Source organism: Pseudogulbenkiania subflava DSM 22618 (assembly GCF_900177275.1).
In the GTDB taxonomy this organism is placed as follows: Bacteria; Pseudomonadota; Gammaproteobacteria; order Burkholderiales; family Chromobacteriaceae; genus Pseudogulbenkiania; species Pseudogulbenkiania subflava.
Genome location: NZ_FXAG01000004.1, coordinates 114,520 through 309,930, shown reverse-complemented (window position 1 = coordinate 309,930; position 195,411 = coordinate 114,520). Strand labels below are relative to the sequence as shown.

The 195,411-nt window shown below is 64.1% G+C and carries 176 protein-coding genes, 2 tRNA genes and 1 rRNA gene (1 of these 179 only partly in view); 104 read left to right on the top strand and 75 right to left on the bottom strand.

Annotated features, from left to right (window positions below; translation table 11 throughout):
* Positions 1-177 precede the first annotated feature (177 nt).
* From rrf to B9N72_RS06050, 4 genes are all read left to right on the top strand, one after another.
* Positions 178-291, top strand: a 5S ribosomal RNA gene (gene rrf / locus B9N72_RS06065).
* 624 nt (positions 292-915) lie between these two features.
* Positions 916-4,533, top strand: coding sequence for a trifunctional transcriptional regulator/proline dehydrogenase/L-glutamate gamma-semialdehyde dehydrogenase (gene putA, locus B9N72_RS06060; RefSeq protein WP_085275525.1), 3,618 nt, complete (start codon positions 916-918; stop codon positions 4,531-4,533).
* Between the two features lie 140 nt (positions 4,534-4,673).
* Complete coding sequence (locus tag B9N72_RS06055) at positions 4,674-5,897, top strand: branched-chain amino acid ABC transporter substrate-binding protein (protein ID WP_085275524.1); 1,224 nt, start codon at positions 4,674-4,676, stop codon at positions 5,895-5,897.
* Between the two features lie 70 nt (positions 5,898-5,967).
* On the top strand, positions 5,968-6,996 hold the full coding sequence (locus tag B9N72_RS06050) for an adenosine deaminase (protein ID WP_085275523.1): 1,029 nt from the start codon (positions 5,968-5,970) through the stop codon (positions 6,994-6,996).
* Positions 6,997-7,047: 51 nt separating this feature from the next.
* Here the strand turns inward: B9N72_RS06050 and B9N72_RS06045 are convergent, their stop codons facing one another.
* Complete coding sequence (locus tag B9N72_RS06045; protein WP_234985890.1) at positions 7,048-7,620, bottom strand: cysteine hydrolase family protein; 573 nt, start codon at positions 7,618-7,620, stop codon at positions 7,048-7,050.
* A gap of 103 nt (positions 7,621-7,723) precedes the next feature.
* Here B9N72_RS06045 and B9N72_RS06040 point away from each other — a divergent pair, with 103 nt between their 5' ends.
* From B9N72_RS06040 to B9N72_RS06015, 6 genes are all read left to right on the top strand, one after another.
* A complete protein-coding gene (locus tag B9N72_RS06040; RefSeq protein WP_085275521.1) occupies positions 7,724-8,095 on the top strand; it encodes a cysteine-rich CWC family protein in 372 nt (123 codons plus the stop codon).
* Positions 8,096-8,283: 188 nt separating this feature from the next.
* Positions 8,284-8,919, top strand: a complete 636-nt coding sequence (locus B9N72_RS06035) for a DUF1326 domain-containing protein (RefSeq protein WP_085275520.1) — start codon at positions 8,284-8,286, stop codon at positions 8,917-8,919.
* Between the two features lie 4 nt (positions 8,920-8,923).
* Positions 8,924-9,751 (top strand): DUF2182 domain-containing protein, encoded by an 828-nt coding sequence (locus tag B9N72_RS06030; protein WP_234985889.1) that lies wholly within the window; start codon positions 8,924-8,926, stop codon positions 9,749-9,751.
* Positions 9,752-9,761: 10 nt separating this feature from the next.
* Positions 9,762-12,308 carry a cation-translocating P-type ATPase gene (locus B9N72_RS06025; protein WP_085275519.1) on the top strand — a complete coding sequence of 849 codons (2,547 nt, stop codon included), beginning with the start codon at positions 9,762-9,764 and terminating at the stop codon, positions 12,306-12,308.
* A 254-nt stretch (positions 12,309-12,562) separates the two neighbouring features.
* Complete coding sequence (locus B9N72_RS06020; protein ID WP_085275518.1) at positions 12,563-14,353, top strand: PAS domain S-box protein; 1,791 nt, start codon at positions 12,563-12,565, stop codon at positions 14,351-14,353.
* A gap of 804 nt (positions 14,354-15,157) precedes the next feature.
* Positions 15,158-17,137, top strand: a complete 1,980-nt coding sequence (locus B9N72_RS06015) for a methyl-accepting chemotaxis protein (protein ID WP_085275517.1) — start codon at positions 15,158-15,160, stop codon at positions 17,135-17,137.
* A 659-nt stretch (positions 17,138-17,796) separates the two neighbouring features.
* On the opposite strand, the gene B9N72_RS06010 is transcribed toward B9N72_RS06015, so the two are convergent.
* The 3 genes from B9N72_RS06010 to B9N72_RS06000 all read right to left on the bottom strand — a co-directional run bounded on the left by B9N72_RS06010 (position 17,797) and on the right by B9N72_RS06000 (position 21,521).
* Entirely contained in the window at positions 17,797-19,545 is a 1,749-nt protein-coding gene (locus B9N72_RS06010; RefSeq protein ID WP_085275516.1) for a caspase family protein, read from the bottom strand.
* Between the two features lie 226 nt (positions 19,546-19,771).
* The gene (locus B9N72_RS06005; RefSeq protein ID WP_159453022.1) at positions 19,772-20,530 is read right to left on the bottom strand and encodes a caspase family protein; all 759 of its coding nucleotides are present in this window, start codon (positions 20,528-20,530) and stop codon (positions 19,772-19,774) included.
* The gene (locus tag B9N72_RS06000) at positions 20,517-21,521 is read right to left on the bottom strand and encodes a hypothetical protein (protein ID WP_143477761.1); all 1,005 of its coding nucleotides are present in this window, start codon (positions 21,519-21,521) and stop codon (positions 20,517-20,519) included. Before B9N72_RS06000 ends, B9N72_RS06005 begins: the two co-directional genes overlap by 14 nt.
* A 461-nt stretch (positions 21,522-21,982) precedes the next feature.
* On the opposite strand from B9N72_RS06000, the gene B9N72_RS05995 reads away from it, so the two are divergent.
* The 3 genes from B9N72_RS05995 to B9N72_RS20645 all read left to right on the top strand — a co-directional run bounded on the left by B9N72_RS05995 (position 21,983) and on the right by B9N72_RS20645 (position 26,047).
* Positions 21,983-23,116, top strand: a complete 1,134-nt coding sequence (locus tag B9N72_RS05995) for an AAA family ATPase (protein WP_085275513.1) — start codon at positions 21,983-21,985, stop codon at positions 23,114-23,116.
* The gene (locus B9N72_RS05990) at positions 23,113-25,350 is read left to right on the top strand and encodes a S8 family peptidase (RefSeq protein WP_085275512.1); all 2,238 of its coding nucleotides are present in this window, start codon (positions 23,113-23,115) and stop codon (positions 25,348-25,350) included. The genes B9N72_RS05995 and B9N72_RS05990 overlap by 4 nt, the downstream gene beginning before the upstream one ends.
* A 178-nt stretch (positions 25,351-25,528) precedes the next feature.
* Positions 25,529-26,047, top strand: coding sequence for a hypothetical protein (locus B9N72_RS20645; protein ID WP_143477760.1), 519 nt, complete (start codon positions 25,529-25,531; stop codon positions 26,045-26,047).
* A gap of 51 nt (positions 26,048-26,098) precedes the next feature.
* Here the strand turns inward: B9N72_RS20645 and B9N72_RS05980 are convergent, their stop codons facing one another.
* From B9N72_RS05980 to fabI, 5 genes are all read right to left on the bottom strand, one after another.
* Complete coding sequence (locus B9N72_RS05980) at positions 26,099-27,967, bottom strand: TniQ family protein (RefSeq protein ID WP_085275510.1); 1,869 nt, start codon at positions 27,965-27,967, stop codon at positions 26,099-26,101.
* Positions 27,968-28,098: 131 nt separating this feature from the next.
* Positions 28,099-29,070 (bottom strand): TniB family NTP-binding protein, encoded by a 972-nt coding sequence (locus B9N72_RS05975; protein WP_159453021.1) that lies wholly within the window; start codon positions 29,068-29,070, stop codon positions 28,099-28,101.
* Positions 29,063-30,907, bottom strand: a complete 1,845-nt coding sequence (locus tag B9N72_RS20640) for a Mu transposase C-terminal domain-containing protein (RefSeq protein WP_143477759.1) — start codon at positions 30,905-30,907, stop codon at positions 29,063-29,065. The genes B9N72_RS05975 and B9N72_RS20640 overlap by 8 nt, the downstream gene beginning before the upstream one ends.
* A 2-nt stretch (positions 30,908-30,909) precedes the next feature.
* The gene (locus B9N72_RS05960) at positions 30,910-31,581 is read right to left on the bottom strand and encodes a TnsA endonuclease N-terminal domain-containing protein (RefSeq protein WP_159453020.1); all 672 of its coding nucleotides are present in this window, start codon (positions 31,579-31,581) and stop codon (positions 30,910-30,912) included.
* Positions 31,582-32,438: 857 nt separating this feature from the next.
* Positions 32,439-33,227, bottom strand: a complete 789-nt coding sequence (fabI, locus tag B9N72_RS05955; protein ID WP_085275506.1) for an enoyl-ACP reductase FabI — start codon at positions 33,225-33,227, stop codon at positions 32,439-32,441.
* A 230-nt stretch (positions 33,228-33,457) separates the two neighbouring features.
* Here fabI and B9N72_RS05950 point away from each other — a divergent pair, with 230 nt between their 5' ends.
* The 8 genes from B9N72_RS05950 to B9N72_RS05915 all read left to right on the top strand — a co-directional run bounded on the left by B9N72_RS05950 (position 33,458) and on the right by B9N72_RS05915 (position 42,062).
* Complete coding sequence (locus tag B9N72_RS05950; RefSeq protein ID WP_085275505.1) at positions 33,458-35,257, top strand: extracellular solute-binding protein; 1,800 nt, start codon at positions 33,458-33,460, stop codon at positions 35,255-35,257.
* The gene (locus tag B9N72_RS05945) at positions 35,257-36,312 is read left to right on the top strand and encodes a microcin C ABC transporter permease YejB (protein ID WP_085275504.1); all 1,056 of its coding nucleotides are present in this window, start codon (positions 35,257-35,259) and stop codon (positions 36,310-36,312) included. Before B9N72_RS05950 ends, B9N72_RS05945 begins: the two co-directional genes overlap by 1 nt.
* Positions 36,309-37,328 (top strand): ABC transporter permease, encoded by a 1,020-nt coding sequence (locus B9N72_RS05940; protein ID WP_085275503.1) that lies wholly within the window; start codon positions 36,309-36,311, stop codon positions 37,326-37,328. The genes B9N72_RS05945 and B9N72_RS05940 overlap by 4 nt, the downstream gene beginning before the upstream one ends.
* A gap of 1 nt (position 37,329) precedes the next feature.
* Positions 37,330-38,898, top strand: a complete 1,569-nt coding sequence (locus B9N72_RS05935; protein ID WP_085275502.1) for an ABC transporter ATP-binding protein — start codon at positions 37,330-37,332, stop codon at positions 38,896-38,898.
* 128 nt (positions 38,899-39,026) lie between these two features.
* Positions 39,027-39,353: a thioredoxin TrxA gene (gene trxA / locus B9N72_RS05930; RefSeq protein WP_008954264.1), complete on the top strand. Its 327-nt coding sequence runs from the start codon at positions 39,027-39,029 to the stop codon at positions 39,351-39,353.
* Positions 39,354-39,477: 124 nt separating this feature from the next.
* A complete protein-coding gene (rho, locus tag B9N72_RS05925; protein WP_085275501.1) occupies positions 39,478-40,734 on the top strand; it encodes a transcription termination factor Rho in 1,257 nt (418 codons plus the stop codon).
* Positions 40,735-40,797: 63 nt separating this feature from the next.
* Positions 40,798-41,439, top strand: a complete 642-nt coding sequence (locus tag B9N72_RS05920) for a trimeric intracellular cation channel family protein (RefSeq protein ID WP_085275500.1) — start codon at positions 40,798-40,800, stop codon at positions 41,437-41,439.
* A 5-nt stretch (positions 41,440-41,444) separates the two neighbouring features.
* Entirely contained in the window at positions 41,445-42,062 is a 618-nt protein-coding gene (locus B9N72_RS05915) for a CoA pyrophosphatase (RefSeq protein WP_085275538.1), read from the top strand.
* A 290-nt stretch (positions 42,063-42,352) separates the two neighbouring features.
* Here B9N72_RS05915 and nadC read toward each other — a convergent pair whose 3' ends face one another.
* The gene (gene nadC / locus B9N72_RS05910) at positions 42,353-43,195 is read right to left on the bottom strand and encodes a carboxylating nicotinate-nucleotide diphosphorylase (RefSeq protein WP_085275499.1); all 843 of its coding nucleotides are present in this window, start codon (positions 43,193-43,195) and stop codon (positions 42,353-42,355) included.
* A gap of 113 nt (positions 43,196-43,308) precedes the next feature.
* Between nadC and B9N72_RS05905 the strand changes: the two genes are divergently transcribed.
* Entirely contained in the window at positions 43,309-43,986 is a 678-nt protein-coding gene (locus tag B9N72_RS05905) for an energy-coupling factor ABC transporter permease (protein ID WP_085275498.1), read from the top strand.
* A 2-nt stretch (positions 43,987-43,988) separates the two neighbouring features.
* A complete protein-coding gene (locus B9N72_RS05900; RefSeq protein ID WP_085275497.1) occupies positions 43,989-44,756 on the top strand; it encodes an ABC transporter permease in 768 nt (255 codons plus the stop codon).
* A 192-nt stretch (positions 44,757-44,948) separates the two neighbouring features.
* Here B9N72_RS05900 and murB read toward each other — a convergent pair whose 3' ends face one another.
* The 4 genes from murB to B9N72_RS05880 all read right to left on the bottom strand — a co-directional run bounded on the left by murB (position 44,949) and on the right by B9N72_RS05880 (position 48,768).
* Complete coding sequence (murB, locus tag B9N72_RS05895) at positions 44,949-45,977, bottom strand: UDP-N-acetylmuramate dehydrogenase (protein WP_085275496.1); 1,029 nt, start codon at positions 45,975-45,977, stop codon at positions 44,949-44,951.
* A 6-nt stretch (positions 45,978-45,983) separates the two neighbouring features.
* Positions 45,984-47,390, bottom strand: coding sequence for an MATE family efflux transporter (locus tag B9N72_RS05890; RefSeq protein ID WP_085275495.1), 1,407 nt, complete (start codon positions 47,388-47,390; stop codon positions 45,984-45,986).
* A gap of 77 nt (positions 47,391-47,467) precedes the next feature.
* Complete coding sequence (locus B9N72_RS05885; RefSeq protein ID WP_085275494.1) at positions 47,468-47,770, bottom strand: hypothetical protein; 303 nt, start codon at positions 47,768-47,770, stop codon at positions 47,468-47,470.
* Positions 47,771-48,048: 278 nt separating this feature from the next.
* Positions 48,049-48,768 (bottom strand): 3'-5' exonuclease, encoded by a 720-nt coding sequence (locus B9N72_RS05880; protein ID WP_234985888.1) that lies wholly within the window; start codon positions 48,766-48,768, stop codon positions 48,049-48,051.
* Positions 48,769-48,970: 202 nt separating this feature from the next.
* On the opposite strand from B9N72_RS05880, the gene pcnB reads away from it, so the two are divergent.
* The 7 genes from pcnB (at position 48,971) to B9N72_RS05845 (ending at position 54,549) form a co-directional block, all read left to right on the top strand.
* Positions 48,971-50,338, top strand: coding sequence for a polynucleotide adenylyltransferase PcnB (gene pcnB, locus B9N72_RS05875; protein ID WP_085275492.1), 1,368 nt, complete (start codon positions 48,971-48,973; stop codon positions 50,336-50,338).
* On the top strand, positions 50,335-50,817 hold the full coding sequence (gene folK / locus B9N72_RS05870) for a 2-amino-4-hydroxy-6-hydroxymethyldihydropteridine diphosphokinase (RefSeq protein ID WP_085275491.1): 483 nt from the start codon (positions 50,335-50,337) through the stop codon (positions 50,815-50,817). Before pcnB ends, folK begins: the two co-directional genes overlap by 4 nt.
* A 15-nt stretch (positions 50,818-50,832) precedes the next feature.
* A complete protein-coding gene (locus B9N72_RS05865) occupies positions 50,833-51,468 on the top strand; it encodes a deoxynucleoside kinase (protein WP_085275490.1) in 636 nt (211 codons plus the stop codon).
* 79 nt (positions 51,469-51,547) lie between these two features.
* Positions 51,548-52,339, top strand: coding sequence for a 3-methyl-2-oxobutanoate hydroxymethyltransferase (panB, locus tag B9N72_RS05860; protein WP_085275489.1), 792 nt, complete (start codon positions 51,548-51,550; stop codon positions 52,337-52,339).
* Positions 52,340-52,559: 220 nt separating this feature from the next.
* Positions 52,560-53,393: a pantoate--beta-alanine ligase gene (panC, locus tag B9N72_RS05855; protein WP_085275488.1), complete on the top strand. Its 834-nt coding sequence runs from the start codon at positions 52,560-52,562 to the stop codon at positions 53,391-53,393.
* Between the two features lie 32 nt (positions 53,394-53,425).
* Complete coding sequence (gene panD, locus B9N72_RS05850) at positions 53,426-53,806, top strand: aspartate 1-decarboxylase (protein WP_085275487.1); 381 nt, start codon at positions 53,426-53,428, stop codon at positions 53,804-53,806.
* Positions 53,807-54,138: 332 nt separating this feature from the next.
* Positions 54,139-54,549, top strand: a complete 411-nt coding sequence (locus B9N72_RS05845; protein ID WP_085275486.1) for a GFA family protein — start codon at positions 54,139-54,141, stop codon at positions 54,547-54,549.
* A gap of 68 nt (positions 54,550-54,617) precedes the next feature.
* Here B9N72_RS05845 and rraA read toward each other — a convergent pair whose 3' ends face one another.
* The 5 genes from rraA to B9N72_RS05820 all read right to left on the bottom strand — a co-directional run bounded on the left by rraA (position 54,618) and on the right by B9N72_RS05820 (position 60,350).
* Positions 54,618-55,097 (bottom strand): ribonuclease E activity regulator RraA, encoded by a 480-nt coding sequence (gene rraA, locus B9N72_RS05840; protein WP_085275485.1) that lies wholly within the window; start codon positions 55,095-55,097, stop codon positions 54,618-54,620.
* A gap of 125 nt (positions 55,098-55,222) precedes the next feature.
* The gene (locus B9N72_RS05835) at positions 55,223-56,749 is read right to left on the bottom strand and encodes a DegQ family serine endoprotease (protein ID WP_085275484.1); all 1,527 of its coding nucleotides are present in this window, start codon (positions 56,747-56,749) and stop codon (positions 55,223-55,225) included.
* Between the two features lie 55 nt (positions 56,750-56,804).
* Positions 56,805-57,437 (bottom strand): endonuclease III, encoded by a 633-nt coding sequence (gene nth, locus B9N72_RS05830; RefSeq protein ID WP_085275483.1) that lies wholly within the window; start codon positions 57,435-57,437, stop codon positions 56,805-56,807.
* Positions 57,434-58,168 (bottom strand): electron transport complex subunit RsxB, encoded by a 735-nt coding sequence (gene rsxB, locus B9N72_RS05825; RefSeq protein WP_234985886.1) that lies wholly within the window; start codon positions 58,166-58,168, stop codon positions 57,434-57,436. Before rsxB ends, nth begins: the two co-directional genes overlap by 4 nt.
* Before the next feature lie 97 nt (positions 58,169-58,265).
* Entirely contained in the window at positions 58,266-60,350 is a 2,085-nt protein-coding gene (locus B9N72_RS05820; protein WP_085275482.1) for a TonB-dependent siderophore receptor, read from the bottom strand.
* 158 nt (positions 60,351-60,508) lie between these two features.
* On the opposite strand from B9N72_RS05820, the gene B9N72_RS05815 reads away from it, so the two are divergent.
* Positions 60,509-61,597 carry a PepSY-associated TM helix domain-containing protein gene (locus tag B9N72_RS05815; protein ID WP_085275481.1) on the top strand — a complete coding sequence of 363 codons (1,089 nt, stop codon included), beginning with the start codon at positions 60,509-60,511 and terminating at the stop codon, positions 61,595-61,597.
* 216 nt (positions 61,598-61,813) lie between these two features.
* Here the strand turns inward: B9N72_RS05815 and ctlX are convergent, their stop codons facing one another.
* Complete coding sequence (gene ctlX / locus B9N72_RS05810; protein ID WP_085275480.1) at positions 61,814-62,734, bottom strand: citrulline utilization hydrolase CtlX; 921 nt, start codon at positions 62,732-62,734, stop codon at positions 61,814-61,816.
* Between the two features lie 214 nt (positions 62,735-62,948).
* Here ctlX and B9N72_RS05805 point away from each other — a divergent pair, with 214 nt between their 5' ends.
* On the top strand, positions 62,949-63,371 hold the full coding sequence (locus tag B9N72_RS05805) for an Lrp/AsnC family transcriptional regulator (protein WP_085275479.1): 423 nt from the start codon (positions 62,949-62,951) through the stop codon (positions 63,369-63,371).
* A gap of 204 nt (positions 63,372-63,575) precedes the next feature.
* Here the strand turns inward: B9N72_RS05805 and acs are convergent, their stop codons facing one another.
* From acs to B9N72_RS05790, 3 genes are all read right to left on the bottom strand, one after another.
* Complete coding sequence (gene acs / locus B9N72_RS05800; RefSeq protein WP_085275478.1) at positions 63,576-65,543, bottom strand: acetate--CoA ligase; 1,968 nt, start codon at positions 65,541-65,543, stop codon at positions 63,576-63,578.
* Between the two features lie 64 nt (positions 65,544-65,607).
* Entirely contained in the window at positions 65,608-67,287 is a 1,680-nt protein-coding gene (locus B9N72_RS05795; protein ID WP_085275477.1) for a cation acetate symporter, read from the bottom strand.
* Positions 67,284-67,595, bottom strand: coding sequence for a DUF485 domain-containing protein (locus tag B9N72_RS05790; RefSeq protein ID WP_085275476.1), 312 nt, complete (start codon positions 67,593-67,595; stop codon positions 67,284-67,286). The genes B9N72_RS05795 and B9N72_RS05790 overlap by 4 nt, the downstream gene beginning before the upstream one ends.
* Positions 67,596-68,020: 425 nt before the next feature.
* On the opposite strand from B9N72_RS05790, the gene B9N72_RS05785 reads away from it, so the two are divergent.
* The 4 genes from B9N72_RS05785 to B9N72_RS05770 all read left to right on the top strand — a co-directional run bounded on the left by B9N72_RS05785 (position 68,021) and on the right by B9N72_RS05770 (position 72,304).
* Complete coding sequence (locus tag B9N72_RS05785; protein WP_085275475.1) at positions 68,021-68,917, top strand: LysR family transcriptional regulator; 897 nt, start codon at positions 68,021-68,023, stop codon at positions 68,915-68,917.
* A gap of 23 nt (positions 68,918-68,940) precedes the next feature.
* Positions 68,941-69,402, top strand: coding sequence for a hypothetical protein (locus B9N72_RS05780; RefSeq protein WP_085275474.1), 462 nt, complete (start codon positions 68,941-68,943; stop codon positions 69,400-69,402).
* Between the two features lie 85 nt (positions 69,403-69,487).
* The gene (locus B9N72_RS05775) at positions 69,488-70,954 is read left to right on the top strand and encodes a protein adenylyltransferase SelO (RefSeq protein ID WP_085275473.1); all 1,467 of its coding nucleotides are present in this window, start codon (positions 69,488-69,490) and stop codon (positions 70,952-70,954) included.
* A 192-nt stretch (positions 70,955-71,146) separates the two neighbouring features.
* Positions 71,147-72,304, top strand: coding sequence for a metallophosphoesterase (locus tag B9N72_RS05770; protein WP_085275472.1), 1,158 nt, complete (start codon positions 71,147-71,149; stop codon positions 72,302-72,304).
* A 327-nt stretch (positions 72,305-72,631) separates the two neighbouring features.
* On the opposite strand, the gene B9N72_RS21220 is transcribed toward B9N72_RS05770, so the two are convergent.
* Complete coding sequence (locus tag B9N72_RS21220) at positions 72,632-72,931, bottom strand: site-specific integrase (protein ID WP_200810879.1); 300 nt, start codon at positions 72,929-72,931, stop codon at positions 72,632-72,634.
* Positions 72,932-73,785: 854 nt separating this feature from the next.
* Here B9N72_RS21220 and B9N72_RS05755 point away from each other — a divergent pair.
* A complete protein-coding gene (locus B9N72_RS05755) occupies positions 73,786-74,493 on the top strand; it encodes a DNA-3-methyladenine glycosylase I (RefSeq protein ID WP_085275470.1) in 708 nt (235 codons plus the stop codon).
* A 36-nt stretch (positions 74,494-74,529) separates the two neighbouring features.
* Here the strand turns inward: B9N72_RS05755 and B9N72_RS05750 are convergent, their stop codons facing one another.
* From B9N72_RS05750 to B9N72_RS05715, 8 genes are all read right to left on the bottom strand, one after another.
* Positions 74,530-75,669: an ABC transporter permease gene (locus B9N72_RS05750; protein WP_085275469.1), complete on the bottom strand. Its 1,140-nt coding sequence runs from the start codon at positions 75,667-75,669 to the stop codon at positions 74,530-74,532.
* Positions 75,666-76,595 carry an ABC transporter ATP-binding protein gene (locus B9N72_RS05745; protein ID WP_085275468.1) on the bottom strand — a complete coding sequence of 310 codons (930 nt, stop codon included), beginning with the start codon at positions 76,593-76,595 and terminating at the stop codon, positions 75,666-75,668. Before B9N72_RS05745 ends, B9N72_RS05750 begins: the two co-directional genes overlap by 4 nt.
* 1 nt (position 76,596) lies before the next feature.
* Positions 76,597-77,571: an HlyD family secretion protein gene (locus B9N72_RS05740; RefSeq protein ID WP_143477757.1), complete on the bottom strand. Its 975-nt coding sequence runs from the start codon at positions 77,569-77,571 to the stop codon at positions 76,597-76,599.
* Between the two features lie 195 nt (positions 77,572-77,766).
* Positions 77,767-79,437 carry an L-lactate permease gene (locus tag B9N72_RS05735; protein ID WP_085275466.1) on the bottom strand — a complete coding sequence of 557 codons (1,671 nt, stop codon included), beginning with the start codon at positions 79,435-79,437 and terminating at the stop codon, positions 77,767-77,769.
* 454 nt (positions 79,438-79,891) lie between these two features.
* The gene (locus tag B9N72_RS05730; protein ID WP_085275465.1) at positions 79,892-80,629 is read right to left on the bottom strand and encodes a UDP-2,3-diacylglucosamine diphosphatase; all 738 of its coding nucleotides are present in this window, start codon (positions 80,627-80,629) and stop codon (positions 79,892-79,894) included.
* Between the two features lie 214 nt (positions 80,630-80,843).
* Entirely contained in the window at positions 80,844-81,335 is a 492-nt protein-coding gene (locus B9N72_RS05725; protein WP_085275464.1) for a peptidylprolyl isomerase, read from the bottom strand.
* Between the two features lie 14 nt (positions 81,336-81,349).
* Entirely contained in the window at positions 81,350-81,907 is a 558-nt protein-coding gene (locus B9N72_RS05720; RefSeq protein WP_085275463.1) for a peptidylprolyl isomerase, read from the bottom strand.
* A gap of 132 nt (positions 81,908-82,039) precedes the next feature.
* The gene (locus tag B9N72_RS05715) at positions 82,040-83,290 is read right to left on the bottom strand and encodes an anion transporter (RefSeq protein WP_085275536.1); all 1,251 of its coding nucleotides are present in this window, start codon (positions 83,288-83,290) and stop codon (positions 82,040-82,042) included.
* A 623-nt stretch (positions 83,291-83,913) separates the two neighbouring features.
* Between B9N72_RS05715 and B9N72_RS05710 the strand changes: the two genes are divergently transcribed.
* From B9N72_RS05710 to B9N72_RS05695, 4 genes are all read left to right on the top strand, one after another.
* The gene (locus B9N72_RS05710) at positions 83,914-84,969 is read left to right on the top strand and encodes a cation diffusion facilitator family transporter (protein WP_085275462.1); all 1,056 of its coding nucleotides are present in this window, start codon (positions 83,914-83,916) and stop codon (positions 84,967-84,969) included.
* Entirely contained in the window at positions 84,966-85,280 is a 315-nt protein-coding gene (locus B9N72_RS05705; protein ID WP_085275461.1) for an ArsR/SmtB family transcription factor, read from the top strand. Before B9N72_RS05710 ends, B9N72_RS05705 begins: the two co-directional genes overlap by 4 nt.
* Positions 85,281-85,368: 88 nt before the next feature.
* Complete coding sequence (locus tag B9N72_RS05700; protein WP_085275460.1) at positions 85,369-87,036, top strand: SulP family inorganic anion transporter; 1,668 nt, start codon at positions 85,369-85,371, stop codon at positions 87,034-87,036.
* 225 nt (positions 87,037-87,261) lie between these two features.
* Entirely contained in the window at positions 87,262-87,873 is a 612-nt protein-coding gene (locus B9N72_RS05695; RefSeq protein ID WP_085275459.1) for a YitT family protein, read from the top strand.
* A 264-nt stretch (positions 87,874-88,137) separates the two neighbouring features.
* Here B9N72_RS05695 and norW read toward each other — a convergent pair whose 3' ends face one another.
* The gene (gene norW, locus B9N72_RS05690) at positions 88,138-89,253 is read right to left on the bottom strand and encodes an NADH:flavorubredoxin reductase NorW (protein ID WP_085275458.1); all 1,116 of its coding nucleotides are present in this window, start codon (positions 89,251-89,253) and stop codon (positions 88,138-88,140) included.
* A 24-nt stretch (positions 89,254-89,277) separates the two neighbouring features.
* Positions 89,278-90,672, bottom strand: coding sequence for an anaerobic nitric oxide reductase flavorubredoxin (gene norV / locus B9N72_RS05685; protein WP_085275457.1), 1,395 nt, complete (start codon positions 90,670-90,672; stop codon positions 89,278-89,280).
* Between the two features lie 260 nt (positions 90,673-90,932).
* On the opposite strand from norV, the gene B9N72_RS05680 reads away from it, so the two are divergent.
* On the top strand, positions 90,933-91,385 hold the full coding sequence (locus B9N72_RS05680) for an RrF2 family transcriptional regulator (protein ID WP_085275456.1): 453 nt from the start codon (positions 90,933-90,935) through the stop codon (positions 91,383-91,385).
* Positions 91,386-91,409: 24 nt separating this feature from the next.
* On the opposite strand, the gene B9N72_RS05675 is transcribed toward B9N72_RS05680, so the two are convergent.
* Positions 91,410-92,324 (bottom strand): LysR substrate-binding domain-containing protein, encoded by a 915-nt coding sequence (locus tag B9N72_RS05675; RefSeq protein ID WP_085275455.1) that lies wholly within the window; start codon positions 92,322-92,324, stop codon positions 91,410-91,412.
* A 114-nt stretch (positions 92,325-92,438) separates the two neighbouring features.
* Here B9N72_RS05675 and B9N72_RS05670 point away from each other — a divergent pair, with 114 nt between their 5' ends.
* Positions 92,439-93,704 carry an MFS transporter gene (locus tag B9N72_RS05670; protein WP_085275454.1) on the top strand — a complete coding sequence of 422 codons (1,266 nt, stop codon included), beginning with the start codon at positions 92,439-92,441 and terminating at the stop codon, positions 93,702-93,704.
* 75 nt (positions 93,705-93,779) lie between these two features.
* Here the strand turns inward: B9N72_RS05670 and B9N72_RS05665 are convergent, their stop codons facing one another.
* Both B9N72_RS05665 and B9N72_RS05660 read right to left on the bottom strand, forming a co-directional pair.
* A complete protein-coding gene (locus B9N72_RS05665) occupies positions 93,780-94,703 on the bottom strand; it encodes a 2-hydroxyacid dehydrogenase (RefSeq protein WP_085275453.1) in 924 nt (307 codons plus the stop codon).
* Positions 94,704-94,718: 15 nt separating this feature from the next.
* The gene (locus B9N72_RS05660) at positions 94,719-95,975 is read right to left on the bottom strand and encodes a TIGR03862 family flavoprotein (RefSeq protein WP_085275452.1); all 1,257 of its coding nucleotides are present in this window, start codon (positions 95,973-95,975) and stop codon (positions 94,719-94,721) included.
* Between the two features lie 507 nt (positions 95,976-96,482).
* On the opposite strand from B9N72_RS05660, the gene B9N72_RS05655 reads away from it, so the two are divergent.
* The gene (locus tag B9N72_RS05655; protein ID WP_085275451.1) at positions 96,483-97,568 is read left to right on the top strand and encodes a type II asparaginase; all 1,086 of its coding nucleotides are present in this window, start codon (positions 96,483-96,485) and stop codon (positions 97,566-97,568) included.
* Positions 97,569-97,700: 132 nt separating this feature from the next.
* On the opposite strand, the gene B9N72_RS05650 is transcribed toward B9N72_RS05655, so the two are convergent.
* Together B9N72_RS05650 and B9N72_RS05645 are read right to left on the bottom strand one after the other, a co-directional pair.
* The gene (locus B9N72_RS05650; RefSeq protein ID WP_085275450.1) at positions 97,701-98,321 is read right to left on the bottom strand and encodes a glutathione S-transferase family protein; all 621 of its coding nucleotides are present in this window, start codon (positions 98,319-98,321) and stop codon (positions 97,701-97,703) included.
* Between the two features lie 68 nt (positions 98,322-98,389).
* Complete coding sequence (locus tag B9N72_RS05645) at positions 98,390-99,421, bottom strand: MerR family transcriptional regulator (RefSeq protein ID WP_159453019.1); 1,032 nt, start codon at positions 99,419-99,421, stop codon at positions 98,390-98,392.
* Positions 99,422-99,606: 185 nt separating this feature from the next.
* Between B9N72_RS05645 and B9N72_RS05640 the strand changes: the two genes are divergently transcribed.
* A complete protein-coding gene (locus B9N72_RS05640) occupies positions 99,607-100,191 on the top strand; it encodes an NAD(P)H-dependent oxidoreductase (protein ID WP_085275535.1) in 585 nt (194 codons plus the stop codon).
* Between the two features lie 75 nt (positions 100,192-100,266).
* Here B9N72_RS05640 and B9N72_RS05635 read toward each other — a convergent pair whose 3' ends face one another.
* Positions 100,267-102,561: a YgiQ family radical SAM protein gene (locus tag B9N72_RS05635; protein ID WP_085275448.1), complete on the bottom strand. Its 2,295-nt coding sequence runs from the start codon at positions 102,559-102,561 to the stop codon at positions 100,267-100,269.
* 269 nt (positions 102,562-102,830) lie between these two features.
* Here B9N72_RS05635 and B9N72_RS05630 point away from each other — a divergent pair, with 269 nt between their 5' ends.
* Positions 102,831-104,516, top strand: a complete 1,686-nt coding sequence (locus B9N72_RS05630) for a glutamine--tRNA ligase/YqeY domain fusion protein (protein WP_085275447.1) — start codon at positions 102,831-102,833, stop codon at positions 104,514-104,516.
* Between the two features lie 408 nt (positions 104,517-104,924).
* Complete coding sequence (locus tag B9N72_RS05625; RefSeq protein WP_085275446.1) at positions 104,925-105,311, top strand: c-type cytochrome; 387 nt, start codon at positions 104,925-104,927, stop codon at positions 105,309-105,311.
* A gap of 175 nt (positions 105,312-105,486) precedes the next feature.
* Here B9N72_RS05625 and B9N72_RS05620 read toward each other — a convergent pair whose 3' ends face one another.
* The 3 genes from B9N72_RS05620 to cysS all read right to left on the bottom strand — a co-directional run bounded on the left by B9N72_RS05620 (position 105,487) and on the right by cysS (position 109,266).
* Complete coding sequence (locus tag B9N72_RS05620; protein ID WP_085275445.1) at positions 105,487-107,136, bottom strand: ArnT family glycosyltransferase; 1,650 nt, start codon at positions 107,134-107,136, stop codon at positions 105,487-105,489.
* Between the two features lie 271 nt (positions 107,137-107,407).
* Entirely contained in the window at positions 107,408-107,623 is a 216-nt protein-coding gene (rpmE, locus tag B9N72_RS05615) for a 50S ribosomal protein L31 (RefSeq protein ID WP_085275444.1), read from the bottom strand.
* A 269-nt stretch (positions 107,624-107,892) separates the two neighbouring features.
* Complete coding sequence (cysS, locus tag B9N72_RS05610) at positions 107,893-109,266, bottom strand: cysteine--tRNA ligase (RefSeq protein ID WP_085275534.1); 1,374 nt, start codon at positions 109,264-109,266, stop codon at positions 107,893-107,895.
* A gap of 274 nt (positions 109,267-109,540) precedes the next feature.
* On the opposite strand from cysS, the gene B9N72_RS05605 reads away from it, so the two are divergent.
* Both B9N72_RS05605 and B9N72_RS05600 read left to right on the top strand, forming a co-directional pair.
* On the top strand, positions 109,541-109,864 hold the full coding sequence (locus B9N72_RS05605; RefSeq protein WP_085275443.1) for a cupredoxin domain-containing protein: 324 nt from the start codon (positions 109,541-109,543) through the stop codon (positions 109,862-109,864).
* A 68-nt stretch (positions 109,865-109,932) separates the two neighbouring features.
* On the top strand, positions 109,933-110,742 hold the full coding sequence (locus B9N72_RS05600) for an FTR1 family iron permease (RefSeq protein WP_014087931.1): 810 nt from the start codon (positions 109,933-109,935) through the stop codon (positions 110,740-110,742).
* Between the two features lie 168 nt (positions 110,743-110,910).
* Here the strand turns inward: B9N72_RS05600 and B9N72_RS05595 are convergent, their stop codons facing one another.
* The 8 genes from B9N72_RS05595 to B9N72_RS05560 all read right to left on the bottom strand — a co-directional run bounded on the left by B9N72_RS05595 (position 110,911) and on the right by B9N72_RS05560 (position 121,512).
* The gene (locus B9N72_RS05595) at positions 110,911-111,270 is read right to left on the bottom strand and encodes a hypothetical protein (RefSeq protein WP_085275442.1); all 360 of its coding nucleotides are present in this window, start codon (positions 111,268-111,270) and stop codon (positions 110,911-110,913) included.
* Positions 111,271-111,570: 300 nt separating this feature from the next.
* A complete protein-coding gene (locus B9N72_RS05590) occupies positions 111,571-113,532 on the bottom strand; it encodes an acetoacetate--CoA ligase (protein ID WP_085275441.1) in 1,962 nt (653 codons plus the stop codon).
* Positions 113,533-113,635: 103 nt separating this feature from the next.
* Positions 113,636-115,087, bottom strand: coding sequence for a hydroxymethylglutaryl-CoA lyase (locus B9N72_RS21855; protein WP_159453018.1), 1,452 nt, complete (start codon positions 115,085-115,087; stop codon positions 113,636-113,638).
* Between the two features lie 60 nt (positions 115,088-115,147).
* A complete protein-coding gene (locus B9N72_RS05580) occupies positions 115,148-117,232 on the bottom strand; it encodes an acetyl/propionyl/methylcrotonyl-CoA carboxylase subunit alpha (RefSeq protein ID WP_085275439.1) in 2,085 nt (694 codons plus the stop codon).
* Position 117,233: 1 nt separating this feature from the next.
* Complete coding sequence (locus B9N72_RS05575) at positions 117,234-118,025, bottom strand: enoyl-CoA hydratase/isomerase family protein (RefSeq protein WP_085275438.1); 792 nt, start codon at positions 118,023-118,025, stop codon at positions 117,234-117,236.
* Between the two features lie 8 nt (positions 118,026-118,033).
* Positions 118,034-119,632: a carboxyl transferase domain-containing protein gene (locus tag B9N72_RS05570; protein WP_085275437.1), complete on the bottom strand. Its 1,599-nt coding sequence runs from the start codon at positions 119,630-119,632 to the stop codon at positions 118,034-118,036.
* 3 nt (positions 119,633-119,635) lie between these two features.
* Entirely contained in the window at positions 119,636-120,805 is a 1,170-nt protein-coding gene (locus B9N72_RS05565) for an isovaleryl-CoA dehydrogenase (protein WP_085275436.1), read from the bottom strand.
* A 299-nt stretch (positions 120,806-121,104) separates the two neighbouring features.
* Positions 121,105-121,512 carry a MerR family transcriptional regulator gene (locus B9N72_RS05560; RefSeq protein WP_008954348.1) on the bottom strand — a complete coding sequence of 136 codons (408 nt, stop codon included), beginning with the start codon at positions 121,510-121,512 and terminating at the stop codon, positions 121,105-121,107.
* A 322-nt stretch (positions 121,513-121,834) separates the two neighbouring features.
* On the opposite strand from B9N72_RS05560, the gene B9N72_RS05555 reads away from it, so the two are divergent.
* Together B9N72_RS05555 and B9N72_RS05550 are read left to right on the top strand one after the other, a co-directional pair.
* Positions 121,835-123,523: an AMP-binding protein gene (locus tag B9N72_RS05555; RefSeq protein WP_085275435.1), complete on the top strand. Its 1,689-nt coding sequence runs from the start codon at positions 121,835-121,837 to the stop codon at positions 123,521-123,523.
* Between the two features lie 269 nt (positions 123,524-123,792).
* Entirely contained in the window at positions 123,793-124,461 is a 669-nt protein-coding gene (locus tag B9N72_RS05550) for a YecA family protein (protein ID WP_085275434.1), read from the top strand.
* A 269-nt stretch (positions 124,462-124,730) separates the two neighbouring features.
* Here the strand turns inward: B9N72_RS05550 and B9N72_RS05545 are convergent, their stop codons facing one another.
* A complete protein-coding gene (locus tag B9N72_RS05545) occupies positions 124,731-126,515 on the bottom strand; it encodes an acyl-CoA dehydrogenase C-terminal domain-containing protein (RefSeq protein ID WP_085275433.1) in 1,785 nt (594 codons plus the stop codon).
* A 175-nt stretch (positions 126,516-126,690) separates the two neighbouring features.
* Between B9N72_RS05545 and B9N72_RS05540 the strand changes: the two genes are divergently transcribed.
* The 6 genes from B9N72_RS05540 (at position 126,691) to B9N72_RS05515 (ending at position 133,127) form a co-directional block, all read left to right on the top strand.
* Positions 126,691-127,248, top strand: coding sequence for a DUF2062 domain-containing protein (locus tag B9N72_RS05540; RefSeq protein WP_085275432.1), 558 nt, complete (start codon positions 126,691-126,693; stop codon positions 127,246-127,248).
* Complete coding sequence (locus tag B9N72_RS05535) at positions 127,235-127,792, top strand: NUDIX domain-containing protein (RefSeq protein WP_085275431.1); 558 nt, start codon at positions 127,235-127,237, stop codon at positions 127,790-127,792. Before B9N72_RS05540 ends, B9N72_RS05535 begins: the two co-directional genes overlap by 14 nt.
* Entirely contained in the window at positions 127,779-128,096 is a 318-nt protein-coding gene (locus tag B9N72_RS05530; protein WP_085275430.1) for a PilZ domain-containing protein, read from the top strand. The genes B9N72_RS05535 and B9N72_RS05530 overlap by 14 nt, the downstream gene beginning before the upstream one ends.
* Positions 128,097-128,284: 188 nt before the next feature.
* A complete protein-coding gene (locus B9N72_RS05525) occupies positions 128,285-130,213 on the top strand; it encodes a PrkA family serine protein kinase (RefSeq protein ID WP_085275429.1) in 1,929 nt (642 codons plus the stop codon).
* 87 nt (positions 130,214-130,300) lie between these two features.
* Entirely contained in the window at positions 130,301-131,572 is a 1,272-nt protein-coding gene (locus tag B9N72_RS05520) for a YeaH/YhbH family protein (protein WP_085275428.1), read from the top strand.
* Positions 131,573-131,603: 31 nt separating this feature from the next.
* Positions 131,604-133,127, top strand: coding sequence for a SpoVR family protein (locus B9N72_RS05515; protein ID WP_085275427.1), 1,524 nt, complete (start codon positions 131,604-131,606; stop codon positions 133,125-133,127).
* Positions 133,128-133,310: 183 nt separating this feature from the next.
* On the opposite strand, the gene dapB is transcribed toward B9N72_RS05515, so the two are convergent.
* Both dapB and B9N72_RS05505 read right to left on the bottom strand, forming a co-directional pair.
* Positions 133,311-134,111, bottom strand: a complete 801-nt coding sequence (dapB, locus tag B9N72_RS05510; RefSeq protein WP_085275426.1) for a 4-hydroxy-tetrahydrodipicolinate reductase — start codon at positions 134,109-134,111, stop codon at positions 133,311-133,313.
* 2 nt (positions 134,112-134,113) lie between these two features.
* On the bottom strand, positions 134,114-134,500 hold the full coding sequence (locus tag B9N72_RS05505) for an outer membrane protein assembly factor BamE (RefSeq protein WP_085275425.1): 387 nt from the start codon (positions 134,498-134,500) through the stop codon (positions 134,114-134,116).
* Positions 134,501-134,595: 95 nt separating this feature from the next.
* Here B9N72_RS05505 and fur point away from each other — a divergent pair, with 95 nt between their 5' ends.
* The 3 genes from fur to B9N72_RS05490 are packed head-to-tail and all read left to right on the top strand — an operon-like array spanning position 134,596 to position 136,439.
* A complete protein-coding gene (gene fur, locus B9N72_RS05500; protein WP_200810883.1) occupies positions 134,596-135,021 on the top strand; it encodes a ferric iron uptake transcriptional regulator in 426 nt (141 codons plus the stop codon).
* 7 nt (positions 135,022-135,028) lie between these two features.
* On the top strand, positions 135,029-135,730 hold the full coding sequence (gene aat, locus B9N72_RS05495; protein WP_085275423.1) for a leucyl/phenylalanyl-tRNA--protein transferase: 702 nt from the start codon (positions 135,029-135,031) through the stop codon (positions 135,728-135,730).
* A complete protein-coding gene (locus tag B9N72_RS05490; protein ID WP_085275422.1) occupies positions 135,717-136,439 on the top strand; it encodes an arginyltransferase in 723 nt (240 codons plus the stop codon). Before aat ends, B9N72_RS05490 begins: the two co-directional genes overlap by 14 nt.
* Before the next feature lie 66 nt (positions 136,440-136,505).
* Here the strand turns inward: B9N72_RS05490 and B9N72_RS05485 are convergent, their stop codons facing one another.
* The 8 genes from B9N72_RS05485 to rluC all read right to left on the bottom strand — a co-directional run bounded on the left by B9N72_RS05485 (position 136,506) and on the right by rluC (position 142,421).
* Positions 136,506-136,997: an outer membrane lipoprotein gene (locus tag B9N72_RS05485; protein ID WP_085275421.1), complete on the bottom strand. Its 492-nt coding sequence runs from the start codon at positions 136,995-136,997 to the stop codon at positions 136,506-136,508.
* Complete coding sequence (locus B9N72_RS05480; RefSeq protein WP_085275420.1) at positions 136,994-138,034, bottom strand: quinone-dependent dihydroorotate dehydrogenase; 1,041 nt, start codon at positions 138,032-138,034, stop codon at positions 136,994-136,996. The genes B9N72_RS05485 and B9N72_RS05480 overlap by 4 nt, the downstream gene beginning before the upstream one ends.
* Before the next feature lie 61 nt (positions 138,035-138,095).
* The gene (locus tag B9N72_RS05475; protein WP_085275419.1) at positions 138,096-138,686 is read right to left on the bottom strand and encodes a malonic semialdehyde reductase; all 591 of its coding nucleotides are present in this window, start codon (positions 138,684-138,686) and stop codon (positions 138,096-138,098) included.
* Between the two features lie 21 nt (positions 138,687-138,707).
* Positions 138,708-139,523 carry a flagellar motor protein MotD gene (gene motD, locus B9N72_RS05470; protein ID WP_085275418.1) on the bottom strand — a complete coding sequence of 272 codons (816 nt, stop codon included), beginning with the start codon at positions 139,521-139,523 and terminating at the stop codon, positions 138,708-138,710.
* A 20-nt stretch (positions 139,524-139,543) separates the two neighbouring features.
* Positions 139,544-140,482, bottom strand: a complete 939-nt coding sequence (locus B9N72_RS05465; protein ID WP_085275417.1) for a S49 family peptidase — start codon at positions 140,480-140,482, stop codon at positions 139,544-139,546.
* Positions 140,472-140,861, bottom strand: coding sequence for a Rieske (2Fe-2S) protein (locus B9N72_RS05460; RefSeq protein ID WP_085275416.1), 390 nt, complete (start codon positions 140,859-140,861; stop codon positions 140,472-140,474). The genes B9N72_RS05465 and B9N72_RS05460 overlap by 11 nt, the downstream gene beginning before the upstream one ends.
* Positions 140,837-141,496, bottom strand: coding sequence for an HAD family hydrolase (locus B9N72_RS05455; protein ID WP_085275415.1), 660 nt, complete (start codon positions 141,494-141,496; stop codon positions 140,837-140,839). Before B9N72_RS05455 ends, B9N72_RS05460 begins: the two co-directional genes overlap by 25 nt.
* A complete protein-coding gene (gene rluC, locus B9N72_RS05450; RefSeq protein WP_085275414.1) occupies positions 141,480-142,421 on the bottom strand; it encodes a 23S rRNA pseudouridine(955/2504/2580) synthase RluC in 942 nt (313 codons plus the stop codon). The genes B9N72_RS05455 and rluC overlap by 17 nt, the downstream gene beginning before the upstream one ends.
* Before the next feature lie 527 nt (positions 142,422-142,948).
* Between rluC and B9N72_RS05445 the strand changes: the two genes are divergently transcribed.
* The 4 genes from B9N72_RS05445 (at position 142,949) to B9N72_RS05430 (ending at position 149,176) form a co-directional block, all read left to right on the top strand.
* Entirely contained in the window at positions 142,949-146,002 is a 3,054-nt protein-coding gene (locus B9N72_RS05445) for an Rne/Rng family ribonuclease (RefSeq protein ID WP_085275413.1), read from the top strand.
* An 84-nt stretch (positions 146,003-146,086) separates the two neighbouring features.
* Positions 146,087-146,162, top strand: a tRNA-Asn gene (locus B9N72_RS05440).
* A 1,003-nt stretch (positions 146,163-147,165) separates the two neighbouring features.
* Entirely contained in the window at positions 147,166-147,999 is an 834-nt protein-coding gene (locus B9N72_RS05435; protein WP_085275412.1) for a flagellin N-terminal helical domain-containing protein, read from the top strand.
* A 184-nt stretch (positions 148,000-148,183) separates the two neighbouring features.
* Positions 148,184-149,176 (top strand): hypothetical protein, encoded by a 993-nt coding sequence (locus B9N72_RS05430; protein WP_085275411.1) that lies wholly within the window; start codon positions 148,184-148,186, stop codon positions 149,174-149,176.
* Positions 149,177-149,395: 219 nt separating this feature from the next.
* Here B9N72_RS05430 and B9N72_RS05425 read toward each other — a convergent pair whose 3' ends face one another.
* Genes B9N72_RS05425 through B9N72_RS05395 form a run of 7 tightly spaced genes read right to left on the bottom strand, consistent with a single transcriptional unit; the run spans position 149,396 to position 155,678 of the window.
* A complete protein-coding gene (locus tag B9N72_RS05425) occupies positions 149,396-151,486 on the bottom strand; it encodes a flagellar biosynthesis protein FlhA (RefSeq protein WP_085275410.1) in 2,091 nt (696 codons plus the stop codon).
* Positions 151,483-152,625: an EscU/YscU/HrcU family type III secretion system export apparatus switch protein gene (locus B9N72_RS05420; protein WP_085275409.1), complete on the bottom strand. Its 1,143-nt coding sequence runs from the start codon at positions 152,623-152,625 to the stop codon at positions 151,483-151,485. Before B9N72_RS05420 ends, B9N72_RS05425 begins: the two co-directional genes overlap by 4 nt.
* A complete protein-coding gene (gene fliR / locus B9N72_RS05415) occupies positions 152,618-153,397 on the bottom strand; it encodes a flagellar biosynthetic protein FliR (RefSeq protein WP_085275408.1) in 780 nt (259 codons plus the stop codon). The genes B9N72_RS05420 and fliR overlap by 8 nt, the downstream gene beginning before the upstream one ends.
* A gap of 13 nt (positions 153,398-153,410) precedes the next feature.
* Positions 153,411-153,683, bottom strand: a complete 273-nt coding sequence (gene fliQ / locus B9N72_RS05410) for a flagellar biosynthesis protein FliQ (protein WP_085275407.1) — start codon at positions 153,681-153,683, stop codon at positions 153,411-153,413.
* Position 153,684: 1 nt separating this feature from the next.
* Positions 153,685-154,443, bottom strand: coding sequence for a flagellar type III secretion system pore protein FliP (gene fliP / locus B9N72_RS05405; RefSeq protein WP_085275406.1), 759 nt, complete (start codon positions 154,441-154,443; stop codon positions 153,685-153,687).
* Positions 154,440-154,799: a flagellar motor switch protein FliN gene (gene fliN / locus B9N72_RS05400; RefSeq protein ID WP_085275405.1), complete on the bottom strand. Its 360-nt coding sequence runs from the start codon at positions 154,797-154,799 to the stop codon at positions 154,440-154,442. Before fliN ends, fliP begins: the two co-directional genes overlap by 4 nt.
* Positions 154,800-154,802: 3 nt before the next feature.
* Positions 154,803-155,678: a FliM/FliN family flagellar motor switch protein gene (locus B9N72_RS05395; RefSeq protein WP_085275404.1), complete on the bottom strand. Its 876-nt coding sequence runs from the start codon at positions 155,676-155,678 to the stop codon at positions 154,803-154,805.
* Between the two features lie 255 nt (positions 155,679-155,933).
* Between B9N72_RS05395 and B9N72_RS05390 the strand changes: the two genes are divergently transcribed.
* The 19 genes from B9N72_RS05390 (at position 155,934) to B9N72_RS05305 (ending at position 170,283) form a co-directional block, all read left to right on the top strand.
* Positions 155,934-156,275: a flagellar hook-basal body complex protein FliE gene (locus B9N72_RS05390; protein WP_085275403.1), complete on the top strand. Its 342-nt coding sequence runs from the start codon at positions 155,934-155,936 to the stop codon at positions 156,273-156,275.
* Positions 156,276-156,289: 14 nt separating this feature from the next.
* The gene (fliF, locus tag B9N72_RS05385; RefSeq protein WP_085275402.1) at positions 156,290-157,984 is read left to right on the top strand and encodes a flagellar basal-body MS-ring/collar protein FliF; all 1,695 of its coding nucleotides are present in this window, start codon (positions 156,290-156,292) and stop codon (positions 157,982-157,984) included.
* Positions 157,968-159,017, top strand: a complete 1,050-nt coding sequence (locus B9N72_RS05380) for a flagellar motor switch protein FliG (RefSeq protein ID WP_085275401.1) — start codon at positions 157,968-157,970, stop codon at positions 159,015-159,017. Before fliF ends, B9N72_RS05380 begins: the two co-directional genes overlap by 17 nt.
* A complete protein-coding gene (gene fliH / locus B9N72_RS05375) occupies positions 159,014-159,736 on the top strand; it encodes a flagellar assembly protein FliH (RefSeq protein WP_085275400.1) in 723 nt (240 codons plus the stop codon). The genes B9N72_RS05380 and fliH overlap by 4 nt, the downstream gene beginning before the upstream one ends.
* Positions 159,737-159,738: 2 nt before the next feature.
* Positions 159,739-161,049, top strand: a complete 1,311-nt coding sequence (fliI, locus tag B9N72_RS05370; RefSeq protein ID WP_085275399.1) for a flagellar protein export ATPase FliI — start codon at positions 159,739-159,741, stop codon at positions 161,047-161,049.
* Positions 161,046-161,489 (top strand): flagellar export protein FliJ, encoded by a 444-nt coding sequence (gene fliJ / locus B9N72_RS05365; protein ID WP_085275398.1) that lies wholly within the window; start codon positions 161,046-161,048, stop codon positions 161,487-161,489. Before fliI ends, fliJ begins: the two co-directional genes overlap by 4 nt.
* Before the next feature lie 75 nt (positions 161,490-161,564).
* Positions 161,565-162,905: a flagellar filament capping protein FliD gene (gene fliD / locus B9N72_RS05360; protein WP_085275397.1), complete on the top strand. Its 1,341-nt coding sequence runs from the start codon at positions 161,565-161,567 to the stop codon at positions 162,903-162,905.
* A gap of 19 nt (positions 162,906-162,924) precedes the next feature.
* Positions 162,925-163,317 (top strand): flagellar export chaperone FliS, encoded by a 393-nt coding sequence (gene fliS / locus B9N72_RS05355; protein ID WP_085275396.1) that lies wholly within the window; start codon positions 162,925-162,927, stop codon positions 163,315-163,317.
* The gene (locus tag B9N72_RS05350) at positions 163,304-163,591 is read left to right on the top strand and encodes an ABC transporter substrate-binding protein (protein ID WP_085275395.1); all 288 of its coding nucleotides are present in this window, start codon (positions 163,304-163,306) and stop codon (positions 163,589-163,591) included. Before fliS ends, B9N72_RS05350 begins: the two co-directional genes overlap by 14 nt.
* A complete protein-coding gene (locus tag B9N72_RS21570) occupies positions 163,588-164,634 on the top strand; it encodes a flagellar hook-length control protein FliK (RefSeq protein WP_085275394.1) in 1,047 nt (348 codons plus the stop codon). The genes B9N72_RS05350 and B9N72_RS21570 overlap by 4 nt, the downstream gene beginning before the upstream one ends.
* 27 nt (positions 164,635-164,661) lie before the next feature.
* Positions 164,662-165,111: a flagellar basal body-associated FliL family protein gene (locus B9N72_RS05340; RefSeq protein WP_085275393.1), complete on the top strand. Its 450-nt coding sequence runs from the start codon at positions 164,662-164,664 to the stop codon at positions 165,109-165,111.
* Positions 165,112-165,118: 7 nt separating this feature from the next.
* Positions 165,119-165,811 carry an RNA polymerase sigma factor FliA gene (locus B9N72_RS05335; RefSeq protein ID WP_085275392.1) on the top strand — a complete coding sequence of 231 codons (693 nt, stop codon included), beginning with the start codon at positions 165,119-165,121 and terminating at the stop codon, positions 165,809-165,811.
* A gap of 19 nt (positions 165,812-165,830) precedes the next feature.
* Complete coding sequence (gene motA / locus B9N72_RS05330) at positions 165,831-166,694, top strand: flagellar motor stator protein MotA (RefSeq protein ID WP_085275391.1); 864 nt, start codon at positions 165,831-165,833, stop codon at positions 166,692-166,694.
* A gap of 11 nt (positions 166,695-166,705) precedes the next feature.
* Positions 166,706-167,689, top strand: coding sequence for a flagellar motor protein MotB (locus tag B9N72_RS05325; protein ID WP_085275390.1), 984 nt, complete (start codon positions 166,706-166,708; stop codon positions 167,687-167,689).
* A gap of 89 nt (positions 167,690-167,778) precedes the next feature.
* A complete protein-coding gene (locus B9N72_RS20635; protein ID WP_143477756.1) occupies positions 167,779-168,105 on the top strand; it encodes a hypothetical protein in 327 nt (108 codons plus the stop codon).
* A gap of 23 nt (positions 168,106-168,128) precedes the next feature.
* Positions 168,129-168,812, top strand: a complete 684-nt coding sequence (locus tag B9N72_RS05320) for a Crp/Fnr family transcriptional regulator (RefSeq protein ID WP_085275389.1) — start codon at positions 168,129-168,131, stop codon at positions 168,810-168,812.
* A 64-nt stretch (positions 168,813-168,876) separates the two neighbouring features.
* Positions 168,877-169,152, top strand: coding sequence for a flagellar biosynthesis anti-sigma factor FlgM (gene flgM / locus B9N72_RS05315; protein ID WP_085275388.1), 276 nt, complete (start codon positions 168,877-168,879; stop codon positions 169,150-169,152).
* Positions 169,149-169,574 (top strand): flagellar export chaperone FlgN, encoded by a 426-nt coding sequence (flgN, locus tag B9N72_RS05310; RefSeq protein WP_085275387.1) that lies wholly within the window; start codon positions 169,149-169,151, stop codon positions 169,572-169,574. The genes flgM and flgN overlap by 4 nt, the downstream gene beginning before the upstream one ends.
* Positions 169,561-170,283, top strand: coding sequence for a glycoside hydrolase family 73 protein (locus tag B9N72_RS05305; protein WP_085275386.1), 723 nt, complete (start codon positions 169,561-169,563; stop codon positions 170,281-170,283). The genes flgN and B9N72_RS05305 overlap by 14 nt, the downstream gene beginning before the upstream one ends.
* 269 nt (positions 170,284-170,552) lie before the next feature.
* Here B9N72_RS05305 and flgA read toward each other — a convergent pair whose 3' ends face one another.
* Entirely contained in the window at positions 170,553-171,236 is a 684-nt protein-coding gene (gene flgA / locus B9N72_RS05300; protein WP_234985884.1) for a flagellar basal body P-ring formation chaperone FlgA, read from the bottom strand.
* 164 nt (positions 171,237-171,400) lie between these two features.
* Between flgA and flgB the strand changes: the two genes are divergently transcribed.
* From flgB to crcB, 15 genes are all read left to right on the top strand, one after another.
* Positions 171,401-171,757, top strand: a complete 357-nt coding sequence (flgB, locus tag B9N72_RS05295) for a flagellar basal body rod protein FlgB (protein WP_085275384.1) — start codon at positions 171,401-171,403, stop codon at positions 171,755-171,757.
* Positions 171,758-171,763: 6 nt separating this feature from the next.
* A complete protein-coding gene (flgC, locus tag B9N72_RS05290) occupies positions 171,764-172,186 on the top strand; it encodes a flagellar basal body rod protein FlgC (protein WP_085275383.1) in 423 nt (140 codons plus the stop codon).
* Positions 172,186-172,866 carry a flagellar hook capping FlgD N-terminal domain-containing protein gene (locus B9N72_RS05285; protein ID WP_085275382.1) on the top strand — a complete coding sequence of 227 codons (681 nt, stop codon included), beginning with the start codon at positions 172,186-172,188 and terminating at the stop codon, positions 172,864-172,866. The genes flgC and B9N72_RS05285 overlap by 1 nt, the downstream gene beginning before the upstream one ends.
* A 12-nt stretch (positions 172,867-172,878) precedes the next feature.
* Complete coding sequence (locus tag B9N72_RS05280; protein WP_085275381.1) at positions 172,879-174,078, top strand: flagellar hook protein FlgE; 1,200 nt, start codon at positions 172,879-172,881, stop codon at positions 174,076-174,078.
* A 3-nt stretch (positions 174,079-174,081) separates the two neighbouring features.
* On the top strand, positions 174,082-174,807 hold the full coding sequence (locus tag B9N72_RS05275) for a flagellar basal body rod protein FlgF (protein WP_085275380.1): 726 nt from the start codon (positions 174,082-174,084) through the stop codon (positions 174,805-174,807).
* Positions 174,808-174,825: 18 nt separating this feature from the next.
* Positions 174,826-175,614 carry a flagellar basal-body rod protein FlgG gene (gene flgG, locus B9N72_RS05270; RefSeq protein ID WP_085275379.1) on the top strand — a complete coding sequence of 263 codons (789 nt, stop codon included), beginning with the start codon at positions 174,826-174,828 and terminating at the stop codon, positions 175,612-175,614.
* On the top strand, positions 175,611-176,258 hold the full coding sequence (gene flgH / locus B9N72_RS05265) for a flagellar basal body L-ring protein FlgH (RefSeq protein ID WP_085275378.1): 648 nt from the start codon (positions 175,611-175,613) through the stop codon (positions 176,256-176,258). The genes flgG and flgH overlap by 4 nt, the downstream gene beginning before the upstream one ends.
* 8 nt (positions 176,259-176,266) lie before the next feature.
* Positions 176,267-177,373 carry a flagellar basal body P-ring protein FlgI gene (locus B9N72_RS05260; RefSeq protein WP_085275377.1) on the top strand — a complete coding sequence of 369 codons (1,107 nt, stop codon included), beginning with the start codon at positions 176,267-176,269 and terminating at the stop codon, positions 177,371-177,373.
* A gap of 12 nt (positions 177,374-177,385) precedes the next feature.
* Complete coding sequence (locus B9N72_RS05255; RefSeq protein ID WP_085275376.1) at positions 177,386-177,838, top strand: flagellar biosynthesis protein FlgJ; 453 nt, start codon at positions 177,386-177,388, stop codon at positions 177,836-177,838.
* A gap of 10 nt (positions 177,839-177,848) precedes the next feature.
* Positions 177,849-179,222 (top strand): flagellar hook-associated protein FlgK, encoded by a 1,374-nt coding sequence (gene flgK, locus B9N72_RS05250; protein WP_085275375.1) that lies wholly within the window; start codon positions 177,849-177,851, stop codon positions 179,220-179,222.
* Between the two features lie 10 nt (positions 179,223-179,232).
* Entirely contained in the window at positions 179,233-180,144 is a 912-nt protein-coding gene (gene flgL / locus B9N72_RS05245; RefSeq protein ID WP_085275374.1) for a flagellar hook-associated protein FlgL, read from the top strand.
* 13 nt (positions 180,145-180,157) lie between these two features.
* Positions 180,158-181,195: a hypothetical protein gene (locus B9N72_RS05240; RefSeq protein ID WP_085275373.1), complete on the top strand. Its 1,038-nt coding sequence runs from the start codon at positions 180,158-180,160 to the stop codon at positions 181,193-181,195.
* 364 nt (positions 181,196-181,559) lie between these two features.
* Positions 181,560-181,635 (top strand) — tRNA-Asn (locus tag B9N72_RS05235).
* Between the two features lie 465 nt (positions 181,636-182,100).
* Positions 182,101-182,679, top strand: a complete 579-nt coding sequence (locus B9N72_RS05230) for a hypothetical protein (protein ID WP_143477755.1) — start codon at positions 182,101-182,103, stop codon at positions 182,677-182,679.
* Positions 182,680-183,099: 420 nt separating this feature from the next.
* Positions 183,100-183,483, top strand: a complete 384-nt coding sequence (gene crcB / locus B9N72_RS05225; RefSeq protein WP_085275533.1) for a fluoride efflux transporter CrcB — start codon at positions 183,100-183,102, stop codon at positions 183,481-183,483.
* Here the strand turns inward: crcB and B9N72_RS05220 are convergent.
* A complete protein-coding gene (locus B9N72_RS05220; protein WP_085275371.1) occupies positions 183,475-184,383 on the bottom strand; it encodes a LysR substrate-binding domain-containing protein in 909 nt (302 codons plus the stop codon). The two genes, crcB and B9N72_RS05220, sit on opposite strands and share 9 nt — an antisense overlap.
* Before the next feature lie 187 nt (positions 184,384-184,570).
* On the opposite strand from B9N72_RS05220, the gene B9N72_RS05215 reads away from it, so the two are divergent.
* Complete coding sequence (locus tag B9N72_RS05215) at positions 184,571-185,503, top strand: DMT family transporter (protein WP_085275370.1); 933 nt, start codon at positions 184,571-184,573, stop codon at positions 185,501-185,503.
* Between the two features lie 287 nt (positions 185,504-185,790).
* Here the strand turns inward: B9N72_RS05215 and alaS are convergent, their stop codons facing one another.
* From alaS to recA, 4 genes are all read right to left on the bottom strand, one after another.
* A complete protein-coding gene (gene alaS, locus B9N72_RS05210; RefSeq protein ID WP_085275369.1) occupies positions 185,791-188,424 on the bottom strand; it encodes an alanine--tRNA ligase in 2,634 nt (877 codons plus the stop codon).
* Positions 188,425-188,504: 80 nt separating this feature from the next.
* Positions 188,505-188,963, bottom strand: a complete 459-nt coding sequence (locus B9N72_RS05205; protein ID WP_085275368.1) for an SRPBCC domain-containing protein — start codon at positions 188,961-188,963, stop codon at positions 188,505-188,507.
* 4 nt (positions 188,964-188,967) lie between these two features.
* Positions 188,968-189,423: a recombination regulator RecX gene (gene recX, locus B9N72_RS05200; protein WP_085275367.1), complete on the bottom strand. Its 456-nt coding sequence runs from the start codon at positions 189,421-189,423 to the stop codon at positions 188,968-188,970.
* A gap of 8 nt (positions 189,424-189,431) precedes the next feature.
* The gene (recA, locus tag B9N72_RS05195; protein ID WP_085275366.1) at positions 189,432-190,487 is read right to left on the bottom strand and encodes a recombinase RecA; all 1,056 of its coding nucleotides are present in this window, start codon (positions 190,485-190,487) and stop codon (positions 189,432-189,434) included.
* A gap of 174 nt (positions 190,488-190,661) precedes the next feature.
* Here recA and hrcA point away from each other — a divergent pair, with 174 nt between their 5' ends.
* The 5 genes from hrcA to recR all read left to right on the top strand — a co-directional run.
* A complete protein-coding gene (hrcA, locus tag B9N72_RS05190; protein ID WP_085275365.1) occupies positions 190,662-191,681 on the top strand; it encodes a heat-inducible transcriptional repressor HrcA in 1,020 nt (339 codons plus the stop codon).
* A gap of 49 nt (positions 191,682-191,730) precedes the next feature.
* Positions 191,731-192,762, top strand: coding sequence for a lytic murein transglycosylase B (gene mltB, locus B9N72_RS05185; RefSeq protein WP_085275364.1), 1,032 nt, complete (start codon positions 191,731-191,733; stop codon positions 192,760-192,762).
* Positions 192,763-192,821: 59 nt separating this feature from the next.
* On the top strand, positions 192,822-194,732 hold the full coding sequence (dnaX, locus tag B9N72_RS05180; RefSeq protein WP_085275363.1) for a DNA polymerase III subunit gamma/tau: 1,911 nt from the start codon (positions 192,822-192,824) through the stop codon (positions 194,730-194,732).
* A 3-nt stretch (positions 194,733-194,735) separates the two neighbouring features.
* Complete coding sequence (locus tag B9N72_RS05175) at positions 194,736-195,074, top strand: YbaB/EbfC family nucleoid-associated protein (protein ID WP_085275362.1); 339 nt, start codon at positions 194,736-194,738, stop codon at positions 195,072-195,074.
* 251 nt (positions 195,075-195,325) lie between these two features.
* A protein-coding gene (recR, locus tag B9N72_RS05170; protein ID WP_085275361.1) for a recombination mediator RecR crosses the window boundary here: on the top strand, positions 195,326-195,411 show its 5' portion. Its footprint extends 514 nt past the window's final position; only the first 86 of its 600 coding nucleotides appear in the window; the start codon lies at positions 195,326-195,328; its stop codon lies off the right edge, out of view.

Genomic DNA, 195,411 nt, shown 5'->3' with positions numbered 1-195,411 from the left:
GTGGAAGCGCTGTGAGGCGTGAAGCTAACCGATACTAATTGCTCGTGAGGCTTGATCCTATCATTTGAGTGGCTTGGGCCACGCGGTGAATAGAGTGTGCGACGTACGATCGATTACCCAATTCGAAATGGAAGCCAACCGGCTTCCAGGCTTCTTCTAGTTTGTTGACAGTTTATGTCTGGCGGCCTTAGCGAGGTGGTCCCACCCCTTCCCATCCCGAACAGGACCGTGAAACGCCTTAGCGCCGATGATAGTGCGGCCTTGCCGTGTGAAAGTAGGACACCGCCAGACTCCCCTCAAGAAAGCCCAGCTCACTACGAGCTGGGCTTTTTGCTTTGCGTGGCCGATATCCCGAGCCGGCTCGCCGTGTCCCCGACGCGCTGGCGCTTGGGGGCGGCGGTGGCTCCGCGTTCTCACACCCTCTAACGGCTGGCTGCAGAGTTGGCTGTGACGCCTTATCAGTACTGCATATCAATAAAGCTCTGATCGAATGGCTGACCGAAAGCGCAACCCCACCTGGCCTCCATAGCGGTGGCGTGCACCATTACCTCGAGGTCGGCGTGATGGCACAGCATCTCGATGATGGATGACAGTGCCGGTCGGTTTTGGGCTGTTCAGGGAGGCTTGCTGGTGCCGCTGGCTTTGGAGCCGCTTCCCGTTCCGCCGGCTTTTTCCCCTCTTTGTTTTTGTTACCTTGTTCCCATTCCAACATTTTCGTCTACAACGATAGGGCGTTGTTCGTTGCCTTCATGCAACATTTGACGCGTTGCTCACAGGGCACTTGCGCTCGTTTTCACCGATTTTCCAGCTTTCCTGACGTGCTGCCGCTATATTTCTCCAAGGTTAAAAAATAATGTATACAATAGGCAAAAATTCATTGTTAGCCAAAGCTGATACATAGAGCAGGAGTTCAAGATGCAATTCGAGGTGTTTGCCCATACCCAGTCGCCTCTCCGGGACGCGATCACCGCGGCGTATCGCCGGGACGAGCGGGAGTGTGTACAGGCTTTGCTGCCGCAGGCGGCGATGAGCGAGGCGGAGGTGCGTACCGCTCAGGATCTGGCGCGTCGCCTGGTGTCGCGTGTTCGCAAGGAGCGGACCCGGGCCAGCGGGGTGGACGCCTTGATGCACGAGTTTTCGTTGTCGAGCCAGGAGGGGATCGCCCTGATGTGTCTGGCCGAGGCCCTGCTGCGCATTCCCGACCGCGAAACCGCCGATCGCCTGATCCGCGACAAGATCAGCAAGGGTGACTGGAGTGCCCACCTGGGCAACAGTTCGTCGCTGTTCGTCAATGCGGCGGCGTGGGGCTTGCTCGTGACCGGTAAGCTGGTGGCGTCTCACAGCGCGAAAGGGCTGTCGGCGGCGATGACCAAGTTGATCGCCAAGGGCGGTGAACCGCTGATCCGCAAGGGTGTGGACATGGCGATGCGCATGCTGGGCAAGCAGTTCGTGACCGGCGAGACCATCGGCGAGGCGCTGGACAACGGTGTCGAGCGCGAGTCGCGCGGCTACCGTTTCAGCTACGACATGCTGGGCGAGGCGGCGATGACCGAGGAGGACGCGCAGCGCTACCTCGACGATTACGTGATGGCGATCCACGCTATCGGCAAGGCCTCCAACGGCCGCGGGGTCTATGAGGGGCCGGGTATTTCGGTGAAGCTGTCCGCGATCCACCCACGCTACGCCCGCGCCAAGCACGAACGCATGATGGGCGAACTGCTGCCGCGCCTGAAGCAGTTGTTCCTGCTGGCCAAACAGTACAATATCGGTCTGAACATCGACGCCGAAGAAGCCGACCGTCTGGAAATTTCCATGGATTTGGTCGAGGCCTTGGCCAACGATCGGGATCTGGCCGGTTTCGAAGGCATCGGCATCGTGGTGCAGGCCTACCAGAAGCGTTGCCCCTACGTGATCGATTTCCTGATCGACCTGGCTCGCCGCACCGGCCACCGCTTCATGGTACGACTGGTCAAGGGAGCTTACTGGGACGCCGAGATCAAGCGCGCCCAGGTGGATGGCCTGCCGGGCTATCCGGTGTACACCCGCAAGGTCTACACCGACGTGTCCTATCTGGCGTGCGCCAAGAAGCTGCTGGCGGCCCAGGATGCGATTTATCCGCAGTTCGCCACCCACAATGCCTACAGCCTGTCGGCCATCCACACGCTGGCTGGCGACAAGGATTACGAGTTCCAGTGCCTGCACGGCATGGGCGAGACGCTGTACGACCAGGTGGTGGGTTCGGCCAACCTTGGCCGTGCCTGCCGTATCTATGCCCCGGTGGGCTCGCACGAAACGCTGCTGGCGTATCTGGTGCGTCGTCTGCTGGAGAACGGTGCCAACTCGTCCTTCGTCAACCGCATCGTCGACGAATCGGTGTCGATCGACGAGCTGGTGGGCGATCCGGTGGCCGAGGCGGCACGTCACGGTGGTCAGCCGCATGCCAAGATCGCCTTGCCGCTGGAGCTGTACGGCACCGAGCGTGCCAATTCACGTGGCCTGGACTTGTCCAACGAGCAGCTGTTGGCAACCCTGCAGATGGGGCTGATCGAATCCGAGAAACAGACCTGGCAGGCCTGCCCGTTGCTGGGCGATGGCGAGGTGACCAGCGCCGAGCCGCTGCCGGTGCGCAATCCGGCTGATCGCAATGATATCGTCGGTCAAGTGTATGAAGCGACCGAAGCCGATGTTGCGCATGCACTGGACCTGGCTGAGGGGGCCGCGGCCGCCTGGGCGCAGACGGCGGTGGCCGAGCGTGCCACTTGTCTTGAGCGCATGGCGACGCTGATGGAAGACAATATGCCGGCGCTGATGGGGCTGGCGGTGCGCGAGGCCGGCAAGACCTTGGCCAACGCCATCGCCGAGGTGCGAGAGGCGGTGGACTTCTGCCGTTACTACGCCGCTCAGATCCGTGCCGAGTTCGACAACGCCAGCCATGCACCGCTGGGCCCGGTGGTGTGTATCAGTCCGTGGAACTTCCCGCTGGCGATCTTCACCGGCGAGGTGAGCGCCGCGCTGGCCGCCGGCAACCCGGTGCTGGCCAAGCCGGCCGAGCAGACCAGCCTGATCGCGGCGTTTGCCGTGCGCCTGTTCCACGAGGCCGGCGTGCCGCGCCAAGTGCTGCAGTTGCTGCCGGGTCGAGGCGAGGTGGTGGGTGCGGCGCTGACGCGCGACCCGCGCATCCAGGGCGTGATCTTCACTGGCTCGACCGAAGTGGCGCAGATCATCCACCGCACCCTGGCCCAACGTGGCGGCGAAGTGCCGCTGGTGGCGGAGACCGGCGGCCAGAACGCGATGATCGTCGACAGCTCGGCGTTGCCGGAACAGGTGGTGACCGACGTGCTGTCCTCGGCCTTCGATTCGGCAGGCCAGCGCTGCTCGGCGCTGCGTGTGCTCTACCTGCAGAGCGACATCGCCGACAAGGTGATCCGCATGATCAAGGGGGCGATGGACGAGCTGACCGTGGGCAATCCGGCACACCTCACTACCGATGTGGGGCCGGTGATCGATGCTGAGGCCCAGCAGAACCTGCTGGCGCACATCGAGAAGATGAAATCACGCGCGCGCTGGACCTATCAGGCCAAGTTGGCCGAAGATGCCGCACAGGGCACCTTCGTGCCGCCGACGCTGTTCGAAATCGACAGCCTGAAAGACCTGACGCGCGAGGTGTTCGGCCCGGTACTGCATGTGTTGCGCTTCGAGGCATCCGACATCGACCGCGTGGTGGACGAGATCAACAGCACCGGCTACGGTCTCACCCACGGCATCCATAGCCGCATCGATGAAACCATCGACCGCATCGTGTCGCGCATCAAGGTAGGCAACGTCTACGTCAACCGTAACATCGTCGGTGCGGTGGTCGGGGTGCAGCCGTTTGGCGGCGAGGGCAAGTCTGGCACCGGTCCGAAGGCGGGTGGGCCGTTCTATCTGTATCGTCTGACCCGCGCCAAGTGGCAGCCGGCGCTGAAGCTGACCCCGCAACCGGCCGAGTTGCCGGCGCTGCAGAAGCTCGACGCCGAGCTAGGGGGCTTCGGTCTGGATGCTTCGGCCCAATCCCGTTTGCGCCAGACGCTGAGCACGGCGCGCCAGCACACGCCACTGACGCACGCGGCGGAATTGCCGGGGCCGACCGGGGAGAACAACTCGCTGTTGTTTGCTCCGCGTGGCAAGATCGGTTGCGTGGCATCCTCGACCGAAGGCCTGTTGCAGCAGTTGATCGCGGTGTTCGCCACCGGCAACCACGCGGTGCTGGAGGAGAGTGAGAGCGCGCGCAAGCTGGCCGGGAAACTGAATGGTTACGTCGAGCTGAGCCGCGATGTGGTGGAAGCCGATGTCGCCGGCGTGCTGTTTGCCGGCAAGGCAGAGGAGGCGGATCAGCTGCAGCGCCGTCTGGCTGCGCGCGATGGTGCGCTGATCCAGTTGCTGGCGGCTGGCTCGGACGACATCAATTTGCACCGGCTGGTGGTGGAGCGTGCGGTTAGCGTAAATACCACGGCTGCCGGCGGAAATGCCAGCCTGATGAGTATGGGTGACTGATCGGGCTTGTCATGGGGTGGCGGGATTGGAATAATGCCGCCACACGTTTTACAAAGCGTTTGATATCAACTGCAGTGACATCCGCGCCGATCTATCGGTTGGTACGGGAGAAAATTCTGACTACAAACAGAGGAAAAACGATGCAAGTGACCAAGCTGACCACGATCTCGTTCGCCGTAGCTGCCGCCCTCGCGGTCTCCGCCTGCGGCAAAAAAGAAGAACCGGCTGCCGATAAGGCTGCCGGTGGCGCCCCGGCTGCCGAAACGGTCAAGATCGGCTTTGCCGCACCGCTGACTGGCCCGCAGGCCCATTACGGCGAAGAGTACAAGAATGGTGTGACGCTGGCGATCGAAGACGCCAACGCCGAGAAGCCGACCATCGGTGGCAAACCGGTAACCTTCGAGCTGGATGCCCAGGACGACCAGGCTGACCCGAAGACCGCTACCCAGCTGGCCCAGAAGTTTGTGGACGACAAGGTGGTCGGTATCATTGGTCACTTCAACTCCGGTTGTGCCATCCCGGCCTCCAAGATCTATTCCGATGCCGGCATTCCGATGATCGCCATGGCGACGTCGCCGGTTTTCACGTCGCAGGGTTTCAAGAACACCTTCCGCTCGATGACCTCCGATACCCAGCAGGGTAGTGTGATGGGCAAGTTCGTGGTCGACACCCTGAAGGCCAAGAAGGTTGTCATCGTTGACGACCGCACTGCCTATGGCCAAGGTCTGGCCGACGAATTTGAAAAGGCGGTGAAAGCGGCCGGTGGCGAAGTTGCCAAGCGCGAATTCACCAACGACAAGGCCACCGACTTTGCCGCCATTCTCACCTCGATCAAGGGTGTGGGTCCGGACGTGATCTTCTACGGTGGCGCCGACGCCCAGTCCGCCCCGATGGCCAAACAGATGAAGCGTCTGGGTCTGAAGGCTCCGCTGATCTCGGGCGAAATGACCAAGACCCCGACCTTCCTGCAACTGGCCGGCAAGGAAGCCGAAGGCTCGATCGCCTCCCTGGCCGGTCTGCCGCTGGACCAGATGCCGAAGGGCAAGGACTATGAAGCCCGTTACAAGGCGCGCTTCAAGATGGACGTCGCCACCTATTCCCCGTACGGCTACGACGCCACCCGTGCCCTGATCCAGGCTATGAAAGACGCCAACTCTTCCGATCCGAAGGCGTACATGCCGGTTCTGGCCAAGATCAAGTACTCTGGCGTGACTTCGTCCAACTGGACCTACGATGACAAGGGCGACCTGAAGGATGGTGGTATCACCGTCTACAAGGTGGAAGGCGGCCAGTGGAAGGTTATGCAGACCATCGGTGGTGGTGCAGCCTCGGCTGCGCCGGCCGCCGCTTCGGCTGCTCAGTAATCCTTCCTGGCTCAGGAAACCGCAACGGCGCAGTGTATACTGCGCCGTTTTTGCTTATTGGAGAACGATCATGGCCCATCAGGATGTCGACGATCTGATCCGCCGTTTGCCCAAGACCGAACTGCACCTGCATATCGAGGGTACGCTGGAGCCGGAAATGATGTTCGCGCTGGCACAGCGCAACGGCATCAGCCTGCCCTACGCCAGCGTCGAGGCGCTGCGCGCCGCCTACGATTTCAGCAACCTGCAGTCCTTTCTCGACCTCTACTATGCCGGGGCCGGCGTGTTGCAGACGCGGCAGGACTTCTACGAGCTGACCCGCGCCTATCTGCAGCGAGCCCACGCCGACAACGTGGTGCATGTCGAGATTTTCTTCGACCCGCAGACGCACACCGCACGCGGCATTCCCTTCGCCACCGTGCTGGACGGCATCCGCGACGCGCTGGACGAGGCCGGCTGCACGTGGGGCATGAGCTCGCGCCTGATCCTGTCCTTCCTGCGTCACCTGTCCGAAGACGAGGGTTTCGCCACCCTGGCCGAGGCTTTGCCGCACCTTGACCGTATCGACGGCTTCGGGCTTGATTCGAGCGAGCTGGGCCATCCGCCGTCCAAATTCGCCATGCTGTTCGCGCGCTGCCACGAGCTGGGCAAGCCGTGCGTGGCGCACGCCGGCGAGGAGGGTCCGCCCGAGTATGTGTGGGAGGCGCTGGAATTGCTCAAGGTCTGTCGGATCGATCACGGCGTGCGCAGCCTGGAAGACCCGGCGCTGGTGAAAAGGTTGGCCGAAGGCGCCGTGCCGTTGACGGTGTGTCCATTATCCAATGTGCGCTTGAAGGTGGTGGACGACCTAGCCCGGCACAATCTGCGCCAGTTGCTGCAGGCGGGTCTGAAGGCGATGGTGAATTCCGACGACCCGGCCTATTTTGGCGGCTATCTCAACGCCAATCTGCTGGCCTGCCGCCAGTCGCTCGATCTGAGCGCGGACGAGGTGGTGACGCTGGTCAACAACAGCTTCGAGGCGAGCTGGCTTCCTGACGTCGACAAGCAGCGCTGGCTGGCCGAGGTGAAACGTATCCATGCGGAGTCGCTGGCCGCCTGAAGCAGCCTTGGCCTGGAGGGTTGGCCGAAGCGGGTTTCGGCCAACCTTTCGTTATTGCCCGAGTGCGGCCAGCAGCGTGGCACAATCGGTAACGGAGCAGTACTCGCCGTCCAGGTTGGCCAGGCTCATCGCGTGCACCTCGTCGGCGCTGCGCTCGACGCCGTTCCAGTCGCGGCGGTTGAAGGTGAAGCAGCCATCCGCTGGCAGTTGCACGCGAAAGCCCAGGTTGCCGGCCATGCGCACGGTCGCCTCGATCGAGTTGTTGGTGATGACCCCGAGCACCACCAGTGAGTGCAGGCCGGCGCGACGCAGGCGCTGTTCGAGGTTGGTGCCGACGAAGGCGTTGTTGGTGTGCTTGGCGATGACCAGTTCGTCCGTTTGCGGCTCGAAGCCTGCCTTGAAGGCGTGCCCCGGCTGCCCGGGGCGATAGTGCGAGCCGGTTTCCAGCGAGTCGTGGCGCACGTGGATCACCGGCCAGCTGCGCTGGCGCCAACGCGTCAGCAGTGCCTGCATGCGGGCTTCGGCGTGCGGGTTGTTGCGCACTCCCCAGTCGGGGTGGTCGATGGCGCATTGCAGGTCGATCAGCAACAGCGCACTGGGGGCGGGCAGGGTGATCGCGGTCATGGGCAGCTCCGGGACGGGGCGTTCCAGCATAAGCGATGTCCCATGCCATGGCCATGCCGCCAGTCTGCCGCGACCATGTCCAACATTTCTGCGGAGGATGCCGATGAGCACCAGCAAGCCCATTCCATCGCCTTGCATCCAGCAATGCCGGCTCGACGACGCCGGCCAGAGCTGTCTCGGCTGCCGCCGCACGCTGGACGAGATTGCCGGCTGGCCGGGCTTCGATGAGGTGCAGAAGCAGGCGGTATGGGCCCGGCTGCTGGCCTTGCCGCTGCCGGTGGTCGGCAAGCACTGCCAGCGCTGCGGGGCGGCGTTCCGGTGTGGTGAAGGCGGACCGGATGGGGGCTGCTGGTGCAGCGAGTTGCCGGCGGTACTGCCACTCGTGACTAGTGGCGGCGACTGCCTGTGCCCCTCCTGCCTGCGCGATACCCTGTGCCAAGCCTACGCCGCGCGCGGCTTGTCCGCACCGTTCTGAGCACCACCGTCGTTGTATGACCCGACGCGGGCAAGGGCCACAGCCGGCTGCCCGTGCACGTATCATCCGCCGCCCGATTATTTCCTGTCGGTACGCCGTGTTCCGGCCGCTGCCGGCGATGTCATCTGCTAGCTTTAAAATGAACACCAAAGCGTAGTGCGATGGCGCAAGCCGGACAGGAGGGTGTGATGGACATGATCGAATGGCGCCTGCAGGGCGTCGAGTTTGCCACCTGCAATTGCAACTGGGGTTGCCCCTGCCAGTTCAGTTCGCCGCCGACACAGGGCAAATGCGAGGCGGTGGTGTCGATGCGCATCGACCAGGGGCAGTTTGGCGAGGTCAACCTGGACGGCTTGTGCTGGGTCGGCGTCTTCGCCTGGCCCGGTGCCATCCACCAGGGTAACGGCAGCTGCCAGCTCTATATCGAAGACAAGGCCAATCCGGCGCAGCGCGAGGCGTTGCTGACCATTCTCTCTGGGCAGCATTCCGACCCTGGTGCCAACGTGTTTCAGATATTCAGCACCACGCTGAGCCAGCTGTACGAGCCGCAGTTCGTGCCGATCTCGTTTGCGGTCGACCCCGACAACCGGCTGGCCACGACGTCGATTGCCGGCGTGCTGGAGGCAAGCGGCGAGCCGATTCGCAATCCGGTGACCGGCATGGCGCAGCGGGCGCGCTTGACGTTGCCGGACGGCTTCGAGTTCACCGAAGCCGAAATGGGCAGCGGCAGCTTCGCCACCCATGGCGCCCTCGCGATCGCCTCCCCGAAAGGACACGCGCACTTCGCGCGCCTGCACATGACGGGCCACGGCGTGGTGCGCTGAACCCGTGTCGATCAACGGCGTGAAGCAGTCCGAGCCCGCGGCCGCCGCCGTGCCGCCGCTGCGCGGCCGGCTGCGCCCGGAGCAGTGGCCGGTGTTGCTGTGCCTGCTCGGCGTGGCCGGGCTGGCCTGGCTGGCGCTGTGGCGACTGAGCCAGAACATGCCGGCGATGGGCATGGCGGGGATGGCCGGCATGGTGATGAGCGGGCCGATGGCGATGCCGTGGCAGCCGGCCGACTTCCTGCTGACCTGGGCCATGTGGGCGACGATGATGGTCGGCATGATGCTGCCCAGCGCCTTGCCGATGATCCTGTTCTACCAGCTGGTGGCGGGCCAGCGGCAGTCGCGGCGTGCCGCCGTTGGACAGGCGGCGCTGTTCTCCTCGGCCTACCTGCTGGTGTGGAACGGCTTCAGCATCGCCGCCACGGCGCTGCAATGGGGGCTGGACCAGGCGGCCCTGCTGACTCCCGAACTCGCCAGTGCCAACGTCTGGCTGGGGGGCGGTATCCTGATGCTGGCGGGCATCTACCAGTGGCTGCCGCTCAAGCAGGCTTGTCTCGGCCACTGCCGCTCCCCGCTGGGCTTCATCATGGGGCACTGGCGTCCCGGTGCCGCCGGGGCGCTGCGCATGGGGTTGCTGCATGGCCTGTACTGCCTGGGCTGCTGCTGGGCGGTGATGGGGCTGCTGTTCGTGGTCGGGGTGATGAACCTGCTGTGGGTGGCGCTGCTCAGCGTCTTCGTGCTGTTGGAAAAACTGCTGCCGCTCGGCCGTTGGGGAGGGCGCCTGAGCGGTGCCTTGCTGATGGTCTGGGGGGCGGTGCTCTGGCTGCACTGAGTCCGCCACGATGTCCCCGGAGAGCCCCCTCGCCGCCGCCAATCACGGACCGGATGGTCTGAGCGACGCCGAGGCTGCCGCGACGCTGGCCCGGGTCGGTCCCAACACCCTGTTTGTCGAACCGCGCCGCACCTTGTGGCGGCTGACCTGCGAAATCCTGCGCGAACCGATGTTCCTGCTGCTCTTGGTGGCGGGGTCGATCTACCTGCTGCTGGGCGACGTTCGCGAGGCGCTACTGTTGCTGGGGTTCGTGCTGGTCATCGTGCTGATGACGGTGCTGCAGGAGCGTCGCACCGAGCGCGTGCTGGAAACCCTGCGCGAACTGGCGAGCCCGCGCGCCGTGGTGCGCCGTGGCGGGGTGCAGAAAACCGTCGCCGCCACCGAGCTGGTACCGGGCGATATCGTGTTGATCGGAGAAGGCGACCGGGTGCCGGCCGACGGCGAACTGCTGATGGCCAACGAACTGTCGCTCGACGAGTCGCAGCTGAGCGGCGAATCGGTGCCGGTGCGCAAGCTGGCAGGGCTCGCCGGCGCGGGCCGGGGGGCTGGGCCGGGTGGCGATGATACCCCCTTTGCCTACGCCGGTTCGCAGGTGGTGCAGGGGCAGGGGGTAATGCGGGTCTGCGCCACCGGCCTCGAGACCGAGCTGGGCAAGATCGGCAAGATGCTGGGCACGATCGAACAGCCCATCTCCCCGTTGCAGCAGGAAACGCGCCGCTTTGTCCGGCTGCTGGCCATCTACGGGCTGGTGTTGAGCCTGGTCGTACTGGTGTTGTACGGGGTCACCCGCGGCAACTGGCTCGCCGGTCTGCTGGCCGGCATCACGCTGGCGATGGGCCTCTTGCCGCAGGAATTCCCGGTGATCCTGACCGTGTTCATGGCGCTGGGCGCACGCCGTCTGGCCCATGACCGCGTGCTGACACGGCGCCTCAACGCCATCGAGACGCTGGGGCAGACCAGCGTGCTGTGCGTCGACAAGACCGGCACCCTGACCCACAACCGCATGGCGGTGCGCCAGCTCTACGCCGACGGCCGCTCGCTGGTGGTCGACGATGCTCTCTCCACGCTCGACGAGCCCTACCACGAACTGCTCGAATACCTGATCCTGGCCAGCGAGATCGACCCGATCGACCCGATGGAGCGGGCCTTCCACCGCTTCGGCCACAGCTACCTGGCCGGCACCGAACATTTGCGCCCGGACTGGGCGCTGACCCAGGAGTACGAGCTGACCCCGCAGTTGCAGGCGATGAGTCACGGCTGGACCGCGCCGGACCGCGACTATTACCCGGTCGCCAGCAAGGGCGCGCCGGAGGCCGTGTTCGATCTGTGCCACCTGCCCGAGGCGCAGTGCGTGCAACTGCTGCGCGAGGTCGAAACGTTGGCCGAACAAGGCCTGCGCGTGCTGGCGGTGGCCAAGGCCCGGCATGATGGCGTGGAGTGGCCGGAGAGACAGCACGATTTCGACTTCGAATTCCTCGGCCTGGTCGGCCTGGCCGACCCGGTCCGCACCGAGGTGCCCGAGGCCATCGCCCAGTGCCGCGAGGCCGGAGTGCGGCTGGTGATGATCACCGGCGACTATCCCGTCACGGCGCAGGCGGTGGCACGCCAGGCCGGCATCGATGATGCCCTGGTGGTCAGCGGCGACAGGATGGAGCAACTGGACGACGCGGCGCTGCGCGATGTGGTGCGGCAGGCCGAGGTCTTTGCCCGCGTGCGGCCACACCAGAAACTGCGCCTGGTCGAGGCGCTCAAGGCCAACGGTGACGTGGTGGCGATGACCGGAGACGGCGTCAACGATGCCCCGGCGCTGCGCGCGGCGCATATCGGCATCGCTATGGGGCGGCGTGGTACCCAGGTGGCGCGTGAGGCGGCCGCGCTGATCCTGCTCGACGACAACTTCACCGCCATCGTCGCCGCGATGCGCCAGGGGCGGCGCATCTACGACAACCTGGTGAAGGCGGTCACCTACGTGATTGCCGTGCACGTTCCCCTGATTGGCCTGACCGTGGTGCCGTTGTTGCTGGGCTGGCCGTTGCTGCTGGCGCCGGCGCATGTGGTGTTTTTGGAGCTGGTGATCGACCCGGTCGGTTCGATCGTGTTCGAGAACGAAGCCGCGCACCCCCGAGTGATGCGCCGCCCGCCACGAAGGGTGGGCGAGCCGCTGTTCTCGCCGCGCAGGCTGGCCCTCAGCGTATGGCAAGGGGGCGTGCTATTTGTCGGCGTGCTGGCGCTGTATGCCGCGGCGATGCGCTTGGGCAGCGGGACGGAGGCAGCGCGCAGCATGGCGTTCCAGACGCTGGTGATGGGCAACCTGGGCCTGGTCTTCCGCAATCGCCATCGCGGCGCACTGCGCCAGGAGCAGAACCGCGCCTTGTGGTGGGTGGTTGGCCTCACCCTCGCCATGTTGCTGCTGGTGACCCAGCTGGCCCCGCTGGCAGCCTTGTTCCATTTCGGACCGGTGACGCCATGGCAGTACCTCTACTGCCTGCTTGCGGCTGGTGTCATTTATCTGCTGGCCGGGTGGGTTCGGCAATCCCCAGACCCGATCGGGTACTAACCCGGACGGTGGTCGCCCCCGGCCGCTCTCCCTTTCGTTGCCGCCGTGAGCCACGCTGCAGACCGCACCAGAAGCCGCTGCGGGCTCTCGCTGTTTCAAATCCGGGCCTGGCGGGCGACTTTTCGTGCCATTTCCAACATTTAATTCCCTTGTACTAATCCCGTTGTACTATTTACTTTGACGTGGATCAATTGCTTGTACTAGCGTTGCTGAAAAGAACATGTTCGTAGTGGGCTGTCTTTAAAGGGGGGGCAATGAGATTCCAGAAAGGCTTTCTTGGATTCGGCTCGAACGATGCCGAACTGCGCGAAGTGCTCGAGCAGGCGATCGATGCCGTTATCAGCATCGATTCCCAGAACAACGTCACGTTCTTCAACGCGGCGGCCGAGCGGCTGTGGGGGTATTCCCGGGCGGAGGTCATTGGTCGTAATGTCAAGATGCTGGTGCCGCAGGCCATCCAGCCGGAGCATGATCGCCTGGTCAATGCCAATCGCACCACCGGGGTCGACAAGATTGTCGGCACCAGCAGGGAGGTCCGCATCGAGCGCAAGGACGGCAGCGAGATCTGGGGAAGCCTGTCCTTGTCGCGCGTCCGTTCGGGCAGAGGCATCAGCTATACCGCCTTCGTGCGCGATATCACTCCCGAGCATGAGGCGCGCGAGACCATCAGTCAGACCCTCGAGCAGGCACTCGACGCGGTCATCTCCATCGACGAGCACAATTGCATCACCTTTTTCAACCAGGCGGCGGAGCGCTTCTGGGGGTACAGCTGCGAGGAGGCGCTGGGCCAGAATGTGAAAATGCTGGTGCCGCTTGGCATCCAGGCGGCCCACGACGGCTATGTGAATGCCAATCGTCAGACTGGCGTAGACAAGATCGTGGGAACCAGCCGCGAGGTGCAGATCGAGCGCAAGGATGGCGGCAAGGTCTGGGGCAGCTTGTCGTTATCGAAGGTGCATGTCGGCAGCAAGATTCTCTACACGGCTTTCGTCAAGGACATCACGCGCGAACGCGAAGTACGCGAAATCATCAACCAGACGCTGGAGCAGGCCGTCGATGCCGTGGTCACGATCGATGCCCAGAACAACGTCACGTTTTTCAACGGCGCGGCAGAAAAACTGTGGGGCTACCAACGGCAGGAAGTGCTGGGGCGCAACGTGAAGATGCTGGTGCCGCAGGCGATCCAGGCGACGCATGACGGCTTGGTCAACGCCAACCGCAACGGCGGGGCCGACAAGATCGTGGGGACCAGCCGCGAGGTACAGATCGAGCGCAAGGATGGGGGAGTGGTGTGGGGCAGCCTGTCGCTGTCCAAGGTCAACGTCGGGGACCAGGTCATCTATACCGCCTTCGTCAAGGACATCACCCGGGAGCGCGAGGCGCGCGAGATCATCAACCAGACGCTGGAGCAGGCTATCGATGCCGTCGTGACCATTGATGCCGAGAATCTGGTGACGTTCTACAACGCGGCGGCAGAGCGCTTGTGGGGCTACAGCCGGCAGGAGGTTATCGGCCAGAACGTGAAGATGCTGGTTCCCCATGCGATTCAGCCAGATCACGACCGGCTGGTCAATGTCAACCGCACCAGCGGCGTCGACAAGATCGTCGGCACCAACCGTGTGGTGCCGATCGAACGCAAGGATGGTTCGCGTGTTTGGGGGCAGCTCTCGCTGTCCAAGATCCGTCTGGATGGCAAGATCGCCTATACCGCCTTCGTCAAGAACGTGGAACGGGAACACGAAGAGCACGAAACCACCAATAACGCGATGACGGCGGTGCTCAACTCGAGCAACCAGATCGGCCAGATCGTTGCCGTCATCGATGAAATCGCCACCCAGACCAACCTGCTGTCGCTCAACGCCGCGATCGAGGCCGCCCGCGCCGGCGAAGCGGGGCGCGGCTTCGCCGTGGTGGCGGACGAGGTCAGAAAGCTGGCCTCGCGCTCGGCTACTTCGGCGAGCGAGATCAATGGGCTGGTCGAAGAGACCAAGACGCGCATCGGGGAACTCGCGGCCTCGCTGCAACGGTCCAACGCGGACGCTTGATCGGGCTCGCCTTCACCCACGGGGTAAGGTACGGACCATCATCGCGGGCGCGGCAAGATGCCGGGAAGGAAAAGAAAACGGGCGCGCCTTTCATCGAGGCGCGCCCGTTTTGGTATCGGGAGCCCTCTGGGGGGGCGATCCGCTGGACGGCGTGGCCGAAGCAGGCCAGTTTGTGACCTAGCCAGTGGGTGCTGCAGCAGGTTTCCATCACGATACGGGGCGCGGAGTGCCGGGCCAGAAACGCAATCAATTGGCCGCGGCTAAGCTGGCGCTGGAGGACCTGTCTTCCTTGGAGGTTGTGCCCAACTCGGTGGAAGTTGTGTTTGCCGATATCCAGACCGATGAGAGTGGCGGTCGCCATGATGATCCTCCGCTCAAAAAAGGAAACAGCCCAGCAGGCTAGGCTTGCTGGGCTGTTGGTTTCAGGCCGACCATCACATTAACCCCCGTCCTTCATAGGCTTGCTTGCTTTCCTGTGGACTGGCATGCGCCATCGCACTATTCAAGTTGTGTTTATAACAAGGTGACCTGTTTTGAAACCACCGGCTTCATGATATAGACGTTGCCTGGTCTCGCCTCCGTCCGAGAAAACCGCACGACTCGAGGCTCCGGGAGTGGCTGAACGTTGCCCTGTTCCAGGATTCTGACCTGATATAGGGAAAAATGTTTTTTATAGGCAATCTTATTTAAACAAAGAATGTAAAGTTTTTTTACCCGGCGAATTAGTTTGATTTGCCTCAATTATATATAGATGTGCTTTCCATAATACTTACGCGGATAACATATTATGGATGGCGGTACATCATGTTTTCGACCATTGGAAAGCGGCTGGTACTACTCATGCTAGTGCCCTTGCTGGTGTTGTCTTGTTTTTCTCTTTTGCTGATCTGGCAAAACTATACCCAGTACCAAAAAGCCCGGACGACACGACAACTGATGGAAGTGGCCATCACGACGGGTAATCTGATTCACACATTACAAATCGAGCGCGGCGCATCGGCTGGTTTTTTGCAGTCGCATGGCGCCAAGTTTGCCGACAAGTTACCGACCATCCGGCAAGCCTCCGATCGCAACTTGCAGGCTTATCGAGACGCCATTTCGCAAGACCGGACGCTGCTTGACCCGTCGATGCTCCAGGATGTGCAAGGGCCGTTGCAACAACTGGCGGACTGGCGTTACAAAATTACCCAGCAAAATATACTGCCGGGCGAAAGCTCGACGTATTTCACCCATACTATCGCCCAGTTGCTCAAAAATATTACCGCCTTGGGATTGCAAAACGATCAGGCCGATATCGTGCGTCGTTTACAGGCTTATCAAACGCTGATCCTGGCCAAGGAAAATGCCGGTCTGGAACGGGCATTGTCGGTACCGGTATTTATCGGCGATCACGTGGCGTGGCCGCAGTACCGTTTGATCCTGTCCAAGATTGATAGCCAGAATATTCTGCTAGAGGTGTTCACTGCGCTGGCCAAACCGGATGAGGTGGCGGGCGTCGCCAAAGTCATGCAAAGCCCGCAAGCACGCCAGGTGCAGCAATTCCGTGATGTGATGGCGCTGCATTTTGCCGAGGGTGGCTTCGGGGTCAACGCAGAGCAGTGGTTCGCTGCCATCACTGCCAAAATCGATGCCCTGTTTACCGTCGAGCAGCAGTTGACGGCCAATATCCAGGCCCAGACGCAGGCCGAAGAAGAACTGGCGTGGCGCCACCTGTGGTTCGTGGTCGTGGCAGGGGGAATGACCATGCTGTTGACTGCCCTGGTCGGGATGTGGGTCGGGCGCAGTATCGGCCGCCCCCTGTTGAGTGTCGCCGATGCGGTCGAGCAAACCGTCGCCAACCGCGATCTGTCCCGCACGGTTTCGGCCAAGGGCGTGCTCGAAGCCCGGCAGATCGCGACCGCCTTCAACCATATGCTGCAGTCTTTCTCGAGCCTGATCCAGGATACGCAGAGTTGCGGCCAGGACATGGGGGTGGTCGCCTCGCAACTGGCGGGGAGCAGCGTGCAGGTGAAGCAAAGCGCGCAGCTACAGTTTGAAGCGACCTCTTCGGTGGCGGCAGCAGTAGAGCAGACTTCGGCCAGTATGAGCGGGGTGGCCGGCAGTGCCCGCTCGGTGATGGAACTGGTGCATCAGACCCGGACCGAAACGGGCCAGGCCCTGCACGTGATGCATGAAACCGTACAGCAGGTCCGGCAGATTGCGGCCCAGATTCACGAGTCGAGCGGTAACATCAGCTTGCTCGACGACAGTTCCAAACAAATCGGCGGCATTATCAATGTCATCAAGGAGATTGCGGAGCAGACCAATCTGCTGGCGCTCAATGCGGCCATCGAGGCGGCGCGGGCCGGCGATATGGGGCGTGGTTTCGCCGTGGTGGCGGATGAGGTCAGGAGTCTGGCGGTACGCACCGCCACGGCGACCGGCGAGATTGCCGTACTGATACAGGCGGTGCAGCAGCGCATCGATACCACCGTCTGCGGTATGCAGCGAGCTGACCAACTCTCCCAGATCAGCCTGCAGTCGGTCAGTGCCAGCGAACAGGGCCTGGTGCATATCGATGAGGGGTCGCAACGGATCTCTCAACACATGCTGAGTATTGTCGGGGCGATCGAAGAGCAGGATCAAGCCTTGCGCGGCATCGCGCAGAACATCGAGCAAATCGCCAGGATGACCGAGGAAAACAGTGTTGTGGCAAACAGCAATAGCAGCCACGCCGAGAGTCTTGACCTGCTATCGGGGCGCTTGGCCCAGGCGGTCAGCCAGTACCGTATCGCCATGGGGTGAGCGCGCAATTTTCCGGCGTGTTCCAGGTGCCCAGCCGGAGTGCCCCGCCAGCGCGGGGTTGTGCGTGTATTCGGTCCACTCTCGCCGGTCGTTCTCTGGCAATGGCTTTGCAAGGGGGAAGTGGCGCCACTCCATACAGCGGGACCGGTTTGGGATGGGCAGCAATATAAAAGGGGCATCAATCTTGAATTGATGCCCCGATAGGTGGTGCAGAGGATCGGAAAACTCGGGCGATCAATGCTCGCTTAGTGCTGCCGGAGCCGAACGCCATGGCATTTTACGAGCAGTGCTCCCCGTTTCTGCACCTGTAGGGACGCAAAGTTAGTGAAAATTTCTTTCCTTGTTAAACAAGGATTTTTCACCTTTTTCTTGCTTGGCTCAGCGTGAATTTGGTGCGAATTTGCTGAAAAAACCTGAATTTCTTGCAGAGATATTGAAAATTTCTGTCGGCATAACAGTTAAGTGCGCTTGAACACACCTTCCCCAGTCTACAGATGGGCTTGGTTCGATATTATCCTACCAAGCCATGCCATAAGCACGTAACAGGAACCCTAAACAATACCTGTTCATCGGTCTAGCTCAATTGGGAGTCGATGGTAGCTGCGTCCGCAAGTGGCGATCAACGGACATCGGTTGACTTGAGCCACCGAACGACTGGATTACCACCAATTCAATTGTGAGATAATCTTTTGAAAATCAGCAGCTACAGCATTGAACCTCTCGACATCGCCGCCAAAAAGGCCGGCCTTAAGAGGCCCCCAGTTTGGCCCCATAGCACGCCCTTCCTCGACAACACGCGTAACCGGGGATTCATGGTCTCTTTGCGCCTTCCATCCAAAGCGTCCTATTGGTCCCCATGCATCCCGACCGGCTTGTTTTCTGAGGTCGGCAACAGCTAGTGAAAACAACACTTCAAACTCGTCAAATGCTGTTTCGTAACCTCTCCCTAGAAAGAGCAAATCATCTAGCTTGGGCTGGAGAATCTTATGAAGGTACTCACTCATAGGCGTGTAATGTCTCTCATGGCCAGGGATCTGTTTAAATACGTCCAACCGGGCAAGTTCTACAATGCTGTTAGAGGTAGCCTCGATTAAGGTTTGGCCGGTCTTTCCATATTCGCGATGGCCAAGTGTCGTGTAGAAGATGCTGGCTAGAGAATCATAGCGCTTTCCCTCAACTGCCGCGATGCCCGCACTATATAAGGCAATGATTAGCGGATACCAACGAAGATGAAGCCAAACAATAAGCCCACCTTGCGACTCAAGGCGATCAGTAGCTCTCGCAAGAGCCTTCTGGAGAATTACTCTATGAGTTGGCCTAGCCCAATGCGAAATGCATGAAAGTTCTGCGGCAAGGTCACTGACCAATTGTTCATACTTGGCAATTCGTTCTAACAGCTCATCTTTGGAAAATTGTCCCTGAACCTTAAAATGGTCTTCGTTCGTGCTAGCCAGAAAATGACGGACTTCATCAACCACTAGATCATGCAGCTCAATAGAGGAAAATTCATTTGCAAGCAATGATTTAACTTTTCGGACCTTGTCTTGTGTCGTATCTCTTGAGAACTCCTCTTCGGCATATGGAATGACGACCAAGCTATCTATGTCTTTGCCATCCGCCTTTTCTAAATCAGATAGCTGGGGGGCTGACAAAATAAAATCGCCATCGCCATCGAAATAACCATAGTGAGGGGTCTGCTTAGAGTTCTTGTCGTTAGCGACCTTTGAGTAAACGTAAGACATCACTCCACTGGCAGTCAGGATGCCATCTTCCGTTACAGCTTTCCCTCGGAGCGCCTCAATTAAGTGGCCTGTAAAAACTGAATGGTTGGGAATAGGTCCGCCAGCATCTGCGACGACTTCGTCTGCTTTTCCTGCAGTCAAAACTTGGCGGGAATAGCGAAGCATCATGTCTTTCAGAAACCGGGTGCTGCCTGGTTGAACACTGCGCGTCAATGCCAAACCACCATAGCAAGCATCCATAACAAATAACATGTGCTTTGCCCGTATTAGCTCGGCATTTCTGGTTAGCTCATCCCACCGAATGAAGGACGAAAAGTCCTGCATATCTGCGTCGTAGGGGACCAAATAGCCAACCTCTCCGCGGATGCCAGTACGTGTATGGCCGTGTCCAGCGAAAAACACGAAGATTCGCTCATCAAGCTCCACATCACCAGCAGTTAGGCGCATAAACGCCCGGAGAATGTTGCCCTTCGTCGCCTCGCTATCGACAAGGTAAGCGACATTATTCTCGGGAAAACCGAGGTCGTTGATTAGAACATTTCGTATCTCTTCTGCATCGCTCACTGCGTAAGACAGTGGTGAGGCATTCTGATAATGATTGATGCCAATAACGAGGGCGCGGCTGTTTGTGTAGTGCGTTTTCAGCAGAAACCTGATGTCTCGCATAATCTTTTCCGTTGACGGTAATCCGCTGGATTTTAGTGAGGGGCGCTAACACAGCGCATAACCTCGCGCCCTGTGATGGTGAGGTAAACAAGCGATAGCGGACTGTCCAGGACGTGGGCAAGAAAGTCGGCAATGGCCGAAGGTTTGCGTGTCAGCATGCTGGTGCCTCTTCCCCAGAGTCCGGACCAGTGGATGGTGGAAATTTCCATCGGTCCGTGTAATCCAGTTAAGCGCAAATGGCGAATGGAAAATGCGGCACAGTTCGGGGAAACACTCCTGTGGGAGTCTGACGCCCACCTCGCTGACGATAAACAAGTGGCACCGCTAGCGCGTGCACCTCACTGACAGACAAGACCCCCGTTTTCTGGTTTATAGAATTGGATGCCCATTCTCTGCTTTCGCTAAGCAAGGTTGAGGAGTATGTTCCACCTTGACCGGGGCTGTCACCCGCAGCCTCACCGATTTTGCAAGCGTACATCACGGCAACGTCAGGGCGGCACTTTCGTAGATGGTTATCGAAGGCCATTCTGCTGAGGGATACATCGGGGAGACTGGCCAATGCTAATGAACTTCGCTTTATCTGCTCCAGCAGTGGCGTATCCGAATGAACACGGCATGCATCGATGATGAGGGTGTGACGAGGAGCGCCTTCCTTGAGCATATACTCGTCAATACGTATGTCAGGCCCGAGGTGCAGCTGAGTGGAGCGAGTGTCATGAGAATATTCACCGTGCCCTGCAAAAACAACGATTGAGTAGTCGGCACTCGTGAGTTCCTTCATCTCTCGCTGTACCTCTAACATGCTTGGTGACTGCAGCGTTTTTATTTCTGATGAAAGCCACCCGCCTCCAGCAGGGCTCTCAAAGAACGCACGATAGTTGCGCATGTCGTCATTGACGCCAGGAATTTTTTCGTCGGGACATCCGATTATCAGTGCTTTACGTTGCATTGTTGTATTGGCTCTTAGTAGTTCAGCTAGGCGCATGTTTATCGTCTCGAACTTGTGTCTCATCAAACTTGGAAATGATGGAGGTTGCCAGCCGCTCCCCTGAGCCGCCGGCAATAGCAGCCAGCATGCTTACCATGGTCAAGTGCTCACCATTGGCAAATACACCGAAAACGATATCAGAGCGTACTGCCATGGCGACAACGAGTCCCGAAATCGCGCCAGCTACAATCCGAGAGGTTCCTTCGATAACATGTAGGTCCTTTCCGGCACTGGCATCAAACTGAAGTTTGCCACTGCGTGCGATAACAGAGAACATCGCTCCAACCGCTCCTCCGCAGCATGACAAGAGTAGCCAGAAAACGGTTGGGCCAGCTACCGACCTTGCTGTTTCCCTGAATATCCAAACCAGAACCGCAATGACGAAAAATCCACAGGCAGCTTTAGCGCACGCCATGACATACCAGCGCCGTGATGTTTCTTCATTGCGCGCCTGCATATATTGGCGCGCACTCTCGATGGTTCTCTTGGCGGACACATATTCGCCCTCGAAGCACAGCACAATTGCTTCGCCCAAAAGTATCCTATAGCGAATCTGCACACTCTCGGGGAAATCGTCGCACGGCGACGACTCAGCAACGGCGATGTCGGCGAGTATGTCGGAGTGGCTCTTTTTGTCCTCGGCACTCAGGAGCTTTTTGCTTTCGTCGTAAGCGCTGGAAGTCCCCCAGTCGAGGCGAATCTCCGGGCTAATAACAACACAATATTGGGCTGTTCTCCGAATCAAAACCTTGTGAGGAATGTGGGCCCACTGTTCGGAGTAATCGCCTTCACCCTCGGACGCCTTGGCCGGAGGCTCTTGTGCCGCCGCTGGTGGGGCATTCGAAACACTGTGGGGACCCGCAACGTGCTCGACCTCCGGCTGCGCTCTGCCGTGTTCGGCCGGAAGTTCCTCCGCGGTGGCTTGTTCTTTGCTTTCCGGGTTCGTGCCAATCTGCATCGTGCTTCCCACTCTTCTATTCTTTTCCATTACGGCCCTGCACCGCGGTCTCTGTGCTCGCGTAACTCTTCACAGGTACCAAAACCCAGTTCATGGCATGTGAGCTGGACAGCGCAACGCAACGAGCGTCGGGTTGGACTTCATTTGGGCTGCTATTGATTTGGACGCGAAGCATCCCCCTGGCAATGGGGCGTCCCTGTTGTGAAGTATGCCAGAAGGTGAATGACAGATGTATGCCGGCTGCTGCTCATAAGCATGTTCGGGCATCGTACGGGACTGGTGCGCACGTTCACACAACTGATGTTCTGGCCGAATGCAAAGATCAGTGCAAGTTGGATGCAATCCGGTGTGCGATCAGATGCAGCTTCGTATGAGGGGGTTGGTAGAAACACGTTGCCATTGAATTTTATCACTGCCATAATTGTAATTAGGCCGGTTATGGCGTTTTTTATATCCATAAAAATCAATGATTTGTGGATTTGGTGGTCTAAGTGATAGATAAAATTCAGGAATTGGTCCAGGTTGCGCGGTTCGGCGTTGCAGGCGATGTGGAGCGGGTGCGGATTCAGTTAATGCGGCTCATCCGTGCGCTTCGTGCTGAGCACGATCCGCTTGCCGAGGTGTTGCTCAAGATCATGTCGACGCCAGAGCTGCCATCCTCATTTGCCCCAACTCGTGGGGTAAAGCGTTCTTCGCCTTCAGGGATTGGACATGCTGTTCCCGTTGATATGGACAGTCGGTTGGAGTTGCTACGTGTCGAGGACCCGCCGCAGTTGCCGCATGAATCGGTTTGTAGTGCGGGTGTTGAGACTCAATTGCAGCGTGTCCTTAAGGAGCGGCGCGAAGTAGCCAAGCTCAAAAAGTTAGGGTTGGAGCCTTCACGTACTGTCTTGTTTACAGGGCCTCCGGGGGTTGGCAAGACAATGGCCGCAAGGCGTATCGCTGTTGAACTTGGAATGCCATTGCTGATTCTCGATTTGGCGACCGTTGTAAGCAGTTTTTTAGGGAAAACTGGGAATAACTTGAAACAGGCCTTCGAGTTTGCTCGTCGTCAACCATGTGTTTTTCTGCTCGATGAACTGGATGCTGTGGCTAAACACCGTGGAGATGATGCGGATATTGGTGAATTGAAGCGTCTAGTGACTGTGATCCTGCAGGAGATGGATTTGTGGCCTGCGGATAATTTGCTGATTTCAGCAACCAACCATGCACAGTTACTGGATCCTGCGGTGTGGCGCCGCTTCGATATTACAATTGAATTTCCTCGGCCAGAGGTTCAAGATCTGATTGCGTTGAGTCGTGCCATTGGAATGAAGGACGACCCTATGCCGGCCAAGTGGCATGGTGTGCTTGCCAATCTGATGGCAGGCACATCCCAAAGCGATTATGTGCGGCAAGTCGATCGATTGCGCCGAGCGATCGTCATTGGGGGGCGCGAAGAAGGTGAGCGGTTGCTGACTGAGATTGTGGAGGATCGCTCCACACAAATGGATAAGGCGGGCAGAAAGTTGTTGGCGTTAAGCCTAGTGCGCGATGTTGATTTATCGCAACGGGCTGCTGCACGAATGGCTGGCATTGCAAGAGAAACTCTTAGAACAGCATTGGTTGAGGACAAGGGGTTATGAGTGAAAAGGTGAACTTTATCTTGGGACGTGGCGAAAGTTTGGCGCTGCCTGTTGCTTATCAGAACCGTGATGGTCGCTCGGCTGCGCCCTACAGCTGGGAGGAGCAAAAAGACTATCTTTTGCCGTTACTGCAGGCTCAGACAGAGGCCATGGATGAGCTGCGTGCCGAAGTGTGCCCTGGCGATCAAGCTGTCTCAAAGTTCACCTTGCATCCCCAGTATTATTCGAGAAGTGCATTCCCGGAAAAGCTTCTCCATGATTTTGGACTCCGCCTGGTAGGGAGCAAACCGGTTAAAGTGAAACCGCGTGCCGGCAGGGGAAGTGACACTGCTGATGGAGCGCCTTCAACGGCGATTTTCGTGGCGGGACCTCGTACCGCGTTCAAAAACTTTGCTCTCGCTGCCAACAATATGACTCTGGAGCATCGGGGTGTTGAAGATCTCATCAAGCTTGAAAATGTCGAGCTCATGTCGAGCCATGATCGTTTGATGGGGACTATCGAACCGAACTCGGCACAAGAGCTGGAAATTGTTGTCCACTTTGATTCATATGCCGATTTCGAGTGGGAGCAAGCGTTCTTCGACTTCGCCAAAAAGGTTGGCGTTCAGGTAGATGCGGCACATAACTACCAGACACGGGGTCTTCTCTTCCTGCCCGCGACTGGTAATGCTGAGGCTGCACAGCAGCTTGCGGAGTTTTCCTTTATCCGGGCAATCCGGCCGATGCCAAAATTTCGCTTTCTTGAAAAGCCTGCCGTGATACGAGCAGCAACGCGGGCCTCCCATGTCTATCTGCCTACGGAAGGTCCGGTCGATCCGGATTGTACGGTCGCCGTTTTTGACGGTGGTTTACGGGCTGATCATCCTTTCGGCCCTTGGGCGACGTTGATTGAGCCTTCAGCGAGTGACCAGATTGGCGATCCAGTGCCGTCGTTTCAAGACCACGGCACTGCAGTGACCTCTGCTGTATTGTTTGGGCATGTGGAGTCAGGGCATCAGCCACGTCCTTATTGTGCTGTTGATCACTACCGTGTGCTGGGTGATAAGACCACTGACCGATCCCTTTATAGCGTAATGCTGTACGTGGACAAAATTCTCTCCCAGAGCAATTACGCCTTTGCTTCATTTAGCTTTGGGCCTTATGAGGTTGCTGGCGATGATCTTGTTACTGCATGGACTGCGATGCTGGATGATCATCTTGGCTCGGGTGATCTGCTGGCTACCGTTGCCGTAGGTAACGAGGGTCATCAGCCGTGGCCTCACTGCCGCATAATGATTCCAAGTGATAGCGTTAACGCCCTTGCCGTAGGCGCAAGCGATTCAATCGATGAGGGTTGGCAACGAGCTCCTTACAGCTCAATCGGTCCTGGACGCCATCCTGGAACCGTGAAGCCTGACGTTGTTTACTTTGGTGGAGTTGAGACCAACCCCTTCCGTTTCATCTTTCCTGGACCGGTGATTGCGGAAGATTGCGGGACGAGTTATGCCACGCCGGCCGTGATGCGCATTGCAACGGGTTTGCGTGCGTTTTTTGGCAGCGCACTGTCCCCATTGGCGATTAGAACATTGATGCTGCATTGTGCAACGTCTGATGGGCATTCTCGTGATGAGGTGGGTTGGGGGGCGGTCCCCACTGAAATATCGGATATCACGGTTTGCAAGGATGGCTCGGTACGAATTCTCTATCAGGGTAAGTTAAAGCCGGGCAAAGTGCTCCGTGCTCCGATTCCAATGCCGGAGCATCAATTAAGTGGAGAGGTGACTATCTCGGCCACGTTCTGCTATACCTGCGCGACTGATCCACATACGCCTGGAGACTACACTCGGGCTGGATTGGAGGTGACATTTCGGCCGCACTCGCAGAAGTTCGACAAGGATCCTCAGTACCCGGCATCCTGTAGCTTCTTTAAACGATACGCTCGAAGTAACGAACAGGATTTGCGGTTTGATGCCCATAAGTGGGACACCGTTATGCATAACTCCGTGACCAAACGGGGATCCTCTTTGTTCGAGCCAGTCTTTGACGTGCACTACTTGGCGCGCAAACCCGGTGAGGCAGCCAGTCCCTACGATGCCGTGCAGCTTTCATATGCTCTTGTCGTAACGGTGCATAGTCCCAAAACCGGGGATTTGTACGACAAAGTACTGGCTCGCTTTGCCAACCGACTTTCAGTGATCAGGCCAAGATTGGAACTGCCGATCCCAGTCGGTACGACAGTACGTCGCGGCGAATGAGTGGGGTTGATAAACAGGATGAGGGGGCAAGGTACTGGACGTTGACTGGCATGCCCGGCTGGTTTAGCCCCATGATGTGTAGGCCGTTGTTATCGCAGGCCGACATAGTCGGGCAGAAATTTTTAAGGCTTTTCCTGTCCTGTGCTCAAATATCCATTCCGTATATCACGGTGACCTTATGGATCATGCTGTCGCAACAATAATCGCCGAAGTACTCAACCAGCGGGGTTTCATCCTTCATGATGATGTGGATGCCAGAGTCCCAGTGCTCGAAGGTGGCTTCGCTCGCTTCCTTCAAGAAAACGAAAACCAGCTGCGGCACTGCGGCTACACCGGCGGCAATCTGAGTGATTGGTCGAGTAGTTTCCGTTACAAAGCTGAAGGCGTGTGGTCCTATGGCGTGGTTGACGATGATTGGTACTGGGATGAGCAGCACCTCAACGATGCTCTGATTGACTCCTACGTGTTCTCCATCTGCGAAGGCTGGCTGCAACGGTCGGGGCTGCTGGTCCGTCAGCTTCGTCCTCTCATGCTCAGTGTTCTGTTTACCTGTTCTTGTGGCAATGTCAGCAAAGTCCCGTGGGAAGAGATTGAAAGCGCTGTGCTTCCGACCAAGCCACTGTTCAAACTCACCGGGTGTTGTCGTGCATGCGGCAAGATGAAGATCCCGGTCGAGCGGACCGTCGAAGCGTTCTAGCCCAGACCAATGTGTTTGCCGAATGGTGGTTAACCCAGTGAGCAATCACCTTCAGACAACCTCCGAGACAGGCAAGAGTTCTGAAACGTCCTCCCTCCGAAAAACGTAACAACAGCTTTTGTTGATCCAGGGGCCCGCAACAGGCTCAGCCCCGCGATGCATGACAGCCGCCGCCGCATGGGTAAGGTCATGCCCGGTGAGCTGCGCCAGTTCCTTGCCCCACAGGTACTTCTCTTTCAGTTCTACCAAGGTTGCCCGGCGTATCCCGGGGATGTGCCGGCCGAAGCAGTAGAGCCGATGATCATCCAGTGGCAACAGTCCGGCCTGAACGAAACAGTAAAAGGTGGTGTCGTCGATATGCAGGAATTTGGCTGCATCAGGGATACTCATCAGCTCCTGCTCCACATGCAATTGGTCGAACCAGCACCGGAATTCCGACCGGTGCAGCAACAGTGCCCGTACCCCTGACTGACCCGGATCTCTCCCGGTAACGTTCAATTCTCCTCTCATCAGGGCCGTAATCAGCCGTAAGAAATTCTCATCCCCCCGCAGCCACTGCTTGCCGATGCGCCAAACACTGATCAGGTCCGTGCTTTCCGCGTAGTGATGGCATTCGTCATGGCTGAGGCTGGCCAGGAAGGCATTGATGTCTTTGCCGTAGAAGGGGAGGTATTTGGTCGTGTGACCTTTATCCGGATGGGCAGGGCGCAGTAGCCTGTGCTGTACCAACAAGCGGATGCGTGGCGGGCTGATCCGCAGAATCTTGGTCGCTTCTATCAGTGGAATTTCCGCACCCTTGTGCCGCTTGAGCATCTGGACACTCGTACGGTCGACGATGAGCTGTTTGCGACCCTTGGTGGTGGTCAAGAAGGAGCCTTGCAACTCGCCTTCAGCAATGAGCATTTTCAGACGCTGCATGCTGATACCCAGGGTCTTGGCGGCTTCGGTGCCTGACATCAAGGGATGTTCGTGTTTGAGCTTGCCGGCATAGAGCAAAGCGCCTCCCCAGCGCTCATGGACATACCGTTCGAACGCTTCCTGGAGGAAATGCATTTCCGGATGCTTGAGCAAACGGAACAGTGCCTGGTGGAGTACGCCCAGATGGATGTGCAAGGCGGCGGTGCAGCCTTGGGCTCCTTTGCTGAAACGATCCAGGAAAGAGTGGAACCCCGTGGGCCAGTCATCCAGGATCGACATGGCCATGGAAACAAGGGGCAGTACAACCCGAATCTCGCCGTGATGGGGGATCTTCTGTGGTTTGACGGCGTCGGCATGGAAAAGATAGGCCCCGAAGAACCACAGCAGCGAGCACAGCTGCCCGAGCTGAAGATCGGCAATCGGGGCCGATGTATGTGGCGCGCTCGCATGGTTCTCGACGCTGCCATTGTCTAACGAGCGTTTCAGCGCAAGAGCCAGGTAGTGGGCGCTATCCAAGGCTGGTTGTGTCGCCGGCAAACCCTGCGTGAAACGGAGATCCTGGCCACATTGGCAGTGGGTGAGATCGCCTGACGACCACAGAACATGCCGGCCACAAGAGGAGCAGCGATCCAAGAGTAGAAGACCGTGTGCATTGCAGGCTGTGACCAGGGTGAGGCTCCAGTTCGCTCTCCAGTAGGCCTGTTCACGTAGACATAGCGGACACCAACGACGATGGGAGCGCTGCCAGAAGGTGGCAGTCAGCCCTTGCTCCCACTCCTGTTGTTTTGCCTGCCATGCGGGGGCTGGGCCGCGTAACGTCGAGAGTAGCTGTGCGTCGTGGCCGGTTATCTCAGATAGCGAAGGTGACAATGCCTGGCGAGCCGCGTAATGGTGCAGGCCGCGCAAGCTTTGGAGCCCGTTAACCCTGGACAACCGCAGGCAGTAGCCGAAGACGCTTTCCTCCATGAAGGGTTTGGGGTGCAGTAACAGCTGCCGGGTCATGAGTGCTTACTCCCGTAAGGCAGGCTGTCTAGCCCACCAAGCGCAGTTGTGCCGAACATGGCAGAACGAAGTGACCATGTTCAGGAAGGGGAAAAGGGCCCCCCGCCATGGGAGGCCGAAGCCAGAACGAATTACACCGTGGCGATGGATCGAGTGTTCTTCCGTGTGAACCGGGTCGGCTCGAAGGGCTCGCCAGCCTGGTTCAGGCGTCTGAACGTGAACGCCGGGTTGAACGGGTTCAGTTCGTCCAGCCCCTGACTCCAAACGTAGCGAGAGAAGGACTGCTCGAGCAACTGGTCGTCAAAGGCCGTCGCACCGGAACGAATCATGAGTTCCAAGGCGCCGAGGATGACTTTCGACACATACCCAAGTAGCCCATTGCTGGCATAGTGCATCCGTCTCACACGTTCCCACTCCGCCAGTCCCCACAGCGTGCGCCCTTGGTTGATCTGCGTGTCCCAAGCATGCAGGATGTCGCGGAACAGAGCCTTCTCCCTAGCTTCCTTGAAGCCAATTGGGGACAGCGTCACCCTGGCGGCGAACCGACGCCGCAGCTGCTCGTTCGAGCGCAGAATCAGCTCGCACTCGGGCAGTCCAGACAGCACCGTTGGGATGGCGACGGTATCGATCAGAATCTTGAGCCACTCGGTCACCTCCTCGATGGTTTTGCGGCCGGAATCGACGAAATGGTGGAACTCGTCGAGAAACAGCATTTCCGTCCGGCATCCCTTGAGCAACTGCACCACCTGGTTGGTTTTTTCCTGGGCACTTCCCCGCATCTGCAGTGTGGCTCCTAGAGCAATCAGAATCGCCTCGGCGAGACCACGCACCGTCGGGTTGGCTGGAACACGGACGTACACGATCGGGAGATACTGCCCCTCCTCGGTCAGTCTGGTCGGATGCCTGCTTGCAAACGTGCGTAACACCGAGCTTTTGCCGGTCCCGGAGTCCCCAACCAGCAGTAGATTCCGCGGTGCCGCTCCGTCGAGCCAGAGCTGGTGGAAATCCGCCAACCGGTCAAGCGCCGCGGCAAACGCAGGGTGCAGAACCTGGATGTGCTCTGCCTTGCGGAGGTCGGTGATGGAGTAGGGAGCGTTATTCATGGCCATCCTCCTCTGTATCGGGGGCGATGCTCAGCGTTGCCAGTGTAGAAGGCAGCTGGTTGCCGCCGGTTGGTGGAGACCAATTTTCGGGCTGTTCAACCGTCAGCGAGGAGCGTTTTATTACTGCCGCCGAATTGCTGCCGCGGGTGCGTGCAGCCTTCTTGCGTTCGGACAGCTTTTTGCTCTGCACCAGTTGCCCCACGACGTCCTGCATGTGTGCTTTGGCTTTCGCCAGAGCCAGCGGGTCGGTGGTTTTGAGACCTTCGGTTCGTAGCGCTTTCTGGATCAGCTTGTGCTGGTACAGATGCAGGCCGTCTGCGTACTCGGGTGTCAGGCACGGGACAAGGATTGGCTCCCTGGTGGATGGGTGCAACATGTTGATCGACCCAAGGTCATCAGGGTCGTAGCGAACCTGCACTTTAAGCCGATCACCGAACTGCTTCCGCACTACAAGCAGATCCTCGTTGTTGTAGCGCAGACCATGTAGCTCGATGCCGGCATGTCCTAAGATTCGTTCCTCCTGCTGGGACAGGATGAGCGAGAGCCGCTCGGTCGAGATAGTTCGCAGCGTGGCCAACTCCTGGCCAGCCTTCCAGGCAACATACGGGGTCTGCTTGATTCCACGGTGGTAACTCTGACTGTAAACGTCGACGATCCATACGTGCAGTGCGTGAATCAGCTCTGACATCGTGACTAACCCCTCCCTTAGCGGGTCGTAGCCGTAGCGGTCGAACCAATTGGCGAAGCTAGTGCCGGGTAATAGGTGGGCGAACTGCTCGGCCAGCGAGCGCAGCGAGCGTTCGACCATCGGTTTGAACCATGGGGTACGCGGCGGGCAGAACTGGTAGTGAATGCCGAGCTCGTAGGTCGCGCGCAACAGGTCTTTGGCGTGGAATTCAAGACCATTGTCGACTACTGCCATCATCGGAATGCCATGGCAAGGCCAGTCGTTGACGATGTCGGGATAGCGCTCACGCACATATCCCTTGCCTTCGATCGAGTGCTTCAGACAGCGGAACACGGCATCGATGCTTGGTGGGGCGAAGGAGATATAGAAGCCGAGGATCATGCGCGAGTAGCAATCGATGATCCAGCTCACATATGGTCTGCCCAGCACCAACAGCGTTTCCTCGTCGACCACAAACAAGTTGAGCGGGGTGTGATCGATCTCGACTCGCTCAAGCGGATAGCTGGCAGTCGGTGTGATACCACTATGGCGATACTTTTTGCGCACGTACTCCCGGCCGTAGCGAGCCAGATCGACGTCGTACTTGGGGAGCGAACGGACGTAGCGTCGAACCGTGGAGTAGGAAGGGAGTGGTATCTGCGCGTCGGTCGATCGACTCGTGTTGGCTTGTGCAATCAAGACGATGATTGCATCGTGGAGCGTCCGAATCGATTTGCGCTGTTTGGTCAGATAGACCTGTTGCGTGGCCTCTTCAAGCAGGGCCGAAAGTTCGCCCCCACCGTGCAGTGTGCGACTCCCCCTGGCATGGAGTTTCGGAAGCAGGGCGCGCAAATCGCCGTCGAACTGCAGAAACAGTTTATGCCAGCGATAAAGGGTGATCGCTGATGGTGGTTTCGGATCGCCGATTCGCAGGGCAATGCGCTTGATCAGTTCCACAAGCAGGGGCTTGGCATAGCTGATGCAAGGGCGATGCGCCGCCAGCGCGTCAACATAGGCCCGTCGCCGGAGTGCCGCCTCCTGTACGTTTGCTGGGTAGCTCTCGAAAGGCCTGCCTGGAAGTGCATGCTCCGCAGCAGAACCCTGTGAGTAGATGATGGAAGTTTTGGAGGAGGGGGCTTGAGCCCCCTCCAGTGCCTGAAGGGGTCTCATGATCAAGCCCTCCGGACTAGCGAGGCATCGGTGAGATCTGTTTTGCGAAGATCGGTCGCAATCAAGCCCTGGGCAAGTACAGCAAGTACAGTGTGGCGACAACCGATCCGGCGTACTAGCTCGCCGAGCCTCATGTTACCTAGGCGCAGATGCCCCAGGATCTGGCCGACCACCATGGGCGAAATAATCCTGTGCCTGTGACGTTCGAGCAAAGACATGTTGCGTTGCAAAATCGGTGAGCGAAGGATGTCCTCCGAGAACACGGCAAAGAGCACATCGGCGGCCTCAAGCACTTCCCTGATCGCCTTGAAGCGGCGTTGGTTGTACTCAGAGTCAGCATCCTTCTTCCATTTGATTTCCACGACAGCACGCCGCCCGTCGCGTAGGTGCAACAGGTAGTCCGGGGTGTAGGTGAGGAATTCACCATCCAGCCTGTACTCCATGGTGAATGGCTCGCTGACAATCATGACGACCTGCGATGCAAGATCGAACATACGAAGCCCATCTCTGGACAGCCCCGATTCGTAAGGAATAGTGCCGTCTACCCCTTTGCTAGACTGATGTAGCCCGCGGTATGAGTGGCCGTGAAGGTGGTATGCATCACGAACAGGGATCAGGTTGTTGAGTTGCGTGATGACCTTAGTGGCCAGTTCGTCGAGGTTAAAGCTGATCATCTTGTACTCCCTCTCGGTCATCGCAGGACGTACGATGCCCCTCTCGCGACCGAGCTGCTAAAAAAATGTCGTAGGAATACCTTGACTGGCGGGGAGCTTGAGACGATACTTGGCTTGTCTGAGCAGTACCGTGTGGGTTTCCACGCGCAAGTGAGCAGGGCATTCCAGTTTGGGGTGTCCTGTTTTGCTATCTAGAGCTAGCAGACAGAACAGGGCGGCAATAGCCGGGCACTGGTTAGTTCATCGTCATTCCCCCTCCTGAAGTTGTCGTTTCCAAAAATTCCTCTACCACCTCTCAAGATAGTTCTCTGCAGCCCTGATTCCTATGTTTGATGGGCCTTCGAGGTGTGTGCTATCAAGTTCGGAAACCGAGTCTAGCCCAGTTAATAAGTCGGCATTCCTTTGAAAAGAGGGGTAAAACCGGGTTTTTCGGATTTTGAGTGTATTTTCACTCATGGAAATGTATTGAAATCTCCCTTTAATTCGACCTTGTAAGCCTTGTCTAATAGCCGGTAGGGAAAATTCTAGAGGGATTCGTTAATCTTCATGCAGCTGAAATCACCCTGAATTCGGGTTTTTTCGCCGTTTAGTGTTTGGAGCCAGGGTGGACTGATTTGAGGTTTTGAATGGTTGACCTTGAAGTCTGGGCCAAGGGGGAGATGAGGCAGAGAGGAAAAACGAAAGGCACCTCAATTGCGAACGAATTGATGTGCCTTTCGGGGATGGTGCGTCGGCTTTGGAAAACCTAACTTTTCAGTGGGTTAGGTGGTTCCTCAGGGTGCACTAAGTTGGTGCGGTTTCATTATCTGTGCGCAGAGTTTTCAGTTTCTGTGCACCCCTACAGCACCTCAAAGTCCTTACTCTTCCGGCACGTTCATCGAGTTGATGTTGAAACCGCCGTCGACGTAGGTGATCTCGCCGGTGATGCCGGAGGCCAGGTCGGACAGCAGGAAGGCGGCGGTGTTGCCGACTTCTTCAGTGGTCACATTGCGGCGCAGGCAGGACTGATTGGCGGCGATCGACAGCAGCTTGGAGAAGCCCGAGATGCCGGAGGCGGCCAGGGTCTTGATCGGGCCGGCGGAAATACCGTTGGCGCGGATGCCGTCCTTGCCGACACTGGCGGCCAGGAAGCGCACAGAGGCTTCCAGGCTGGCCTTGGCCAGGCCCATCACGTTGTAGTGCGGGATGGCGCGCACGGCGCCGAGGTAGGACAGGGTCAGCAGGGCGCCTTTGCGGCCCTTCATCATCGGGCGGGCGGCCTTGGCCAGCGCCGGGAAGCTGTAGGCGGACACGTCGTGGGCGGTCTGGAACGCTTCGCGGCTCAGTGCGTCGAGGAAGTCGCCTTCCAGCGATTCACGCGGGGCAAAGGCGATGGCATGCACCAGGCCGTCGAGGCCGTCCCAATCCTTGCCCAGGTCGACGAACAGTTGCTCGATGTCGGCATCGTTCTGCACGTCGCAGCGGTAAACTAGTTTGCTGCCGAAGTCGGCGGCCATTTCCCGCACACGGTCTTCCAACTTGTCCACCACGTAGGTGAACGCCAGTTCCGCGCCTTCGCGATGACAGGCCTGGGCAATGCCGTAGGCGATGGAACGGTTGGAGATCATGCCGGTAATAAGAATCTTTTTGCCTTGCAGGAAGCCCATCTTGAGTCCTTCACGGTGTAAACAGGGCCGCATTATAACCAAGGCTGTGCCCTGCCTGACAGTCGGACGAGGCTGTCAGGCCGATTTTTTTGGTTTTCAAGCGCGGTAGCCTAGGGTAAAACAGCGACAGCATGCCGTCATGGCACCGGGAACTGCGCTGGGTGACGACGGTTCAGAGCATTCTCGGGCCGGCCCGCCAGGGGGCGGCTGGATCAGAACAAGAAGGTGACATGCGTATTTTGCTGCTGATAGGGGTGGTGGGGGCGTTGCTGGCCCGGCTCGCCGTGGGAGCGCCGGCGCTGGCGCTGGGCTACGCGCCGAAATACCCGCCGAACTTCACTCATTTCGATTACGTCAATCCGGCCGCGCCCAAGGGCGGGCGGCTGGTGCTGCCGGCGCAGGGCAGTTTCGACACGCTCAACCCGTTCACCCTGAAGGGCGACAAGGAGGCGGGGGTCGGGACGCTGGTGGTGGAGACGCTGATGACGCAGGGCGAGGAGGAGCCGTTCACCGTTTACGGGCTGCTCGCCGACGACATCCGGCTGGCCGACGATGGGCTGTCGGTGAGCTTCCACCTCAATCCGCGCGCGCGCTTCTCCAATGGCGACAAGGTTACGGCCGAGGACGTCAAGTTCTCGTTCGACATGCTGACGCGCGATCCGACCGCCTCGCCGTCGTACCGCTTCTACTGGGCCGACGTGGCGCGCGCCGTGGTGCTGGACCCGGCCAATGTGCGCTTCGACTTCAAGCGCCGCAATGCCGAACTGCACCTGATCATCGCCCAGCTGCCGGTGTTCTCGCGCAAGTGGCTGCCGCCGGGTACCAAGCTGGGCGACCGCGTGCTGCAACCGCCGATCGGTTCCGGCCCCTACCTGCTGGAGCAGTACGACGAGGGCAAATTCTCCCGTTTCCGGCGCAACCCGGCCTACTGGGCGGCCAACGAGCCGGTGCGGCGCGGCATGTACAACTTCGACACCATCCTCTATCGCTATTACAAGGACGAGACGGCGCGGCTCGAGGCGTTCAAGGCCGGGGAGTTCGACTTGTCGGTGGAAAACGTCGCCAAGCAGTGGGCGCGCGGCTACCTCGGCAGCAAGTTCGAGGATGGCCGTATCGTCAAGAAGACGCTGCCGCACGGCAGCTCGGCGGGGATGCAGGGCTTCGTGTTCAATCTGCGCCGGCCGCTGTTCCGCGACAAGCGCGTGCGCGAGGCGCTGGCGCTGGCGTTCGATTTCGAGTGGACCAACCGCCAGCTGTTCTACGGCCAGTACCAGCGCAGCGACAGTTACTTCACCAACAGCGAATTGGCGGCCAAGGGGCTGCCGGGGCCGGACGAGCTGGCGCTGTTGAACCCCTTGCGCAGCAAGCTCGACCCCGAGGTGTTCGGCCCCGCCGTGGAGCCGCCGCAGGTGACAGGGCGCTACGGCGTGCGCACCAACCTGCGCCGCGCACGCGAACTGTTCTACCAGGCCGGCTGGCGCTATGAGGGCGGGCGCCTGGTGAACAAGCAGGGGCGGCCGTTCGAGTTCGAGTTCCTGTCCTACTCGCGCACCTATGAGCGCATCGTCGCCTCGTGGCAGAAGCATCTGGCCAAGCTCGGCATCACGCTGACGGTGCGGGTGGTCGACCCTGCCATCTACCAGCGGCGTCTGAACGATTTCGACTACGACACCACGGTGGTGGTGTACGGCGCCAGCCAGAGTCCTGGCAACGAACAACTGGGCTATCACGGCAGCGAGGCAGCGCGCACGCCTGGCTCCAGCAACTGGGCGGGGCTCGCCGACCCGGCGGTCGACGCGCTGTTGCAGAACTTCCTGCACTTCAAGACGCGGCGCGACCTGATCGCCGCCAGCCGGGCACTCGACCGCGTGTTGCGTGCAGGCCGCTATGTGGTGCCGAACTGGCACATTCCCTACCACCGGGCAGCGTGGTGGAACCGCTTCGGCCAACATTCCCGCCTGCCGCGCTATTACGACGCCACCAGCTGGGCGATCGAAACCTGGTGGGCCAAACCGCAGGAGGCACGCTGATGTGGCATTACATTCTCAAGCGCTTGCTGCTGATGATTCCGACCCTGGTGGGCATCCTCGCCATCACCTTCGCCATCATCCAGTTCGTGCCCGGCGGGCCGGTGGAGCAGATGGTGCAGCAGCTGACCCACGCCGGCGTCGCCGGCGAGGCGGCGCAGGGTGGCGGCAACAGCCCGTTCAAGGGCCGTGCCGGGCTGAGCCCGGAGGAGCTGGCCACGCTCAAGGCGCAGTACGGCTTCGACAAGCCGGCGTTGCAGCGTTTCGGCGACATGCTGGTGAAGTTCTCCCGCTTCGACCTGGGCGAGAGCTTCTTCCACCACGAATCGGTCTGGGCGTTGATCGTGTCCAAGCTGCCGGTGTCGATGAGCATCGGGCTGTGGAGCTTCTTCATTACCTACCTGGTGTGCATTCCGCTCGGCGTCAGCAAGGCGGTGCGCGACGGCTCGCCGTTCGACCTGTTCACCAGCACGGTGATCCTGGTCGGCTACGCCATTCCCGGTTTCGTGCTCGGGGTGGCGCTGCTGGTGTTGTTCGGCGGCGGCAGCTTCTGGCAGCTGTTCCCGCTGCGCGGCCTGGTCAGCGAGAACTGGGCCGATCTCGGCCTCGTCGACAAGGTGCTCGACTACCTGTGGCACATCACGCTGCCGGTGACCGCCTCGGTGGTGGGCAACCTGGCGGTGATGACGATCCTGACCAAGAACGTGTTCCTCGAGGAAATCCGCCGCCAGTACGTCTACACCGCGCGCGCCAAGGGGCTGTCGGAGCGGCGCATCCTGTACAAGCACGTGTTCCGCAACGCGCTGATTCCACTCATCACCGGCTTTCCGGCGGCCTTCATCGGCGCTTTTTTCAGCGGCAGCCTGCTGATCGAGACGCTGTTCTCGCTCGACGGCCTGGGGCTGCTGTCGTACGAGTCGGTGATCCGCCGCGACTACCCGGTGGTGATGGGGTCGCTCTACGTGTTCACGCTGATGGGGCTGGTGGCCAAGCTGCTGTCGGACCTGTCTTACGTGCTGGTCGACCCGCGCGTGAGCTTTGAGGAGGGCGGGCAATGAGTCTGACTCCCGGCCAGCGTGCCTGGCGCCGTTTCAAGGCCAATCGCCGCGGCTACGTCAGCCTGTGGCTGTTTTCCATTCTGTTCGTGCTGACGCTGGGGGCGGAACTGTTGTCCAACGACCGGCCGCTCGTGGTGCGCTATCAGGGCGAGTTCTACTATCCGGTGCTGTTCGACTACAACGAGACGGTGTTCGGCGGCGACTTCGACACGCCGGCCGACTACCTCGACCCCTACATCCGCGACCGGCTCTCCGCCAACGGCAACTTCGCCGTGTTCGCGCCCAACCCGTACAGCTACAACACGCTCAACTACTTCGCTAAGGCTCCCAACCCGGCGGCGCCGTCCGCCGCCAACCTGCTCGGTACCGACGACCGCGGACGCGACGTGCTGGCGCGGCTGATCTACGGTTTCCGGCTGTCGGTGCTGTTCGCGCTGGCGCTGACCGCGGTCGGCACGCTGGCTGGCGTACTGCTGGGGGGGCTGCAGGGTTACTTCGGTGGCCGGCTCGATTTGATGCTGCAACGGGTGATCGAGATCTGGGGCAGCCTGCCCGAGCTCTATCTGCTGATCATCCTGTCGTCGTTCTTCAACCCCAGCCTGACGCTGCTGTTGGTGCTGCTGGCTCTGTTCGGTTGGATGGGGCTGGCCGACTACGTGCGCGCCGAGTTCCTGAAGAACCGCCAGATGGACTACGTGCTGGCGGCGCGCTCGCTCGGGCTCGCCAACCGCCAGATCATGTGGCGCCACGTGCTGCCCAACAGCCTGACGCCGGTGCTGGCCTTCCTGCCGTTCCGCGTCAGCGGCGCCATCCTGGCGCTGACCAGCCTCGACTTCCTCGGCCTGGGCGTGCCGGCCAGCACGCCGAGCCTGGGCGAGATGCTGGCGCAGGGCAAGGACAATCTCGACGCCTGGTGGATCGCGCTATCCACCTTTACCGTGCTGACCGTCACGCTGCTGTTGCTGATCTTCATCGGCGAGGGGCTGCGCGCGGCACTCGATACACGCAAGGGCTGACATGGACCCATTGTTGTCGGTAGAAAACCTGCACGCTCGTTTCGGTTCCCGCGCCGCGGTGCGCGGCGTGAGTTTCAGTGTGCGCGCCGGCGAGAAGGTGGCGCTGGTGGGTGAGTCCGGCTCCGGCAAGACCGTCACCGCGCAGGCGCTGATGCGCCTCAATCCGGACGTGACGCTGTCCGGCACCGTCCGCTTCAACGGCGAAGAGCTGCTCAGCGTGCCTGAACGCCGCCTGCGCCAGCTGCGCGGGCGCGAGATGGCGATGATCTTCCAGGAACCGATGTCGGCACTCAACCCGGTGTACACCATCGGCAACCAGATCATCGAGACCTTGAGCCAGCACTTCGGGCTGGCACCGCGCGCGGCGCGGCAGCGCGCCATCGAACTGCTGGCGCGCACCGGCATCCCCGACCCGGAAATCAAGGTCGATGCCTATCCCTTCCAGCTCTCCGGCGGCCAGCGTCAGCGCGCCATGATCGCCATGGCGCTGGCCTGTCAGCCCAAGCTGCTGATCGCCGACGAACCCACCACCGCGCTCGACGTCACGGTGCAGGCGCAGATCCTCGCCCTGCTCGACGAACTGCAGCGCGACCTCGGCATGGCGGTGCTGTTCATCACCCACGATCTCAATCTGGTGCGGCGCTTCGCCGACCGCGTGGCGGTGATGAAGGACGGCGAAGTGGTCGAAACGGGGACGGTGGCCGAGGTGTTCGACCACCCCGAGCACCCTTACACGCGCGAGCTGCTGGCGAGCCGTCCAGACACCCTGGACGACGCCCCCGGCCAGGCCGAGCCGCGGCTGCAAGCCGAGTCGATCCGGGTCGCCTTCAGCCGCCGCCGCGGCTGGTTCGGCAAGACCGTCACCCCGGTGCTGCACGGCATCAGTCTCAGCGTCCCCGCCGGGCGCACCCTCGGCATCGTCGGCGAGTCCGGTTCCGGCAAGACCACGCTCGGGCTGGCGCTGACGCGGCTGATCGAGGCGGAAGGGCAGGTCACGCTCGACACGACCCGACTCGACACGCTCAGTGGGCAGGCCCTGCGCGCCTCGCGCCGCGACTACCAGGTGGTGTTTCAGGACCCGTTCGCCTCGTTGTCGCCGCGTTTGACCGTCGGCCAGATCGTGGGCGAGGGGGTGGCGCTGCACTTTCCCGAGCTGGACGAGGCGGCGCGGCGCCAGCGCGTGCTCGACACCCTGACCGAAGTCGGCCTCGCTGCCGACAGCGTCGACCGCTACCCGCACGAATTCTCCGGCGGGCAGCGCCAGCGCATCGCCATCGCCCGCGCCCTGGTGCTGCGCCCCAAGCTGATTCTGCTCGACGAGCCGACCAGTGCGCTCGACGCCACGCTGCAAAAACAGGTGCTGCAATTGCTGCGCCGGCTGCAGCACAAGTACGGACTGAGCTACCTCTTCATCAGTCACGACCTGGCGGTGATCCGCGCCGTGGCGCACGAGGTGCTGGTGCTGAAGGACGGCAAGGTGGTCGAGGCCGGGCCGACGCGGCGCGTGTTCGAGGCCCCCGGTCAGCCCTACACCCGCGATTTGCTCGCGGCGGCCCTGCTGGGGGCTTGAAAGCACGGTGTCCAGCCTCATTATCATTGGCATGAAGCCGGTAGGGTTGCCCCTGGGGGCCGTGCTTGCTACCATCCCTTGTGCCATGCCGTTTGCCGGCAACAAGACAAAACCATAGAGAGGAAGATATGAGCGATCTGATCCAGCACGTGACCGACGATTCTTTTGAGCAGGACGTACTGAAGGCCCAGGGCCCGGTGCTGGTCGACTACTGGGCCGAGTGGTGCGGTCCGTGCAAGATGATCGCCCCTATCCTGGACGAAGTGTCGAAAGAGTATGACGGCCGCCTGAAAGTGGTGAAACTGAACATCGACCAGAACGAGCAGACTCCGCCGAAATTCGGCATTCGCGGCATCCCGACGCTGATGATCTTCAAGGACGGCAACGTGGTTGCCACCAAGGTCGGCGCGCTTGCCAAGAGCCAGCTGACGGCGTTTATTGACAGCCACATTTAAACCGCCTATCCTTCTGTCAAATTCTTCACCAGCGGGCGACATCACTGTCGCCCGCTCCGTATCCGCTTCACACTCCTTGTCGAGCACTCCCGCTTAATCCGTATTCGAGTCGACCACGGCTGCCATGCACTTATCTGATCTAAAACACCTTCCTGTTACCGAACTCGTTGAAAAGGCCATTGCCAACGAGATCGACGGCGCCAACCGCCTGCGCAAGCAAGACCTGATTTTTGCCCTGCTGAAGAACCAGGCCAAGAAAGGCGAGAGCATTTACGGAGACGGTACGCTGGAGGTGCTGCCGGATGGTTTCGGTTTCCTGCGCAGCCCGGATACCTCGTACCTGGCCGGCCCGGACGACATCTACGTCAGCCCGAGCCAGATCCGTCGCTTCAACCTGCATACCGGCGACTCGATCGAGGGCGAAATCCGTACTCCCAAGGACGGCGAACGCTACTTCGCGCTGGTGAAGGTGGACAAGGTCAATGGCGGCCCCCCGGAGAACGCCAAGCACAAGATCCTGTTCGAGAACCTGACGCCGCTGTTCCCGACCGAGCGCCTGGTGCTGGAGCGCGACATCCGCGCCGAAGAGAACATCACCAGCCGCGTGGTCGATCTGATCGCGCCGATCGGCAAGGGGCAGCGCGGTTTGCTGGTGGCGCCGCCGAAGTCCGGCAAGACCGTGATGCTGCAAAACCTGGCGCATGCCATCACGGCCAACCATCCTGAAGTCGAGCTGATCGTGCTCCTGATCGACGAGCGTCCGGAAGAAGTGACCGAGATGACCCGCTCGGTGCGCGGCGAAGTGGTGTCGTCTACCTTCGACGAGCCGGCCACGCGTCACGTGCAGGTCGCCGAGATGGTGATCGAAAAGGCCAAGCGCCTGGTCGAGCACAAGAAGGACGTGGTCATCCTGCTTGACTCGATCACCCGTCTGGCCCGCGCCTACAACACCGTGATCCCGGCCTCCGGCAAGGTGCTGACCGGTGGTGTCGACTCCAACGCGCTGCAGCGTCCGAAGCGTTTCTTCGGCGCCGCGCGCAACGTGGAGGAGGGCGGCTCGCTGACCATCATCGCCACCGCGCTGATCGATACCGGCTCGCGCATGGACGACGTGATCTACGAGGAGTTCAAGGGTACCGGCAACATGGAGATCCACCTCGACCGCCGCATGGCCGAGAAGCGCATCTTCCCGGCGATCAACATCAACCGCTCCGGCACCCGCCGCGAAGAGCTGCTGATCCCGCAGGACCAGCTGCAACGCATCTGGGTGCTGCGCAAGCTGCTCTACCCGATGGACGATCTCGAGGCGATGGAATTCCTGCAGGACAAGATGCGCGCGACCAAGAACAACCTCGCGTTCTTCGATTCGATGCGTCGCTGAAGCGACCGCCATTCACCAGCAACGCCGGGCTTTCGAGTCCGGCGTTTTGTTATGAGTAAAGCCATGGAACTGAGTCGTTTTGCTTCCATGCCATGGTTCGCCGGCATCGGCACCGTGGCCTTCGCCTTTTCCGGCTACCTGGTCGGGGTGCGCAAGCAGCTCGACCTCTTGGGTATCCTGATCGTGGCACTGTTGACCGCCATCGGCGGAGGCATCCTGCGCGACGTGCTGGTCAGTCGCATCCCGCTGGTGTTCTATGATTACACTAACTTGATCGTCATTGCGGCGACGTTGCTGCTGTCCTGGCTGGCGGGCCTGCACCGGCGCGAGAGCGCCACCTTCGGCCGGTTGTTCCTGATCGCCGATTCGATCGGCCTGGTGGCGTTCAGCATGAGCGGCGCCCAGGTCGGCCTGAGCCTGGATCTGAATGCCTTCGGCGTCGTGCTCCTGGGTTTCGTCACCGCCGTGGGGGGCGGGGTGGTGCGCGACATGATGGTCAACGATATCCCCTTTATCCTGCACCGGGACTTCTACGGCATGGTGGCGATTCTGATTGCCGCCGCCCTGTTTGCCATGGATGCCTTGGGGACGGTGAACGTTTTGACGCTGCAGCTACTCTTTATCCTGGGGTTGGGCGTGCGTCTGCTGGCGCACTGGCGCGAATTGGCCCTGCCCAAGGTTCGTAGCGGAAGACGCAGGGGGTGAGCGAGATGTTTCCGAGCGATGTGGAAGACGCCAGGCAGTGGATCCGGTCTCGCCTGGCCGGCGACTGGGAAACCATTGTGGGCGGCGATCTGCCGCAGCGGCCCGCTACTGGCGCGGAGCGCCCGGCCGCGGTGCTGGTGCCCTTGGTGTGGCACGCCGAGGCGCCGGCGGTGTTGCTGACACGGCGTAACGACATGCTCTCAACGCATGCCGGGCAGGTCAGCTTTCCCGGTGGCAAGATCGATCCGCACGACCCGAGCGCGGTGCACGCGGCGCTGCGCGAGGCTCGGGAAGAGGTCGGGTTGGCCGAAGCCGGCGTCGAAGTGTTGGGCATACTGCCCGACTACATCACCATCACGTGCTTCCGGGTGACGCCGGTGGTCGGCCTGCTGGTCCCCCCCCTGGCGCTGGCGCCCGAGCCGTCCGAGGTGGCCGAGGTATTCGAGGTGCCACTCAAGCTGGTGCTGGACCCGCGCCAGTACGAACGTCACAGCTACGTGCGCGACGGCATGGCCGGCGTCTACCTGTCCCTGACCTACGGCCCGCATCGTGTCTGGGGGGCCACCGCAGCCATGCTGCGGCAGTTGTCCGCCATCCTCAACCCCGACGCAGCAGCACTCTGATCAGGATTCGTCGCCCGGAAGCCGCCCTCGACGTGTAACGAGCGAGTGTCAGATGGAGTGCAGCGCAACCCATCATTGATGGGGTTCGGCTGCGGAAGCCTTCACTTATCCTAACGTGCGTTGAGCTGTTAACCCCCCCCCCCGCACAGCGGTCTTGGCTAGGCATGCGGGCGCAGAAAACGAGGTGCAGCCGAAGTTTCTGCAACGCTACATGCAAGTAGTACGGCAAGCGCTCGCGTGTGAGTCTGCACGCGAGCATAACAACACCAAGCGGGTTTTGTTAGCCGCTCTCAGAGCTGGAAGCGCATCGACAGGTCGATTGCCTCGACGTCCTTGGTCAGCTTGCCGATCGAGATGCGGTCGACGCCGGTTTCGGCGATCGCCCGCACCGTCGCCAGCTCGACCCCGCCCGAGGCTTCCAGCTGGGCGCGCCCGGCGCTCAGGCGTACCGCTGCGCGCATGTCGTCCAGCGACATATTGTCGAGCAGCACCAGCTTGGCGCCGGCTTCGAGCGCTTCGTCCAGTTCTCCCAGCGTTTCCACTTCCACCTGCACGCTGACGCCGGCCGGCGCCAGGCGGCAGGCCTGCTCCAGCGCCTGGCGGATGCCGCCGGCGGCCATGATGTGGTTCTCCTTGATCAGGATGCCATCGTAGAGGCCGATGCGCTGGTTGTCGCCACCGCCCACGGTGACGGCGTACTTCTGCGCCAGGCGCAGCCCCGGCAGCGTCTTGCGGGTGTCGAGGATGCGCGCGGCGGTGCCGGCCACCACGTCGACGTAGCGCCGGGTCAGGGTCGCCACGGCCGAGAGCAGCTGCAGGAAGTTGAGCGCGGTGCGCTCGGCGGTGAGCAGGGAGCGCGCCGGGCCGGCAATCTCGCACAGCACGGTATTGGCCGTGACGCGCGCGCCTTCCTCGACTTTCCAGTCGATGCGGCAGCGCGCGTCGACCTGGCGGAAGGTTTCCTCGAACCAGGCCTGCCCGCAGACGACCGCCTCTTCGCGCGCCAGCACCGTGGCTCGGCCGCTGGCGTGGTCGTCGATCAGCATGGCGGTCCAGTCGCAGCCGCCGATGTCTTCGGCCAGGCTGAGGCCGACTTGTTGGGCGATGAGATGATGAGGGGGCAGGACTGGCATCGGGCATTCTCCGTAAAAGGCGTATTGTAACGGGCCGCCGGGGTGTTGTGGCGGCAGCGGGTCGACCGCGTCTGGTATGATGAAGTAATTCACCTCGCCGTCATCGCCACGTCATGAATCTGCCCGCCGCTTTCTTTCCCCTCTGGGTGCAATGGTCGACCCTGCTGGCGGCGTTGGGGCTGCTGGGATGGGCGGCGAGCCGCGTGCGCTGGCGGGGGCTCGACCACGTCGCGCTCAACGCCTGGCTTGGGGCCTGTGTGCTGACCATGGCGATGTGGATGATGAAAGGCGGCCTCAAGCCCGGGCTGTCCTTCCACCTGCTGGGCGCGGCCATTCTGACCTTGATGATGGGGCACTGGCTGGCACTCCTGGCGCTCGCCATCGTGCTGGCGGGGGTGACGGCCTACGGTGCCGGCGACTGGCTGGCGCTGGGGTTGAACTTCTGGCTGATGGCGGTGCTGCCGGTGACACTGGTGAGCACCGTGCTGCGCCTGACGCAGCGCCTGTTGCCCCCCAACCTGTTCATCTACGTGTTCGTCGGCGCGTTCCTGGCCGGTGGCGCCAGTCTGTTCGCCACCGGGCTCGCCGGCATCGCGGTGCTGGGGATGGCGGGCGCCTATCCCTGGGACGAGTTGCTGTCGGAGGCGCTGCCGTTCTACTTTCTGCTGTCCTGGTCCGAGGCCTTCACCTCGGGCCTGATCATGGCGATACTGATCGTGTACCGACCGCGCTGGGTGGCGACCTTCGACGACAGTCGCTACCTCGACGACAACTCCGACCCGGGAGCCTGAGCATGCTGCCTCGCCTGTCGCTGCGCTTCATTCCGGTCTGGCTGCGTAATTTCCTGGTGTGGAAGAAGCTGGCGGCGCCGTCCATCCTCGGCAACCTGGCCGACCCGATGCTGTACATGCTGGGCCTGGGTTTCGGCATCGGCAGCCTGCTGCCGTCGATCGGCGGCGTGCCGTACATTCAGTTCCTGGCCGCCGGGACGGTGTGCTACAGCACCATGAACAGCGCGACCTTCGAGGCGCTGTACTCGGCGTTTTCGCGCATGCACGTGCAGAAGACCTGGTCGGCCATTATCAATGCGCCGTTGACGGTGGACGACGTGGTGCTGGGCGAGTGGCTGTGGGCGGCGTCGAAGAGCGTGCTGTCGGGGCTCGCCATTCTGCTGGTGATGGGGCTCCTGGGGCTGATCAAGAGCCCGCTGGTGCTGTGGATCGTGCCATTGATCGCGCTGTCCGGGCTGGCGTTTGCCGGCATGGGGCTGGTGGTGACGGCGCTGAGCCCGAGCTACGACTTTTTCATGTATTACTTCACGCTGGTGGTCAGCCCGATGATGCTGATTTCCGGCGTGTTCTACCCGGCCGAGAACCTGCCCGGCTGGATTCGCGCCGTGGCCGAGGTGCTGCCGCTGACCCACGCCATCCGTCTTGCCCGGCCGCTGGTCAACGCGACCGTGCCGCCGCTCATCTGGCCCAGCCTGCTGATCCTGTTGCTCTACGCCGTCGTGTCGTTCTCGCTGGCGGTGATACTGACGCGGCGACGCCTGCTCCGGTAGGGCGGATGCCCCGAGCTGTGTGAGGGGCGATCCGCCGATGGCCGGCGTGGTGTCGGCCTTAGAACCCGTTCCCGATCTTGCTGCGCATCTCTGATCGGGGCTCATGATCCTCATGGACTCCAGTACATTCCGGTTCCTGTGCTGCTCTTCACCCCGCTGAGGGATGCTCGCGACTGACCGTGAACAAGGTTCTTACAGCACCAGCGGTTCCGGCTCCAACTGCACGCCGTAACGTTCCTTCACCGTCGCCTGCACTTTCTGCGCCAGGGCCCAGACTTCCTTGCCGCTGGCGTGGCCGTAGTTGACCAGCACCAGCGCCTGGCGCGCGTGCACGCCGGCGTCGCCCTCGCGGTAGCCCTTCAGCCCGGCACGGTCGATCAGCCAGCCGGCGGCGAGCTTGGTCTTGCCGACGCCCGCCGGGTAGTGCGGCAGGTCGGGGTGATGTGCCAGCAGGGCTTCGGCCAACCCCGTGTCGATGATCGGGTTCTTGAAGAAGCTGCCGGCGTTGCCGAGCTGGGCCGGGTCGGGCAGCTTGGCCGTGCGGATGCGGATCACTGCGTCGCTGACGTCGCGCGGCGAGGCACCGTCCGCCTTGCCCATCGCCGCCAGCTCCTTGCCGATGTCGCCGTAGCCTGTGTGCAGCGTTGGCCGTTTGCTCAGGCGGTAGCGTACTGCGCTCACCAGCAGGCGGCCGTTCATTTCGTGTTTGAACACGCTGTCACGATAGCCGAAACGGCACTCGGCATTGGCGAGAATGCGCAGAGCCCTGTTGTCGTGCAGGTCGGCGCAGACCACCTCGGTCAGGCAATCCTTCACCTCGACGCCGTAGGCACCGATATTCTGGATCGGGCTCGCGCCCACGGTGCCGGGGATCAGGCTCAGGTTTTCCAGCCCTGCCCAGCCTTGCGCCAGCGTGTGCTGCACGAAGCCGTGCCAGTTCTCCCCGGCGGCGGCCTCGACCACCACCTCGTCGTCGTTCTCGCTCAGTACCGTGATGCCGCTGAGCGCCACTTTCACCACCAGCCCGGGGTAATTCCCGGTGAACAGCAGGTTGCTGCCGCCGCCCAGCCACAGCACCGGTCCGCGCCGGTAGGGCTCGCTTGCCAGCAGTTCGGGCAGCCGGGCCAGGTCGTCCAGCTCGCAGAACGTCGCGGCACGCACGTCCATGCCGAAGGTGTTCAGCGTTTTGAGGGGGTGGTCATGATGAAAAACAAGGCTCACGGCGGTTCAGCTTTCGGTGTGTTGACGGACCAGACGGCGGCGACTTTCGCGCGACAGGTAGCCTACCAGCAAAAACGCCGCCACGCTCAGGCTGAATACCAGCGCCGCCCAGAAGCCCTCGATGCCCATGGGCAGGGTGAGGAAGGGCAGCGGCCAGTCGGTTAGCCCCAGCACCATGCCGAGCCCCAGTCCCAGCCCCCAGAACGACACCACGTGGATGATCATCGGTGCCGTGGTGATCTTGTAGCCGCGCAAGGCGCCGGAGGAGATGGTCTGGGTGGCGTCGGTGAGCTGGAACACGGCGGCGAAGAATAGCAGGCCGGTGCCGATGCGGATCACCTCGGGGTCGGTGGTATAGAGCCGGATGATGTCTTCGCGCAGCGTCAGCATCAGCAGCATGGTCAGCCCCGCCAATACCAGCCCGGTCAAGAGGCCGGTGCCGGCGGTGAAGCGCGCCCGGTGGTAATCGCCGGCACCGACCGCCTGGCCGACACGCACCGACATCGCGGTGGAGATGCTCTGCGGCAGCATGTAGATGATGCTGCTGACATTGATCACCGCCTGGTGGCTGGCCACCACCGTGGTACCGAGCTTGGCCACCAGGAAGGCGATGAACGAGAACAGGCTGACCTCGAAGAAGAACGACAGCCCGATCGGCAGTCCCAGTTTCAGCATGGCGCCGTAGCGCGACCAGTCCGGCCAGCTCCAGCGGTCGGTGAAGGCGTAAGGACGGAAATGGCGGTGCAGCGCGACATAGCCCAGCAGCGCCAGGAAGTTGAACCACAGCGCGGCGGCGGTGGCCCAGCCGCAGCCGGCGCCACCCATCGCGGGCAGGCCGTACAGGCCGTGGATCAGGGCGTAGTTGAGCGGGATGTTGAGCAGCAGCGCCGCCACGCCGACCAGCATGATTGGCTTGGGCCGGTTGAGGCCGGAGGCGAAGGCGTGCAGGGCGCGCTGCATCAGGGCGGCGGGCAGTCCCAGCGCCACGCCGTCGAGGAACAGCATCACCTTGTCCTCGACGTCGTTCGACAGCGTCAGGCTGTCGCGCAGCCAAGGTTGGCCGAAGATCATCAGCGCGCTGCCGATCAGGCCGAGGAACAGGCAGAACCACATGCCTTGGCGTACCGTCTCACCGATGGGCTCGCGCTCGCCGGCGCCGAACTGGTGCGCGATCAGCGGGTTGAGCGCGGTGGCGATGCCGACCAGAGTCACGTACACCGTGATGAAGACGCTGGAGCCCAGGGATACCGCGGCCAGGTCGTTGGTGCTGACGCGGCCGGACATCACGGTATCGACGAAGCCCATGGCAACGTGGGCGATCTGGGCCACCATGATGGGGAGTGCCAGCGCGAGAATATGTCGGGCTTCCGCGACGATTTTGGTGCGCGGTTCCCGACTCAGTCCGAATAGCATGACGGGGCCGAAGGGATGAAAACCGGTCAGTATACGGTCATCCCACCGGGGCGTCGTTACAGCGGTGAGACACCGAATTACGCGAAACGGGCCGGCGGATGGCAGCGCAGGTCGCAGCTGATGACGAGGGCGCTGCCGAAACGGGCGTTGATCACCAGGGCGTCGGGCAGGGTGACGTCGGCCAGTTCCAGCAGGTGTTCCTGCCGGCGCAAGGGGTAGCCGCGCTGGTGCGCGAACTGCGACAGCTGCTCGAGCGTGGCCAGGTGATCGGTGTGGGCGGCGCTGGCCGCCAGGGTGCCCTTGAGCGTGGATTGGGTCGGAGCGGTGTGGCCGGCGTCGTAGGCGAAGTCGCGGCAGCTGTCGTTCTGGCAGTCGTACATGGCGTATTCCTTCAGGTTGGGCGCTGTGGCGTGCCCGGAACCCTTGCCAGGCGACGCTTTAGCAGGATTTTTGAGCGCCCTGCAAGTTGTCATTAACTCGGCGCTAATACGGTATGGCGGATTGTTATGGCGGGCGGGGAGGAAAGCAGGCAAGAAAAAACCCGCTTGCCAGAGGCCAAAGCGGGTTTTGTCGCACGCTTTAGCTGGAATTTATCGGCGCCCCGCAAGCTGTATCAAATCGGCGCATGCAAAAAGATTACCCGGCGTTCGGGCGGGTGTCAACCCTCGGTCGGTGGCCATGCGGCGAGGAAGTCACGCCAGTGCGGGGCGGCCTGTTGTCCGACCCAGCCGCGTGCCTGCGCCACGGCGTCCCGGTAATCGGCGGCGTCGAGCGTGCCCTGCACCAGGCGATCGCGCTGGAACAGCAGGTAGGTGGCCATGGCTTCGATATCGCAGCGCGCCTGGATTTCGCCGAGACGGCCCGCCCGATAGGCCTCCCACGGGTTGCCGCCCGCCACCACCGGCAGGGCGGGAAAGCCGCACAGCCGGGCCATGTCGTCGAGCGGGATCGTGGCGTAAGGAAGCGCCGCGAGGCCGCTTTGCGCCGTACCCTCCGCGAACCAGTGCGGCGGCAGGGTAATGCCGTTGATCAGGGCGCGGTAGCGCAGCAGCGGCAGGGCGAACGCCGCACCGCTCCAGCTGGTGACGCAAGGCGCATGCTGCGCCACCTGGGCGAACAGGGCCTGCAGCAGCGCGGCCTCGTCGGCGTCGCCGCCGGAGTGGCAAGTGATCTCGTCGCCCAGCCGCAAGGTCCAGGAGACGGCAACGATGCGCTGCAGGTGAAGCGGCATGCCATCCTCGCCGCTGCGGGCGCGCTGGCGTTGCAAGGCGAATTCGGCGACGTCACTGTCAGCGATGTCGGCGGCAAAACCGTACAGGGTGCGGATGCCGGCCACGTCCGGAATGGTGGCGAGGGCGAAAGCGAGAATAGGGGTCACGGTGGGGCCGGCCTGCAGCAATGGAAACGGCTGAATTCTAGGTGGGCGGGGCGGCCAGGGCAATCGCCGGCTGGAGCAGCCTGGCCGGGCACGGTCCGTCATCATCGTGCGCGGTGTGTTTTCCCCGTCGTTTCAGGCTATAATCGGCGCCTTGAATGCGACGCTTTTCGGCGTAATTCCATACTCTCTCACCATTTCCCCGATGATCCGCAAGCTAATTCGACGAGTACTCGAGCTGCCCGCAGGCGTAGTAGGCAAGCGTCGCGTCAAACCGCGCGTTATTCCTCTTTCCCAACACGGAGTGCGGCGCGACCGGCTCAGCCATGCCGCGCTGAAAGTGACCTCCCGACTGCAGGAAGCCGGTTTTACCGCGTATGTGGTAGGGGGCGCCGTGCGCGATCTCTTGCTGGACGTCAACCCCAAGGACTTCGACGTGGCCACCAGCGCCACGCCGGAACAAGTACACCATCTGTTCCGCCGCTCGCGCATCATCGGCCGTCGTTTCAAGATCGTGCACGTGATGGTCGGTCCGGAGACGATCGAGGTCACCACCTTCCGTGGCGGCAGCATCGACGACACCAACGAGACCGGCCGCATCATGGCCGACAACTCCTACGGTAGCCAGGAGGAAGACGCCCATCGCCGCGACTTCACCGTCAATGCGCTGTTCTACGATCCGTCCGACGAGTCCATCGTCGACTATCACCATGGGGTGAAGGATCTGCAGGCGCGCAAGCTGGTGATGATCGGCCAGCCGGCGCGCCGCTACCAGGAAGATCCGGTGCGCATGCTGCGCGCCGTGCGTCTGGCGGCGAAGCTGAATTTCGAGATCGACGAGAATACCCGCAAGCCGATCCGTGCCCACGCCCACCTCTTGAAGAAGGAGCCGCCGGCGCGCCTGTTCGACGAGATGCTCAAGCTCCTGATGTCGGGTCAGGCCTATTCCTGTCTGTGCAAGCTGCGCGAGGAAGGGCTGTCGCGCGGGGTGTTCCCGCTGCTCGACGCGGTGCTCGACGAAGAAGGCAAGGACGAGTTCCTGAGGCTGGGCCTGCAAAGCACCGACGTACGCATCCGCGAGGACAAGCCGGTGTCGGTCGGTTTCCTGCTGGCGACGCTGCTGTGGCGCCAGGTGTCGCAGCAGTGGACGGCACGGCTCAAGAGCGGCGAACGGCCGGTGCAGGCCTTGTTCGACGCGATTGCCGAAGTGGAGTCGCTGCAGGACAACGAATTTGCCATTCCGCGCCGCTTCAGCGCCACCATGCGCGAGATCTGGCTGCAGCAGCCGCGTTTCGACAACCGTAGCGGCCAGCGCCCGTTCCGCTTCCTGGAACAGCCGCGCTTCCGGGCCGCCTTCGATTTCCTCTCGTTGCGCGCCGAGGCTGGCGAGGTGCCGATGAGCCTGGTGCAGTGGTGGGACGATTTCCAGCACGCCGATCACGACGAACGCCAGGAACTGATCGCCAACGTGCGGGAAGAGGGCTCGTCCAGCGGCGCCCCGGCCAAGAAGCGCAAGCGCCGCCGTTCCAGCCAGCGTCGCCGCGAGGGCGGCGAGCAGGGCGTCGAATCGTGAGCCGGGCGTACATTGCGCTGGGCAGCAATCTGGAGCAGCCGCAGCAACAGGTCCGCGCCGCCTTCGCGGCGCTGGACACCGTCCCCGGAGTGCGTCTGCGGCGCGCCTCCTCGCTATATCGTACCGCCCCGGTTGGGTACCTGGATCAGCCCGACTTCATCAACGCGGTCGCCGAACTGGAAACCGACCTCTCCCCGCTGGCCTTGCTGGACGCCCTGATGGCGCTCGAAGAGCACTTTGGGCGGGTGCGTTCGTTCCGCAACGCTCCGCGCGTACTCGACCTCGATCTGCTGATGATGGAGGATGTCGAGCTGGAGTCCGAGCGTCTGACGTTGCCGCACCCGCGCATGCACGAGCGCGCCTTCGTGCTGGCACCGCTGGCCGAGTTGCAGCCTGATCTCGCCGTGGGCCGCCATGGCCGCGCGGACCGGTTGTTGGCCGGGCTGGACGCATCGGGCGTGGAACGATTGGCGGGCTAATCGGAGGAATCTGGCATGAGCCAATTGCGTTACGTAGTAGTGGAAGGGCCGATCGGGGCCGGCAAATCGGCGCTGGCGCGTCGCCTTGCGGACTACTGGGGGGTGTCGCTGTTGGCCGAAGAGCCAGGCGCCAATCCTTTCCTGGGGCGTTTCTACCGCAATCCGCAGCAGCATGGCCTGGCCACCCAGTTGTCGTTTCTGCTGCAGCGCGCCGATCTGGCCGCCGAGATGCAGGATGGCCCGCTGCGTACCGCGCCGCTGGTGTCCGATTTCCTGTTCGAGAAGGACGCGTTGTTTGCCCGCGTCAACCTCGACGAGCCGGAGCACGCCCTCTACCAGCGCCTGACCGACCGGCTGCTGCCGGCCTTCCCGGTTCCCGACCTGGTGATCTACCTGCAGGCGTCGGAAGACGTGCTGCTGTCTCGTGTGGCCAGCCGCGCCAAGGAAACCGATTCGGCCTTCCCGGAGGGCTACCTCAAGCGCGTGCATGCCGCCTACAGCGAATTTTTCCACGGCTACGACGCCGCCCCGCTGCTGATCGTCAATACCGATCACCTCAACCTGGTTGATGGCAGCGACGATTTCGAGCTATTGTTGCGCTGCATCAGCGAGATGCGCGGTCAGCGCAGCTATTTCAACAAGAGCGTCTGATCGTCTGAAACAGCCGGGCGTGGCGGCCACGAGCAGTCGGCGTCGGCGGCTGTTTTCCCAAGCCACGAGGAAGAAGACAGTGAAAATCAACGTCAATACCCTGTTCAAAATGGCCGCCGAAGGCCAGAAGATCACCATGCTCACCTGCTACGACACGAGCTTCGCCACGCTGCTGGACGATGCCGGGGTCGAAATCCTGCTGGTGGGTGACTCGCTGGGGATGGTGATCCAGGGGGAGGATTCGACGCTGCCGGTGACCATGGAGCAGATGGAGTACCACACCCGCTGCGTGGCGCGCGGCGTGAAAAATGCCCTGGTCTTGTCCGACATGCCGTTCGGCAGCTATCAGGAAAGCCCGCAGCAGGCCTTTGCCAACGCAGCGCGGCTGATGCAGGCCGGCGCTCACATGGTCAAGGTCGAGGGCGGCGCGTTCATGGCGGAAACCACCCGTTTCCTGGTCGAGCGCGGCATTCCAGTATGTTCCCATATCGGCCTGACGCCGCAGTTCGTCAACAGCTTCGGCGGCTACCGGGTGCAGGGCAAGAGCGAGAACGATGCCGAGCGCATCCTGCACGATGCGTCTGCCCTGGCCGAGGCCGGCGCCAGCCTGGTGCTGATGGAGTGCGTGCCGGCGGCCCTGGCCAAGCGGGTGAGCGACAGCATCGCGGTGCCGACCATCGGTATTGGCGCCGGGGTCGACGTTTCCGGGCAGGTCCTGGTGCTGCATGATATCCTCGGTGTCTACCCTGGGCGGAAAGCCCGTTTCGTCAAGAATTTCATGGCCGGTGCGGACAGCATCCAGGCGGCGGTGGCGGGCTACGTCACGGCAGTCAAGGCGCGTTCGTTCCCGGCGGAAGAGCATTGCTTCTAAGGTGTACGTGCCTGTTCAGGGTCTGTCGCGAGCGGCCCTCGGCGGGGTGAAGATCAGCACAGAAATCCTCATGTACTGGAGCACATGAGGATTTCTGATCGCTGAGCGAATCTCTGCGGGCACATCTCCCGATGTGCCCAGCGAAAGATTCGCACGCAGTGCGCATGAGCCCCGATCAGGGCCGCGCAGCAAGACTATGGGCAGGTTCTAAGGAAGGAAGATGGAAGTCATTCGTAATATCGCCGAGCTGCGAGCCTGGCGTCGCCAGGCCGGCAAGGTGGCGTTCGTGCCCACCATGGGCAATCTGCACGAGGGCCACCTGGCTCTGGTGAAAGAGGCGCGCCGGCGCGCCGACAAGGTGGTGGTGAGCATTTTCGTCAACCGTCTGCAGTTCGGTCAGGGCGAGGACTTCGACGCCTACCCGCGTACTTTCGATGCCGACAGCGCCAAGCTCTCCGATGCCGGCGTCGACGTGCTGTTCTTCCCGATCGAGCAGGAGTTGTATCCGCGCATCCGCCAGGACTTCAACGTCGAGCCGCCGCATATCCAGAACGAGCTGTGCGGCGCCTTCCGTCCCGGCCATTTCCGCGGCGTGGCCACGGTGGTGACCAAGCTGTTCAACATCGTGCAGCCCGACCTGGCCTGTTTCGGCAAGAAAGATTACCAGCAGCTGCACGTGATCAAGGCCATGGTGGACGACCTCAACCAGCCGATCGAGATCGTGCCGGTCGATACCGGGCGCGCAGAAGACGGCCTAGCGCTGTCGTCGCGCAACGGCTATCTGAGCACCGAGGAGCGCGCCGAGGCGCCGCGCCTGTACCGCCACCTGGCCGCGATCCGCGAGAGTCTGCTGGCCGGCGAGCAGGACTACGCTAGCCTGGAAACGGCGGCCCGTCAGGATCTCGAAGCGCATGGCTGGCGCGTCGACTACATCGAAGTACGTCAGGCTGACACCCTGGAGATTGCCCACGCCGGCGAGAAGCGCCTGGTGGTACTGGCCGCGGCGCGTCTGGGCAAGACCCGCCTGATCGATAATGTGGAAGTGCTGCGCTGAGCGCGGCGTCATTGCTAGCAAGGAACGGAATTATGCAGCGCAGCATGCTGAAATCGAAACTCCACCGCGTGACCACGACCCACGCCGAATTGCACTACATCGGTTCGTGCGCCATCGACGAGAACCTGCTCGAGGCGGCGGATATCCGCGAGTACGAAGAAGTGCAGATCTGGAACGTGACCAATGGCGAGCGTTTCGCTACCTACGCCATCAAGGCCGAGCGGGGTTCGGGAGTGATTTCGGTCAACGGTTCCGCAGCGCGCCGCGCCGCGCCGGGCGACCTGCTGATCATTGCCTCGTTCGCGACCTACGAGGACGCCGAGCTGAAGGATCATGCACCGAAACTGGTGTTCGTAGATGGCAGTAACCGCATCACCGAGCTGGCCGGCTCGACCCCGGTTCAACCGGCCTGAACAGGCTGACAGGACAAGAACAAAGCGGACTTCGGTCCGCTTTTTTCATTCCGGAAAGCCACCTTTCCTGGCGTCGTGGTCCGGCCTTGCCATGCTCTCGCTGTCTGCGCCTTGGCTTCGCAGTAACTTAGCCCTGGCCGTTTGCATTTTAGCTGCACAGGAATGCGCCCCGACGAGCTTCGTTTGCTCGTTTTCAACGCTTTCTTGGAATTAAACACCTAACGGCCGATTTGAAATTCGCCGACAGGGTGCCATAGTGACATTGTGGGGTGTTGTCGGCTGCGCGGGGGATTTGTCGTCCTGAAGCGCGATGCCGTAACGGGAGGGCGTTCATGCCGTATTTGAGAGGCAGTTGCCTGTGTGGGGCCGTTTACTATTGCGTCTATGGGGAGCCGAGTTTCGTCACGCATTGTCACTGTCAGACTTGTCGCAAGGCGAGTGGAGCGCTGTTTGTGACGTGGTTCACGGTGCGCGCCTGTGAGGTGGAGTGGCATGGCGAACCCCTGATGCACTATCACTCGTCCTGCTCGGCGGAGCGTGGTTTCTGTCCCCATTGTGGCACGACGCTGACCTATCGTCACGAGGCCGACCCGGACAGCATCGATATCACCCTGGCTTCTCTGGATCAGCCGGAACTCGTCATGCCGGAACACCATACCTGGTGGCAGGAGCATGTGCCGTGGGTCGAGCCGGAAGTGTGGGCCGGGCTGCCGCATTATACCCGGGCCAAAGCGGGCAATTGATGGGGCCAAAAACGTCGGCCAACCTGTAAAGGTTGGCCGAAGCGTTTGGGAACGGGTGTGGAGCCGGTTCAATGCAGGGCGCGATCGGCAACGATGACGCCGTCCTCATCGGCGTAGAGCCAGTCGCCGGGGCTCAGGCAGACGCCGCCGAAGGTGACGGCGAGGCCGCGCTGACCCTCGCCGCGTTTCACCGATTTGCGCGGGTGGGTATCCAGTGCCCGGACGCCCAGGGGCAGGGCATCGAGTGCGACCGAGTCGCGGATGCAGCCGTATACCACGATGCCGGCCCAGCCGTTTTTCACCGCCAGTTCGCCGATCTGGTCGCCGACCAGCGCGCAGCGGCGCGAGCCGCCGCCGTCAACAACCAGCACCCGGCCGTTGCCCGGTTCACTCAGTACCTCGCGAACCAGGGTGTTGTCCTCGAACACCTTGAGTGTTTCGATCTGGCCCTGGAAACGGGGGTGGGCGCCAAAGCGCTGGAACATCGGCTCGAGCACGCGCACATCGTTTTCGTGTTCGTCGCACAGGTCGGTCGTCAGAAAAGTCATGTTTTCTCCTTGTGGTGTGTTGTGTTGATGGGGCGCCGGTTGCCGTGCCGCCTGTTCGGCATTGAACGACCTGGCGGAGACGGACCGGGGCAAAAAAAAACCGCCCCGGAGGGCGGCTTGGTCGATCAGTCGAGGCGCAGCGGCACGAACAGCGTGTTGTCCTGTCGCCGTACCAGAAGGGCGATGTTGCCGCCGGCGTTGGCCAGGGCGCGTTCGAATCCCTTCACGTCGAGCACCTGGCTCTGGTTCAGGCCGATGATGATGTCGCCGTGCTGCAGGCCGGCGCGCGCCGCCGGACCTTGGACTTTCTGGATCAAGAGGCCGCCAGGCAGGCCCAGTTCGGTTTTCTGGGCCGCGGTCAGTTCGGTCAGCGTCAGACCTAGCTTGTTGAACTGGAAGCTTTGCGGGGCCGGCTCCTCCTGCTGCGGCTGCGGGGCGTTGGCCGCTTCGTTGGCGAGTTCGCCCAGCACCACCGGGACGTCCTTTTCCGCGCCCTTGCGCCAGACGCCGAGCTTGATCTTGGCACCCGGCTGCAGGCCGCCGACCAGGATCGGCAGATCCTTCGAGCTTTCCACCAGCTTGCCGTTCATGTGCAGGATGATGTCGCCGACCTGCAACCCGGCCTTGGCGGCCGGACCATTGGGTTCCACCCGTACCACCAGCGCGCCGTTAGGCTGTTTCAGGCCGAAGGACTGCGCCAGTTCCTGGCTCACTTCCTGAATGTGCACGCCGAGCTGGCCCCGGCTGACCTTGCCCTTGGTCTTGATCTGCTCGGCCACGTTGATGGCGATGTCGATCGGGATGGCGAAGGAGATGCCCATGAAACCGCCGGAGCGGCTGTAAATCTGCGAGTTGATGCCGACGACCTCGCCGCGCAGGTTGAACAGCGGCCCGCCGGAGTTGCCCGGGTTGATCGCCACGTCGGTCTGGATGAAGGGCACGTAGTTTTCGTCCGGCAGGCTGCGTCCCTTGGCGGAGACGATGCCGGCGGTGACGGTGTTGTCGAAACCGAACGGTGCGCCGATGGCGGCGACCCACTCGCCGACCTTGAGCTTGGCCGGATCGCCGATCTTGGCCACCGGCAGGCCGGCCGCCTCGACCTTGAGCACGGCGACGTCGGTGCGCTTGTCGAGCCCGACCAGTTTGGCTTTCAGTTCGCGCTTGTCGGTCATCACGACCTTGATCTGCGAGCCACCCGCCACGACGTGGGCGTTGGTCAGGATGTAGCCGTCATCGCTGATGATGAAGCCGGAGCCAAACGACACGCTCTCGCTCGGGGTCTGATCCTGCTGCGGCGGCTGGTTCGGCATGAAGCGACGGAAGAAATCGTACAGCGGGTCGTCTTCGGGAATCGGGAAGGGCAGCTCGTTCTGGGCCGTGGCCGCTTCGAGCTTGTTGGCCTGAATGTTCACCACGGAAGGCCCGTCGCGCTCGACCAGCTGGGTGAAGTCGGGCAGCAGCATGGCCACCCGCCCGTCGGTCTGGGCGGGAATCGCTACGTTGGGGTTATCGCCTTTGAACAGGCGTTCGATCTTGTCGCAGCCAGCAAGCAGCGTCACTGCCAGGGCGGCGCTGACAATGGTGCGGAAATACGGAGTCACGGAACATCCTTTCTGGTAGTGACAGAGCGGAACTCGGGCCGGGCCGGTCATTTTTCAAGCCCGGATTGCACGGTGGAGGCTGCTTGAGTTCACTCTCCCGCTTTCATCATACCGTTTTTGCCGGGTATTCACAGAGATCGACGATAGGGCAGCGTTCGCACTCGGGCCGGCGCGCCTTGCAGATGTAGCGGCCGTGCAGGATCAGCCAGTGGTGGGCGTCGACCAGGTATTCGGCCGGGACCACTTTCATCAGCTTGTCTTCCACCTCACGCACATCCTTGCCGGGGGCGAGCCGGGTGCGGTTGGCGACGCGGAAGATGTGGGTATCGACTGCCATGGTGGCATGGCCGAAGGCGGTGTTGAGCACCACGTTGGCGGTTTTGCGGCCGACGCCGGGCAGCGCCTCCAGCTCTTCGCGTGTTTGCGGCACTTCGCCACCGTGCTTTTCCAGCAGCAGACGGCAGGCGGCGATGACGTTCTTGGCCTTGGTGCGGTAGAGGCCGATGGTCTTGATGTACTCGGAGAGCCCTTCCTCGCCCAGTGCAAGGATGGCGGCCGGGGTATTGGCGATCGGGTAGAGCAGGCGCGTGGCCTTGTTGACGCCGACGTCGGTGGCCTGCGCCGACAGCACCACGGCGATCAGCAGTTCGAACGGTGTGTCGTATTCCAGTTCGGTGCGCGGCTCGGGGTTGAGCTCCCTTAGCCGGCGGAAGATTTCGCGGCGTTTGGCGGCGTTCACTGCTTGTCCTTGTCGGCAGCTTCCTTGGTGGCGCGCAGGGCGGCGGCGCGTTCCATCGCCTTGCGGATCAGTTCGTTCTTGTCGACGGCGGAAGTCTGCGGCGCCGCGCTTGGCGCACCGGACGCAGCCGCCGCTGGCGCCGGAGCCGGGGTGGTCACCGCTGCGCGCTCGGCCAGGCGCTGCGCTTTTTCGGCCTGGTCGCGCGCCTTGCGTGCCTGGTGTTGCTCGTAGCGCTTGCGCGCCTGTTGGGCGCGCGCCATGACCTGCTCGCGTTTGCCGTCATCCGGGTCGTCCACCGGCACCAGATCTATGCAGTCCACCGGACAGGGCGCCACGCACAGTTCGCAGCCGGTGCATTCGGCCGCGATCACGGTGTGCATCAGCTTGGCCGCGCCGACGATGGCGTCCACCGGACAGGCCTGGATACACAGGGTGCAGCCGATGCAGCTGTCTTCCTGGATCACGGCCAGGGCGCGCGGCTTGGGCTGCGGGCCGTCGACGGCAAACGGGATGACCGGTTGCTCCAAGAGCTCCGCCAGCGCACGGATGCCGTCCTCGCCGCCCGGCGGGCAACGGTTGATCGGGTCGCGTCCTTCCGCCAGCGCCTCGGCGTAGGGCCGGCAACCGGCGTGGCCGCACTGGCCACACTGGGTCTGGGGCAGAAGGGCGTCGATCCGCTCGATGAGAGTGATCACGGGCATGCTGTCGGAGTCCACATCAAAACCGTTCATTATCCGTGCTCCAGGCCGCGTCATCAATGCCTGCGCCGCGACGGCCGGCATCTCCGGCGGCGCGGAGGCCGCCGTTGATGCCGGCAATTCTCGCGGATCAGAACGACAGCTTGGTCTGCAGCACCACCTCGCGCGGCTCGCCGACGTTGACCTGCAGGTTGCTGCCACTGGTCGAGGTGTAATAGGTCTTGTCGAACAGGTTCTTGACGTTGAGCTGCACCTCGAGCTTGTTGCCGCCGAGCCGGGTCTGCCAGGCGACGAAGGCGTCGGCCACGGTGTAGGCGTCGAGTGCGAAGCTGTTGAGCGCGTCGCCCTGGCGCTTGCCGACGTAGCGTGCGCCGCCGCCGACGCGCCAGCGGTCGCCGTTGCCGACCGGCGTCAAGTCGTAGGCGAGGAAGGCCGAGGCGGTATGGCGGGCGACGTTGAACAGCTGCTTGCCGACGTAGACGGGCTGGTCTTCCAGCACTTCGGCGTCGGTGTAGGCGTAGCTGCCGATGGCGCTCAGCTGGCGCGTGAGCTTGCCGCTGGCGTCGAGCTCGACGCCCTGCGAGCGCACCTTGCCGACCGCACGCGAGACGTCGTTCTCGGTCACCAGCACGTTGCGCTTGACGATGTGATAGAGCGCGGCGGTGGCCGACAGGCGTTCGGTTTCGAGCTTGACGCCGCCTTCATGCACCACGCCGCGTTCCGGCTCGAACGGCCCGCCTTCGTCCACCGAGCTGTTCGGCTTGAACGATTCGCTGTAATTGGCGTACAGAGACACGGCCGGCGTCGCCCGGTACACCACGCCGGCTTGCGGCAGTGCCACGTTGCCGCTGGCTTCGCCGGTGATGACGAACGGCCGGCCGGCACCGTCGCTCTGGCGGTAGTGCTGGTAGCGCAGGCCACCGACGGCGATCCATTGCTCGTTCAGGTGCAGCGAGTCCTTCACCAGCACCGCCGTGGTCTCGACCTTGCTGCGCACGTCGCTCTTGCTGGCGCTGACCGTGCTCGGGTAGGCCAGCTGGCCGTAATCCGGGTCGAACACGTTGAAGCCGCCGACGGTGCTGCCGCGCAGCGCGTCGCCCTTGCTCTGGCGGTTCTGTTCCAGGTCCACACCGAACAGCAGCTCGTGACGCAGGCCGAGCCAGTTCACGTCGCCCAGCAGGTTGGCCGACGCCAGCAGGTTGGTGTCGTTGAAGGCGCGGTTGCCGTCGGCGCTGCGCCGCAGGATGCCGGTGCTGGCGTTGTAGGACACCGGGCGCGCCTGGTTGTCGCTGTAGCGGTGATTGTTCCAGCCGGCGTTGAGGCGCAGCCGCCAGCTGTCGTCGAGGTCGTGTTCGACTTCGGCGGTGACGCTCTGCGCGGTGCCTTGCGCCACGTTCCACGCCTCGTCCAGGCGGCGCTCGCGCGGAATGGCGATGGGCTTGCCGTTGCTGAACACGGTGCCGCGGTCGTAGGGCACGGAATAATCCAGGTACTCGTAGGCCACGCGGGCGCGGGTGCTGCCGTCGCGCCAGGCCAGCGACGGAGCGATCAGTTTGCGCCGGGTGGTGCCGAAGTTGCGCCAGTAGTCGGTTTCTTCCAGCTCGCCGATCAGGCGGTAGGCCAGGCCGCTGTCGCCGATCGGCCCGGTCAGGTCGAGGCTGCCGCTGCCGCCACCGAAGCTGGAGCTCGTCAGCGTCACGCTGCCGGCCTGCTGGTATTGCGGTTTCTTGGTGATGACGTTGACGATGCCGCCCGGCTCCTGGATGCCGTACAGCAGCGAGGCCGGACCTTTGAGCACCTCGACCTGCTCGGTGGTGGCGCTGAAGTTGCGCGGCAGCGTGGAGCGTACGCCGTCGCGCAGGATGGAGCCGTCGGCGCGGCTGCCGAAGCCGCGGCGGATGAAGCTGTCCCAAGTGTTGGCCAGGGTGTTGGTCTGGGTCACGCCGCTGACGTTGGCGAGCGCTTCGTCGAGCGAGGTGGCCTGCTGGTCTTGCAGTACCTGGTGCGGCACCACGTTGAGTGCCTGCGGCGTCTCGATCAGTGGCGCGGGGCTGCGCGTGGCGCTGCTGCTGTTGCGGGGTTGGTAGTCGTTGCCGGTGGGGGTGTCGGCGCTGACTTCGACGACGGCGAGTTCGGTGGTGTCGTTCTGGCTGGCGTAGGCGGGTGCGGCGAGGGCGAGGCTCAGCGCCAGCAGCGAGGTATCGGTTTTGGTCATTTTATTGATTGGCGTGAATGCACGGGGGGAGCTGTTGGCTGCTAATCGCCGGTAATTGGTCGATTTGGCTAGTTAATGAGAAAGATTATCATTATAATTGTTGCTTTGCATCAAGCCAATAGCCCGGCTGGCTGCCGGGCACGACAAGGACACCTCTAATGAAACGATGGATCATTCTGCTGCACCGCTACCTTGGGCTTGCCTGTGCGCTGGGTGTGCTGATACTGGGTCTGAGCGGCGGGCTGCTGGTGTTCAAGAAAGAGCTGTCGACGGCCAGCGGCGAGCGGCCGGCGGCGGTGAGCGGGCCATTTGCCGGTTACCAGGCGCTGTATCAGGCTGCGGTGGCGCGTCATCCGGGAGGCAACGTCAACCTGCGTTTCGGCGAGACCTTGGCTGAACCGGTGCAGGCGCGCATCCGCGGTGCCGGCGAAGAGCGGCTGCTGTGGCTCGACCCGGTGACGGCCGAGGTGAAGAGCGACCGCGCGCCCGACGAGGGCCTGTTCAACTGGCTGCTGGCGCTGCACGAGACGCTGCTGATGGATGACACCGGCAAAACCTTGGTCGGCGTCATCGGCATTGGCCTTCTACTGATGGTGGTGAGTGGTCTGATCTACTGGTGGCCGAAGGACTGGAAGCGGGCGTGGCGTGTGCGCAGCGACAAGGGCGCGCGCATTCTGGTGAGCGATCTGCACCGCGTCGCCGGTGCGGCCTTGTCGGTTGTGTTGCTGATCAGCGCGCTGACTGGCGTGCTGCTGGCGTTCTCCAAGCCGGTCAACGGCTGGATCAACGCGCTCTACGGCGCCAAGCCGGCCAGGAGCGCCAAGGTGGTGCCGGGTGAAACCCGCCTGCCGGTGGACCTGCTGGTGGCCAAGGGCAATGCGGCGCTGCCGGGCGGCCAGCTGGTGGATGTTCGCATCGATGCCAAGGCCGACAAGCCGGTGGTGCTGCGCAAGCGCCTGCCGGGCGAGATCCAGCCCAACGGCCGCAGCATGGTCGAGGTCGACCCGTACCGCGGCAATGTGTTGAAGCTGCGTCCGGTCGAGCAGGCCGAGCCGGGCATCCGCCTGACCACCTGGGTGTTCGCCTTCCACGTCGGCTCGGTCGGTGGCCTGCCGCACCGCGTGCTGATGCTGGTGGCCGGCCTGGTGCTGGCCTTGCTCGGCGGCTCGGGCGTGTACCAGTGGGCCGCACGCGAGTGGAAACAGCGCCGGGCCGTGGCGAAACGCCTGGCTCTGCGTGGAGCGTGAGGCCAGACATCCTCCGGGAGGCGATGTCTGCGCGTTTGCGGCGGGCATTCCGTTCTGCCATGGGTGGAGCGGAAAAGAGGGCGCGAGCCGTCATGATCCCGCCGAAACGTCAGACGGCCTTGAACGCCCCGGTTTGAGAGGTATCTTCAGATACGGTGGCAGGCGCTCGTTTCTCGGCGCCTGGGATGCCGCCTCGGCGCACCCTGGCTTGAAAAATCAGTTGGCTCGGTGTGGCAGGAAAATCTCCGCGATCATGCAGCGCGCACCGCCGCCCCCGAGGCGCTCGATGGTGTCGATCGGGGCCAGGGCGAGCTTGGCGTAGGACGAAATGGCGGTTTGTTGCTCTGGCGTCAGCGAGGACCAGGCCTGGCTCGACAGGGCGAACACCGGTTCGCCGTCGCGGGAGGCGAGTTCGAGCATGTTGCCGGCAAAGTGCTCGAGCTGATCGTAGGAAATGTCGATGATCTCTTTGCCGCTGGCGGTCAGGGCCTGCACCAGGGCGGTTCGTTCGTTCTGATCGCGGATCGATTCCAGGCAAACGACGGCGAGCGTTTTGCCCACGCACATCATCACGTTGGTGTGGTAGATCGGCTTGCCGTGGCGGTCGACCGCGTGAAACCAGAACGACTGGTAGCCGATGGTTTCCGACACCGCCTTCATCACCCTCTCGCTGCTGCGCGACGAGAAGCAGACGTAGGCCATCTTCTTGTCGTGGTCGAAAATCATGGTGCCGGTGCCTTCGTGGAACTGCCCGGCTCTTTCAAAGCCGCTCAGATCGATGACTTCCTCGACGGCAAATTCCTGTTTGATCTTTTCCAGTACCTTGTTGCAGCGCTCGAGGCGGCGGTTGGGCGCTTCCATCGGGTAGAGCAGCACCTTGCCGTCGGCGTGCAGGCTGATCCAGTTGTTGGGGAAGATCGAATCCGGGGTGTGTGGCTCGACCGTGTCGTCGATGACCAGCACGTCGACGCCGCAGCGGCGCAATTCACCCACGTAGGCATCGAATTCGGCGAGCGCGTTTTGCTGCGCTTCCCGGTGGTCGATGTCCGATTTCTGGAAGGCATTCGATGCCGATGTTTGCGGGTTGGACAAGAATCGCGCCGGCCGGATCATCAGAATAGTGCTGGTGGTTTGCATGCTGCTTGGTCGTCCTTGTTGGAGGGTGGGGGTCAGGGGCCGTTCGTATGTCCGGCAGGGGCCAGATCGGGTCGACATCGCTGGTGGCTCACGGGCCATGTCGATCACAGTTTTGCCGCTATTGTGGACCGGTACCTTGTTGGCAAAAAGTTGGCAAACTTCGCAAATTCTCCCTATATTTTTCGAATTGATATGTTGAATTGGCGTTTTGTAAATGAACGATACTGATCGTCAGTTGCTGGCCCTGCTGAGGGACGATGCGCGCATGTCGGTGACGACCTTGGCGGAAAAGCTGAGGGTGTCGCGGGCGACGGTGCAGAACCGGATCAACAAGCTGGAGGAGACGGGGGTGATAGTGGGCTACACCGTCCGGCTCAAGCCGGAGGCGGAAACCCACCGCATCAGGGCGTGGATGGGCATTGCAGTGGAAGGCAACAAGGCACCGTCGGTGCTGCAGGCGCTGCGCGGCGATCCCAACGTGCAGACCCTGCATTCGACCAACGGGCGCTGGGACATCGTGACCGAACTGCGCGCCGACAGCCTGGAACAGTTCGACCGCGTGCTCGGGCGCATCCGGCTGATCCCCGGCATCGCATCGACCGAGACCAGCATTTTGCTGTCGACGCACAAGGTGTAGCGTTGCCGCGCGCGAGGTCATCGGCCGGGGGCCGACGGTGAAGTGACTCGCCCGCGACGGCCGTGCGAGGCGGGCGTCGGGGTTGGCCGAAGCTTGCGGCGGAGGTAGGGAAGGGGCGAACGGAGAGCGCAAAAAAAAGCCCGGCGGGTGCCGGGCAAAGTCCTGTTTCACACAGACAGATACATCAGGAACAGGTAGTTGGTATCAAGACACGGTTTCCTTCAACTGACCGAGGATCTGCGGGTTCTCCAGCGTGGAGACGTCCTGCACGATTTCCTCGCCCCGCGCCAGCGAGCGCAGCAGGCGGCGCATGATCTTGCCGGAGCGGGTCTTGGGCAGGTTCTCGCCGAAGCGGATGTCGTCCGGCTGGGCGATCTTGCCGATCTCGTGCGCCACCCAGCTCTTCAGCTCGGCGGCGACCTTTTTGGCCTCGTCGCCTTCCGGACGGGCGCCCTTCAGCACCACGAAGGCCACCACGGCTTCGCCTTTCACTTCATGCGGCTTGCCGACCACGGCGGCTTCGGCCACCAGCGGGTTGGCCACCAGCGCCGATTCGATTTCCATGGTGCCCAGACGGTGGCCGGAGACGTTCAGCACGTCGTCGATGCGGCCCATGATCCAGAAGTAGCCGTTTTCGTCACGGTTGGCGGAGTCGCCGGCGAGGTAGTACTGGCCGTTGAACTCTTCCGGGAAGTAGGTCTTCTTGAAGCGCTCCGGGTCGTTCCAGATGGTGCGCACCAGGCTCGGGAACGGCTTCTTGATGACGAGGAAGCCGCCGCGGCCCGGTTCCACCTGGGCGCCGGATTCGTCGACGATGTCGGCCATGATGCCCGGCAGCGGCAGGGTGCACGAGCCCGGCTTGGTCGGTACCGCGCCCGGGGTCGGGGCGATCATCACCGAACCGGTTTCGGTCTGCCACCAGGTGTCGACGATCGGGCAGCGGCTGCCGCCGACCACTTCGTAGTACCACATCCAGGCTTCCGGGTTGATCGGCTCGCCCACGGTGCCCAACAGGCGCAGGCTGGAGAGGTCGTATTGTTTGGGCAGATCGGCGCCCAGCTTGATCAGCGACCGGATGGCGGTCGGCGCGGTATAGAAGGTGGTGACCTTGTGCTTCTCGATCATCTTCCAGAAGCGGCCGGCATCCGGGTAGGTCGGCACGCCTTCGAACACGACCTGGGTGGCGCCGTTGGCGAGCGGGCCGTAACAGATGTAGGAGTGGCCGGTGATCCAGCCCACGTCGGCGGTGCACCAGAACACGTCGTTCGGCTTGTAGTCGAACACCCAGCGGAAGCTGTTGGCCGCGCCCAGCAGGTAGCCGGCGGTGCTGTGCTGGATGCCTTTCGGCTTGCCGGTGGAGCCGGAGGTGTAGAGGATGAAGAGCGGGTCTTCCGCGTTCATCCATTCCGGTTCGCAGGCTTCGGACTGGCCTTCGACCAGCTTGTGCCACCACACGTCGCGGCCTTCGGTCCAGTTGGCGCCGCCGTTGGTGCGTTGGTAGACGATGACGTTCTTGACGCTGGAGGTGCCTTCCATGGCCAGCGCTTCGTCGACGGTGGCCTTGAGCGGAACGGTCTTGCCGCCGCGCAGGCCTTCGTTGGCGGTGATGACGGCTTTGGCGCCGGCATCTTCGATACGGTCCTTCACGGCGCCGGCGGAGAAGCCGCCGAACACCACGGAGTGGATGGCGCCGATGCGGGCGCAGGCCTGCATGGCGACGATGGCTTCGATCACCATCGGCATGTAGATCACCACGCGGTCGCCCTTCTCGATGCCGAGGCTCTTCAGGCCGTTGGCAAACTGGCAGACGCGGCGGTGCAGTTCGGCGTAGGTAACGCGGGTGACGTCACCGTCATCCGCTTCGAAAATCAGCGCGATCTTGTTGGCATTGAGCGGCAGATGGCGGTCGAGGCAGTTGTAGGAAACGTTCAGCACGCCGTCGTCGAACCATTTGAAGAACGGGGCGTTGCTGTCGTCGAGCACGCGCGAGAACGGCTTCTTCCAGGTGATCAGTTCGCGAGCCAAGTCCCCCCAGAACGACAGGTAATGATCGTCAGCCTGCTCGCACAGCGCGTTGTAGGCTTCCATGCCGGAAATGCCGGCCTTGCGACGGAAGTCGTCGGAGGGCGGGAAGCTGCGGGTTTCTTTCAGGATCGATTCGAGGGTGGACATTGTGTTCTCCTTGTAGCGTGCCTATTGCCGTACCCCGGAGGGTACGGCAGGCTTTGAGTTGCGATTAATGCTTGGACGCACCGCTGGCGCCGATGCCGGTCATGGCGCGGACGTACTGGGCGTCGAACTGGGCTTTCTCGTCGCTGGCCTGTTTGGAGTTATCCAGCACCGAGAACAGCCAGGTGAAGACGAAGGCGAGCGGCATCGAGAAGATGGCCGGGTTCTTGTACGGGAAGAGGGCGGTTTCGTGTTTCATCACGTCGACCCACACTGCCGGGCCCAACACGATCAGCAGCACAGCCGAGATCAGGCCGATGAAGCCGCCGATCACGGCGCCGCGGGTGGTCAGACCCTTCCAGAACATCGACAGGAACAGCACCGGGAAGTTGGCCGAAGCGGCGATCGAGAACGCCAGGCCGACCATGAAGGCGATGTTCTGTTTTTCGAACAAGAGGCCCAGCACGATGGCGACCACGCCCAAGATCACGGTGGTGATCTTGGAGACGCGGATTTCGTCGGCTTCGTTGGCCTTGCCCTTCTTGATCACCGAGGCGTACAGGTCGTGCGACACCGCCGAGGCACCGGACAGGGCCAGGCCGGCAACCACCGCCAGGATGGTGGCGAAGGCAACGGCCGAGATGAAGCCCAGGAACAGGTCGCCGCCCACGGCGTTGGCCAGGTGGATGGCCGCCATGTTGGAACCGCCTACCAGTTGGGTCACTTCCTTGCCGTTCTTCACGATGGTTTCCATGAAGTGCGGCTGGTTGAGCACCAGCATGATGGCGCCGAAGCCGATGATGAAGGTCAGGATGTAGAAGTAGCCGATGAAACCGGTGGCGAAGAACACCGACTTGCGGGCTTCCTTGGCGTCGGACACGGTGAAGAAGCGCATCAGGATGTGCGGCAGGCCGGCGGTACCGAACATCAGGGCGAGACCCAGCGAGATCGAATCGATCGGATCAGCCTTGCCCGGGGACATGATGGCGATGCCCTTGGCGTGGATGGCGGTGGCTTTCTGGAACAGGACTTCAGGGCTGAAACCGACCGAGGACATCACCATGAACGCCATGAAGGTGGCGCCGCACAGCAGGATGACGGCCTTGATGATCTGCACCCAGGTGGTGGCGAGCATGCCGCCGAAGGTCACGTACAGCACCATCAGTACGCCGACCAGTACCACAGCGGACGAGTAGCTCATGCCGAACAAGAGCTGGATCAGCTTGCCGGCACCGACCATCTGCGCGATCAGGTACAGCGCTACCACGACCAGCGTGCCGGTGGCGGCGAAGGTCCGCACCGGGGTCTGCTGCAGGCGGTAGGAGGCGACGTCGGCGAAGGTGAACTTGCCCAGGTTGCGCAGGCGTTCGGCGACCAGGAACAGGATCACCGGCCAGCCCACCAGGAAGCCGATGGAGTAGATCAGGCCGTCGAAGCCCTTGTCGAACACCATGGCGGAAATGCCGAGGAAGGAGGCCGCCGACATGTAGTCGCCGGCGATCGCCAGGCCGTTCTGGAAGCCGGTGATGCCGCCGCCGGCGGTGTAGAAGTCGCTGGCGGAGCGGGTGCGGCGTGCGGCCCAGTAGGTGATCCCCATGGTGAAGGCGACGAACAGGAAGAACATGATGATGGCGTGCCAGTTGGTCGCCTGTTTCTCTACGTCGCCTTCTATGGCGCCGCTGGCAAACGCCAGCGCCGGCGCCAGCGCGAGGCCGGCCAAGGCCAGGGTGGTCAGGGGTTTTTTCATTGTTTTGCCTCCTCAACGATTTCCTGGTTCAGTTGGTCGAATTCGGTGTTGGCCTTGCGCACGTAGATGCCGGTCAGCACGAAGGCCGACAGGATGATTAGTACGCCGATCGGAATGCCCACGGTGGTCACGCTGCCCTCACCGAGCGGCGTGCCGAGCACTTTCGGGGCAAACGCCAGCAACAGTATGAATCCGTAGTAGATCACCAGCATGACTGCGCTCAACGTCCAACCCAGGCTCGTCTTCTTGTGAACGAGCTCTAAAAATTTGGGGTTGGATTGCACGCGCTTCAGAACATCTTCGTTCATTGCATCCTCCTTTGTGATGGCGATCCGTCGACCGCTGTTGCAACCTTACGAGGAGCGGGTGGGGGCGGCTAATCGCTTTTTCTGATCAGGAAAATTTGTTGAGCGGATGTTGCGACGCAAAAATTAAATAAAAACAAGTACTTATTGCTGAGCGGATGCTTGGTTTGCCTCGTGGAAGGGGGGTAATCGTTTTTTTTGATGGAGGAAATTAGCCGGAACGATGTGGCGTAAAAAAGTCCATGGAAAACAAGGGGCTGGGAATGGCTGTCATAGCTTTAAGCCATTTTGCAATCGGGGTTATCCCGGTGTTGCGCCGATGCGTACGGGGGCTTGTCTCGTCTTTCCGATGGATCAACAATAGGTTCCCCGCCGGGTCGGGGCCATAGAAAAACACAGACAGCCCGGTGCTTGCGAACGAGAGCTAAATGGAAATCTATCAGTTGCGTACCTTTGTCACGGTGGCCCAGCAGGGCCATCTGACGCAGGCGGCGGAGTTGCTGCACCTGTCGCAGCCGGCGGTGACGGCCCAGATCAAGGCGCTGGAGGAGGAAGTGGGGATGGCGCTGTTCGAGCGCACCACCGGCGGTGTGATGCTGACCCGGACGGGGCAGGAGCTGCTGCCGCGCGCGCAGTCGATCCTCGAATCGGCCAAGGACATCCTCAATCACGCCCGCCACCTCAAGGGGCAATTGTCCGGCAAGGCGCTGATCGGGGTGTCGCTGACGCCGGAAATCCTCAAGCTGGGGGCGTGGGTGGCGCGCCTGACCGAGAAATACCCGCTGCTCGACCTGCGCCTGCAGCACGGCGTGACCGGCGGCATTCTCAACCTGGTACGCAAGAAGGAGCTGGACGCCGGCTTCTATCTGGGCAAGAACCCCTACGTCAACGTCAACACGGTGCTGCTGACCGAATTGCCCTTCGTCATCGTGATGCCCAAGGGCTGGGAGAGCCGGGTCGACATCACGGTGCCCAAGGAGCTGGGCAAGCTGCCGTGGGTCGGTATTTCGCAATTCTCCAGCCTGCACAAGATCACCGCCGAATTGTGGCGGGAACTGAACATTTCGCCGAAGAAGGTCGCCGAATGCGACCATGTGAACACCATTCTCGACATGGTTTGTGCCGGCGTCGGGCTGGCGCTGGCGCGTGCCGATGAGGCGCAGGTGGCCGCCGACAAGGGGCTGGTGACCATCGTGCCGGGCATCTGCAAGCTGGCCGAGCTGCAGTTCGTCTACCCCGCCGACCGCGTCGGCGATCTGATTCTGGATGTGTTGCTGGAGGAACTGGCGGCGGTCTGGCAGCTTGGACCGGCGTCCCCGCATTGATGATTCCCTCCCGGGAGGCTGGCATGACCTATCAGTTGATGGCCGGTACGCTGGCCGCCTATTTCAAGGCTCTGGAAGCCAGCCAGCGGCGCTGGCTGGATGCGCAGCGCGACGTCTACCAGAGCTGGTCGGCGGCGTTGAAACCGGCCTATCCCCTGGCGGAGAACGAAATCCAGCGCCGTCTCGACAGTGCCGTGCTGGCCGGGGTGTCGCTGAGCCAGGTGCCGTTCGATTCGCAGCATCGCCTGATGCAGGTGACCGAGAAATGGGTGGCGGCGCTGAACCGCGCCGTGCTCGACAAGCTGGAGCACGACAGCCTGCACCCTTCCATGGCGGTGGTGCGCCAGGCGCTGCAATTGGGTGATGTCTCGTACGGGGCGTTGTCGAAGGCGTCGCGCCAGGTGGGCCATTTCGCTTCGACCAGCTTTTCGTCGGCGACGGTCAAGGCGGCTCACGATATGCGCCACGCCTGGAAGCAGCGCTGACGCGGGGGCCGCGCCCGGCTCGGGCCGTCAAAAACCCTCTTGCTTGTCAGGTGTTTATAGTGCGCTCCAATGTTTAGAATGGGGCATGAACGCCTTTTCCTCACTCGGCTTCGGCCAACGTTTCCAGACACTTCCGCCGGCGTTCTACCGCCGCGTCGATCCTACCCCCTTGCCCGACCCTTACCCGGTCGCCATCAGCCGTCCATTGGCGGCCGAGCTCGGCGTGGCCGGCGAGTCGCTGCTCGCTGCCGACGCCGTCGGTGTGCTGAGCGGTTCGGCTCTGCGCCCCGATATGCGGCCGGTGGCGGCGATCTATTCCGGCCACCAGTTCGGTGTCTACGTGCCGCAGCTCGGTGACGGCCGCGCCTTGCTGCTGGGGGATACCAAGGCGCCGGATGGGCGCCTGATGGAGTGGCAGATCAAGGGCGCCGGTCTGACGCCGTTCTCGCGCATGGGCGACGGCCGCGCGGTGCTGCGCTCGAGCATCCGCGAGTTTCTCTGCTCCGAGGCGATGCACCATCTCGGCATTCCCACCACGCGGGCGCTGGCGATCATGGGCTCGGACGAGCCGGTGTACCGCGAGACCACGGAAACCGCGGCGGTGGTGACGCGGGTGGCAGAGAGCTTCCTGCGTTTTGGCAGCTTCGAGCTGTTCTACCACCGCGGCATGCATGACGAAATCCGCGTGCTGGCCGACTACGTCATCCGCCACCATTACCCGGCCTGCCAGGAGGCCGCCAACCCTTATCTGGCGCTGTTCGCCGAGGTAACGCGGCGCACCGCCGAACTGATCGCGCAGTGGCAGGCGGTGGGGTTCTGCCACGGCGTGATGAACTCGGACAACATGTCCATCCTGGGCCTGACCATCGACTACGGCCCGTTCGGCTTCATCGACGGCTTCAACGCCGCGCATATCTGCAACCACTCCGACCACGCCGGCCGCTACGCCTACAACCAGCAACCGCAGATCGGACTGTGGAACCTGCACTGCCTGGCCTCGGCCTTGCTGCCGCTGGTGAGCGAGGAGGAGCTGGTGGCGGTGCTCGGCACCTACCGCGACACCTTCGAGGCGGCACACCTGATGCGGCTGCGTGCCAAGCTTGGTCTCACCGCCGAGTACGAAGACGATGCCGACCTGATCAATAGCCTATTCCTGACGCTGCATGCGCACCGCACCGACTTCACCATCTTCTTCCGCCGTCTGGCCGGCTTCCGCCAGGACGACGCGCTTAACGATCCGATCCGCGACCTGTTCGTCGAGCGCGAGCAGTTCGACGCCTGGGCCCGGCGTTACCGCGAGCGGCTGGCCTGGGAGGGCAGCGTCGATACGGAGCGTGCCTTGCAGATGAACCGCGTCAACCCCAAATACATCCTGCGTAACTACCTGGCCGAGGCGGCGATCGCCAAGGCGCGCGACGAGCGCGACTACAGCGAGATCGAGCGTCTGGCGCGCTGCCTGGAAAAACCGTTCGACGAGCAGCCCGAGTTCGAGGCGTACGCCGGTTTTCCGCCGGAGTGGGCGGAAGAGATCAGCGTCAGCTGTTCCAGCTGAGGGAGGGATGTCTGCCGGGCTTGCCCGCCGTGGTTGCGGACGGGCTTCGGCCAACTTGGCTGGTGTTGACGGTGTCGGCGCGAACCATGCCGAAGGCATCGATGTCCAACCCGTTGGTGTCCCTGCGCGCGCGGCGGTGTCGCCGTGCCTCATGGCCAGCGCCAGGGCGATGATCTGAATCGAGGAGTCGTGATGCGGCCAAGCCGTTTCATTGTCGTGGCGTCCAGCCTGCTGTTGTTGCTGCACGCCTATATCGGCGTGCGCCTGCTGCCCGATCTGCCGCTCGGCACGGTGGGGCGGGGCTTGGGGGTACTGGCGCTGGTGCTGTCCTGTGTCTTGATGCCGCTTGGCTTGATGGCGCGGGGCATCGAACGCCAGCCGCTGGCCGACCGCCTGGCCTGGGCCGGTTTGCTGCTGATGGGCGTGTTCTCGTCGTTGCTGGTGCTGACGCTGCTGCGCGACATCGTGCTGGGCATTGCCGCCCTGGCGCTGCCGGCCGCAGAGCTGCCACCGCTGGTGCGCGACTCGGCGCTGGCGGTGCCGCTGCTGGCGGGGCTGGTCAGCCTGGTCGGCCTGGTGAACGCACGCCGCCGCGCCCGCGTGGTGGAGGTCGAGGTGCCGCTGGCCGGCCTGCCTCCCGCCCTCGACGGCTTCACCATCGCGCAGATCAGCGACATCCACGTCGGCCCCACCATCAAGCGCGGCTACCTGGAGGCGATCGTCACGGCGGTGAACGGCCTCGAGGCCGACATGGTCGCGGTGACCGGTGACCTGGTCGACGGCAGCGTCGAGCAACTGGCGCCGCATACCGCGCCGCTGAGTCGGCTCACGGCACGGCACGGCGCCTACTTCGTCACCGGCAACCACGAGTACTATTCCGGCGCCGCTGCCTGGGTCGAGGAGCTGCGCCGGCTGGGGCTGCGGGTGCTGGAAAACGAGCACGTGGTGCTGTGCCATGGCGAAGCCGAACTGGTGGTGGCGGGCGTCACCGACTACGGCGCGCATCATTTCGACCCGGCGCAGCGCAGCGACCCGCACGCCGCGCTCGAGGGGGCGCCCGAGGCCGCCGGTGCGCGCATCCTGCTCGCCCACCAGCCGCGCAGCGCCCCGGCGGCCGCGGCGGCCGGCTTCGACCTGCAACTCTCCGGCCACACCCACGGCGGGCAGTTCTGGCCGTGGAACCTGTTCGTGCGCTTGCAACAACCCTACACCGCCGGCCTGCACCGCCTCGACGCGCTGTGGGTCTATACCAGCCGCGGCACCGGCTATTGGGGGCCGCCGAAACGCTTCGGCGCGCCGTCGGAAATCACGCTGGTGCGGCTGGTGGCAGCGCGGGAAGCCAGCCGCTGACAAAGCTGTCCGATAAAACGATGGGGCGTCTCCCCCGCGCGTGGGTCGATCGAAAGCTGGGAGGAGAGGAAAATATACTGCCTGCCCCATTACTTGCCGGCGATCCTTGAATCCCTTTCCTTCTCGCATCAGAATTTCGCGCGGGCTGAAGTCGACATCTCTTACTCGCAGGCGCACCTCTTCCATCAGGCGCAAGCTGCGGCCATACAACAAATGCCCGAGTAACTGCCATGTGCCTGACAGCAGTGCCAGTACTGCCTGGACTTCTGACTCGGTCAACACGACGGGCAGCCGTTTGGGCGTCTTCGCTTGCTCGATGTCTTCCAGTCAGGGCAATTCGACTCCCAGGACCTCTCGATAGAGAAACAACAGTGCCGACTTGGCCTGATTCTGAGTGGAGGCCGATACACTGTGCGCGACGGCCAGGTAGCTCAGAAAGGCTTCAATCTCGGGCTTTCCCATGCTCCGTGGATGCTGCTTGCCATGGAACAGAATGAAGCGTTTGACCCAATCCAGATAGGCCTGCTCAGTGCGGATGCTGTAATGCTTGAGCCGAATGCGATCACGGACTTCATCCAACAGACGTTTCCGGGGTGATTCTTCGGGAGTGGTGTAGTTGCCCGACATTTTAGGGTGTCTAAAATCAGGATAAGGTTTGTCCAACATAAAGTTGGTGCATGCTTATGCTAAAATCATTAATCATGGCACGCCATGATGGGTGCCTGTAAACACACCTTTTAGGGTGCCTATTCCTAGGCATAAGGAGGACGTCCGTGACACGCAGTCGCCCTAGTTTGGATCCGACCCTTTTGCCGGAAGCGCGCATGAGCAGGATGCGCGAGGAGATGTGGCGCCTTCGCCGCGCAGTCATTTCTCTCATCCCTGAACCGTATCGCGACGCCGTCGATCCGCCTCACGACTTAACACGCGAGGAATCCAAAACATGGCGCCACGTAGCGGCACAGCGAGTTATCAAGTTGACTGTGCCCGACGAAATGGGCAAGGCAGCATGCCCACTATGCGGAGCAGTTCCTCAGTTCGTAGGAGTCGGGTACAGCTATCCTCTTGGACTCGAACGACATCTTGTCGGCTCACATGGCTCGGCGCTTTGCGACGTCATCCATGCCGCAGTCGGTCTTCAAAGGGTTCGCCACCGGGAAAAGTGGCCAGATGACTATGGTCCGTATGGTTGCGACTAAGCGAGGCCGGCTGCCTAACAGGTTGCTCCAGCGGACGGCTGCGCCGCCCGCTGAGCTAGTGCGTTAGCCTGCAAGGCCGCACATGACACGGTTGCTGAATTGGTACAAAAGCACAAAGCTCTCTTGCTAGGCCGAAAGCAAGAAAGTGAAGCGTCGCTGCAGCAAGTTGAAAGGGCTTTGAGTGTCACGCTCCCTTCGAATGTGAAATGGCTTCTCTGCACTTGTGGCTTTCCTTCACGCAATCTGTATCACAAAGTCCGGTCAAATTACATGGGGCATTAGATGCTGAAACAGAACGAAATAAGCATGGTCTTTAACTATCGCTGGCTGTACGACACAGTACGCAAGCGGTTTGAATCTGACGAGGCCATGGAGGCTTTTCTGCCTAAAGCGCTCACGCCTGAAGAGCTAAAGCATAAGGGCGATGATCGCTATCTTTCTGCCATGAGCCAGCGGATATTTCAGGCTGGAATACAACACTCGGTGGTCGATGCCAAATGGCCTGCGTTTGAAAAAGCCTTCTCGGGCTTTGCACCCGAGCAAATGGTGTTGCTCAGCCCGGAACATATAGAAAGTCATATGAAAAATGACCGGATTATCCGTGATCGCACCAAGCTAAAAACTATTCCCAAAAATGCCCAGTTTATCCTGGATATTCGCCAGGAGCATGGCAGCAGCTTTGGTGAGTTCATTGCTAATTGGCCGAGTACCAACATCATTGGCTTATGGCGTTTGCTGGCCAAACGTGGCTCTCGCCTGGGTGGGCGCTCGGCTGCCGGATTTTTACGTTTGGCCGGGAAGGACACTTTTTTATTGACCAGTGATGTGATTGCTCGCCTGCTGGCTGCAGGCATTATTGGCCATGAGCCCACCAGTCAGCGCGATATGCAAATCGTACAGGATGCTTTCAATGAGTTGCAGCAAAGCTCAGGAAGGCTGTTGTGCCAGCTGTCGGCTATGCTGTCGTTGAGCATTAATCCGAGGTTTTAGTAGGACTATCACGCTTCAGTGTTTCATTGGCGGCTCCTAGTCCAGCGTGCGGCGGAAGGTTTTCAGCCCCACCCCCAGCACCACCGCCATGAATGCCAGGATCGGCCACACCTGCGGCCACAGCAGGCTCACGTCGTTGCCCTTGAGCAGGATACCGCGCACCAGCACCAGGAAGTGGGTCAGCGGCAGGCAGTTGCCGATGGCCTGGGCCCACTCCGGCATGCCGCGGAACGGGAACATGAAGCCCGACAGCAGGATCGAGGGCAGGAAGAAAAAGAAGGTCATCTGCATCGCCTGCAACTGGTTGCGCGCGATCGAGCTGAAGGTGATGCCAAGCGTCAGGTTGGCGCAGATGAACAGCAGCACCACAGCGTACAGCAGCACGAGGCTGCCCAGCATCGGTACGTCGAACACCCAGCGCGCCGCCAGCAGTACCAGCGACACCTGGATCAGCCCGATCAGGATGTAGGGCACGATCTTGCCGGTCATCACCTCGAGCGGCGTGGCCGGGGTGGCGAGCAGGTTCTCGAAGGTGCCGCGCTCGCGCTCGCGCGTCATGGCGAGCCCGGTCATCAGCACCATGGTCATGGTCAGGATCACGCCCATCAGTCCCGGCACGATGTTGTACGCGGTGATCCCTTCCGGGTTGTAGCGCTTGTGGAGGCGCAGCTCGATCAGCTGTTTTCCCGGCGGGTGAAAGCCGGGCAGGTCCGGGGTGAACACCTCGTTGCCGAGATGGTTGAGCACGGAAATGGCGCTGCCTGCCGCCACCGGATCGGTGGCGTCGGCCTCGACCAGCAGGCTCGGCTGCTCGCCGCGCACCAGCGCACGCTGGAAGCCGGGCGGGAAGGTGACCACGAACTGCACGTCGCCACGATCGAGCAGGCGCGCGGCCTCGGCCTCGCTCTCGACGCTGCCCACCAGATCGAAATAATCGCTGTTCCGCATCGCGGCGAGGTAGGCGCGCGCGAACGGGCTCGCTTCGGCCATCACCACCGCGGTGGGGAGGTGCTTGGGGTCGGAGTTGATGGCGAAACCGAACAGCAAGAGCTGGATGATCGGGATGCCGATGATCATGCCGAAAGTGAGCCGGTCGCGCTTGAGCTGGATGAATTCCTTGACGACGATGCCGAGCCAGCGCTGCAGAGAGGGGAGGGACAGGGTCAAGCGTCTCATGACGCGGCCTCCAGCGGGTCGGGGCGGTGGCGCATGAGCTGGATGAAGACGTCTTCCAGCGTCGAGTCGACCTGTGCCAGACGCAGCCCGTGCTCGCGGCAGAAGCGCTCCAGCGTCGGCTCCAGCAGGGCCGCGTCGGCACCGCTGACGTGCAGGCGCGCCCCGAAGCTCGCCACCTGTTCCACCCCCGACAGCTGCCGCAGCGCTTCGCCCAGGCCGGTGACGTCGGGGCCGCTGAGCTCCCAGGTGGCCAGCTGCTGCGCGGCGATGACTTCGCTGGCGGTGCCGGCGGCGAGCAGATTGCCGTAGGAGAGGTAGGCGAGGCGATGGCAGCGCTCGGCCTCGTCCATGTAGTGGGTCGACACCAGGATGGTGATGCCGCTCGCCGACAGGCGATGGATTTCCTCCCAGAAGTCGCGCCGCGCCTTGGGGTCGACGCCGGCGGTGGGCTCGTCGAGCAGCAGCAGCCGCGGCTGGTGCAGCAGGCAGGCGGCCAGCGCCAGGCGTTGTTTCCAGCCACCGGACAGGGTGCCGGCGAGCTGGTTGCGGCGCCCGGCCAGGCCGAGATCGTCGAGCGCTCGGTCCACCGCTTCGCGCCTCCCGCGCATGCCGAACATGCGCGCCACGAAGTCGAGGTTCTCGGCGATGGTCAGGTCGTCCCACAGCGAGAATTTCTGCGTCATGTAGCCGACCTGGCGCTTGATCTCGGCGCTTTGCGTCAGTACGTCGTAGCCCAGGCAGCGCCCGCTGCCGCTGTCCGGCGTCAAGAGGCCGCACAGCATGCGGATCGAGGTGGTCTTGCCGCTGCCGTTGGGGCCGAGAAAGCCGTAGATCTCGCCCTCGCGCACCTGCAGCGACAGGTCGCGCACCACGTGCTTGTCGCCGAAATGCTTGTTGAGGCCGTGGACATCGATGGCGAGTTCCATGTCACCTCCCGACCAGACTCACGTCCACCGGCAGCCCCGGACGCAGCGCGGCGGCCTGCTGCGGCGCCGGGTAGGCCTCGACGCGGAATACCAGTTTCTCGCGGCTGCCGCGGCTGTAGATCACCGGCGGGGTGTACTCGGCCTGTGCGGCGATGAACGCCACGGTGGCGCGGATCGGCGCCGGGCAGCCGTCGCAGTGTGCTTCCACCGCCTGGCCCGGGCGCAGTGTGCCGACCACGCTTTCCGGTACGAAGAAGCGCAGGCGGCGGCGGTTGTCCGGCAACAGGCTCGCCACCGGCTGGCCCGCCGGCACCCATTCGCCGGGGCGGTAGTAGGTCTCGACGATCTCGCCCGCGGCCGGGGCGCGCACCGCCTTCTTCTCAACTTGCCAGCGCTTCTGCTCCTGCTGTGCGCGCGCGGCCTCGAGCTCGGCGCGGGCGCCGCGTACTTCGGGCGGCCGGCCGAGGGCGATCTGCGTGCTTTTCAGCTGCTGGCGCAGCGCGTCGGCCTGGGCCACGGCCTGGTCGTGGGCGGCGGTGGCCTCGTCGAGCCTGGCCTGCGAGATGAAGCCCCGGCGCGCCAGCGCCTGTTGCTGGCGCAGTTGGGTGGCAGCCAGGCGCAGGGCGGCTTCGGCCGATTGCAGCTGGGCCTCGATCGCGGCGATTTCCGGCGGGCGGCGCGGTTCTTGCAGGTTCTGCAGTTTCTGTTCGGCCGACTGCACGCGCGCCTCGGCCTCCTGCAGCCCTTGTTGTTCCGGGTCGGGGGCGATGGCGAACAGCGCGGTGCCGGGCTGCACCCGGCTGCCGCGCGCGGTATCGAGCGTCTGCAGGTAGCCGGCGGCGGGGGCGGCGAGGTAGAGGTAGTCGCCCTCGATATAGCCCTGGTAGGCGTGGTCGGTGTCCTGGCTGCAGGCGGTCAGCAGCAGGGCGAGGGCCGTCGCCGCCAAGCGTGGCCCGCCCTGCCCAAGCATCCTCATGGTGGTTCCTTCTCTCGATCGGCCAAGGTGGATACCGCCAGTTTATTACTTTGTCGTGTTTCTGATCAGGGGAATCGAGGGGGCCCGTGAGGGGCTGAAGCGGCGAGGCAGCATCCGGCACGGCATGAGCCGTGCGCCGCAAACGCAAAAAAGGCTCCCCGCGGGGAGCCTTTGATCTTGTCGCCGGAGCGGCGATTACGGCCACAGCACCAGGTGGGTGAACGGCGGCAGGTAGGCCATGGCACTCACCACCAGCCCCACCATGCCGGCCAGCGCCAGCGAGTGCAGGAACACGTAGCGCAGGATCACGCCTTCCTTGCCATAGTACTGGGTGGCGGTGGAGGCGACCACGATGGACTGCGCGTCGATCATCTTGCCCATCACGCCGCCGGCGGAGTTGGCCGACGCCATCAGCACCGGCGACAGGCCGAGCTGCTGTGCCGAGGCCTTCTGCAGACCGCCGAACAGCACGTTGGCGGCGGTGTCCGAGCCGGTCAGCGCCACGCCCAGCCAGCCCAGCAGGGTGCCGAAGAACGGGTAGAACATGCCGGTGTGCGAGAACGCCAGGCCCAGCGTGATGTCCACGCCGGAGAAGCGGGTCAGGTAGCCCAGTGCCAGCATGGCGACGATGGTGACCAGCGAGTAGCGCAGCGACCAGAACGTCTCGCCGTACACCTTCACCAATTCGCCCGGACGGTAGCCCATCAAGAGGCCGGACAGCAGCGCGGCGACCAGGATGCCGGTACCGGTGGTGGAGAGCAGGTTGAGCTTGTAGATGGCGGCTTCCAGGTGCGGCTCGGCCACGACCGGCGGCATCTTCTGCACCAGGTTGTGCAGGCCCGGCCACTGGATGTCCAGGGTGAAGATGGTGTCCAGCACCTTCTTCACCGACGGCGAACCCCAGGCAAACACCATCACCGACAGGATGATCCACGGCAGCCAGGCGCGCAGCACTTCGCCGCCGCTGTAGCCGTGGCTGCCGCGCTTGGCGGTGCCGGCGTCAGCGGCCGCGACCTTGGCGCCGCCCATGGTGCCGAAGGTGGAGGTGAACACCTCTTTCGGGTGCCATACCTTGAGGAATACCACCAGCGCGGTGATCGAGCACACCGAGGCGATCACGGCTACCAGCTCCGGCCCCATCAGGTTGGAGACCAAGAGCTGCGGGATGGCGAACGACAGGCCGGCGACCAGTGCGGCCGGCCAGATACGCAGGGTGTTTCTCCAGCCGCAGAAGGCGATCAGCAGCCAGAACGGCACGATGACGGCGAAGATGGTCATCTGGCGGCCGACCATCGACGAGATCGACATCACGTCGAGCCCGGTCACCTTGGCCAGGGTGTTGATCGGGGTGCCCAGCGCGCCGTACGCCACCGGCGCGGTGTTGGCGATCAGCGACAGGCCCGAGGCGGCCAGCGGCGAGAAGCCCAGGCCGATCAGCATGGCGCCGGTCACGGCCACCGGAGTGCCGAAGCCGCCGGCGCCCTCGAAGAACGCACCGAAGCAAAAGGCGATCAGCAGCAGCTGCAGGCGGCGGTCGTTGGTGACGCTGGTGATGCTCTCGCGCAGCACCGTGAACTGGCCCTTACGCTCGGTGAGCTGGTACAGGAAGATGACGTTCAGAATGATCCAGCCGATCGGCAGCAGGCCATTGGCCGCGCCCATCAAGGTGGCGCTCATCGCCATGTCCACCGGCATGCCGAAGATGCCGATCGCCACCAGCAACGAGGCCACCAGCCCCATCACCGCGGCGATGTGCGCCTTGATATGGAAAATGCCGAGAGCGCTGAGCAGCACGATGACCGGCAGCGCAGCGCACAGAGTCGACAGCCAGGGGTTGCCCAGCGGATCGTAAACCTGAGACCACATGATGTTCTCTCCTGATTGTTTTGGTTGAGGGCGGCACCGGTCGCCGCCGGTGTTGGCCCTTTTGAGCGTTGTTATCCAGAAAGACTGGACTGTGCTCGAACTCTAATCAGGACGGAACGCGTCGTCATTTGGGGCTTGCCCTTGCGGGTTTACCCTCGAATGGCATGAAAAACAGCAAAAAGGTTGGCCGAAGCCGCGTTTGAGACGGGCTTCGGCCAACCTTTCGAAGTGAGGCGGAGCAGATGGAGGACATCGTCGCGAGCGGCCCCTTGATCCGGGACGCGTCGCCGGCTTGGCTCCGCCGGCAACCCCCGGTGCCGCGGTGTGTGGCCGCGGAAAATGCGGGTGACGCCGACGTTTCTGCGCCGCGGCATGCTAGCAGTGTGGCACGTGCTTGCTGGGCGAGCCTCTGTCGAGATTCGCCCGCGAGCGTAACGACGCCAAGTGGGTTTGCTCAGCAGCTCTCGCCGGCTCCCAGCGGGTGCGCCGACAGGCCGCTCTCGTCGAGCCGCAGGTAGCCGCCGCGCGCGCCGTGCCAGTCGGCGATCACCCAGCGCTCGGCCTGATGCGTGCCGTCGCCGTGACGGTGCGTGGCCGGACGGTGGGTGTGGCCGTGGATCAGCGTCGGCCAGCCGTGTGCCGCCAGCAAGGCCTCGATGGCGCTGTCGGTGACGTCGGAAATCGCCGACAGGCCGGTGCTGGCCTTGCCCGCCTCGCTCATGCCGCGCGCCTGGCGCGCGATGGCGTGGCGCTCGGCCAGCGGCCGCGCCAGCATCGCCTGCTGCCATTGCGGGTTGCGCACCATGGCGCGGAACTGCTGGTAGGGCGTGTCGTCGCTGCACTCGGCGTCGCCGTGCACCAGCAGGTAAGGGCGGCCGTAGGCCTCGATCAGCGCTGGCTCCTCGAGCAGCGTGGCGCCGCTGGCGCGGGCAAACTCCTCGCCCAGCAGGAAGTCGCGGTTACCGCGCAGTACGTAGAGCGGTGTGACGGCGGCAAAGTCGCGCAGCACCGCCAGCGCCTCGTCGATGAACGGCGAGCGGTCGTCGTCGCCCACCCACACCTCGAACAGGTCGCCGAGGATGTAGAGCGCGTCGATCTTGCCGCGCCAGTCCGCCAGCGTGGTGGCGAACAGGCGATTGAGCGCGGGGACATCCTCGCTCAGGTGCAGGTCGGAAATGAAATGGATGGCCATAAGCGAAAAAGGCCGCTGAGGCGGCCGGACATTAAAGAGTCGCTAACAAAACCCAGCATAGCGGTCTTGGCTAGGCGCACGGCTGCAGAAAACGAGACGTAGCCGAAGTTTCAGCGAAGCTACATGCAAGTAGTACGGCAAATGTTTGCTGAGCGAATCAGAGATTCGCACGCGAGCGCAACAACGCCAAGAGGGTTTTACCAGCGGCTCAGACTCAGATGATTTCGGCTTTGGTGATCAGCACGGCGTCCACCGGCACGTCCTGGTGCCCGCCGTGGCGGCCGGTCTTCACGCCCTTGATACGGTCGACCACGTCGGTGCCCTCGACCACCTTGCCGAACACGGCATAGCCCCAGCCCTGCGCGCTTTCCGACTTGAAGTCGAGGAAATCGTTGTCGGACACGTTGATGAAGAACTGCGCCGACGCCGAGTGCGGGTCCGGCGTGCGCGCCATGGCCACGGTGTAGGTCTTGTTGGACAGACCGTTGTTGGCCTCGTTCTTGATGGTGTCGCGCGTCGGCTTCTGCTTGAAGTCGGCGTCGAAGCCGCCGCCCTGGATCATGAAGCCGTTGATCACGCGGTGGAAGATGGTGCCGTCGTAGTGGCCGTCCTTGACGTACTGCTCGAAGTTGGCGGCGGTGATCGGCGCCTTCTCGGCGTCCAGTTCCAGCACGATGTCGCCGAAGGTGGTGGTCAGTTTGATCATTAGTCTTGTCCTAATCAGGGTTTCAGGATGGCTTTCTGGATGACGATCGGCTCGAACGGCACGTCGCCCATGCCGTTCATGTAGCCGGTGCGGGTCTTGGCGATGCGGTTGACCACATCCATGCCCTTGCTCACTTTGCCGAACACGGCGTAGCCCCAGCCTTGCGGCGTGGACGATTGGTAATTCAGGAAGTCGTTGTTGGCCACGTTGATGAAGAACTGCGCGGTGGCCGAGTTCGGATCGTTGGTGCGTGCCATGGCGATGGTGCCGATGTCGTTCTTCAGGCCGTTGTTGGCCTCGTTGGCGATCGGCGCGCGCGTCGGCTTCTGCTGCAGCTTGGCGTCGAAGCCGCCGCCCTGGATCATGAAGCCGTCAATGATGCGATGGAACACCGTGCCGTTGTAGTGGCCGGCCTTGACGTAGGCCACGAAGTTGTCGACCGTCTTCGGCGCCTTGGCCGAATCCAGCGTGATTTCGATGTTGCCCTTGTTGGTGATCAGTTCCACCACCGGCGCTGCCAGCGTGGTGAAGGGCAGGGCCGCGAGGGCCAGACAGGTCAGCAGAGATTTCATGATGTTCCGTTCTGGGAAGAATCGTGCCATTGCGTGGCGCGCCATGCAGGGTGTCGTCGCGCTCTCAATCCTAGCAGTTTACCACGTGCCTTATTCGATGCCTGCCCCCGCCGTCCGGCATGGCGGCTCGCCCTAGCCCGTGGCCAGGTGCAGGCGCAGCGCCAGGTAGATGCCGGCAATGGCCAGGGTGACCACGGTGACCGGCACCCCGACGCGCGCGTAGCCGCGCCAGTCGATGTCGATGTGGCGTCGCGCCGCGGCGTCCACCACGATGATGTTCGCGATACTGCCGACGATCAGCAGGTTGCCGGCCAGCGTGCTGACCAGGGCGAGCAGCGTGCCGGCCATCGGATGATGGGCCAGCGGCAGCAAGAGCATCACGGCGGGGACGTTGGACACGATGTTGGAGAGCACAAAGGTGACCCCGAACAGCGAGCCCAGCTGATCCAGGTGCACGCCGGCGGCGGCGAGGAGGGCGATGGCGTGCGCTGTGACCCCGGTGCGCTGCAGCGCGTGGTTCACCACGAACAGGCTCATGAACAGGATCAGCAACTCCCAGTCCACCAGCCCCAGCATCTTGCGCGAATGCAGCTTGCGGCTCATCAGCAGCAGGCCGGCGCCGATCAGCGCCATGTGCTCGCGTGGCCAAGGCGCCACCAGGAACGCCACCAGCAGCGCGCCGGCCACCGCCAGCCCCTTGGTGGTCTGCCAGGCGTCGAAGGCAATCGCCTCGGTGCGCGCCTCGTGCAGGGCGGCGGGCGGGACGAGCGCCGCGCCGTCCGTCCAGCGCCCCCGGGTCTGCCAGGCGATCAGCCCCCAGCACGCCAGCAGCCCGACACTCACCGGGAGAATGGCGTCAAGGAAGTAACCGTCGAATGACAACCCCAGGGTCTGGCCGATCAGCATGTTCTGCGGGTTGCCGATCAGCGTCGCGGCGGAGCCGATGTTGGCGGAACAGGCCAGCGCCAGCAGGTAGGGCGTCGGGGCGAGGCGGCGCTTCTGGCAGGCGTCGATCAGCACCGGGGCGACGGCGAGGCAGACGATGTCGTTGCTGAACACCGCCGACAGCGCCGCCACCACCACGATCAGGACTCCCAGCAGTCCGGCCGGACCCAGCGCCAGCGCCGCCAGCTTGTGCGTCACCCAGTCGTAGAAGCCGCCGAGACGCATCTGCGCCGACACCACCATGAACGAGAACAGCAGGATCACCGTGGGCAGGTGCACGGCGGCCACCGCTTCCTCCAAGCTCAGCGCGCCGACGCCGATCAGTGCGATGGCGCCGAGCAGGGCGACCCCGGTGCGGTCCAGTTGCAGGAAGGGTAGCCCGCCGAGAATCATCCCAAGGTAGACGATGAGAAAAATGACGACGATGGTGGTGAGCATGATGCGTTTGCCGGCCTCGGCCGGCACCTCTAGCGGGGGGTGGAAGGATTATGGGTGGGGTTTCGGGCCGGTGCCAGGGATGGCCGTCAGCGCGGGCGCATCGGGCGGGCAGACCCGGCTTCGTTTTCTCCAGGCCAACGAGCCCGGAGGGGGGTATCGCCCCACGGCGGCGCTAGCCGCGGCCAGCGCCGCCGTCCCGGCACGAGCGAGACGAGTGGTGCGATCCCGCCTGCGGTCGTCGAGGCGCAAGCCGCCATGGCGACGAGGCGGTCCTCGCTCCGGAAGCCGGCATCCGCGCCGAGTCGTGGGCCGCCATACCCCCGCGCATTCTAGCGACAAGCCGGCGGCTCTCCAACCGGGCGCCGCAGCAAAACCGATTCCCCCGCCGCCTGGCCGCGCTGGCCGAAGACGCCAACGCCCCCGGGCGACGCCTGGGGCGACGAGGCATCATCGAGTTCGTCCTGGATACATCCCGGGCAGGGCGAGAGGCAGGGTCTTTCGGTTGGCACGATGCCCAGTACGGCAAGGTGGCTCCGGGAAGGCTTGGGCTGCCGTGCCCCGATGCGATATAAAATACATGAACAGGTATTGATATTTGTGCCCATTCGTCGCGGAGCAGGCCGATGCCCCATTCCCATCACGATCACCCGCACGGTCATGACCATCATCACGATCACGCCCATGTGCCGACGGTCGGGGACGACAATCAGCGCAAGGTGCTGATCGCCTTCCTGGTCACTTTCGCTTTCATGGTGGTCGAGGTGGCGGGCGGTCTGCTGTCCGGTTCGCTGGCCCTGCTGGCCGACGCCGGTCACATGCTGACTGACGCCGCTGCGCTGGCGCTCGCCTACGGTGCCTTCCGCTTCGGCAAGCGCGCCGCCGACGCCAAGCGCACCTTCGGCTACCTGCGCTTCGAGGTGATCGCCGCCCTGATCAACGCCATCACCCTGTTTGTCATCGTGCTCTGGATCGTCATCGAGGCCATCGACCGCTTCCGCCACCCGGGGGCGGTGCTGGCGGGCCCGATGTTCGGCGTCGCAACCATCGGACTGTTCGTCAACCTGCTGGTGTTCTGGATTCTGAGCCGCGGCGACAGCGAGCACGTCAACATCAAGGGCGCGGTGCTGCACGTGCTGGGGGACCTGCTGGGCTCGGTCGCCGCCATCGCCGCCGCCGTCGTCATCTACTTCACCGGCTGGACGCCGATCGACCCGCTCCTGTCGGTGTTCGTCGCACTGCTGATCCTCTACAGCGCCTGGTCGCTGCTGCGCCACTCGCTGCACATCCTGCTCGAAGGGGCGCCGGAGCACGCCCAGCCGGATGCCATCGCCAGCCATCTGCGCCAGACCGTGCCGGAGCTCGCCAACGTGCGCCACGTCCACGTCTGGTCTATCACCTCGGGCCGGGTGCTGGCCACGCTGCACGTCGAGCCGCGCGCCGAGGCCGATCCGCGCCGCCTGGTGCAGGCCGTCGAGGTGGAGCTGGTGGCGCGTTTCGGCATCGCCCATGCCACCGTCGCCATCGACTGGCCCGAGACGGAAGCCGGCGCCTGCCACCTTGCCCCCCATGACGATGCCGGCCACCCAGTGGGCCACGCCGGGGCCGCCCCTGAACCCGACGGTCCGACCCATCCGGACCCGGCCCATCCTGGACCATGCCAGCAGGGACGTCCGCCGTGAGCCGGCCCACCCTCCCTTCCCCGGCCGACATCGCCGTGCTGGCCGAAACGTTCCGGCTGCTGGGCGACCCGACGCGTCTGCGCATCCTGTTCTCCTGCCTCGACGCGCCGCGTTCGGTCGGCGACATCGCGCAGAGCCTCGAGCTGTCGCAATCGCTGGTCAGCCACCACCTGCGGCTGCTGCGCGGCGCCCGGCTGGTGCGCGGTCAGCGCCGGGCCAGGCAAGTCTTTTACGAGCTGGCCGACCAGCACGTCAGCGACATGCTGGCCGACATGGCGTACCACGTGGCCGAGGAGCACGCCGAGAAATGAGCGGACACCGTTCCGCCGAAAGCCCTCTTGCATCCGGGGGCATTTCCCTCGTAGGCTGGTATTCATGACAATTCGTTGATCGCCCGCCATGTTGAACCTCAGCTTTCGCCCCCGCCTGATCGATGCACTCAAGGGTTATCACCGTGAAGGGTTCCGGCACGATGTCCTGGCTGGGTTGACGGTGGGGATCGTGGCGCTGCCGCTGGCGATGGCGTTCGCCATGGCCAGCGGGGTGACGCCGCAGGCCGGCATCTTCACCGCGGTCATCGCCGGCTTCCTGGCGTCGCTCCTGGGCGGGACCAAGTTCTCGGTGACCGGCCCCACCGGCGCCTTCATCGTCGTCATCTACGGCATCGTCGCCAAGTACGGCGTGGCCAACCTGCTGATCTGCACCTTCATGGCCGGCATGATGCTGGTGCTGATGGGGGTGATGCGGCTGGGGCAGGTGATCAAGTTCTTCCCAATGCCGCTGATCACCGGCTTCACCAACGGCATCGCGGTGCTGATCTTCCTCACCCAGCTCAAGGACTTCTTCGGCCTGCCGGTGGCGCAGATGCCGGCCGGTTTCTTCGCCATCGTCGCCACGCTCAGGGCGCGCCTGGCCGAGTTCGACGGCATGACGCTGGCGGTGTCGGGGGCGTCGCTGGCGCTGATCCTGCTGTGGCCCAAGCGGCTCAACAAGCTGTTGCCGTCGCCGTTCGTGGCCTTGCTGCTGGCGACCGTCACGGTGGCGCTGTTCCACCTGCCGGTGGCCACCATCGGCAGCAAGTTCGGCGGCATTCCGCAAGGGCTGCCGGCGTTCACTGGCCTGGCGCTGGACTGGGCGACGCTGTCCGAACTGATGACGCCGGCCTTCACCATCGCGCTGTTGGGGGCGATCGAGTCGCTGCTGTGCGCGGTGGTGGCCGACAGCCTCACCGGCGACAAGCACGACGCCAACCAGGAGCTGATCGCGCAGGGCATCGCCAATATGGTGGTGCCGTTCTTCGGCGGCATCCCGGCCACCGGGGCGCTGGCGCGTACCGCCACCAACATCAGCAACGGCGGGCGCACCCCGGTGGCCGGCATGGTGCACGCCGCATTGCTGCTCCTGGTGATCCTGGTGGCGGCGCCGCTGGCGTCCTACATCCCGCTGGCGGTGCTGGCGGCGATTCTGGTGGCGGTGGCGCTGAAGATGGGCGATTGGGATATCCGCAAGGCGGCGCAGTTTCCGCGCCACGACACCGCGGTGCTGGTGGTTACCTTCCTGCTGACCGTCGCCTTCGATCTCACCATCGCGGTGGAGATCGGCCTGCTGATGTCGGCGGTGTTCTTCATCCAGAGCATGGCGCGCAATACCAGCGTACAGCGGCTGCGGCCGGAGCACGCCCAGCTGTTCGAGCGCCATTCCATCGCCGGCAAGGTGGTGCCGCCCGGGTGCGCGGCGTTCCGTGTGGAGGGGGCGCTGTTCTTCGGTGCCGCCGACACGGTGGAGCGGGCGCTGCACGACGCGCCGGACGCGCGCGTGATCATTCTGCAGCTGCACCGGTTGGTGCTGCTCGACACCACCGGGCTGCTGGCGCTGTCGGCGCTGCGGCAAAGGTTGGCCGAAGAGCGGCGCACCCTGATCCTGTGCGGTGCCGGGGCCGAGGTGATGGGGTTGCTGGTCGGTTCCCGGCTGGCGGCGGAAATGGGCGAGCGCAACATCCAGCCCGATCTCGCCACGGCGCTGATGCGTGCCGAGGAGCTGCTGACCAGCGGAGTGGTGTGGGCGTAGAAAAAGCCTTGTATGGCGATATTTGTTTTAATTTGTGCCGACAATTTTTGATTTACGGCAATTAATTTAATAAAAACGATGCGTTCAGGGTGCTTGTGAGGAGGTGCTGGTGTAGACTTGCGCTGCTGTCGTAGCGGGTAAGGCGCTTCATCGTGTCTTCGCGCCGCCAGAGGGTGACGACGGTGGCCGGCAGGCCGTTCTGCCTTTTCCCCGCAAGGATTCATCATGGAGCACTCGCAGCGCGTGGCACGGCACACCCTGCTCGAAGACGTTCAGGCGATCGTGATCGGCACGCTGTTCATCTCGCTCGGCGTCGCGCTGTTCGCCCAGGCCAAACTGCTCACCGGCGGCACCGCCGGCCTGGCCTTTCTGATCCACTACGCCACGCCGCTGAGCTTCGGCCAGGTGTTCTTCGTCATCAACCTGCCGTTCTACTACCTCGCCATCAAGCGCATGGGCTGGCGCTTCACGGTAAAGACCTTCTGCGCGGTGCTGCTGCTGTCGCTGTTCTCCGAGCTGCAGTCGCGTTTCATCCACATCGATGGCCTCAACCCGTTCTACGCCGGCGTGGTCGGCGGTCTGCTGATGGGCGCCGGTTTCCTGATGCTGTTCCGCCACCAGGCCAGCCTGGGCGGCATCAACATCGTTACGCTCTACCTGCAGGACAAGTACGGCATCCGCGCCGGCAAGCTGCAGATGGCGATCGACGTTTGCATCGTCAGCGCGGCGCTGTGGGTGGTGAACCCGCTGGCGGTGCTGGTGTCGGTGCTGGGCGCGGTGGCGCTCAACCTGATCCTCGCCGTCAACCACAAGCCGGGTCGCTACCTCGCAGCCTGAGAACCTGTCTACGATCTGCTGCGCTCCGGCGATACGGCGTTAAAAACGTCTTCGGAATGCTCATTAGCCGTTTTTGCCTGGTCTCGCTCTAGCTCGCGAGATCGTAAACAGGCTCCGAGGCCGGCGAGCGGCAGGCCGACTTCCTCGTGGCCTTCTTGCTGCCGGTCATTGCGGCGCGGCTGCCGTGGGCCCTGTTCCGGGGCGTAGCCGACAACCCGCATCGGCTTGATGCGGGCCCCGTTTTCCCCTTTCCTTGCCGCCGCCTCAGCGTGCCAATCTGGGCAACAGGCTGAAACCGTTGCGGGAACCGGTGGTCACGTAGCCGACCAACTGGCTGTCGCGATGGGCGAGGGCGGTCAGCCCGTCGTCCCCCTCGCTGATCTGCCAGTCGAGGGTGTTGTCCTGGGTGACCCCGGCTAGCTGGATCGGGTAGCGCGGCGTTTTCACCGCCACCGGGAGGGGGCCGAAACGGACCGGTGTCGGCGTGCCGGCCAGCGTGCTGGCCAGCGCGTTGGCCGACAGCGTGATCGGCTGCAGGAAGGGCAGGATCTGCCCCTCGATTTCGGCGCAGTCCCCCAGCGCGTAGACCTGGGGTTGCGAGGTGCGCAGGTAGGCGTCGACGACGATGCCGCGCCGCGTCTCCAGCCCGGCCGCCAGCTCCAGCCGCGGCTTCAGGCCCGCCGCGCAGACCACGGCGTCCACCGCCAGCGTATCGCCATCGCTCAGCGTCACGCGGTAGCCCTGCTGGGCCCGGTCGACCCGCTCCACCCCGGTGCCGAAGCGCAGCGTGACCTGGTCCATGACGCTGTGCAGGCGTTGGCTGACTACCTCGGGCACCAGCCGCTCCAGCAGGCGGCTGCCGATATCCACCAGCGTGACGCGCTTGTGCTGGGCGATGTCGTGGGCGATTTCGGTGCCGATCAGGCCGCCCCCGATGACCAGCACGTGTTCGCTCTGGTTGAGCCGGTCGAGGTAACGCCGGTACTGCTCCAGGTTGTTCAGAGTCAGGATGTCCTGCTCCGCGTCGCCGCCGACGGGCGGCACGAACGGCTCGGCCCCCACTGCCAAGACAAGGTCGCTGTACGGAATCTGTACCTCCCCGGCCAAGACCTTCTGGGCGGCGAAATCAATCGCGCTGACCCGGGTATGCGGCCTCACCATAACCTTCAATTCGGCGGCCATGCCGGTGGCGCTGTTCAGGGTGAGCCGTTCGGCGCTGGTCTGATGGCCGAAGCCGTGGCTCAGCTGCGGCTTGGGGTAGTGTTCGCCGCCATCCTCGGTGAGGACGACGACCGGCGTGGTGGCATCGTGCTGGCGGAACGCCCGGGCCAGCGTGTAGCCGGCATGGCCGCTGCCGATGATGACGAGGGGCTTTTTCATCGTGTTTTCTCCGGAGGCCGTCGTTTATGCGGCGACAAAGTCGTTCTTGCCCATGAAGCACACCGGGCAGAGGAAGGTCTCGGGCACGTCCTGCCAGGCGGTGCCGGCGGCGACCCCCTGGGCCGCTTCCCCCTGTTGCGGGTCGTAAATCCACGAGCAGGTCTTGCAGCGCATCTTGCCGCTGCATGAACACGCTGCGCTGGCCTCCGCCGTATTCTGCCCGGTGCTGCCCAGCTGCTCGATGAACGCCTCGCCAAAACGCACCCCCTGGGCGAGGGCATCGTCGTTCGGGCGCCATTCGGCGGCGATGCCCGGGTTGAGCACGCGGAAACCGGCATCGTCCAGGCGCTTGGCGATACGTTCTACCGCACCACCGCTCCAGCCGTGGGTGCCGAAGGAGGCTGCCGCCTTGTTCTTGAAGCGCAAGCCGGTCATTTCCTCGAGCAGGGCGGCAACATGCGGCAACATCACGTTGTTGACGGTCGGGCTGCCGACCAGAATGGCCTTGGACTTGAACACGTGGGTGAGGACGTCGTTCTTGTCGCTGTTGGAGAGGTTGAACAGCTTGATCACGACATCCCGGTCCGCCTTGCGGATGCCTTCGGCAATCGCCTCGGCCATCATGCGGGTGCCGTTCCACATGGTGTCGTAGACCAGGGTGATCTGGTTCTCCTGGTAGTTGTCGGCCCACTTCAGGTACTGCTCGACGATCTGGGTCGGCTTGTCGCGCCAGATGATGCCGTGGCTGGTGGCGATCATGTCGATCGGCAGGTTCAGTGCCAGAACCTCGTGGATCTTCTGGGTCACCAGAGGGCTGAACGGGGTCAGGATGTTGGCGTAATACTTGATGCATTCTTCCTGCAGTTCGACCGGGTCGCACTGGTCGTTGAACATCTGGGCGCTGGCATAATGTTGGCCGAAGGCATCGTTGCTGAACAGCACGGCGTCGCCGGTCAGATAGGTGGCCATGCTGTCCGGCCAGTGCAGCATCGGCATCTCGACAAACACCAGTTGCTTGCCGTTGCCGAGGTCGAGGCTGTCCCCGGTCTTGACGATCTGGAAATTCCAGTCCTGGTGGTAGTGGCCGCGTAGCGATTTGACGCCGTTGGCAGTGCAGTAGATCGGCGTGTCGGGAATGCGTGCCATCAGTGCCGGCAAGGCGCCGCTGTGGTCGATCTCGTTATGGTTGGCGATGATGTAGTCGATGGCGCCGAGGTCCACCTCCTTGGCCAGATTGGCGACGAATTCTTCGGCGTAAGGCGCCCAGACGGTATCGATCAGGGCAATCTTTTCTTCCTTGACCAGGTAGCTGTTATAGCTGGAACCGCGATGGGTGCTGTATTCGCTGCCGTGAAATTCACGCAGTTCCCAATCCTGTTTACCAACCCAGCGGATGTTGTTTTTGACGGTGAAAGCCATGGCAGAGAACTCCTTGAGGTATAAGATTCGCGTGAAATGAATCTTATACCTCATAACATTCACCGTAAATGAATCTTATGAGTTATCATGGATTCGCTTGAGATACATCAAGAGCGGGCTGTTGCCGCGCCCTGTATGCCTCTATCGTATGCCAGAATCAAGCTGACACCCGCTGTCGGGGTGTTGAAGGCCAGATAGAATGCGGGCTCCACTCCCACCGAGCGAGCCTGATTGAACAACCCCATGGAACGGCCCCGATCGTGCGACTGACGGCTTTTACCGACTACTGCCTGCGCGTGATGATGTACAGCGCGTTGGCGGGCGAGCGCCTGGTGACGATCAACGAGATCGCCCAGGCGTACGGCATTTCCGCCAGCCACCTGACCAAGGTGGTATTTTTTCTCGGCCAGCATGGCTATCTCACCACGGTACGCGGCAAGGGCGGAGGGATGCGCCTGGCGGACGAACCGCGGCAGGTCAACCTCGGCAAGCTGGTGCGCGCGGCCGAGTCCGACAACGTGCTGGTCGAGTGTTTCGATCCCCAGCACTCGCAGTGCCGCATCGCCTCGGCGTGCCGCCTGATGAGCGTGCTGCATGCGGCCCAGGAAGCCTTTTACGGCGAATTGTCGCGCCATACCCTGGCCGACCTTCTCGTCCAGCCGGCGGGGCTGGGGCGGGCCTTGGGCATCGAGATCAGGCTCGTTTCCGATTGAGAAACCCGGCGCGGCAACGCCGCGTCACGGGCGGTGCTTGATCGGCGCCATCTCCTTGCGGTTCTGCAGGCAATCCAGAAAGCCCGCCAGCAACGGCGGAACGGGCCCGGGGCGCGTCGCCAGCCCCAGCGACAGGTACGCCCCCTCGTCGCTGAGCGGCAGGTAGCGCACCCCCGGCATCTTCACGCACTCCAGCGGCGAGGGCAGCAGCGCCACGCCGAGGCCCGCCGCCACCAGCCCGATCTGGGTGGTGGCCTCGCGCGCTTCCTGCACGATCCTCGGTTCGAAGCCGGCCGCCAGGCAAAGCTGGCGCACCTGGACGTTGAGCCCGGTGCCGGCGCCAGCCGGATAGATGATGAAGCTCTCGTCGCGCAACTGTTCCAGCGACGCGTGGGCCTGCGCGGCCAGCGGATGGCTGGCGTTGATCACCAGCCGCAGCGGGTCGCGGTGGATCTCGCGCAGCTGCAGGTCGGGCGGGTTTTCCTTGCCGTGGAAACGGACGAAGCCGATGTCCAGGCGCTCTGCGCGCAGGGCTTCGAACTGCAACGCAGTGAACATCTCGCGCAGCGTCAGCTGCACCTGCGGGTAGTGGCGGCGATAGTCGGAGATCAGCCCGGGCAACAGGCTGGTGAACGGCAGCGAGGAGGTGAAGCCGACACGCAGCTCGCCCACCTCGCCGCGCGCGGCGCGGCGGGCATCGTCGGCGGCCTGTTCCACCTCCGCCAGGATGCGCCGGGCGTGCTGTAGGTAGCGCTCTCCGGCATCGGTCAGCGCCACGCGGCGCTTGCTGCGCTCGAACAGGGCAACCCCCAGTTGTTCTTCCAGCGCGCGAATCTGCTGGCTCAAGGGCGGCTGGGCGATGTGCAGGCGTTCGGCGGCGCGGGTGAAGTTGAGCTCTTCCGCGACGACGACGAAGTAACGCAGGTGGCGCAGTTCCACGTGATATCTTTTACGTATTAATCAACGATTAAATATATATTGGACTGGCGGTTTGTCCAGTCCTAGCATTCGGTTATCCAGCCCCTGACCGGGGCCGCCAGCCGAGTTTTGATCATGTCTTCCGATGCCTTAGTCGTATCCCGCGCCACCGTTTTTCCCGCTCCCGCTCCCGCCCCCGCCCATGAGCGCCTGCGTGCCGGCACCCCCGCCTTCCGCCGCACCAGCTGGGGCATGTTCTTCGGCGGCTTCGCCACCTTCTCCTCGCTGTATGGCATGCAGCCGCTGATGCCGATGTTCTCGCACGACTTCGGCCTGTCGCCGGCGGCGGCCAGCGGGGTGGTCTCGGCCGCGACCGGCGCGCTGGCCGTGGCGCTGATCCCGATGAGCCTCTTGGCCGACCGCTACGGCCGCAAACCGGTGATGAACCTGTCGCTCGGCCTGGCCGCGCTGTTGACGCTGCTGGCGGCATTTGCCGGCAGTTTCGGCCAGCTGCTGCTGCTGCGCACCCTGATGGGCATCGCGCTGGCCGGCATTCCGGCGGTGGCGATGGCTTATCTGAGCGAGGAAATCGAGCCGGCCTCGCTGGGGCAGTCGATGGGGCTGTACATCGCCGGCAACGCGCTGGGGGGCATGAGCGGGCGCTTTTTCCTGTCGCTGATGAGCGAATGGGCCAGCTGGCGCGAGGCGGTGGCGGTGCTGGGCCTGTTCGGGCTGGTGTCCGCCGTCGTGTTCTGGCGCTGCCTGCCGCCGTCGCGGCATTTTCGCCCGGCGCGGCTGGTGCTGGGCGAGGTGCGCGGCAACCTGCGGCTGCACTTGGCCGATGATGGTCTGCCCTGGTTGTTCGCCACGGCCTTTTTGCTGATGGGCTGCTTCGTCAGCCTGTACAACTACCTCGGCTACCACCTGGCGCTGGCGCCGTTCAACCTGTCGCCGAGCGCGGTCGGCGCGGTGTTCCTGCTGTACGTGGTGGGGATGTGGAGCTCGGCCTGGGTGGGGCGGCTGGCCGACCGTCTGGGGCGGCGCAACGTGTTGTGGGTCATGGTGAGCCTGATGCTGGCCGGGCTGACGCTGACGCTGGCCGGCACGCTGTGGCTGGTGGTGCCGGGCATCGCCGTGTTCACCTTCGGTTTCTTCGGCGCGCACTCGGTGGCGAGCAGCTGGATCGGCCGCCGTGCCAGCCGGGCGCGCGGCCTGGCCTCGGCGCTGTACCTGAGTTGCTACTACCTGGGCGGCAGCGGACTGGGCTCGGCCTCGGGCCTGATGTGGAGCAGCGGTGGCTGGGGCGGGGTGGTGCTGGCGCTGTCGGGCGGCCTGCTGTTGTGCCTTGGCATCGCGCTGCGGCTACGCCGGCTGGTGCCGCTGCCGAGCGCGGCAAACTGAGTTTTTCTCCTCCTCTTGATTTCCGGTCTCCGGACCCGGCGCGAGTCTTTCGCTGCCGGGTTTTTTTCTGTCCGCTCAATAGGTCCGTCGCCGGTCGACCAACCCTTCCGGCGCTGTCCCGCTCCGCAGCGCCCGCAGGTTGGCGGCGATCTGCTGCGCCGCCGGGCCGGGCAGGGTGATGGCGGCGATATGCGGGGTGACGGTCACGCTCGGGTGCACCCACAGCGGGTGCTCCGCGGCCAGCGGTTCGCTGGCGAACACATCGAGCTGGGCAAAGCGCAACTGGCCGGCATCGAGCAGATCGAGCAGGGCCGCCTGGTCGAGCTGGTCGCCGCGGCCGGCGTTGATCAGCGCCGCGCCATGGGGTAGCCGAACCAGCCGATCGCGGTCGAGCAGGCCGCGCGTTTCCGGGGTGGACGGCAGCACGCCCACCAGCACGTCGGTCTCGGCCAGCAGCGTGTCCAGCGCTGCGCTGCCGTGCCGGCAGGCGACGCCGGGCAGCTCGCGCGGGCTGCGGCTCCAGCCGGACACGGTGTAGCCCAGTCCGGCCAGCGTGGTGGCGACCACCGCGCCGATGGCGCCCAGCCCCAGCACGCTGACACGGATCTCGTGCGCCAGCCGGGGCGGTTGCGGCTGCCAGCGGCGTTCGGCCTGCTGCCGCTGGTAGACATCGAACTGGCGCTGGTAGCGCAGCACGCCGTACAGCGCGTACTCCGCCATCTGTTGCGCCATGCCGGCGTCGGTCAGGCGGATCACGGGCAGCGTCGCCGGCAGGTCGGCACGGGCGAGCAGGCGGTCCACCCCGGCTCCGAGTGCGAACACCGCCTCGAGCCGGGAAAAGCGGGTGAAAAACCCTTCCGGCGGATTCCACACCACGGCGTAGCGCACGGCCGTGTCGTCTACCTGCTGCGGCCACACCGCCAGGTCGATATTGGGTAGTGCCTGGCGCAGCAGCGGCGCCAGCTGTTCGGCATCCTGCGGAGCGTAGAGATAGAGCATGGCGTTTCCTTCGTTTCAGACGGGGCGGCGCATCTGCAGCCACTCCCACATCCCCAATCCGGCGGCGCGGCCGCTGGCGAAGCAGGCGGTGAGCAGGTAGCCGCCGGTCGGGGCTTCCCAGTCCAGCATCTCGCCGGCGCAGAACACGCCGGGCAGTTGGCGCAGCATCAGACGCTCGTCGAGCGCGGCAAAGGTGACGCCACCGCCGCTGCTGATGGCCTCGTCGAGCGGGCGCGGCGCGACGAGCTTGGCCGGCAGCGCCTTGATCGCCGCCGCCAGTCGCTGCGGGTCGTTCATGGTGTCCTTGTCCAGGCACTCGCGCAGCAACCCCATCTTGACGCCCTTCAGCCCGGCGCGGCTTTGCAGATGGCTGGACAGGGAGCGTGAACCGCGCGGGTGGGCCACCTCCGCGGTGATGCGCGCCAGGTCCTTGCCCGGTGCCAGGTCGAGGTGGATGGTGGCGCTGCCGTGCGCGGCGATGGCGTCGCGCAGCTGGGCGGAAAAGGCGTAGATCAGACTGCCCTCGACGCCGCCCTCGGTGACCACGAACTCACCCTGCTTGCGCTGCTCGCGGCCGTCCGCGTCGGTGAAGCTCAGCGCCACCGATTTCAGCGGCTCGCCGGCAAACCGGCTGCGGAAGTGCTCGCTCCAGCCGACGTCGAAGCCACAGTTGGACGGCACCAGCGGGCTGACTTCGACGCCGCGTTCGGCCAACCTTGGCAGCCACGCCCCGTCCGAGCCCAGCTTGGCCCAGCTGCCGCCGCCCAGCGCCAGCAAGACTGCGTCGGCGCGTACCGTCTTGTCGCCTTCGGGCGTGCTCAGCAGCAGGGCGCCGTCGTCGTTCCAGCCCTGCCAGCGGTGGCGCACGTGGATGCGTACCCCCGCCTCGCGCAGGCGCTGCAACCAGGCGCGTAGCAGCGGAGCGGCTTTCATCGCGGTGGGAAACACCCGTCCGGACGAGCCGACAAAGGTGTCGATGCCCAGGCCGTGCACCCATTCACGCAGTTCCACACCGCCGAAAGCCTGCAGCCAGGGCCGCAACTGCTCGCTGCGGGCACCATAGCGCGTCAGGAACGGCTCGGCCGGCTCGGAGTGGGTGATGTTCATGCCGCCGACGCCGGCCAGAAGGAACTTGCGCCCGACCGAGGGCATGGCGTCGTAGACGTCGACCTGTACGCCTTGCCGGCTCAGCACCTCGGCCGCCATCAGTCCGGCCGGACCGCCGCCGACGATGGCCACGTTGCGGCTCGGGCCTGTTGCTGTCGTGGTCATCGTCGATACTCCATGGCGGCGTGTGTCATCGCTTTGGTCCTGGCTATGGCTTGTGAGTGGCGGACGGCAACGGCGGCCGTTGACGCCATGTTTTGGCGGGCAAAGGCGATGGTTACTTGGCGCCCCGGCCCGAGAGGGGCTGATTGTCACAGAAACGTGGTTAAAACCCAAGCTGGCAGCCGCCGGCAGTGGGCATCCAACAGTGGTGTGGCGTTCGGATTTCCGGGTGCTGGTGGCGGGCAAAGTACGGCATTCCGTCTGTTTGCCGTGGCTGTCGATATTTATTCAATAAAAATCAAATGGTTGGGGTTGTGCTTGCCTGGCGGAGGGCTGGTCCGATTCCTGCTCTATAGCGACCCGGGCTAGAACATGGCAGCAGGTCGCAAGAACCTGCGCCGCTTGCCGAGGCCGTCCGGCCTGCCGCCGCTGAGGCGGCACCGGCGACCCCGCATCTATAAGGCCGTGGCGAAAGACGCCCTGGCCGCGATAATCACCAAAGGAGAAAACATGTTTTCCGATAAACGCTTTGCTCGTGCTGCCGCCCTGCTGGCTTGCTCCGCCGTCTTTTCCTTCGCCCACGCCGAAGAGGCTGCACCGGCCAAGCTGCCCAACGTGGTGATCCTGGCCACCGGCGGCACCATCGCCGGCACCGGCGCTTCCACCACCACCACCATCGGCTATACCGCCGCCAAGGTCGGCGTCGACAAGATGATCGAAAGCGTGCCTGAGCTCAAGAAGGTCGCCAACGTGCGTGGCGAGCAGGTGGTGCAGATCGCCAGCGAAAGTATGACCAACGATGTCTGGCTGAAGCTCGCCAAGCGCGTCAATGAACTGCTGGCGCAGAAGGACGTCGACGGCGTGGTGATCACCCACGGCACCGATACTATTGAAGAAACCGCCTACTTCCTCGACCTGACGGTGAAGAGCAAGAAGCCGGTGGTGATCGTCGGCTCCATGCGCCCGTCCACCGCGATCAGCGCCGACGGCCCGATCAACCTGTACAACGCCGTGCTGCTTGCCGGCAGCAAGGACGCCTCCGGCAAGGGTGTACTGGTGACGTTGAACGACCAGATCAACGCCGGTCGCGACGTCAGCAAGACCAACACCTCCACCGCCGACACCTTCAAGACGCCGGATCTGGGCTTCCTCGGCTACATGCAGGACAACAAGCCGCACTTCTACCGCCTGCCGGTGCGTAAGCACACCGCCGAAACCGAGTTCGACATCAGCAAGCTCGACAAGCTGCCGCAGGTCGACATCGTTTACGGCTACGCCAACATGAACCGCGTGGCGCTGGACGCCCAGGTGGCCGCCGGAGCCAAGGGTATCGTCCAGGCCGGCGTGGGTGACGGCAGCATGGCCGCGCAGATGCTGCCGGCCTTCCGCGAAGCCCGCCAGAAAGGCGTCATCGTGGTACGCAGCTCGCGCGTGGGTTCCGGCATCATCGCCCGCAACGGCGAAGTGAACGACGACAAGGAAGATTTCGTGGCGTCCGACACGCTGAACGCGCAGAAGGCCCGCATCCTGCTGATGCTGGCCATGACCAAGACCAACGACACCAAGAAGATCCAGCAGATGTTCTACACCTACTGAGCGGCTTGCCGCCCGGAGACGACAGCAGCCTGCGGGCTGCTGTTTTTTTTGTGTGGGGGTCGGCAGGGGGAAATGGGGCGTTGATGCTCTTGCGCCCCTCTGGCCTGTTGACGGGCGGGCTCGCGACAACGCTCAGGAGAGCGGCAAGCGCAGCGCTTCCGCGCTGGCCGGGCGGGCGCGCAAGGCGGTGTACCAGCGCTCCAGCTCCGAGCGGGGCGTGCGTTCCAGCGGCAGGTTGAGCCAGAGATGCACGCTGCAGCCGAGCGCGATGTCGGCCATGGTGAAGCGCTCGCCGGTCAGCCAGGTTCGTCCCGTCAAGTGCTGCTCAAGCAGGCCGGCCAGCCGATCGACCTTCACGCGTGCGGTGTCGATCGCTTCCTGGTTGCGCTGTTCGGGCGCCACGCGCAGCAGGTTGTAGATCGCCGGTACCAGGGCCGGGTTGAATACCGTGGCCTGCCAGTCCATCCAGCGGTCGGCGTCGGCGCGCTGTTGCAGATCGTCCGGATAAAGGCTGCCGTGGCCGTACTTGGCGGCCAGATAGCGCACGATGGCGTTCGATTCCCACAGGGTGAAACCGTCATCGTCGATCAGTGGGATGGTACCGTTCGGGTTGCGAGCCAGGAAGTCCGGCGTGTCGAGCCCGCCGAACGGGCCGCCGGCGTCGATGCGCTCGAACGGCAGCCCCAGTTCCGCCGCGCACCATACTACCTTCTTGACGTTGAGCGAGTTGAGCCGTCCCCAGATTTTCAGCATGCCGGTGCTCCCGAATGGTTGAACGACCATTGTAGCCCGAAACCGCCAGAGCGGTTCCGGACGAGGTTTCAGGCTCGCTGCTTGCCCTGCGCCGTGATGACGAAGTTGATCATGTCGCAGTCGATGCCGGTATTGAGCATCAGAGACGGTTCGTTGCGCACGGCCTGCAGGAATTTGTCGCGCATGGCCGGCTCATCGGTGCAGAACGTGGCATCGGACAAGGCTTGCCAGCGTGCCCCCAGCTCGTGTGCATCCGGGTGATCCGGCGTCAGACCGCTATCCATCGCCGCACGCACCACGCCTACCAGCCTGGGCCATTCGGCCATGTGTCGGCGGAAGTTGCGGCGCAGGCGTGCCATCTCGTCCGCGTCGAAATACTTGGCGTAGATCGGCATGCGTACTTCGGTCATGGCCTGGCCGATGTATTCCAGCACCGCTTCGTCGATGCCGCTTTGCGCCTGCAGCGCCGGCTCGTTGCGGTGCATGGCATCGAGCTTGATCAGCAGGTTCTCGTCGCCGTGCACCAGCGTCTGGGTGTGGGCCGTCCACTGCTGCGCCAGGGCTTGCGCCTCGGCCGCCTGCGGGGGCACCTTGGCGGCGATCAGCGCGCGCACCTGATCGGTGAGCACGCGCCAGGTGGCATCGTAGTGGTCGCCGAGTTTGGCCTTGCGCTGGCGCAGGGTTTCGGCCTGTTGGGTGGTCAGGTATTTGTCGTACATGGTCATCAGCTCCAGTGTGTTCAGCCAATCGGCCAGCGTCGGCTCCTGATCGGCCGCGAGCGTCTGCTGCAGCGTTGCCAGGCGCGAGCGTAGTGCGCAGGCCTGGGTGATCTGCAGGTCGAGCGCCGCGATCTGTTGTTCGATCAGTTGCGGCAGGGGCGTGCCGTCGCCGGCCAGCATGGCTCCGATCTCGGCCAGCGCGAATCCCAGCCGCTGCAAGGACTGGATGCGGTATAGCCGGGCGATGTCGGCCTGGTTGTACAGGCGGTAGCCGCTGTCGGAGCGCGCGGAAGGTTTGAGCAGGCCGATGCTGTCGTAGTGGTGCAAGGCACGCACGGTCAGCCCCGTGCGCTTGGCCAATTCGCCGACTTTGAGCGGCATCGTCTCTCTCCTCTTCTGTGCTGATGTCATGTTGGAGCCTCACCTTGCGTGAGGGTCAAGAGGGTATTGTGCGTCATGTTGCATGCAGAGCGACAGGTGGCGTGGGAGCAAAACAGGCGCCCACGGGGGCCTGTTCGTCTTGCGTCAGCTTTTTGTCATGGGCCTTGTGTGGCATGCTGGAGGGCATGAGCAAACGCATCCTCGTCATCCAGGGACATCCCGACCCCGCAGGTGGCCACTTCTGCCATGCGCTGGCCGAGGCCTACGTGCAAGGCGGGCGCGAGGCCGGGCACGAGGTCCGGCTGGTCGAGGTGGCCACGCTCGACTTCCCGCTGCTGCGCTCCAAGGAGGAGTTCGATAATGGGACGCCCGTCGAAGCAATCCGGCAGGCGCAGGAGAGCATCGCCGGGGCCGGGCACGTCGTCATCGTCTACCCGCTGTGGCTGGGCACCATGCCGGCCTTGTTGAAGGCTTTCCTGGAGCAGGTGTTCCGTCCGCAGTTCGCCTTCGACCTGTCCAATGGCAAGGGATGGCATAAGCGCCTGAGCGGCAAATCGGCCCGTATCGTCGTTACCATGGGCATGCCGGCGCTGATCTACCGCTGGTATTTCGGCGCTCACGGTCTCAAGAGCCTGAAGCGCAGCATCCTCAGCTTTTCCGGCATCGGGCCGATTCGAGACAGCCTGATCGGCATGGTCGAGGCGGAGGATGGCGAGCAACGCGGTCGGTGGCTGGAAACGATGCGCCGGCTGGGGCGGGAGGGGCGTTAGGGCGGGAGCGCCCTGGCCATATTAGGACGATAAAAAGCCCCGCGTGTGAACAACGCGGGGCTTTGTCAGGGGGGCTTAGCGTCGGCCGCGCGGCTTGGCATTGCCGCTGCTCGCCGCTGCCTGGCGCGAGGCCGGCTTGGCAGGGGGCTTGCCGCCCGGCTTGGCACCGCTGGTGACGGCGGGCTTGCCACGCGCGGCCGGGGCTCGCCCGCGTGGCGGGGCGTCCTGGAAGCGCTGTGTCGGATGGTGCGCGGTGCGCGCCACGTTGAAGCGCTTGCCCTTGTCCTCGGCGCCCTTGGGCGGCGTCGGTGGAATCAAATGATGCTTGCCGTAGCCGATCAGGTCCTGGCGGCCCATGTTGATCAGCGCCTCGTACAGGATGTGCCAGTTGTCCGGGTGGTGGTAGCGCAGGAAGGCCTTGTGCAGCTTGCGGCGGTAGCCGTCGCGCACCACGTCGACCTTCTCCGAGCTGCGCGCCAGGCGCTTGAGCGGGTTGCGCCGGGTGTGCCACATGGTGGTGGCCATCGCCATCGGCGTCGGCGTGAAGGTCTGCACCTGGTCGAGGCGGAAGTTGTTCTTCTTCAGCCACAGCGCCAGGTTCATCATGTCTTCGTCGCTGGTGCCCGGGTGGGCGGCGATGAAGTAGGGGATCAGGTACTGTTCCTTGCCGGCCTGACGGCTGAAGCGCTCGAACAGCTCCTTGAACTTGTCGTAGGCGCCCATGCCCGGCTTCATCATCTTGGACAGCGGGCCTTCCTCGGTGTGTTCCGGGGCGATCTTCAGGTAGCCACCGACGTGGTGCGTCACCAGTTCCTTGATGTATTCCGGCGAGCGTACCGCCAGGTCGTAGCGCAGGCCGGACTGGATGTTGATCTTCTTGATGCCCGGCAGCGCACGCGCCTTGCGGTAGAGCTGGATCAGGTGGCTGTGGTCGGTGCCCAGGTTTTCGCAGATGTCCGGGTAGACGCAGGACAGCTTGCGACAGGACGTCTCGATCTTCTTGTCCTTGCAGGCGAGCCGGTACATGTTGGCGGTGGGGCCGCCCAGGTCCGAGATGTGGCCGGTGAAACCGTCGGTCTTGTCGCGGATCTCCTCGAGTTCCTTCAGGATCGACTCTTCCGAACGGCTCTGGATGATGCGGCCTTCGTGCTCGGTGATCGAGCAGAAAGTGCAGCCGCCGAAGCAGCCGCGCATGATGTTGACCGAGTACTTGATCATCTCCCATGCCGGGATGTGCGCCTTGCCATAAGAGGGGTGGGGGTTGCGCGCGTAGGGCAGGCCGAACACGTGGTCCATTTCCTCGGTGGTGAGCGGAATCGGCGGCGGGTTGAGCCACACGTCGCGCTCGCCGTGCAGCTGCACCAGGGCACGGGCGTTGCCGGGGTTGGATTCCAGATGCAGGATGCGGCTGGCGTGGGCGTACAGCACTGGGTCGTGCGCCACCGCCTCGTAGGCCGGAATGCGCACCACGGTCTTGGCGCGCTGCGCCTTGCGCGCCGCCACGCGTTCCTGCAGCGGCATGAACGTGATCGGCTGGGCGGCGGTGGGGGCCTTGTCCTTGCCGCTGGCGCAGCTGGCCTCTTCCTTCTCCGGCACCATCTCGTACGGGCTCTGATGCGCCTCGACCTTGCCCGGCTGGTCCAGCGTGGTGGAGTCCATCATCTGCCAGTCGTCGCCCGGCATCCAGCCATGCGGAGCCATGAAGGCGGTGCCGCGCACGTCGCGGATCTCCGACAGCTTCTCGCCGGCGGCGGCACGGTGCGCCACTTCCACCAGCGCGCGCTCGGCGTTGCCGAACAGCAGCAGGTCGGCCTTGGAGGTGACCAGCACCGACTGGCGCACCTTCTCGCTCCAGTAATCGAAGTGCGCAATGCGGCGCAGCGACGCCTCGATACTGCCGATCATTACGCCCACGCCCGGATAGGCCTCGCGGCAGCGCTGCGCATACACCGTCACCGCGCGGTCCGGACGCTTATTCGCCTCGGCGTGCGGGGTGTAGGCGTCGTCCGAGCGCGGTTTGCGGTCCGCCGTGTAGCGGTTGATCATCGAGTCCATGTTGCCGGCGGTGACGCCGAAGAACAGGTTGGGGCGGCCCAGTTCGCGGAACGGGTCGGCCGAGTGCCAGCCCGGTTGGGCGATGATGCCGACACGGAAGCCCTGCGTCTCCAGCAGACGGCCCACCAGCGCCATGCCGAAGCTGGGATGGTCGATGTAGCAGTCACCAGTGACGATGATGATGTCGCAGGAATCCCAGCCCAGCTCGTTCATTTCGGCCCGGGTCATCGGCAGAAACGGTGCGGTGCCGAAGCGTTGGGCCCAGAATTTGCGGTAGGAGGTGATCGGTTTTACGGGGGCGGAAACGGTGGTCATGGTACGTGCGATTATTCGGTTGACGCGCATTGTGCCAGATTTTGCCCGCGTAGATCAGTAAATTTGATTGTTTTTCAAGGGCATAACCCCATGTTCAGGCGGGTTTTTGGGGGGCGGGGCAGGGTTGGCCGAAGCCGGTGGCAGGACGCTGCGGGCGCCGCGGAAAACGGCCTGTTCCCGGCGCGCTACGCCCGGTGCATTCGGAATATCGACGCTAAATCGGGTACAATCGGACCATTGAATTAACCGAACCGCTAGACATTCATCACATGAGTACGGAAAACAACGCACCCGTTGTCAGCAACTTCATCCGCAACATCATCGACGAGGACCTGGCCTCGGGCAAGCACGCCTCGATCGTGACGCGCTTCCCGCCGGAGCCGAACGGCTATCTGCACGTCGGCCACGCCAAATCGATCTGCCTGAACTTCGGCCTGGCCGAAGACTACCAGGGCAAGTGCAACCTGCGCATGGACGACACCAACCCGGAGAAGGAATCCGACGAATACGTGCAGTCCATCAAGGACAGCGTGTCCTGGCTGGGTTTCAAGTGGGATGGCGAAGTGCGTTACGCCTCCGATTATTTCCAGCCGCTGTACGACTATGCGGTGGAACTGATCAAGGCCGGCAAGGCCTTCGTCTGCGACCTCAACGCCGAGGAAATGCGCGCCTACCGTGGCAGCCTGACCGAACCTGGCAAGAACAGCCCATACCGTGACCGCAGTGTCGAGGAAAACCTCGACCTGTTCACGCGCATGAAGAACGGTGAGTTCCCGGACGGCAGCAAGACGCTGCGCCTGAAGATCGACATGAGCTCGGGCAACGTCAACATGCGCGATCCGGTGATCTACCGCATCCGCCGCGCCCATCACCACCGTACCGGCGACACGTGGTGCATCTACCCGATGTACGACTACACCCACTGCATCTCCGACGCCATCGAGAATATTACCCACTCGCTGTGCACCCTGGAGTTCGAAGACCACCGCCCGTTGTACGACTGGGTGCTCGACAACATCAGCATCGGCTGCCATCCGCGCCAGTATGAATTCTCGCGCCTGGAACTGCTGTACGCACTGACCTCCAAGCGCAAGCTGCAGGCCTTGGTGAACGACGGCCTGGTGACGGGCTGGGACGACCCGCGCATGCCCACCATCGAAGGCATGCGCCGCCGCGGCTTCAGCCCGGCCGGCATCCGCCTGTTCTCCCAGCGTATCGGCGTGTCGAAGGGCGAGAACATTATCGATATGAGCGTGCTGGAAGGCGCCGTGCGCGAGACGCTGGAAGCCGAGGCGCCGCGCGTGATGGCGGTGCTCGACCCGATCAAGGTGACGCTGACCAACTTCGAGGAAGGCGTCACCGCCAGCCGCAGCGCACCGTTCCACCCGCACCACCCGGAATTCGGCGAGCGCGAAGTGCCGATTTCGCGCGAGATCTACATCGAGCGCGACGACTTCGCCGAGGTGCCGCCGCCGAAGTGGCAGCGCCTCACCGCCGGCGGCGAAGTGCGGCTGCGCTATTCCTACGTGATCAAGTGCGACGAAGTGATCAAGGATGCCGACGGCAAGGTGGTCGAACTCAAGTGCTCGATCGACCATGACACGCTGGGCAAGAACCCGGAAGGGCGCAAGGTCAAGGGCGTGATCCACTGGCTGTCGTGCGAACATGCCATCGAAGCCGATGTGCGGCTGTACGATCGCTTGTTTACCGAGCCGCGTCCGGATGCGGTGCGTGGCGAGGATGGCGAATACGTCGACTTCCGCCAGTTCCTCAACCCGCATTCGCTGCAAACTGTGACCGCCTACGTCGAAGACGTGGTGCTCAAGGCCGCGCCGGAAACGCGCTACCAGTTCGAGCGCCTCGGCTACTTCGTCACCGACCGCTACGAGCACCAGCCGGGCGTCAAGGCGGTATTCAACCGGACGGTAGGGTTGAAGGATTCCTGGGCGAAGTAAAAACCTATTTCATTAGGCGGCTACGCCTTTGCATCTTGAGTGCCGGTGGACTGCGTGTGAATTTATCGCTGAGCCAATCACTGCGTGCAAATCTTTAGATTTGCTCAGCGATAGATTTGCACGCAGTAATTCACTCAGCGAGCAGGAATCCTCATGGACTACATGTCCAGTCCGGTTCCTGTGCTCCGACAGCCCTCAACCTGCTTTGGCTCGCTCGCCTACTAAAATAGGTTGTTGGCTCATCCGCATTAGTAAAATGGCGGCCCCGTGGGGCCGCCATTTCTTTGTCAGGAGGGTAAGTCGTTATAGGCGAATGGGGAAAAATGATTCGTTGACGCATGTCAATAGAGCGCGGTCGGTGTGGGCTCACTATGGGAGTCGAAGCCATTTCACTGATCGGAGGTCAACATGTTCCCACTACGCAGAGTCGTTCCCGTTGCCATGTTGTTGTTCGCCGCCCATGGCAGCGCATGGGCCGATGCCAAGCAGGACGTGGCGATGAAACAGCTGGCCGCCACCAGCGGCTGTGTCGCCTGTCATAGTATCGAGTCTGGTCAGCCAGGGCCGGCAGGCGTGGCGCCGATCGGTCCCGCGTGGCAGGACGTGGCTACCCGCTACAAGGGCCAGGAAGGCATCTCGGAAAAGCTGCTGAAAACCGTGATGGAGGGCTCCAACCCCTACGCCAGCCATTGGAAAGGCAAGGTGAGCGGGCTTGCGATGCCGCCCAACGCGGTGGCTATCAAGGAGGCGGATGCCAGGAAACTGGTCGAGTGGATTCTGGCCCTGAAGCAATGAGTCAGGTTTAGGCCCCGGGTTTTGCATCCACGTATCCGGGCTTGTGGTCCGGAAAGAAAAGCGGCGCTTCGACAGCGCCGCTTTTTTGCATGCTTGCCGGAGGCGAGCAAGGCTCCCAGCAACCCACGGTGGTGGGGAGGGTGGTCATGTTTGCCGCCGGGGATTCTCCGTCGGCTCATTGTGGCGGCGAGCGGCGGAACAGTCCGAAGATCTCGCTTTTCTCGCGTGGTCGGCTGCCTTGCCACAGCATCTGCCAGCCCGGTTCGGCCAGCCCTTCGGCCGGAGTGCGGCTGACCAGCAGGTAGTGGCAGGGAACGGGGCGACCGGGAGCGTACGGGGTCAGCGTCAGGCCGCCGAAGTAGTGCCAGCTCAGTCGCGTCAGCAGGTTGTCGCGCTCGGTGGCCACGCAGCGCGCGTCGGCAGGCAGCGCACGCATCATGCTCACCACTACCGGCCGATAGCTCTTGGCCGCATCCAGCCAGGGCAGCCACAGGCTCATCGCCAGTCCCCAGAACAACGTGATGCCGGCGGCCCAGTTGGTGACCGCCTGCCGTCCGCGCAGGTTGCGGCGTGTTACCGCCCACAGCCAGACCAGCGTGGCGAACAGCGCGCACAGCGCGGCCAGTGTCGAGACCGACGGCTCGTAGTAGGGGCTGAAGTACTTGGCACGTTGCGCCAGTCGTTCTGGCCAGCCAAAGTTCATCGCCGCCCAGCCGGCCCAGATCAATAGCCCGAAAAAGCCAAAGGTCATCAGGCCGAACCAGTTCAGGAACGCGGCGGCACCGCGCTTCAGGGTGTCGAGCTCGACCGCGGCCAGCATCGCCATCGGCAGCAGCATCGGCAGGGCGTACTCGGAGTTTTGGCGGGTGGAGAGCGTCAGCAGGATCATTACCACGCCGAAGAACATCAGAGGTAGTTGCAGCACCGGCTTGTCGAGATGGCGGCGCCGGTACAGCGTCCAGGCAGCCAGCGGCCAGGCGGGCCAGGTGTACCACAACGAGACCAGCGGGTAGTAGCCGAAATCGTGGAAGACGCCGATGTGGCCGAAGCCGTTGAGCGGCCCTAGCGCGTGTCCTTGCCACCAGGCGGCGAATACCGCCGGTTGCGCCTTGGCCAGCATCATCGGCCAGATCATCATCAGCGGCAGGGCCAGTATCAGGCCCATGAGCAGGGTGATCAGGTAGCGTTGGCTGCGCCAGGCGCTGAACGCCGGCAGCAGGATTGCCACCAGCCAGATCAAGGTTACCTCGAGCAGGCTGGCCGAGAGGAATACCGTCGCGGTGGCGGCTCCCAGGATGGCCCCGGCCAGGCCCGGGGAGCGCAGCGTCAGCACCAGTGCGTAGAAGGCCGCGGCAAAGCCGGCAAAGCCGGCGACCGCCGTGTTCATCTGGTGGCCGGTCGCGATCAGGCCGATGCAGCCGATCAGGATCAGTACCACGCTACGGCCGTGGCGCCGGCCGATCAGTTCGCGTCCGGCCAGACCGGCCAGCGTCAGCCCGATCGCCATGAAGAACGGCGTGGCGAGCCGGGCGGCATCGTGCAGGGGTAGGGCCCAGGGCGACAACAGCCGGGCAAAACCGGCCGCGACCCAATAATACAGCGGCGGGGACTCCAGGTACGGCAGCCCCTGGATGGAGGGCAGCAGCCACTGGTGGTGACGCAGCATGCCTTCGACCACCGCCAGGACGTAGGGCTCGTCGGGTTTCCACGGGTCGTGGCCCAAGATGCCGGGCCAGAGCCAGACGAAGGTCAGCAGCAGCAGAAGCCAGGGCTTCTCGGTCGGTTGGGCGAGACGGGAGTCGGAGTCCGGAGTGTACGTCAGCATGCGGGAGCGGGAAGGGCGCGGTCAAAGGCAGTAGCTTAGCGCCCATTTCAGCGGGCGGCTACGGCTACGCGCTTCGAGCATTGGCGGGATGGCTAAAGGCACTGAGGCCGGCATCGGCTTGGCGTCGGCACGGTGGTGCGTCCTTGTCATCATCGTTCATGGTGGGATCGCTTCCGGCTCGGCCTCTGTCGGATCAGGCATTGGAAGGCAGAATGCAAAAAAGGCAGCGCAAGCTGCCTTTTTTCTACCCGAAGGGGCAATCCCGAAGCGCTTAGCGCTTGAAGAAGTTGCCGAACTTCTGGTTGAACTTGTCCACGCGGCCAGCGGTGTCGACGATCTTCTGCTTGCCGGTGTAGAACGGGTGGCACTGGGAGCAAACTTCGATCGTGAAGTTGTCTTTGGCCATGGTCGACTTGGTCACGAACTGGTTGCCGCAGGAGCAGGTCACGTTCACGTCGTGATAATTCGGGTGAATATCGGTTTTCATCGTGGTTCCCTTTCAAATCGGGCACAGGGGTTTTGCCTGTACCGCTTGTCGAAACACAAGATTATCCGCCCTTTGACTGGACTTGACAAGCGCAAGGAGGCGGGGTCACGTAGTGAGTTAGCACTCGGGGCTGTTTCAGGCGGTAGGGCGGATGCCCCTGGATGAGCGACGCGAAGCATCGCGAAGGAATGGGGCGATCCGCCGTGCCTCCGTTGGCCGTGGCGATGATACGGCGGAACGCCCGCTTTGCGGGTTTCCGCCCTACCCAATCAGGCACGGCGCCAGGTCGTGCCCTGTGCCCCGTCTTCCAGGATCACGCCTTTGGCGGCCAGTTCGTCGCGGATGCGGTCGCTTTCCGCCCAGTTCTTGGCGGTGCGGGCGTCGCGGCGGGCCTGGATCAGCGCCTCGATGGCGTCGGCGGACAGCTCCGCTCCGGTTGTGCCACCCTGCAGGAATTCCTGCGGGTCGCGCTGCAGCAGGCCAAGCACTGCGCCCAGCGCTTTCAGCAGGCCGGCCTGTGCGGCGGATTCGCCGCGGTTGACTTCGCCGGCCAGATCGAACAGCACGGCCATGGCCTCGACTGTGTTGAAGTCGTCGTCCATCGCCAGTTTGAAGCGGCGCGCGTAGTCGTTTTCTTCCCAGTCGATGGTGACCTCGGTCGCTGCCACGTGCTTCAGCGCGGTGTAGAGGCGCGTTAGCGACTGCTTGGCGTCGTCCAGGTGGACGTCGGAGTAGTTGAGCGGGCTGCGGTAGTGGGCGCGCAAGATGAAGAAGCGTACCACTTCGGCATCGTACTTCTCGAGCACTTCGCGGATGGTGAAGAAGTTACCCAGCGATTTGGACATCTTCTCGTTGTCGACGCGGATGAAGCCGTTATGCAGCCAGTAATTGACGAAGTCGTGGTTGTGCGCGCCTTCCGATTGGGCGATCTCGTTCTCGTGGTGCGGGAACTGCAGGTCGGCGCCACCGCCGTGGATGTCGAAGTGCTCGCCCAGGTGGTGTTCGCTCATCACCGAGCATTCGATGTGCCAGCCCGGGCGGCCTTCGCCCCAGGGGCTCGGCCAGGACGGCTCGCCCGGCTTGGCGGCCTTCCACAGCACGAAGTCGAACGGGTCGCGCTTGTTGACGTCGACGTCGACGCGTTCGCCGGCACGCAGGTCTTCCAGGCTCTTGCCGGACAGCTTGCCGTAGCCGGGGAACTCGCGCACCGCGTAGTACACGTCGCCGTTCGGCGCGGGGTAGGCGCGGCCGTTGCCGATCAGCGTCTCGATCAGCGCGATCATGCCCGGTACGTGCTCGGTGGCGCGCGGCTCGAAATCGGGGTGGATGACGCCGAGCGCGTCGAAGTCCTCGTTCATGGCGTCGATGAAGCGGGCGGTCAGCGCCTGGATCGGCTCGCCGTTCTCGGCGGCACGCTTGATGATCTTGTCGTCGATGTCGGTAATGTTGCGCACGTAGGTCAGATCGTAGCCGCTGGCGCGCAACCAGCGCGCCACCATATCGAACACCACCACCATGCGGGCGTGACCGAGGTGACAGTAGTCGTACACCGTCATGCCGCACACGTACATGCTGGCTTTGCCGGGCGTGATCGGTTTGAAGACTTCTTTCTGTCGGGTCAGGGTGTTGTAGAGGTTCAGCATGGTGGTCATAAACCTGTAGCGTCGAAGGCAAAAAGAACATTGTACCAGAGCGGTCAAGTGCCTGTTGTGCCGGGACAACGCTGTGTCGGGAGCCCGGAGAGCAAGCCTGGGTTGAAGCGATTGTCATGAAGGTAGATGCGGCAAGCCTCGGAGGGCAGGGGTCGGGTGTGTTCGGTGCTGGCGATGTGATGGTCGGAGTATTACCTGTTCTCAAAAAGGAATAAAAACGGTTATCATTAACCGGTTACTACACAACACGGAGTCGACTCCCACTATGCGTACCCTGCTTGCTTCTGCCCTGATGGTCTTCGCTGTTTCCAGCTATGCTGCCGCTGCCGACAGCTTTACCCTGAACCTGACCGACAAGGGCTTCGAGCCCGCCTCTCTGGAGGTGCCGGCAGGCAAGCCGTTCAAGGTGACGGTGAACAACCAGACCAAGAAGACGGCCGAGTTCGAGAGCAAGCAGCTGCATAAGGAGAAGGTGGTGGCCGCGGGCAAATCGGTTAGCGTCAGCTTTGCCGCGCTGAAGGCCGGCACCTACAACTTTGTCGACGAGTACAACGAAGACAAGGCCAAGGGCACCATCGTCGCCAAATAAGCTTCACCGTCGTCTGAGGCGGCGGATGCTTCGGGTTCGCCGTTTTGTATTGAGAGAAGGAACACATCATGTTCAACGCCCTGTTCATCATCTGGCGTGAAAGCGTCGAGGCCCTGTTGGTGGTCGGCATTCTGCATACCTGGCTGAAGACCAGCGGCTACGTGGCTCAGGGCGGCCGCTACCTGTGGGGCGGCGTTGCTGCCGGACTCGGTCTGGCCGGGGCGCTGGCCGGGGTGATGCTGGTGCTGGAGAGCAGCCTGCCGGAAGGGGCGCTGGAGTATTTTCAGGTCGCGATGGTGCTGGTGGCGGCGGTGTTGATCGTGCAGATGGTGTTCTGGATGCGCAAGCACGGACGCAAGCTCAAGAGCGAACTGGAAGGCGAGATGGCGAAGACGGCATCGAGCGCCAACTGGTGGGGCATGTTCGTGGTGGTGATGCTGGCGGTGGCGCGTGAAAGCGCCGAAACGGTGGTGTTCCTGTACGGCCTGGGCAGCGATATCGCCAATACCGGGCTGGCCAGCTTCCTCGGCGTGACGGCGGCCGGTTTCGGCCTGGCCTACCTGACCTTCTGGCTGCTGCAGCAGGGCGGCAAGTATCTGTCGTGGCGGCTGTTCTTCCGCGTGACCGAAATCATGTTGCTGATGCTGGCCGGCGCCTTGCTGGTGACCGGGATCGACAAGATGATCGGCATGGGCTGGCTGCAGGCCTGGTCCGGTTCGGTGTGGGATACCTCGGCGCTGCTGGACGATTCCACCCGCTTTGGCGGTACGGTGGCGGCGCTGACCGGCTATCGCGCGCAGCCGGCGGTGGCGATGCTGGTGGCCTACGCGGGCTACTGGCTGGTGGTGCTGGCCGGGCTGAAACGGCTCAAGCGTTGATTCTGTGCTGATGATCGGCAGGCTGGATGGTTTCAGACCAGCCGACACCGGAGGTTAGCGTCTACTGACTGCCTGGCGCGCAAGCCAAGTGAGGCGCCATGGCAAGGGACATGAGGTCTCGATGCCGATTCCCGAATGGCCGCAGAGCGATCTGCGGCCATTGTCGTTTCATCGTCCGGGCGGGCCGCGGAAATGCGGGTCGAAGCGGCGGTAATCTTGCTGCGGATTCGGCCGGAACAGCGGGGCTCCCCGTCCGTGCGGGTAGCGTCGTTCCAGGTCGTTGTGCCACCGGGGCGGGACACGCATCCAGCGTCGGTCATGGTCCCAGTAGCCCCAGCCGAAGCTGGCATCGAAGATGATGGGGTAGGGATAGCCGGCCACGAACTGGACCGGCGCGCCTTCGATGTATACCGGGTAGGCGTCGACCTCAGCCGTCGTGGCTTGGACCGGGTAGTCATAAGGGGCGACCACGCAGCCTTGCAGCAGGGCGAGGGTCACCAGGGGGATGAGGGCCAGTTTCGTTGCCATGTTTCAGTCCTTCCCATACCGTGGGGCATTAGCGCTGCCCGTCTGGGGGCATAGCTGCCGTTACCCTGTAACTGTAGCCAGAGAGCGAGGCAGTTTCACCCGGGATCGGCACCCTGTGCGGGTCATCGGGGCCTGGAATGGGGGCGGGTCGTGCCGAAACGGGTCGGTACCGGTACCGCGATGAAACGAAAAATGGCTGCCTCTCGCGGTGAGGGCAGCCATTCTTGATCCGTAGCCGCGACCAAGCGGTTGCGGCCTAGCTCGGCTGACGGGCCGGCTTGCGGCCCGGTGCGAGGGAGATCAGCCCTGCAGTTCCGGCAGGTGCTCGAACAGCTTGAGCGCCTGCGGGTTGGCCAGTGCCGTGACGTTGCTCACTGGCTCGCCGTGGATCACGTTCTTGACCGCCAGCTCGACGATCTTGCCGCTGATGGTACGCGGAATATCGGCGACCTGGATGATCTTGGCGGGCACGTGGCGCGGGCTGGCGCCGTGCTTGATCTTGTCGCGCAGCCGGGCGACGAGGTCGGCGTCGAGCGTCAGCCCCTCGCGCAGGCGTACGAACAGGATCACGCGCTCGTCGTCCTGCCAGCGCTGGCCGACCGCCAGGCTTTCCAGGATGTCCTCGAACGCTTCCACCTGACGGTAGATCTCGGCGGTGCCGATGCGCACCCCGCCGGGGTTGAGCACGGTGTCGGAGCGGCCGTAGATGATCAGGCCGTCGTGCGCGGTCAGCTCGGCGTAGTCGCCGTGGCACCAGGTGTTGGGGAAGCGCGCGAAGTAGGCCTTGCGGTATTTCTCCCGCTCCGGGTCGTGCCAGAAGCCGATCGGCATCGACGGGAAGGGGCGGGTGCAGACCAGCTCGCCTTTCTCGCCACGCACCGGCTGGCCGCGGTCGTTCCAGATGTCCACCGCCATGCCGAGGCCGCGGCACTGCAGTTCGCCACGGTACACTGGCAGGTTGGCCGAACCGAGGGCGAAGCACGACACGATGTCGGTGCCGCCGGAGATCGACGCCAGATTGAGATCCTGCTTGATGTGCTGGTATACCCAGTCGTAGCTCTCGGCCACCAGCGGCGAGCCGGTGGAGAAGATGGCGCGCAGCTGGGAGAGGTCGTACTCGGCGCCCGGTTCCACGCCGAACTTCTTCAGCGCGTCGAGGTACTTGGCCGAGGTGCCGAAGTGGGTGCAGTGGTAGGCGCTGACGTAGTCCCACAGGACGCGCTGGTTGGCGGCGAACGGCGAGCCGTCGTAGAGCAGCAGCGTGGCGCCGCTAGCGAGCCCGGAGACCAGCCAGTTCCACATCATCCAGCCGCAGGTGGTGAAGTAGAGCAGCACGTCGCCGGCGTGCAGGTCGCCGTGCAGCTGGTGTTCCTTCAGGTGTTGCAGCAGCGTGCCGCCGTGGCCGTGCACGATGCACTTGGGCTTGCCGGTGGTGCCGCTGGAGTAAAGGATGAACAGCGGGTGGTTGAACGGCACGCGTTCGAAGCTCACCTCGTTGGCGATGTAGGGTTGGATGAAGTCGTCCAGCGTCGCGGCCTTGGGGACGGCGGCGGCGAAGGCCGCGGTCTGGCCGAGGTAGGGCAGCACCACGACCTTTTCCACGCTGGGCAGGCCGTCGGCGATGACCTGCATCTTGCCACGGATGTCGATGGCCTTGCCGCCGTACCAGTAGCCGTCCGGACAGAACAGCAGCTTGGGTTCGGTCTGGCCGAAGCGGTCGATCGCGCCGTCGGTGCCGAAGTCGGGTGAACACGATGTCCAGATCGCGCCGAGGCTGGTGGCGGCGAGCATCGCCGCCACGGTTTCCGGCATGTTCGGCACGAAGCCGGCGACGCGGTCGCCAGCGCGCACGCCCATCGCCGACATGGCCTGCTGCAGGCGCGAGACGAGGTCGTGCAGTTCCCACCAGGTCAGCTCGCGCTTGACCTTGTCCTCGCCCCAGAACACCAGGGCCAGCGCGTCGTCGCGACGGCGCAGCAGGTTCTCGGCGTAGTTGAGCCGGGCGTCGGGGAAGAAGCGTGCGGCGAGCATATCGTCGCCGTGAATGAGGGCCGTCTCTCCCTTGCTGCCGATCACGCCGGCGTAGTCCCACAGCAGCGACCAGAAGCGAGCCGGGTCGTCGATGCTGGCCTGCCACAGCGCGTGGTAGTCGTCCAAAGGTTGGCCGAAGGCGGTTTCGGCGAGGCGGGTGAAGGCGGTGAGGTGGCTGCCGGCCAGGCGGCTCGGCAAGGGTTGCCAGATCGGGCTCCAGTCTTCCTGCATGGTTTCTCCTCTAGCCCGACGCGCCGGCGGTGCCGGCGGCCGTGGATTGTTATCTTTAAGCTGCAGTGTCAGCGGAGGCGGGCGACAACGCAGACGATTGCTGTCATTCGGGCAAGGTCAAGGCCTTGCCCACGCTCGAACCGACTTCCCTGCCCAATTCGCCGGAAATGAAACGGGCCGTCGCCACCAGCTGCGGCAGGTCGATGCCGGTCTCGTAGCCGAGGCCGTGCAGCAGGTAGACCACGTCTTCGGTGGCCACGTTGCCCGAGGCTCCCCGAGCATACGGGCAGCCACCCAAACCTGCAACCGATGAGTCGAATGTGCCGATTCCGGCGCCGATGGCGGCATGAATATTGGCGATTGCCATGCCGTAGGTGTCGTGAAAATGCCCGGCAAGCCGTTCTGTTGGCACAACCTTGCTGACGGCTTCCAGCATCGCCAGCACCGTGTTGGGGGTGCCCACGCCGATGGTGTCGCCCAGCGAAATCTCGTAGCAGCCCATGTCGTACAGCGCCTTGGCCACCATGGCGACTTGCTGTGGCGCGATCCTGCCCTCGTAGGGGCAGCCTACCACGCACGAGACGTAGCCTCGCACGCGAAGGTTGGCCGAAGCGGCGCGTGCCATCACGCTTTCGAAGCGTTGCAGGCTCTCGGCGATGCTGGCGTTGATGTTCTTGCGGCTGAAGCTCTCGCTGGCGGCGCCGAATATGGCGATCTCCCTGACGCCGCAGGCCAGCGCGGCGTCCAGCCCTTGCTCGTTGGGCACCAGCACCGGGTAGTTGACCGGCCCGGACAGGTCGAGCGCCTTGAGCACCTCGGCCGAGTCGGCCATCTGCGGCACCCACTTGGGCGACACGAAGGCGCCGGCTTCGATGGTGGTTAGGCCGGCGTCGCGCAGCCTTTTGATCAGTTCCAGCTTGGTCGCCAGCGCGACCGGCTGCTTCTCGTTCTGCAGCCCGTCGCGCGGGCCGACTTCGACGATCTTGATGTGTTTCATGGCGTCGCTATCCAGTGAGGCACCTGCCGTCGCGGGTGCCGGGTAAAAAGACGGCCAGCGCGGGACGACCGGCAGGTAAATTTCCATCTGGCGCCCCGCGTGGCCGGGGCTGCTGCGGCCGTCGTAGCGTTCGAACGACTCGCTGCCGGCATGCTGCCAGGGGGCCGTGGGTAGCCAGTCCTGGTCGGCCACCTGCCAGGTGGCGACGATGGCGCGAGAGAAGGCCTCGTCGTTGTCGGCCGGTGGCGTGGTGAACACGGCGTAGCGGGCCGGGGCGATGGTATGGAGGCCGGCGCCCGCGGGCAGTTGCGGCGAGTTCTGGCATTCGATACCGATCAGGTAGTCGAAGGTGCCGCTGGCCGGATCGAAGCTGCGCACGACACCGTATTCCACGGCGTGCGGCAGGCCGAGCGACGCCAGCAACGGTGCGCGCAAGCTCTGGGCGTAGCGCTGCCAGAACGCCGGGATGTCGCGCAGGTTGGCCTGCTCCTGCAGGCTGGTGCGGATGGCGAAGCCGGCGAGGGTGATGCCGGGGTGGTCGACGATCTGGGGTGTCATGTCCATTCTCCGTGAGGGTTGGGCCGAGCTGCCATGCCTTTGGCATGGAGGCTCATGCCCTCACTCCGCCTCGAAATCCACCAGCTCGTCGCCGTCCTTGACCTGTTCGCCGGCGGCGAAGTAGAACGCCAGCACCTTGCCGTCCGCCGGCGCGGTGATGGTGTGCTCCATCTTCATCGCTTCCAGGATCAGCAGCGGTTCCCCTTTGGCGATCGCCTTCCCCTCTTCGGCCAACAGCGCCACCACGCGGCCCGGCATCGGCGCCTTGAGGTGGGTTTCGCCGTGCACGCCGGCTTCCTGGTAGGCGTAGGGGTCGACATAGTCGAGTGCCAGGCGCTCGCCTGCGGCGAACAGCACGCGCTGCAGACCGTGGCGCACCAGGGTGGCGTCGAGCTGCTTGTCGCCCAGCGTGGCCGCGAGGCGGTTCTGCTCGAGGCGAGCGCTGGCCTGGATCGTTTCGCCGCCGATCTCCAGCGCGAAGCCGTCGCCCAGATAGCTCGCCATGACCTCGTGGCGGGTCTCGCCATGCTGGAAGGCCACGCGGCGCTTCAACGTGCCATTCAGGCGCCAGCCGGCCAGCGCGCCGAAGGCGTGGCGGTCGTCGGCCTGCGTGGCGAGCACTTCGCCCAGTGCCAGCAAGGCCAGTTGTTCGCTGCTCGGTGCCGCCGCGGGCGGCAGCAGGCTGTCCTGGTAGCGGGCGATCAGGCCGGTATCGACGTCACCGCTGGCAAACGCCGGGTTGGCGACGATGCGGCGCAGGAAACGGATGTTGGTCGTGACGCCCGCCACCTGGTACGCCGCCAGCGCGGCGTCGAGCTGCTGCAGTGCGGCTTCGCGCGTCTCGCCCCAGACGATCAGCTTGGCGATCATCGGGTCGTAGAACGGGCTGATGGTATCGCCCTGCAGCACGCCGGTATCGACGCGCACCTGGGTGTTCTCCGCTGGCGGCTGCAAGTGCACCAGGGTGCCGGTGGCCGGCAGGAAGCCCTTGTCCGGGTCTTCGGCGTAGATGCGCGCCTCGATGCTGTGGCCGCGGATCGCCAGCTTGTCCTGGCTTAGTGGCAAGGGCTGACCCGAGGCCACCTTGAGCTGCCACGCCACCAGATCCTGACCGGTAATCATCTCGGTGACTGGGTGTTCCACCTGCAGGCGGGTGTTCATTTCCATGAAGTAGAACTGGCCTGAGTCCACGTCCATGATGAACTCGACCGTGCCGGCGCCGACGTAGCCCACGGCGCGAGCGGCGGCGACGGCGGCCTCGCCCATGGCTTTACGGGTTTCCGCCGGCAGGTGCGGAGCGGGAGCTTCCTCCAGCACTTTCTGGTGGCGGCGCTGTACCGAGCAGTCGCGCTCGAACAGGTAGACGCAGTCGCCCTGGCTGTCGGCGAAGACCTGGATCTCGACGTGGCGCGGGCGGGTCAGGTACTTCTCCACCAGCACCTTGTCGTCGCCGAAGCTGGCGCGTGCTTCGCGTTGGCAGGAGGCGAGCGCGGCGAGGAAGTCATCGGATTTCTCGACGATGCGCATGCCTTTGCCGCCGCCGCCGGCGCTGGCCTTGATCAGTACCGGGTAGCCGATGATGTCGGCTTGGCTCTTGAGGAAGTCCGGCTCCTGGTTGTTGCCGTGATAGCCCGGCACCAGCGGCACCTTGGCCTTTTCCATCAGCGCCTTGGCGGCGGACTTGCTGCCCATCGCCGCGATGGCCGAAGCCGGCGGGCCAATGAAGGCGATGCCGGCGGCCTCGCAGGCGGCGGCGAAGTCCTCGTTCTCGGACAGAAAGCCGTAGCCGGGGTGGATGCCCTGGGCGCCGCTCTGCCTGGCGATGTCGAGGATCAGCTCGGCTTTCAGATAGGACTCGGCCGCCGGCGCAGGGCCCAGACGGTAAGCCTCATCGGCCAGCTTGACGAAACGGGCGTCGGCGTCGGCATCGGAATACACCGCCACGGTGCGGATGCCCATGGCGCGCGCGGTCTTGATCACGCGGCAGGCAATCTCACCGCGGTTGGCAATCAGGATCTTGTTGAACATGGTGGGGCGCTTCCCTGTTTCTGTTTTCGCCGTCTCCGGAGCAATGGCTGGGTGGCTGTCGGCAAGGTTGGCCGAAGGCGGCGTGGCAAAGGCGCTGGGCATCGGGTAGGTGTGCATCTCAGTCCTTCGCCCACGCCGGCGGGCGCTTGTCGAAGAACGACGCCAACCCTTCGCGAGCCTCGGCGCCGACGCGAATGGCGGCGATGCGTTGGGCGGTGTCGTCCAGCAGCACGTCGTCGAGCGGCGAGCCGTCGCGCAGCAGCCCCAGCAGGTCCTTGGCGGCGGCCAGGGCCTGCGGTCCGCCCTTGGCGAACTCGGCGGCCACCGCCGCGACGCGGGCGTCCAGTTCGTCGGCGGCGACGACTTCGTGCACGAGGCCGATCTTCAGCGCGGTGGCGGCGTCGATGCGCTCGGCGCTGAGGAAGTAGCGCCGCGCCTGGCGCCAGCCGATGGCGTCGGCGACGTAGGGGCCGATGGTGGCCGGGATCAGCCCCAGCCGCACTTCGGTCAGGGCGAACTTTGCGGCGTCGGTGGCGATCGCCACGTCGCATACCGCAGTGAGCCCGGTGCCGCCGGCCATTGCCGCGCCGTGGATGCGGGCGATGACAGGCTTCTTGCTGCGGTAGATGCCCTTGAGCATGGCGGCCAGCCGGTTGGCATCGTCCAGGTTCTGCGCCTCGCTGTAGCCCGCGGCGCGGCGCATCCAGTCGAGGTCGGCCCCGGCCGAGAAGCTCTTGCCGCGTCCGGCCAGCACGATCACGCGCACGCCGGCGTCCTCGTTCAATTCGACGAAGGCCCGCGTCAGCTCGGCGATCAGCACCTCGTTCATGGCGTTGTGCAGCTCGGGCCGGTTCATCCACACCGTGGCGAGGTACCCGGCGCGTTCGATTTCCAGGGTGGTATAGCTCATCACAGACCTCACATCCGGAACACGCCGAAGCGCGTCTTCTCGATCGGTGCCGACAGGGTGGCTTCCAGCGCCAGGCTCAGCACCTCGCGCGTCTGCGCCGGGTCGATCACGCCGTCGTCCCACAGCCGCGCACTGGCGTAGTAGGGGTGGCCCTGGTGTTCATACTGCGAGCGGATCGGCGCCTTGAACGCCTCTTCCTCTTCGGCCGACCAGGCGTCGCCCAACTGGTCGCGCTTGACCTGCGCCAGCACGCCGGCTGCCTGTTCGCCGCCCATCACCGAGATGCGGCTGTTCGGCCACATCCACAGGAAACGCGGCGAGTAGGCGCGGCCGCACATGCCGTAGTTGCCGGCGCCGAAGCTGCCGCCAATCAGCACGGTGAACTTGGGCACGCTGGCGCAAGCCACTGCCGTCACCAGCTTGGCGCCGTCTTTGGCGATGCCGCCGTTCTCGTACTTCTTGCCCACCATGAAGCCGGTGATGTTCTGCAGGAAGATCAGCGGGATGCCGCGCTGGCAGCACAGCTCGACGAAGTGGGCGCCCTTGAGTGCGGACTCGGAGAACAGGATGCCGTTGTTGGCAATGATGCCGACACGGTAGCCGTTCAGCCGCGCGAAGCCGGTGACGAGCGTGGTGCCGTAATTCTGCTTGAACTCGTCGAAGTCCGAGTCGTCCACCAGTCGCGCGATGATCTCGCGCACGTCGAACGGCTTCTTCGGATCGACCGGGATCACGCCGTAGATTTCCTCCGCAGCGTAACGCGGCGGCGTGGGTTCGGCGCGGTCCAGTTCGCCCTGCTTCTTCCAGTTGAGGTCGGCCACGATGCGCCGGGCGATCGAGAGTGAGTGCGCGTCGTTCTGTGCCAGATGGTCGGCCACGCCGGAGATGCGGGTATGCACGTCGCCGCCGCCCAGTCCCTCGGCGTCGACCACCTCGCCGGTGGCGGCGCGCACCAAGGGCGGGCCGCCGAGGAAGATGGTGCCCTGTTCCTTGACGATGATGGTCTCGTCGCTCATCGCCGGCACGTAGGCGCCGCCGGCGGTGCACGAGCCCATCACCACGGCGATCTGCGGGATGCCGGCGGCGGAGAGCTGGGCCTGGTTATAGAAGATGCGGCCGAAGTGCTCGCGGTCGGGGAACACCTCATCCTGCAGGGGCAGGAAGGCACCGCCGGAGTCCACCAGATAGAGGCAGGGCAGGCGGTTCTCGCGGGCGATTTCCTGGGCGCGCAGGTGTTTCTTCACCGTCATCGGGTAGTAGGTGCCGCCCTTCACCGTGGCGTCGTTGGCCACGATCATGCACTCCACCCCCGCCACGCGGCCGATGCCTGCCACCACGCCGGCGCCGGGGGCACCGTCGTGGTACATGCCGAAGGCGGCGAGCTGCGACAGCTCGAGGAAGGGCGCGCCCGGATCGAGCAAGAGATCGATACGCTCGCGCGGCAGCAGCTTGCCGCGCGCCACGTGCTTGGCGCGGGCGGCGTCGCCCCCGCCCAGCGCGGCTTTGGCCACTTTTTCCTTCAGGTCCGCCACCAGCGCGCGCATCTTGTCGGCGTTGGCCTGGAACTCCGCCGCGCGCGGCGACAGCTTGGATTCGAGTGTCGGCATGGCTTACCTCGTTTCGGCCATCAGCTCGCGGCCGATCAGCCAGCGGCGGATTTCGCTGGTGCCGGCGCCGATCTCGTACAGCTTGGCGTCGCGCAGCAGGCGGCCGGTGGGATATTCGTTGATATAGCCGTTGCCGCCCAGGCACTGGATGGCATCGAGCGCCATCTGCGTGGCGTTCTCGGCGGCGTAGAGGATCGCTCCTGCCGCATCCTTGCGGGTCTGGCGGCCGGATTCGCCGCGGTCCAGCGCCTGGCCCACGGCATAGACGTAGGCACGGCTGGCCGACAGCTTGACGTACATGTCGGCAAGCTTGCCCTGCATCAGCTGGAAGTCGCCGATGGCCTGGCCGAACTGCTGGCGGTCGTTCAGGTACGGCACCACCACGTCCATGCACGCCTGCATGATGCCCAAGGGGCCCGCCGCCAGCACGGCGCGCTCGAAGTCCAGCCCGCTCATCAGCACCTTCACGCCTTCGCCCTCCTTGCCGAGGATGTTCTCAGCCGGCACTTCGCAGTCGTCGAAGAAGATCGGGTAGGTGTTGGAACCGCGCATGCCGAGCTTGTCGAGCTTGCTGCCGTGCGTGAAGCCGGCGAAGCCCTTCTCGACGATGAAGGCGGTGATGCCCTTGGGGCCGGCGTTGACGTCGGTCTTGGCGTACACCACCAGGGTGTCGGCATCGCCGCCGTTGGTGATCCACATCTTGCTGCCGTTGAGCACGTAGCGGTCGCCCTTCTTGTCGGCGCGCAGCTTCATGCTCACCACGTCGGAACCGGCGTTGGGTTCGGACATCGCCAAGGCACCGACATGCTCGCCGGAGATCAGCTTGGGCAGGTAACGGCGTTTCTGGTCTGCGTTGCCGTTCTTGCGGATCTGGTTGACGCACAGGTTGGAGTGGGCGCCGTAGGAGAGGGCGACCGAGGCGCTGGCGCGCGAGATTTCCTCCATCGCGATCATGTGCGCGAGGTACCCCATGTTGCTGCCACCGTATTCTTCTTCTACGGTGATACCAAGCAGGCCCAGGTCGCCGAACTTCTTCCACAGGTCGGCCGGGAACAGGTTGTCGCGGTCGATGTCGGCGGCGCGCGGGGCGATCTCGGCGTCGGCGAAGGCCTTTACCGAATCACGCAACATTTCATAAGTCTCGCCATGAGCAAAACGCAGGCTGGTGAACATGATCGTTTTCTCCTCTGTCATTCTCGGCGCAAGGGCCATGTCGTCGATTTATTTTGGTTTACGTTTACGTAAGCGTCAATATGAAAATGCAAAAAAAACCAGCTTGGTGGGGTTCAGATTGCTGACAAACCCGATCGAGCGTAGCGAGCCCCCTTACAGGGCAAGGGCAGGGGGATTGGGGATAGATAGAGAGGCTGCGGAATCAAATGCTTAGGTGGAGAGACCCGGCTCTGCCGGGTCCTGTAAACACGTACCAGAGTACTTTGTCCGCAGCCTAACTCCGCTTGGTGGGGTTGGGTTCAGCCGTTGGCGGAGTCGGACTTGGCGGTCATCTCGTCGATCACGGTACGGCAGTGCGCTTCCAGCGTGTCGATCTCGGCCAGCACTGCATCGATGTCGTCGCGCTGCTCTTCCAGTTGCTGGCGGCGTTCGCTCAACAGCCGCAACAGCTTGAGCGACTGGCTCGCCTCATCTTTCGCCAGTTCGTACAAGTCGAGGATTTCGCGGATTTCCTGCAGCGACAACCCGATGCGCTTGCCGCGTAGAATCAGCTTCAGACGGGCGCGATCGCGTCGGGTGAACACGCGCTGGCGGCCGGCGCGCTCCGGTTCGATCAACCCCTGCTCCTCGTAGAAGCGGATGGTGCGCAGGGTGACGCCGAAGTCGCGGGCCAGGTCGGAGATGGAGAATAGCTCTTGTTGTGTCATGGTGATCCCTGTCCTTAGAACCTATCGCATCAGGCTGCTGCGCCTGCCCATTTTGAGTATCGGCGGGGCTCTGCGCGTGCGAATTTCTAATTCGCTCAGCCATGATCCTCATGTACTCCTGTACATTCCGGTTCCTGTGCTCCGGCGCTACTCAACCTGCTTTGGCTCGCGAGCCTGCTGCGATCGATTCTCACATGTCGCGATTGTAGCGTTTTCTCCACGCTTGCAGGTCGGTCTTGTGATTACGTTTACGTAATAGTAACTTATCGCACAGAAGAAAAGCAGATCAATCACCGCGTTCCGCGATACAGGAGGAGAGAGCATGACCCAAGCCAGTTATGTCCATGGCGCCAGCGAGATTCCGTTGATCGGGCAGACCATCGGCCAGTACTTCGACGCAACCTGCGCCCGCCACGCCACGCGCGAGGCGTTGGTGGTGCGCCAGCAGTCCGTGCGCTGGAGCTACGCCGATCTCCACGAGCAGGTCGAGCGGTTGGCGTGTGGCCTGCAACGCTTGGGGCTGAAGCCGGGAGAGCGCATCGGTATCTGGTCGCAGAACAACGTCGAATGGGTGCTGATGCAATTCGCCAGCGCCAAGGCCGGACTGGTGCTGGTCAACATCAACCCGGCCTATCGCCGCGCCGAGCTGGAATACGCCCTCAACAAGGTCGGCTGCCGCGCGCTGGTGCTGTCGCCCAGCTTCAAGAGCAGCGACTACCTGGAAATGGTCAACGACCTTGCGCCGGAATTGGCCCACTGCACCCCCGGCGCGCTACGCGCCGCCAGGCTGCCGACGCTGGAGATGGTGATTCGCATGGGCGACGAGGCCAGCCCCGGCATGCTGAACTTCAACCGGCTGTTGACCGAACCGACCGACGCCGAGCGCGCCATGCTGGCCGATACCGGCGCCGGCCTGCAGTTCGACGACCCCATCAACATCCAGTTCACCTCCGGCACCACCGGCAGCCCGAAAGGTGCCACGCTGAGCCACCACAACATCCTCAACAACGGCTTCTTCGTCGGCGAGGCGATGAAGCTGGTGCCGGGCGACCGGCTCTGCATCCCGGTGCCGCTCTACCACTGCTTCGGCATGGTGCTGGGCAACCTGGCCTGCCTGACGCACGGCGCCACCATGATCTTTCCGTCCGAGAGCTTCGAGGCGCTGGCGGTGCTGCAGACCGTGGCGGAAGAAAAGTGCACCGCCCTGCACGGCGTGCCGACCATGTTCATCTCCGTCCTCGATCACCCGCGTTTCGGCGAGTTCGACCTCTCCACCCTGCGCACCGGCATCATGGCCGGCAGCCCGTGCCCGATCGAGGTGATGAAGCGGGTGGTGGACACCATGCACATGGGGGAAGTCACCATCGCCTACGGCATGACCGAGACCAGCCCGGTCAGCTTCCAGAGTGCCACCGACACCCCGGTCGAGCGCAAGGTCTCCACCGTCGGCCTGATCCACCCGCATCTGGAAGTGAAGATCGTCGACGGCGAGGGCCGCATCGTGCCGCGCGGCGAAACCGGCGAACTGCTGACGCGCGGCTACTCGGTAATGCTGGGCTACTGGGGGGACGACGCCAAGACGCGCGAGGCCATCGACCCGGCCGGCTGGATGCACACCGGCGACCTGGCGGTGATCGACGAGGCGGGCTACTGCAACATCGTCGGCCGCGCCAAGGACATGGTGATCCGCGGCGGCGAGAACGTCTATCCGCGCGAGATTGAGGAATTCCTCTACCGCCACCCCAAGATCCAGGACGTGCAGGTGATCGGCGTGCCGGACGACCGCTTCGGCGAAGAATTATGTGCCTGGATCCGCCTGCGTGACGGCGAGACCGCCAGCGCCGACGAAATCCGTGCTTTCTGCCAGGGCCAGATAGCGCATTACAAGATTCCGCGCTATATCGAATTCGTCGATAGCTTCCCGATGACCATCACCGGCAAGATCCAGAAGTTCATGATGCGGCAACAGATGAAGGAGAAGCTGGGGTTGAGCGAGCACAAGACCGCCTGAGGCGGCCTGCCTCGGCATGGCGTGGCGGCGGAGGTTTCGGGGCGGATGGATGGTATGCGCATCCGGGGTCTTGCGATAAAGGACCGTCGCGTACCGGACAGCGTGCAGCACAGCGGTGCCGGCAGGCTTGCGTCACCCTGCCGGCCCTGGCACAACCGCCGTCTCTCCGCGTTCGCCGCTTGTCATGCCTTGACCAGCGCTTACCGTGAAGTGCCCCGCCCAGCGGGGCTTTTCGCTACAATGCCCGGCAAACAACCCGAGGAATCATCATGAGCGACATCGTATTCACCGACGCCGACCTGGCCCGTCTGGAAGAACTGCTGACCCCACTGTCGCAAAGCGGCAGCACCATGCGCCCGGACGAAGTGCAGGGCTATTTCACGGCACTGGCCAGCGGCCCTGACACGATTGAGGCCGGCAGCTGGCTCGACGAGGTGCTGGGGGACGCTCCCGAGTTCGAGGATGCCACGACCGAGGCCGAACTGGGGGCGTTGCTGCAGAAACTGTACGATGCCACCGTTGCCGCGCTGGTAGCCGGCGAGGTGCCTGATCTGATCCTGTACGAAGCCGAAGACGCCGAAGAAGCCGACTTCTGGCCGTGGTGCAACGCCTACCTGTACGCGCTGGACAACGTCGATACCGACTGGTTCGAGGCCGCCGATGACGAGGGTTTCGAAGACCTGCTGCTGCCGATCATGGCGCTGGGTGGCATGTTCGAGGACGAGGAAGAGGGCAAGGAGCTGATCACCTTCACCGACGCCGAACTCGACAATTTCAAGGACGAACTGCCCGACGCGATCCAGGCCGTCTACGCCTACTGGCAGGCCAAGCAACAGGCCCCGAGCACGGTGCGCCGCGAAGGCGACAAGGTTGGCCGCAATGATCCTTGCCCGTGCGGCAGCGGCAAGAAGTATAAGGCCTGCCACGGCAAGAACTGAGCGCTTGTAAATAAATCTGCTGCGCACCCCGATCCCGGTTCTGCGATGCTCGCCGTACCACTTGTACGGCTGTGCTTCTTAAACCGGCCTCGGGTTGCTCGCGACGATTTCTTTTACAAGCTCAACGTGAATTCGATCCGTCACATATAACCGCCCCGCCGGCTGCATGCTCGTGGGGCGGTTTTCATGACGGGGACAGGCGATCAAAAAAAAACGGCCCCAAAGGGCCGCCAAAACACACTCCTGCACAGAGTCGAACAAACCGGTTATCAGCAGGCGAACTGCTCCTCGCTCAGGCTCATCAGCGGCTTGGCGCCATTCTTGATGGTGGCCTTGAGCGCTTCCACTTCCGGCAGCAGCTTGGCGTAGTAAAAGCGGGCGGTGGTGATCTTGGCCTGGTAGAAATCGTCCTCGCCCTGGCCCAGCTTGGTGTAGGCCACTTCGGCCATGCGTGCCCACAACCAGGCGTAGGTCAGGTGGCCGATCAGGCGCAGGTAGTCGGTGGCGGCCGCTCCGGCCTCGTCCTTGTCCTTGAACGCGGCCATGCCGACGGCCATGGTGACGTCGCCGACTTCCTTCAGCAGCCGCGACAGCGGGCCGGCGAACTCGGCCAGCCGGTCGTTGCCCTCGTTGGCCTGGCAGAACTTGTGAATCTGTTTGGTGAACTTGCGCAACTTCTGGCCCTGATCGAGCAGCACCTTGCGGCCCAGCAGGTCGATCGCCTGAATGCCGTTGGTGCCCTCGTAGATCTGCGAGATGCGGCAGTCGCGCACCAGCTGCTCCATGCCCCATTCGCGGATGAAACCGTGACCGCCAAATACCTGCATGCCCATGTTGGCAGCGGTGTAGCCGTTGTCGGTCATGAAGGCCTTGGCCACCGGGGTCAGCAGTGCCACCAGGTCGGCGGCGTCCTGCCGTGCCGCGGCGTCGGGGTGTTTGTCCTCGATATCCAGCTGCAGCGCCAGCAGCGTAGTCAGCGCGCGGCCGGCCTCGGTGTAGGCCTTCTGCGTCAGCAGCATGCGGCGCACGTCCGGGTGAACGATGATCGGGTCGGCCGGCTTGTCCGGGCTGTGCACGCCGTTGAGCGCACGCATCTGCAAACGCTCCTTGGCGTAAGCCAGCGCCCCCTGGAACGAGGCCTCGCCGATCCCCAGACCCTGCATGCCACAGCCCAGGCGCGCCGCGTTCATCATGGTGAACATGCAGGAGAGCCCCTTGTTCGGCTCGCCGATCAGCCAGCCCTTGGCGCCGTCGAGGTTGATTACCGCGGTGGCGTTGGCCTTGATGCCCATCTTGTGTTCCAGCGCGCCGCAGTAGACGGTGTTGCGGCTGCCGTCGTCGTGGAACTTGGGCACGATGAACAACGAGATGCCCTTCACGTCCTTCGGCGCATCCGGCAGGCGTGCCAGCACCAGGTGGATGATGTTGCCGGGCATGTCGTGTTCGCCGGCTGAGATGAAGATCTTGGTGCCGGTGATGCTGTAGCTGCCGTCGCCGTTCGGCTCGGCCTTGGTCTTCAACAGGCCCAGGTCGGTGCCGCAGTGCGGCTCGGTCAGGCACATGGTGCCGGTCCACTCGCCCGATACCAGCTTGGGCAGGTAGGTGGCTTTCTGCTCCTCGCTGCCGTGGGCGTGGATGGCGGAATAAGCGCCGTGGGAGAGGCCGGGGTACATCGACCACGCCACGTTGGCCGAACACTGCATTTCCATCACCGGGAAGGCCAGCGACTTGGGCATGCCCTGGCCGCCGTAGGCCGGATCGCAGTCGAGTGCCGGGAAACCCAGTTCGCAGTACTGGGCGTAGGCTTCCTTGAAGCCGGCCGGCGTGGTCACGCTATGGGTGACGGCGTCGAAGTGGCAGCCTTCCTCGTCGCCCGGGCGATTGAGCGGAGCCAGCTCGTTCTCGCAGAACTGGGCGGCGGCTTCGAGGTAGGAGGTGTAGATATCCTGCGTGGCTTCCTGATAGCCGGGCAGGGTGGGGATGACGTCCTGGATCTTGATCAGCTCGTTCAGGACGAAATCGAAATCGCGCAGGGGGGCCTTGTAGGCTGGCATGGTGTTGTCTCCTGAGTAGCTCGGCCCGTAGTCGTGCGGTTCGGGCAATCGTTTTCTGCCGGTATCGCACCGGCCAATAAATCAAACGTATGTTTAAATTATGAATGAAGCTTTGGCAAGCTTTTTCGCTAACATGGACTGAGGCATGGTTGCTAATTAACGACAGTCCGCCCGCATGAGCCGAATCCGCCAACACCTGCGCAAGCTGCTGCCAGATCGCCATGTGCTGTTCCAGAACCGTTACCTGAGATGGCTGGCGCCGTATCTGGATCATCCGGCGTTTTGGTCATTGAACCGGCGCAAGGTGGCCCTGGCCTTTGCCATCGGCTTGTTCTCCGGGCTGATGCCGGGGCCGAGCCAGATGATCACCGCCGCCTTGCTGGCGCTCGTGTTCCGCGTCAATCTGCCGGTCGCCATCGTCACCACGCTCTATAGCAACCCGCTGACTTACCTTCCGCTCTACTACTTGGCGTATACCTACGGCAAGCTGCTGCTGGGGCGGGTCAACCACGATACGATGACAGCCATACCGGAGTGGTCGATGTCGTCACCAGTGGAGTGGCTGCAGCAGGTGGCAGGCTGGATGGCGGGCTTGGGCTTGCCACTGGCGGTCGGCGTGCCCATGCTGGGTCTCACGCTCGGGCTTGCCGGATATCTGTGCGTTCGGGCAGGATGGCGCTGTTATATCGTGATGGCATGGAAGAAACGGAAGGGATGGCGTGGAACTCGTTGAACAAACCTTGAGCACGGAAACGGTTTACCAGGGGGGCTTTCTCCAGGTGCGGCGGGACAAGGTGCAACTGCCGGACGGCAGCACCGCGTTTCGCGAATACATCCTGCATCCCGGTGCGGTCGCCATCCTGGCACTGACGCCTGACGGCGAACTGGTCATGGAGCGCCAGTACCGCTATCCCGCCGGCCGGGTCTTTCTCGAAATTCCCGCCGGCAAGATCGACCCGGACGAAGCGCGCGACAGCACGGCGCGCCGGGAATTGCGCGAGGAAACGGGCTATCAGGCCGAGCGTTGGACTTACCTGGGCACGGCGCATCCTTGCATCGGCTACGCCAACGAACAGATCAGCTATTACCTCGCCCAGGACCTGACCCTGCACGAACGGCAGCTGGATCACGGCGAATTTCTCGACGTCGTCACCGTGCCGCTGGCCGACGCCATGGGTATGGCCCTGACCGGCGAAATTTGCGACAGCAAGTCGATCGTCGGCCTGCACTGGTTGTCCGCCCACCTCGACGGGAGGTTGCCGGGTGCCACCGTTTGATCCGCACCACGAACGCCGTGGCGCACGGCGTGTCCGCATGGGGTGCAACGCCCGCATCAAGTCACGCAATACCGGCGAAACCCATTATGGCGAATGCATCGACCTGTCGATCGACGGGCTTGCACTGCGCACTTCGTTCGTGCCGCAATTCGGCGAAAGGCTGCTGGTCGTGGTGCGTGCCCCGGCTGTTGGTGGGCTGCCGGGTAAGCCGTTCGAAGCCGAAGTGGAGGTGCGTCGCTGCAACGAAATTGAGCGCGGCCGGCTTTATGAAATCGGTGCGCGCATCATTGAACTGAAATCCTGAACCGGGAAAATTTCTTACATCCAGCTGACATAGATTGCCGCGACGAGCCCGGATTCCTGTGCTATACCCAAAAAAACATAATGAAGTAGAACCGGTTCACTAGCAGTCACTCTAATTGTGCAAGGGGGCATGGCGAATGTGCGAAACGTTCGCTGCCGCCCCCTGCCGCAACGTCAGGAGGCAGAGCCATGCACCCGGATATCTTCAGCCAGTACGCTTCACGTTACGATCGGACGCGCGAGGAGGAGTACACCATCCAGGAATACCTGGATATCTGCAAGCGCGAACCCGCCGCCTACGCCACCGCCGCCGAACGCATGTTGATGGCCATCGGCGAGCCTGAACTGATCGACACCCGCCACAATCCGCGGCAATCGCGAATTTTCAGTAACAAGATGGTCAAGATCTACCCGGCCTTCCGCGATTTCTACGGCACGGAAGAGGTGATCGAGCAGGTCGTGGCCTACTTCCGCCATGCGGCCCAAGGGCTTGAAGAGAAGAAACAGATTCTCTATCTGCTGGGTCCGGTTGGTGGCGGCAAATCGTCCATCGCGGAAAAACTCAAGGAGTTGATGGAACTGGTGCCTTTCTATTGCCTGAAAGGCTCGCCGGTCAACGAGTCCCCGCTTGGCCTGTTCAACTACGACGAAGACGGCTCCATCCTCGAGGAACAGTATGGCATTCCCCGTCGCTACCTGCGTGCCATCCCCAGCCCGTGGGCCGTGAAGCGTCTGCATGAGTTCAACGGCGACATCAGTCAGTTCCGCGTCGTCAAACGCTACCCTTCGGTATTGAAGCAAATTGCTGTGGCCAAGACCGAGCCGGGTGACGAGAACAACCAGGACATCTCGTCGCTGGTCGGCAAGGTGGATATCCGCAAGCTGGAAAAATACGCTCAGGACGATCCGGATGCCTACAGCTATTCCGGCGGCCTGTGCCTGGCCAACCAGGGTTTGCTGGAATTCGTGGAAATGTTCAAGGCGCCGATCAAGGTGCTGCACCCGTTATTGACCGCAACCCAGGAAGGCAACTTCAAGGGTACCGAGGGCTTTGGCGCGATCCCGTTCGAGGGCATCATCCTGGCGCACTCCAACGAGTCCGAGTGGAAACAGTTCAAGAACAACAAGAACAACGAGGCCTTCCTCGACCGTATCTATATCGTCAAGGTGCCGTACTGCTTGCGCGTGACCGAGGAAATGAAGATCTACGACAAGCTGATCCGCAATTCTTCGCTAGCTAATGCACCGTGCGCACCGGGAACGCTCAAAATGATGGGGCAGTTTGCCGTACTGTCCCGGCTGAAAGACCCGGAAAACTCCAGCCTGTTCAGCAAGATGCAGGTCTACGACGGCGAAAACCTGAAGGACACCGATCCCAAGGCCAAATCGCTGCAGGAGTACCGCGACTATGCCGGTGTGGACGAAGGCATGAGCGGGCTTTCCACCCGGTTTGCCTACAAGATTCTGTCCAAGGTATTCAACTTCGATCATTCCGAAGTGGCGGCCAACCCGGTGCACCTGTTGTACGTGCTGGAAAAACAGGTGGAGCGCGAGCAGTTCCCGCCTGAGGTCGAGCAGAAGTACCTTACCTTCATCAAGGAGTTCCTGGCGCCCAAGTATGTCGAATTCATCGGCAAGGAAATCCAGACTGCGTATCTGGAAAGCTATTCCGAGTATGGGCAGAACATCTTCGATCGCTACGTGACCTTCGCCGATTACTGGATTCAGGACCAGGAATACCGCGACCCGGATACCGGCGAGAGTTTCGACCGGACTTCGCTCAACGCCGAGCTGGAAAAGATCGAGAAGCCGGCGGGCATTTCCAACCCGAAGGATTTCCGCAACGAAATCGTCAACTTCGTGCTGCGGGCACGAGCCAGCAATGGAGGCAAGAACCCGACCTGGACGAGCTACGAGAAGCTGCGTATGGTGATCGAGAAGAAGATGTTCTCCAACACCGAGGAGTTGCTGCCGGTCATCTCTTTCAACGCCAAGGCGAGTGCCGAGGACGCCAAGAAGCATGAGGACTTCGTCAACCGCATGGTCGACAAGGGGTATACCGCCAAGCAGGTGCGTCTGCTGTGCGAATGGTACCTCCGGGTGCGCAAGTCGTCGTAAGCCCGCTTTTCTGGCCGGGGCTCCGGTTCCGGCCAGGCATCAGCGGCAAGGTACTCGCCTTGTCGAACCGGGATTGCAGAGGTGGCTATGGCTCACATCATTGATCGTCGTCTGAACGGAAAGAACAAGTCCGCGGTAAACCGCGAACGGTTCCTGCGCCGTTTCAAGGCCCAAATCAAGGAAGCCGTCTCCAAGGCCATCAAGGGGAGGAGCATCACCGATATCGACAGCGGTGAAAAGGTTTCCATTCCAGTCAAGGATGTCTCAGAGCCGGTATTCCATCACGGCAAGGGGGGCGTCACCGAGAATGTTCATCCGGGGAACGAGGAGTTCATCAAGGGGGATCGCTTCAATCGGCCGCAGGGCGGGGCCGGAGGAGGGGGGGGCAAGGCCAGCCAGGATGGCGAGGGGGAGGATGACTTTGCCTTCGAGCTGTCTCGCGAAGAATTCATGAATGTCTTCTTCGAGGATCTGGCGCTGCCTAACCTGGTCAAGACCCAGCTCATGGGGATTGAGGAAATGAAGTCCGTGCGTGCCGGCTATACCAGCGACGGCACGCCAACCAATATCAGTATCGTCCGTTCGCTTCGCGGGGCCTTGGCGCGTCGTGTGGCACTGTCCGCTCCCACCCTGTCTGAGCTCAACGAGGTCGAGGAGGATCTGGATACCCTGCTCGAATCCGACGAAGAGCATGACATCGAGGTCCGTGAGAAACGTAAGCGTATCCACATGCTGCGCGAGCGGCTCGCCAGCATTCCCTTCATCGACCCTTTCGATTTGCGCTACAACAACCGCGTCAGACAGCCGAAACCAACCAGTCAAGCGGTCATGTTCTGCATCATGGACGTATCAGGCTCCATGGACGAAGCGAAGAAGGACATGGCCAAGCGTTTCTTCATCCTGCTCTATCTGTTTTTGCAGCGAAATTACGAGAAGATCGAAGTCGTGTTCATCCGGCATCACACCAGTGCTGTCGAGGTCAACGAGCACGATTTCTTCCATTCGCGCGAATCCGGCGGCACCGTGGTGTCATCAGCACTCAACCTGATGAAGGAGATCGTCTACAAGCGCTACAACAGCAGCGAGTGGAACATCTATGTGGCGCAAGCATCGGACGGCGACAATTGGGACAGCGATTCGGCCAATTGCGCCCAAATCCTGAGTGAGTCGCTACTGCCGTTGTGTCAGTACTACGCGTATGTCGAGATCACCGAAAGCGAGCCGCAGAACCTCTGGTACGAGTACCTCAAGGTCAAGGAACGCTGCAAGCACTTCGCCATGCAGCGCATCCACTCTACGGCGGACATCTACCCGGTGTTCCGGGAAATTTTCAAGCGTCAGCCCGCTACCCGTGCCTGACTAGGCCAAGCCGACTTTGCGGAGGTGCAGCATGACACCCATTTCGACTGGTTCCGAATGGACCTTCGACCTGCTCGACGAGTACGAGCGTGCGATTCGCGAGATTGCCGTCAAGGAGTATGGGCTGGATGTGTATCCGGTTCAGCTTGAAGTCATTTCTGCCGAACAAATGATGGATGCCTACTCATCAGTCGGCATGCCGGTGAATTACCATCACTGGTCTTTCGGCAAGCACTTCGTTTCCACCGAAAAGAGCTACAAGCGTGGCCATATGGGGCTGGCCTACGAAATCGTGATCAATTCCAACCCCTGCATCGCCTATCTCATGGAGGAAAACTCCATGACCATGCAGGCACTGGTGATTGCGCATGCCGCCTTCGGCCACAACTCGTTCTTCAAGGGCAACTACCTGTTCCGCACCTGGACCGATGCCTCGGCCATTGTCGACTACTTGGTGTTTGCCAAGAGCTACATTGCACGTTGCGAGGAGCGCTACGGCATCGACGCCGTGGAGGAGTTGCTCGACTCCTGCCATGCCCTGATGAATTATGGTGTGGATCGCTACAAGAGACCGCAAAAGCTGTCGCTGGCCAAAGAACAAGCCCGGCAGGAGGAGCGTGAGCAGTACCTGCAGATGCAGGTCAACGATCTGTGGCGCACCATCCCGCGGCCGGCCAAGAGTGGTGGCGAGCATGAGCCGGTGCGTTTCCCGTCCGAACCGCAGGAGAACCTGCTGTACTTCATCGAGAAGTCGGCTCCGCTCCTGGAACCGTGGCAACGGGAAATCGTGCGCATCGTGCGCAAGGTCGCCCAGTATTTCTATCCGCAGCGCCAGACTCAGGTGATGAACGAAGGCTGGGCCACGTTCTGGCACTACACCATCATGAATCGTCTGTTCGCCAAGGGCCTGGTTACCGATGGCGCCATGATGGAGTTCCTGCAGTCGCATACCAACGTGGTCTATCAGCCTCCTGTCACGGCCCGCTGGTACAACGGCATCAATCCGTATGCTTTGGGTTTTGCCATGTATCAGGACATCAAGCGTATTTGCGAGGAGCCAACCGAAGAGGATCGACTGTGGTTCCCCGATATCGCCGGCAGCAACTGGCAACAGACGCTCGATTTCGCCATGAAGAACTTCAAGGACGAAAGCTTTGTCTCGCAATACCTGTCACCCAAGCTGATCCGCGATTTCCGCTTCTTCTCCATTCGTGACGATGATCGCGACAGCACCTTGCTGGTGTCGGCGATTCACGACGACGAGGGCTATCGTGACGTGCGGCAGAAGTTGTCGGAGCAGTACAACCTGGGATCACGCGAGCCCAATATACAAGTATGGTCGGTCAACGTGCGCGGTGACCGTGGCCTGACGCTACGGCACACGATGCATCGTCGTCGGCCGTTGGAGGCTGGGAGCGCCCACGAGGTGCTGAAGCATGTTGCGCGTCTGTGGGGGTTCGATGTTCGTCTGGAGAGCGTCAACGAAGCAGGGGATGTGGAGCAGACCTTTGAGGTGAAGCATTTGCCCGAACAGTTGTCATTGCAGTCGGCTTGATCCGGTGGGGCAGGTTGGATGGCCGCGAGGCAGGGCCTGGGACTGAAGGTTGGCCGAACAGTATGGGGTCTTGCTCCTGGCGCTTGCGACCGAGGCAGGTGGTCAGGCTCAGGGTGAAACGACGGAGCGATGATTCGCCGTTATAAGAAAGAGGAGAGGCGTGGCCCCTCCTCTTTGTTTGTGTCAACGCAGGCCCAAGACGTCTTGCATGTCGAACAGGCCGATCGGCTTGGCGGACAGCCATTTGGCTGCACGCACGGCGCCGTTGGCGAAGGTGGCGCGGCTGGATGCCTTGTGGGTGATCTCCACGCGTTCGCCATTGGTGGCAAACAATGCGGTATGGTCGCCGACCACATCGCCGGCGCGCACCGTGGCAAAGCCAATGGTCTTGGCATCGCGTTCGCCGGTCACGCCTTCGCGGCCGTAGACGGCACATTCCTTCAGGTCGCGGCCAAGCGCGTTGGCGATCACTTCGCCCATGCGCAACGCCGTTCCGGACGGGGCATCCACCTTGTGGCGGTGGTGGGCTTCGATGATTTCGATATCGTAGTCCTCTGCCAGAACTCGCGAAGCGATGTCGAGCAGTTTGAACGTCAGGTTTACGCCAACACTGAAGTTCGGCGCGAACACGATGCCGATCTTTTCCGAGGCCTGGCGGATGGCTTCCTTGCCGGCCTCATCGAAGCCGGTAGTGCCGATGATCAGCTTCACGTTGTGCGTGACACAGCTGGCCATGTAGTGGAGCGTGCCTTCCGGACGGGTGAAGTCGATGACAACGTCGGCGCCTTGCAGCGCGGCATCGAAGTCGGTGGTGACTTTGATGCCGGTGGCCTGGCCGAGGAACAGGCCGGCATCCTGGCCGATGAAATCGGAACCCGGCCGCTCCACGGCGGCGTGCAGCTGAAGGCCATCGGTCGCCAGCACCGATTCGATCAACGTGCGCCCCATGCGGCCGCTGGCTCCTACGATCACTACATTCATCATGGTTATTGTGCCTTCGATTGCTGAGCGGGGGCCGAGGCTTCGGCCGGGAGAATGGCGCGTTCAGCCGGCAGGGCTTCGCCCTCCACGCGCGTCATGGCGTCGCCATCGAAGTACACCGTCAGCAGCTTGTCCTCTGCCGGTTTGCCCGCTCGTACCAGGCGGTATTTGTAATCCCAGCGATTGCTATGGAAGGCATCGGTCAGGAGCGGCGTGCCCAGCAGGAAGCGAACCTGGCTGCGGGTCATGCCGGGCTTGAGTTTGGCGACGGCATCCTGCGTGACGTAATTCCCTTGAGGGATGTCCATTTGGTAAGGGGTGAACCAGCTCATCGGGTTCAGAGAACTGCAGCCGGACAGGACGATGGCGGCGGCAATAATCAGGACGCGCATGTGACTCCGCTCAGGTAGAATTTATGGGATGGTAATTAGGCAAAGCCGCGAAAAGGCTTTATCATGGTTTTTGGACCACCTACATTTATATCATGATGAGTAAAGCCAGTCACCTTAAAGATATTGGTCTGAAAGCGACCGGTCCCCGCCTGAAAATTCTGGATTTGTTCGAAACCAGCGAGTCACGCCACCTGTCGGCAGAAGACGTTTACCGCCGCCTCATCGCCGAGAATATCGATGTTGGCCTCGCCACCATCTATCGTGTCCTGACCCAGTTCGAGCAGGCAGGTATTCTGGTGCGCCACCATTTTGAAACCGGCAAGGCGGTGTATGAATTGAACGAGGGCGGCCATCATGACCACATGGTGTGCGTCAAATGCGGCAAGGTCGTGGAATTCTTCGATCCCGAAATCGAGGCGTTGCAGGATCGCATTGCGGAGCAGCACGGCTTCCACATCGTCGATCATGCCCTCTATATGTATGGCGAATGCCCTGATTGCGCTGGCACTAAAAAACCCTGATTGACCCATGGTTCCCTGGCTCAGCCGTGAGCTGGCTTTCCCCAGCGTCGAGAGCGCCCTGATCGAGCCGGATGGTTTGCTGGCTGCGGGAGGGGATCTTTCGTCCGCGCGGCTTGTGCTGGGGTATAGCCAGGGAATCTTCCCCTGGTTTTCACCTGGGGAACCGATTCTCTGGTGGTCCCCTTCCGAGCGCATGGTGCTGTTTCCGGCCGAGTTGCGCATCACCCGGTCCCTGGCCAAAACGCTGCGCAACCACCCTTATGAAATCCGTGTCGACACCGCCTTTCGCGAGGTCATGAAAGCCTGCGCGGCGCCGCGCGACGGTCAGCCCGGAACCTGGATCGGCCCTGGGATGGTCGATGCCTACTGCCACCTGCATGAGCTGGGGCTGGCCCATTCCTTCGAAACCTGGCAGCAAGGGGTGCTGGTGGGCGGTTTGTATGGTGTGGCGCTGGGGCGGATGTTTTATGGCGAGTCGATGTTCTCCCGCGTCAGCAATGCCTCCAAGCTGGCTTTTGTGCATATGTCCCGGCACCTGCAGCGCTGCGGTTTCGCCATGATCGACTGCCAGATGTACACCTCGCATCTGGCCAGCCTGGGAGCCAGGCGTATACCGCGGCACGAGTTTCTTGCTACGCTGAAAGAACTGGTGGGGCTTTCCGCCCCCGAAGGCATGTGGTCATACAGGTATAGCAATGAGTCACCGTGATGCCGGCCCGTTGATGGCCATCCATTTCTACGCCACGGCGCCATATCCGTGCAGTTACATCCCGGATCTGCAGGCTCGCTCGCAGGTGGCGATACCGGCTGAAGCCATCGACAGCGCCGTCTACAGCCAACTGGTGCGACTGGGGTTCCGGCGCAGTGGGCATTACACCTACCGGCCTTATTGTGATGGCTGCAAGGCCTGCCAGCCTGTACGTATCCCTGTGGCGGCTTTTACCTCCAACCGGACCCAGCGGCGTGCCTGGAAAAAACACGACAGTTTGGCCGTGGAGCTATTGCCGCTGCTGTACCGGGAGGAGCATTACGACTTGTACCGGCGTTATCAGGCGGCACGCCATGCCGGTGGCGGCATGTCCGAGGACGATTCGGGCCAGTACGCCGAGTTCATCCTGAAAAGCAATGTGGAGAGTTTTCTTGCCGAGTTCCGCCAGGACGGGGTATTGAAAATGGTGAGCCTGATCGACCGGCTGAGCGACGGTCTGTCGGCGGTGTATACCTTCTACGAGCCGGATGATGTACGTGCCAGTTATGGGGTCTACAACGTGTTGTGGCAGGTGCGGTTGGCTAGCCGGCTCGGGCTGCCCTACGTCTACCTGGGGTACTGGATCGAGGGGTGCCGCAAGATGGATTACAAGTCGGCGTATCGTCCTCTGGAAAGGCTGCGGGACGGGCGTTGGGAGCCCTTCTGCTGAGAGGGACGCGAAAAAAAGGGGCCGGTCTGGCCCCTTTGTCGTCTGGTCCTGTCAGCCGGACGTGGCTTAGAGCGGTGCCACGCGATCGTTGCCGCCGCCGGTCAGCACCTTGACGCGCTGCCCAACGGCAAAGGGGATGTCGGCTTCCTGAACGATCGACAGCATGCGGCCGGAACGGTCGAGCTTGACGGTGATTTCCAGTGCATTCTTGGTGCCGAGGTTGCGCTGTGCTGCCTGGGTGCCAAAGCCGCCTGCCAGGGCGCCGACAATGGTGCCGGCGGCGGCCCCGCGACCTTGGCCGATGGTGCTGCCCGCAATGCCACCCAGCGCTGCGCCACCCAGGGTCAGAAGCTCGTTGTTGTTGCCTTCCATCAGCACGTTCTGCACCGAGACCACCGTGCCGAATTCCACGTTCTGGGCCTGGCGCATCTGTCCCTTGGAGTAAACCGCAGCCGAGTCCGATGTGGCGCAGCCGGCCAGGGTGCCAGTGACGAGGGCCGCCGCGACGAGAGTTCGCAGAGCAGATTTCAGCATGTTCATTTCCTTGCGATGGATCATTTGTCAGAGTCCAGTTGGCGGCGTGCTTTCAACGCTTGCAGCACCTCGCCGACCAGGCCCGGACCACGATAGATCAGGCCACTGTAGAGTTGCACCAGTGTGGCGCCGGCATCCATCTTTTCGGCGGCGTCCTCACCGGAGTCGATGCCTCCCACTCCTATGATGGGCAGGGCGCCGTCGAGTTCCTTGGCCAGTTTGCGGATCAGGACGGTGGAGCGCTCGCGCACCGGGGCGCCGGACAGGCCGCCTGCTTCGTCCGCCATGGGGTGCCCGGCGATCTCGCTGCGCGACAGCGTGGTGTTGGTGGCGATGACGCCGTCGATCTTGTGCCCGGTGAGCAGGCGGGCGATGGCGACGATCTGCTCGTCATCGAGGTCCGGGGCGATTTTCACCGCCAGCGGTACGTAGCGGCCATGCTTGTCGGCCAGCTCCTGCTGACGCACCTTGAGACTGGCCAGCAGGGCCGACAGCTCGTCCGCCTGCTGCAGTTGGCGCAGGTTCTTGGTGTTGGGCGAAGAAATGTTGACCGTGATGTAGCTGGAGTAGGCGTAGACCTTATCGAGGCAGGCGAGGTAGTCGTCGACCGCGGATTCGATCGGGGTGGTGGCATTCTTGCCGATATTGATGCCGAGGATACCCTTGAAGCGGCAGTTGCGCACATTTTCCAGCAGTGCATCGACGCCCAGGTTGTTGAACCCCATGCGATTGATGATGCCCTGGTGCTCCGGGACGCGGAACAGGCGTGGCTTGGGGTTGCCGGCCTGTGGCCGCGGGGTGATGGTGCCGATTTCCAGAAAGCCGAAGCCGAGTCCGGCCAGGGCGTCGATGTGCTCCCCGTTCTTGTCGAGGCCCGCCGCCAGCCCCACGGGATTGGGGAAGGTCAGGCCCATGGCCTGCACCGGCAGCCGTGTGGTGCTCTGGCCCAGAATGCTGTCCAGGTGGAGCTGGTGCGCTTTGTCGAGCAGCTTCAGGGTGGTTTCGTGGGCGGTTTCTGCGTCTAGCTTGAACAGAAGAGGGCGCAGAAGCGAGTAGAGCATGCGGGTCTCCGGGTAGAAAAATGCCCGGATTATAACCGGGCGGGCAGGGTTGGCCGAAGCCTTATGCGATCAAGCAGGCTTCGTCGAAGCGGAAACGCGGGGCTCGGGCGTGCAATTTGTTGGCCTCGCCGTAGCCGAGATTGATCAGGAAGTTCGATTTGAAGCGATCGTCCGGGAAGAATTCGGCGTCGACCTTGGCGTTGTCGAAGCCGGACATCGGGCCGCAGTCGAGCCCGAGCGAGCGAGCCGCCATGATCAGGTAGGCTCCTTGCAGGGTGCTGTTGCGGAAGGCGGTGGTCTGGATCAGGGCCTCGTTGCCCTCGAACCAGCTGCGTGCATCGGTGTGCGGAAACAGCTGCGGCAGGTGCTCGTAGAAACGGGTGTCCATCGCCACGATGACCGTGGCTGGTGCCGCCATGGTCTTGTCGATATTGCCTTCCGACAGGCAGGGTTTGAGGCGCTGCTTGGCGTCAGCGCTTTTCACGAACACGAAGCGTGCTGGCGAGCAATTGGCGCTGGTCGGTGCCATCTTCAGCAGATCAAACAGCTGATGCAAGGTGTCGTCGCCGACCGGCCGGGACTGCCAATGCGTGTGGGTGCGCGCATTGTTAAACAGTTGATCCAGGGTGGTATTGCTGATCGGGGTGCTCATGGGCGTTCCTCTTGCATGTCGTCAGTTAGGGTTGGCATGTGGGGTGGCGGCGCCGTCGAGCGACTCCACCGCCAAGGGCTTGCTGTCCTCGGCGGCGACAGACCGCACCGTGATCGAAACCCGGCGGTTGCTGGCCCGTCCTTCCTCGCTGGCGTTGTCCGCCACGGGGAGGTTCTCGGCGCGGCCGACGGCCACCAGGCGCGCCGGTGCGATGCCGTTCTCGACAAACAGCCGCACCACGCTGCCGGCCCGCGCCGCCGACAACTCCCAGTTGGACGGGTAGAAGGTGTTGCGGATCGGGATGTTGTCGGTGAAGCCTTCGACGGTGATCGGGTTGTCGACCTGGGACAGCACTTTCGCCATCTGCGCCAGAACCTGCAGCGACTGTGGAGCCGGCTGGGCCTGGGCGATGGGGAACAAAGCGCTGTCGCGTATCTCGATGGTGACGCCTTTGGGACTCTGGGTAATCTTGACCTGCCCGCCTTTGACCAGGGGTTCCATCACTTTTTGCAGGTCGATGGCGAGGCTGCCCAGCCGGGCCTGTTCCTTGAGTTGCTGCTCGCCCTTGATCGCCTTGGCCACGGGTTTGTTCTGCGCCACTTCGATCATGGTGTTGGCGCCGCCGGTGGGGGGCGTGGTCTGCAAGCTGATTGCCGTACCGGTGCGGAAGGCGTCGACGATGGCACTCGACAGGACCCGGTACTTCCCTTCGTTGACCGAAGAGATGGCGTACATCACCACGAAGAAGGCGAATAACAGGGTGATGAAGTCGGCGTAGGAAACCAGCCACCGTTCATGGTTTTCATGTTCGTCTTCGCTGCGTCGCCGGCGTGCCATGGTATCCGTTTGCTCAAAAATCAGAAAAAGCGGGGGTCGAACAGGCCCTTGACCCCGCTGCTGAATTCGACGCCCAGGCGGCGCGCGAAACGGCTGGGGAAGGTGTCTTCCGGGGTGTAGTCGACGGTCTTTTCCGACTTGATGACGTCGCGGGCCACGCTGTGCACCGTGCCGTAGCCGTCGGCAAGCCCCAGCGGGATGCTCTTGGTCCCCAGCCAGATCAGGCCACTGAACAGGTCTGGGTCATTGTGCAGGCGAGAACCGCGCCCATCCTTTACCGCCGAGATGAATTGCTGATGGATGTCGTCCAGCAATTGCTGGCGGATGGCTTCCTGCTTGGGGTTGAGCGGCGAGAACGGGTCACCCATCGCCTTGTTTTCCCCCGAGGTTCTCAAGCGGCGCTCGACGCCCAGCTTCTCCATCACCCCGGTAAAGCCGAAACCGTCCGACAGGACGCCGATCGAGCCGATGATGCTGGCCTTGTCGACGAAGATCTTGTCCGCGGCGGCGGCGATGTAGTAGCAGCCGGAAGCGCACACTTCCTCGACCACGACGTAGAGCGGGATGGCCGGATGCAGTTTCTTCTGGCGGCGGATTTCGTCGTAGACCATGCCCGACAGCACAGGGCTGCCGCCCGGGCTGTTGGCCTGGATGATGATGCCGCGGGTGTTCTTGTCGCGGTAGGCGTCGTTCAGGCCGGTGATCAGCTTCTCGGCGGTGTCGTTGTCGCTGTCTATGACGCCTTTGAGCTGCAGCGTGGCGGTGTGGCCGTCCCCGATCAGTCGCTCGCCCGGTACCTCGTCCTTGGTGTAGAACAGGCCGAAAACCGCGGCGCCGATGATGACGAGCCAGGCCAGCCTGAAAAAGATCTTCCACTGGCGGGTGCGGCGCTGCTCCACCAGCGAGGCCATGGCCAGCTTTTCCAGCAGCTGGCGCTCCCATTGCGGGTTATCGTTCACCGTTTTTCTCCGTGTCGCCGCGCGCGGCGGCGGTTACACAAAACACCTGGCCGTCCCGTTCGCTGACGTTGAGTGGGGTCAGGCGCTGACCGCGGCAGGGGCCGCCGACACACAGGCCACTCTCCGGGTGGTAGAGCGCGCCGTGCATGCTGCACACCAGGTAATGCCCGGTCAGGTCGAAGACTTCGCCATCGGTGAGGTCGAGCTCGACCGGAATATGACGACAGCTATTATGGTAAGCGAAAATCCGGCCCTGGTAGCGAAAGACCAGCGCGCTGACCACGTGGCCATGGGCGTCGGTGGCCTCGAAGCGCACCGCCTTGCCGCTGTTTGCCAGGTCGGCGGAGGCGCAGATCAGCCGATTTGCGGTTTCAGCCATTGCAGCAGGCTCCGGAAATCGTCGAACAGGGCCAGCGGCTGGCACTCCCGTAGCGCGGAGACCGGATGGGCGCCGTAGCTCATGCCCACCTTGTGGGTGCCAGCGTTCTGCGCCATCAGCAGGTCGTGCGTGGTGTCGCCCACCATCAGGGTGCGTCCGGGGGCGACGCCGAGTTCGTCGGTCAGTTCCAGCAGCATGGCCGGATGGGGCTTGGAGTGGCACTCATCTGCCGTGCGGCTGGCATGAAACAGCGTTCCCAACCCGGTTTCGGTCAGCGCCCGGTCGAGGCCCTTGCGGCTTTTGCCGGTAGCCACGGCGAGGAAGAGTCCGCTCTGCTGCAGTTCGGCCAACCCTTCCTGCACATGTTCGAACAATTCTATCGTAGCGTCCCCGTTCAGGTAATGCTGCCGATAGGCGTCTACCATGTCCTCGAAGCGCTCCGCCGGCAGGCTGGGGCAGACATGACGCAAGGCATCCCCCAGGCCAAGGCCGATGACATGGCTGGCGGCGCTGCGGTCCGGCACCGGCAAACCCAGATCGGCGCAGGCCTTCTGGATCGAGGTGGCGATGTGGGCGGTCGAGTCCATCAGGGTGCCGTCCCAATCGAATACGATCAGATCAAACGTTTTGTTCATGCGGCCTCAGGCTGTCGAGGAAGTGGGCGAGTTCGGGCGGAAGCGGGGCCTGGAAGCTGAGCGGCTCGCCAGTCAGCGGGTGCGGCAGAGACAGCGAGGCCGCGTGCAGGAACATGCGGCGCAGGCCGCGCCGGCCCAGTTCGCGGTTGAGTGCCGCGTCGCCGTACTTGTCGTCACCGGCGATGGGGTGGCCGCTGGCCGCCATGTGCACCCGGATCTGGTGCGTGCGGCCGGTGCGCAGGCGCGCTTCCACCAGGGTGAAGTCGGCGAAGCGCTCCTGCACCTTGAAGATGGTGTGGGCGCTCTGGCCGTTGTCGGCGACACGCACGCGGCGCTCGCCCTCGGCGTTGGTGAACTTGAACAGTGGCAGTTTGACGTGCTTGTCGTCCTGCCAGCGCCCTACGCCCAGCGCCAGGTAGCGCTTGTCTGGCGTGCTCGAGCGCATCATGTCGTGCAGCTTGAGCAGGGCCGAGCGTTTCTTGGCCAGCATCAGGAGGCCCGAGGTCTCGCGGTCGAGCCGATGCACCAACTCGAGGAAGCGGTACTCCGGGTAGGCCTTGCGCAATTGTTCGATGACACCGAACGAGACGCCGCTGCCGCCGTGCACCGCGACGCCGGCCGGCTTGTCGATGACCAGCAGGGCGTTGTCTTCGTAGATCACCGGGAAGGTCGTGGCCGGGGCGTCGTTCTCCTGCCGTTCTGCCACTCGCACCGGGGGAAGGCGGATTTGATCGTCGGCCTGCAAGCGGTAGGCGGCGTCGATGCGGCCCTTGTTCACGCGCACTTCGCCGGAGCGCAGGATGCGGTAAATATGGCTCTTCGGCACCCCCTTGAGCAGGCGGACCAGAAAATTGTCGATGCGCTGGCCGGACTCGGCTTCGCCCACCGTATAGAAGGTTACAGAGTCTTTGCGAATATCAGTCATATTGCTTATACTTCTTCCGCCTCGATGCGTTAATTTGCAATGCGTCGCTGGCGAATCCGGAAGCAAGGGTCATGGGTTTAGCGCCTGATGACGCTGCTGCGGGGATAGAGTTCGGCCGGCAGGGTGTTCCCCTGACCTGACGCCGGACGAACCGGCCGCAGCCAAAGGTTAAGTCGCTCACCGAAAAGTAGCGATGGTAATGCATTTGACCGCATAACGCACTCACGAGCATTCCATTCCCTGATGCAAAGCCCGTCAGGGAATCCCGCAGCAAAGTTTGACCCGGCATGAGCGCCCCGCCCGGTGACATCCCAGAAGCCAACGCCAAGGATGCCGACCGTATCCCACTGTATGACAATGCATGTGCGGGCGTCGTTCATGTGAGAGAAAATCAGGAAGTCGGCTTGTTAAATTCGTTTTTCATGCTCTTTAGACCACTACTTCTTTCGGAAAGCGCCCATTTCTAGCCACTGGGCCGTCAAATACTGGCTGCATCCTTGCGTGAGTGCCGCGCAGGGAACGTATACATGAAACGTATGCTGTTTAACGCAACGCAGGCCGAAGAGCTGCGCGTTGCCATTGTCGATGGGCAGAAGCTCATCGATCTGGATATCGAAACGGTCGGAAAAGAACAACGCAAGGGGAACATCTACAAAGGTGTGATCACCCGTATCGAGCCTTCGCTCGAGGCGTGCTTTGTCGATTACGGCACCGATCGCCACGGTTTCCTGCCCTTCAAAGAAGTCTCCCGTTCCTATTTCCAGAACTATGAAGGTGGCCGTCCGCGCATTCAGGACGTGCTGCGCGAAGGCATGGAAGTGATGGTGCAGGTCGAGAAGGACGAGCGCGGCAATAAGGGCGCGGCCTTGACGACCTACATCAGTCTGGCCGGCCGCTACCTGGTATTGATGCCCAACAACCCGCGCGGCGGCGGCGTTTCGCGCCGCATCGAGGGCGAGGAGCGGCAGGAGCTGAAGGATCTGCTGGCGCAGCTGGAAGTGCCGCAGGGGATGAGCCTGATCGCGCGCACCGCCGGCATCGGCCGTACCTTCGAAGAGCTGCAGTGGGACCTCAATTACCTGCTGCAACTGTGGCGCGCCATCGAAGGCGCCGCCGGCGCCCAGAGCGGTCCGCTGCTGATCCTGCAGGAAGGCAGCCTGGTGATCCGCGCCATCCGCGACTACTACCAGCCGGACATCGGCGAAATCCTCATCGATACCGAGGAAATCCATGAGCAGGCGCGCCAGTTCATGGCGCACGTGATGCCGAACACCATCAACCGGGTCAAGCTGTACCAAGACCCGGTGCCGCTGTTCTCCCGTTTCCAGATCGAGCACCAGATCGAAACCGCCTTCTCGCGCAGCGTGCAGCTGCCGTCCGGCGGCGCCATCGTGATCGACCATACCGAGGCGCTGGTGTCGGTGGACGTCAACTCGGCACGCGCCACCAAGGGCGCCGACATCGAGGAGACGGCGCTCAAGACCAACCTGGAGGCGGCCGAGGAAATCGCCCGCCAGCTGCGCCTGCGCGACCTGGGTGGTCTGATCGTGATCGACTTCATCGACATGGAGATCCAGAAGAACCAGCGCGAGGTGGAAAACCGCCTGCGCGACGTGCTCAAGCACGACCGCGCCCGCGTGCAGATGGGCAAGCTGTCGCGTTTCGGCCTTCTGGAGCTGTCGCGTCAGCGTCTGCAGCCGAGCCTCGGCGAGACCAGCCACGAGCCGTGCCCGCGTTGCCACGGCATCGGCTTCATCCGCGGCACCGAGTCCTCCGCGCTGCATATCCTGCGCATCATCCAGGAAGAGGCGATGAAGGAGAACACCGGTGCGGTGCATGCCCAGGTGCCGGTGGACGTCGCCACCTTCCTGCTCAACGAGAAGCGTGCCGAAATCTATTCGATCGAAGAGCGCCTCGACGTCAGCGTGGTGCTGATTCCGAACATCCATCTGGAAACCCCGCATTACAAGATCGTGCGCGTGCGCCACGACGACATGAGCGAACTGGGCGATCTGCCGAGCTACAGCCGCGTCGAAATCCAGGAAGAAGAAGGCACGGCCAACTTCGGCCAGGCCAAGCCTAAGGTCGAACGTCAGGAAGCCGCGGTCAAGGGGATTACCCCGTTGCAGCCGGCGCCGGAAGTGGCCGCTCCGGCGGCTCCGGTCGAGCAACCGGTGGCCGCGGCCGCCGCGCCGGTGCAGAGCGCGGGTCTGATCGAGCGCCTGGTGGGCTGGTTCAAGTCGGTACTGGCACCGGTAGAGCCGGTCAAGCCGGCACCGGTGGAAGTCAAGAAGGAGCCGGTGCGCGAACAGCGTAATCCGCGTTCCCGTCAGGGCGATCGCCGCCAGGGCAACCAGGGGCGTCGTGACCGTGACGAGCGTCGTCAGGGTGGTGCCCAGCAGGAAGATCGTCGCCGTCCGGCAGCACAGGGCGAGGCTCGTGGCGAAGCCGGCCAGGAGCAGCAAGCACGCCAGGAGCGTGCACCGCGCCGCGAGCGTGCCGAGCGAGGCGAACGCGCCGAACGTGGGGAGCGTCGCGAACGCGAACCGCGTGAGGCGCGCGAGACTCCGCGTCCGCAGCCGCAGGCTGCCGAGGATAAGGCACCGCAGTCGCCGCGTCAGCAGGAACCGCGTCGTCGCCCGACCCCGCAGGTCAGCGAGGCAGAGCAGGTCAAGGAGCCGGTCGAGCAGGCTAATCTCGAGGAGCTGAAGGCGGCCGAGGTGCCGGCCGGGGCGGAAGAAGCCGGCGAGGGCGCGGAGCGCGGCGAGCGTCGCCGTCGCCGTGGCCGTCGCGACCGTAACCGCCGCGAAGGCATCGAGGCACAGCGTGACGGTACTCTGCAGCAACCGACCGAGGCGGTCGCCGCCGAGGGCGAGGTCGTGGCGGGAGTCGTCCCGTCCGCCGAGGTAGCCGCTGAGGCGTCCGTGACGGAAGCGGTTCAGGTTGCCGAGGCCCCGCAAGTGGCCGAGCCGGTTGCCGTGGCTGCCGAAGTGGCGACCCCGGTCGTGGCCGAAGCCGTTGCCGAAGTGGCGGCGGAAGCGGTGACGGAAACGGTGGCCGAACAGGCTGTGGTAGCGCCTGAAGCGGCGGTGGTCGAGCCGGTGCCGGTGGAAGAAACCGTAGCGGAAGCCGTGGTCGCTGAAGCGGTCGTGGCTGAAGTGGTACGCCCGGTCGTCGCCGAGGTGGTCGAGCAGGCTGTGGCCAGCCCGGCTGAGGTAGTGGTGGAAGCGGTGGTGGCGGCCGAGGTCGTCGCTCCTGCCGCCGAGCCGGCGCCGGTTGTCGAAGCCGCTGTTGAAGTGGCTGAAGAGCCGGTCGCGGTGGAGCCCGAACCGATCGCGGAAGTGGTGGTCGAGCCGGTCAAGGAGGTGGTGGCGCAGGTCGTCGAGACGGTGGCGAAAGCTGAGCTGCAGCCACTCGATCTCGGCGGCCTGGTGATGGTCAGCACCAAACCGGCAAGCGAGGTTCCGCCTCAGCCGCTGGTCGAGCCGGTCGTGGCAGGGGTTCGTCGCCGCGAGGTGGTGCGCGAGTCGGTGGATTCCGCGGCACCGGTGGAGCTTAAGCAGGTGGAAACCCGCCACTGAGGGTAGAAAAAAACCGCTCGAGGTGACTCGAGGGTGTTGACGAAGGGGGAGGGATTCATTTATGATTCTTCCCTCTTCAGATGTTCCCTGATAGCTCAGTTGGTAGAGCGACGGACTGTTAATCCGCAGGTCGCAGGTTCGAGCCCTGCTCGGGGAGCCACAGAATTACCAAGGACGCCGGCTGCAAAGCCGGCGTCCTTTTTTGTTTTGCGCACCATAGTTCATATCTTGACCGTTGGCCGCGTCGCTGTAACCTCGTGCACCTTTTGGCACATTTTTGCATTGCTTTTGGCATTAGCAATGCTCTAATGATTGCGGGATAATTGACACATTGATTTGTTGTAACAAACCGGACTTAAGGGGGTGGTCTAGCCACTCCCTTTTACCGTGCAGTCAGGAGCCCCCCATAGACTGCTTCAAAATTTGGGGGGAAGGTCTGATCCTCGGTTTCTGACTCTTTGCTAGCATCCTGCTCGCATTGGCCTGCCGAGACTTTGAGAATGCAAAGGAGTTCATATGCGTTCAAAAAGCAAGTCAGACAGCCTTACTGCATTTGCCAAGTTGGTCCCTGGGGTCTGTATCGGCTTTAGCCACGTGCTAGCCGAGATGACGACAGTTGGGCTGGCTGGTGTAGGTGCGGTGGCAACAGCAGGTGCGGTCGTTGCATTCCTGCTGTGGCTTTGCTTTCAGTTCGTTCAACGACTGAATAGCTAATGCTGTTGGGAGCAGAGACGACCCTCTGCTCACTGCCTTCAGAATAACCCTCCAAACTCCTCATGTTCCCAGTTCATGATCACCCGCTTCCGGCGGGGTTCGGGGGGGCCTTGGGCATTGGTCACGCGGTACTTGGTCCCCGGCTCCTCCATGTGGAAACCATCAACCACCGCCCGGATGTCCGGGTGCGGTGGTCGTTGCTGCTGTCTTCGCCGCACCGGCCCTCCTGCTGGGCGGGAGGCATGGCGGAATCTAAACCATTGTCGATGGCGGGAGTCGTGCCCGGCCGTTGGCGGCGGTGCGTGCTCCTGCCGCAGGCGAATCGGCGCGGGACGACGGAGTGTGATTTTTCACACGCGGCATCGTTTAATGTGCCCGCTGGTTTGGTCGCTTTGTACTGGTGACGGCGATGACGCCGGTCCCGATTAGCCCAAAAGGAGCACTACACCATGCTGAGCCTGCAAACCAACGCCGCCGCCCTGTTCACCAAGAGCAACCTGAACGCCAGCCAGAGCGCCCTGACCACCGCGATGACCCGCCTGGGTACCGGTTTCCGCATCAACTCGGCCATGGACGACGCCGCCGGCCTGCAGATCGCCACCCGTCTGGACGCGCAGAGCCGTGGCATGACCGTGGCGATGAAGAACGCCCAGAACGGCATCAGCATGCTGCAGACCGCCGACGGTGCGCTGGGGGAAGTGTCGAACATCATGCTGCGCATGAAGGACCTCGCCACCGAAGCGGCCAACGGCACCGCCAGCGCCGCCGACCAGACCGCGGCCCAGGCCGAATTCACCCAGCTGGGTGCTGAACTGACCAACATCATGAGCAACACCAAGTTCGGCGGTACCGCGCTGCTGACCGGCGGCAAGCTGGACGGAACCGTGACGTTCCAGATCGGTTCTTCCGCCAGCGAAACCTACGCCTTCGATGCTTCCACCGAGATGGGCACCTTTGCCACCTCGATGGGCTTGCTGCAGGCTGGCGACTTGACTGCTGCTGGTGGCGCCAACGGCGCCATCACCTTGGCCGAAACCGCGCTGAATGACCTGGGTGCGGTGCGCTCCGCCATCGGTGCCGGCGCCAACCGCCTGGACCACGTCTACAACAACCTGTCCAACGTCAACAACAACACCCAGATCGCCAAGGGCCGCATCATGGACACCGACTACGCCGCCGAGACCGCGTCGATGACCACCAAGCAGATGCTGATGCAGGCCGGCACCGGCATGCTGAAGCAGAGCGGCACCATCGGCCAACTGGCCATGTCGCTGATGCAGTAAGGCGCAGGGATAGGGAGCACGTAGGATGGGGGGAGCGTAGCGAAACCCATCACGTGCTCTGATGGGTTACGGCACTGACTGAGCGAGGTAGTGCTGCGTCGCGAAGGAATGTTGTCTTCATCCATCCTGCCTTGTCCGGGCCAGCCGCTTTTGTGCGGCTGGCTTTTTTCATTGGGGTTGACCGATGGTGGAACGTATTACGGCGCTGTCGCCAGTGGTTCCGGTGGGGCGCAGCGCCGCCGCCGGGAGCGGACGCCCGATTGTGGCCGGCGAGGAGCTGCGGCTGACCCTTGCCACGCGGCGGGCCGATGGCGCGTTGGAGCTGCAGGGGGAGGGCGTGACATTGCTGCTGCCGGGGTGGCCGCTGCCCGGAGAGGCTCCATCGCCGGGCAGCGTGTTGCGCTTGCTGGTGCGCGCGGTGACGCCACGACTGGAACTGGTGTGGCTGGATGCCCCCGGCAGTTCAGCGACGCCGGAGGAGGGCGGCGCGGCTCCGGCCTGGCAGATGGATCAGGCGAGCTGGCCACGGCTGACCCCCGAGCGTCCGGATGCCGCGGCGCTCGGGCGTGATTGGCGCGAGGCCTTGCTGGGCAAGCTCGCCGTCAGTGCGGCGCGCTTCCTGCAGGAGGGCGGCAGCCATCTGTCCGGCGCCTTGCTGCTGGCCGCGCCGCAACTGGCGCTGGCCGGGTTGCGGGGGCAAACGTTGGCCGAAGCCCCGTTGCCGCTGACCCTGCCGTTGTGGTTGTGGGGCGGGCCGGCGTTGGCCTTGAGCGTGGAAGACGCCGTGCCGGGGCCGGATGAGAAGTCCGGCGACGACACGCTGGATCTGCTGCTGGAGATCACGTTGCCGGAGGTCGGCCGGGTCCGGCTGCGGCTGCGTCTACAGTCAGCGGGCGTGGTCCTGGTGTTCGTGGCGTCCGCCGCGGGCTGTCGGTGGCTGGCGGCGTGGCGCGAGCCGATTCGCCAGGCGGTGGAGCGCACCGGGCTGCATCTTGTCGCCTGCCATATCGACGAACAGGATGTGCTGCCGGGGCTGGCGCTCGGGCGGCACGGCGTCAGCCTGCTCGAGGCGAGGCGGGTGTCGCTGGCGCTGTTTGCCGTAGCGGCGGAGTTGATGTTGTTGCTCTGCCCCCCGCCGGAGCCGGTACAGGGCGGTGTGCCGGTCGGGCTGGTTTAGGGGGCGATGGGTTGCGCTGCGCTGCACTCTTCCTGCGTTTCGGTGGGTTTGTGCTTGCCCGCTGCTGCTGTCGGATTGTTGGGAGGCCCGTGTGATGGGTTGCGCTACGCAGCACCCATCCTACGTTGCTCCACCCATCTGCGTGTCCAGCGGTTTCGTACTCGGGGCGTTGATGGGGGGGCGCTGCGCTGCACCCATCCGGCGCTTCCCCCGCAGGTCTTAACCCAGCGTGCCGATCAGGCTGACTTCGCGGTTTTCCGGCACTTCGTTGTAGGACAGCACGTTGAGGCCGGGAGCGAACAGTCGGCCGTAGCGCGCCAAGAGCGGACGAATCTGCGGCATCACCAAGAGGATCGGCGCGGTGGCGTGCTGCTTCATCTGGTCGCGGATGATCGGCATGTTGACCTGCAGCTGCTGCAGCACGTTGGGGTCGATCGGGAAGCAGTCGAGCGCCGGCTTGCCGGTCTGCTGCGCCTGGGACAGTGCGCCCAGCAGCAGGTTTTCCAGCTCGGCGGTGAGGTTGAACGCCTTCATTTCGCCGCGCGGCCCCAGGATGCCCTGCACGATCTGGCGCTTGAGCGCGCTGCGCACCTCGGCGGCCAGCATGATCGGGTCCTTGGAGGTGTCGGCGGCTTCGACCAGGGTGGTGGCGATCGGCACGATGTCCTTGAGCGGGACGGTGTCGGTCAGCAGGGCACGGAACACCCGCAGCTGCTGGCTGGGGTTGAGGGCCTGGGTCAGCGCGCCGGCGAGCTTGGGCGCTAGTGCCGACAGCCGCTCGCCGAGCGCCGTCACGTCGTCGTGGCGGAACAGCTCGGCCAGGTTTTCGCGCATCACCTTGTTGAGGTGGGTGGCGATCACGCTCGGGCAGTCCACCACCTGGTAGCCGAGGCCCAGCGCGCGCGCCTTGTCGTCCGGGGCGATCCAGGTCACCGGCATGGCGTAGGCCGGATCGATGCCGGGGAGGCCATCGAGCTGGCCGTACACCTCGGGCGAGGGGATGGCCATCAGGCGGTCGGCGTAGACCTCGGCTTCGGCCAACGTTGCCCCGTTGATGGCGATGGCGTATTGCGAGGGCTTGAGACGCAGGTCGTCGCGCACCGTCACCGCCGGCAGCAGGATGCCCATGCTCTCGCTCAAGGTCTGGCGCACGCCCTTGACGCGCTTGCTGAGCGGCGCGCCCTGGGCTTTGTCGATCAGCCCGACCAGCTTGTAGCCCAGCGTCAGCGACAGCACCTCGACGTAGGGCAGGGCGTTCCATTCCAGCTCGATGTCGCCGTCGGCCAGTAGGGCCTGATGGACCTTGGCCGGGTCGGCCGTGGCCGGCGTGCTCGCGGCCGATTGGCGCAGGCGCCAGCCGACGAAGGCGAGCAGGGCGGCGAAGGCGAGGAAGGTCGGCCAGGGCATGCCGGGGATGATGGCCAGCACGAACATCATGCCGGCGGCGGACAGCAGCACCGTGGGCGAGGCCAAGAGTTGCGAGCCGACCTGCTCCTGCATGTCGCCCGAGTCGCTGACGCGGGTGACGATGATGGCGGCCGCGGAGGACAGCAAGAGCGCCGGGATCTGCGCCACCAGGCCGTCGCCGATGGTCATCAGCGCGTACTGGCGGAAGGCGTCGGCGAAGCCCATGTCGTGCATCAGCGCGCCGATCGCCACGCCGCCGAACAGGTTGATGATCAGGATCAGGATGCCGGCGATGGCGTCGCCGCGCACGAACTTGGAGGCGCCGTCCATGGCGCCGTAGAAGTCGGCCTCGGTGGCGATGTCGCGGCGGCGCTGCTGGGCGGCTTCCTGGTTGATCACGCCGGCGTTGAGGTCGGCGTCGATCGCCATCTGCTTGCCGGGCAGGGCGTCGAGCGTGAAGCGCGCCGAGACTTCGGAGATGCGCTCGGCGCCCTTGGTGACCACCACGAAGTTGATGATCATCAGGATCACGAACACCACCAGGCCGACCACGAAGTTGCCGCCGATCACCACGTGGCCGAAGGCCTCGATCACCCGGCCCGCCGCCGCCGTGCCCTGGTGGCCGTTGAGCAGCACCACGCGCGTCGAGGCGACGTTGAGCGTGAGGCGCATCAGCGTGGTGGCGAGGATGATGGTGGGGAACACCGAGAAATCCAGCGGGCGCTTGGCCGACACGCTGACCAGGATGACGATGATCGCCAGCACGATGTTGAAGGTGAACAGGGCGTCCAGCATCAACGGCGGCAAGGGCAGGATCACCATCGCCAGGATGGCGAGCAGGTAGAGCGGCGCGGCCACCTTGTGGCGGGCGATTTCGGCGAACAATCGGGACAGTGACTTCATGCTGGATTTCGGGGTTCGGCCAACTCGTGCGGGACGGGCAGCTCGGACGGCAATTCCGGCCGGCTATGCCGCGATCCCGCGCGGAACGCCTTCAGTTGCAGGACATAGGTCAGCACCTGCGCCACCGCCCGGTAGAGCGGGGCGGGAATCTGCTGGTTGACCTGGGTGGTGTGGTAGACGGCACGCGCCAGGGGCGGGATCGGCAAGACCTCCACCGCGTGCTCGGCCGCCACCTGGCGGATGTAGAGCGCCATCTCGTCGATGCCCTTGGCGATGATGAACGGCGCCTCGGCGCGGTCTTCGTCGTATTTGAGGGCCACCGCGTAGTGGCTCGGGTTGACGATCACCACGTCGGCGGTCGGCACCGACTTGCGCACGCCGCGCTGCGCCAGTTGCAGTTGCAGCTGGCGCACGCGCTGCTTGATCTCGGGGCGGCCCTCGGTGCTCTTGTACTCGTCCTTGATCTCCTGCTTGCTCATGCGCTGCTGGCGCAGGAACAGCAGGGTCTGCAGCGGCAGGTCGATCAGCGCGAAGGCGATGAACACCGCGGTCAGCGCCAGCAGCGCGTCCATCAGCAGGCTGGCGGCGCGGCTCAGCGCCTCGTCGAGCGGCACGCCCTGCAGCGCGAAGAAATCCTGCGCCGCGCCGCGGCTGACGTGGTACAGCACCGCGCCCAGCACCAGCGCCTTGACGATGGACTTGGCGATGTCGCTGGCGTGCTGCGGCGAGGCGATGCGGCCGAAGTGAGACAGCGGGTTGAGGCGGTCGAGGCGCGGCTGGAAGTGGCGGGTGGCGAATACCCAGCCGCCGGGGAAGAGCGACACCGTCGCCACCAGCAGCGGAATCACCGCGAGCGGCAGGATCATCTTGACGAGCAGCGTCAGCGTGCCGGAGAACAGCATCGACCAGGTGTTGCCCAAGGCGCCCTGGCCCGACAGCGTGGCGAACGACAGCGCGAACAGGCGGCGGAAGTCGTCGAGCCAGCCCGGCATCGACAGGAAGGCGAGCTTGAGCGCGACGAGCAGGCCGATGGCGCTCGCCATGTCGCGCGAGCGCGCCACCTGGCCCTGCTGGCGCGCCTGGCGCAGTTTGTGGGGAGTGGCCTTTTCGGTCTTGTCGCCGCCGCGCATCTCAGCCATGGCCGTGTCCCAGCATGCCGTCGAGCATCTGCAACAGCTGTCCGGAGAGGCGCAGGTACTGCTCCGGCACGAAGCGCACGATCAGCCCCAGGGTGCCGAGCCCGAACAGCGTCACCACCGGGAAGCCCAGCGAGAACAGGTTGAGGGCGGGGGCGACGCGGTTGATCAGGCCGAAGCCGATTTGCACCACGAAGGTGGCGAACACCGCCGGCAGCGCCAGCAGGATGGCCGCCGCCAGCACCCAGCCCACGCTGTTGGCCAGCGTCTGCAGCGACAGGGCGTCGATGCCGCTGCCGACCGGCCAGGCCTTGAAGCTGGTGTACACCACCTGGATCAGCACCAGGTGGCCGTCCACGGCGAAGAACACCATGGCGCCCAAGAGGTAGAGCAGGGTGGAGACGACGTCGGAGGAGTTGCCGTTGCCGGGGTCGTTCATCACCGCCATCGACAGCCCCATCTGCGACGACACCAGGAAGCCCAGCAGCGACAGCACCGCCATCACCAGCTGGAACGCCAGGCCGAAGATCAGGCCGATGATGGCCTGCTCGACGGCGACGGCGATGCCGTACAGCGAGAACGGGTCGATCGCCGGCATGCCGCGCAGCGCCGGCAGCGACGCCACCGCCAGCGCCAGCGCGGCACCGACGCGCACGCGCGCCGGCGTCATGCCCTCGCCGGTGAGCGGGGCGACGGCGAGGGCGGCGAGGAAGCGGCAGAACGGCCACCACAGGGCCGGCAGCAGCTGGATCAGGTCGGCGAACAGGCCGGTCATGGTGGAGTGACCGTCATCCCACCAGCGTGGCGGCGCGGTGGAACATGTCGACGCAGAAGTCCATCAAGAGGCCGGTCATCCAGTGGCCGGCGAGCGCGATGGTGCCCAGCGTGATCAACAGGCGCGGCAGGAAGGACAGCGTCTGCTCGTTGATCTGGGTGGCGGCCTGGATCAGGCTGACCACGACGCCGACGATCAGGCTGGGCAGCACCAGCAGCACCACCAGGGTGACTACTACGCGCAGGCTGTCGTTGACGAGGTCGACCGCGATATCGGGGGTGAGCATGTCAGTAGGCCTGGATCGAGGTGACGAGGGTGTTGACGGTGAGCGACCAGCCGTCCACCAGCACGAACATCAGGAGCTTGAGCGGCAGCGAGATCACCAGCGGCGAGAGCATCATCATGCCCATCGCCATCAGCACGCTGGACACCACCAGGTCGATCACCAGGAAGGGGATGAACAGCATGCAGCCGATCTGGAACGCGGTTTTCAGTTCGGACAGCACGAAGGCGGCGAGCTTGACGGCGAAGGCGTGGTCTTGCGGCTGCGCCACGTTCTCCTCGCCGGACAGCTTGGCCACCTGCGCCAGCGCCGCCTTGCTGGTCTGCGCCAGCATGAAGCGCGAGATCGGCTGCTGCGCCACGTCCAGCGCCTGCTGCATGGTGATCTTGTCCTGGTCGAACGGCAGCATCGCCTTGTTCCACACTTCCAGCCCGACCGGGCGCATGACCAGCATGGTCAGGATCAGCGCCACGCCGGTCACCAGGCGGTTGGGCAGGCCCTGCTGCAGCCCGAGCGCCTGCCTGAGCAGCGACAGCACGATCACGAAGCGGGTGAAGCTGGTCATCATCAGCATCAGCACGGGCAACAGCCCGAGCAGGGTCATGATGATGAGGATCTGGGTCTTGACCGTGAAGTCGACCGGGGTGCCGCCGGCGTTGGCGGATAGCAGCTTGAGCGCGTCGGCAGCCCAGGCCGGCGCCGTCGCCAGCAGCAGGGCGGCGCTCAGCGCGAGGCGCGGCAGGCGGTGTCGCGGGTGGATCATGGCGCCAGGGTGTCGAGGTCGAGGTCGTTGAGTTCGACCACGCGCAGGCCGTAGTTGTCGCCCGCCACCACCACTTCGGCGCGGCCGATCACCGAGCCGTTGACCTTGATGTCGAGCGGCTCGCCGGCCAGCTTGTCGAGCTCCAGCACCGAGCCTTGGCCGATGTTCACCAGGTCGGCCAGCGAGATGTCGGCGCTGCCGACTTCCAGCGTCAGCGTGACCGGAATCTTGCGCAGGAAGTGGCTCATGTCGCGTGCCGGGCGTGCCGGCGCCGCGCTGACGGGGGCGTGGTCCACTGGCGCGGCATCGATATCCTTCAGCATGCCGTCCAGGTCGAAATCGTCGTTCAGTTCCATTACTTACTCCGCATCGTCGAATGAGGTCAGGCACAGCTTGCCGTGGCTTTCGGCCACCGCGGCGGTGAATACCCGGGTGCGGCCGATGTAGACGTCGGCCTGCTGTTGCAGGCTGACCGGCAGCACCGAGCCGACCCGGAGGTCGAAGATTTCACCCAGCGTCAGGCGCTTTTCCATGAGGCGGACCGCCAGCCGGATGGACAGTTGTTCGGCAAACGGCCGCGCCAGCGCCTTGCCCGCGGTCTGGCCCGGCAGCGCCGCCTGCCGCGACAGCTGGCGCAGCACCTGGGCGAACACCGCCGCGTCCAGCGCCAGGCCGATCTGGCTCGTGCCGCCGCTGCCGGCTTCGCCCAGCGTCAGCTGCATGTGCCAGGCTGGCGTTTCGCCGGGGGGGAAGGGCAGGGTCTCCACCGCCGGGTCAGTCTTGTGCGTTGGCATGCCGCTCTTGGCCAGGCGCCACACCGCCTGCACCAGGCGCGCGGTGAGGCGCTCGCCCAGCATGCGCGCCAGGCGTCGTTCGGTTTCGGTTTCGCGCGGCGGCTGGGAGGCGGGCAACGCCGGGCTGGTGCGTCCGCCGTAGCGGTAGTCGAGGATGCGCAGCAGCAGCGGGCGCGCCACGTTGACGCCGATGCCGGCGCCGTCGAGGCGGTGCCAGGTGCGGCGCTCCGGGTCGAGGTCGGCCTGGCCGGCCTGCACGCCCTTGAACTGGAACTGGGCGCGGTAACGGGCGTTGAGCTCGTGTGCGACGAAGTCGGCCAGTTCCTGTTCCACCAGCCGCAGGAACACCGGCAGCAGATGGAAGGGGCGTCCCAGCGTGGTCGGGTCCAGCGCCGCTAAGCGGGCTCCGTCGGCGGGAGGAAGGATTCTGGACTTGGGCATGGCAGGTCTGTTCGGGTTGCGGGGCCGGCCTGCGGCGGGCGAGCCGCAGCGGGACAAATGATCGCGCATCTTACTGAATGGCCGTGGCACTGAGAGGTGAAAATTCACACAAGCGCTTGTGAAAATTCACGGCGCTTATCAGTAAGTAAAAGTTTAAACTGCCCGGAAATTTGCCAAGGATAGGCTGGGGAAGATACGGATTCGGCTCCGCCCGTTCCGGCCCTGCCAACGGCCCTGTACCGCAAGGAATTTCGCATGACTCCATCCCTGGGCGTGATGATCAACGCCGACCAGACGCAACTGCTCCGCGATATGTCGGGGCTGACCAAGGTGGCGGCCGCCGCCGAGCCGGCCGGACTTGACGCCGCGCCGGCGGCGTCGAGCTTTTCGCAGGCGATGCAGGGGGCGGTGCGCGAGGTCGACGCCCAGACCCGCGCCGCCAACGACAAGATGGCCGAGGTGGACAGCGGCAAGAGCGACGACCTGGTCGGGGCGATGATGCTGAGCCAGGAAGCCAGCCTGTCGTTCTCGATGCTGATGCAGATCCGTAACAAGGTAGTCGGCGCCGTCGACGACCTGATCAAGATGCCCATCTGAAGCGCAGGTCCGACGTGATAGCTCAACTCCGTTCCGGCCTGGCCTCGTGGCGCGGCCTCGCCGCCCGCCGCCCGGCCATGCCCGCCGCCGCCGTCCGTACCCTGTTGCCGCTGCTGGTGCTGGCCATCGGCCTGACGCTGGCGGTGACGTTCTGGCTGTGGCGCGACGATGCCCGCTACAAGCCGGTGTTCGGCGCCCAGGAAAAGGTGGTCGCCGCCGACATGATGGCGGTGCTCGACGCCGAGAAGATTCCCTACCGCATTCACCCGCAGACCGGCCAGGTGCTGGTGCCGGACGCCGATCTGGGTCGTGTGCGCATGGCGCTCGCCGCCAAGGGCGTGGTGGCGCAGCTGCCGGCCGGGCTGGAACTGTTGGACAAGAACGATCCGCTCGGCGTCAGCCAGTTCGTGCAGGACGTGCGTTTCCGCCGCGGCCTGGAGGGCGAACTGACCCAGAGCATCCTGGCGCTGGAGCCGGTGCAGGGCGCGCGCGTGCACCTGTCGCTGCCGCGCTCCTCGTCCTTCGTCACGGCGGGCGAGGACAAGGGCTCGGCCTCGGTGGTGGTGACGCTGAAGCCGGGGCGACAGCTCTCCAACGAGCAGATCGCCGCCGTGGTCAACCTGGTGGCAGGTAGCGTGTCGAGCCTGAACCCGGCCAAGGTGACGCTGGTGGACCAGGCCGGCAACCTGCTGTCGTCGCGCATCGAGTTGGCCGAAGGCGGCCAGCCCGCCGCCGAGAGCGACGCCGCCAAGCGTTACCGCGAGGAGGCGCTGGAGAACGTGCGCGCGCTGCTGACCCCGGTGGTCGGCGCCGACAACTTCAAGGTCAGCATCACCGCCGAGGTGGACAACGACCGCGTCGAGGAGACGCGCGAGAAGTACGGCGAGGCGCCCAAGATCACCAACGAGGCGTCGCGCGAGGAAAAATCCAACGACAAGCTGGCGCTGGGCATTCCCGGTTCGCTCAGCAACCGTCCGATCAATACCGATTCCTCGGCGCCGGCGCAGGAGAGCGTCGGCGGCAACAGCAAGAACGCTGTGACGCGCCAGTACGCCTACGACCGCAGCATCATGCAGATCAAGCATGCGCGCGGTCGGCTGGCACGGCTGTCGGTGGCGGTGGTGCTGAACCAGGCCGCCGCGCCGGCCAAGGGCGGCTGGCAGGCGGAGCAGCTCGCCAACGTCGACAAGGTGCTGCGCAACGGCCTGGGTATCAAGGCCGAGCGCGGCGATGCGCTGGCGGTGACGGCGATGAACTTCCCCGGCCAGGTGGCACTGGAGCCGTGGTGGCAGCAGCGCGACACCCTGCTCGACGGCGCCAGCTGGCTGGCCTACGGCATGGCGGCCCTGCTGGGCTACCTGCTGATCGCGCGTCCGCTGTTGAAGATCCTGCGCCAGTGGGCGAGCCGGCCGGCCGCCGCCGGGGCGCTGGTGCCGCTGGCGACCGATGGCCAACCGGAACCGCTGCTGCTGGAGCCGGACGAGCAGCCGGCCGGCACCGTGCCGCAGGGCCGTCCGCTGGCGTTGCCGGAGGGGCAGCCCACCGGCGCGAGCCCGGTGATGCCGCTGCTGGAGAACTACGATTTGCCGCCGGCGGGTTCGTCGGTGGACGTGCTGGTCGACCATCTCAAGGGTCTGGCCGCCAAGGAACCGGAGCGTGTGGCCGAGGTGGTGAAACAGTGGGTGCAGAAAGATGGAAGAAACCAGTAAGCCCGGCGCGAGCGCCGCTTCGGCCAACCTGCCGGCCGATCCCGCCGCGATGACCCCGGTGCAGCAGGCTGCCATCCTGCTGTTGTGCATGGGCGAGGAGCCGGCCGCCGGCGTGCTGCGCTGTCTGTCGCGCGAGGAGCTGCTGGCGGTCACCCAGGAGATGTCGGGCCTGAGCGGCATCAAGGTGGACGCGGTCAAGGGCGCGATCCAGAAATTCTTCGACGAATACCGCGAGCAGAGCGGGGTGCACGGCGCCAGCCGCTCCTTCCTCAAGCGCTCGCTCGACCTGGCGCTGGGCAGCGACATCGCCAACAGCGTACTCGACAACATCTACGGCGACGCCATCCGTCCCAAGATGGCGCGCCTGCAGTGGGTCTCGCCGCAGTGGCTGGCGGACCGCATCGCCAGCGAGCACGTGCGCATGCAGGCGGTGTTCCTCGCCTTCCTGCCGCCGGCGCTGGCGGGCCAGGTGGTGGAGGTGCTGCCGGAAGAAAACCGCGACCGCGTGCTGGTCAACATCGCCCGTCTCAAGGACGTCGACCGCGACCTCCTGCTCGAGTTGGAGGAGCTGGTCAACCGCTGCCTGGAAAGCCTGCACACGCAGAGCACGGCGGTGGAAGGCATGCAGCAGACCGCCGACATCATCAACCGCCTGCCGGGCGACCGCGCCCGCATGATCGAACTCTTGCGCGCGCACGACCCGGACATCGTCGGCGAGATCGAGGCGCGCATGTACGACTTCTTCGTGCTGTCGCGCCAGACCGAGACGGTGCTGATGCGCATCGCCGAGGAGGTGGCGCTGGAGCAGTGGGCGATCGCGCTCAAGGGCGCCGAGCCGGCGGTGCGCGAGGCTATCGTGCAGACCATGCCGCGCCGCCAGGCGCAGAGCTTCGAGGACATGATGCGCCGCTCCGGCCCGGTGCCGAAAAGCCGCGTCGAAGAGGTGCGGCGCGAGATCATGGCGCAGGTCAAGGCGCTGGCCGACGCCGGCGAGATCGACCTGCAGCTGTTCCCCGAGGAAGTGGTCGAGTGAAGCACTGGCGCCCGTTCCGTTTCCCGCCGTTGCTCCAGGTGCCGGCCGCCGCGCCCGGCCCGCACGGTGACGATGCCGTGCAGCTGCAGGCCTCGGTCGCCGACGGTTTCCGCCAGGGCATGGACGCCGGTTACCGCGAGGGCGTGGCCGCCGGCGAGCAGGCCGGGCGCGACGCCGGCCTGGCCCAAGGGTTGGCCGAAGGCCGCGCGCAGGGCTTCGAGGCGGCGCGGCGCGAGGTGCTGGCGCAGTTCGACGGCCTGGCCGCCCCGCTCGCCGCGGCGGCCGAGGCGATGCGCCGCACCTGCGAGGACTACCAGGGCGCGCTGCGCGAGGACGTGGTCGAGCTGGTGGCCAAGGTGGCGCGCCAGGTGATCCGCTGCGAGCTGACGCTGAAGCCGGCGCAGATCCTGGACCTGGTCGAGGAGACGCTGGCCGCGCTGCCGCCGGTGAGCGGCGAGGTGGAGGTGCTGCTCAACGCCGAGGAGTGCGCACGCATCCGCGAGCTGGCGCCGGAGCGCGCCGCGCGCTGGCGCCTGGTGCCGGACGCCAAGCTGGCCGCCGGCGAGTGCCGCGTGCGCACCGCCGAGAGCGAGGCCGACGCCGGCTGCCAGCAGCGCCTGGAAGCCTGTCTCGACAAGGTGCGCGAGCAGATGGGCGCGGCAGCGCCGCTGACTGCGCCCGGCGGCACGGCCGGGACCGGCGCCGTGGCGGAGGTCTGAGCATGCTGCGCGCCGCGCTGGAAAAGCTGGAACTCGACGACGTGCCGGTGGCGACCGTCACCGGCCGCCTGGTCGGGGCCTCGGGCCTGCTCTTGGAGAGCGTCGGCTGCCCGCTCGAGACCGGCCAGCGCTGCCTGATCGAAACCGCCGCCGGCGAGTGGCTGCAGGCGCAGGTGGTCGGCTTCAAGCGCGAGGTGTCCTACCTCATGCCGTTCAAGAAGCCGGTCGGGCTGACCACCGGCGCGCGCGTGCAGCCGGCGCCGGATGCCGCCGGGCTGTTCATCGGCCCGTCCTGGCTCGGGCGCATCGTCAACGGCCTGGGCGAGCCGCTCGACGGCCTGGGCCGCCTCGGCGGCGAGCATCCGCTGGCGGCGCATCCGCCGCGTATCAATCCCCTGAAAAAGCGCCCGGTCGACGCCCCGCTCGACGTCGGCGTGCGCGCCATCAACGGCCTGTTGACGCTGGGGCGCGGCCAGCGCGTCGGCCTGTTCGCCGGCAGCGGTGTCGGCAAGAGTGTGCTGCTCGGCATGATCACCCGCCACACCGAGGCCGACGTGGTGGTGGTCGGCCTGATCGGCGAACGCGGCCGCGAGGTGCGCGAGTTCGTCGAGCACGCGCTGGGCGCCGAGGGCCTGGCCAAGGCGGTGCTGGTGGTGGCGCCGGCCGACGAGTCACCGCTGATGCGGCTCAAGGCCACCGAACTCACCCACACCATCGCCGCGCATTTCCGCGACCAGGGGCGCCACGTGCTGCTGCTGGTCGACTCGCTCACGCGCTACGCCATGGCGCAGCGCGAGGTGGCGCTGGCGCTGGGCGAGCCCCCCGCCACGCGCGGCTACCCGCCGTCGGTGTTCGGCCTGCTGCCGACGTTGGCCGAAAGCGCCGGCAACGGCGAGGGCGAGGGCAGCATGAGCGCCATCTACACCGTGCTGGCCGAAGGCGACGATCAGCAGGACCCGGTGGTCGACACCGCGCGCGCCATCCTCGACGGCCACATCGTGCTGTCGCGCGGGCTGGCCGAGCGCGGCCACTACCCCGCCATCGATATTTCCGCCTCGGTCAGCCGCTGCATGGGGTTGGTGGCCGGAGCGAGCCAGCGCGAGGCGGCGCGCACCCTGCGCGGGCTGTGGGCGCGCTACCAGGAAGTGCGCGCGTTGATCCCGCTGGGCGGCTATGTGCCCGGCGCCGACGCCGAGACCGACCGCGCGGTGCAGCGGATGCCGCTCATCGAACGTTTCCTGTGCCAGGACGCCGCCGTCGCGGCGCCCTACGGTGCGTCCCTGCAGCAACTCGAGGAATTGTCCGCATCATGAAACAGCAAGAAGCCCTGCATCGCCTGCAGCTGATGGTGCGGCTGCGCGACCACGACGTGCAACGCCTGGAAACCGAACTGGTCGCCAAGCGCCGCCTGCAGGAACGCTACCGCCGCAACATCGAGCGCATGGGCGAACTGTGCGGCCAGAGCGGGGCCAGCGCGGCCACCGCCTCGCCGGCGCTGGCGCTCAACTGCGCCGGCTACAAGGGCGCGCTGCTGCAGCTGATGGCCTCGCAGCAGCAGGATCTGAATCTGGCCGAAGCCGATGCCGCGGTGAGCCAGCACGCGCTGGCGACGGCCACGCTGCGGCGCGAAGCGCTGGCGCAGGTGCGCGACGACGCCGCCGCGCAGCTCGCCGGCGAGCGGGCCCGGCGCGAGCAGAAGCACAGCGACGACTTCGCCGGCCAGAACTGGTGGCGCGGCCGCGGCACGGTGTGATTATTCACGCCGCCTGAAGGAAACCGCCGTTCCGGTCGCCTTGGACAGATATTGAGACCGGATAAGGAGCACACCATGGCCGACATCAACCCGACGCAGATGGCCACGCAGCTGGCCAACCTGTACGTGCAGCAGGCGCAGCAGCGCCTGTCCACGCAGAACAGCAGCGCCAAGGCGCGCAGCGATGGCCTGAGCAAGCTGCAGAGCGCGTTGCAGGACTTCCGCTCGGCGCTGAGCACGCTGTCGGCCAAGAAGAGCATGGTGGCGATGAGCGCCAGCTTCAGCCAGAGCAACGCCGGCACCGTCAGCGCCAGCGGCACGGCCCAGGCCGGCAGCTACTCGCTGTTCGTCGAGCAGCTGGCGAGCGCGCAGCAGTTGGCGTATGACGGCGTATCCGGCGCCAGCGGCGGCACCCTCACCGTCAGCCTCGGCGGCAACCCCTTCAGCGTCGATCTCGCCAGCGCCGACCGCGACGGCGACCACAATCTCACCACCAGCGAAATCGCCCTGGCCATCAACCAGGCCGCGGGCAACGCCGGCAAGGTCAACGCCATGGTGCTGACCGCCAACGGCATCTCGCGCCTGGTGCTGACCTCGGGCAAGACCGGTACCGCCAACACCATCGGCGTCGACGCCAGCCAGGTCAGCGATCCCGCCCTGCAGGCCGCCTTCGCGGCTTCGTCGCAACTGAGCCCGGCGCAGGATGCCAAGGTCTGGCTGGGCGGGCAGGGCAGCGGGGTGCTGATGAAGCAGGCCTCCAACACCTTCACGTCCATCGACGGCGTCACCATGACCTTCGGCGCCCCGAGCGTCGGCCAGTCGCTGACGCTGGACGTGGCGCGCAGCGACAGCGACACCGGCGGCAACGTGCAGAACTTCGTCGACGCCTACAACACGCTGCTCAAGTCGCTGGGCAGCCTGACCGCCGCCGGGGGCGCAGACAAGGGCCAGAAGGCCGGGCCGTTCGCCACCGACGCCGGGGTGCGCTCGCTGCGCGACCATCTCAACACCCTGATCCGCCAGAGCTTCGGCGGTGTGCGCCTGTCCGACCTGGGCATCACCGCCGCGCGCGACGGCACGCTGTCACTCGATCGCAGCAAGCTCGACAAGTTGTTGGCCAACCAGCCCACCGTGCTCGACGGCTTCTTCAACGGCAGCAACGCCGACGGCCTGCTCGCCCAGGCCGGAAGCTATCTCGACAAGTGGCTCAACGCCAGCAGCGGCCTGATCACGCAGCGCAAGGACAGCGCGCAGCGCATGCAGAACGACCTCGACGCGCAGCAGACGCGCATCGATAACCAGTACGACCAGGCCTACAAGCGCTACCTGGCGCAGTTCACCCAGCTGCAGACCATGCAGGCGCAGATGAGTCAGACCCTGGATTCACTCAACAGCTACTTCAGCAGTAACCCGTAACCGACGACAGGAAGCTACCTTGGATTACGAAGCCTACCGCAGTTACCACTCGGTCAACCTGGAAGCGCAGACCGCCACCGCCTCGCCGGTGCAGCTGGTGCTGGTGCTGTTCGACGGCCTGCTGGAAGAGCTGGCGCGCGCCCGCGGCCACCTGGAGGGGCAGCGTTTCGAGCAGAAGGGCGACAGCATCACCAAGTGCATCAACATCCTCAACGGCCTCTCCAGCGCGCTGGATTTCGAGTCGGGCGGCGAGGTGGTGACCGACCTGGCGCGGCTCTACGACTACTGCGCCTTCCGCCTCTACCACGCCAGCGTGGAGCTCGACGTGGCGGCGCTGGACGAGGTCGTCAGCCTGCTGGGCACGCTCAAGGGCGGCTGGATGGGAGTGCGCGATCAGCATGAAGCCGCTTGAGTTGGAGCAACTGGAACAGGCCCTGCGCGTAGCCCTGGCGGCGCAGGACTGGGAGCGGCTGACGGCGCTGGACGCGCGGCTGTCGGCGTGGCTGGCCGCTGCGCCGGCGGCCATCGAGCGCGCCCGCCTCGAGCGCCTGGGCGTGCTTTACCGTGAAATCCTGGCGGCCGGCAGGGCGGCCGGCGCCGAGCTGGAACAGCGCTTGGCTCTGCTGAGCCGGGAACGCGAAGGCCAGCTCGCCTACGCCCAGGCCCGGCAATGGGAGGGCGCATGACGACCTTGCCCACCCTGTCCACCGTCCCGGTACCGGAAACCCGTTCCGCCGAACCCGTCGGCGTCGCGGCGGTGGCGCCGGCCTCGACTCCCGCCGCGTCCCCCGACGCCGCTGCGCCGGTCGACTTCGCCGCGGCGCTGCTGGCGGCGGTGCTGCCGGTGCCCAGCCCGGCATCGCCGGCGCTGGGCGCAGCATCCCCTGCGGCGACCACCGATGCCGGGCCGGACGGCGAGCACCATCACAGCGAGCAGGAGCAGACGGCCACGGCGTTGCCGGCCGTGCCGGTCACGCCCTTGTCGCTGGTGCTGCCGCCGTTCCCGCTCACCGCGCCGTTGCCTTCGGCCAACCTTTCCGCGTTGCCGGGCCTGGCCGGCGTGGCGGCAGGCAGCGTGCCGGCCTCGGCGCGCGACAGCCTGGCCCCCGCCGCTACCACCGTTCCCGCGCTGCTGGCCGACGGCCAATCCCCGGTCGCTGCCGGGCTCCCGCTGGGGATGACGGTGCCGGACGGCAGTACGCTGGCGCAGGCCGGCAGCCCGGCGCCGAGCCCGCTACCGGGCTGGTTCGTCCATGCCCAGGGCGTCGAGCCGCGCGCGGCCTTGCCGGAATGGGCACCGGTGGCGCTGCCGGCCGACCAGCCGGCGCGCTGGGGCGAGTCGCTGCGCGCCGCGCTGGGCGAGCGCCTGGCGGTGCAAAGCACGCACGGCATGGACCGCGCGCTGATCCGCCTCGACCCGCCCGCATTCGGTTCGCTGGAAATCGCCATCCGCCATGAGGCCGGCGCCCTGACGGTGCAGCTGGTGGCCTCGCACGGCGAGGTAGTGCGCCAGCTGCAGGCGATCGGCGACGCGCTGCGCCAGGACCTGTCGGCACGGCAGTACACCCAGGTGGCGGTGGAGGTGCGCGAAGGCGCGCCCGGTGGCGGCCAAGGCCAAGGTCAGAGCCAGAGTCGTTCCGGCCGCGAGGGCCAGCAGAACGAGCGGGCGCCGGGGCGCGCCCTGGCCGAGGCCGGCGGCGATGGCTCCGCACCGTTTGCGCTGGCGTAGGGCTGAGGCAGAGAAAGGACAGATCGGATGAATACGAAAACGATAATGGGTGCGGTGCTGGGGATGGTGCTGGCCGTGGCGCTTGGTGCCGGCGGCGTCTACTGGTGGCTGGGGCAGGGCAAGGCAGCCGCCGCGCCGGCCTCCAGCGAGAAGGCTGAGCCGAGCCGCTACGTCAGCCTGGACAAGGTGATCGTCATGCTGCGCAGCGAGGCGGGCGACTCCGAACTGCACTACATGGCGCTCGACCTGGTGTTCCGCACCGGCGAGACGCACGAAAAGGAGCTCAAGGAGCAGCTGCCCTTCCTCAAGACCGTGGCGGTGCGCGCGCTGTCGCCGCTCGCGCTGGCGCGCGCCTCCGGCATGACCATCGACGACTACCAGAAGCTGCTGGGCAAGGCCTACCGCGCCAGCTACGGTGCCGAACATGGCGCCCAGCCGTTCAGCGAAGTCATGGTCGGCAAGCTGATCATCGAGTAAGCGCATCATGTACGCCGACTACGCCACCCCCGACGCGCCGGCCGAACTCGAGGCGCGGTGCCTGCGCGACTTCGCCCCGCTGGTGAAGCGGGTGGCGCGCCAGCTCAACTCGCAAGCCAACGGCGTGATCGAGCGCGAGGACATGGAGCAGATCGGCCTGATGGCGCTGCTCGAGGCGCTGCGCCGTTACGGCGAACCGGACCCGCGCTTTGCCGGCTACGCCGTGCTGCGCGTGCGCGGCGCCATCCTCGACGAGCTGCGCCGCCTCGACTGGCGGCCGCGCGCGCTGCGCCAGGACGCGCACCGCCTGCGCGACGGTCTGCGCGAGCTGACGCGGCGCCTCGGGCGCGAGCCCAGCGAGGCGGAAGCAGTCGCGCACTTGGGGCTCAGCGCCGAGGAGTACCGTGAGCTGCTGGTGGCGGAAAACGCCGAGGCCATGGCCAGCTTCGACGAACTGGTCGCCGCCGGCGTCGAGCCGGTCGACGACAACACCCCCGAGGCCAGCGTGCTGCAGCGGCGCACCCTGGCGGCGGCGCTCACCGCACTGGACGAGCGCGAACAGCGCGTGATCCAGCTCTACTACGAATTCGAACTCAGCCTCAAGGAGATCGCCGCCGTGCTCGACCTGACCGAAGCGCGGGTGTGCCAGATCAACAAGAGTGCCCTCAAGAAAATGAAGGTCCGGCTCGACGCCGCCTGAACTCCCTGGAAAGGCAACTATGCAGCAACTACTCGGCATCGGCATCGTTCTCGGATGCGTCTTCGGCGGCTTCATGCTGGGCGGAGGCTCGTTCCACGTCATCTGGCAACCGGTGGAACTGCTCATCATCTGCGGCGCCGCGATCGGCGCCATCGTGCTGGGCAACCCCAAGCACGTGCTGCTGGAAATGGGCGGCCAGATCAAGCGCGTGGTGCTGCGCAAGAAGCACGGCGCCGAATTCCAGCGCCAGCTGCTGCTGTTGATGTACGAACTTCTGATCACCGCGAGCCAGGGCCTGAAGGCGCTCGACGAACACGTCGAGGCGCCGCGCCAGAGCCCGCTGTTCAACCGTTACCCGCTGGTGCTGCAGCAGCCCAAGCTGCTGGCCTTCATCGTCGATAATTTCCGCCTGATGGCGATGGGCAAGATCAGCGCGCACGAACTGGAAGGCGTGCTCGACCAGGAAATCGACGCCATCCACGAGGAGCTCAACCAGCCCTCCAAGTCGCTGCACAAGATCGGCGAGGCGATGCCGGGCTTCGGCATCCTGGCCGCGGTGCTGGGCATCGTCATGACCATGAACAGCGTCGGCAACGGCGCCACCACCGGCGAGATCGCCGAGAAGGTCGGCGCCGCCATGGTCGGCACCTTCATCGGCATCTTCTTCTGCTACGGCGTGCTCGATCCGCTCAGCAACGTGATGCACCAGCAGGTCAAGGAGGAGCTGTCCAACTTCGAATCGGTCAAGGTGGTGATCACCACGCACGCCTCCGGCAAGCCCCCGCTGTTGGCGATCGACGCCGGGCGCCGCCTGGTCCAGCTCAACACCAAGCCGAGCTTTTCGCAGCTGGAAAGCTGGATCAACGCGCTGCAAGGCGCGTGAGGTAGCGCACCGTGAGCCTGGACAAGAAAAAGGACGGCAACGCCGCCGTCATCAAGAAAGTGTCGCGGCGCCACGACGATGGCGGCCACAGCGGGGCGTGGAAGGTGGCCTTCGCCGACTTCGTGCTGGCCCTGATGTGCCTGTTCCTGGTGATGTGGCTGCTCGCCTCGCGTGAGCAGGAGACCATGGCGCAGCTCTTGCGCAACGGCGGCGGCAGTCCGCTGGCGGAGGGCACCCAGTCGCGCATCGAGCACCAGGGCACGCCGCACGGCAGCCTGATCCCACGCGAACTGGTGCCCGGCCAGCAGGCCACCGAGTCACGCCCCAATTCGCAGGTCAAGAGCAGCGGCCAGCCCTCCGCGCTGGACGACGGCAACGGACCCAAGCTGCGCCACCGCTACGACAGTGCCGCCGATCTGCAGAAGCTGGCCAAGATGATGTCGGACCTGTCGGTCGAGGCCGGGCTCGCCGGCAACATCCAGACCGTGATCACCCCCTACGGCCTGCGCGTGATGCTGCACGACACCGACAAACAGGGCATGTTCGAGCGTGGCAGCGCGGTGATCAACGAGCGCTTCAAGCACCTGCTGCAGAAGATGGGGCAGATGTTCGCCCACATCGACAACCAGCTGTTGCTGGTGGGCCATACCGACTCGCTGCAGTACAAGGGGCAGGACTACGCCGCCTTCTCCAACTGGAGCCTGTCCAGCAACCGTGCCATGGCGGCGCGCATGCAGTTGCTGCTGGGGGGGATGGCCAGCAACGGCATCCTGCAGGTGGTCGGCATGGCCGACCGTGCTCCGCTCGATCCGCGTCATCCGGACGCCGCGCTCAACCGCCGTATCGAACTCCTGGTGCTGACCTCCGGCCAGGCGCAGACGGTGGCGGCGATGTTCGGCATGCCCGGGGAGGGCAGCCAGCCCGCCGCCGGCGCCGAGAAACCCTCCGCAGCCGAACTGGCCGCGCTCAAGCAGCAACTGCGTCTCGTTCCTTAGAGCCTGTTCAAGGTCGTTTTTCGACTGCGCAGGCCCTTCGGGGCCGGGTGCAGCCGGCGCATTGCCTCGTCGTTCGTCCCTGGCCGTGAATGACACTGTGGCGGGACTCTCTTCTCGCGCTGCATCCAGCAGTACTCGGCCGCCGCCGCAAAAAGACCTTGAACAGGTTCTTCGCCCCGCCTTACCTCAAGCCCCGCCTTACCTCCGCCACAGAGCCCGGACAAAAATCCGGGCTGTTGATTATCCAGATCAAGAAAAGTTCACTAATTGCTTTGCAAAACTTTACAATAAGGCCGTTATTAATAACAATGGCGCCGTTAATCGATTTGGCATGGCCTGGAAAACTAAAAAATGCCAATAACCGTCCGTTCCACAACGGTCATTCCATGCCGCGCCACGCGGTGGTGTTTGTTTAAATAGCTCGTGCACATATAAATAAATGAAAAAGCAAGATATCAAACAGCTCCTGCTCGCGACCGATTTTTTCGGTAGCCTCAACGATTTCGCTCTCGACGAATTGATCGACCTCGCCGTTCCACTGAACTTGCGCAAGGGCGACCCGCTGTTCCTGGAGGGGGGAAACAGCGCCGCGATTTACCTGCTGATCGGCGGGCGCATCGAGTCCTTCGTCTCGGACGGACAGGGCAAGAAGTTCGTGTTCATGTTCAACCAACCGGGCGAACTGCTGGGCGAGGTCACCTACCTGGACGGCGGGCCGTGCGCCTGGAGCGCCGTGGCCGAGCGCGACTGCCAGCTCTTGATGTTCCGGCGCGCCGACCTGGTCAGCGTGTTCGGCGTGGCCGACGGTCTGCCCTGCGAGACCATCCGCAGCAAGATCCTGCTGCGCCTGGCCGGCATGGTGCGACGCATCTCGACCTCGGCCAAGAACCTGGCGCTGCTCGACGTCTACGGCCGCATCCGCATCCTGTTCAACGAACTGCTGGTCGAAGAAGATGGTGTGATCATGCTGGACAAGCCGCTCACCCAGCAGGAAATCGCCGATCAGATCGGCTCCTCGCGCGAGATGGTGGCGCGCATCCTCAAAGAACTGGTCTACGGCCACTACATCCGCATGGAAAACCGCCGCATTGTGCTCTTGAAGATGCTGCCGGAGAATTTTTAAGTTTTTCCGGAAGGCGGTCGTCTTGTCTCTATAAGACAGACGAATTGCATTGACGAGGCTCACCATGCGCATCACTCCCCAACGCCCTGAACGTCGCGACGTCGCTCCGGCCGAGCGCCCGGCAACGTCTCCGGCCACACCTGCCGTCCGCCCTGCAGCGGTAGCCGAGGCGAGCGGGGCGGCGCTGCTGGAGCCGGCACAGGCCGCCCTGCGCGAGCAGCCCGAGATCGACCTCGAGCGCGTCGCCGCGGTCAAGGCGGCGCTGGCGCGTGGCGAAGCCCCGTTCGACCCGGAGCGGCTGGCGGCGCTGATCGACCGTTATCACGGCGGGCGCGGATGAGCCGCGAAGCCCGTTTCCGCCAGCTGCTGGGCGACATGCGCCTCGATCTGGCCGATTACCAGCAGCTGGAACAGCTGCTGGAGCAGCAGTTCAAGGGCGCGCTGGGCCATGACGCGGCGACGCTGGCCGAGACCGGCGAGCGGATCGTGACGCTGGTCGGCCGGCTCGACGGGCGCCGTCTCGTCCGGCGCGAACTGGCGGCGCAGTTGCTCGGACGGCCGCGGCGCCTGTCGGTCGAGGAGGTGCTGGCGCAGCTGCCCGCCGCTCCGCGTCAGGCCAGCGAATCGCTGTGGGCGACGCTGTGCGGGCGGGTGACACATTGCAAGACGCTGAACGAGCGCAACGGCCGGCTGCTGATGGCGCAGCACGACAACTTGGAGCGTGTGCTGTTCGGCGAGAAGGATATCTATGTTCCGCTCTGATTCCACCTTGGGTTCGCCCGCCTTCGACGCCGCCTGGCGCGCCGTGGCACTGCCGTTGCCGACGGCGGGCGAAGGCGGGGGTTTCTCCGCGCTGTACCGCCAGACCCGGCAGGAGGTGGTCGATTCGATCGAGAAGGGTTTCGGCGCGAGCGAGATGACGCTGTCGCCGGAAGGCGCCTGGGCGCGTCAGCGCGGTGCCGAAGCGCTGGCGGCCACGGTGGGTGGCGACGACGCCAGTACGCAGGGCACGGCGCAGCAGGCATTCCTGAGCCAGGTTGAGCCGTACGCGCGCGAGGCCGGGGCGCGGCTGGGGGTGGCGCCGGATCTGATCGCCGCGCATGCCGCGCTGGAGTCCGGCTGGGGCAAGCGCCCGCTGACGCAGGCCGACGGCAGCAACAGCCACAACCTGTTCGGCATCAAGGCCGGGGCCGGCTGGCAGGGCGAAGTCGCCGCCGCGCTCACCACCGAGCACGAAGCGGGCGCCGACGTGAAGCGCAGCGAGCGCTTCCGTGTCTACCCGGATATGCGCGGCGCCTTTGCCGATTACACCCAGCTCTTGGCCGGCAATCCGCGCTTCCGCAGCGTGCTCGGCGTGGGTAACGACGCGACCGCATTCGCCCAGGCCTTGGCCAAGGGCGGCTACGCCACCGACCCGGACTACGCCGGCAAGCTGACGCGGGTAGTAGCGTCGATCCGGGCGGGTAGCTGAGAACCCATTTACGATCCTGCTGCGCACCCCTGATCAGGGCTCATGCGCTCTGCGTGCCAATCTATCGCTGAGCCAATCGAAAGATTGGCACGCAGAGATTGGCCCAGCGATGGGAAATCCTCATGGACTCCAGTCCATTCCGGTTTCTGTGCTGCTCTTTACCCCGCTGAGGGGCGCTCGCGACGGATCGTAAGCGGGTTCTGCGACCGGACTACAATGCAAAAGCCCCCATCTTAGGATGGGGCTTGTGTTTGTCTAGGGCAGGGCTCTCACTCCGGCTCCACGCGCCCCGCCTCGGTGACGCGGGCGCGCAGGGTCTTGCCGCTGCCGACGTTGCGCACGCGGATGACGTCGTTGCGGTGCCCGCTTTCCAGCGCCTCGCCCGGCACCGTCACCACGATCGCCTCCTTGCTCGCCACGATCTCCACCGCTTCGCCGCGCCGCACCAGCACGGCGGCCTCCAACAGCTTCCTGCGCAGCGGCTGGCCGCGTCGCAGCGCGCTGCGGCTGCTCAAGCCGACCGCCTCGGCCGGGCTGCGCAGACCCGCTTCCAGTTCGGAGACCGGGCGCTGCGCCCATTCCACGTCGTCGGCGCCGAGCACCTTGCCGGCGTCGAGGTCGTGCGCCGCCACCAGCTGACGCGCATCGAGTTCGGCACGCACGGTGTAGACCGTGCTCCAGCCCTGCGGCTCCGGGCAGCGCACGGTAAAACGCAGGCGCGACAGCGAGGCCGTGTCGAATGCTTCGACCTCCAGCGGCTGGCGGCAGGCCGGCAGGGCCGCCGCCTCGCGCGACGGAATCGGCGTCAGGCGCGGCCGAGCCTGCTCCAGCCCGACCCGGGCCGCGGCGTCGTCGAGCCAGCGCCGGGCGTGGGCCAGCACCGCGTTGTCGAGTTCGCGCGCGGTCGGGCTGGCGACTGCGGCGGCGGGTAGCGACAGGGGCAGCAGGGTCAACAACAGTAGGGTAGGGCGGAGGGCTGTGAATATTGCCATTTGCTCGGGCTTGGTAATTATTACATGTACGTAGGGATGGCCAGTTATTAGTATCGCCTTTCAAGTAAGGCGGCTATTAGCATAGCTCTGTTTTTCAATGGTATTGAACCGAATCGGGCGTGGCAATGGGCATACATTTCGACAAGGCGCTGGATATCCACCCGGAAGCGCTCAAGCTGCGGGCGGAGCGCACCAAGGTCCTGGCATCCAACATCGCCAACGAAACCACGCCGGGCTACCAGGCGCGCGACGTCGATTTCCGTTCGGCGCTGGCCGCCGCCGCCGATGAAGCCGACTTTCCGCTCGATGATTCGTCCGGCGAACTGCTCTACCGCGTTCCCAACCACCCGTCGCGCGACGGCAATACCGTCGAGCTCGGCGTCGAGCAAGCCGAGTTCTCGCAGAACGTCTCCGAATTTCAGACCAGCCTGACCTTCCTCAACATGCAGTACAAGGGCCTGGCCAAAGTCATCGCAGGGTAATCCACCATGGCATTCAGGGATATTTCCCGCATCGCCGGTTCGGCCATGACGGCCCAGACCGTGCGTCTCAACACCGTCGCCAGCAACCTCGCCAACGCCGAATCGGCTTCCGGCTCGGAGGGGGCGGCGTTTCGCGCGCGCAAGCCGGTGTTCGCCACCGTGTACCGGGGCGCGGACAACGACGGCGCCTGGCAGGGCGCCAGCGTGCAGGTGCTCGACGTGGTCAAGAGCGACAGCCCGCTGCGCAAGGTACACGAGCCGTCCAACCCGCTGGCCAACGCCGACGGCAACGTGTTCTACCCCAACGTCAATCCGGTCGAGGAGATGACCGACATGATGTCCGCCTCGCGCGCCTTCCAGACCAACGTGGAAGTGCTGGCGCGGGTGAAAACCATGCAGCAGGACCTGCTCAAACTGGGAGAAGGCTGATGACCGTCAGCAATTCGCTGTTGAACGACAGTACCGCATCGAGCCAGGGCGCGACCCCGGTCGCCAGCAACGGCCAGTCGCAGACCAGTGGCTCGGACATGTTCATGACGCTCTTGATGGCTCAGATCAAGAACCAGAACCCGCTCGACCCGGCCGACCCGTCGCAGTTCGTCAACCAGCTGGTGCAGATGAACCAGATGCAGACCTCGCTCGGCATGCTGTCGCAACTGAAAGACAACGCGATGCTGCTGCGCGAGCTGCAGGGGCTGGGTCTGGGCAACCAGGTCGGCAACCGCGTGCTGGTGCAGAGCAACACCGTGCAGCTCGACGGCGCGCCGCTCGCCGGCCGCCTCACCCTGTCCGGTGCGGAAAACCAGGTCACGCTGCAACTCACCGGCGCCGACGGCAAGCTGCACCAGATCGATCTGGGCGCCCAGCCGGCGGGCGAGGTCGCGTTCAGCGTCAACCCGGCCGACTACGGTCTTGCCGCCGGCAGCTACGCGCTGTCGGCGACCACCGCCTCGCGCGCCACGCCGATGCTGGAACTGGCCGCCGTGGTCCAGGGCGTGCGCCTGCCGGTGCAGGGCGGCGAGCCCATGCTCACCCTTTCCGGGCTGGGGGATGTCCCGGCCTCTTCGGTTTCCCGCCTGCTGGGGAACACCTCGTCCAGCGCATCGTAAGCGGAGTCTTCCATGAGTCTTGAAATCGCCCTGTCCGGCATCTACGCGGTCAACTCCCAGCTCGGCAGCATCAGCAACAACATCGCCAACTCCGGCACCTATGGCTTCAAGTCGAGCCGTGCCAACTTCTCCGCCACCTACGCCGGCACCCAGGCCACCGGGGTCGAGGTCGCCTCCAACACGCAGAGCATCGGCCGCAGCGGCGGCACCGTCACCACCGGGCGCGCGCTGGACGCCGCGATCCAGGGCCGCGGCTTCTTCGTCACCCGCGACAATGCCGGCAGCGTCGCCTATACCCGCGTCGGTATCTTCAACACCGACAAGGACGGCGTGCTGGTCGACAGCTTCGGCCGCCATGTCCAGGGCTACGCCGCCGTCAGCGGCAGCACCGGCGGCGCACGCGGCGCGCTGGGCGACATCACGGTGCCCACCGGGCAGATCGCGGCCAAGGCCAGCGATACCCTGCAATACGTCGGCAACCTGTCGTCCGGCTGGACCACGCCGGCGACGGCCTTCGCCCCGGCCGACCCGACCACCTTCAACGGTTCCAGCGTGTCCACGGTATACGACTCGCTGGGCGAAAAGCACACCCTGACCCAGTACTTCGTCAAGAACGGCACCAACGACGTGACGGTGCACTTCGGTCTGGACGGCAGTCTGCTCGCGGACACCGCGGACCTGGCGTTCGACAGCAACGGCGCGCTGACCTCGTCGGCGCTGGCCAGCGGCGCCGCCGCGCTGAATCTTGGCACCCCGACGGGTGCCTCGGCCTTGTCCGTCAAGCTCGACTACACCGGCACCACCCAGTTCGCCGGCGATACCACCACCACGGTCAACAGCGGCAACGGCTACGCCTCCGGCGCGCTCACCGGGGTCAGCCTGCAGGAGAACGGCGACATCCTCGCCACCTACAGCAACGGCCAGAAGCAGGCGGTCGGCACCATCGCGCTGGCCAACTTCCCCAACGAGAACGGCCTGATCCCGGTGTCCGCCACCAGCTGGGTGGACTCGCCGGCCTCCGGCACCGCGCTGCTCTCGGTGCCCGGCAGCGGTCTCGCCGGCACGCTCAGCGCCGGCTCGCTGGAGCAATCCAACGTCGACATGACCGCCGAGCTGGTCAACCTGATGACCGCGCAGCGCAACTACCAGGCCAACACCAAGGTGATCTCGACCGAGGGCCAGGTGATCCAGGCGCTGATGCAGGCGGTGTAAGACATGGACGCGCTGATCTACACCATCATGAGCGGGGCCGACCGCACCCTCAAGGCACAGCAGGTGCACGCCAACAACCTGGCCAACGCCCAGACCAACGGTTTCCGCGCCGACATCGAGGTGGCCAGCAGCCAGGCGGTGCGCGGCTACGGTTACGACGCCCGCCACATGACGCGCGCCGAACCGAACGCCGTCGACCATCGCGCCGGCACCGTGGTGGAGACCGGGCGCGACCTCGACGTGGCGCTGCAGGGCGACGGCTTTCTCGCCGTTGCCGTCGGCAGCGGTGAAGCCTACACCCGCGCCGGCAACTTCAGCGTCGACGCCAACGGCGCGCTCACCGTCAACGGCCGGCCGGTGCTGGGCGACGGCGGCCCGATCGTGCTGCCACCCTACGTGCGCGTCGCGGTAGCCGGGGACGGCATGATTTCGATCCAGCCGCCGGGCGAGACGGCCATGCAGGTTGTCGATCGGCTCAAGCTGGTCAAGCCGGCGCCGGAAGAGCTGTCCAAGGACGAAAACGGCCTGATCGTCAGCCGCCTCGGCAACACGCTGCCGGCGGACGAGACGGTGCGGGTGCAGGGCGAGCACCTGGAGCAGAGCAACGTGTCGGCGGTGGAGGAGATGATCGCCACCATGTCGCTCAATCGCGGTTTCGAGATGCAGATGAAGATGTTCAACGCGGCCAACGACATGGTCGAGGCCGGCAACCGCCTGGTGCGCGGTTAGGCAACGGAGGGGTAGGGCATGAATCCGGCATTATGGATCAGTAAAACCGGCATCCAGGCGCAAGACGCGCGTCTGGGCGCCATCGCCAACAACCTGGCCAACGTCAACACCGTCGGCTTCAAGCGCGACCGCATGGTGTTCGAGGACCTGTTCTACCAGGTCGAACGCCAGCCCGGCGCCCGCGTCGACGCCAACAACGCCTCGCCGTCCGGGGTGCAGCTGGGCAACGGCACGCGCCTGCTGGGCACGCAGAAGGTGTTCACCAGCGGCAGCATCACCACCACCGGCCAGGCGCTGGACGTGGCCATCGTCGGCCAGGGTTTCCTGCAGGTGCAGATGTCCAACGGCGACACCGGCTATACCCGCGCCGGCCAGCTGCAGGTCAACGCCGAGGGCCAACTGGTGAACGCCCAAGGCCTGCCTATCGTGCCGGCCATCACCGTGCCGGCTACGGCGACCTCGGTCAGCATCGGCGAAACCGGCGTGGTGTCGATCACCCAGTCCGGCTCCACCACGCAGACCGAGATCGGCCAGCTGACGCTGGCCAACTTCGTCAACCCCACCGGCCTCCTGGCGCTGGGCGACAACCTGTTCCAGGAAACCACCGCCAGTGGCACGCCCACCGTCGGCAATCCCGGCACCGATGCGCTGGGCAAGCTCAAGCAGGGCGCGCTGGAGGGCTCCAACGTGCAGGTGGTGGAAGAGATGGTCGACATGATCGCGGCGCAGCGCACCTACGAGATGAACACCAAGGTGCTGTCCGCCGCCGACAACATGATGCAGTATCTGGCGCAGTCGGTGCGATGAAGCGGACGGCGTTCGTACTGGCCACGCTGCTGCTGGCCGGCTGCACCCAGACCCTGCCGCCGCCGCACGCCGAGTTCGATCCACCGCTGCCGCCGAAGTCCGCGTCGCGCGGCGTTGGCGGCGGCGTGTTTGCCGCGGGCGGCGCCTGGTCGTTGGTCACCGACAGCCGCGCCTACCGCGTCGGCGATGCACTGACCGTGGTGCTGGAGGAAACCACCCAGGCCAGCAAGAAGGCCGGCACCCTGCTCGACAAGAAGTCGGGCGCCAGCATCCAGCCCACCATCCTCGGCAGCAAGACCATCAACACCAAGGTCGGCATCGACGCCGACCGCACCTTCGACGGCTCGTCCTCGTCCACCCAGCAGAACGCGCTGTCCGGCGCCCTCAGCGTGATCGTGCATCAGGTGCTGCCCAACGGCCTGCTGCTGGTGAAGGGCGAGAAGCAGCTCACCCTGAACCAGGGCGAGGAGTACCTGCAGCTGGCGGGCTACGTCCGCGTCGACGACATCGATACCGACAACCGCGTGTCGTCGCAGCGCATCGCCAACGCGCGCATCGCCTACTCCGGCCGTGGCGTCCTGAGCGACGCCAACGCCCCGGGCTGGCTGACGCGCTTCTTCACCAGTCCCTGGATGCCGTTCTGAGAGACCTCATGCCCTACCGTTACCTTTCCCGCCTGATGCTGGTGCTGGTGGCCGGCCTGTTGCCGTTCAACGCCGGCGCCCAGCTGCTGCGCAACCTGGTCAGCGTCGAAGGCATCCGCGAAAACCAGCTGATCGGCTACGGCATCGTGGTCGGCCTGGACGGCACCGGCGACAACTCGCAGGTGAAGTTCTCCGGCCAGTCGGTGAGCAACCTGCTCAAGCAGTTCGGCATCAAGCAGCCCGAGGGCAGCAGCACCAAGGTCAAGAACGTGGCGGCGGTGATGGTCAGCGCCAGCCTGCCGCCCGGTTACCGGCGCGGCCAGACCATCGACGTGACCGTGTCGTCGCTGGGCGACGCCAAGAGCCTGCGCGGCGGCACGCTGCTGTTGACGCCCTTGCGCGCCGCCGACGGCGAGGTGTACGCGCTGGCGCAGGGCAACCTGGTGATCGGCGGCCTGTCGGCGCAGGGCAAGAGCGGCTCCAGCGTCACGGTCAACACCCCGACCTCCGGGCGCATCCCCAACGGCGGCTCGATCGAGCGCGAGATCCCGTCCGACTTCGAGAGCGGACCGTCGGTGCGCCTGAGCCTCAAGCGCCCCAATTTCGAGACCGCCACCAACATCGTCAACACCATCAACCAGCACTACGGCCGCATCGCCAGCACGCGCGACGCCACCTCGGTCGAGGTGCTGGCGCCGCCGGACCCGACCGCCCGCGTGGCCTTCGTCGCCCGGCTGGAGAAGCTCAACATCGGGGTGGGCGAGGACACGCCGCGCGTGGTGTTCAACTCGCGCACCGGCACCGTGGTGATCAGCCAGGGGGTGACGGTACGCCCCACCGCGGTGTCGCACGGCAACCTGCGCGTGGTGATCTCCGAGAGCTCGCAGGTGAGCCAGCCCAATCCGTTCGGGCGCGGCAACACCGTGGTCACGCCGCAATCGGACGTCAGCGTGCAACAGGACCAGGGCCGCATGTTCAAGTGGCCGGCGGGCGCCAAGCTACAAACCATCATCGACACCATCAACAGCACCGGCGCCACGCCGGACGACATCATGGCCATCCTGCAGGCGCTGGATCAGGCCGGTGCGCTGGATGGCGAGCTGGTGGTGATCTGAGGAGAAGCGAGCATGCTGAGCACCGACGTGAAAAATGCCGGCAGCGGCGCCGAGGGTTCTTCGGCCAACCTCGAGACCCCGGTGCAGCCGCCCTCGGCCGAGTACCGCAAGAAGGTCGGCAAGGCCGCCGAAGAGTTCGAGGCGCTGTTCATCCGCGAAATGCTGGGGCAGATGCGCAAGACCACGCGCGCCATGGCCGGCGAGGACAGCGTCTTGGCCCAGTCCATCAACAGCGACCTGCTCGACTTTGCCGACACCGCGGTGGCAGGCCAGATCGCCCGGCAGCGCGTGTTCGGCATCGCCAACGTCATCCTGGCGCAGTTGCTGCCCGGCGAAACGGTCAATGGCAATAATGCGCTTAAGGAAAACGCCGGCGGGGTCGCCTCTGTTTCCCAGAAGGCGCCCGAGACGGGCGCCGGCCTGGCCGCCTTCGCCACGCCGTTTTTTCCACTGAACCACAGATAGCCAGCCCGCCATGCGCATGATCCAGAACGCGCTGTCCGGCGCGATCGCCGCCCAGGCCGCGCTCAACACGGTCAGCCAGAACCTTTCCAACGAAATGACCCCCGGCTATTCGCGCCAGGGTGTGCTGCTGTCGACCCTGGTACCGGGTGCGGGCGACCGTCTCGGCGCCGGCATGGGCGTCGACGTCACCGCCATCCGCCGCTTCAGCGACAGCTACAAGAACCTGCAGATGTGGCAGGCGGCGGCGGGGCAGGGCGAGCTGGCGGCGGCGCAGCCGTACTTCGCCCAGCTGGAGCAGGTCATGGGCAGCGACGGCACCAGCCTGTCGGGCGGACTCGACAAGTTCTACAGCGCGCTCAACGCCGCCAGCGTCGAGCCCAGCTCGGTGCCCTTGCGCCAGCAGGTGATCAGCGAGGCCGACGCGCTGGCGCGCCGCTTCAACAATCTCAACGGTGTGTTCGCCACGCAGCAGGCCTCGCTCAACGAGCAGCGCACCGCCACGCTGGCACAGATCAATACCATCACCCAGTCCATCGCCGCACTCAACGGCAAGGTGGCGGAGGCCGACGCCGTCGGCACCAACGCCTCCGGCCTGCTCGACGAGCGCGACCGCCAGATCGACGCGCTGGCCGCGCTGGTCGACGTGCGCGTCAGCCAGCAGCCGGACGGCAGTCTCAGCGTCACGCTGCGCGGCGGGCAGCCGCTGGTGATCGGCAACGCCGCCGCCACGCTCGCCGCGCAGGGCAACGTCAACGGCACCCAGACCATGACGCTGCAGTTCGCCAAGGAGCGCTTCACGCTGCCCAACGACAACCTGGGCGGCCAGCTGGGCGGTCTCAACCAGTACCAGAGCGCGGTGCTGCAGCCGATGACCGACGCGGTGCGCACCCTGGCCGGCGAACTGGCGATGCGCACCAACACCCAGCTTGCCAGCGGCTTCGACCTCAACGGCCAGGCCGGCGCGGCGCTGTTCGCCTTCGATGCGGCCAGCGCCAGCGGCATGCTCCAGGTCACTGCCATCCAGGCCGAACAACTGGGCTTCTCCAGCGATCCGGCCAAGCCCGCCAACAGCGACAACCTGCTGGCGCTGATCGCCATCAAGGACCAGACCATCGCCATGGCCGGGCTCGGCAACGTCACCATCAGCGACGCCTACGCCCAGCTCACCGGCCACCTCGCCATCGACAGCCAGCAGAACAAGGCCGGGCTGGAGACCGCCTCGGTGGTGCGTGGCGAGGCCGAGAAGAACTGGAAGTCGACCAGCGGCGTCAACAGCGACGAAGAAGCGATCAACCTGGTCGAGTTCCAGAAGATGTACCAGGCCAACATGAAAGTCATCGCCGTCGCCAACCAGCTGTTCGACAGCACCCTGGCGATTTTCTGAGGAAGCCACCATGCGCGTAGCCAGTAACCAGTTCCAGGCCTCGATGAGCGCCGCCATGCAGTCGGCCAACAGCCGGCTCGCCGACCTGCAGCAGCAGATGTCCTCCGGCGACCGCCTGCTGGTGCCGTCCGACGACCCGGTCGCCAGCGTGCGGCTGTTGCGCCTGCAGCGCGAAGAGGCGGCGTTGACCCAGTACCGCGACAACATCGCCGCGTTGCGCTCGCGGCTGTCGATGAACGAGTCCTACCTCGATGGCATGAGCAAGGACATGATGCAGGCGCGCGACCTGCTGGTGTGGGCCGCCGACGGCGGCAATACCGCGGACGACCTGCGCGCCATGTCGAGTTCGCTCGCCAACCTGCGCGACAGCCTGTTCTACGCCGCCAACACCAAGGACCAGGAAGGCCGCTACCTGTTCTCCGGCACCGCCAGCGCCACCCAGACCATCGCCGTCGACAGCACGCTGCCCGCCGGCAGCCGCTACAGCTTCAGCGGCAACACCGACCGCCAGCAGGTGGTGATCGGGCACGGCGTCACCCAGCCTGCCAACGTCACGCTGGAAGACATGGCCGCCTTCCTCAATCAGCTCGACCAGACCATCGACACCCTGCAAAGCCCGACGCTCGACCCGAGCAATCCGAGCGTCGGCCAGACCGTGCGCCAGACCCTCGATGGCACCGATACCGCGCTCAAGGCCACCGGCGTCAAGATCGCCCAGCTGGGCGGGGCGCAGAATACCCTGCAGATGATGGACGACAACCACAGCAACGTCAGCCTGGCCAACCAGCAGAGCATCGCCAACCTCGGCAACCTCGACTACGCCGAGGCGTCGATCAACATGAACAGCTACCTGCTGGCGGTGCAGGCCAGCCAGAAAGCCTACGGCAAGATCAGCGCGCTCAGCCTGTTCGACGTGATCTGAGGCCGCTTTCACCATGAATTCCCTGATTTCCTCGCTGGACTCCGCCAACAGCCGCACGCGCCGCAACAGCCCCGGTGGCGTGCCGCCGGCGCCGGCGGCCACCGATCTGCGCAGCACGCCGCAGGCGCCGGCCGAACCGGCCGTGGCCGGCACCGCGACGGCCAGCGGCTGGCGCTACAGCAGCCAGCTCAACGAGCAGCTCACCGCCGCGCAGCGCGCTCTGGGTTTCGTCGACGGCCTGACGGGCCAGCTGGAGCAGCTCAAGACCGACCTCAGCCAGCAGCTTGCCCAGCGCCGCATCGACCGGGAAGGGCTGGAAGCCAAGATCGGCCGCTTCGCCACGACCCTGGTGCAGCGCTATGCCCAAAGCGGCGGCAGCGTCGACGGCAAGCTGCGCTTTCATCTGGCGGCCGACGCCCGGCAAGACTTCACCGTGCGCGGCATGGACCTCGACAGCCTGCGCAGCGGGCCCGTGGAAACGCTGGCGCTGTTCAGCGGCGAGCGCGGCACCGCTGCGATGTCGTTCAACGTCGGCGGCGACGTCAGCGAAGACGAGATCATGCGCCGCCTCAGCCGCGCCCTGGCGCCATCGGGCATCCGCCCCTCCATCAATGACGACGGCCAGCTCGGCTTCTCGGTAGACGAGGCGGCCTGGCCGGCCATCCGCGACCGCCTCGCGGTGCGCGGCGGCGGCGTCCGTTTCCCCTCCGGCCAGCCGCAGCGCGTCAAGACCGAGGCCGAACCGGAGCGGCTGGCGACCGGCGAGTGGCAAGTGAACGATCATGCCCACGTGCGCCAGACCCTGCAGCGCGTGGTAAACGCCCTGTCGCAGCTGCGCCAGGCACACAGTGCCATCGCCAGCGCCATCAACCAGGCGCGTGATGCCATCGACCAGCTGTCGCGCATGGGCGAACAGAACTGGGCGCAGGAGTTCGTGGCCGATTTCAACGCACGCCTGAACCAGGCCGGCGACTACCGCTCCTTCCACGACGTCATCCCGGCCCTGCTGGGCGTGAGCCGCTATCGCGTCGTCTCGCTGCTGGCGCTGTAACTACCTGTTCACGATCTTTTGCGGCTGCGGGGGCGGGTCCGGCGAACGGCCAGCTACGTCGTTGGCCGACTTGGCCTTGGAATGCCAAGGCCGGCGCCGCCCACCTTCTATCGGGCAGTTTGCCGGGACCGCGCAGCTCGTAAAACAAATCGTAGACAGGCTCTAAGCGAAGCGCCGCTGCCAGCAAGGCTTGCAGGGCGGCGCGGCGTGTGCCGGGATGACCCGCACCGCCCACCGGATGTGGCCGCACAGACAGTGCCAGACGGCGCCTGTCGCTGTCGTCCGGGCGGTTCGAGATAAAAATAATGCGAGATCGCTTGACGGATGGGTTTTCGGTCAATATAATTGCTCTCTCTTTAGATGTTCCCTGATAGCTCAGTTGGTAGAGCGACGGACTGTTAATCCGCAGGTCGCAGGTTCGAGCCCTGCTCGGGGAGCCAGAATTCAGCGCCATGAACCACCGGTTCATGGCGCTTCTCGTTTGTACTTGCCTCATGACCCGCTCGGGTCGCTGTTTCCTGTCACGCGGCGCGCCATTCGCCCCCCCTAGAGTCATGCCCCTCCGAATTTGCACGCTCGAAGCCATCGCACCTGGCGTCGATCCGGCCGTGATACTCGGCTGTCAGCCGCGCGACGATTCGGCGATGCCGGCGCCTGTGATCAGTTGCAGCGGCATGTCGACTGGCTGCAGCCGGTTATGGTCGATTGGCGATGGGAGCGCAGACGGTACTCCTGGGTCGCGATTGCGGCGATGCTGAGTCAGGAGCCCCGCACGGCCATTCATATTTGTTCACACCTTTTTACAACTGTCCTGGCGTGCTCCCGCTAACATGCCCAGCGAGATAATCGTGTCATGGGCTCGCCGCGCGCGACGCCCAAGCCACCGTGACAAAGGGTCATCAACCATGAAACGTTTCCTGCTTGCCGCGTCGATGGCGCTAGCCGCCATCCCGGTTTTCGCCGATACCGCGCTATCCCTCAGCGTCGGCCAACCCGGTTTCTATGGCCGCATCGACATCGGCGGCGCGCCGCGTCCGGTGCTGGTCTATCCCGAGCCCGTCGTGATCGAGACGGCGCCAGTGGTGCCGCAGCCGATCTATCTGCACGTGCCTCGGTATGAGACGAAAGAGTGGCGCAAGTATTGCCGCAAGTACGAAGCCTGCGGCCGGCCGGCCTATTTCGTCGAGGACTCTTGGTATAACGACGAATATGTTCCCTACTTCCACCGTCAACGCCGTCGGTCGCAGGTCGTGTACGCCCACGATATCCACAGCGATGTGGTGCGCGCGCGGGTGATTCGGGCACACGACGTTCACGCCGACGATGTACGTGCCAGGGTGGTCTACGAGGTGAAGGGGAAGTTCGACGGCCCGCATGGCGAGGACATCGATGGGCCGGTCGTGGAGGCGGGTGAGATCCAGGCTCACGATATCCATGCACGGGTCGTCGAGGCGGACACGCTCTACGTCCACAAACTGCATTAAGGAATAAGAGCCGCTCATACGGCGCTACTACCTGTTCCCTACGACTGGCGCCGCGACAACGTCGAGCAGGCGCAAGGGCTCGATCGGCGGATCGACACCATGCGCCGTGACGATCGCGATCCGGCCCTGCGCATCGACATCGTGGCGCGCGAATCGCTCGGCCCCACCGAGCGTCCCAGCGAGGACGGCGCCATCCCCATCGCCTGCGGGTTCTTTCCGAGCGAACGGCACGGCCGCCGCGCCGGCAACATCGCTGTCCAGGACAAGCGGCTGAGCGTGCTGCGCACGCGCAGTCTGCCGTGGGGCATACCAGAAGGTGCCTTGATGGATCGGCTCGGCTGGCCACGGCGCCGCCGTGGTTGTGATGGCGAAGCGGCTGTACAACAATGTCTTATGACTCTCCTCACGCCACACACGCCCATGACCAAGATTCTCGCCATCTGTGTCGGCGCTTCGAGTGGCGCCTTGTTGCGCTGGATGCTGGGCCTGCGCCTGAACGCGCTGTTGCCGTCGCTGCCACTCGGCACGTTGTGCGCCAACCTGCTGGGGGGCTACCTGATCGGCTTCATCATCGCCCTCTTGGCGCAGCATGCGACCCTGCCGCCGGAATGGCGCCTGTTGCTGGTGACCGGCTTCCTGGGCGGCCTGACCACCTTTTCGACGTTCTCGGCCGAGGTGGTGGAGTTGTTGCAGCAGGGGCGTTTGAGCTGGGCGGTGGCGGCCATCCTGGCGCACGTGATGGGCTCGCTGCTGATGACCCTGTTGGGCCTCTACAGCTACTCGTGGCTGCGCTCGCTAGTCTGACGCCGGTTCGCTGTGATCGGCGCTGAGCAGTGCGTCCAGCAGCAGCCGTGCCTGCGCCGGCAGGCTGTCGATGTCTTTCACGCACAGCTGCAGTTCGCGTATCGCCCACGGGTCGGTCAATTCCACCACGTGCAGCGCATGGCTCTGGGCCAGACTCCGCGCCGAACGGGCCGGCAGGATGGCGAGCCCGGCGTTGCGTCCCACCAGCGTGGCCACGGCGGCGAAGCTGGAAACGCGCAGCCGCAGGCGCAGCGCCTTGCCCTTGCGCCGCGCCATGCTTTCCACGAAGCCTTGCATGGCGCTGGTTTCGGTCAGACCGACGAAGGCGTGATCGAGCAAGGTAGCGAACGCGACCGAAGCCGTGCCGTGGAGCGGGTGCGCGGGGCCGCAAATCACCACCAGGCGGTCGCGGGCAAACGGCAGCAGGGGCAGCCGTTCCACCCCCAGGCTGCCGTCCAGGATGCCGATATCGGCCTCGCCGTCTTCGATTGCCGTGACAATGTCGCGGCTCGGGCGCTCGGCCAGCACGACATCCAGTTCGGGCTGCGCCGCCAGGAAGCGGCCCAGCAGGTCCGGCAGGAATTCGTGGCTGGCGACGCTGTTGGCCATCAGCCGGATTTCCCGTCGCACGCCCTGGCTGAGCCGCCCCATGTCGCCGTTCAGCTGCTCGGTGCCGAGCAAGAGACGCCGGGCGTGATGCAGCAGCAGGTCGCCGGCGTGGGTGAGGGCGATACCGCGCGAGTGGCGTTCCACCAACTGCACCCCGTACAGGTCTTCCAGCTTTTTCAGGCGCTGGCTGGCGGCGGAGAGCGCCATCGGGAAGCGTTCGGCGGCCTCGGTCAGGCTGCCGCTCTCGGCCAGGGTGGTGAACAGTTTCAGGTCGATGAAGTCGAGTCGCATGTCGAGGTGTTTCCGCGCAGGGGCGGGTTCGCGGATTGATCGGTGAGCCGCGACGGCAGTGGGCGTGCCGGTCGCGGAAACACGAACCCTCGTTGAGCCTTCGTGTTTGGTGAAGCCAGGTTACGCCAAGAACATAACGGCGTGTCGGTGCTTCTCGCCATAATAAGGAGAAAACAAGGAACCTGACATGATCGAAGCACAGAAACCGCTGCCACTGGATGGCCGTGCCGCCTTCGCGAAAAACAAAGGTGTGGTGATGGCCCTGCTGGCGGCGCTGGGGTTTTCCGCCAAGGCGGTGTTCGTCAAGCTGGGGTATCGCTACGGCGCCGGCGCCGAAGCCCTGCTGGTGCTGCGCATGGCCTTCGCACTGCCGTTTTTCCTGCTGATGGCGTGGCGCAGCGGCGTGGCCGGCGGCGCGCGCCGCCTGGAGCGGCGCGACTGGCAGCAACTGGCACTGCTGGGGTTGCTGGGCTACTACCTCTCCAGCCTGCTGGATTTCATCGGCCTGCAATACGTCTCGGCGGCGCTGGAGCGGCTGACGCTGTTTCTCTACCCGACGCTGGTGTTGTTCATCTCGGTACTGTGGCTGGGCAAGCGCTATCCGGCCAAGGTGTGGCTGGGGGTCGGGCTGGCCTATCTCGGCATCGCCCTGGCTTTCATGCAGGATCTGCGTGACGCCGGGCTGGGTAGCCAAGCGCTGATCGGCCTGGCCTGGGTCGTCGCCAGCACCGTGAGCTATGCCCTGTATCTGGTGGGCTCGGGGGAGGCGATCGCCCGCATCGGTGCCACCCGTTTCGCCGCGCTGGCGACGCTGGTGGCGTGCCTGGCGGTGTTCGTCCACTTCGCCGTGACCACGCCGCTGACGGCGCTGCTTCTGCCCGGGCCGGTGTACCTGATCGGGTTCGCCATGGGGGTGTTCAGCACGGTGCTGCCAGTGTGGTGCCTCAACGTCGCGATCCGCCAGCTCGGCGCCGGCAAGGCGGCCTCGGTCGGCACGCTGGGGCCGGTGCTGACCATGGCGATGGGGTGGCTCGTCCTCGGCGAGAGCCTGACAGGGTTGCAGGTGCTGGGCGCGGCGCTGGTGATCGGTGGGGTGGGGGTGGTCGGTCGCAGCAAGTGAGCCGGCGGCCGTGACGGGGAAAGGTTGGCCGAAGAGCGGTATCCGGGTATGAAAAAAGCCGCATGGAAATCCATGCGGCTTTGAGATCGCGGACAAGCCCCTTTTGCGAAGCGGAAGGGGTTTGTCATGTAAACAGGAAGGCTGCGGATTCAAGATCTGATCAGGAGCGGCCCGGCTTTGCCGGGTCCGGTAGAATCTGAACAGGTTCTTTGTCGGCTGCCTGAAAGCCGCATGGAATTCCATGCGGCTCTGTCCCGGTTGCGCGGCTTGGCGCGTTCCGGGGCGGCTTACAGCTTGCCGCTCACCCAGGCGTTGACGCCGGCCAGTGCCTCGGCCAGCTTCTCGGGCTGGGTGCCACCGGCTTGGGCCATGTCGGGACGCCCGCCGCCCTTGCCGCCCACCTGCTGGGCGACGAAGTTGACCAGCTCGCCGGCCTTGATCTTGCCGGTCAGGTCGGCGGTGACGCCGGCCACCAGCGAGACCTTGCCATCGCCCTTGGCGGCCAGCACGATGGCGGCCGACTTGAGCTTGTCCTTGAGCTTGTCCAGCGTCTCGCGCAGCGCGGTGTTGTCGGCGCCTTCCAGCTCAGCGGCCAGCACCTTGATGCCACCGACCTCGACGGCGCTGTCGGCCAGGGTGTCGCCGGCCGAGGCGGCCAGCTTGGCCTTGAGGCGCGACAGCTCCTTCTCCAGCGTCTTCAGGTTGTCCTGCAGGCTGCCGATGCGGCTGACCACTTCCTCGCTGCTCTGCGCCTTCAGCGCGCCGGCCGCTTCCTTCAGCAGGCTTTCCTGCTGCTGGGCGTAGGCCACGGCGCCTTCACCGGTCACCGCCTCGATGCGGCGCACGCCGGCGGCCACGCCGCCTTCCGCCACGATCTTGAAGAAGCCGATGTCGCCGGTGCGCTTGACGTGGGTGCCGCCGCACAGTTCGGTGGAGAATTCGCCCATCTTCAGCACGCGCACCTCGTCGCCGTACTTCTCGCCGAACAGCGCGATGGCACCGGCGCGGATGGCGTCGTCGTAGGCCATTACGTTGGCCGATACCTCGACGTTGTGCAGCACGATGCGGTTCACCACGCGTTCGATCTCGGCGATCTGCGCCGCCGACACCGGCTCGCCGTGGGCGAAGTCGAAGCGGGTGCGCTCGGCGTTCACCAGCGAACCCTTCTGCGCCACGTGGCTGCCCAGCACGTGACGCAAGGCCGCGTGCAGCAGGTGGGTGGCGGAGTGGTTGCGCGCGGTGGCAAGACGCTTGTGCAGGTCGATGGTGGCCTGCACCGTGTCGCCGACGTGCAGCGCACCGCGCACCACGCGGCCGCTGTGGCCGAAGGTGGCGGCCTTGATCTTCTGGGTGTCGGTCACGTCGAACAGCGCGCCGACGCCGCCGCTCACCGAAATCTCGCCGCAGTCGCCGACTTGGCCGCCGCCCTCGGCGTAGAACGCGGTGTCGTCCAGCACCACCACGCCTTCGTCGCCTTCGGCCAACTGCTCGACCGGGGTGCTGCCCTTGAACAGCGCCAGCACCTTGGCGTCGACGCTGGCGGTTTCGTAGCCATGGAAGCGGGTGTCGGCACCGGCATACTCGAGGTTGCCGGTCATCTTGAAGCTGGAGGCGGCACGCGCGCGTTCACGCTGGGCGTTCATCTCGCGCTCGAAGCCGTCCATGTCCACTTCGATATTACGCTCGCGGCAGATGTCCGCGGTCAGGTCAACCGGGAAGCCGAAGGTGTCGTACAGCTTGAAGATGGTGGCGCCGTCCATGCGGGTCTTGCCCCCCTGCAGCGCGGCATCCACCAGCGCCATGCCGTGTTCCAGCGTCTCGGCGAAGCGGATTTCCTCGGCGCGCAGGTTGTCTTCGATGTAGGCCTGCTGCTGGCGCAGTTCCGGGTAGGCGCCGCCCATTTCTTCCACCAGGTCGGCCACGATCTTGTGGAAGAACAGGCCCTTCTGACCCAGCTTGTAGCCGTGACGGATGGCGCGGCGGGCAATGCGGCGCAGCACGTAGCCGCGGCCTTCGTTGGACGGCAGGATGCCGTCGGCGATCATGAAGCTGCAGGCGCGGATGTGGTCGGCGATCACCTTCAGCGACGGCACGCTCTGGCTGTACTCGACGCCGGTCTCACGCGCGGCGGCGCGCACCAGGCAGGCCAGGGCGTCGGTTTCGTAGTTGGACTTCACATGTTGCAGCACGGTGGACAGACGTTCCAGGCCCATGCCGGTATCCACCGACGGCTTCGGCAGCGGGTGCAACGTGCCGGTCTCGTCACGATTGAACTGCATGAACACGTTGTTCCAGATTTCCATGAAGCGGTCGCCGTCCTCGTCCGGGCTGCCCGGAGGGCCGCCGGCGACTTCCTCGCCGTGGTCATAGAAAATCTCGGTACACGGGCCGCACGGGCCGGTATCGCCCATGGTCCAGAAGTTGTCGGAGGCGTACGCCGCCCCCTTGTTGTCGCCGATGCGCACGATCTTTTCTACCGGCAGGCCGACGGTCTTGTGCCAGATGTCGAAGGCCTCGTCATCGCTGGCGTACACCGTGACCATCAGCTTTTCCTTCGGCAGGGCCAGCCACTGCTCGCCGGTCAGGAACTCCCAGGCGTAGGTGATAGCGTCGTGCTTGAAGTAGTCGCCGAAGCTGAAGTTACCCAGCATCTCGAAGAAGGTATGGTGGCGCGCGGTATAGCCGACGTTCTCCAGATCGTTGTGCTTGCCGCCGGCACGCAGACATTTCTGGCTGGTGGTGGCGCGGGTGTAGTCGCGCTTCTCGAAGCCGAGGAACACGTCCTTGAACTGGACCATGCCGGCCACGGTGAACATCAGGGTCGGGTCGTTGCCGGGGATCAGGCTGCTGGAGGGCACGACCTGATGGCCCTTGGAGGCAAAAAAGTCCAGAAACTTCTGGCGAATTTCAGAGGTTTTCATAAATGTTGTTTCGTCAGGGTCTAAGACGGGCCGCCAACCGGGTTGTTGCGGCGCACTACATCGAGCATGGCTCGATTGTGTCAAGCCGTCCCGGTGCTGGCAAGGGTTTCGGCCCGCTTCTTGACGGCTTCGTTCATGTCGACGAAGCCGTTTCGGGTGTGGTTGAGCAGGGTTTCGGAAAACAGCGGGGTCAACAGGCCCTGGAAGGTCTCGCGCTGGTGCAGCCGGGTGGTGCCGGCATCCAGCGTCTCCAGTTCGAAGGCGTGCACGCCGCAAAACAGCGGCTGGGCCAGCAAGGTGCCGCGCCAGACCAGCTTGAGACCCGGCTCGAGCTCGATCAGGGTGGGGCGGAAGGTCATGCGTCGCGCCTGCGGCGGATGTACCGTGACGCACAGCCGCGCACCGCGCTGCAGCTTGCCGTGCAGGCCAACGATGAACGGGTTCCAGTACGGATAGCTGGGCCAGTCGGTGAGCACCTGCCAGACCTGGTCGGGGCTGGCCTGGATGTCGATACGGCTGTCGATGGTCTTGATTGGCATCGCCCTAATCCTCTGCGTCGGTAAAGTCCTCGTCCACCGCGCCTTGCAGCACCCGGCGGATCACGTCCATCGGGAAGCCGCGCGTGGCGAGAAACCGCATTTGCTTCATCTTGTCCTGGGGCGTGGCGGGCGGGACGCCAAACTTGCGCTGCCACAGCGAGAGCGCCACGGCCGTGTCGTCCTGCTGCGCCAGCGCCGTTTCGATCGCGTCCCGGTCCAGTCCTTTTTCGCGCATCGCCTGGGCGATGCGGCGGCTACCGTACTTGCGGCCCTTGACGTCGGCAAACTGCTCGGCAAAACGGCGATCGGATTGCCAGCCGTTGGCCGCCAGCTCGTCGAGCAGGGAGGCCAACTGTTCCGCGCTCTCGGCAAACGGCGCGAGCCGCCGCTCCAGTTCCCGGCGCGAATATTCGCGCCGGGAGAGGAGGTCGACGGCCCGCGCTTTCAGGCTTTTCGTCATGCGCCGGATCAGAACATGTCGTCAGCCAGCTCTTCCTCTTCCGGCTGGCCTTCGGTGATGGCGACATTGATGCCGACCGCTTCACGGATCTTGCCTTCGACCTCGCGCGCGATGGCCGGGTTGTCCTTCAGCCACAGACGGGTGTTGTCCTTGCCCTGGCCGATCTTCTGGCCGTTGTAGCTGTACCAGGCGCCGGATTTCTCGATGAAGCCGTGCTCCACGCCCAGCTCGACGATTTCGCCCTCGCGCGAGATGCCTTCGCCGTACAGGATGTCGAAGCCGGCCTGGCGGAACGGCGGCGACACCTTGTTTTTGACCACTTTGACGCGGGTCTCGTTGCCGATGATTTCCTCGCCCTTCTTGATGCCGCCGATACGGCGGATGTCGAGGCGCACCGAGGCGTAGAACTTCAGCGCGTTGCCGCCGGTGGTGGTTTCCGGGCTGCCGAACATCACGCCGATCTTCATGCGGATCTGGTTGATGAAGATCACCAGGGTGTTGGTGCGCTTGATGTTGCCGGTCAGCTTGCGCAGCGCCTGGCTCATCAGGCGGGCGTGCAGGCCGACGTGGTTGTCGCCCATTTCGCCTTCGATTTCGGCCTTCGGCACCAGCGCCGCCACCGAGTCGACCACGATCACGTCGACGCCGCTGGAGCGCACCAGCATGTCACAGATTTCCAGCGCCTGTTCACCGGTATCCGGCTGCGAGATCAGCAGGTCTTCGACGTTGACGCCGAGCTTCTGGGCGTAGGTCGGGTCGAGCGCGTTTTCGGCATCGATGTAGGCGCAGGTGCCGCCCAGCTTCTGAGCTTCAGCCACTACCTGCAGACACAGCGTGGTCTTGCCAGACGATTCCGGGCCGTAGATTTCCACCACGCGGCCGCGCGGCAGACCGCCCACGCCCAGCGCCAGATCGAGACCGAGCGAGCCGGTGCTGATCACCTGCAGGTTCTCGGTGATCTGGTTGTCGCTCATGCGCATGATCGAGCCCTTGCCGAACTGCTTCTCAATCTGGGCAAGGGCCGCGGCCAGGGCCTTGCTCTTGTCTTCGGAACGCTCCGCCATGCTGTCTCCAAAAATCGGGTTTGATAAAACGTACCGCCGGATTATCGCACAAAGCCCATGGCGCTCAAACGCGCGCATGCGCGCGCCGGCCAAACGCGATCTGCCGGGAGGCGCTTGAAATGCCGGGGAATGCAGCCACTTCTCACTCCACGGGGGACGTGTAAAATGATTGGCATGCTGAACGAACGCGCGCAACGCCTGCTGAAAGCTCTGGTCGAGCGCTACATCGCCGACGGGCAGCCGGTCGGTTCGCGCACGCTGGCCATGGTGGCGGGGCTGGATTTGTCCCCGGCCTCGATTCGCAACGTGCTGGCCGATCTCGAAGAGATGGGGCTGATCGCGTCGCCGCACACCTCGGCCGGCCGCGTGCCGACCGCCAAGGGCTACCGTCTGTTCGTCGACCGGATGCTGACCATCCGGCCGCTGGAAGAGGGCACGCTGCACGAGCTCGAGCACAGCCTGCAGCCGGACAGCCCGCAGCGCATCGCCCAGTCGGCCTCGTTGCTGCTGTCCGATCTCACCCATTTCGCCGGCGTGGTGATCACCCCGCAGCGCCTCGACGTGGCGTTCCGCCAGGTCGAGTTCCTGCGCCTGTCGGAGCGGCGCATCCTGCTGATCCTGGTGACCATGGACGGCGACGTGCAGAATCACCTGCTCAATCCGTCGCGCGACTACTCGCCGACCGAGTTGATCGAGGCCGCCAACTTCCTCAACCAGCACTACGCCGGTCAGGGCTTGTCCAGCATCGCGCAGCGTATGGAGAGCGAGCTGCACCAGCTCAAGGGGGATATCACCGAACTGATGGCGGCGGCGATCCGCTTCGGCCAGAGTGCGATGAGCGATGTGCCGGCCTCGGTGGTGATCGCCGGCGGCACCAACCTGCTCAACGTCAGCGATCTCTCCGACGACCTGACGCGGCTGCGCGAGCTGTTCGAGACCTTCGAGCGCAAGACCGAGCTGCTGGAGCTGCTCAACCAGAGCCGCAACGCGCAGGGGGTCAATATTTTCATCGGCGAGGAGTCGGGGGTGGTGACGCTGGGCGAGTGCTCGATCGTCACCGCGCCTTACTGCATCAACGGCCAGGTGGTGGGCACGCTCGGCGTGGTGGGCCCGACCCGCATGGCCTACGAGCGCGTCATTCCCATCGTGGACATTACCTCGCGCCTGGTGTCGAGCGCGCTATCCTATCAATAAACCCAGTCGGTCGGCGTGGTGCCGGCGGATGTCTTACCGGAACGCCCTGATGAAACTCCTTACCTGCCTGGCTGCCGCCACGCTCGCCCTGACCAGCTCGCTGGCGCTGGCCGACGCGGCGTTTCTCGCCCGGGCCGACGTGCAACGCTATATCGACGAACAGGTGGCCAGCGGCCAGTTCGACCGCCCCGAGCTGGAGGCGGTGTTCGCCAACGTCGAAACCAAGCCCAACATCCTGCAGATACTCGACCGCCCGTCCACCTCGCGGCCGTGGTACCAGTTCCGGCCGGCGTTTTTCAACGACCGCCTGATCGATGGCGGCGCCGCGTTCTGGAAGGAGAATGCCGCTACGCTGGAACGGGCCGAGGCGACCTACGGCGTGGCGCCGGAGGTGGTGGTGGCGATCATCGGCATCGAGACCGGTTATGGCCGCAGCACCGGCAGTTTCCGCGTGGTGGATGCCCTGTCGACCATCGGTTTCGACTACCCGCGCCGCGCCGAGTATTTCCGCGGCGAACTCACCGAGTTCCTGCGCCTGGCCAAGGAAGAGGGCAAGAATCCGCTGCTCTTGAAAGGCTCCTACGCCGGCGCCATGGGCTGGCCGCAGTTCATGCCGTCGAGCTACCGCAAGTGGGCGGTGGACTTCGACGGCGACGGCCATCGCGACATCTGGGGCAGCGTGCCGGACGTGATCGGCAGCGTGGCGCATTACTTCCAGCTGCACGGCTGGCGCCACGGCGATGACGTCATCCTGCCGGCCAGCGTGCAGCCGGGGGCGCAGGTCGATCAGCTGGTGGCCGACAAGTTCAACCTGCACTATACCGTGGGCGAGCTGAAGCAGATGGGGGTTCAGCCGGAGGCGCCGGTGGGCGACCAGGTGCCGGCGGTGCTGGTACCACTGGAAACCGCGCCCGGCGTGACCGAATACTGGCTCGGCCTGAACAACTTCTACGTCATCACCCGCTACAACAAGAGCACCCTGTACGCCAAAGCGGCGCAGGAGGTGGCAGCCGCCATCCGCGAGCGTTATCTGGCGCAGCAGTTCCTCAGCCAGCAGCCGGTTTCGACACCGGCGCCGTGACGTCGGGCAGCGACGAAAAGGGTCGCCTTGCCTGCCAATTGGAATTAGAATCCGCCACCATGACTTATCAAGTGCTTGCCCGCAAATGGCGCCCGAAACGCTTTGCCGACCTGGTCGGTCAGGAGCACGTGGTGCGCGCCCTGACCAACGCCCTGGCCGGTGAGCGGCTGCATCACGCCTACCTGCTGACCGGCACGCGCGGCGTGGGCAAGACCACCATCGCCCGGATTCTGGCCAAGAGCCTCAACTGCGAGGCCGGCGTCGGTGCCGAGCCGTGTGGCGAGTGCTCCGCCTGTCGCCAGATCGACGCCGGCCGCTTCGTCGACCTGCTGGAGATCGACGCCGCATCCAATACCGGCATCGACAACATCCGCGAAGTGCTGGAAAACGCCCAGTACGCGCCGACCTCGGGGCGCTACAAGGTGTACATCATCGACGAGGTGCACATGCTCTCCAAGAGCGCCTTCAACGCCATGTTGAAGACGCTGGAAGAGCCGCCGGCCCACGTCAAGTTCATCCTCGCCACCACCGACCCGCAGAAGGTGCCGGTGACGGTGTTGAGCCGCTGTTTGCAGTTCTCGCTGCGCAACATGACGCCGCAGCAGGTGGCGGGCCACCTGGCACGCGTGCTCGACATGGAGCAGGTGAGCTACGAGGCGCCGGCCCTGGCGCTGCTCGGGCGCGCCGCCGCCGGCTCGATGCGCGACGCGCTGTCGCTGCTCGACCAGGCCATCGCCTACGGCGTTGGCAAGGTCGAGGAGGGCGGGGTGCGCGCCATGCTGGGCGCGGTCGACCGTGCCTACCTCTATACCCTGTTGGAAGCCCTGGCCGAGGCCGACGGCCCACGCCTGATCGAGGAGGCCAAGGCCTTGGCCGAGCGCGGCGTCGGTTTCGACAGCGCACTGGGCGAACTGGCCCTGCTGTTGCAGCAGATCGCGCTGGCGCAGACGGTGCCGGCCGCCATCACCGGCGACGATCCCGACGCCGAGGCGGTGCTGGCACTGGCGCAACTGATCGCGCCGGAAGACGTGCAGCTCTACTACCAGATCGCCATCCATGGCCGCAAGGACCTGGCCCTGGCGCCGGACGAACACGCCGGTTTCACCATGACGCTGCTGCGCATGCTGGCGTTTCATCCGTTGAATGCGCCGGGCGACAGCACGCCGGCACCGCGTGCGGCGGCGAGCCGTCCCGAGCCGGCAAGCCGGCCGGCCGCGCCGAGTGAGCCGTCGGTGGAGGGGGCTTCCGCTGCCAAGGCCTTGCTGGCGCGCCTGTCCGGCCGCAACGGTGCGGCGCGCAGTGCGCCCGCCACGCCGGACGAGTCCACCCCAGCCGACCCCGACCCCGAGCCGGCGCGCGTCGAATCCGTGCCGGTGCCGGTGCCGGCGGCCCCGGCTCCCGCCACTCAGTCCGAGCCTCCCACGCCGCCGTCGGTCGAACTGGCGCCGTGGGAGGATGCTCCCGACGACGCCGGCGATGTCGCCGCCGAAGCCTGGCAGGCGGGGGTGAGCGCGGGCGATAGCGATGCCGAGGCGTGGCCGGAGCCGGTTGCAGCGCCTGCCGCCGCCGAGCCCTACGTCTTCGATGGCGATTGGGCGGCCCTGGTGGCCGAGCTGGGCGCGCGCATGGGGGCCAGCCGCATGCTGGCGCATAACGCGGTGCTCAAATCCTGGGATGGACGGCGCTTGCAGTTGGCGGTGCCGGAGAGCTTCCGCCACCTCGCCACGCGCGATTACCAGGAAAAACTCAAGGCCGCGTTGGCCGAACGCTTCGGCCAGGCGCCGGAGCTGTCGGTCAGCGTGGAGGAGCTGGGGATGGAAACCCCGGCGATGCGCGAGGCGCGTTTCCGCCAGGAACAGCTGGCGGCGGCGCGCGTCAATCTCGAAAACGATCCCGTGGTGCGGCAGCTGGTCGGCGAATTCAACGCCGTGCTGCTCACCGAGACGATTCAACCTGTGCAGGAGTTGTAGCCCATGTTCGGAAAAGGTGGTATCGCGGGCCTGATGAAGCAGGCCCAGCAGATGCAGGAAAACATGAAGAAGGCCCAGGAAGAGCTGGGCAAGGTCGAGGTCGAAGGCCAGTCCGGCGCCGGCCTGGTCAAGGTGGTGATGACCTGCCAGCATGACGTCAAGCGCGTGGCGATCGACGACAGCCTGCTGGAAGACGCCAAGGACGACAAGGAAATGCTGGAAGACCTGATCGCCGCCGCCGTCAACGACGCGGTACGCAAGGTGGAAAGCACCACCCAGGATAAGATGTCTGGTTTCACCGCCGGCCTCAACCTGCCGCCGGGCATGAAGCTGCCGTTCTGATTCCCGTTGCCTTTCTGAGAACCGGCTCTCGATCTGCTGCGCCCGCCCCCGGCGGGTGAAGCGCAGCACAAAAACCGGAATAGGCATGGCGTCCATGAGGATCATGACCGGGCGATTCTCCGGCGGAGAGTCGTGCGCGCAGAGCAGCTCATGCGTTCCGGTCCGTGCTGCGTAGCAAGATTGCCAGCTGGTTCCAAGGTTGGCCGAAGCCCAGGCTTCGGCCAACCTTTTTCCCTTTTGCCGCGTACCCGATGAAAAATCCCCCCTCGCTCGACCAGTTGATTTCCGCGCTCAAGGTGCTGCCCGGTGTCGGCCCCAAGTCGGCCCAGCGCATGGC

Excerpts from the sequence above, each read along its gene's own strand:
- putA (WP_085275525.1), top strand. The coding sequence starts at position 916 with ATGCAATTCGAGGTGTTTGCCCATACCCAGTCGCCTCTCCGGGACGCG.
- B9N72_RS06055 (WP_085275524.1), top strand. The coding sequence starts at position 4,674 with ATGCAAGTGACCAAGCTGACCACGATCTCGTTCGCCGTAGCTGCCGCC.
- B9N72_RS06050 (WP_085275523.1), top strand. The coding sequence starts at position 5,968 with ATGGCCCATCAGGATGTCGACGATCTGATCCGCCGTTTGCCCAAGACC.
- B9N72_RS06045 (WP_234985890.1), bottom strand. The coding sequence starts at position 7,620 with ATGACCGCGATCACCCTGCCCGCCCCCAGTGCGCTGTTGCTGATCGAC.
- B9N72_RS06040 (WP_085275521.1), top strand. The coding sequence starts at position 7,724 with ATGAGCACCAGCAAGCCCATTCCATCGCCTTGCATCCAGCAATGCCGG.
- B9N72_RS06035 (WP_085275520.1), top strand. The coding sequence starts at position 8,284 with ATGGACATGATCGAATGGCGCCTGCAGGGCGTCGAGTTTGCCACCTGC.
- B9N72_RS06025 (WP_085275519.1), top strand. The coding sequence starts at position 9,762 with ATGTCCCCGGAGAGCCCCCTCGCCGCCGCCAATCACGGACCGGATGGT.
- B9N72_RS06020 (WP_085275518.1), top strand. The coding sequence starts at position 12,563 with ATGAGATTCCAGAAAGGCTTTCTTGGATTCGGCTCGAACGATGCCGAA.
- B9N72_RS06015 (WP_085275517.1), top strand. The coding sequence starts at position 15,158 with ATGTTTTCGACCATTGGAAAGCGGCTGGTACTACTCATGCTAGTGCCC.
- B9N72_RS06010 (WP_085275516.1), bottom strand. The coding sequence starts at position 19,545 with ATGCGAGACATCAGGTTTCTGCTGAAAACGCACTACACAAACAGCCGC.
- B9N72_RS06005 (WP_159453022.1), bottom strand. The coding sequence starts at position 20,530 with ATGCGCCTAGCTGAACTACTAAGAGCCAATACAACAATGCAACGTAAA.
- B9N72_RS06000 (WP_143477761.1), bottom strand. The coding sequence starts at position 21,521 with ATGGAAAAGAATAGAAGAGTGGGAAGCACGATGCAGATTGGCACGAAC.
- B9N72_RS05990 (WP_085275512.1), top strand. The coding sequence starts at position 23,113 with ATGAGTGAAAAGGTGAACTTTATCTTGGGACGTGGCGAAAGTTTGGCG.
- B9N72_RS20645 (WP_143477760.1), top strand. The coding sequence starts at position 25,529 with ATGGATCATGCTGTCGCAACAATAATCGCCGAAGTACTCAACCAGCGG.
- B9N72_RS05980 (WP_085275510.1), bottom strand. The coding sequence starts at position 27,967 with ATGACCCGGCAGCTGTTACTGCACCCCAAACCCTTCATGGAGGAAAGC.
- B9N72_RS05975 (WP_159453021.1), bottom strand. The coding sequence starts at position 29,070 with ATGAATAACGCTCCCTACTCCATCACCGACCTCCGCAAGGCAGAGCAC.
- B9N72_RS20640 (WP_143477759.1), bottom strand. The coding sequence starts at position 30,907 with ATGAGACCCCTTCAGGCACTGGAGGGGGCTCAAGCCCCCTCCTCCAAA.
- B9N72_RS05960 (WP_159453020.1), bottom strand. The coding sequence starts at position 31,581 with ATGATCAGCTTTAACCTCGACGAACTGGCCACTAAGGTCATCACGCAA.
- fabI (WP_085275506.1), bottom strand. The coding sequence starts at position 33,227 with ATGGGCTTCCTGCAAGGCAAAAAGATTCTTATTACCGGCATGATCTCC.
- B9N72_RS05950 (WP_085275505.1), top strand. The coding sequence starts at position 33,458 with ATGCGTATTTTGCTGCTGATAGGGGTGGTGGGGGCGTTGCTGGCCCGG.
- B9N72_RS05945 (WP_085275504.1), top strand. The coding sequence starts at position 35,257 with ATGTGGCATTACATTCTCAAGCGCTTGCTGCTGATGATTCCGACCCTG.
- B9N72_RS05940 (WP_085275503.1), top strand. The coding sequence starts at position 36,309 with ATGAGTCTGACTCCCGGCCAGCGTGCCTGGCGCCGTTTCAAGGCCAAT.
- B9N72_RS05935 (WP_085275502.1), top strand. The coding sequence starts at position 37,330 with ATGGACCCATTGTTGTCGGTAGAAAACCTGCACGCTCGTTTCGGTTCC.
- trxA (WP_008954264.1), top strand. The coding sequence starts at position 39,027 with ATGAGCGATCTGATCCAGCACGTGACCGACGATTCTTTTGAGCAGGAC.
- rho (WP_085275501.1), top strand. The coding sequence starts at position 39,478 with ATGCACTTATCTGATCTAAAACACCTTCCTGTTACCGAACTCGTTGAA.
- B9N72_RS05920 (WP_085275500.1), top strand. The coding sequence starts at position 40,798 with ATGGAACTGAGTCGTTTTGCTTCCATGCCATGGTTCGCCGGCATCGGC.
- B9N72_RS05915 (WP_085275538.1), top strand. The coding sequence starts at position 41,445 with ATGTTTCCGAGCGATGTGGAAGACGCCAGGCAGTGGATCCGGTCTCGC.
- nadC (WP_085275499.1), bottom strand. The coding sequence starts at position 43,195 with ATGCCAGTCCTGCCCCCTCATCATCTCATCGCCCAACAAGTCGGCCTC.
- B9N72_RS05905 (WP_085275498.1), top strand. The coding sequence starts at position 43,309 with ATGAATCTGCCCGCCGCTTTCTTTCCCCTCTGGGTGCAATGGTCGACC.
- B9N72_RS05900 (WP_085275497.1), top strand. The coding sequence starts at position 43,989 with ATGCTGCCTCGCCTGTCGCTGCGCTTCATTCCGGTCTGGCTGCGTAAT.
- B9N72_RS05890 (WP_085275495.1), bottom strand. The coding sequence starts at position 47,390 with ATGCTATTCGGACTGAGTCGGGAACCGCGCACCAAAATCGTCGCGGAA.
- B9N72_RS05885 (WP_085275494.1), bottom strand. The coding sequence starts at position 47,770 with ATGTACGACTGCCAGAACGACAGCTGCCGCGACTTCGCCTACGACGCC.
- pcnB (WP_085275492.1), top strand. The coding sequence starts at position 48,971 with ATGATCCGCAAGCTAATTCGACGAGTACTCGAGCTGCCCGCAGGCGTA.
- B9N72_RS05865 (WP_085275490.1), top strand. The coding sequence starts at position 50,833 with ATGAGCCAATTGCGTTACGTAGTAGTGGAAGGGCCGATCGGGGCCGGC.
- panC (WP_085275488.1), top strand. The coding sequence starts at position 52,560 with ATGGAAGTCATTCGTAATATCGCCGAGCTGCGAGCCTGGCGTCGCCAG.
- panD (WP_085275487.1), top strand. The coding sequence starts at position 53,426 with ATGCAGCGCAGCATGCTGAAATCGAAACTCCACCGCGTGACCACGACC.
- B9N72_RS05845 (WP_085275486.1), top strand. The coding sequence starts at position 54,139 with ATGCCGTATTTGAGAGGCAGTTGCCTGTGTGGGGCCGTTTACTATTGC.
- rraA (WP_085275485.1), bottom strand. The coding sequence starts at position 55,097 with ATGACTTTTCTGACGACCGACCTGTGCGACGAACACGAAAACGATGTG.
- B9N72_RS05835 (WP_085275484.1), bottom strand. The coding sequence starts at position 56,749 with ATGACCGGCCCGGCCCGAGTTCCGCTCTGTCACTACCAGAAAGGATGT.
- rsxB (WP_234985886.1), bottom strand. The coding sequence starts at position 58,168 with ATGAACGGTTTTGATGTGGACTCCGACAGCATGCCCGTGATCACTCTC.
- B9N72_RS05820 (WP_085275482.1), bottom strand. The coding sequence starts at position 60,350 with ATGACCAAAACCGATACCTCGCTGCTGGCGCTGAGCCTCGCCCTCGCC.
- B9N72_RS05815 (WP_085275481.1), top strand. The coding sequence starts at position 60,509 with ATGAAACGATGGATCATTCTGCTGCACCGCTACCTTGGGCTTGCCTGT.
- ctlX (WP_085275480.1), bottom strand. The coding sequence starts at position 62,734 with ATGCAAACCACCAGCACTATTCTGATGATCCGGCCGGCGCGATTCTTG.
- B9N72_RS05805 (WP_085275479.1), top strand. The coding sequence starts at position 62,949 with ATGAACGATACTGATCGTCAGTTGCTGGCCCTGCTGAGGGACGATGCG.
- acs (WP_085275478.1), bottom strand. The coding sequence starts at position 65,543 with ATGTCCACCCTCGAATCGATCCTGAAAGAAACCCGCAGCTTCCCGCCC.
- B9N72_RS05795 (WP_085275477.1), bottom strand. The coding sequence starts at position 67,287 with ATGAAAAAACCCCTGACCACCCTGGCCTTGGCCGGCCTCGCGCTGGCG.
- B9N72_RS05790 (WP_085275476.1), bottom strand. The coding sequence starts at position 67,595 with ATGAACGAAGATGTTCTGAAGCGCGTGCAATCCAACCCCAAATTTTTA.
- B9N72_RS05785 (WP_085275475.1), top strand. The coding sequence starts at position 68,021 with ATGGAAATCTATCAGTTGCGTACCTTTGTCACGGTGGCCCAGCAGGGC.
- B9N72_RS05780 (WP_085275474.1), top strand. The coding sequence starts at position 68,941 with ATGACCTATCAGTTGATGGCCGGTACGCTGGCCGCCTATTTCAAGGCT.
- B9N72_RS05775 (WP_085275473.1), top strand. The coding sequence starts at position 69,488 with ATGAACGCCTTTTCCTCACTCGGCTTCGGCCAACGTTTCCAGACACTT.
- B9N72_RS05770 (WP_085275472.1), top strand. The coding sequence starts at position 71,147 with ATGCGGCCAAGCCGTTTCATTGTCGTGGCGTCCAGCCTGCTGTTGTTG.
- B9N72_RS21220 (WP_200810879.1), bottom strand. The coding sequence starts at position 72,931 with ATGTCGGGCAACTACACCACTCCCGAAGAATCACCCCGGAAACGTCTG.
- B9N72_RS05755 (WP_085275470.1), top strand. The coding sequence starts at position 73,786 with ATGCTGAAACAGAACGAAATAAGCATGGTCTTTAACTATCGCTGGCTG.
- B9N72_RS05750 (WP_085275469.1), bottom strand. The coding sequence starts at position 75,669 with ATGAGACGCTTGACCCTGTCCCTCCCCTCTCTGCAGCGCTGGCTCGGC.
- B9N72_RS05745 (WP_085275468.1), bottom strand. The coding sequence starts at position 76,595 with ATGGAACTCGCCATCGATGTCCACGGCCTCAACAAGCATTTCGGCGAC.
- B9N72_RS05740 (WP_143477757.1), bottom strand. The coding sequence starts at position 77,571 with ATGAGGATGCTTGGGCAGGGCGGGCCACGCTTGGCGGCGACGGCCCTC.
- B9N72_RS05735 (WP_085275466.1), bottom strand. The coding sequence starts at position 79,437 with ATGTGGTCTCAGGTTTACGATCCGCTGGGCAACCCCTGGCTGTCGACT.
- B9N72_RS05730 (WP_085275465.1), bottom strand. The coding sequence starts at position 80,629 with ATGGCCATCCATTTCATTTCCGACCTGCACCTGAGCGAGGATGTCCCC.
- B9N72_RS05725 (WP_085275464.1), bottom strand. The coding sequence starts at position 81,335 with ATGATCAAACTGACCACCACCTTCGGCGACATCGTGCTGGAACTGGAC.
- B9N72_RS05720 (WP_085275463.1), bottom strand. The coding sequence starts at position 81,907 with ATGAAATCTCTGCTGACCTGTCTGGCCCTCGCGGCCCTGCCCTTCACC.
- B9N72_RS05715 (WP_085275536.1), bottom strand. The coding sequence starts at position 83,290 with ATGCTCACCACCATCGTCGTCATTTTTCTCATCGTCTACCTTGGGATG.
- B9N72_RS05710 (WP_085275462.1), top strand. The coding sequence starts at position 83,914 with ATGCCCCATTCCCATCACGATCACCCGCACGGTCATGACCATCATCAC.
- B9N72_RS05700 (WP_085275460.1), top strand. The coding sequence starts at position 85,369 with ATGTTGAACCTCAGCTTTCGCCCCCGCCTGATCGATGCACTCAAGGGT.
- B9N72_RS05695 (WP_085275459.1), top strand. The coding sequence starts at position 87,262 with ATGGAGCACTCGCAGCGCGTGGCACGGCACACCCTGCTCGAAGACGTT.
- norW (WP_085275458.1), bottom strand. The coding sequence starts at position 89,253 with ATGAAAAAGCCCCTCGTCATCATCGGCAGCGGCCATGCCGGCTACACG.
- norV (WP_085275457.1), bottom strand. The coding sequence starts at position 90,672 with ATGGCTTTCACCGTCAAAAACAACATCCGCTGGGTTGGTAAACAGGAT.
- B9N72_RS05670 (WP_085275454.1), top strand. The coding sequence starts at position 92,439 with ATGTCTTCCGATGCCTTAGTCGTATCCCGCGCCACCGTTTTTCCCGCT.
- B9N72_RS05665 (WP_085275453.1), bottom strand. The coding sequence starts at position 94,703 with ATGCTCTATCTCTACGCTCCGCAGGATGCCGAACAGCTGGCGCCGCTG.
- B9N72_RS05660 (WP_085275452.1), bottom strand. The coding sequence starts at position 95,975 with ATGACCACGACAGCAACAGGCCCGAGCCGCAACGTGGCCATCGTCGGC.
- B9N72_RS05655 (WP_085275451.1), top strand. The coding sequence starts at position 96,483 with ATGTTTTCCGATAAACGCTTTGCTCGTGCTGCCGCCCTGCTGGCTTGC.
- B9N72_RS05650 (WP_085275450.1), bottom strand. The coding sequence starts at position 98,321 with ATGCTGAAAATCTGGGGACGGCTCAACTCGCTCAACGTCAAGAAGGTA.
- B9N72_RS05645 (WP_159453019.1), bottom strand. The coding sequence starts at position 99,421 with ATGCCGCTCAAAGTCGGCGAATTGGCCAAGCGCACGGGGCTGACCGTG.
- B9N72_RS05640 (WP_085275535.1), top strand. The coding sequence starts at position 99,607 with ATGAGCAAACGCATCCTCGTCATCCAGGGACATCCCGACCCCGCAGGT.
- B9N72_RS05635 (WP_085275448.1), bottom strand. The coding sequence starts at position 102,561 with ATGACCACCGTTTCCGCCCCCGTAAAACCGATCACCTCCTACCGCAAA.
- B9N72_RS05630 (WP_085275447.1), top strand. The coding sequence starts at position 102,831 with ATGAGTACGGAAAACAACGCACCCGTTGTCAGCAACTTCATCCGCAAC.
- B9N72_RS05625 (WP_085275446.1), top strand. The coding sequence starts at position 104,925 with ATGTTCCCACTACGCAGAGTCGTTCCCGTTGCCATGTTGTTGTTCGCC.
- B9N72_RS05620 (WP_085275445.1), bottom strand. The coding sequence starts at position 107,136 with ATGCTGACGTACACTCCGGACTCCGACTCCCGTCTCGCCCAACCGACC.
- rpmE (WP_085275444.1), bottom strand. The coding sequence starts at position 107,623 with ATGAAAACCGATATTCACCCGAATTATCACGACGTGAACGTGACCTGC.
- cysS (WP_085275534.1), bottom strand. The coding sequence starts at position 109,266 with ATGCTGAACCTCTACAACACCCTGACCCGACAGAAAGAAGTCTTCAAA.
- B9N72_RS05605 (WP_085275443.1), top strand. The coding sequence starts at position 109,541 with ATGCGTACCCTGCTTGCTTCTGCCCTGATGGTCTTCGCTGTTTCCAGC.
- B9N72_RS05600 (WP_014087931.1), top strand. The coding sequence starts at position 109,933 with ATGTTCAACGCCCTGTTCATCATCTGGCGTGAAAGCGTCGAGGCCCTG.
- B9N72_RS05595 (WP_085275442.1), bottom strand. The coding sequence starts at position 111,270 with ATGGCAACGAAACTGGCCCTCATCCCCCTGGTGACCCTCGCCCTGCTG.
- B9N72_RS05590 (WP_085275441.1), bottom strand. The coding sequence starts at position 113,532 with ATGCAGGAAGACTGGAGCCCGATCTGGCAACCCTTGCCGAGCCGCCTG.
- B9N72_RS21855 (WP_159453018.1), bottom strand. The coding sequence starts at position 115,087 with ATGACACCCCAGATCGTCGACCACCCCGGCATCACCCTCGCCGGCTTC.
- B9N72_RS05580 (WP_085275439.1), bottom strand. The coding sequence starts at position 117,232 with ATGCACACCTACCCGATGCCCAGCGCCTTTGCCACGCCGCCTTCGGCC.
- B9N72_RS05575 (WP_085275438.1), bottom strand. The coding sequence starts at position 118,025 with ATGAGCTATACCACCCTGGAAATCGAACGCGCCGGGTACCTCGCCACG.
- B9N72_RS05570 (WP_085275437.1), bottom strand. The coding sequence starts at position 119,632 with ATGCCGACACTCGAATCCAAGCTGTCGCCGCGCGCGGCGGAGTTCCAG.
- B9N72_RS05565 (WP_085275436.1), bottom strand. The coding sequence starts at position 120,805 with ATGTTCACCAGCCTGCGTTTTGCTCATGGCGAGACTTATGAAATGTTG.
- B9N72_RS05560 (WP_008954348.1), bottom strand. The coding sequence starts at position 121,512 with ATGACACAACAAGAGCTATTCTCCATCTCCGACCTGGCCCGCGACTTC.
- B9N72_RS05555 (WP_085275435.1), top strand. The coding sequence starts at position 121,835 with ATGACCCAAGCCAGTTATGTCCATGGCGCCAGCGAGATTCCGTTGATC.
- B9N72_RS05550 (WP_085275434.1), top strand. The coding sequence starts at position 123,793 with ATGAGCGACATCGTATTCACCGACGCCGACCTGGCCCGTCTGGAAGAA.
- B9N72_RS05545 (WP_085275433.1), bottom strand. The coding sequence starts at position 126,515 with ATGCCAGCCTACAAGGCCCCCCTGCGCGATTTCGATTTCGTCCTGAAC.
- B9N72_RS05540 (WP_085275432.1), top strand. The coding sequence starts at position 126,691 with ATGAGCCGAATCCGCCAACACCTGCGCAAGCTGCTGCCAGATCGCCAT.
- B9N72_RS05525 (WP_085275429.1), top strand. The coding sequence starts at position 128,285 with ATGCACCCGGATATCTTCAGCCAGTACGCTTCACGTTACGATCGGACG.
- B9N72_RS05520 (WP_085275428.1), top strand. The coding sequence starts at position 130,301 with ATGGCTCACATCATTGATCGTCGTCTGAACGGAAAGAACAAGTCCGCG.
- B9N72_RS05515 (WP_085275427.1), top strand. The coding sequence starts at position 131,604 with ATGACACCCATTTCGACTGGTTCCGAATGGACCTTCGACCTGCTCGAC.
- dapB (WP_085275426.1), bottom strand. The coding sequence starts at position 134,111 with ATGATGAATGTAGTGATCGTAGGAGCCAGCGGCCGCATGGGGCGCACG.
- B9N72_RS05505 (WP_085275425.1), bottom strand. The coding sequence starts at position 134,500 with ATGCGCGTCCTGATTATTGCCGCCGCCATCGTCCTGTCCGGCTGCAGT.
- fur (WP_200810883.1), top strand. The coding sequence starts at position 134,596 with ATGAGTAAAGCCAGTCACCTTAAAGATATTGGTCTGAAAGCGACCGGT.
- aat (WP_085275423.1), top strand. The coding sequence starts at position 135,029 with ATGGTTCCCTGGCTCAGCCGTGAGCTGGCTTTCCCCAGCGTCGAGAGC.
- B9N72_RS05490 (WP_085275422.1), top strand. The coding sequence starts at position 135,717 with ATGAGTCACCGTGATGCCGGCCCGTTGATGGCCATCCATTTCTACGCC.
- B9N72_RS05485 (WP_085275421.1), bottom strand. The coding sequence starts at position 136,997 with ATGATCCATCGCAAGGAAATGAACATGCTGAAATCTGCTCTGCGAACT.
- B9N72_RS05480 (WP_085275420.1), bottom strand. The coding sequence starts at position 138,034 with ATGCTCTACTCGCTTCTGCGCCCTCTTCTGTTCAAGCTAGACGCAGAA.
- B9N72_RS05475 (WP_085275419.1), bottom strand. The coding sequence starts at position 138,686 with ATGAGCACCCCGATCAGCAATACCACCCTGGATCAACTGTTTAACAAT.
- motD (WP_085275418.1), bottom strand. The coding sequence starts at position 139,523 with ATGGCACGCCGGCGACGCAGCGAAGACGAACATGAAAACCATGAACGG.
- B9N72_RS05460 (WP_085275416.1), bottom strand. The coding sequence starts at position 140,861 with ATGGCTGAAACCGCAAATCGGCTGATCTGCGCCTCCGCCGACCTGGCA.
- B9N72_RS05455 (WP_085275415.1), bottom strand. The coding sequence starts at position 141,496 with ATGAACAAAACGTTTGATCTGATCGTATTCGATTGGGACGGCACCCTG.
- rluC (WP_085275414.1), bottom strand. The coding sequence starts at position 142,421 with ATGACTGATATTCGCAAAGACTCTGTAACCTTCTATACGGTGGGCGAA.
- B9N72_RS05445 (WP_085275413.1), top strand. The coding sequence starts at position 142,949 with ATGAAACGTATGCTGTTTAACGCAACGCAGGCCGAAGAGCTGCGCGTT.
- B9N72_RS05435 (WP_085275412.1), top strand. The coding sequence starts at position 147,166 with ATGCTGAGCCTGCAAACCAACGCCGCCGCCCTGTTCACCAAGAGCAAC.
- B9N72_RS05430 (WP_085275411.1), top strand. The coding sequence starts at position 148,184 with ATGGTGGAACGTATTACGGCGCTGTCGCCAGTGGTTCCGGTGGGGCGC.
- B9N72_RS05425 (WP_085275410.1), bottom strand. The coding sequence starts at position 151,486 with ATGAAGTCACTGTCCCGATTGTTCGCCGAAATCGCCCGCCACAAGGTG.
- B9N72_RS05420 (WP_085275409.1), bottom strand. The coding sequence starts at position 152,625 with ATGGCTGAGATGCGCGGCGGCGACAAGACCGAAAAGGCCACTCCCCAC.
- fliR (WP_085275408.1), bottom strand. The coding sequence starts at position 153,397 with ATGACCGGCCTGTTCGCCGACCTGATCCAGCTGCTGCCGGCCCTGTGG.
- fliQ (WP_085275407.1), bottom strand. The coding sequence starts at position 153,683 with ATGCTCACCCCCGATATCGCGGTCGACCTCGTCAACGACAGCCTGCGC.
- fliP (WP_085275406.1), bottom strand. The coding sequence starts at position 154,443 with ATGATCCACCCGCGACACCGCCTGCCGCGCCTCGCGCTGAGCGCCGCC.
- fliN (WP_085275405.1), bottom strand. The coding sequence starts at position 154,799 with ATGGAACTGAACGACGATTTCGACCTGGACGGCATGCTGAAGGATATC.
- B9N72_RS05395 (WP_085275404.1), bottom strand. The coding sequence starts at position 155,678 with ATGCCCAAGTCCAGAATCCTTCCTCCCGCCGACGGAGCCCGCTTAGCG.
- B9N72_RS05390 (WP_085275403.1), top strand. The coding sequence starts at position 155,934 with ATGACTCCATCCCTGGGCGTGATGATCAACGCCGACCAGACGCAACTG.
- B9N72_RS05380 (WP_085275401.1), top strand. The coding sequence starts at position 157,968 with ATGGAAGAAACCAGTAAGCCCGGCGCGAGCGCCGCTTCGGCCAACCTG.
- fliI (WP_085275399.1), top strand. The coding sequence starts at position 159,739 with ATGCTGCGCGCCGCGCTGGAAAAGCTGGAACTCGACGACGTGCCGGTG.
- fliJ (WP_085275398.1), top strand. The coding sequence starts at position 161,046 with ATGAAACAGCAAGAAGCCCTGCATCGCCTGCAGCTGATGGTGCGGCTG.
- fliD (WP_085275397.1), top strand. The coding sequence starts at position 161,565 with ATGGCCGACATCAACCCGACGCAGATGGCCACGCAGCTGGCCAACCTG.
- B9N72_RS05350 (WP_085275395.1), top strand. The coding sequence starts at position 163,304 with ATGAAGCCGCTTGAGTTGGAGCAACTGGAACAGGCCCTGCGCGTAGCC.
- B9N72_RS21570 (WP_085275394.1), top strand. The coding sequence starts at position 163,588 with ATGACGACCTTGCCCACCCTGTCCACCGTCCCGGTACCGGAAACCCGT.
- B9N72_RS05340 (WP_085275393.1), top strand. The coding sequence starts at position 164,662 with ATGAATACGAAAACGATAATGGGTGCGGTGCTGGGGATGGTGCTGGCC.
- B9N72_RS05335 (WP_085275392.1), top strand. The coding sequence starts at position 165,119 with ATGTACGCCGACTACGCCACCCCCGACGCGCCGGCCGAACTCGAGGCG.
- motA (WP_085275391.1), top strand. The coding sequence starts at position 165,831 with ATGCAGCAACTACTCGGCATCGGCATCGTTCTCGGATGCGTCTTCGGC.
- B9N72_RS20635 (WP_143477756.1), top strand. The coding sequence starts at position 167,779 with ATGACACTGTGGCGGGACTCTCTTCTCGCGCTGCATCCAGCAGTACTC.
- B9N72_RS05320 (WP_085275389.1), top strand. The coding sequence starts at position 168,129 with ATGAAAAAGCAAGATATCAAACAGCTCCTGCTCGCGACCGATTTTTTC.
- flgM (WP_085275388.1), top strand. The coding sequence starts at position 168,877 with ATGCGCATCACTCCCCAACGCCCTGAACGTCGCGACGTCGCTCCGGCC.
- flgN (WP_085275387.1), top strand. The coding sequence starts at position 169,149 with ATGAGCCGCGAAGCCCGTTTCCGCCAGCTGCTGGGCGACATGCGCCTC.
- B9N72_RS05305 (WP_085275386.1), top strand. The coding sequence starts at position 169,561 with ATGTTCCGCTCTGATTCCACCTTGGGTTCGCCCGCCTTCGACGCCGCC.
- flgB (WP_085275384.1), top strand. The coding sequence starts at position 171,401 with ATGGGCATACATTTCGACAAGGCGCTGGATATCCACCCGGAAGCGCTC.
- flgC (WP_085275383.1), top strand. The coding sequence starts at position 171,764 with ATGGCATTCAGGGATATTTCCCGCATCGCCGGTTCGGCCATGACGGCC.
- B9N72_RS05285 (WP_085275382.1), top strand. The coding sequence starts at position 172,186 with ATGACCGTCAGCAATTCGCTGTTGAACGACAGTACCGCATCGAGCCAG.
- B9N72_RS05280 (WP_085275381.1), top strand. The coding sequence starts at position 172,879 with ATGAGTCTTGAAATCGCCCTGTCCGGCATCTACGCGGTCAACTCCCAG.
- B9N72_RS05275 (WP_085275380.1), top strand. The coding sequence starts at position 174,082 with ATGGACGCGCTGATCTACACCATCATGAGCGGGGCCGACCGCACCCTC.
- flgG (WP_085275379.1), top strand. The coding sequence starts at position 174,826 with ATGAATCCGGCATTATGGATCAGTAAAACCGGCATCCAGGCGCAAGAC.
- flgH (WP_085275378.1), top strand. The coding sequence starts at position 175,611 with ATGAAGCGGACGGCGTTCGTACTGGCCACGCTGCTGCTGGCCGGCTGC.
- B9N72_RS05260 (WP_085275377.1), top strand. The coding sequence starts at position 176,267 with ATGCCCTACCGTTACCTTTCCCGCCTGATGCTGGTGCTGGTGGCCGGC.
- B9N72_RS05255 (WP_085275376.1), top strand. The coding sequence starts at position 177,386 with ATGCTGAGCACCGACGTGAAAAATGCCGGCAGCGGCGCCGAGGGTTCT.
- flgK (WP_085275375.1), top strand. The coding sequence starts at position 177,849 with ATGCGCATGATCCAGAACGCGCTGTCCGGCGCGATCGCCGCCCAGGCC.
- flgL (WP_085275374.1), top strand. The coding sequence starts at position 179,233 with ATGCGCGTAGCCAGTAACCAGTTCCAGGCCTCGATGAGCGCCGCCATG.
- B9N72_RS05240 (WP_085275373.1), top strand. The coding sequence starts at position 180,158 with ATGAATTCCCTGATTTCCTCGCTGGACTCCGCCAACAGCCGCACGCGC.
- B9N72_RS05230 (WP_143477755.1), top strand. The coding sequence starts at position 182,101 with ATGAAACGTTTCCTGCTTGCCGCGTCGATGGCGCTAGCCGCCATCCCG.
- crcB (WP_085275533.1), top strand. The coding sequence starts at position 183,100 with ATGACCAAGATTCTCGCCATCTGTGTCGGCGCTTCGAGTGGCGCCTTG.
- B9N72_RS05220 (WP_085275371.1), bottom strand. The coding sequence starts at position 184,383 with ATGCGACTCGACTTCATCGACCTGAAACTGTTCACCACCCTGGCCGAG.
- B9N72_RS05215 (WP_085275370.1), top strand. The coding sequence starts at position 184,571 with ATGATCGAAGCACAGAAACCGCTGCCACTGGATGGCCGTGCCGCCTTC.
- alaS (WP_085275369.1), bottom strand. The coding sequence starts at position 188,424 with ATGAAAACCTCTGAAATTCGCCAGAAGTTTCTGGACTTTTTTGCCTCC.
- B9N72_RS05205 (WP_085275368.1), bottom strand. The coding sequence starts at position 188,963 with ATGCCAATCAAGACCATCGACAGCCGTATCGACATCCAGGCCAGCCCC.
- recX (WP_085275367.1), bottom strand. The coding sequence starts at position 189,423 with ATGACGAAAAGCCTGAAAGCGCGGGCCGTCGACCTCCTCTCCCGGCGC.
- recA (WP_085275366.1), bottom strand. The coding sequence starts at position 190,487 with ATGGCGGAGCGTTCCGAAGACAAGAGCAAGGCCCTGGCCGCGGCCCTT.
- hrcA (WP_085275365.1), top strand. The coding sequence starts at position 190,662 with ATGCTGAACGAACGCGCGCAACGCCTGCTGAAAGCTCTGGTCGAGCGC.
- mltB (WP_085275364.1), top strand. The coding sequence starts at position 191,731 with ATGAAACTCCTTACCTGCCTGGCTGCCGCCACGCTCGCCCTGACCAGC.
- dnaX (WP_085275363.1), top strand. The coding sequence starts at position 192,822 with ATGACTTATCAAGTGCTTGCCCGCAAATGGCGCCCGAAACGCTTTGCC.
- B9N72_RS05175 (WP_085275362.1), top strand. The coding sequence starts at position 194,736 with ATGTTCGGAAAAGGTGGTATCGCGGGCCTGATGAAGCAGGCCCAGCAG.